Annotated in this window: 207 protein-coding genes, 4 tRNA genes, 3 rRNA genes and 1 riboswitch (2 of these 215 only partly in view); of the genes, 123 read left to right on the top strand and 91 right to left on the bottom strand. The window is 70.6% G+C overall.

Annotation, left to right across the window (positions count from 1 at the left end):
* Nucleotides 1-919, top strand: the 3' portion of a protein-coding gene (locus N6H00_RS21840) for a PP2C family protein-serine/threonine phosphatase (protein ID WP_268973497.1). The gene continues 308 nt to the left of window position 1, outside the view; the window shows 919 of its 1227 coding nt (coding positions 309-1227); the start codon falls outside the window, past its left edge; the stop codon is at nucleotides 917-919.
* Between the two features lie 157 nt (nucleotides 920-1076).
* Here N6H00_RS21840 and N6H00_RS21845 read toward each other — a convergent pair whose 3' ends face one another.
* The 4 genes from N6H00_RS21845 to N6H00_RS21860 all read right to left on the bottom strand — a co-directional run bounded on the left by N6H00_RS21845 (nucleotide 1077) and on the right by N6H00_RS21860 (nucleotide 3743).
* Nucleotides 1077-1421, bottom strand: coding sequence for a DUF2516 family protein (locus tag N6H00_RS21845; RefSeq protein ID WP_030837926.1), 345 nt, complete (start codon nucleotides 1419-1421; stop codon nucleotides 1077-1079).
* 110 nt (nucleotides 1422-1531) lie between these two features.
* Nucleotides 1532-2251 (bottom strand): hypothetical protein, encoded by a 720-nt coding sequence (locus tag N6H00_RS21850; RefSeq protein ID WP_268973498.1) that lies wholly within the window; start codon nucleotides 2249-2251, stop codon nucleotides 1532-1534.
* Between the two features lie 19 nt (nucleotides 2252-2270).
* Complete coding sequence (locus N6H00_RS21855) at nucleotides 2271-2675, bottom strand: helix-turn-helix domain-containing protein (RefSeq protein ID WP_268973499.1); 405 nt, start codon at nucleotides 2673-2675, stop codon at nucleotides 2271-2273.
* Between the two features lie 171 nt (nucleotides 2676-2846).
* On the bottom strand, nucleotides 2847-3743 hold the full coding sequence (locus N6H00_RS21860) for an AraC family transcriptional regulator (protein WP_268973500.1): 897 nt from the start codon (nucleotides 3741-3743) through the stop codon (nucleotides 2847-2849).
* Between the two features lie 152 nt (nucleotides 3744-3895).
* Here N6H00_RS21860 and N6H00_RS21865 point away from each other — a divergent pair, with 152 nt between their 5' ends.
* Together N6H00_RS21865 and N6H00_RS21870 are read left to right on the top strand one after the other, a co-directional pair.
* Nucleotides 3896-4690 (top strand): alpha/beta fold hydrolase, encoded by a 795-nt coding sequence (locus tag N6H00_RS21865; RefSeq protein WP_268973501.1) that lies wholly within the window; start codon nucleotides 3896-3898, stop codon nucleotides 4688-4690.
* Between the two features lie 103 nt (nucleotides 4691-4793).
* Nucleotides 4794-5666 carry an aldo/keto reductase gene (locus tag N6H00_RS21870; protein WP_268973502.1) on the top strand — a complete coding sequence of 291 codons (873 nt, stop codon included), beginning with the start codon at nucleotides 4794-4796 and terminating at the stop codon, nucleotides 5664-5666.
* Nucleotides 5667-5784: 118 nt separating this feature from the next.
* Here the strand turns inward: N6H00_RS21870 and N6H00_RS21875 are convergent, their stop codons facing one another.
* Nucleotides 5785-6411 carry an NADPH-dependent FMN reductase gene (locus tag N6H00_RS21875; RefSeq protein ID WP_268973503.1) on the bottom strand — a complete coding sequence of 209 codons (627 nt, stop codon included), beginning with the start codon at nucleotides 6409-6411 and terminating at the stop codon, nucleotides 5785-5787.
* A 52-nt stretch (nucleotides 6412-6463) separates the two neighbouring features.
* Between N6H00_RS21875 and soxR the strand changes: the two genes are divergently transcribed.
* On the top strand, nucleotides 6464-6925 hold the full coding sequence (gene soxR, locus N6H00_RS21880) for a redox-sensitive transcriptional activator SoxR (protein ID WP_268973504.1): 462 nt from the start codon (nucleotides 6464-6466) through the stop codon (nucleotides 6923-6925).
* Between the two features lie 19 nt (nucleotides 6926-6944).
* Here soxR and N6H00_RS21885 read toward each other — a convergent pair whose 3' ends face one another.
* Nucleotides 6945-8192: a GNAT family N-acetyltransferase gene (locus N6H00_RS21885; RefSeq protein ID WP_268973505.1), complete on the bottom strand. Its 1248-nt coding sequence runs from the start codon at nucleotides 8190-8192 to the stop codon at nucleotides 6945-6947.
* Between the two features lie 93 nt (nucleotides 8193-8285).
* Entirely contained in the window at nucleotides 8286-8924 is a 639-nt protein-coding gene (locus N6H00_RS21890) for an RsiG family protein (protein ID WP_268973507.1), read from the bottom strand.
* A 146-nt stretch (nucleotides 8925-9070) separates the two neighbouring features.
* Between N6H00_RS21890 and dtd the strand changes: the two genes are divergently transcribed.
* Nucleotides 9071-9496 (top strand): D-aminoacyl-tRNA deacylase, encoded by a 426-nt coding sequence (dtd, locus tag N6H00_RS21895; protein WP_268973508.1) that lies wholly within the window; start codon nucleotides 9071-9073, stop codon nucleotides 9494-9496.
* Between the two features lie 20 nt (nucleotides 9497-9516).
* Here dtd and ygfZ read toward each other — a convergent pair whose 3' ends face one another.
* Genes ygfZ through N6H00_RS21910 form a run of 3 tightly spaced genes read right to left on the bottom strand, consistent with a single transcriptional unit; the run spans nucleotide 9517 to nucleotide 11589 of the window.
* On the bottom strand, nucleotides 9517-10482 hold the full coding sequence (ygfZ, locus tag N6H00_RS21900; protein ID WP_268973509.1) for a CAF17-like 4Fe-4S cluster assembly/insertion protein YgfZ: 966 nt from the start codon (nucleotides 10480-10482) through the stop codon (nucleotides 9517-9519).
* Nucleotides 10483-10491: 9 nt separating this feature from the next.
* Complete coding sequence (locus tag N6H00_RS21905; RefSeq protein WP_268973511.1) at nucleotides 10492-10968, bottom strand: Fur family transcriptional regulator; 477 nt, start codon at nucleotides 10966-10968, stop codon at nucleotides 10492-10494.
* A 57-nt stretch (nucleotides 10969-11025) separates the two neighbouring features.
* Entirely contained in the window at nucleotides 11026-11589 is a 564-nt protein-coding gene (locus N6H00_RS21910) for an FABP family protein (RefSeq protein WP_268973512.1), read from the bottom strand.
* 260 nt (nucleotides 11590-11849) lie between these two features.
* On the opposite strand from N6H00_RS21910, the gene N6H00_RS21915 reads away from it, so the two are divergent.
* Nucleotides 11850-12215, top strand: a complete 366-nt coding sequence (locus N6H00_RS21915; protein WP_268973513.1) for a DsrE family protein — start codon at nucleotides 11850-11852, stop codon at nucleotides 12213-12215.
* 28 nt (nucleotides 12216-12243) lie between these two features.
* Here N6H00_RS21915 and N6H00_RS21920 read toward each other — a convergent pair whose 3' ends face one another.
* The 7 genes from N6H00_RS21920 to N6H00_RS21945 all read right to left on the bottom strand — a co-directional run bounded on the left by N6H00_RS21920 (nucleotide 12244) and on the right by N6H00_RS21945 (nucleotide 16605).
* Nucleotides 12244-12501 carry a DUF3099 domain-containing protein gene (locus tag N6H00_RS21920; protein WP_014053929.1) on the bottom strand — a complete coding sequence of 86 codons (258 nt, stop codon included), beginning with the start codon at nucleotides 12499-12501 and terminating at the stop codon, nucleotides 12244-12246.
* A 166-nt stretch (nucleotides 12502-12667) separates the two neighbouring features.
* The gene (locus N6H00_RS21925) at nucleotides 12668-12955 is read right to left on the bottom strand and encodes a DUF1416 domain-containing protein (protein WP_006603933.1); all 288 of its coding nucleotides are present in this window, start codon (nucleotides 12953-12955) and stop codon (nucleotides 12668-12670) included.
* A gap of 30 nt (nucleotides 12956-12985) precedes the next feature.
* The gene (locus N6H00_RS21930; protein ID WP_268973514.1) at nucleotides 12986-13825 is read right to left on the bottom strand and encodes a sulfurtransferase; all 840 of its coding nucleotides are present in this window, start codon (nucleotides 13823-13825) and stop codon (nucleotides 12986-12988) included.
* 147 nt (nucleotides 13826-13972) lie between these two features.
* Nucleotides 13973-14053: a putative leader peptide gene (locus N6H00_RS40570; RefSeq protein ID WP_350203226.1), complete on the bottom strand. Its 81-nt coding sequence runs from the start codon at nucleotides 14051-14053 to the stop codon at nucleotides 13973-13975.
* A 210-nt stretch (nucleotides 14054-14263) separates the two neighbouring features.
* On the bottom strand, nucleotides 14264-14950 hold the full coding sequence (locus N6H00_RS21935) for an LmeA family phospholipid-binding protein (protein WP_268973515.1): 687 nt from the start codon (nucleotides 14948-14950) through the stop codon (nucleotides 14264-14266).
* 84 nt (nucleotides 14951-15034) lie between these two features.
* Entirely contained in the window at nucleotides 15035-16318 is a 1284-nt protein-coding gene (locus N6H00_RS21940; protein WP_268973516.1) for a hypothetical protein, read from the bottom strand.
* A gap of 11 nt (nucleotides 16319-16329) precedes the next feature.
* Entirely contained in the window at nucleotides 16330-16605 is a 276-nt protein-coding gene (locus tag N6H00_RS21945) for a MoaD/ThiS family protein (RefSeq protein ID WP_268973517.1), read from the bottom strand.
* Between the two features lie 122 nt (nucleotides 16606-16727).
* Between N6H00_RS21945 and N6H00_RS21950 the strand changes: the two genes are divergently transcribed.
* The gene (locus N6H00_RS21950) at nucleotides 16728-18470 is read left to right on the top strand and encodes an ABC transporter ATP-binding protein (protein ID WP_268973518.1); all 1743 of its coding nucleotides are present in this window, start codon (nucleotides 16728-16730) and stop codon (nucleotides 18468-18470) included.
* Nucleotides 18467-20425 carry an ABC transporter ATP-binding protein gene (locus tag N6H00_RS21955; protein ID WP_329618546.1) on the top strand — a complete coding sequence of 653 codons (1959 nt, stop codon included), beginning with the start codon at nucleotides 18467-18469 and terminating at the stop codon, nucleotides 20423-20425. Before N6H00_RS21950 ends, N6H00_RS21955 begins: the two co-directional genes overlap by 4 nt.
* 172 nt (nucleotides 20426-20597) lie before the next feature.
* Here N6H00_RS21955 and N6H00_RS21960 read toward each other — a convergent pair whose 3' ends face one another.
* Entirely contained in the window at nucleotides 20598-21572 is a 975-nt protein-coding gene (locus N6H00_RS21960) for an alpha/beta hydrolase (RefSeq protein WP_268973520.1), read from the bottom strand.
* A gap of 254 nt (nucleotides 21573-21826) precedes the next feature.
* On the opposite strand from N6H00_RS21960, the gene N6H00_RS21965 reads away from it, so the two are divergent.
* The 6 genes from N6H00_RS21965 (at nucleotide 21827) to N6H00_RS21990 (ending at nucleotide 28424) form a co-directional block, all read left to right on the top strand.
* Nucleotides 21827-22639, top strand: coding sequence for a response regulator transcription factor (locus N6H00_RS21965; protein ID WP_268973521.1), 813 nt, complete (start codon nucleotides 21827-21829; stop codon nucleotides 22637-22639).
* Nucleotides 22640-22662: 23 nt separating this feature from the next.
* Nucleotides 22663-23685 carry a LacI family DNA-binding transcriptional regulator gene (locus tag N6H00_RS21970; protein ID WP_268973522.1) on the top strand — a complete coding sequence of 341 codons (1023 nt, stop codon included), beginning with the start codon at nucleotides 22663-22665 and terminating at the stop codon, nucleotides 23683-23685.
* 530 nt (nucleotides 23686-24215) lie between these two features.
* On the top strand, nucleotides 24216-25328 hold the full coding sequence (locus tag N6H00_RS21975) for a S1C family serine protease (RefSeq protein WP_268973523.1): 1113 nt from the start codon (nucleotides 24216-24218) through the stop codon (nucleotides 25326-25328).
* Between the two features lie 71 nt (nucleotides 25329-25399).
* Nucleotides 25400-26140, top strand: coding sequence for a response regulator transcription factor (locus tag N6H00_RS21980; RefSeq protein WP_268973524.1), 741 nt, complete (start codon nucleotides 25400-25402; stop codon nucleotides 26138-26140).
* Complete coding sequence (locus tag N6H00_RS21985) at nucleotides 26137-27558, top strand: sensor histidine kinase (RefSeq protein ID WP_268973525.1); 1422 nt, start codon at nucleotides 26137-26139, stop codon at nucleotides 27556-27558. Before N6H00_RS21980 ends, N6H00_RS21985 begins: the two co-directional genes overlap by 4 nt.
* A gap of 80 nt (nucleotides 27559-27638) precedes the next feature.
* Nucleotides 27639-28424 carry a response regulator transcription factor gene (locus tag N6H00_RS21990; protein ID WP_268973526.1) on the top strand — a complete coding sequence of 262 codons (786 nt, stop codon included), beginning with the start codon at nucleotides 27639-27641 and terminating at the stop codon, nucleotides 28422-28424.
* Nucleotides 28425-28439: 15 nt separating this feature from the next.
* Here the strand turns inward: N6H00_RS21990 and N6H00_RS21995 are convergent, their stop codons facing one another.
* The 4 genes from N6H00_RS21995 to N6H00_RS22010 all read right to left on the bottom strand — a co-directional run bounded on the left by N6H00_RS21995 (nucleotide 28440) and on the right by N6H00_RS22010 (nucleotide 34006).
* Nucleotides 28440-30401 carry an ABC transporter ATP-binding protein gene (locus tag N6H00_RS21995; protein ID WP_268977069.1) on the bottom strand — a complete coding sequence of 654 codons (1962 nt, stop codon included), beginning with the start codon at nucleotides 30399-30401 and terminating at the stop codon, nucleotides 28440-28442.
* Nucleotides 30402-31109: 708 nt separating this feature from the next.
* Nucleotides 31110-32390 carry an LmeA family phospholipid-binding protein gene (locus N6H00_RS22000; RefSeq protein ID WP_268973527.1) on the bottom strand — a complete coding sequence of 427 codons (1281 nt, stop codon included), beginning with the start codon at nucleotides 32388-32390 and terminating at the stop codon, nucleotides 31110-31112.
* A gap of 101 nt (nucleotides 32391-32491) precedes the next feature.
* Nucleotides 32492-32752: an RNA recognition motif domain-containing protein gene (locus tag N6H00_RS22005; protein ID WP_268973528.1), complete on the bottom strand. Its 261-nt coding sequence runs from the start codon at nucleotides 32750-32752 to the stop codon at nucleotides 32492-32494.
* A gap of 120 nt (nucleotides 32753-32872) precedes the next feature.
* Nucleotides 32873-34006: an NADH:flavin oxidoreductase gene (locus N6H00_RS22010; RefSeq protein ID WP_268973529.1), complete on the bottom strand. Its 1134-nt coding sequence runs from the start codon at nucleotides 34004-34006 to the stop codon at nucleotides 32873-32875.
* A 318-nt stretch (nucleotides 34007-34324) separates the two neighbouring features.
* Between N6H00_RS22010 and N6H00_RS22015 the strand changes: the two genes are divergently transcribed.
* The gene (locus N6H00_RS22015) at nucleotides 34325-35431 is read left to right on the top strand and encodes a methyltransferase domain-containing protein (RefSeq protein ID WP_268973530.1); all 1107 of its coding nucleotides are present in this window, start codon (nucleotides 34325-34327) and stop codon (nucleotides 35429-35431) included.
* Nucleotides 35432-35445: 14 nt separating this feature from the next.
* Here the strand turns inward: N6H00_RS22015 and N6H00_RS22020 are convergent, their stop codons facing one another.
* The 10 genes from N6H00_RS22020 to N6H00_RS22065 form a co-directional block, all read right to left on the bottom strand.
* On the bottom strand, nucleotides 35446-36924 hold the full coding sequence (locus tag N6H00_RS22020; RefSeq protein ID WP_268973531.1) for a glycoside hydrolase: 1479 nt from the start codon (nucleotides 36922-36924) through the stop codon (nucleotides 35446-35448).
* Between the two features lie 93 nt (nucleotides 36925-37017).
* The gene (locus N6H00_RS22025; protein ID WP_268973532.1) at nucleotides 37018-37464 is read right to left on the bottom strand and encodes a S26 family signal peptidase; all 447 of its coding nucleotides are present in this window, start codon (nucleotides 37462-37464) and stop codon (nucleotides 37018-37020) included.
* Complete coding sequence (locus tag N6H00_RS22030; protein WP_268973533.1) at nucleotides 37461-39365, bottom strand: ABC transporter ATP-binding protein; 1905 nt, start codon at nucleotides 39363-39365, stop codon at nucleotides 37461-37463. Before N6H00_RS22030 ends, N6H00_RS22025 begins: the two co-directional genes overlap by 4 nt.
* Nucleotides 39362-39844: a TlpA disulfide reductase family protein gene (locus N6H00_RS22035; RefSeq protein WP_268973534.1), complete on the bottom strand. Its 483-nt coding sequence runs from the start codon at nucleotides 39842-39844 to the stop codon at nucleotides 39362-39364. The genes N6H00_RS22030 and N6H00_RS22035 overlap by 4 nt, the downstream gene beginning before the upstream one ends.
* A complete protein-coding gene (locus tag N6H00_RS22040) occupies nucleotides 39789-40493 on the bottom strand; it encodes a MauE/DoxX family redox-associated membrane protein (protein WP_268973536.1) in 705 nt (234 codons plus the stop codon). Before N6H00_RS22040 ends, N6H00_RS22035 begins: the two co-directional genes overlap by 56 nt.
* 91 nt (nucleotides 40494-40584) lie before the next feature.
* A complete protein-coding gene (locus N6H00_RS22045) occupies nucleotides 40585-40794 on the bottom strand; it encodes a hypothetical protein (protein WP_268973537.1) in 210 nt (69 codons plus the stop codon).
* Between the two features lie 148 nt (nucleotides 40795-40942).
* Complete coding sequence (locus N6H00_RS22050; protein ID WP_268973538.1) at nucleotides 40943-41698, bottom strand: helix-turn-helix domain-containing protein; 756 nt, start codon at nucleotides 41696-41698, stop codon at nucleotides 40943-40945.
* 865 nt (nucleotides 41699-42563) lie between these two features.
* The gene (locus tag N6H00_RS22055; protein WP_268973539.1) at nucleotides 42564-42758 is read right to left on the bottom strand and encodes a DUF397 domain-containing protein; all 195 of its coding nucleotides are present in this window, start codon (nucleotides 42756-42758) and stop codon (nucleotides 42564-42566) included.
* A 10-nt stretch (nucleotides 42759-42768) separates the two neighbouring features.
* On the bottom strand, nucleotides 42769-42960 hold the full coding sequence (locus N6H00_RS22060) for a DUF397 domain-containing protein (protein WP_268973540.1): 192 nt from the start codon (nucleotides 42958-42960) through the stop codon (nucleotides 42769-42771).
* Between the two features lie 10 nt (nucleotides 42961-42970).
* Nucleotides 42971-43858: a helix-turn-helix domain-containing protein gene (locus N6H00_RS22065; RefSeq protein ID WP_268973541.1), complete on the bottom strand. Its 888-nt coding sequence runs from the start codon at nucleotides 43856-43858 to the stop codon at nucleotides 42971-42973.
* Between the two features lie 159 nt (nucleotides 43859-44017).
* Between N6H00_RS22065 and N6H00_RS22070 the strand changes: the two genes are divergently transcribed.
* Nucleotides 44018-44452 (top strand): ATP-binding protein, encoded by a 435-nt coding sequence (locus tag N6H00_RS22070; protein WP_268973543.1) that lies wholly within the window; start codon nucleotides 44018-44020, stop codon nucleotides 44450-44452.
* Complete coding sequence (locus N6H00_RS22075; protein ID WP_268973544.1) at nucleotides 44449-44685, top strand: hypothetical protein; 237 nt, start codon at nucleotides 44449-44451, stop codon at nucleotides 44683-44685. The genes N6H00_RS22070 and N6H00_RS22075 overlap by 4 nt, the downstream gene beginning before the upstream one ends.
* A 12-nt stretch (nucleotides 44686-44697) precedes the next feature.
* Here N6H00_RS22075 and N6H00_RS22080 read toward each other — a convergent pair whose 3' ends face one another.
* Nucleotides 44698-45417, bottom strand: coding sequence for a DUF4232 domain-containing protein (locus tag N6H00_RS22080; RefSeq protein ID WP_268973545.1), 720 nt, complete (start codon nucleotides 45415-45417; stop codon nucleotides 44698-44700).
* 200 nt (nucleotides 45418-45617) lie between these two features.
* Between N6H00_RS22080 and N6H00_RS22085 the strand changes: the two genes are divergently transcribed.
* Entirely contained in the window at nucleotides 45618-47165 is a 1548-nt protein-coding gene (locus N6H00_RS22085) for a transcriptional regulator (protein WP_268973546.1), read from the top strand.
* Here the strand turns inward: N6H00_RS22085 and N6H00_RS22090 are convergent.
* Nucleotides 47137-50166, bottom strand: coding sequence for an NACHT domain-containing protein (locus tag N6H00_RS22090; RefSeq protein WP_268973547.1), 3030 nt, complete (start codon nucleotides 50164-50166; stop codon nucleotides 47137-47139). The two genes, N6H00_RS22085 and N6H00_RS22090, sit on opposite strands and share 29 nt — an antisense overlap.
* 308 nt (nucleotides 50167-50474) lie before the next feature.
* Between N6H00_RS22090 and N6H00_RS22095 the strand changes: the two genes are divergently transcribed.
* The gene (locus N6H00_RS22095; RefSeq protein ID WP_268973548.1) at nucleotides 50475-51074 is read left to right on the top strand and encodes a M23 family metallopeptidase; all 600 of its coding nucleotides are present in this window, start codon (nucleotides 50475-50477) and stop codon (nucleotides 51072-51074) included.
* A gap of 21 nt (nucleotides 51075-51095) precedes the next feature.
* Here the strand turns inward: N6H00_RS22095 and N6H00_RS22100 are convergent, their stop codons facing one another.
* The gene (locus tag N6H00_RS22100; RefSeq protein ID WP_268973551.1) at nucleotides 51096-51674 is read right to left on the bottom strand and encodes a TetR/AcrR family transcriptional regulator; all 579 of its coding nucleotides are present in this window, start codon (nucleotides 51672-51674) and stop codon (nucleotides 51096-51098) included.
* A gap of 172 nt (nucleotides 51675-51846) precedes the next feature.
* Between N6H00_RS22100 and N6H00_RS22105 the strand changes: the two genes are divergently transcribed.
* Complete coding sequence (locus N6H00_RS22105) at nucleotides 51847-53472, top strand: MDR family MFS transporter (protein ID WP_268973552.1); 1626 nt, start codon at nucleotides 51847-51849, stop codon at nucleotides 53470-53472.
* Between the two features lie 124 nt (nucleotides 53473-53596).
* On the opposite strand, the gene cseC is transcribed toward N6H00_RS22105, so the two are convergent.
* The 5 genes from cseC to N6H00_RS22130 form a co-directional block, all read right to left on the bottom strand.
* Nucleotides 53597-54907, bottom strand: a complete 1311-nt coding sequence (cseC, locus tag N6H00_RS22110; RefSeq protein ID WP_268973553.1) for a two-component system sensor histidine kinase CseC — start codon at nucleotides 54905-54907, stop codon at nucleotides 53597-53599.
* A 6-nt stretch (nucleotides 54908-54913) separates the two neighbouring features.
* Nucleotides 54914-55621, bottom strand: coding sequence for a two-component system response regulator CseB (cseB, locus tag N6H00_RS22115; protein ID WP_268973554.1), 708 nt, complete (start codon nucleotides 55619-55621; stop codon nucleotides 54914-54916).
* 9 nt (nucleotides 55622-55630) lie between these two features.
* Nucleotides 55631-56356, bottom strand: a complete 726-nt coding sequence (locus N6H00_RS22120; RefSeq protein ID WP_268973555.1) for a hypothetical protein — start codon at nucleotides 56354-56356, stop codon at nucleotides 55631-55633.
* A complete protein-coding gene (locus tag N6H00_RS22125; RefSeq protein WP_268973556.1) occupies nucleotides 56344-56955 on the bottom strand; it encodes a SigE family RNA polymerase sigma factor in 612 nt (203 codons plus the stop codon). The genes N6H00_RS22120 and N6H00_RS22125 overlap by 13 nt, the downstream gene beginning before the upstream one ends.
* 290 nt (nucleotides 56956-57245) lie before the next feature.
* Nucleotides 57246-58172: an A/G-specific adenine glycosylase gene (locus tag N6H00_RS22130; RefSeq protein WP_268973558.1), complete on the bottom strand. Its 927-nt coding sequence runs from the start codon at nucleotides 58170-58172 to the stop codon at nucleotides 57246-57248.
* Nucleotides 58173-58422: 250 nt separating this feature from the next.
* On the opposite strand from N6H00_RS22130, the gene N6H00_RS22135 reads away from it, so the two are divergent.
* Entirely contained in the window at nucleotides 58423-59286 is an 864-nt protein-coding gene (locus N6H00_RS22135) for a hypothetical protein (RefSeq protein WP_268973559.1), read from the top strand.
* 215 nt (nucleotides 59287-59501) lie between these two features.
* On the opposite strand, the gene disA is transcribed toward N6H00_RS22135, so the two are convergent.
* Both disA and radA read right to left on the bottom strand, forming a co-directional pair.
* Entirely contained in the window at nucleotides 59502-60560 is a 1059-nt protein-coding gene (gene disA / locus N6H00_RS22140; RefSeq protein ID WP_268977070.1) for a DNA integrity scanning diadenylate cyclase DisA, read from the bottom strand.
* Between the two features lie 756 nt (nucleotides 60561-61316).
* On the bottom strand, nucleotides 61317-62741 hold the full coding sequence (gene radA / locus N6H00_RS22145; RefSeq protein WP_268973560.1) for a DNA repair protein RadA: 1425 nt from the start codon (nucleotides 62739-62741) through the stop codon (nucleotides 61317-61319).
* A gap of 210 nt (nucleotides 62742-62951) precedes the next feature.
* On the opposite strand from radA, the gene N6H00_RS22150 reads away from it, so the two are divergent.
* The gene (locus N6H00_RS22150) at nucleotides 62952-64646 is read left to right on the top strand and encodes a BACON domain-containing protein (protein ID WP_268973561.1); all 1695 of its coding nucleotides are present in this window, start codon (nucleotides 62952-62954) and stop codon (nucleotides 64644-64646) included.
* A gap of 63 nt (nucleotides 64647-64709) precedes the next feature.
* Here N6H00_RS22150 and N6H00_RS22155 read toward each other — a convergent pair whose 3' ends face one another.
* The gene (locus N6H00_RS22155) at nucleotides 64710-65552 is read right to left on the bottom strand and encodes a hypothetical protein (RefSeq protein WP_268977071.1); all 843 of its coding nucleotides are present in this window, start codon (nucleotides 65550-65552) and stop codon (nucleotides 64710-64712) included.
* 158 nt (nucleotides 65553-65710) lie between these two features.
* On the opposite strand from N6H00_RS22155, the gene N6H00_RS22160 reads away from it, so the two are divergent.
* From N6H00_RS22160 to ilvD, 4 genes are all read left to right on the top strand, one after another.
* The gene (locus tag N6H00_RS22160) at nucleotides 65711-66640 is read left to right on the top strand and encodes a Ppx/GppA phosphatase family protein (protein ID WP_268973562.1); all 930 of its coding nucleotides are present in this window, start codon (nucleotides 65711-65713) and stop codon (nucleotides 66638-66640) included.
* A 349-nt stretch (nucleotides 66641-66989) separates the two neighbouring features.
* Nucleotides 66990-67835 carry a sugar phosphate isomerase/epimerase family protein gene (locus tag N6H00_RS22165; RefSeq protein ID WP_268973563.1) on the top strand — a complete coding sequence of 282 codons (846 nt, stop codon included), beginning with the start codon at nucleotides 66990-66992 and terminating at the stop codon, nucleotides 67833-67835.
* Complete coding sequence (locus tag N6H00_RS22170) at nucleotides 67832-68461, top strand: TetR/AcrR family transcriptional regulator (protein WP_268973564.1); 630 nt, start codon at nucleotides 67832-67834, stop codon at nucleotides 68459-68461. Before N6H00_RS22165 ends, N6H00_RS22170 begins: the two co-directional genes overlap by 4 nt.
* 211 nt (nucleotides 68462-68672) lie before the next feature.
* Entirely contained in the window at nucleotides 68673-70523 is a 1851-nt protein-coding gene (gene ilvD / locus N6H00_RS22175) for a dihydroxy-acid dehydratase (protein ID WP_268973565.1), read from the top strand.
* Nucleotides 70524-71096: 573 nt separating this feature from the next.
* On the opposite strand, the gene N6H00_RS22180 is transcribed toward ilvD, so the two are convergent.
* Entirely contained in the window at nucleotides 71097-73400 is a 2304-nt protein-coding gene (locus tag N6H00_RS22180; protein ID WP_268973566.1) for a serine/threonine-protein kinase, read from the bottom strand.
* A gap of 144 nt (nucleotides 73401-73544) precedes the next feature.
* Here N6H00_RS22180 and N6H00_RS22185 point away from each other — a divergent pair, with 144 nt between their 5' ends.
* Nucleotides 73545-73874 (top strand): SH3 domain-containing protein, encoded by a 330-nt coding sequence (locus tag N6H00_RS22185; RefSeq protein ID WP_268973567.1) that lies wholly within the window; start codon nucleotides 73545-73547, stop codon nucleotides 73872-73874.
* A 148-nt stretch (nucleotides 73875-74022) separates the two neighbouring features.
* Here N6H00_RS22185 and N6H00_RS22190 read toward each other — a convergent pair whose 3' ends face one another.
* Both N6H00_RS22190 and N6H00_RS22195 read right to left on the bottom strand, forming a co-directional pair.
* Nucleotides 74023-75552, bottom strand: coding sequence for a SulP family inorganic anion transporter (locus N6H00_RS22190; RefSeq protein WP_268973568.1), 1530 nt, complete (start codon nucleotides 75550-75552; stop codon nucleotides 74023-74025).
* A 187-nt stretch (nucleotides 75553-75739) separates the two neighbouring features.
* The gene (locus tag N6H00_RS22195) at nucleotides 75740-76075 is read right to left on the bottom strand and encodes a hypothetical protein (protein WP_268973569.1); all 336 of its coding nucleotides are present in this window, start codon (nucleotides 76073-76075) and stop codon (nucleotides 75740-75742) included.
* A 396-nt stretch (nucleotides 76076-76471) separates the two neighbouring features.
* On the opposite strand from N6H00_RS22195, the gene proC reads away from it, so the two are divergent.
* On the top strand, nucleotides 76472-77281 hold the full coding sequence (gene proC / locus N6H00_RS22200; protein ID WP_268973570.1) for a pyrroline-5-carboxylate reductase: 810 nt from the start codon (nucleotides 76472-76474) through the stop codon (nucleotides 77279-77281).
* A gap of 62 nt (nucleotides 77282-77343) precedes the next feature.
* Here the strand turns inward: proC and trpS are convergent, their stop codons facing one another.
* Nucleotides 77344-78363: a tryptophan--tRNA ligase gene (gene trpS, locus N6H00_RS22205; protein WP_268973571.1), complete on the bottom strand. Its 1020-nt coding sequence runs from the start codon at nucleotides 78361-78363 to the stop codon at nucleotides 77344-77346.
* Between the two features lie 734 nt (nucleotides 78364-79097).
* Here trpS and N6H00_RS22210 point away from each other — a divergent pair.
* From N6H00_RS22210 to N6H00_RS22260, 11 genes are all read left to right on the top strand, one after another.
* Nucleotides 79098-80624, top strand: a 16S ribosomal RNA gene (locus N6H00_RS22210).
* 288 nt (nucleotides 80625-80912) lie between these two features.
* Nucleotides 80913-84033 (top strand): 23S ribosomal RNA (locus tag N6H00_RS22215).
* 72 nt (nucleotides 84034-84105) lie between these two features.
* Nucleotides 84106-84222, top strand: a 5S ribosomal RNA gene (gene rrf, locus N6H00_RS22220).
* Together the 16S, 23S and 5S rRNA genes form the textbook arrangement of a ribosomal RNA operon.
* Nucleotides 84223-84316: 94 nt before the next feature.
* A complete protein-coding gene (locus N6H00_RS22225) occupies nucleotides 84317-84973 on the top strand; it encodes an HAD family hydrolase (protein ID WP_268973572.1) in 657 nt (218 codons plus the stop codon).
* Between the two features lie 25 nt (nucleotides 84974-84998).
* Nucleotides 84999-86219: an MFS transporter gene (locus N6H00_RS22230; protein WP_268973573.1), complete on the top strand. Its 1221-nt coding sequence runs from the start codon at nucleotides 84999-85001 to the stop codon at nucleotides 86217-86219.
* Nucleotides 86188-87360: an acetoin utilization protein AcuC gene (locus tag N6H00_RS22235; RefSeq protein WP_268973574.1), complete on the top strand. Its 1173-nt coding sequence runs from the start codon at nucleotides 86188-86190 to the stop codon at nucleotides 87358-87360. The genes N6H00_RS22230 and N6H00_RS22235 overlap by 32 nt, the downstream gene beginning before the upstream one ends.
* A gap of 157 nt (nucleotides 87361-87517) precedes the next feature.
* Nucleotides 87518-88333 carry a phosphatase gene (locus tag N6H00_RS22240; RefSeq protein ID WP_268973576.1) on the top strand — a complete coding sequence of 272 codons (816 nt, stop codon included), beginning with the start codon at nucleotides 87518-87520 and terminating at the stop codon, nucleotides 88331-88333.
* Nucleotides 88334-88461: 128 nt separating this feature from the next.
* Entirely contained in the window at nucleotides 88462-88671 is a 210-nt protein-coding gene (locus N6H00_RS22245; protein ID WP_014053989.1) for a helix-turn-helix domain-containing protein, read from the top strand.
* Nucleotides 88672-88798: 127 nt separating this feature from the next.
* On the top strand, nucleotides 88799-88897 hold the full coding sequence (locus N6H00_RS22250) for a 30S ribosomal protein bS22 (protein WP_003948845.1): 99 nt from the start codon (nucleotides 88799-88801) through the stop codon (nucleotides 88895-88897).
* A 211-nt stretch (nucleotides 88898-89108) separates the two neighbouring features.
* A complete protein-coding gene (locus N6H00_RS22255; RefSeq protein WP_268973578.1) occupies nucleotides 89109-90152 on the top strand; it encodes an NAD-dependent epimerase/dehydratase family protein in 1044 nt (347 codons plus the stop codon).
* A gap of 14 nt (nucleotides 90153-90166) precedes the next feature.
* Nucleotides 90167-91210 (top strand): lysophospholipid acyltransferase family protein, encoded by a 1044-nt coding sequence (locus N6H00_RS22260; protein WP_268973579.1) that lies wholly within the window; start codon nucleotides 90167-90169, stop codon nucleotides 91208-91210.
* A gap of 84 nt (nucleotides 91211-91294) precedes the next feature.
* On the opposite strand, the gene N6H00_RS22265 is transcribed toward N6H00_RS22260, so the two are convergent.
* The 4 genes from N6H00_RS22265 to N6H00_RS22280 form a co-directional block, all read right to left on the bottom strand.
* Nucleotides 91295-92533, bottom strand: coding sequence for a DUF5667 domain-containing protein (locus N6H00_RS22265; protein ID WP_268973580.1), 1239 nt, complete (start codon nucleotides 92531-92533; stop codon nucleotides 91295-91297).
* A 205-nt stretch (nucleotides 92534-92738) separates the two neighbouring features.
* The gene (locus N6H00_RS22270) at nucleotides 92739-93545 is read right to left on the bottom strand and encodes an ECF subfamily RNA polymerase sigma factor, BldN family (protein WP_268973581.1); all 807 of its coding nucleotides are present in this window, start codon (nucleotides 93543-93545) and stop codon (nucleotides 92739-92741) included.
* Nucleotides 93546-94226: 681 nt separating this feature from the next.
* Nucleotides 94227-95150 (bottom strand): HAD family hydrolase, encoded by a 924-nt coding sequence (locus tag N6H00_RS22275; protein WP_268973583.1) that lies wholly within the window; start codon nucleotides 95148-95150, stop codon nucleotides 94227-94229.
* Between the two features lie 153 nt (nucleotides 95151-95303).
* Complete coding sequence (locus N6H00_RS22280) at nucleotides 95304-95582, bottom strand: glutaredoxin family protein (RefSeq protein ID WP_268973584.1); 279 nt, start codon at nucleotides 95580-95582, stop codon at nucleotides 95304-95306.
* 388 nt (nucleotides 95583-95970) lie between these two features.
* On the opposite strand from N6H00_RS22280, the gene N6H00_RS22285 reads away from it, so the two are divergent.
* The 5 genes from N6H00_RS22285 to hemB are packed head-to-tail and all read left to right on the top strand — an operon-like array spanning nucleotide 95971 to nucleotide 101885.
* Nucleotides 95971-96777: a redox-sensing transcriptional repressor Rex gene (locus N6H00_RS22285; protein WP_268973586.1), complete on the top strand. Its 807-nt coding sequence runs from the start codon at nucleotides 95971-95973 to the stop codon at nucleotides 96775-96777.
* Nucleotides 96774-98246, top strand: coding sequence for a glutamyl-tRNA reductase (locus N6H00_RS22290; protein ID WP_268973587.1), 1473 nt, complete (start codon nucleotides 96774-96776; stop codon nucleotides 98244-98246). The genes N6H00_RS22285 and N6H00_RS22290 overlap by 4 nt, the downstream gene beginning before the upstream one ends.
* Complete coding sequence (hemC, locus tag N6H00_RS22295; RefSeq protein WP_268973589.1) at nucleotides 98243-99223, top strand: hydroxymethylbilane synthase; 981 nt, start codon at nucleotides 98243-98245, stop codon at nucleotides 99221-99223. Before N6H00_RS22290 ends, hemC begins: the two co-directional genes overlap by 4 nt.
* The gene (locus tag N6H00_RS22300; RefSeq protein WP_268973590.1) at nucleotides 99220-100884 is read left to right on the top strand and encodes a uroporphyrinogen-III synthase; all 1665 of its coding nucleotides are present in this window, start codon (nucleotides 99220-99222) and stop codon (nucleotides 100882-100884) included. Before hemC ends, N6H00_RS22300 begins: the two co-directional genes overlap by 4 nt.
* Nucleotides 100881-101885: a porphobilinogen synthase gene (hemB, locus tag N6H00_RS22305; RefSeq protein WP_268973591.1), complete on the top strand. Its 1005-nt coding sequence runs from the start codon at nucleotides 100881-100883 to the stop codon at nucleotides 101883-101885. The genes N6H00_RS22300 and hemB overlap by 4 nt, the downstream gene beginning before the upstream one ends.
* A gap of 19 nt (nucleotides 101886-101904) precedes the next feature.
* Here hemB and N6H00_RS22310 read toward each other — a convergent pair whose 3' ends face one another.
* The 4 genes from N6H00_RS22310 to N6H00_RS22325 all read right to left on the bottom strand — a co-directional run bounded on the left by N6H00_RS22310 (nucleotide 101905) and on the right by N6H00_RS22325 (nucleotide 105372).
* A complete protein-coding gene (locus tag N6H00_RS22310; protein WP_268973592.1) occupies nucleotides 101905-102120 on the bottom strand; it encodes a hypothetical protein in 216 nt (71 codons plus the stop codon).
* Nucleotides 102121-102134: 14 nt separating this feature from the next.
* On the bottom strand, nucleotides 102135-103814 hold the full coding sequence (locus tag N6H00_RS22315; protein ID WP_268973593.1) for a sodium:solute symporter family protein: 1680 nt from the start codon (nucleotides 103812-103814) through the stop codon (nucleotides 102135-102137).
* On the bottom strand, nucleotides 103814-104434 hold the full coding sequence (locus N6H00_RS22320) for a nucleoside/nucleotide kinase family protein (protein ID WP_268973594.1): 621 nt from the start codon (nucleotides 104432-104434) through the stop codon (nucleotides 103814-103816). Before N6H00_RS22320 ends, N6H00_RS22315 begins: the two co-directional genes overlap by 1 nt.
* Nucleotides 104435-104505: 71 nt before the next feature.
* Complete coding sequence (locus N6H00_RS22325; protein ID WP_268973595.1) at nucleotides 104506-105372, bottom strand: sugar phosphate isomerase/epimerase family protein; 867 nt, start codon at nucleotides 105370-105372, stop codon at nucleotides 104506-104508.
* 146 nt (nucleotides 105373-105518) lie between these two features.
* On the opposite strand from N6H00_RS22325, the gene N6H00_RS22330 reads away from it, so the two are divergent.
* Together N6H00_RS22330 and N6H00_RS22335 are read left to right on the top strand one after the other, a co-directional pair.
* Nucleotides 105519-106751, top strand: coding sequence for an ROK family transcriptional regulator (locus N6H00_RS22330; RefSeq protein WP_268973596.1), 1233 nt, complete (start codon nucleotides 105519-105521; stop codon nucleotides 106749-106751).
* A 240-nt stretch (nucleotides 106752-106991) separates the two neighbouring features.
* Nucleotides 106992-107873 (top strand): D-alanyl-D-alanine carboxypeptidase family protein, encoded by an 882-nt coding sequence (locus N6H00_RS22335; protein ID WP_268973597.1) that lies wholly within the window; start codon nucleotides 106992-106994, stop codon nucleotides 107871-107873.
* A gap of 95 nt (nucleotides 107874-107968) precedes the next feature.
* Here the strand turns inward: N6H00_RS22335 and N6H00_RS22340 are convergent, their stop codons facing one another.
* Complete coding sequence (locus N6H00_RS22340; RefSeq protein WP_268977072.1) at nucleotides 107969-108574, bottom strand: AMIN-like domain-containing (lipo)protein; 606 nt, start codon at nucleotides 108572-108574, stop codon at nucleotides 107969-107971.
* Nucleotides 108575-108809: 235 nt separating this feature from the next.
* Between N6H00_RS22340 and N6H00_RS22345 the strand changes: the two genes are divergently transcribed.
* Nucleotides 108810-110309, top strand: coding sequence for an alpha/beta hydrolase (locus N6H00_RS22345; RefSeq protein ID WP_268973598.1), 1500 nt, complete (start codon nucleotides 108810-108812; stop codon nucleotides 110307-110309).
* Between the two features lie 71 nt (nucleotides 110310-110380).
* Here the strand turns inward: N6H00_RS22345 and argS are convergent, their stop codons facing one another.
* The gene (gene argS / locus N6H00_RS22350; RefSeq protein ID WP_268973600.1) at nucleotides 110381-112168 is read right to left on the bottom strand and encodes an arginine--tRNA ligase; all 1788 of its coding nucleotides are present in this window, start codon (nucleotides 112166-112168) and stop codon (nucleotides 110381-110383) included.
* A 145-nt stretch (nucleotides 112169-112313) separates the two neighbouring features.
* On the opposite strand from argS, the gene lysS reads away from it, so the two are divergent.
* Complete coding sequence (gene lysS, locus N6H00_RS22355; protein WP_268973601.1) at nucleotides 112314-114065, top strand: lysine--tRNA ligase; 1752 nt, start codon at nucleotides 112314-112316, stop codon at nucleotides 114063-114065.
* A gap of 76 nt (nucleotides 114066-114141) precedes the next feature.
* Here the strand turns inward: lysS and N6H00_RS22360 are convergent, their stop codons facing one another.
* From N6H00_RS22360 to N6H00_RS22370, 3 genes are all read right to left on the bottom strand, one after another.
* Nucleotides 114142-115644 carry a DUF2637 domain-containing protein gene (locus N6H00_RS22360; RefSeq protein ID WP_268973602.1) on the bottom strand — a complete coding sequence of 501 codons (1503 nt, stop codon included), beginning with the start codon at nucleotides 115642-115644 and terminating at the stop codon, nucleotides 114142-114144.
* 99 nt (nucleotides 115645-115743) lie between these two features.
* Nucleotides 115744-116448 (bottom strand): hypothetical protein, encoded by a 705-nt coding sequence (locus N6H00_RS22365; RefSeq protein WP_268973603.1) that lies wholly within the window; start codon nucleotides 116446-116448, stop codon nucleotides 115744-115746.
* A 145-nt stretch (nucleotides 116449-116593) separates the two neighbouring features.
* The gene (locus N6H00_RS22370) at nucleotides 116594-117511 is read right to left on the bottom strand and encodes a DUF3558 domain-containing protein (protein WP_268973604.1); all 918 of its coding nucleotides are present in this window, start codon (nucleotides 117509-117511) and stop codon (nucleotides 116594-116596) included.
* A 163-nt stretch (nucleotides 117512-117674) separates the two neighbouring features.
* Here N6H00_RS22370 and N6H00_RS22375 point away from each other — a divergent pair, with 163 nt between their 5' ends.
* Nucleotides 117675-118868 (top strand): RtcB family protein, encoded by a 1194-nt coding sequence (locus tag N6H00_RS22375; RefSeq protein WP_268973605.1) that lies wholly within the window; start codon nucleotides 117675-117677, stop codon nucleotides 118866-118868.
* Between the two features lie 74 nt (nucleotides 118869-118942).
* Here the strand turns inward: N6H00_RS22375 and N6H00_RS22380 are convergent, their stop codons facing one another.
* Nucleotides 118943-119698 (bottom strand): SDR family NAD(P)-dependent oxidoreductase, encoded by a 756-nt coding sequence (locus tag N6H00_RS22380; RefSeq protein ID WP_268973606.1) that lies wholly within the window; start codon nucleotides 119696-119698, stop codon nucleotides 118943-118945.
* 256 nt (nucleotides 119699-119954) lie between these two features.
* Between N6H00_RS22380 and N6H00_RS22385 the strand changes: the two genes are divergently transcribed.
* Nucleotides 119955-121328 (top strand): PepSY domain-containing protein, encoded by a 1374-nt coding sequence (locus N6H00_RS22385; RefSeq protein ID WP_268973607.1) that lies wholly within the window; start codon nucleotides 119955-119957, stop codon nucleotides 121326-121328.
* On the opposite strand, the gene N6H00_RS22390 is transcribed toward N6H00_RS22385, so the two are convergent.
* The gene (locus N6H00_RS22390; protein WP_268973608.1) at nucleotides 121318-121650 is read right to left on the bottom strand and encodes a YnfA family protein; all 333 of its coding nucleotides are present in this window, start codon (nucleotides 121648-121650) and stop codon (nucleotides 121318-121320) included. The genes N6H00_RS22385 and N6H00_RS22390 overlap by 11 nt on opposite strands.
* A 114-nt stretch (nucleotides 121651-121764) precedes the next feature.
* Complete coding sequence (locus N6H00_RS22395; RefSeq protein ID WP_268973609.1) at nucleotides 121765-122313, bottom strand: hypothetical protein; 549 nt, start codon at nucleotides 122311-122313, stop codon at nucleotides 121765-121767.
* A 117-nt stretch (nucleotides 122314-122430) separates the two neighbouring features.
* Between N6H00_RS22395 and hemL the strand changes: the two genes are divergently transcribed.
* From hemL to ccsB, 7 genes are all read left to right on the top strand, one after another.
* Nucleotides 122431-123747, top strand: a complete 1317-nt coding sequence (gene hemL / locus N6H00_RS22400) for a glutamate-1-semialdehyde 2,1-aminomutase (protein ID WP_268973610.1) — start codon at nucleotides 122431-122433, stop codon at nucleotides 123745-123747.
* 8 nt (nucleotides 123748-123755) lie between these two features.
* The gene (locus N6H00_RS22405; RefSeq protein ID WP_268973611.1) at nucleotides 123756-124442 is read left to right on the top strand and encodes a histidine phosphatase family protein; all 687 of its coding nucleotides are present in this window, start codon (nucleotides 123756-123758) and stop codon (nucleotides 124440-124442) included.
* A gap of 259 nt (nucleotides 124443-124701) precedes the next feature.
* Nucleotides 124702-125883, top strand: coding sequence for a hypothetical protein (locus tag N6H00_RS22410; RefSeq protein ID WP_268973612.1), 1182 nt, complete (start codon nucleotides 124702-124704; stop codon nucleotides 125881-125883).
* A gap of 141 nt (nucleotides 125884-126024) precedes the next feature.
* A complete protein-coding gene (locus N6H00_RS22415) occupies nucleotides 126025-126642 on the top strand; it encodes a TlpA family protein disulfide reductase (protein ID WP_268973613.1) in 618 nt (205 codons plus the stop codon).
* Between the two features lie 6 nt (nucleotides 126643-126648).
* Entirely contained in the window at nucleotides 126649-127413 is a 765-nt protein-coding gene (locus tag N6H00_RS22420; RefSeq protein WP_268973614.1) for a cytochrome c biogenesis CcdA family protein, read from the top strand.
* Nucleotides 127414-127416: 3 nt separating this feature from the next.
* Nucleotides 127417-129186, top strand: coding sequence for a cytochrome c biogenesis protein ResB (resB, locus tag N6H00_RS22425; RefSeq protein ID WP_268973615.1), 1770 nt, complete (start codon nucleotides 127417-127419; stop codon nucleotides 129184-129186).
* The gene (gene ccsB, locus N6H00_RS22430; protein ID WP_268973616.1) at nucleotides 129183-130277 is read left to right on the top strand and encodes a c-type cytochrome biogenesis protein CcsB; all 1095 of its coding nucleotides are present in this window, start codon (nucleotides 129183-129185) and stop codon (nucleotides 130275-130277) included. Before resB ends, ccsB begins: the two co-directional genes overlap by 4 nt.
* A 114-nt stretch (nucleotides 130278-130391) precedes the next feature.
* Here the strand turns inward: ccsB and N6H00_RS22435 are convergent, their stop codons facing one another.
* Nucleotides 130392-130769 (bottom strand): PLD nuclease N-terminal domain-containing protein, encoded by a 378-nt coding sequence (locus N6H00_RS22435; protein ID WP_268973617.1) that lies wholly within the window; start codon nucleotides 130767-130769, stop codon nucleotides 130392-130394.
* Nucleotides 130770-130857: 88 nt separating this feature from the next.
* Between N6H00_RS22435 and N6H00_RS22440 the strand changes: the two genes are divergently transcribed.
* The 3 genes from N6H00_RS22440 (at nucleotide 130858) to N6H00_RS22450 (ending at nucleotide 133985) form a co-directional block, all read left to right on the top strand.
* On the top strand, nucleotides 130858-132309 hold the full coding sequence (locus N6H00_RS22440) for a menaquinone biosynthesis decarboxylase (RefSeq protein ID WP_268973618.1): 1452 nt from the start codon (nucleotides 130858-130860) through the stop codon (nucleotides 132307-132309).
* Nucleotides 132306-133229, top strand: a complete 924-nt coding sequence (mqnP, locus tag N6H00_RS22445; RefSeq protein WP_268973619.1) for a menaquinone biosynthesis prenyltransferase MqnP — start codon at nucleotides 132306-132308, stop codon at nucleotides 133227-133229. The genes N6H00_RS22440 and mqnP overlap by 4 nt, the downstream gene beginning before the upstream one ends.
* 81 nt (nucleotides 133230-133310) lie before the next feature.
* A complete protein-coding gene (locus tag N6H00_RS22450; protein WP_268977073.1) occupies nucleotides 133311-133985 on the top strand; it encodes a UbiX family flavin prenyltransferase in 675 nt (224 codons plus the stop codon).
* An 11-nt stretch (nucleotides 133986-133996) separates the two neighbouring features.
* Here the strand turns inward: N6H00_RS22450 and N6H00_RS22455 are convergent, their stop codons facing one another.
* Nucleotides 133997-134173 carry a hypothetical protein gene (locus N6H00_RS22455; RefSeq protein WP_268973620.1) on the bottom strand — a complete coding sequence of 59 codons (177 nt, stop codon included), beginning with the start codon at nucleotides 134171-134173 and terminating at the stop codon, nucleotides 133997-133999.
* Between the two features lie 115 nt (nucleotides 134174-134288).
* Here N6H00_RS22455 and N6H00_RS22460 point away from each other — a divergent pair, with 115 nt between their 5' ends.
* The 6 genes from N6H00_RS22460 (at nucleotide 134289) to N6H00_RS22485 (ending at nucleotide 139351) form a co-directional block, all read left to right on the top strand.
* Nucleotides 134289-134750: an Lrp/AsnC family transcriptional regulator gene (locus N6H00_RS22460; RefSeq protein WP_268973621.1), complete on the top strand. Its 462-nt coding sequence runs from the start codon at nucleotides 134289-134291 to the stop codon at nucleotides 134748-134750.
* A 29-nt stretch (nucleotides 134751-134779) separates the two neighbouring features.
* Nucleotides 134780-135973, top strand: coding sequence for an aminofutalosine synthase MqnE (gene mqnE / locus N6H00_RS22465; protein WP_268973622.1), 1194 nt, complete (start codon nucleotides 134780-134782; stop codon nucleotides 135971-135973).
* 82 nt (nucleotides 135974-136055) lie between these two features.
* Nucleotides 136056-136715 carry a UdgX family uracil-DNA binding protein gene (locus N6H00_RS22470; protein ID WP_268973623.1) on the top strand — a complete coding sequence of 220 codons (660 nt, stop codon included), beginning with the start codon at nucleotides 136056-136058 and terminating at the stop codon, nucleotides 136713-136715.
* 67 nt (nucleotides 136716-136782) lie between these two features.
* A complete protein-coding gene (locus tag N6H00_RS22475; protein ID WP_268973624.1) occupies nucleotides 136783-137307 on the top strand; it encodes a GNAT family N-acetyltransferase in 525 nt (174 codons plus the stop codon).
* Between the two features lie 84 nt (nucleotides 137308-137391).
* On the top strand, nucleotides 137392-137679 hold the full coding sequence (locus N6H00_RS22480; RefSeq protein WP_268973625.1) for a DUF4229 domain-containing protein: 288 nt from the start codon (nucleotides 137392-137394) through the stop codon (nucleotides 137677-137679).
* Between the two features lie 346 nt (nucleotides 137680-138025).
* The gene (locus N6H00_RS22485; protein WP_268973626.1) at nucleotides 138026-139351 is read left to right on the top strand and encodes a dicarboxylate/amino acid:cation symporter; all 1326 of its coding nucleotides are present in this window, start codon (nucleotides 138026-138028) and stop codon (nucleotides 139349-139351) included.
* Between the two features lie 55 nt (nucleotides 139352-139406).
* On the opposite strand, the gene N6H00_RS22490 is transcribed toward N6H00_RS22485, so the two are convergent.
* Complete coding sequence (locus N6H00_RS22490; RefSeq protein WP_268973628.1) at nucleotides 139407-139727, bottom strand: DMT family transporter; 321 nt, start codon at nucleotides 139725-139727, stop codon at nucleotides 139407-139409.
* A gap of 31 nt (nucleotides 139728-139758) precedes the next feature.
* A riboswitch (guanidine-III (ykkC-III) riboswitch) is annotated at nucleotides 139759-139824 on the bottom strand.
* A gap of 8 nt (nucleotides 139825-139832) precedes the next feature.
* Entirely contained in the window at nucleotides 139833-140849 is a 1017-nt protein-coding gene (locus N6H00_RS22495) for an alpha/beta hydrolase (RefSeq protein WP_268973629.1), read from the bottom strand.
* A gap of 223 nt (nucleotides 140850-141072) precedes the next feature.
* On the opposite strand from N6H00_RS22495, the gene N6H00_RS22500 reads away from it, so the two are divergent.
* On the top strand, nucleotides 141073-141687 hold the full coding sequence (locus N6H00_RS22500; protein ID WP_268977074.1) for a TetR/AcrR family transcriptional regulator: 615 nt from the start codon (nucleotides 141073-141075) through the stop codon (nucleotides 141685-141687).
* A gap of 28 nt (nucleotides 141688-141715) precedes the next feature.
* Here N6H00_RS22500 and N6H00_RS22505 read toward each other — a convergent pair whose 3' ends face one another.
* Both N6H00_RS22505 and N6H00_RS22510 read right to left on the bottom strand, forming a co-directional pair.
* On the bottom strand, nucleotides 141716-142873 hold the full coding sequence (locus tag N6H00_RS22505; protein ID WP_268973630.1) for a lipase family protein: 1158 nt from the start codon (nucleotides 142871-142873) through the stop codon (nucleotides 141716-141718).
* A gap of 225 nt (nucleotides 142874-143098) precedes the next feature.
* Nucleotides 143099-143302, bottom strand: coding sequence for a cold-shock protein (locus tag N6H00_RS22510; protein ID WP_009715975.1), 204 nt, complete (start codon nucleotides 143300-143302; stop codon nucleotides 143099-143101).
* A gap of 356 nt (nucleotides 143303-143658) precedes the next feature.
* On the opposite strand from N6H00_RS22510, the gene N6H00_RS22515 reads away from it, so the two are divergent.
* The 6 genes from N6H00_RS22515 (at nucleotide 143659) to N6H00_RS22540 (ending at nucleotide 150336) form a co-directional block, all read left to right on the top strand.
* Nucleotides 143659-144516 (top strand): menaquinone biosynthetic enzyme MqnA/MqnD family protein, encoded by an 858-nt coding sequence (locus tag N6H00_RS22515; protein ID WP_432280754.1) that lies wholly within the window; start codon nucleotides 143659-143661, stop codon nucleotides 144514-144516.
* Nucleotides 144517-144635: 119 nt separating this feature from the next.
* Nucleotides 144636-146372 (top strand): serine/threonine-protein kinase, encoded by a 1737-nt coding sequence (locus N6H00_RS22520; RefSeq protein WP_268973632.1) that lies wholly within the window; start codon nucleotides 144636-144638, stop codon nucleotides 146370-146372.
* Between the two features lie 107 nt (nucleotides 146373-146479).
* Nucleotides 146480-147679 carry a cyclic dehypoxanthinyl futalosine synthase gene (mqnC, locus tag N6H00_RS22525; RefSeq protein ID WP_268973633.1) on the top strand — a complete coding sequence of 400 codons (1200 nt, stop codon included), beginning with the start codon at nucleotides 146480-146482 and terminating at the stop codon, nucleotides 147677-147679.
* On the top strand, nucleotides 147679-148128 hold the full coding sequence (locus N6H00_RS22530; RefSeq protein ID WP_268973634.1) for an imidazolonepropionase-like domain-containing protein: 450 nt from the start codon (nucleotides 147679-147681) through the stop codon (nucleotides 148126-148128). Before mqnC ends, N6H00_RS22530 begins: the two co-directional genes overlap by 1 nt.
* Nucleotides 148129-148182: 54 nt before the next feature.
* Nucleotides 148183-148875 (top strand): demethylmenaquinone methyltransferase, encoded by a 693-nt coding sequence (locus tag N6H00_RS22535; RefSeq protein WP_268973635.1) that lies wholly within the window; start codon nucleotides 148183-148185, stop codon nucleotides 148873-148875.
* Between the two features lie 135 nt (nucleotides 148876-149010).
* Nucleotides 149011-150336: a geranylgeranyl reductase family protein gene (locus N6H00_RS22540; protein ID WP_268973636.1), complete on the top strand. Its 1326-nt coding sequence runs from the start codon at nucleotides 149011-149013 to the stop codon at nucleotides 150334-150336.
* 82 nt (nucleotides 150337-150418) lie between these two features.
* Here N6H00_RS22540 and N6H00_RS22545 read toward each other — a convergent pair whose 3' ends face one another.
* Entirely contained in the window at nucleotides 150419-151201 is a 783-nt protein-coding gene (locus N6H00_RS22545; protein WP_268973637.1) for a VOC family protein, read from the bottom strand.
* A gap of 239 nt (nucleotides 151202-151440) precedes the next feature.
* On the opposite strand from N6H00_RS22545, the gene N6H00_RS22550 reads away from it, so the two are divergent.
* Nucleotides 151441-151860, top strand: coding sequence for a CBS domain-containing protein (locus tag N6H00_RS22550; protein WP_268973638.1), 420 nt, complete (start codon nucleotides 151441-151443; stop codon nucleotides 151858-151860).
* Nucleotides 151861-151963: 103 nt separating this feature from the next.
* Here the strand turns inward: N6H00_RS22550 and N6H00_RS22555 are convergent, their stop codons facing one another.
* Nucleotides 151964-152779 (bottom strand): C40 family peptidase, encoded by an 816-nt coding sequence (locus N6H00_RS22555; RefSeq protein WP_268973639.1) that lies wholly within the window; start codon nucleotides 152777-152779, stop codon nucleotides 151964-151966.
* Nucleotides 152780-153479: 700 nt separating this feature from the next.
* Here N6H00_RS22555 and N6H00_RS22560 point away from each other — a divergent pair.
* From N6H00_RS22560 to nuoN, 14 genes are all read left to right on the top strand, one after another.
* A complete protein-coding gene (locus tag N6H00_RS22560) occupies nucleotides 153480-153839 on the top strand; it encodes an NADH-quinone oxidoreductase subunit A (RefSeq protein WP_030834888.1) in 360 nt (119 codons plus the stop codon).
* 32 nt (nucleotides 153840-153871) lie between these two features.
* On the top strand, nucleotides 153872-154426 hold the full coding sequence (locus tag N6H00_RS22565; protein ID WP_268973640.1) for a NuoB/complex I 20 kDa subunit family protein: 555 nt from the start codon (nucleotides 153872-153874) through the stop codon (nucleotides 154424-154426).
* Nucleotides 154427-154514: 88 nt separating this feature from the next.
* Nucleotides 154515-155267 carry an NADH-quinone oxidoreductase subunit C gene (locus N6H00_RS22570; protein WP_268973641.1) on the top strand — a complete coding sequence of 251 codons (753 nt, stop codon included), beginning with the start codon at nucleotides 154515-154517 and terminating at the stop codon, nucleotides 155265-155267.
* Entirely contained in the window at nucleotides 155267-156601 is a 1335-nt protein-coding gene (locus N6H00_RS22575; RefSeq protein ID WP_268973642.1) for an NADH-quinone oxidoreductase subunit D, read from the top strand. The genes N6H00_RS22570 and N6H00_RS22575 overlap by 1 nt, the downstream gene beginning before the upstream one ends.
* A 20-nt stretch (nucleotides 156602-156621) precedes the next feature.
* A complete protein-coding gene (gene nuoE / locus N6H00_RS22580) occupies nucleotides 156622-157431 on the top strand; it encodes an NADH-quinone oxidoreductase subunit NuoE (RefSeq protein WP_268977075.1) in 810 nt (269 codons plus the stop codon).
* Nucleotides 157431-158813, top strand: a complete 1383-nt coding sequence (nuoF, locus tag N6H00_RS22585) for an NADH-quinone oxidoreductase subunit NuoF (RefSeq protein WP_268973643.1) — start codon at nucleotides 157431-157433, stop codon at nucleotides 158811-158813. The genes nuoE and nuoF overlap by 1 nt, the downstream gene beginning before the upstream one ends.
* Nucleotides 158810-161299, top strand: coding sequence for an NADH-quinone oxidoreductase subunit G (locus N6H00_RS22590; RefSeq protein ID WP_268973644.1), 2490 nt, complete (start codon nucleotides 158810-158812; stop codon nucleotides 161297-161299). The genes nuoF and N6H00_RS22590 overlap by 4 nt, the downstream gene beginning before the upstream one ends.
* A gap of 26 nt (nucleotides 161300-161325) precedes the next feature.
* Entirely contained in the window at nucleotides 161326-162654 is a 1329-nt protein-coding gene (gene nuoH, locus N6H00_RS22595) for an NADH-quinone oxidoreductase subunit NuoH (RefSeq protein ID WP_268977077.1), read from the top strand.
* Nucleotides 162647-163240: an NADH-quinone oxidoreductase subunit NuoI gene (nuoI, locus tag N6H00_RS22600; RefSeq protein ID WP_268973645.1), complete on the top strand. Its 594-nt coding sequence runs from the start codon at nucleotides 162647-162649 to the stop codon at nucleotides 163238-163240. Before nuoH ends, nuoI begins: the two co-directional genes overlap by 8 nt.
* Nucleotides 163237-164175 (top strand): NADH-quinone oxidoreductase subunit J, encoded by a 939-nt coding sequence (locus N6H00_RS22605; protein WP_268973646.1) that lies wholly within the window; start codon nucleotides 163237-163239, stop codon nucleotides 164173-164175. Before nuoI ends, N6H00_RS22605 begins: the two co-directional genes overlap by 4 nt.
* A complete protein-coding gene (nuoK, locus tag N6H00_RS22610) occupies nucleotides 164172-164471 on the top strand; it encodes an NADH-quinone oxidoreductase subunit NuoK (protein WP_009715954.1) in 300 nt (99 codons plus the stop codon). The genes N6H00_RS22605 and nuoK (N6H00_RS22610) overlap by 4 nt, the downstream gene beginning before the upstream one ends.
* A gap of 16 nt (nucleotides 164472-164487) precedes the next feature.
* Nucleotides 164488-166428: an NADH-quinone oxidoreductase subunit L gene (gene nuoL, locus N6H00_RS22615; RefSeq protein WP_268973647.1), complete on the top strand. Its 1941-nt coding sequence runs from the start codon at nucleotides 164488-164490 to the stop codon at nucleotides 166426-166428.
* A gap of 3 nt (nucleotides 166429-166431) precedes the next feature.
* Nucleotides 166432-168096 (top strand): NADH-quinone oxidoreductase subunit M, encoded by a 1665-nt coding sequence (locus tag N6H00_RS22620; RefSeq protein ID WP_268973648.1) that lies wholly within the window; start codon nucleotides 166432-166434, stop codon nucleotides 168094-168096.
* Nucleotides 168093-169745 (top strand): NADH-quinone oxidoreductase subunit NuoN, encoded by a 1653-nt coding sequence (nuoN, locus tag N6H00_RS22625; protein ID WP_268973649.1) that lies wholly within the window; start codon nucleotides 168093-168095, stop codon nucleotides 169743-169745. The genes N6H00_RS22620 and nuoN overlap by 4 nt, the downstream gene beginning before the upstream one ends.
* A gap of 106 nt (nucleotides 169746-169851) precedes the next feature.
* On the opposite strand, the gene N6H00_RS22630 is transcribed toward nuoN, so the two are convergent.
* Both N6H00_RS22630 and fahA read right to left on the bottom strand, forming a co-directional pair.
* Complete coding sequence (locus tag N6H00_RS22630) at nucleotides 169852-170367, bottom strand: hypothetical protein (protein ID WP_268973650.1); 516 nt, start codon at nucleotides 170365-170367, stop codon at nucleotides 169852-169854.
* A gap of 50 nt (nucleotides 170368-170417) precedes the next feature.
* Nucleotides 170418-171668: a fumarylacetoacetase gene (gene fahA, locus N6H00_RS22635; protein ID WP_268973651.1), complete on the bottom strand. Its 1251-nt coding sequence runs from the start codon at nucleotides 171666-171668 to the stop codon at nucleotides 170418-170420.
* 745 nt (nucleotides 171669-172413) lie between these two features.
* Here fahA and N6H00_RS22640 point away from each other — a divergent pair.
* From N6H00_RS22640 to N6H00_RS22655, 4 genes are all read left to right on the top strand, one after another.
* On the top strand, nucleotides 172414-173424 hold the full coding sequence (locus N6H00_RS22640) for a polyprenyl synthetase family protein (RefSeq protein WP_268973652.1): 1011 nt from the start codon (nucleotides 172414-172416) through the stop codon (nucleotides 173422-173424).
* A 257-nt stretch (nucleotides 173425-173681) separates the two neighbouring features.
* Nucleotides 173682-174920 (top strand): LolA family protein, encoded by a 1239-nt coding sequence (locus tag N6H00_RS22645; RefSeq protein WP_268973654.1) that lies wholly within the window; start codon nucleotides 173682-173684, stop codon nucleotides 174918-174920.
* 50 nt (nucleotides 174921-174970) lie between these two features.
* Nucleotides 174971-175951 carry an ABC transporter ATP-binding protein gene (locus N6H00_RS22650; RefSeq protein ID WP_268973655.1) on the top strand — a complete coding sequence of 327 codons (981 nt, stop codon included), beginning with the start codon at nucleotides 174971-174973 and terminating at the stop codon, nucleotides 175949-175951.
* Entirely contained in the window at nucleotides 175938-176897 is a 960-nt protein-coding gene (locus N6H00_RS22655) for an ABC transporter permease (RefSeq protein ID WP_268973656.1), read from the top strand. Before N6H00_RS22650 ends, N6H00_RS22655 begins: the two co-directional genes overlap by 14 nt.
* 79 nt (nucleotides 176898-176976) lie before the next feature.
* On the opposite strand, the gene N6H00_RS22660 is transcribed toward N6H00_RS22655, so the two are convergent.
* The 9 genes from N6H00_RS22660 to N6H00_RS22700 all read right to left on the bottom strand — a co-directional run bounded on the left by N6H00_RS22660 (nucleotide 176977) and on the right by N6H00_RS22700 (nucleotide 189454).
* Nucleotides 176977-177975, bottom strand: a complete 999-nt coding sequence (locus N6H00_RS22660) for a M28 family metallopeptidase (RefSeq protein WP_443073010.1) — start codon at nucleotides 177973-177975, stop codon at nucleotides 176977-176979.
* A gap of 217 nt (nucleotides 177976-178192) precedes the next feature.
* A complete protein-coding gene (gene rarD, locus N6H00_RS22665; protein WP_268973657.1) occupies nucleotides 178193-179290 on the bottom strand; it encodes an EamA family transporter RarD in 1098 nt (365 codons plus the stop codon).
* A 137-nt stretch (nucleotides 179291-179427) separates the two neighbouring features.
* Nucleotides 179428-180285: an SDR family oxidoreductase gene (locus N6H00_RS22670; protein WP_268973658.1), complete on the bottom strand. Its 858-nt coding sequence runs from the start codon at nucleotides 180283-180285 to the stop codon at nucleotides 179428-179430.
* Nucleotides 180286-180372: 87 nt separating this feature from the next.
* Nucleotides 180373-182352 (bottom strand): APC family permease, encoded by a 1980-nt coding sequence (locus N6H00_RS22675; RefSeq protein WP_268973659.1) that lies wholly within the window; start codon nucleotides 182350-182352, stop codon nucleotides 180373-180375.
* 65 nt (nucleotides 182353-182417) lie between these two features.
* Nucleotides 182418-183500, bottom strand: a complete 1083-nt coding sequence (locus N6H00_RS22680) for a 2-oxoacid:ferredoxin oxidoreductase subunit beta (RefSeq protein ID WP_268973660.1) — start codon at nucleotides 183498-183500, stop codon at nucleotides 182418-182420.
* Nucleotides 183493-185445 carry a 2-oxoacid:acceptor oxidoreductase subunit alpha gene (locus N6H00_RS22685; RefSeq protein ID WP_268973661.1) on the bottom strand — a complete coding sequence of 651 codons (1953 nt, stop codon included), beginning with the start codon at nucleotides 185443-185445 and terminating at the stop codon, nucleotides 183493-183495. Before N6H00_RS22685 ends, N6H00_RS22680 begins: the two co-directional genes overlap by 8 nt.
* A gap of 234 nt (nucleotides 185446-185679) precedes the next feature.
* A complete protein-coding gene (locus N6H00_RS22690; protein ID WP_329618547.1) occupies nucleotides 185680-186351 on the bottom strand; it encodes a response regulator transcription factor in 672 nt (223 codons plus the stop codon).
* Nucleotides 186352-186537: 186 nt separating this feature from the next.
* A complete protein-coding gene (locus N6H00_RS22695) occupies nucleotides 186538-187869 on the bottom strand; it encodes a sensor histidine kinase (RefSeq protein WP_268973662.1) in 1332 nt (443 codons plus the stop codon).
* A 271-nt stretch (nucleotides 187870-188140) separates the two neighbouring features.
* A complete protein-coding gene (locus tag N6H00_RS22700) occupies nucleotides 188141-189454 on the bottom strand; it encodes a sensor histidine kinase (protein ID WP_268973663.1) in 1314 nt (437 codons plus the stop codon).
* 180 nt (nucleotides 189455-189634) lie between these two features.
* Between N6H00_RS22700 and N6H00_RS22705 the strand changes: the two genes are divergently transcribed.
* The 12 genes from N6H00_RS22705 (at nucleotide 189635) to N6H00_RS22760 (ending at nucleotide 201234) form a co-directional block, all read left to right on the top strand.
* Nucleotides 189635-190066 (top strand): NADH-quinone oxidoreductase subunit A, encoded by a 432-nt coding sequence (locus N6H00_RS22705; RefSeq protein ID WP_268973664.1) that lies wholly within the window; start codon nucleotides 189635-189637, stop codon nucleotides 190064-190066.
* Entirely contained in the window at nucleotides 190057-190737 is a 681-nt protein-coding gene (locus tag N6H00_RS22710) for an NADH-quinone oxidoreductase subunit B (RefSeq protein WP_268973665.1), read from the top strand. Before N6H00_RS22705 ends, N6H00_RS22710 begins: the two co-directional genes overlap by 10 nt.
* The gene (locus N6H00_RS22715; RefSeq protein WP_268973666.1) at nucleotides 190734-192020 is read left to right on the top strand and encodes an NADH-quinone oxidoreductase subunit C; all 1287 of its coding nucleotides are present in this window, start codon (nucleotides 190734-190736) and stop codon (nucleotides 192018-192020) included. Before N6H00_RS22710 ends, N6H00_RS22715 begins: the two co-directional genes overlap by 4 nt.
* Nucleotides 192017-192982: a complex I subunit 1/NuoH family protein gene (locus tag N6H00_RS22720; RefSeq protein ID WP_268973668.1), complete on the top strand. Its 966-nt coding sequence runs from the start codon at nucleotides 192017-192019 to the stop codon at nucleotides 192980-192982. The genes N6H00_RS22715 and N6H00_RS22720 overlap by 4 nt, the downstream gene beginning before the upstream one ends.
* Nucleotides 192982-193647, top strand: a complete 666-nt coding sequence (locus tag N6H00_RS22725; RefSeq protein ID WP_268973669.1) for a NuoI/complex I 23 kDa subunit family protein — start codon at nucleotides 192982-192984, stop codon at nucleotides 193645-193647. The genes N6H00_RS22720 and N6H00_RS22725 overlap by 1 nt, the downstream gene beginning before the upstream one ends.
* Nucleotides 193644-194246 (top strand): NADH-quinone oxidoreductase subunit J family protein, encoded by a 603-nt coding sequence (locus N6H00_RS22730; RefSeq protein ID WP_268973670.1) that lies wholly within the window; start codon nucleotides 193644-193646, stop codon nucleotides 194244-194246. The genes N6H00_RS22725 and N6H00_RS22730 overlap by 4 nt, the downstream gene beginning before the upstream one ends.
* Nucleotides 194246-194647 (top strand): NADH-quinone oxidoreductase subunit NuoK, encoded by a 402-nt coding sequence (gene nuoK / locus N6H00_RS22735; RefSeq protein ID WP_268973671.1) that lies wholly within the window; start codon nucleotides 194246-194248, stop codon nucleotides 194645-194647. Before N6H00_RS22730 ends, nuoK (N6H00_RS22735) begins: the two co-directional genes overlap by 1 nt.
* Complete coding sequence (locus N6H00_RS22740; protein WP_268973672.1) at nucleotides 194644-196662, top strand: NADH-quinone oxidoreductase subunit 5 family protein; 2019 nt, start codon at nucleotides 194644-194646, stop codon at nucleotides 196660-196662. The genes nuoK (N6H00_RS22735) and N6H00_RS22740 overlap by 4 nt, the downstream gene beginning before the upstream one ends.
* Before the next feature lie 3 nt (nucleotides 196663-196665).
* Entirely contained in the window at nucleotides 196666-198255 is a 1590-nt protein-coding gene (locus N6H00_RS22745; protein ID WP_268973673.1) for a complex I subunit 4 family protein, read from the top strand.
* Entirely contained in the window at nucleotides 198252-199811 is a 1560-nt protein-coding gene (locus N6H00_RS22750; RefSeq protein ID WP_268973674.1) for an NADH-quinone oxidoreductase subunit N, read from the top strand. Before N6H00_RS22745 ends, N6H00_RS22750 begins: the two co-directional genes overlap by 4 nt.
* Nucleotides 199812-199978: 167 nt before the next feature.
* Nucleotides 199979-200845, top strand: a complete 867-nt coding sequence (gene htpX / locus N6H00_RS22755; RefSeq protein WP_268973675.1) for a zinc metalloprotease HtpX — start codon at nucleotides 199979-199981, stop codon at nucleotides 200843-200845.
* Nucleotides 200842-201234 (top strand): YccF domain-containing protein, encoded by a 393-nt coding sequence (locus N6H00_RS22760; RefSeq protein WP_268973676.1) that lies wholly within the window; start codon nucleotides 200842-200844, stop codon nucleotides 201232-201234. Before htpX ends, N6H00_RS22760 begins: the two co-directional genes overlap by 4 nt.
* A gap of 99 nt (nucleotides 201235-201333) precedes the next feature.
* On the opposite strand, the gene N6H00_RS22765 is transcribed toward N6H00_RS22760, so the two are convergent.
* On the bottom strand, nucleotides 201334-201822 hold the full coding sequence (locus N6H00_RS22765; RefSeq protein ID WP_064458488.1) for a YajQ family cyclic di-GMP-binding protein: 489 nt from the start codon (nucleotides 201820-201822) through the stop codon (nucleotides 201334-201336).
* A 189-nt stretch (nucleotides 201823-202011) separates the two neighbouring features.
* Between N6H00_RS22765 and N6H00_RS22770 the strand changes: the two genes are divergently transcribed.
* Nucleotides 202012-202093: transfer RNA gene (locus N6H00_RS22770), tRNA-Tyr, on the top strand.
* Between the two features lie 62 nt (nucleotides 202094-202155).
* Here the strand turns inward: N6H00_RS22770 and N6H00_RS22775 are convergent.
* Both N6H00_RS22775 and N6H00_RS22780 read right to left on the bottom strand, forming a co-directional pair.
* A complete protein-coding gene (locus N6H00_RS22775) occupies nucleotides 202156-202446 on the bottom strand; it encodes an ANTAR domain-containing protein (RefSeq protein WP_268973678.1) in 291 nt (96 codons plus the stop codon).
* Nucleotides 202447-202600: 154 nt separating this feature from the next.
* The gene (locus N6H00_RS22780; protein WP_268973679.1) at nucleotides 202601-203554 is read right to left on the bottom strand and encodes a helix-turn-helix transcriptional regulator; all 954 of its coding nucleotides are present in this window, start codon (nucleotides 203552-203554) and stop codon (nucleotides 202601-202603) included.
* A gap of 200 nt (nucleotides 203555-203754) precedes the next feature.
* On the opposite strand from N6H00_RS22780, the gene N6H00_RS22785 reads away from it, so the two are divergent.
* Nucleotides 203755-204183 (top strand): MscL family protein, encoded by a 429-nt coding sequence (locus N6H00_RS22785; RefSeq protein ID WP_268973680.1) that lies wholly within the window; start codon nucleotides 203755-203757, stop codon nucleotides 204181-204183.
* Here N6H00_RS22785 and N6H00_RS22790 read toward each other — a convergent pair.
* Nucleotides 204180-205445, bottom strand: coding sequence for an amidohydrolase family protein (locus N6H00_RS22790; protein ID WP_268973681.1), 1266 nt, complete (start codon nucleotides 205443-205445; stop codon nucleotides 204180-204182). The two genes, N6H00_RS22785 and N6H00_RS22790, sit on opposite strands and share 4 nt — an antisense overlap.
* Nucleotides 205446-205618: 173 nt before the next feature.
* Here N6H00_RS22790 and N6H00_RS22795 point away from each other — a divergent pair, with 173 nt between their 5' ends.
* On the top strand, nucleotides 205619-206467 hold the full coding sequence (locus N6H00_RS22795) for a DUF1206 domain-containing protein (RefSeq protein WP_268973682.1): 849 nt from the start codon (nucleotides 205619-205621) through the stop codon (nucleotides 206465-206467).
* A gap of 603 nt (nucleotides 206468-207070) precedes the next feature.
* Here N6H00_RS22795 and N6H00_RS22800 read toward each other — a convergent pair.
* A complete protein-coding gene (locus tag N6H00_RS22800; RefSeq protein WP_268973683.1) occupies nucleotides 207071-207736 on the bottom strand; it encodes an NAD(P)H-binding protein in 666 nt (221 codons plus the stop codon).
* 24 nt (nucleotides 207737-207760) lie between these two features.
* Complete coding sequence (locus N6H00_RS22805) at nucleotides 207761-209047, bottom strand: hydrolase (protein WP_268973684.1); 1287 nt, start codon at nucleotides 209045-209047, stop codon at nucleotides 207761-207763.
* A gap of 370 nt (nucleotides 209048-209417) precedes the next feature.
* Here N6H00_RS22805 and N6H00_RS22810 point away from each other — a divergent pair.
* The 6 genes from N6H00_RS22810 to N6H00_RS22835 all read left to right on the top strand — a co-directional run bounded on the left by N6H00_RS22810 (nucleotide 209418) and on the right by N6H00_RS22835 (nucleotide 212098).
* Nucleotides 209418-209490, top strand: a tRNA-Thr gene (locus N6H00_RS22810).
* A gap of 59 nt (nucleotides 209491-209549) precedes the next feature.
* A tRNA-Met gene (locus tag N6H00_RS22815) sits at nucleotides 209550-209622 on the top strand.
* 87 nt (nucleotides 209623-209709) lie between these two features.
* Entirely contained in the window at nucleotides 209710-209874 is a 165-nt protein-coding gene (gene rpmG, locus N6H00_RS22820) for a 50S ribosomal protein L33 (protein ID WP_009715907.1), read from the top strand.
* An 84-nt stretch (nucleotides 209875-209958) separates the two neighbouring features.
* Nucleotides 209959-210429: a MaoC family dehydratase N-terminal domain-containing protein gene (locus tag N6H00_RS22825; RefSeq protein WP_268973685.1), complete on the top strand. Its 471-nt coding sequence runs from the start codon at nucleotides 209959-209961 to the stop codon at nucleotides 210427-210429.
* Nucleotides 210426-210860 carry a MaoC family dehydratase gene (locus N6H00_RS22830; RefSeq protein WP_268973686.1) on the top strand — a complete coding sequence of 145 codons (435 nt, stop codon included), beginning with the start codon at nucleotides 210426-210428 and terminating at the stop codon, nucleotides 210858-210860. Before N6H00_RS22825 ends, N6H00_RS22830 begins: the two co-directional genes overlap by 4 nt.
* Nucleotides 210861-211042: 182 nt before the next feature.
* On the top strand, nucleotides 211043-212098 hold the full coding sequence (locus N6H00_RS22835; RefSeq protein ID WP_268973687.1) for a UDP-N-acetylmuramate dehydrogenase: 1056 nt from the start codon (nucleotides 211043-211045) through the stop codon (nucleotides 212096-212098).
* 17 nt (nucleotides 212099-212115) lie between these two features.
* Here the strand turns inward: N6H00_RS22835 and N6H00_RS22840 are convergent, their stop codons facing one another.
* Both N6H00_RS22840 and N6H00_RS22845 read right to left on the bottom strand, forming a co-directional pair.
* The gene (locus N6H00_RS22840) at nucleotides 212116-213147 is read right to left on the bottom strand and encodes an adenosine deaminase (RefSeq protein ID WP_268973688.1); all 1032 of its coding nucleotides are present in this window, start codon (nucleotides 213145-213147) and stop codon (nucleotides 212116-212118) included.
* A gap of 145 nt (nucleotides 213148-213292) precedes the next feature.
* On the bottom strand, nucleotides 213293-214531 hold the full coding sequence (locus N6H00_RS22845; protein WP_268973689.1) for a pyridoxal phosphate-dependent aminotransferase: 1239 nt from the start codon (nucleotides 214529-214531) through the stop codon (nucleotides 213293-213295).
* Between the two features lie 181 nt (nucleotides 214532-214712).
* On the opposite strand from N6H00_RS22845, the gene N6H00_RS22850 reads away from it, so the two are divergent.
* From N6H00_RS22850 to N6H00_RS22895, 10 genes are all read left to right on the top strand, one after another.
* Nucleotides 214713-214785: transfer RNA gene (locus tag N6H00_RS22850), tRNA-Trp, on the top strand.
* A gap of 107 nt (nucleotides 214786-214892) precedes the next feature.
* A complete protein-coding gene (gene secE / locus N6H00_RS22855) occupies nucleotides 214893-215183 on the top strand; it encodes a preprotein translocase subunit SecE (RefSeq protein WP_268973690.1) in 291 nt (96 codons plus the stop codon).
* A gap of 83 nt (nucleotides 215184-215266) precedes the next feature.
* Nucleotides 215267-216100, top strand: a complete 834-nt coding sequence (nusG, locus tag N6H00_RS22860) for a transcription termination/antitermination protein NusG (protein WP_268973691.1) — start codon at nucleotides 215267-215269, stop codon at nucleotides 216098-216100.
* Nucleotides 216101-216264: 164 nt separating this feature from the next.
* Nucleotides 216265-216699 carry a 50S ribosomal protein L11 gene (gene rplK, locus N6H00_RS22865; protein WP_044571693.1) on the top strand — a complete coding sequence of 145 codons (435 nt, stop codon included), beginning with the start codon at nucleotides 216265-216267 and terminating at the stop codon, nucleotides 216697-216699.
* Between the two features lie 95 nt (nucleotides 216700-216794).
* Nucleotides 216795-217514 carry a 50S ribosomal protein L1 gene (gene rplA, locus N6H00_RS22870; RefSeq protein WP_060951289.1) on the top strand — a complete coding sequence of 240 codons (720 nt, stop codon included), beginning with the start codon at nucleotides 216795-216797 and terminating at the stop codon, nucleotides 217512-217514.
* Nucleotides 217515-217719: 205 nt separating this feature from the next.
* Nucleotides 217720-218550 (top strand): hypothetical protein, encoded by an 831-nt coding sequence (locus N6H00_RS22875; RefSeq protein WP_268973694.1) that lies wholly within the window; start codon nucleotides 217720-217722, stop codon nucleotides 218548-218550.
* A 277-nt stretch (nucleotides 218551-218827) separates the two neighbouring features.
* Complete coding sequence (rplJ, locus tag N6H00_RS22880; protein ID WP_268973695.1) at nucleotides 218828-219391, top strand: 50S ribosomal protein L10; 564 nt, start codon at nucleotides 218828-218830, stop codon at nucleotides 219389-219391.
* A gap of 84 nt (nucleotides 219392-219475) precedes the next feature.
* Nucleotides 219476-219865 (top strand): 50S ribosomal protein L7/L12, encoded by a 390-nt coding sequence (gene rplL, locus N6H00_RS22885; RefSeq protein ID WP_030835056.1) that lies wholly within the window; start codon nucleotides 219476-219478, stop codon nucleotides 219863-219865.
* A gap of 586 nt (nucleotides 219866-220451) precedes the next feature.
* Entirely contained in the window at nucleotides 220452-223934 is a 3483-nt protein-coding gene (gene rpoB, locus N6H00_RS22890; protein ID WP_268973697.1) for a DNA-directed RNA polymerase subunit beta, read from the top strand.
* A gap of 100 nt (nucleotides 223935-224034) precedes the next feature.
* The gene (locus N6H00_RS22895; protein ID WP_268973698.1) at nucleotides 224035-227949 is read left to right on the top strand and encodes a DNA-directed RNA polymerase subunit beta'; all 3915 of its coding nucleotides are present in this window, start codon (nucleotides 224035-224037) and stop codon (nucleotides 227947-227949) included.
* Between the two features lie 93 nt (nucleotides 227950-228042).
* Here the strand turns inward: N6H00_RS22895 and N6H00_RS22900 are convergent, their stop codons facing one another.
* On the bottom strand, nucleotides 228043-228980 hold the 3' portion of the coding sequence (locus N6H00_RS22900) for an FAD-dependent oxidoreductase (RefSeq protein WP_268973699.1). 646 nt of this gene lie beyond the right edge of the window; the window shows 938 of its 1584 coding nt (coding positions 647-1584); its start codon lies beyond the right edge, outside the window — the gene reads right to left on this strand; the stop codon is at nucleotides 228043-228045.

Below are 228980 nucleotides of genomic sequence, written 5' to 3' on the forward strand. Positions count from 1 at the left end.
CGTCCTCGTCCTCACCGCGGAGGACGACGCCGAGCGCGCCGCCGAGGCGGTGCGGGTGGGCGCCCAGGACTTCCTCTTCCGTGACGAGCTGGACGGCCGGAGCCTCAGCCGCGCCATCCGCTACGCCGTCGAGCGCAAACGCTCCGACCTCGCCCAGCGCCAGCTCACCGAGTCACGACTGCGCGCCCAGGAGAACGCCCGGCTGGAGCGCGGACTGCTGCCCACCCCGCTGCTGGGCGGCTCGGGGCTGCGCTTCGCCGCCCGCTACCGGCCCGGCCGCAGCCGGGCCCTGCTCGGCGGCGACTTCTACGACACCGTCCGCACCCCGGACGGCACGGTCCACGCGATGATCGGCGACGTCTGCGGCCACGGCCCGGACGAGGCCGCCCTCGGCGTGGAGCTGCGGATCGCCTGGCGCGCCCTGACCTTCGCCGGGCTATGCGGAGATCAGCTGCTCGGCACCCTTCAGCAGGTGCTGGAGAACGAACGCGCCGACGACGAGATCTTCGCCACGCTGTGCACCGTCGACATCGCGCCGGACGGCCGCCGGGCCGGGGTGTGCCTGGCCGGGCACCCCTCACCGCTGGCGATCCGCCCGAGCATGGCGCCCCGGCTGCTGCCCACCGAGGAGAACGGCCCGGCGCTCGGCCTGCTGCCGAACGCCCGCTGGCCGCGCCATGAGGTCGAGCTCGGCGGGGCGTGGAGCCTGATGATGTACACCGACGGGCTGATCGAGGGCCGCGTCGGACCGGGGGTGCAGCGGCTCGGCCAGGAGGGGATGGTCGAGATCGTGGCGCGCCAGCTCGCGGAGGGGCGGCGCGGCGAGGAACTGCTGGACGCGACCGTCACCGAGGTGCGGTCGCTGAACGGCGGGGAGCTGACCGACGACCTGGCGGTGCTGCTGCTGGACCGCGGCTGAACCGGCCGCGGTCCGTTTCGGTGCCGTCCGTGACCACGGACCGTCCTCCGTTTAACGCCGTTCAGCGCATCGGAGCCCGTTCAGTGCCTCGGATCTCGTTCAGTGCCCGGTTGACCGTTCAGTGGCCGTTTGGCGGCTAGTGGCCGTCCGCGGCCGTTCAGCGGCCGTTGAAGGGTCCGTAGGGACCGTCGGAGCTGGAGCCGCGGCCGCGCGGCCAGCGGCGGCCGCCACCGGAGACCTGCCGCAGCGCGGGCCGGACGTCGACGACGTACACGATGGTCGCGATGAGGCCGATGATCGGCAGGAAGTCCAGGATGCCCATGAAGAAGTTCACCGCGGCGGCGAGGCCGAGGATGATCAGCCAGAACGCCTTGGTCTGCTTGTCCGCCGCCCGGTAGGCGTCCTCGCGGCGGATCGCCGAGTCGACGAAGGCGAACAGGCTGAAGAGAAGCAGGCCCCAGGAGACCCAGTACATCAACTTGCCGAAGCCTTCCACCAGCACGCCGTCCACCGCCTAGAAGATATGTATGGGAAGCGTCTTTGCGGCCACGGTACCCGCTGTCTGGGCCGGGCACGCAGGGCGTACCCGGCCCGGCCGTGGACGGGAACCCGTCAGCCGGCCGACTTCGGCTCCGGCTTCTTGGCGGCGGGGGCGGGCTTGCCGCCGCGGGCCGGGGCCTTCTTGGCCTGGGCCGCCGAAGCGGCGGGGGAGGCCGGGGCGGCCTGGGCCGGCTGGGCGCCGGCGGAGTTGGCGCCGCTCGACGCGGCCGGCTTGGCCGGGGCGGACTTCGGCGCCTCCTTGGACGGGTCCACGGAGACCGACTGTGCCGGGGCCTTCGCCTGGGCCGCCGCGTTGCCGTCCTTCCGCTCCTCGGGCTCCGCGGGCCGCTCATCGGGCTCGATCGCGCCGGCGATGTCGACGACCTCGTCGGCCGCCTCGCCGCGCCAGGTCCGCACGACCTGCTGGCCGTGCTCGGCCACCTCGTCGTACCGCTCCCGGGCCTTCACGGCGAGCTCGGCGGCCCGGCCCACTCCCTGTAGGGCGAGGTCCTGCGCCGTGTCGCGCAGCCGCTTGAGGTCGGTGTCGAGCGTGCCGAGCATCTCGGTGACCTTGTCCTGGGCCTCCTTGGCCTGCTGGGAGACCCGCTCCTGCACGGCCTTGGGGTCGGTGTTGCGTACCGCGTTCAAACGCTCCGGGGCCTCGGCGACGATCTTCTCGACGAGCGACGGCACCTCCTTGAGCTTCTGTGCGGCCAGATCGGCCGTACCCGCCATGAAGTAGAGCGGGGTCGGGTCGGTGAGGGTCTTGCGTACGTCGTCGGTGATGGCCATGGTGGATGGTCCTCCCGGATCAGTTCGAGGGTGTGGCGACGTCGACGCCGGCGTCGGGGGCGTCGTCCGAGGCGGTCTGGAGCCCGTTCTCCTTGCGGAAGGACTCGTAGATCTGGAGCAGTACCTGCTTCTGCCGCTCGTTGATCGAGGGGTCGGCGAGTATCACGCTGCGCACCTCGGTCTCCGCGCGGTCCCGCTCGTCGAGGATCCCCGCCTGTACGTACAGGGTCTCGGCGGATATCCGCAGCGCCTTGGCCAGCTGCTGGAGGATCTCGGCGCTGGGCTTGCGCAGCCCGCGCTCGATCTGGCTGAGGTACGGATTGGACACCCCGGCCGCGTCGGCCAGCTGCCGCAGCGAGAGCTGTGCGGTGCGCCGCTGCTCGCGCAGGAACTCGCCGAGGTTGCCGACGTTGAGTGATGCCATGCCTCGATGCTGCCGCACGAGCGCTAACTATTGCAAGCATTTGCTTGCAATAGTGGCGTGCGTCATCGCACGGCCCGGTCGGTGTCGGTCCGGTGGGGTGTCCTGGTGCTCTCTCGTCGCCGGATCTCGATCAACGACGTGGACCGGCGGCCAAGCCCATTGCCTGGAGCGTCACCTGCCGCCTGGGTCGGCTGTGCTGTACGCGGCACGCCAGGCAGCGGGGGGCATGGTGGCCTGGCGTCGGAAGAACGTGGTGAAGTTGCCGACGTCCCGGAAGCCGAGGCGCCGGGCGCAGCCGCTGACCGGCAGGTCGGTGTGGGCGAGCAGTCTCTTGGCTTCCAGCAGGATGCGCTGGTCGAGGAATGCCTTGGCGCCCGTGCCGGTGGCGGCACGCGTCGCCCGGGTGAGTGTGCGCACGTCATAGCCGAGTGCCTGCGCGTAGTCGGCCACGTGGTGCCAGTCGGTGAAGTGCTCTTCGACGGCGGCCCGATAGGCGCGGAACACATCGGTATGCCGGCTGCCGGATTCTGCCGGGCCGGTCGGGGCCGGTGTGTCGGGGAGGGCGCGCAGGATCAGTGCCGCCAGCAGGTGGGCGAGCAGTGCGGGAGATGCCAGGCGTGGGGTTCGCGCCGCCGCGCTGTGCTCGCGGCCGAGGTGTTCGGCCGCGAGCAGGGCGAGGGACAGGCGCTGCTGGTCCAGCTGCCAGCAGGCCGGTGTGGTGGCCTCTGCCGAGGTGAAGCCGGGAAGGAAGCCGGGCCGGAAGAGGATCAGCGGGCCGTCGCAGGCGTCGATGTCGCTCCAGCAGTGCACCATGCCCGGCCGGATCCACACCGCGCTGCCTTCCGATAGCCGGTAGCCGTGGAAGTCCGCTTCATGGGCGCCGGTTCCGGAGCCGACCAGGGCGAACACATGGAAGTCGGGACGCTGCGGCTGTACGCGACGGCGGTGGATGTCCATCGCACGCAGCGCGGCGAAGTCCAGGACCTCCACCCCGTACGCCGATCCGACGGCAGGCAGATAGCGCAGTTGCCGAACCGCGCTGTGTCCGTCGACGTGTCCGTTTTCCACAAGGAGTGTGTTCCTTTCCGCTACGGCGTGGACACTCCCTCGCCTACCGTCGGAACCGATCCTGATCAGCAGGTCAGGTTACCGGTTCTTACCGGTTCACAGCTGCGGCAGGACGGCGGGAGCCGCCTTCCGCAGCCGATGGGAAAGGCGCGATGATGACGGAAACGACAATGACGGTCCCGGTGGCGGGCGGGTCCCTCGACGTGCGCGTAGCAGGCCACACCGGACCGACGCTGGTGTTCGTCCATTACTGGGGCGGCTCCGCCGACACCTGGAACGGTGTGCTCGGCCACCTGCCGCCCGGCCGGGCGACGGTCCGCTTCGACCAGCGCGGCTGGGGCACCGCACAGGCACTGCCCGGCCCCTACCACCTCGACCAGCTCGCCGATGATCTCGTCCGTGTGGTCGAGACGTGCGTGTCGGGGCCGTTCGTCCTCGTCGGCCACTCCATGGGCGGTAAGGCGAGCCAGCTCGTCGCGGCCCGTCGGCCGGCCGGACTGGCCGGCCTGGTACTCGTCGCGCCCGCGCCACCGCAGCCGCCCGCCATGGTGACCGAGGAGTACCGGCAGGGCCTGTCACACGCCTACGACTCGCCCGAGACGGTGCGGCACGCCCTCGACCAGGTGCTGACCGCCACACCGCTGTCCGAGGCGGTGCGGGCCACCGCGGTGCGCGACAGCCTCGCCGCCGGCGCTGAGGCCCGGCGGGAGTGGCCCCTGCGCGGAATCGCGCAGGACATCACACGCGCCGCACGGGACATCGAGGTCCCGGTGATGGTGCTGGCCGCGGAGAAGGACGTGGTGGAGCCGCCGCACGTGCTGCGCGACCACCTCCTGCCCCACATCCCGCACGCGACCCTGACGACCGTCCCTGACGCCGGCCACCTGCTCCCTGTGGAAGCCCCCGGTGCGGTCGCGACGGCCCTCGGAGACTTCCTGAACGTGTAGTCGGCACGTGTGATCGGCATGTGATTGGCACGTGCAATCGGAACGTGCAGTCGGGGCCGCATCCGAACTTGTCGTCGGGGCGAAAAGGTGCGCATGCTGCCCCATGACCTCATCCTTCACTTCGCCCCCGTCCTTGATTCCGTCCTCGTCACCGGCCGACCGGCTGGGCTTCGGTGCGATGCAACTGCCGGGGCGCTGGGCCGGTCCCGTCGTCGAGCGGGCGACGGCCGTGGCGGTCGCCCGGCGGGCCGTGGAGCTGGGTGCCCGTCATATCGACACCGCCGCGTTCTACTTCTCCGCCACCGAGCGGGCCAACGACATCCTGCGCGAGGCCCTGCGTCCGTACCCCGCGGACGTCACCATCGCCACCAAGGTCGGGCCGCTGCGCACCGCGACGGGGGAGATGTACGCGGAGGCGCGGCCGGAGCAGATACGGGGGCTGGTGGAGGAGAACCTCCGACAGCTGGGCGTCGACGTGCTGGACCTGGTGTACCTGCGGGTCGGGCGGCTCAAGGCGGTGGGCGGGGTGCCGATCGGGGAGCGGTTCGCCGCCCTGGCCGCACTGCGGGAGGAGGGTCTGGTGCGGCGGCTCGGGGTCAGTAACGTGAGCGCCGAGCAGCTGGCCGAGGCCCGCGCGATCGCTCCGGTCGCGGCGGTGCAGAACCGGTTCGGGGTGCTCGACCAGGCGGACGGGGCGCTGGTGGACGAGTGCGCCGCGGCCGGGATCGCGTACCTGCCGTTCTTCGCGCTGGGCGGCGGCCACACCACCCTGGCGGACGAGAACCTGCGGAAGGTCGCGGAGCGGCACGGCGCGACGGCGCATCAGATCGCCCTCGCCTGGGGGCTCGCCCGCTCGCCCGCGATCATCCAGATCCCCGGCACCAGCTCCCTCGCGCATCTCGAGGAGAACATGGCGGCGGCGCGGATCGCCCTGGACGAGGACGACATGGCGTTGCTGGAGCCGGTGACGGGCTGACGGTGACGCCGTCGGTCAGGTGTCCCACGCGGCCTGGGCCGACTGGACCGGCTGGGCTGCCTGGCCGCGGCCCGGCCGCGCCGTGACGGGGCGGCGCCGCCGGTGCCGTCAGGTGTCGTCAGGCGCCGTACGGGTGCGTGGCGCGGGCGGTGCGCAGGGCCTGTGCCCACCAGGCGAGCTGGTCGAGCATCGCCTTGGCGGCGGTGTCCGGACCCTCGGGGTCCTTCAGCCGGCCGTCCGGGTCGAAGAGCCCACCCGCGTTGTGGAAACTGACCGTGTCCCGCACGGTCACGGCGTGGACCTCGGCGAAGACCGGCCGCAGATGCTCGACCGCGCGCAGCCCCCCGGAGATGCCGCCGTAGGAGACGAAGCCGACCGGTTTGGCCTGCCACTCGGTGAAGTGCCAGTCGATCGCGTTCTTCAGGGAGGCGGGGTAGCTGTGGTTGTACTCGGGGGTCACCACGGCGAACGCGTCGGCCCCGGCCAGCCGGGGGCTCACGGCCTCCAGGGCCGTGAGCTCGTCGGGGCCGGGCCGGTGGGTGAGGGACGTGGGCAGCGGGGTCTCGGCCAGGTCGACGATGTCGACGGTCATATCGGAGCGGAGCCTCGCGCGGTCGGCGAACCAGCCCGCGACCTTCGGCCCGAAGCGGCCGTCGCGGGTGCTGCCGACGATGACGGCGAGCCGGATGGGGGAGTCGGTGCCGGTAGGGGAATCGGCCGTGGATACGGCGGTTTCAGTAGCCATGGGAAGAGCCTCGGAGTTAAACAAAGGTTGAAGTCAAGCTACTGTCGGCGGTATGACGCAACTGACCTGGAAAACCCATGAGCTCACGGTCGGCGAGCTCTCGCAGCGCAGCGGGGTCCCCGCCTCCGCGCTGCGCTTCTATGAGCGCGAAGGGCTGATCCACAGCCGCCGTACCTCCGGCAATCAGCGCCGCTACACCCGCGATACGCTCCGCCGGGTCGCCTTCGTCCGCTCCTCGCAGCGGGTCGGCATCCCGCTGGCGAGAATCCGGGAGGTGCTCGCCCTCTTCCCCGAGGACCATGTCCTGACCAAGGAGGACTGGGCCCAGATCTCGGAGTGCTGGCGCTCGGACCTCACCGAGCGCATCGAACAGCTGGAGAACCTCCGCGACCGCCTCACCGACTGCATCGGTTGCGGCTGTCTGTCGATCGACACCTGCGCGCTGGCGAACCCGTACGACAAGCTCGGCGAGCAGGGCACGGGCGCGCGGCGGCTGCTCAAGTCCTCCTGCTGATCGCCGGGCGCCCTGGGCCTCAGAAGACATCGGGGCACCAGGGGCGGCGTGGTGTCCGCAGCAGCCGGTCCGCCAGCGCCGCGGCACCCGGGCGCTCCTCGGTGATCCGGCCCAGCGCGGCGAGCCGGACCGCCGACTCGTCGCCCAGCCACAGGGTGCCCAACTCGCCTATGTCCATGGTCAGATCGGCCGTGCGGCCCGTGGTGGCACAGGCGGCGCCGCTGGGGCCCGTCTCCAGGAAATAGCGGCCACCGGCCAGCCCGGTCTCGTCGCGCAGCTCGAGCACCAGCGAGCCCTCGACCGGGTAGGTACGGGTCTTCAGCAGCCGGGGCACATCCAGCGGGCGCAGCCACAGCCAGTCGGCGTGCGTGGTGACCTGGGCCGCGCGGGGATCGCCGAGCAGCAGCGGAAGCAGATCGTCCGGGGCGCGCCGGCCGGTGTTGACCCGGGTCACCCAGTCGACCGAGAGCAGGAAGTGCCACAGCGCCCGCTCGGCGGCCGGGGTGACTCCCGTCAGCCCGAGCACGGTGGCGGTGTTGTGCGGCCGCTTGTTGCCCTCCCAGTGGTCGTCGGCGGTGTAGGCGAGCAGTCCGTCCACCGAGTCGTCGGGGGAGCGGTAGAGGACGTAGAACGGCTCGGTCCAGGGCTGGTGGGGGAACTGCCGCTGACCGGTGTTGATCTGCCACCAGAGGTCCGGGCGGTCGATGACGCCGTGCTGCCGGGCGCGCAGCCGCTCATGCAGCGCGGGGCCGAGCTCCCGCACCTCGTCGGCGTCGGCGAAGTCGACCCGGCCGCCGTCCACCGGGGCGGAGTGGCGCGGGTCGAGACCGGCGCGGACCACGTCCACCTGCCATTCGGTGACCCAGGTGGCGGGGCCGAAGCCGTACCGCCCGTAGATCGGGTACTCGGCCGCGATCAGGGTGGCCACCGCGTCCCCCCGCTCCTTGGCGGCGCGCAGATCGTGCTCCATCATCCGGCCGAGCAGCCCCCGGCGGCGGTGCGTGGGCGACACCGTGACATTGCTGATCGCGTCGGCGGGGACACCGGCCCCGCCGACCGCCGTCAGCCGCTGGGCGAAGCTGCGGAACGTGGCGACGCAGCGATCCCCGTCGAAGACCCCCTGCGTACGGCTCAGGTCTATCTGGCCGCGCCGCAGCTCCACCTCCTCCTTCGACGCCTCGGGCGGACGCAGGAAGCCCGCGTTGAGCGCGCGGGTCCAGTTGGTCAGATCGGAGTCGGCGAGTGAGGTGCGGAGTTCGACGGCCATGCGCACACGCTAGGCGTCCGCCGCCATCGGCCGCACACGGATTTCCACAGCCTGTGGATGAAGTCGTTTCATCACACCGCACCCAGCGGATGGCTAGGCGAGCAGGTCGTCCACCTGCGCCTCTCCCTCGCGGTATCGGCGTGCGATCTCAGCGCTGCAGTCGTCCGCCGCCCGCTGGAGCTCCTGCCGCCGCCGCGACACCTGCCGCTCATGGCCGACGAGGCGGGCCATCGCGCCGTGCAGCTCCTCGTCCGTACGGGCCCGCAGGTCGGAGAGCCCGACCTCGGCCAGCATCTCCTCGGCCAGCCGCTCGTACTCCGCGCTGTGCGGTGTCCCGAGCGTGACGTGGCGGGCCGAGGAGCGGTGCCGCGAGGGGAGGTCCGCGAGGATCTCCGGCAGCCGGTCCACCAGCGCGGCCGGCGGCCGTTCCGCGGCCGCCGCGGGCGCCGGGTCACGGCGGTGGCCCAGCTCGGCGCGGAGGATGTCGATCCGGCCCTGGAGCAGTCTGCGCAGATAGCTCAGATCCGCCTCCTCGCGCTGTGCCACGCGGCGCAGCGCCCGCAGCTCCGGCAGGCGCAGGGCGTGCAGACCGCTCGTCGCCGCGGACGCGGGGGTCACGGCCGGCGCCGTGACGGCGGCGGAATCGGCCCGCCGCCCGCCGCGCTGGCTCGGCGGCCGTGCCGGCAGCAGACTCTCGGTGGCCAAGGGCTGCCCGGTGCCCGGTGTGATCATTGGTGTCCGTCCCCTCCTGCGATGCGTCGTTCCCGCAGTTCCTGCCCGCTTGCACCGCCTGCACGCATCGTGCCACCAGTGATGCTCCCCGTGCAGCGGCTCTCCACCCGATCGGCCCCGGATGGACGCACGGCATGATGGTCGGTATGCGTGCTGTGGTACAGAGAGTGGACGGGGCGAGCGTCGTCGTGGACGGCGAGACGGTCGGCGAGATCGTCGGCCAGGGGCTGTGCGTGCTGGTCGGGGTGACGCATGACGACACTCCGGAGAAGGCGGCCCAGCTCGCCCGCAAGCTGTGGTCGGTAAGGATCCTCCAGGGCGAGAAGTCCTGCTCGGACCTGGCCGCTCCGCTGCTGGTCATCAGCCAGTTCACGCTCTACGGCGATGCCCGTAAGGGGCGCCGGCCCACCTGGAACGCGGCGGCGCCCGGCGCGGTCGCCGAACCGCTCGTCGACGAGGTGGTGGCCGAGCTGCGGAAGCTGGGCGCGCAGGTGGAAACGGGCCGGTTCGGAGCGGAGATGAAGGTCTCGCTCACGAACGACGGCCCGTTCACGGTGCTCATCGAGGTCTAGACGCTCGTCGAGGTCGGTTCCTACGGCTCCACGACCGTCTCCTGTGCGGCGGCCGTGGAGTCCGCGATCAGCTCCGCGTCCACCGGCACATTGCGCTTGACCAGCGCGAGCGCGATCGGCCCCAGTTCGTGGTGGCGGGCCGAGGAGGTGACGAACCCCAGTTGGCGGCCCTCCTCGCCCTCCGAGGCCAGGCGTATGGGCGCGCCGTGGGACGGCAGCTTCACCTCGCTGCCGTCGAGGTGGAGGAAGACCAGCCGGCGCGGCGGCTTCCCCAGGTTCTGCACCCGGGCGACCGTCTCCTGGCCGCGGTAGCAGCCCTTCTGCAGATGGACCGCGGAGCCGATCCACCCCAGCTCGTGCGGGATGGTGCGGTGGTCGGTCTCCAGGCCGACCCGCGGCCGGTGGGCCTCGACGCGCAGCGCCTCGTACGCGAGCACGCCGATCGGCGGGCCGCTCGCCTCGGCGAAGGCGGTGAGCCGCGCACGCGGCAGGAAGAGGTCCCGGCCGTGCGGGGTTTCGCGGACGACGGCGTCCTCGGGGGCGTCGGCGATGCTGCCCGCCGGGAGGTGGACGATCGCGTAGTCGTCGGTGCGGTCCGCGATGTCGACCCGGTAGAAGAACTTCATGCTCTCCAGGTAGGCGATCAGATCGCCCTGGCTGCCGGGTTCCACATGGGCCCAGGTGGTCTCGCCGTCGTCGACGAGATAGAGCGCGTGTTCGATGTGGCCGTGGGCGGAGAGGATCAGCGCTTCGGTGGCCTGTCCCGGCGGCAGTTCGCTGACGTGCTGGGTGAGCAGCAGATGCAGCCAGCTGAGCCGGTCGGCACCGCTGACCGTGACCACTCCGCGGTGCGAGAGGTCCACGAAGCCGGTGCCGTCGGCGAGCGCGCGCTGCTCGCGGAACAGGTCGCCGTAGTGGGCGGCGACGCCTTCGTCGGGGCCCTCGCCGGGGACGGCGCCGGGCAGCGACAGCAAAGGGCTCTTCATGAACTCAGCCTACGACCTGCGGGCTCGTCCCTCGCCGGAACCGTTTTCGGCGCCGTCTCCACCGTGCTGCGCGGCGGAACACGAGGCGCACCGACCGAAGATCGCGAAGTGCTTCAGATCGGTGTCGAAGCCGAAGTCCGCCCGGAGCTGCCGGGTGAAGGAGTCGGCCACGGAGACATCGGCCTCGATCACATCGGTGCAGTCCCGGCACACCATATGGATGTGGTGGTGCCGGTCGGCCAGATGGTACGTGGGGGCGCCGTGTCCGAGATGGGCATGGCTGACCAGGCCCAGCTCCTCCAGCAGCTCCAGCGTGCGGTAAACCGTGGAGATGTTGACGCCGCTCGCGGTGCGGCGCACCTCGGTGAGGATGTCGTCCGGAGTGGCGTGCTCCAGATGATCGACGGCTTCGAGCACGAGCTGGCGCTGCGGGGTCAGGCGGTAGCCGCGCTCCCGCAGATCTGTCTTCCAGTCGGTGGTCGCCACGGTGCAAGTGTAGGCGGGCTCACGGCCGTCGGCCGGATGCGCGGTGGAGAACCGGACTCAGCGGAAGAAGGCGATCCCGTCGTCCGGCAGGTCCTTGAGGTCCTTGGCCCACTCCCGGGGGTCGACGACCTTCTTCAGGTGCGCGGACATGTACGGGCGCAGCTCGACCTCGGGGGTGGCCTTCTCGCCGACCCACATCAGGTCGCTGTTCACATAGCCGTACAGCCGCTTGCCGCCCGAGTACGGGCCCGCCTGCGCGGTGCGCGCCACCGCGTCCGTGGCCAGGTCGATCTGCGGCTTGCCCTCCGCGAGCTCGCCGTACCAGATCTCGACGACGCCCTGGTCGCGGCTCATCACGACCTCGACCTTGCGGTCCTTGTCGATCCGCCAGTAGCCGGACTCGCTCTCCAGGGGGCGGACCTTCTTGCCCTCGGAGTCCAGCACCCAGGTGTGCGAGACGTACTCGATGAAGTCCCGGCCGTCGTGCGTGAAGGTGGCCTCCTGGCCGAAGTTGCACTTCTCGGCCCCGGGGAAGTCCGATACGCCGGCACCTTCCCAGTTGCCCAGGAGGAAGGCGAGCGGCACGAGGTCCGGGTGGAGGTCGGAGGGGATCTGGATCATGGATTCAGTCGATCTGTCGAGAGTCGAGCCGGAATGGCGGGGCGGGAGCGGTTCAGCGCTGGCCCTGGTACAGCTTCTTCCAGGTCAACGCGCAGAAGCCGAGCGTGGCCACGGCGACCAGGATCATCAGGGTGGTGAAGACTGCCTCAAGCACGAGCGCGCTCCTCGGAACAGATGACGGACGCCCCCGAGTCTAGTCGGCGCCGGGACGGCCGGTGGAGCGAGGTGGCCGCGCGGCGTCCCCGCCTAAGGTTGACAGCATGGCGAAGAAGCTGGTGATCAAGGTGACGGCGGGTGCTGACGCTCCTGAGCGGTGCTCCCAGGCGTTCACGGTGGCGGCGGTGGCCGCGGCGAGCGGGGTGGCGGTCTCGCTCTGGCTGACCGGGGAGTCGGCGTGGTTCGCGCTGCCGGGTCGGGCGGCGGAGTTCGAGCTGCCGCACGCGGCGCCGCTGCCGGACCTGATCGACGGCATCCTTACGGGCGGCGGCACGATCACGGTGTGCAGCCAGTGCGCGGCGCGCCGGGAGATCGAGGAGAAGGATCTGATCGAGGGGGCGCGGATCGCGGGCGCTCAGGTCTTCGTGAGCGAGATCATGCCGGATGGCGTCCAGGCGCTCGTGTACTGAGACGGGCGCACATCTCGGCAGACCCGGGTCAGTGGCGGTGGTTGTGCTCGTCCAGCTCCCGCCACCACCGGTCGGACTCCTCGTCCCCCGACTCGTCCCACCACCGGTCGTCCGGACCCCGGCGATTGGCGACGATGGCCGCCAGGGGCGGGATCACCATGGCGACGATGCACATCGCGACGGCGGCCGGGACGGACCACAGGCGCACAAAGGCCCATGCCGAGATGAAGAGCGTCAGACACGCGCCCATCAGGAAGAAGTATGCGTGGCGGCGTCGCGCGTACATATATCCAGCGTACGTCCGGGACCGCCGCGCGGACAGACGAGCCGCCGGACGAACGGCCGCGCCCCGGGCATGAGGAAGGGCGCGCACGACGGAGGGCCGCACCCCGCCGAGGCGTCCAACCCCGGGGTGCGGCCCTCCGGCCGTGTGTCACGACGCGTCGTCGGCGTCAGACGGCGATGGCGACCTCCGCCAGCCCGCCCTTCTGGGCGACGACCGTGCGGTCCGCGGTGCCGCCCGGAACCAGGGCGCGCAGCGTCCAGGTGCCCTCGGCGGCGTAGAAGCGGAACTGTCCGGTCGCGGAGGTGGGGACCTCGGCGGTGAACTCACCGGTGCTGTCCAGGAGGCGGACGTACCCGGTGACGGGCTCGCCGTCGCGGGTCACCGAACCCTGGATGGTGGTCTCACCGGGCTTGATCGTCGAGGCGTCGGGGCCGCCGGCCTGGGCTCCACACATGGCTGTCTGTCCTTACGTTCGGGATGGGGGTCAGCTGTTGGCGCCGAGCTCGATCGGCACGCCGACCAGCGAGCCGTACTCGGTCCACGAACCGTCGTAGTTCTTGACGTTGGGCTGGCCGAGCAGCTCGTGCAGGACGAACCAGGTGTGAGCGGAGCGCTCACCGATACGGCAGTAGGCGATGGTGTCCTTCGACAGGTCGACGCCCTCGGCCTCGTAGAGCTCCTTGAGCTCGTCGTCGGACTTGAAGGTGCCGTCGTCGTTGGCCGACTTCGACCACGGGATGTTGCGGGCGGACGGGACGTGGCCCGGACGCTGCGACTGCTCCTGCGGGAGGTGGGCCGGGGCGAGCAGCTTGCCGGAGAACTCGTCGGGGGAGCGCACGTCGACCAGGTTCAGCGAGCCGATGGCGGCCACGACGTCGTCGCGGAAGGCGCGGATCGAGGTGTCCTGCTCCTTGGCCTTGTACTCGGTCTTCGCGCGGCTCGGGACCTCGGCGACCAGGTCGCGGGAGTCGAGCTCCCACTTCTTGCGGCCGCCGTCGAGCAGCTTGACGTCCTCGTGGCCGTAGAGCTTGAAGTACCAGTAGGCGTAGGCCGCGAACCAGTTGTTGTTGCCGCCGTACAGCACGACCGTGTCGTCGTTGGCGATGCCCTTCTCCGACAGGAGCTTCTCGAAGCCGGCCTGGTCGACGAAGTCACGGCGCACCGGGTCCTGGAGGTCCTGCTTCCAGTCGATCCGGATGGCGTTCTTGATGTGGTTCTTGTCGTAGGCCGAGGTGTCCTCGTCCACCTCGACGATGACCGTCTTGGGGTCGTCGATACGGGCCTGGACCCAGTCGGCGTCCACCAGGACGTCACTGCGGCTCATGTTCTCTCCTCCGGGGCAGTTGCGGCGGTACGGGCACGCTCGTGGCGTGGCGCCGCGCTGGGCGTGCGGCGGGCGTACGAGCGAAGTGCGGGAAGGCCCGGCGACGGGCCGAAGGGGGCTGGTCCGGGTACCCCGGACCGCGTCCGTTCAGACGGTGCGACAGAGCATGGCGGCGACGCGGCACAGGTCGACTGCCCGCCGCTTCGTGAGATCCGCCTGTCGCTTCATGGGTCCGATCGTAGGGACGGACAGGCGGGCATGTCACCGGCGTGTCGGATGGTGAGACGCTTTCGTCCGGGCTCTGAGATGAGAGGGGTGTGCGCGCCAGGGAGGCGGGGTCGCCTGGGCAGGCGAGGGCCGCGGGCGTGCGCAGGCGCGGACGAGATCGTCTCAGTGAATGGACCAGGGGGTGGGATGACGCCCCTGGTGCCGATCACGTCAGCCCGTCAGTTGGACGTTATTACCCGTGACCGAGACGTCTATGCCGTCCTTGGTGGTCGCCACCTTGTCGAGCCGCATACCCGTGGGCAGTCCGTCGATCTTCCGCTCCATATCGGCCTTCTCGCGCACCTTGTCCTCCCACTGGGGGATGCCGCCGCCCGGGATCGATTCGGCGTGCAGCCTGATGGTGTCGCCGTTCACGATGCTGACCTGGGAGTGGGCGGTGAGGCTGAGACCCAGCAGACTGCCGGTGATCTTGACCTTGTTGGTCCCCGACGAGTCGTAGGCGACCGTCACCCCGGGTCCCGCGGCCTGTGACAGGTCCGCGTAGCTGATGTGGGCCGAGCCGGTGGCGCGGTCGGCGCTGGCGGACGAGAAGCTGCCCGAGATGCGGACGTCGTGCAGCTGGGCGTCGAGCTCGGTGACCCGGACGCTGCGGCCGTCGACGGCGTCCGTCGTCAGCCCGTCCACCCCGACGTCGACCTCGTCCAGCTCCTTGCCCGCGACCTGGGTGAGGAACGGGAAGCCCTTGATCGAGACATTGGGGGTGCTGGCCAGGCCCTGGGAACTCTTGATCTTGTCGGCGGCCTTCGACTCGGCGATGTACACCGCGATGCGATCGGCGGCCACGAAGAGGCCGCCGAGTATCACGACGACGATCAGGGTGATGCGGAGTGCGCGCATGGGATGGGTCCCCCCAGGTTCTCGCTCAGGCGTTCGCCTGAGGTTGCCGAGCCTAACCGGAGCAGGGAAACGGGAGCCGGGGCGTCAGCCCAGGGCGCGGCCGACCACATAGACCACCGGAGCGGCGGCCGCGAGCGGCAGCGCCACGCCCGCTGTCATGTGGACGAAGCGCGACGGGTAGTCGTAGCCGGCCACCCGGTGGCCGATCAGCGCGCACGCCCCGGCCGCGAACCCCAGCAGGGCGGCGGTGGAGGTGCCCGTTCCGGTGAGCTGCCCGGCCCCGGCCCCGGCGCCCGTGGCGGCCGCCAGCGCGACCACGACGGCGGCGGCGGTCGGCAGCGGCAACGCCCGGACCAGCACGGCCGCGGCGACGGCGGCCGCCCCCAGCACCACGGCGTCCGAGGACTCGGCGACAGCGGTCAGATACCCGGCCGCCAGCACGGTGAGCGCGGTGGACGCCACGGTGGCCGTGAGCCCGTACAGCCGCTCGTCCGGGGAGGCGTGGCTGCGCAGCTGGAGGACCAGCACCAGCAGCAGCCAGACGCCGATGGTGCCGATCACGACCGTCGGCGCGTGGTCCCGCTCGGTGGTGAGCAGCCCGATGTCGGCGGCCAGACCGCCCGCGTAGGCGAGCGCGATGCCCTGCCGGGCGGGCCACATGCCGTTCAGCCGGAACCAGCCGGCCGCCGTGACCGCCTGCAACACCGCCACCACGACGGCGACCGCCGGGCGGCCCAGCGGCGCGGTGGCCGCGAGCAGAGCGGCGATCACGGAGGTCAGCGCGGCGGGGACGAACCCCGGCGGGAGGATCTGCGGACGGCCCTCGGCGCGGGCCTTCTCGGCGGCGGTGAGCGGCCGGTCCGGCTGCGGGGCGGTGGGCTCGGCGGGCGCGGTCGCGGTGGCGGTGGGCGCGGTCTGTGCGGCCTGCGTCGGGGCCTGTGGCTGCATCGGGGCCTGCGCCTGTGCCGGGGCGTGTGGCTGCGCCTGTGCCTGGTCGGCGGGCTGGTACCGCTGCTGCGGCTGGTGCTGCTGCGGCTGGTGGTCCCAGCCGTGGGCGTACTGCCCCTGGTGGCCCTGCTGGGCTTGGTGTCCCTGCTGGGCGGCGGCGTAAGGGTCCGCGTACGGCTGCTGCGGGTACTGCTGCTGCGGCTGGGCCTGTGCGTACCCCTGCTGCTGCGGATACCCCTCGTACCCCGGCCAGTCGGCCGGTTGCTGCTGGGCGCCCTGGCCGTGACCGCCGTAAGGGGGCGCGCTCTGGTCGTGTCCGCCGTAAGGAGCCTCGTACGACCCGTACGGGGGATACGGCTGGTCGTACGGCTGGTGCTGCTGCTGGTGAGGCTCGTGGGACTGGTGCGGCTGGTTGCTCATGAGATCGGGGGTCACCCTCCTGCGAACGGCGGGAGCACCTCGACCGTGCCGCCCTGGGCGAGTTGGATCGTCTTGTGGTCGCGGGTACCGACGGGGGTTCCGTCGACCAGGAACGAACAGCGCAGCAGGACCCGCGCGAACTCCGGCCGCGTGAGGTGCCGCTCCCGGGCCGCGTCGAGCGCCTCCGCCAGCGTCCACGCGGTGTACGGCTCCTCCGTGGTACCGGCCGCGGCGCGGGCGGCGGCCCAGTACCGGATGGTCCCGGCGGGCGTGTTCATCATCGCCATCGCGATCCCTTTCCCGTCATCTGCCGCCTCCATGATGACGGGTGCGGGCACGCCCCAGGACACCACGCGCGGTTCGTCGAAAATACGGACGGTTCGGCACGACCGTCGCTTAAGGTTTTCGTGTGCTGGTACGACTGATACGGGCGTATCTGAGGCCCTATACCCGAACGATCACGTTGATCGTTTTATTACAGCTGGTACAGACGCTCGCCACCCTCTACCTGCCCACGCTGAACGCGGACATCATCGACAGCGGAGTGGTCACGGGCGACACCGGCTACATCCTCCGTGTCGGCGGGCTCATGACCGCCGTCACACTCGTCCAGATCGTGTGCGCCGCGGGCGCCGTCTACTTCAGCGCCCGCACCTCCATGGCGCTCGGCCGTGATGTGCGCGCCGCCGTCTTCGACCGGGTGCAGTCCTTCTCCGCCCGCGAGGTGGGCCACTTCGGGGCGCCGTCCCTGATCACCCGCACCACCAACGATGTGCAGCAGGTGCAGCTGCTGTGCCTGCTGTCCTTCACGCTGATGGTCTCGGCGCCGATCATGTGCGTGGGCGGCGTCGTCATGGCGCTCAACCAGGACGTTCCCCTGTCCGGGCTGCTCCTGCTCATCGTGCCGACCCTGGGCCTCGTCGTCACGCTCATCGTCCGCCGGATGCGGCCGCTGTTCCGCGACGTCCAGGCGCGCATCGACACCGTCAACCGGGTGCTGCGCGAGCAGATCACCGGCATCCGGGTCATCCGCGCCTTCGTCCGCGACACCCATGAGCGCGACCGCTTCACCGCCGCCAACACCGGGCTGATGGATGTCTCGCTGCGCGCCGGGCGGCTGATGTCGCTGATGTTCCCGGTCGTGATGCTGGTGGTGAACCTGTCCAGCGTCGCGGTCGTCTGGTTCGGCGGACAGCGCATCGACAGCGGCGGTATGCAGGTCGGCGCGCTGACCGCGTACCTCAGCTATCTGATGCAGATCCTGACGTCCGTGATGATGGCCACCTTCATGTTCATGATGGTGCCGAGGGCCGAGGTGTGCGCCGAGCGCATCCAGGAGGTGCTGGACACCGAGACCAGCGTCATGCCGCCGCTTCAGCCCGTCGCGCCCGCGCCCGCGGCCGCCGGACGGGGGCTGCTGGAGCTGCGGGGGGTGGAGTTCCGCTACCCGGGGGCCGACGAGCCCGTGCTGCGCGACATCTCGCTGATCGCCCGGCCCGGCCGGACCACCGCCGTCATCGGCTCGACCGGCAGCGGCAAGTCGACCCTGCTGGGGCTGGTGCCGCGGCTGTTCGACGCGACCGACGGCAGCGTCCACATCGACGGGGTGGACGTGCGCGACCTCGACCCGGAGGTGATGGCCAGGACCATCGGGCTCGTCCCGCAGAAGCCGTATCTCTTCTCCGGCACGGTCGCCTCGAACCTGCGGTACGGCAATCCCGACGCCACCGACGAGGAGCTGTGGCAGGCCCTGGAGACCGCCCAGGCGCGGGAGTTCGTGGCGGCCATGGAGGGCGGTCTGGACGCCCCGATCGCCCAGGGCGGGACCAACGTGTCCGGCGGTCAGCGGCAGCGGCTGGCGATCGCCCGCGCCCTGGTCCGCAAGCCGTCCGTCTACCTCTTCGACGACTCCTTCTCCGCGCTGGACTACGCCACCGACGCCCGGCTGAGAGCGGCGCTCGCGAACGAGACGGAGGACACGACGGTCGTCATCGTCGCCCAGCGGGTGTCCACCATCCGGAGCGCCGATCTGATCGTGGTGCTCGACGCGGGGCGGATTGTCGGCGCCGGAACCCACGGCGAGCTGATGGCCGGCAATGAGACCTACCGCGAGATCGTGCTCTCCCAGCTCACCGAACAGGAGGCGGCATGAGCGGCACCACGGCCCCCCGGAGGGGGCCGGCGCCCGCCGCCGGGCCCACGCGCTTCATGGGCGGGCAGCCGACCGAGCGGTCCATGGACTTCCGCGGCTCCAGTCGCCGGCTGCTGGCCCGGCTGCGCCCCGAGCGCGGTATCGCGCTGCTGGTGCTCGCGCTGTGCACGGTCAGCATCGGCCTGTCGGTGGCGGGCCCGAAGATCCTCGGCGAGGCCACCGACCTGATCTTCGCGGGCATCGTCGGACGGCAGCTGCCCGACGGCGTCAGCAAGGAGCAGGCCGTCCAGCGGCTGCGCGACCGGGACCAGGGCACGGTCGCCGACATGGTCGCCTCGATGGACGTCACCCCCGGCCAGGGCATCGACTTCCACGCGGTCGGCACCGTGCTGCTGTGGGTCACGGCGCTGTACGCCGTCGCCTCGCTGCTGAACCTCGTCCAGGCGCGGGTCGCCACGGCCGTCGTCCAGCGCGCGGTCTTCCGGCTGCGCGAGGACGTGGAGCACAAGCTGGCGCGGCTGCCGCTGTCGTACTTCGACCGGCAGTCGCGCGGTGAGGTGCTCTCCCGCGCCACCAACGACATCGACAACATCCAGCAGACGCTCCAGCAGACCCTCAGCCAGATCATGGCCTCACTGCTGACGATCGTGGGCGTGCTGGCGGTGATGTTCTGGATCTCGCCGCTGCTGGCGCTGGTGGCGCTGGTCACCGTCCCGGTCTCGGTCTGGGTCACCACGCGCATCGGCAAACGCGCCCAGCCGCAGTTCGTCGCCCAGTGGAAGACCACGGGCACGCTCAACGCCCATGTCGAGGAGATGTACACCGGCCACTCGCTGGTGAAGGTCTTCGGGCGGGAGAAGGAGTCCGCGCGAGAGTTCCGGGAGCAGAACGACAAGCTCTACGAGGCGGGGTTCCGGGCCCAGTTCATCTCCGGGCTGATCCAGCCCGCGATGATGTTCATCGGCAACCTCAACTACGTACTGGTGGCCGTGGTCGGCGGGCTCCGGGTGGCCACGGGGGCGCTGTCGATCGGCGACGTCCAGGCGTTCGTCCAGTACTCCCGGCAGTTCAGCCAGCCGCTCACCCAGGTGGCCTCCATGGCCAACCTGGTGCAGTCGGGCGTGGCCTCCGCCGAACGGGTCTTCGAGCTGCTGGACGCGCCCGAGCAGAGCGCGGAGCCGGTGGACGCGCGGCGGCCGGAGGCGGTGCGGGGGCGGGTCGCGTTCGAGCAGGTCTCCTTCCGCTACCAGCCGGACAAGCCGCTCATCGACGGCCTGTCGCTGTCGGTGCGGCCGGGGCAGACCGTGGCCATCGTCGGCCCGACCGGCGCCGGGAAGACCACGCTGGTCAATCTGCTGATGCGGTTCTACGAGGTCAGCGGCGGCCGGATCACGCTGGACGGGGTGGACATCGCCCAGATGACACGGGAGGAGCTGCGCTCCCATATCGGGATGGTGCTCCAGGACACCTGGCTCTTCGGCGGCACGATCGCCGAGAACATCGCCTACGGCGCGCGGGAGGCGAGCTTCGAGGAGATCGTGGCGGCGGCGAAGGCCACCTATGTGGACCGCTTCGTACGGATGCTGCCGGACGGCTACGACACGGTGATCGACGAAGAGGGGTCCAACGTCAGCGCCGGGGAGAAGCAGCTGATCACGATCGCCCGCGCGTTCCTCTCGGAGCCGTCGATCCTGGTGCTGGACGAGGCCACCAGCTCGGTCGACACCCGGACCGAGGTCCTCATCCAGCGGGCGATGGCCTCGCTGCGGAGCGGCCGTACGAGCTTCGTGATCGCGCACCGGCTGTCGACCATCCGCGACGCGGACGTGATCCTGGTGATGGAGGCGGGGCGGATCGTGGAGCAGGGCTCCCACGAGACGCTCCTGGCGGCCGGTGGCGCGTATGCCCGGCTCTACGCCTCCCAGTTCGCCGAGCCGGTGGCCGAAGCGGAGTGAGCGCGCTCACGTGTGGGGCGCTTGGGGGTGGGCTGCTCGGGGGCGGGCTTGTTCGGGCTCGGGCTGCTCGGGCGTAGGTCGCTCAGGCGTGGGCGACTCCGGTGTGGGCTGCTCGGGGGTGGGCCGCTCGGGCGTGGGCGACTCCGGTGTGGGCTGCTCGGGCGTGGGCCGCTCAGGCATGGGTCGCGGCCCAGTCGGCGATGCGGGTCAGCAGGGCGGGGGAGGCGGCGGTCTCCGCGTGCCCGTAGCCCGGTTCGATCCACAGCTCCGTGCTGGCCGGGTCCGCTGCCGACGCCAGCATCCGCGGATGGTCCAGCGGGAAGTACGGGTCCCGGTCGCCGTGCACGATCAGCAGCGGCGTCGGTGCGATCAGCGGCGCGGCGGCCACCGGGGGCAGCGGATCGACGCCCCAGCCGCGGGGGTCGATCCGGGTGCGCAGCCCGTAGCGGGAGACCAGCCGGCCCGCCGGGCGGGTGACCGCCCAGTGCACCCGCCGCATGGGCGCGGTGCCCCGGTAGTACCAGCGGGCGGGGGCGCTCACCGCGACCACGGCATCGGGCGCGGCGTCGAGCGCCGCGTCGGACGCCACGCCGGACGCCGCCCCGGGAGCCGCCCCGCCGATACGCTCCGTGCGCCCTTGTGAGCGCCCCGTGCGCTCCTCATTGTGTACAGCGCGCTCCCCTTCGTGTACGCCGTGCATCGGCCGGATGTCTTCGTGTGGCCGGTACAGCGCCGCCTGCCGGATCACCACCGAGCCGCCCATCGAGAAGCCGACCGTGGCGACCCGCCGATGTCCCAGCCGGCGCGCCCAGCGCACCGCGGCGGCCAGGTCCAGCACCTCGCGATCGCCGACCGTGGACCGTCCGCCGGACCGGCCATGGCCCCGGAAGGAGAACGTGATCACGGCCGTACGCTGGCGAAACGCCGAGGCCACCCGCCGCAGCGCGGGCCGTTCCAGGGCGCCGGTGAAGCCGTGCCCGACCACCAGCGCGAGCGGGTCGGAGGGTTCGCCGCCGGGTGCCGGGGAAGGCTCGTACCGGGCCTCGATCGGGACCCCGTCCTCGGTCAGCAGAGTGGCCCGTCGCACCCCCGTGGCGGCCGTGGAAAGACAACGGGGAGCGGATTCGGTCTCTCCGGCACATGTCATGTGGGTTATTCTGCTGTGAAGAGGATCCGGGCAACGTAGCCCCCGGGTCCTTTTGTGCTTTCAGGGCGTGATGCGCGTTTGAGCGCGCAGCCGCTCCAAGGGCGCGGAGCGTAACCGTACGAAGTAGTAGCCGCAGACTCCCCCGGGCGCTGCCCGGGAGGTGCCCCTCTCGCAAGGGACCGAGGAGGAACCGACGTAATGGGCGAGCGAAGCGAGCACACACTCGAGATCACGGCAGGGGCGGGTGGTGGACGATGAGTTCCCTCCTGCTGCTGACCAACGCACTCCAGCCCTCGACGGAGGTGCTCCCCGCCCTCGGCCTGCTGCTGCACAGCGTGCGGGTGGCCCCCGCGGAGGGCCCGGCCCTGGTGGACACCCCCGGCGCCGATGTCATCCTGATCGACGGCCGCCGCGATCTGCCGCAGGTGCGCAGCCTGTGTCAGCTGCTGCGGTCCACCGGCCCCGGCTGTCCGCTGATCCTGGTGGTGACCGAGGGCGGGCTCGCCGCCGTCACCGCCGACTGGGGCATCGACGACGTGCTGCTGGACACCGCGGGCCCGGCGGAGGTCGAGGCCCGGCTGCGGCTGGCCATGGGCCGCCAGCAGATCACCACCGACGACAGCCCGATGGAGATCCGCAACGGCGATCTGTCGGTCGACGAGGCCACGTACAGCGCCAAGCTCAAGGGCCGTGTGCTCGATCTCACATTCAAGGAGTTCGAGCTGCTGAAGTACCTCGCCCAGCACCCCGGCCGGGTCTTCACCCGGGCGCAGCTGCTCCAGGAGGTCTGGGGCTACGACTACTTCGGCGGTACCCGCACCGTGGACGTCCACGTCCGGCGGCTGCGCGCCAAGCTCGGCCCGGAGCACGAGTCGTTGATCGGCACCGTGCGGAACGTGGGCTACCGCTTCGTCACGCCGGAGAAGGTCGAGCGCGCCGCCGAGGAGGCTCGGGCCAAGGCGACGGCGCGGGGCGACGGCGCGGGCGACGCGGCGCGGGGCGGGCATCCCGACGGGGCGGCCGACTCCGTGGCGAAGGCCGCGACCGCACGACCGGCCAACAGCTAGCTGGACCCGCGTAGACTTCGCGCGTGGCCAAGGTGACGCGGGATGATGTGGCAAGGCTTGCGGGTACGTCGACCGCGGTCGTCAGTTACGTCATCAATAACGGACCCCGGCCGGTCGCCCCGGCCACGCGCGAGCGAGTGCTTGCCGCGATCAAGGAGCTCGGCTATCGGCCGGACCGGGTCGCGCAGGCGATGGCGAGCCGCCGGACGGATCTCATAGGGCTGATCGTGCCGGACGCCCGGCAGCCGTTCTTCGCGGAGATGGCCCACGCCGTCGAGCAGGCGGCCGCCGAGCGCGGAAAGATGGTGCTGGTCGGCAACTCCGACTACCTCGACGAGCGCGAGGTGCACTATCTGCGCGCCTTCCTGGGGATGCGGGTGTCCGGGCTGATCCTCATCAGCCAGGGCCCGAGCGAGAACGCGGCGGCCGAGATCGAGGCGTGGGACGCCCGGGTGGTGCTGCTGCACGAGCGGCCCGAGGCGATCGACGACGTGGCGGTGGTGCTGGACGACATCGGCGGCGCGCAGCTGGCGGTGCGGCATCTGCTGGAGCACGGTCACGACTACGTGGCCTGCCTCGGCGGCACCGAGATAACCCCGACCGTCGGCGACCCCGTCACCGACCACGTCGCGGGCTGGCGCCGCGCGATGCAGGAGGCGGGGCGGCCCACGGAGGGGCGGCTCTTCCAGGCCCCGTACAACCGGTACGACGCGTACAAGGTCGCCCTGGAGCTGCTGGCCGGCCCGGACCGGCCCCCGGCGATCTTCTGCGCCACCGACGACCAGGCGTTCGGGGTACTGCGGGCGGCGCGTGAGCTGCGGATCGACGTACCGGGGGAGCTGGCGGTGGCCGGCTTCGACGATGTGAAGGAAGCCCACCTCACCGACCCGCCGCTGACCACGGTCGGCTCCGACCGCCCCGCGATGGCGCGCGCCGCGGTCGATCTGGTGCTGGAGGACGGCGTCCGCCTGGCCAACTCCCGCCGCGAACGGGTCAAGCAGTTCCCCTCGGCGCTGGTGGTCCGCCGCTCCTGCGGTTGCGCGTAGCGCTTCTGCGCGAGTCGGGGCCCGGAGGCCCCGACGGCCCCGGTCGCTGTTGCCGTCCGGCGGGTGTGGCCCTGCGAACCTGCGCCGTGTCCTCGGCGAGGCAGCCGCCTTACGGTGTCCGTGGTACCGCGTGGCTGCTTTCCCGGGGGTGCCCGCGTGCCATGGCTTACGGCCCGACGGCCCGGCTTGCCTCCGCTGTCCGGCTGCCGCGGCCCTCGGCGCGTGCCCGCCCTGTGGCCGTCTTACGGGGGCCTTCGCGCCCGGCGGGTCTCGTGATCCCGCGACGTTCCACGGCTGGGCCCCGGAGCTTCGCGCAGGCGGCGCCCCAGGGTGGCGTGACCGCCTTACGGCGGGCTTCAGCGCTGGGGGCCGCGTCCGTGCGCCGAAGAGGGTCCCGGGCCCGGGACGGCGGGGTCCGGGGGCGGCGCCGCGGACCGGTCGGGGGTCCTTATGTCGGGCATACCGACTTCTGGCGGGGTTCTTAGCGGGCACTCAGGAGACTCTCATAATCCGGCCGCACAGTCATATACATGACGGACAGCACACGCCGCAGCGGCGCAGACGAGCCCTATCCCTTCCCGTACGGCGGTGGCGCGGGGTATCCCGCTCCGCCCGCGTACCAGCCTCAGCAGCCGGTCACCACGCCGTCCGGGATCACCGTGTGGCCGGGTGCCGGCAGTGGTGGGGACGGGGCCGGGGAGGACGGTGGCGCGCTCGCGGCCGAGGGGGCGCACGGTGGCGGCAAGCGGCGCAAGGCGCGGATGTCGCGGCCGGTCGCGCTGATCGCGGCCGTGGCGGCGGTCTCGGCGCTCGTGGGCGGCGGGTCGGCCGCGCTGGTCACCCACGCCACCGAGAAGTCCGACACCGCGATCTCCACTCCCGTGGTCAACGCCAAGTCCGCCAGCAGCAGCGGGGTCTCGGCCGTCGCGACGGCCGTCAGCCCCAGCATCGTGGAGGTCGGCGCCAGCGGCACCAGTGGTGAGTCCACCGGCTCCGGCGTGATCATCACCAGCGACGGCGAGATCATCACCAACAACCACGTGATCTCCGGCGCCAACTCGATCCAGGTGACCTTCAGCGACGGCAGTAAGAAGACCGCGACGGTCATCGGCACCGACAGCGCGAAGGACCTCGCACTGATCAAGGTGCAGGACGCGAGCGGGCTGAAGGCCGCCACGCTCGGCGACTCCAGCAAGGTCACGGTGGGCGACCAGGTCGTGGCCATCGGCTCGCCCGAGGGCCTCACCGGCACCGTCACCAGCGGCATCGTCTCCGCGCTCGACCGTGATGTCACCGTCTCCACGGACGAGAGCCAGGGCCAGGGCGACCAGGGAGGGCCGGGCGGCGGCCGGCAGTGGCCCTTCGAGTTCGGCGGCGGCCAGTACAACGGCGACGTCGGCTCGTCGACCACCACCTACAAGGCCATCCAGACCGACGCCTCGCTCAACCCCGGCAACTCCGGCGGTGCGCTGATCAACATGAGCGGCCAGATCGTCGGCATCAACTCCGCGATGTACTCCTCGGCCTCGACCCAGAGCTCCAGCAGCGCGGGCAGCATCGGCCTCGGCTTCGCGATCCCGATCAACACCGTCAAGTCCGACCTCGCGACCCTGCGCGCGGGCGGCAGTGACAGCAACGTCTGACCGGCGTGCGAGGCTGGCAGCAGCACGTCCCGCCGCACCGCCGCCGCACCGCCACGTGAAGGAACCGACCCATGAGCCTCCCCGACCATGGCGATCAGCCCGCCCGCATCCTGATCGTCGACGACGAGCCGGCCGTCCGGGAGGCCCTGCACCGCAGCCTCGTCTTCGAGGGCTACGCGACCGAGACCGCCGTGGACGGCCTGGACGCGCTGGACAAGGTCGGCTCCTACGACCCCGAACTGATCGTGCTCGATGTGCTGATGCCCCGGATGGACGGGCTGACCGCGGCGCGGCGGCTGCGCGCCACCGGCGTGACGCTGCCCATCCTGATGCTCACCGCGCGGGACACGGTCGGCGACCGGGTCACCGGGCTCGACGCGGGCGCGGACGACTACCTCGTCAAACCCTTCGAACTGGATGAACTGCTGGCCCGCATCCGCGCCCTGCTGCGCCGCAGCTCCTACGTGGCGCGGCAGGACGCGGCGCTGCCCGACGCGGAGGTGATGGCCTTCGACGACCTGCGGATGGACCTGACGACCCGCGAGGTCACCCGGGGCACCCGCCGCGTCGAGCTGACCCGCACCGAGTTCACCCTGCTGGAGATGTTCCTGGCGCACCCCCGCCAGGTGCTCACCCGTGAGCAGATCCTCAAGGCGGTGTGGGGGTTCGACTTCGAGCCGTCGTCCAACTCGCTTGATGTGTACGTGATGTATCTGCGCCGCAAGACGGAGGCGGGCGGCGAACCGCGGCTGGTGCACACCGTGCGCGGGGTGGGGTACGTCCTGCGGTCCGCGAAGGGCGATCTTTCGTGAGGTTCCGCAAACTGCCGCTGCGTTCGCGGCTGGCCCTGCTCACCGCCGTGGCGGTGGCGGTGGCGGTGGCGGCCTCGGCGTTCGCGTGCTGGCTGATCGTGCGGGAACAGCTCAGCGGCCAACTCGACTCGTCCCTGCGCAACGTCAAGGTCGACGAGCGCAATGTGGTGAGCATCCTGGAGGCGTGCCAGAGCCCCGACGGCGCCGACAGCCGCACCCCGCGCGCCCTCGGCTCGTACTCCGTGCAGATCGTGCTGGCCGACGGGAGCCGCTGCCGCCAGCCCGGGGCGGCGCAACTGCCGGTGACCTCCTCCGACGTGGCCGTGGCCCTCGGGCAGCGGCCGAACGCGCTGCACGACGCGACGGCCACGGGCGGCCAGGGCATGCGGGTGTACACCTACCGGCCCACGGTCGGCCCCGGCAGCCCGCTGCCGCGCGGTATCGCCGTCTCCATGGCCCGCCCGCTGAGCGAGGTCGAGCATCCGCTCAACACGCTGGCGCTGGTGCTCTCCCTCGTCGCCGGGGTCGGCGTCGTCGGCGCGGGCGCCGCGGGCCTGTGGATCGCCAGGACCGGGCTGAAACCCGTGGACCGGCTGACCGAGGCGGTCGAGCATGTGGCCCGCACCGAGGACCTGGCCGTCCGCATCCCCGCCGAGGGCGATGACGAGATCGCCCGGCTGTCCCGGTCGTTCAACGCCATGACGGCCGCCCTCGCCTCCTCCCGCGACCGCCAGCAGCAGCTGATCGCGGACGCGGGCCATGAGCTGCGCACCCCGCTCACCTCGCTGCGCACCAATGTCGAGCTGCTCGCCCGCAGCGAGGAGACCGGCCGCGCGCTGCCGCCCGACGACCGTAAGGCGCTCATGAAGAGCGTCAAGGCGCAGATGACCGAACTGGCCGCGCTGATCGGCGATCTACAGGAGCTGTCCCGCCCCGACGCCCTGCCCGGCAGTGGCCCCCCGCAGGTGGTCGCCCTGCACGAGGTGGCGCACACGGCCCTGGAGCGGGCCCGGCTGCGCGGCGCGCATCTCACGATCAACGCCTCGATCGAATCCTGGTACGTGCGCGGCGAGCCGGCCGCTCTGGAGCGGGCGCTGGTCAATCTGCTCGACAACGCCGTGAAGTTCAGCCCTTCGGGTGGTGTGATCGACGTCGTCCTCAGAAGCGGAGAGCTGAGGGTGCGGGACCATGGCCCCGGTATCCCCGCCGAGGAACTGCCGCATGTCTTCGAGCGCTTCTGGCGCTCCCCGTCCGCCCGCAGCATGCCCGGTTCGGGCCTCGGCCTGTCGATCGTGGCCCGCACGGTGCAGCAGGCGGGCGGCCAGGTGGGGCTGGAGCCGGCGGAGGGCGGCGGTACGGTCGCCTGGCTCAGGCTCCCGGGCGCGCCCACCGCCCCGCCCGCGATCGATCTCGACTGAGCCGGCCGCGGGCCCGGCCTCTCAGCCGCCGGACACGTCCGGCTCAGCGGGCGCACAGCCTCCGGTACGAGGTTGGGGCCATGCACGAGACTGCCCGAATCCTGGTCGTGGACGACGAGCCATCGGTGCGCGAAGCGCTCGGCAGAGCCCTGCGGTACGAGGGCTACGACGTCGGGGCGGCCCAGGCCGGCCCCGAGGCGCTGGAGGCGATCGAGCGGGAGCGGCCCCATCTGGTGCTGCTCGCGGTGGCGACGCGGGCGACGCCCGGACCGGACGGGCCGTCGGTGGCCCGCCGGATACGGTCCCGCGGCTGCACAGTGCCGATCTTGATGGTCGGCGACCGGGACTCCCTCAGCGACCGGGTCGCCGGCCTCGACAGTGGCGCGGACGACTATCTGACCGGGCCCTTCGCCCAGGAGGAGCTGCTGGCCCGGGTGAGAGCCCTGCTGCGCCGCGGGCTCCGGTGGCGCCCCGTCCCGGCGGGGAAGCCGCCCCTGGAGCCCGCGGCGCTGGCCTTCGAGGACATGACGCTGGACCCGCTCACCCGCCGGGTCACCCGGTCCGGCCGGCGGCTGGATCTCACCAAGACCGAGTTCGCGCTGCTGAAGCTGTTCCTGTCCCGCCCCCGTCAGGTCCTCAGCCGGGCCGCGATCCTCCGGGACGTCTGGGGTTTCGAGTTCGAGCCGTCGTCCAACACGCTGGATGTGTATGTGATGTACCTGCGCCGCAAGACGGAGGCGGCCGGGGAACCGAGGCTCGTCCACACCGTGCGCGGCGTGGGTTATGTGCTGCGCGCGGTGGGAGCCGATGAGGCGGCAGGCACCCGGAAGCGGGGTGAGGGTCCGGCCCTCACCCCGCTTCCGTAGTGTGCCCGCCCCTCGTCAGAGCGGTCCGAGCCGGAGCGTCGGCTGGGGGCCGGTGTCGGTGAGGGAGCCGTTCTGGGAGCCGTGCAGCCGGGCGTACGCCCCGCCCAGCGCCAGCAGTTCGTGGTGGGTGCCCGTTTCCACGACCCGCCCGTGGTCCAGCACCAGCACGCGGTCGGCGTCCGGCGCCAGGTTCAGATCGTGGCTGATCATGATCGTGGTGCGGCCGGACATCAGCCGCCGCAGCGGCCGCACGACCCGTCGCGCGGCCAGTGCGTCCAGGCCGGTGGTGGGCTCGTCCAGGACGAGGACGGGCGCGTCGCGCAGCATCGCGCGGGCGATGGCGATGCGCTGGAGCTGCCCGCCGGACAGCCGTGCGGTGTGCGGGTCGATCCGGGTGTCGTAGCCCTCGGGCAGGGCCGCGATGAAGTCGTGGGCGGCGGCGTCCCGCGCCGCCCGGACGATCTCGTGCTCGGCGGCGCCGGGGCGGCCGCAGGCGATGTTCTCGCGGATGGTGTCGTGCAGGATCAGCGTCTTCTGCGGCAGCAGCGTCACGTTCTCCCGCAGGAAGCCCAGCGGCATGGCGTACAGCGGTACGCCGTCGAGCCGCACATATCCCTCCGCCGGGTCGTAGAAGCGGGTCAGCAGCTTGGAGACGGTGGACTTGCCCGCCCCGCTCGCCCCCGTGATCAGCACCAGCTCACCCGGCCGGGCGGTGAACGAGACCTCGGCCAGGGTGCGCCGGTCGCCGCCGGGGTAGCGGAAGCCGACCCGGTCGAACTCCACGGTGCCGTGCACCCGCCACGGCGCGACCGTGGCCCCCGGCGGCGGATCGCTCACGGCGGGCTCGGCGTCGAGGATCTCCAGCAGCCGCTCGGCGCCCGCGGTGGCGGCGGTAAGGGTGAGACCGAGCTGTCCGAGGTTGCGGATCGGCGGATAGAGGTAGCCGAGGAAGGCGGCGAAGGCCAGCAGCTGTCCGATGGTCATCCGGTCCTGGGAAATCTCCCAGGCGCCGAGCCCGATCACGGCCAGGACGCACAGCGTCTCGATGACCTCGACCAGCTGCTCGTACAGCTCGCTCATCCGGGCGCCGGCCACCGACGCCCGCATCCACGCACGGGCCTCCCGGCCCAGCCGCCGCTCCTCGGCGTCCTTACGGTTGTACGCCTGGGTCAGCACGATGTTGCCGAGCGACTCCTCCACGACGGAGGTGATCGCACCGTCGGCGACCCGCTCGTCCCTGGCCACCGAGGTGATCCGCCCGGAGAAGCGCCGCGCGGCCAGCCAGAACAGCGGGGCCAGTACGAAGGTGGCCAGCGCCAGGTCCCAGCGCAGCCGGAAGGCGGCGATGGAGAAGAAGACCGTGCTGAAGACGGCGGAGACGGTGCCCACCACCCCGGAGACCACCATCTGCTCGATGGCCTCCACGTCCCCGGTGAGGCGTTCGACCAGATCGCCCTGGCGGTGGCGCTGGAAGAAGTGCGGCGGCAGCTCCTGCACATGCGCGAAGACCCGCGCCCGCAGCCGCAGCACGAACCGCTCGGCGGTCCATACGGCGAGCGAGTTGCCGATGTAGCCGACGGCGGCGCCGAGCACCGCGACCGCGAGCCACTGCGCGGCGGGGGTCCAGAAGGCGCTGAGCGAGCCCTGCCGCAGCGCGTTGTCGGTCAGATCGGAGAAGAGCAGGATCGCGGCGGTCTCGGCGAGCGCCGCGACGATGACACAGGCGCAGATCAGCACCAGCCGGTGCCGGTCGCCCCGGGTGAGCGGCCAGAACCGGCGGAACGCCTGCCGCGCGGTGAGCCGTGGACCGGTCGGTTCGCCCTCCTCGGCGCCGGGTTCGCCGTCCGCCGCGGGGGCGTACGGGTACTCCTCGGGGAGCTGGGTGGCCTTCGGCTGATGACGGCCGTAAGGGCGCGGCCGCCCGGGGCGCCGGTGCCGGGCGACGGCGGGGTCGGACCCGATCGCGCGCAGCTGCATGGTGGGCTGGTCCTGGTACGAGGTCACGGTCGGTCTCTCCCGCTCGGCTCCGGAAATGGCCGAGGCGGGCCCGCGGCGCGATGCCGCGAACCCGCCTCCGGTGTGTGGTGGGTCAGCCACCGATGGGGCGACGCTTGGCCGGCTTCTTCGGGGCCGGCTTCTGGGCGTGCTTGTTCTTCTTGGGCTCGGACTTGCGGGCGGGCTTGACCGGGACGATCTTGTGCAGGCTCATGGTTGTTCCTTTCGGTGTCAGCTGCTTGTCTTCTTGTGCCGGAACCGGTCAGCCACCGATGGGGCGACGCTTGGCCGGCTTCTTCGGGGCCGGCTTCTGGGCGTGCTTGTTCTTCTTGGGCTCGGACTTGCGGGCGGGCTTGACCGGGACGATCTTGTGCAGGCTCATGGCTTTCCCTTTCGGTATGCGCTGTTCCTTTTCTTTCGCCGGAACCGTTCGGCCTTCGACCGGAGCCGTTCGGTTTCGACATGGAAGACATTAGGAGCGCTATCCGTGAGTGAGATCGGACTGAGCTGTGCGTTCGCTCAGAACGGTCTGAAAGAATTCTCATCCGGACTCTGGAACCACGCCGTGACCTGCTGCGTCTCGTGGGCGGCAGCCGCGCGCGGGACGTATCGACGGATATGCGCACCCCATTCGTGGGCATACGAAAGGGCCGGTGACCTAAGTCACCGGCCCCGGATGCGCGGAATTCCTCAGCGGGTCTTTCCGAAATTCAGCCCGGTACCCGTCAGATCGGCCCGAATCCCCTCCGGGGAGACGTCGATGTTCGCCAGCCGGATGCCCTTGGCCTTCTTGGGCAGCTGGAAGGAGAGCTCCAGCTTGTCCGTCAGCTCCGGCACCTTCAGCTTCGCCAGGGCGGCGGCCACCGTCGGGTCGATGCCGAGCTTCCTGGCCAGCTGGGGGTGGTCGTTGGCCGCCTGGACCAGGTTGACCCCGAGCAGCGCGGGGACGAAGCGCGGCGAACCCGTGATCCGGTCCAGCTCCCGCCCGTCACTCTGCGCCCGGTCCGCCTGGGGCGGCTGCACCCCGAGCTTCTCCGCCACCGCCGGGATCGACAGCAGCGCCTGCGCCTTGCCGGAGTCCTCGCTGATCTGCTCCGCCGCCTTCTTGTGCAGGAACAGCCCGGCGTCCGCCCCGGGACCGGGCCGGTAGGTGGCGATCTCGGGGATGTCCAGCCGCATATCGCTGACGCTGGTGGAGATCCCCCGGTCCCCCTGGCGCCGGATATGCGCCTTGGCGTGCAGCGACACCTCCTTGCCCGCGACCGGGAGCTTCCCGTCCGCCCGCACCGAGCTGGGGCCCAGCGCCCGGAACCGCACCTGGGAGGCGCCCAGTTCACGGTTGAGGTCCTCGAAGGACAGCAGCACATCGCCCTTCATGCGGCCCACCACGGCGCCCTTGAAGGAGCTGGGCAGATCGCCCACGATCCGGATGTCCTGCGCCTGGGCGCGCACCTCGGCGAGCGAGACCCGGTCGGCCGCGACATCGGGGACGGCGATGTCGACCTGCTCCAGCTTCTTGCCCAGCACCTGGGTGAGGAACGGGAAGCCGTGGATGGTCACGTTCGGCGCCGTGGCCAGGTCCAGCTTCTTCTGGAGCTGCTGCTCGGCCTTGCGCTCGGCGTACATCACCACCCAGCGGTCGCCCAGCACCAGCAGCAGCCCCAGCACGACCAGCCCGATCAGCGCTTTCGCGGTGCGCGGCACCGCCGTGAAGCGGCCGCGCCGGCGCCGGGACGAACGGCGGTGGTTGGGCGGCGACCACGGTTCGCCGTCGTCCCCGGAGCCGGAGTCGGTGCTGGAGCCGGAGTCGGCGCCGACGCCGGAGGGCTGATCCTTGCGCCCGCCGAGATCCGCGTCGTCGTCCTCCGGGGAGGGATCGGCCAGCTCGGCGAGCTCCTCATAGGGGTTGCGGTAAGCGGGCGCACCGTCGTGGGAGGGCTGGGGTGACGATATGCGGGTGGGGGATCGCATCACTCCATATGACCACGTCGCACCGCGCCATCCGCAAGTCCTGGCGCCGATACGTGGCGTATCGCACGTTCCGCTTTTGCCCTCCGTACACGTGCCGTTCCTCAGCGCGTGCTACGGGAGACCGCCCGCGCCTCGGTCACGGTGACCGCTCTGCCGTTCAGCTGCGACCCGTCGAGCTGGGCCATCGCCTTCTCCGCCGCCGCCTCGTCCATCTCCACGAAGCCGAACCCCCGCGAGCGGCCGCTCTCCCGGTCGGTGATCACGGTGGCGTCCAGCACCTCGCCGAACCGCTCGAACAGGGTCGCCAGGTCCTGCCTCGTCGTCTGGTAGCTCAAGTTGCCCACATGCAGTCGTTTGGACATGACCGGCTCTCCTTGTTCTCCGTGGTCCGCGGTGGAGCGAACCGCAACCAATCATCCCAACCTCAGACAAAGCGGGCCATCCCCATGAGCTGAACCGGTCACGCGATGGGGGCTCGGGGCTCACCGCAAGGTGCCGAGCAGCTCCTTGGAGTAGGGCAGCAGCTCCTGGGTGCGTCCGCTGAGCACCTTCGCGGCCCACTCGGGGTCGGCGAGCAGCGCGCGGCCGATGGCGACGAGATCGAACTCGTCGCGCTCCAGCCGGTCCAGCAGATTCCCGATGTCCGCCACCCCGGCCCGCTCACTGCCGCTCCCGGGCACGAACGTCGGCAGGAAGTCCTGGTTGAGGCCGACCGAGCCGACCGTGATGGTGGACTTCCCGGTGAGCTTCTTCGTCCAGCCCGCCAGATTCAGATCGGACCCCTCGAACTCCGGTGTCCAGTAACGCCGGGTGGACGAGTGGAACACATCCACTCCCGCCTCCACCAGCGGCGTCAGCATCGCCTCCAGCTCCTGCGGGGTCTCGGCCATCCGCACGTCGTAGTGGTCCTGCTTCCACTGGGAGGTACGGAAGATGATCGGGAAATCGGCCGAGACGGCCTTACGGCACGCGGCCACCAGCTCGGCCGCGAAGCGGACCCGGGAGGCCGGATCGCCGCCGTAGGAGTCGGTGCGGCGATTGGTCGCGGACCACAGGAACTGGTCGATCAGATAACCGTGGGCACCGTGCAGTTCGACCCCGTCGAAGCCGATCCGCTCCGCCGACGCGGCCGCCTCCGCGAACGCGGCGATCACCGCGTCCACGTCGTCCTGCGTCATCGCCCGCCCGGCCGGCCCACCGTCCAGTCCCACACCGGACGGGCTCAGCACCGGAGCCTCGGGAACCGGCGGCGCGCCCTCCGGCCGCGAAACCCCGACATGCCAGATCTGCGGCGCGATCCGCCCGCCGGCGAGATGCACCTGCTTGACGACGTCGGCCCACCCCGCCAGGGCGTCCTCCCCGTAGAAACGCGGCACCCGGTCGCTCAGCCCCGCCGAGGGGTGCTCCACATACGTCCCCTCGGTAATGATCAGCCCCACCCCAGCGGCCGCCCGCCGCCCGTAGTACGCCGCCACATCGGCGCCGGGCACGCCATCGGGCGAGAACATGCGGGTCATCGGCGCCATGGCGAGGCGATTGGGCACGGTGAGCCCGCCCACGGTGAACGGACGGGACAGAACCTGGGCCGCGCGCTCGGCGCTGCTGCTCGTGGACACGTTGGACACTCCTCGACCTCATGTCATGACGGCGCGGAAGCGCGCCGCCCGGCCAAGCTAAAACCTGACGTTGACGTGAGGGGCAAGTACCGGAGGTCGCCTCCGCAACGCGTACGCCCCCGATGAGGGCGTACGCGCTCCAACGGGAGCCGAGGAGCGGCCCCCACACTTGGCACTCAACGGACGACCTCAGGAGGCCGACATGGGAGCGCACGGAAAGCCGCCACCGCCGAACCCGCAGCCGAAGCAGCCGAGTCCACGGGACTCGGACGGACAGCACCCGGACGTCTCCAGGCCGGGCGGCGGGACCCACCGCAAGTGACCGACCTGGAGGAGTTGCACGCGCGGGCGGCCGAGACGCTCGACATCACCGAGCCGTGGATACGGCGCGCGTTCGAGGCCGTCCCGCGCCATGAGTTCGTCCCCGGCACCGTGTGGGTGGTGGACGGTGGCGTGTACCGGCCGTTCCGCCGAGACGACGACCCGGACCGGTGGGCCCGCATGGTGTACGACCCCGCACAGGCCATCACCACCCAGGTGGACGACGGGGCCCCCGCCCCTGCCGGGGGCGATGTGCCCACCAGCTCCATCTCGGCGCCGGCCGCCGTGGTGAGCATGCTGGCCGGGCTGGACCTGCGGCCGGGGCACCGGGTGCTGGAGATCGGCGCGGGCACCGGGTACAACGCGGCGCTGATGGCCGAGAGGGCAGGCGCCGGGCGGGTGATCACGCTGGACATCGACCCGGACGTGGCCGACGGCGCGCGGGCCGCGCTGCACCGGGCCGGGTACGGCGGGGTGACGGTGCTGGAGGCGGACGGCGAGCAGGGGTGGGCCAGGGGCGCCCCGTACGACCGGCTGGTGGCGACGGCCTCGGTGACGTCGATCCCATGGGCCTGGGTGGAGCAGGTACGGCCCGGCGGCCTGATCCTGGCCCCGTTCCGGACCGCGTTCTGCTCGCACGGACTCGCACGGCTGACCGTCTCCGACGGCTGCGCCGAGGGCCGGTTCGCGGGCGCGGTGACGTTCATGGCGGTGCGGGGCCAGCGGACGCGCCCGCGCATCGGCGGGGTCTTCTCGACGGAATCGTGGGAGGAGAGCCGCGAGAGCAAGGCCGACCTGGACGTCGCGCTGCTCGCCGACCCGCACGCCGAGTTCGCGGTGGGGCTGAGGCTGGCGGACGTCGCCCACTGGCCACAGGACGGCGGGCACTGGTGGTGCGGCCGGGACTCGTGGGCGTACGCGGCGGATGGCGTGGTGCACCAGTGGGGGCCGCGAAACCTGGCCGATGAGACGGCCGGGGCCCTCGCCTGGTGGGAGGGCGCCGGGCGGCCGCAGCTGTTCGACTTCGGGCTGACGGTCACGGCCGCCGGCCACCGGGTGTGGCTGGGCGAGCCGTCGGGGGCGTGGCCGCTGGCTGCGGTGTAGCCGGCCGGCGTGGATCAGACCTCCACCCCGTCGATGTGGAACGTCTGCACCGACTGCGCCTCCAGGGTGAGGCGCAGCCGCTTGCCGTCGAGAGTGGTGTCACGGTGTGCGGCGTAGCGCTCGCCGGCCGGGGTGGTCACGGTGGACCAGCGGGGGACGGTGCCGGACTGGCCGGTGACCGTGGTGAAGAGAGACAGGTCGAGGGTGAGGGGCTGGGCGGAGGCGGTGGCGTTGACGGCGACCACGACGAGGCGGTGTGCCGCGGCGTCCAGCGCGGCGACGACGGTGTCGGAGCCGGTGGCCAGCATCCGCATGCCGGGGCGGATGTGCCGGGTGAACTGGGCGAGTACGTAGTACTTGGGCTGGACGGAGCCGGTCCGGGCGGTGTCCGGGTCGTAGAAGATGGGGCCCCAGCCGGTGGCGGTGTCCAGGGGCTGCCAGTAGCAGTAGGCGGTGGGGTGCAGCCGGTTGAGATCCAGGCAGAGGTTGGTGGCGGTGGTCAGGCCGGTGCTGTCGCCGTCTCCCGTCTCGGAGTTCCACAGGCCCTTGTCCGCGCTGCGGGCCTGTTGGTAGAGCCCGTTCCGGTCGCCGGACGAGCCCTGGTAGCCGTGCACCGTGAGCCGGCCGACGGCGGCGCGGGCGGTGGCGTCCAGGCTCTGCCAGTTGGCGATCGCCTCGTCGTAGGAGAACACGTCGGACGCGGAGATGGGAGTGCCCCGCAATCCGCGCGTGTCGAGTTCGGTACGCAGGTGGCCGAGCACCGCCTCCTGCACGGCCGTGCTCATATGACAGCCCTCCTGGCCGCCGTTCGCCTTCCACCACGTCGAGGTCGGCTCGTTGAAAGCCTCGACGGAGGAGAACGGCACCCCCCAGTGCTCGGCGGCGTACGCGGCCACCGTGGCGATGTACACGGCGTGCTGTCGGTAATTCCAGGACTGGAGGTTGTCCCCGCCGTCCGGTGCGCCGGACGGGCAGTGGTTGACGCACATCCACCAGAGCGGGGAGACGGAGAACAGCTCGATCCGCGCGCCCCGGGCGTGCGCCTTGACCATCGCGGCCCGCTGCCTGGGGTCGGCAGACCAGTCCCAGGAGGCGGAGGCGGGGTCCTCACTGAACCAGTCGCGCCAGTAGCCCTCGATCTGCTTGTACTTCGGGAACTGCGCGGAGACCACCATGGCGGACCCCTGCACCGTGTCCCAGCGGCAGGCCCCGAGGTTGTAGCGGGCGATGTTCAGGCCCAGGCCGGGGAGGGTGAGGTCCTGGTACGGGGTGTCCGCGGTGGTGAACAGGACATCGGAGATCTCGTCCCGGTCGCCGAGTACGTTCGCCCACCAGGACAGCGAGGCGCCCCAGCCCTCCCAGGTGCCGTGCCGGCCGAAGTCCGGCCGTGGATCGACGGCCACCGTGGCGTCCGCGGCCCGTGCCACCCGCGGCCCCAGCGCTCCCGAGGCCAGGGCGCCCCCTGCCGCTGCCAGCAGTTTTCTGCGATGCATCGTCGCTCCCCCTTCTCGATGGCGTCGGTGAAACCTCCGGTGACGGCGCGGTCATCGCCATGGAGCCGGGCGGCTCCTTCGGGACCCGGCTGCTCACCGACTCGGCAGCCTGACCACACCCAGTATTCGTGTGAGCGGGAAGTAGCCGAACTCCCGTGAATCGAAGCTCGCCGAGTGGTTGTCACCCAGCAGCACGGCCATGCCGTCCGGCACGCGTTCGCCGGACACGTCGGCGAGCGCCGGAACGCCACGGCGCGGGATCGGATCCCCGGGGAGGGCCGCTATCCGCTTGATCATCCAGCGGCGCTGGGCCACGAGGGAGGGAGCGGCTTTCGCCGCGAGCGGTCGCTGGCGCCAGCCGCGCGCATCCGAGGGTGATTCGACGACCACCACGCGGCCGACCTCAGGCTTCGCGCCCCGGATCACCAGCACCTGATCGCGGTCCCGGAACGCCGGCTCCATGCTCACCCCGTCGACGGTGACAGCCACCAGCCGGTGGGTGAGCGCGGCGGCGACGATCGTGACACGGTCCGAGATCATCTGTCGGCCGCCGCTTCCACCGCGTGCGTCGGGACGGCCGGCTCCGCGTGACCCTGCCGGTACCCGTCGGCCTGCAAGGCGAACAGGCGTGCGTACTCGCCCCCGGCCCGCATCAACTCCATGTGGCTGCCTTCCTCTGTCACCCGCCCGTCGCCCAGTACGGCGATCCGGTCCGCGTCGCGCACGGCGCCGAGTCGGTGTGAGATCAACAGACTGGTACGGCCGGCCCGGTGGCGAGTGATCGAACGGTGGATCTCGTGTTCCGACGCCGCGTCGAGTCCCGCCGAGGGCTCGTCGAGAATGGTCAGGTCGCGCCCCTCACGGAGGAAGGCACGGGCCAGGGCCAGACGCTGGTGCTCCCCACCCGACAGCAGCGCCCCCGACCGGTGTTCGGAGGATCGGCTGTCGTGGTGGAAGGTGCGGGAGAGCATGGTGTCGTACCCCTGCGGAAGCCGGGCGAGCTTCTCGTGCAGGCCCGCCTTGCCCGCCGCGACCTCGATCTGGTGCCGTTCGTCCAGCAGCCGCAGGTCACCGAGCCCAATGTTCTCGGCCGCGGTCATGTCGTAGTGCTGGAAGTCCTGGAACAGGGTGCTGATGCGCTCACGCAGCTCTGCCGGATCGACGTCGCGCAGGTCGACGCCGTCCCACAGCACGGTGCCGTGCGTGGGATCGTAGAACCGGCACAGCAGTTTCACCAGCGTGGACTTCCCGGCACCGTTCAGACCCACCAGGGCCAGCGACTGTCCGCACGGGATGCGCAGGTTCAGTCCGCGCAGCACCCAGTCGTGGTCCGGGGAGTAACGGAACCAGACGTCCCGTAGTTCGATCGCGTGGCGCAGCGGTGCCAGGGGAACCGGTTCGGCGGCCACGGGAAGGTCGGGTTCGGCCTCGACGACCTCCAGGTAGTGGTCGAACATGAGCAGGGCACGCTGGGACGCCGCGAGCTGGATCAGGAGGGTGCCCAGCGAACTCTGCACACCGTCGACCGCCGCCACGAACATCGTCACCCCGCCGACCGTCAACGTACCGTCGTGCGCCGCGAACACCGCCCACACCAGCCCGGCTCCGGAGACGAGGGAGGCCAGCAGCTCCAGAAGGCTCTGCACTTTGGTCTGGTGCGCGTCCACGGACTGGGTGACGGCGTTGGCCGCCCGGCGCTCGGCCAGCACCCGCGCCCGCAGGAAGTCACCGATCCCGAACAGCCGGATCTCCTTCGCCGCGGTGGGCGTGGCGATCAGCCTGGCGTAGAAGTCCTCCCTGCGCTCGATCCTGCTGACCTCGAACACGGCACGGGCCTGCTGCCGTGACAGGGCGAGCTGGGCCACGAGTGACGGAACGCCCGCGGCCAGCACGACCACGGCCATCAACGGGCTGAGCGCCACCAGCGACACCAGGAACCCCGCCACCGTCACCAGGGACTTGCCCGCGGCCAGCGCGGCGTCCGCGAGCTGGCCGGCGACGGTCTTGCCCACCTCCTGGGCCACCCGCAGGCGGTCGAGGAACGCCGGCTGCTCCAGCCGTCCCAAGCCGGGGTGGCGGCCCACCGCGGTGAAGAGCCGATCCTGCGACAGCAACCCCACCTCCCGGTCCACGACCCCTCGGAGATACCGGGCGGCCAGCGGGCCGAGGCCCACCACGGTCGCCGCGAGGACGTAACCGAGCGCGGGCCCGAGCAACGTCCGGATCTCCGCGTGGTGCGTCAGACCGTCGATCAAGAGCTTCGTCATCCACGCGACCAGCACCGGCACCAGCCCGGACACCAGCGTGATCGCGGCATATCCGGCCGAGGCCCACGGCGCCGCCGTGGCACACAGGCCGATGGCCGTGGTGACGCGGCGGTACGCGGAGCGCGTGTGCGCCTGCTCGGAGCTGCCCGGCCGGCGCCGACCGCGTGTTCTCACCGTGCCGACACCGGTACGTCGAGATCGATCTGCTCAGCGGTGACGATGGGACGTCCGTGCTCAATGCTGGGGGAGACGACGAGTACCACGGGGAATGCCTTGAGATCGAAGGCCGAGCTCACCGCGCCCTCGTTGCTGGACTCGTGCACGACCCGGGCCACCGGGCGCAGCCGCTCCAGCATGTCGGCGGCCGCCTCGGGCTCACCCACGACGGTGGCCAGCACCTGCTCCCGGCCGCCGGGGAACGAGGCGGCGAAGTCCACGAACTTCGGCAGCTTCTCCTGGCACGGGCGGCAGGTCGGCGAGAAGAAGGCCACCAGCGTGTCGCCGTGCCGCAGGCTCTCGCTGTCCACCGGCTCGGCGTCCTGGGTGAGGGCGGTGAACTCCCCGATCTCATCGCCCATGCCGACCGCGACAGGCGGGTTAGTGCTGCCGTTGCGGTTGAGGATCTCGGCCTGCTCCCGCAGGCGTTTGATCATTCCGAGGCTCAGCACGAAGTTGAGGACGCACAACGCCCCGACGAAGACTAGGGCGGCGATCAGGGGGGTCATGACGTTTCTCCTGTCGGAAGGTGGTGGACGGGGCAGCGGGCCGAGCAGTGGTCCACGCACCCGGCCGGAACAGCTCCACGAGTTCGTCGAGCGTGGTGACCAGCGCCCCGCACATCAGCCCGATCACGATCGTCAGGATCTGTCCGGCAGTGGTGCCGCCGGAACCCGGGCCGAACAGCGCCGAGACGCCGGTCGGGACGGCCAGCGCCAGGTTGCGGACGGCCTGCCAGCCGCTGACCGGTGCGGTGGACACGCCGAAGCAGCGGCATGCCGTGTCCGTCCCCCGGCGCACGGCAAGCACGATGCCGAGGGCGAAGACGAGCAACAGGCCCGCCGCGAGCCCGGCGCCATACCGGAACGCCCCGGGTACGGGCAGAGCCAGCAGCCCCCACACCCCGAACTCCAGAGCCACCACGACAGGGGCCAGCAGCCGGCGCGCCCCGGGAACCGGGGCCAGCGCCTCAACCGCTGCGGCGAACTCGTTGAAGGACCGGCGTCCGGAGACCTTGCTCACCGAGGACACCAGGAAGATGAGACCGATCAGACATCTGATCCAGGTCGAGAGATACTGCTCCACGATTCCCCAGACTCGATAACTCGTGTGCGGGCGCGCACCGGCCTCGGCGCAGGGGGCCCGGCGCGAACGCCCCGGACCCCCACGACCACGGTCAGCAGTAGCAGGTGTAGACGCCGGAGCTGCCGCAGCACGGAGCGTTGTAGCTGCACCAGGTGTTCACGTTCCCGTACCCGTAGGCCTTGTTGCACTGCCAGCACTGGCTCCAGCACTGCTGCGGCGACGAGACCTGCGCCGAGGCGGAAATCTTGGGCACGAAGCGCTCGAGCAGCGCCTGCCCGAGGGATTCCATCTTACGAAGCATGTCACTCTCCTCTCGTGGTGAATTCGTCCCGACCTGACGTCGGCTCAGGCCACTTTCACACGCGGCCGGTCGGCCGGTATTGGAGAAAACCGACATTGTATTTTTTCGACCGGCCCCGCCGCGGCGGACTCCCGCTCGACAGCGGAATTCATCCTTCTTGCAGAATGCTGGTGATCCGCCCCGCCGCTCGGTCGGCAGAGCCTTCCCCGCTCTGGTGCTCGGCGATAAAGCGCAGAGGCGAGCGTGCCGTCAGCGCGGTGAACTCCCGTGTCAGGTGCGCTTGGTCGTAGAACCCGCAGATGGACGCCGCCTCGCCAGGTCGGTGTCCGGCCGAGAGCAGCGCGGCGGCGTGTTGAAGTCGTAGCACCCGGGCCAGTCGTTTGGGAGTCAACCCGACCTGCTGTCCGAATTTGCGCTCGATTTGGCGCTGGCTCCAGCACACGCTTTCGGCCAGGGCGGTGATCTCCACCCTGCCGCGGGACTGCTCCAGGCGCTGCCAGGCCGCGACCACCCGCTCGGACGCGAGCCGGCCCTCCCCGCGGCAGCGCAGGAGGAACTGGTCCAGGATGGCGAAACGCGCAGGCCACCCGGGTGCCTGTGCCAGTTGTTCCGACAGGTGGTGGACCCGGAGGCCGAGGAGGTCGGCGGGCTCTGCGCCAGGGGCGGGCAGGTCGTCCAGGGCCACACCGAACAGTTCGAAGGCCGCCCACGGTGCGAGCACGACCTCGACCGCGCGTATACCGCCGGTGTGCTCGACCAGCGCAGGGGACGTATTCGGCGGGCTGAGCAGGGATACCACCGTGCGGGCCCGGTGCGGTGCACCCACCGGCGAGATCCGCAGCGCCTCACCGAACCCGAGGACCAATGTCGCCAGTCCGCAGGGGATTCCCAAACGCCTGCGCACCGGTCCTGGCGCGCAGTGGAATCCTCGGTAGCTGAGTACTCCCGGCGCCAGCGACGGATGCGGATATCCCAAGGTCAGCGCCCACCGGCCCTCAGGACATCGCACCCGATTCCCGGGATTCCCTGGCAGGACGTGTCTCGTCAGCAGACTGTCGGACACGTGAGCACCAGGAGATGGGCGCGTAATAATGTAAGGAATCTATGCATGACAATTCCCTCCGATTGGCGGGTTGCAGTGCATTGATGGAGGCGCCATCCGGCGCGTGTGCAGGGTTTTTCTCCGCCGCATCGCGGCCACGGTGTTCCGGGGCTGGGTTCCGAATTCGTGGGGCTCAATCGCGCGGCGGCGGCAGCCCGTTCCGGGTGCCTGGCGCTCGGCCCGACGGCGGGGATGGCGGGGATGGCAGGGCGACCGGCGCGGGTTTCACGGCGCGGAACGCGGCGTGGTCATGGGATGCCTGGACGGCCGCGACCGCCGTCCCCCCGCTGTCAGCGGCGCCCGGACCCGCCCCATGTCAGAGAACTCTGAGCAACCCTGACCGTCCTGACGCGCATGTCATTTCCTCCCCCGAAGTGGTGAGGGCGGCGCGGGGTGGACCGCGCCGCCCGGCTTGCACCACGGAGATTGCTGGCCGGTTACGGTCGACGGCCAGGTGCTGCCGCTGAATGAGCGATTCGTGAGACGTCCCACCGGCTGACCTGCTGGTGCGGTGCCGCGGGAGACGCACCGCTGGGACGCGCCGGTCCGCGGAAGCGACTGCCGCGGTGCGCACCATGCGGATCGTGACACCGTCCGGCGTGACGGTCGGCAAGCCGGCGTCTGGGTGGCCCCGCCCTCCCGGCCCGCGCCGCGCGGACGCGCCCCGTCAGAGGGTGTGATCGAGGCGGCCGCCCTTCACAGCGCGTATGAAGACGCCAAGGGCGGCCGTGGTCGTACGGATCACGGTGTCGGGCTCGTCGCTCTCGCGTATGCGTATACCGTCTGCGACGGTGGCCAGTTCCACGCAGTTGGCGCCGACGTCCGTGCTGAAGGAGGACTTGCGCCAGGTGGTGTGCGGCATGCTGTCCGCCTCAGCGGATGTGGTCGAGGTCGGCGGCTTTCACGGCTCGTATGAACGACCGGAGAGTGGCCGGGTTCGTATGGATCACCGCTTCCGGCTCGTCGCTCTCACGTATGCGTATGCCGTCGGGGGTAATGGCCAGTTCCACGCAGTTGGCCTGGTTCTCGCTGAATGTGGACTTGCGCCAGTCGGGTTGGGACATGACCGCCTTCCTAGAGCGTGTAGAGGACGTGTTGGATCAGGCCGAGCGAATCACGCGAGTCGTGTGCGAAGGGAGCGACCGTCACATCGACGGGTGGCAGTGCAGCTGCGCTGAGACGGTGGAACTGCCGTTGATACTTCGTGAGCGAAGGCTCGTCGTGCAGGAACGATGACTGGCCGGGGCTTTCCAGCAGTACCGTCTCAAGCGCGCGGCCGTGTGAGGCGACCATGAAGAACGGCGTGCTCAAAGTCGAGATCTCCTCGGCGGCGAAGGGGAGGATCTGGATGCTCACATGCGGCAGGGCGGCGAGTTCGATGAGGCGCAGTAGTTGCTTGCGCATCACCTTGGCGCCACCGAACCGCATGTGCAGCGCTGCCTCATGGATCACCGCGTGGACCTCTGGTGCCTGCTCCTCGTGAAGGATCGCCTGCCGCCGCATGCGGAAACCAACCGCCGTGTGGACGTGGTCCGGAGTGTTGGCCTCGTCGTCCGCTCGGAAGATTGAGGCCGTGTAGTCCTCCGTCTGGAACAACCCCGGAATGAACAGCGATTCGTACGAACGGAACCCGTTCGCTTGCGACTCAAGCTCGGCCAAGTCCAGCGCTGACGGCACAAGGCGGCCCTTGTAGCCGCTCCACCAGCCCTTGCCGCTGCTAGCGGCCAAGCTCAACAGCGCGCCAACGTAAGGCTCATTCTTGCATCCGTAAGCGTCAATCAGCGCGCGGAGACGATCCGTTGGGATGGCCGTCCGCCCCGCCTCGATGTGGCTCAGGTGCGGCGCGCCCATGCCGATCAGCTTGCCGCCTTCGGCGATCGACAACCCCGCCTGGAGTCGCAACTTCTTGAGCTCCGCGCCGAGTCGGCGTTGCCGTTCGGTGATGAGCGTTCGCAGCGCCACGAGCGGTCCTCCAGGGGATTCGGTGACAGTGTGCCCCGCGCGGGTGGGGCGGTCCAATCATCTCGCCAAGGTGGTTGCAAAGTTGCTGAGGCGTGCCATACCTTGGGTGTTGCCTTAATCACACAGGGTATTGAGCCACAAGCGCCACGGAGGCGTCGCATGGGAGCACTCGCACACCCGGAACGTCCGCACCGCTACACCCTCACCGCCCCCGCCCTCCCCACCTCTCCCCGCCTGTGCCGCGACTTCGTGCGCGGCGTCTTCTCGGCCTCCGGCCTCGGCCAGCTCGCCGACAGCGCAGCCCTCTGCACCTCGGAGTTGGTGACCAACGTCCACCGGCACGGCAAGGGTGACGTACGGCTGGCCGCCGCCATCCGGCACGACCGCGTCCGGGTCACCGTCCACGACGACAGCCCCGAACTGCCCTCGCCCCGCCGCCCGGCGGGCGATGAGACCAACGGCCGGGGGCTGTTCCTGGTCACGGCCCTCTCCGACCTCTGCGGCATGAGCATCGACGAACCGGCCGACGGCACCGGCAAAACGGTGTGGTTCGAGTTCAACGTCCCGCCCGCGCAGACCAAGAGCACCGCATGAACGACCCCACCTCCGCCGAGCGCGTCGCCGAGATCCTGCGCGACGAGTTCGCCGCCCACGGCGTACGCCTCCCCGACGTACGGGCCGACCTCAGCGATCCCCACCAGCCACGCGTGGAACTCGGCACCGTCCCCCTCGGTACCGGCTTCGCCCTGCTGCGCGTGCTCACCGACTATCAACGGCTGCTCAAAGCCGAGAAGGCCGGCGGTCGCCCGCCGGCCTTCGGCCCATGACACTCGGTCGCGTTACCAGCTGATGGCGTCGTCCATCGACTGCTGCCAGTACGTGACCTTGAGCGAGTCGTCGACATAGACGCCCTTGGCGGGCAGTGACGGGTGGGCGGCAGAGGGGACGTCCTCGTCGGCGGTGCGGCCCTGGAAGTAGACGGTGAGGGACTTCACGGTGTGGCCGTTCGTACCGCTGCCGTCAGCGGCCGACAGGTTCACCGAGGCGTAGCCGGACTCGCCCGGGGCCAGCGTGACGACGGCCTGCGGCTTCGACTCCTCGATGACCGGCGGCACCGACTGCGCCTCGCCGAACCGGACGGCCGGGTAGTTGTAGAGGTAGCAGTTGCTGCTGCCGGTGTTGGTGACCGTGAGCAGCATGTGATTCACGGGGCGGTTCAGGGGAGCCGCGACCGTCTTGGTGTTGGAGCCCTGGCAGGTGACACCCTCGGCGTCCTCGCTGCCCTTGGCGTCCTTGGTGTCCTTGGTGGCACTCGCGCCGGAGTCGCTGCCGCCGGCCTGGCTTCCCTTCCCCGATTCCGACGACACGTCCGTGTCCGACTTCGAACCGGTGGCGTTGGTCTTCGCGTCATCCTGGGAGGACGACGCGGAGGAGGACGACGCGCCCTCGCTGCGGACGCCCGATCCGTCCTCGCCGCACGCGGTCAGGGAGAAGGCGGCGATCGCGACGGTCGCGGCGGCGGTCAGGAGGCGGGTGCGGGAGTTACGGATCCTGGACATGTGGGTGAGCCCTTTCGGCGGTGCGGTGGGTGTGGTGCTTGGATGACCAGAGCTTGTGGGGCCATCCGTCCCAGCCGCCACGAACGCCGGGCAGTTGGGGACGCTGGAACGCGGAAACAGGCTGTGACCAGGGGGAACGTAAGGGGTCTGGGACGCGGGAATGGGACGCGCCAGGCCATGGGAAGGGGAGGCGGGGAACGGTGTCAGGGGCGACAGGAGCCGTCGGCGACGCGGAGGCGCTCGCGGAACTGCTGCGGGGGCTCAAGGAACGCTCGGGGCTGAGCTACGGGGCGCTCGCCAAGCGGCTGCACATGAGCACGTCCACGCTGCACCGCTACTGCAACGGCAGCGTGGTGCCGACCGAGTACGCGCCGGTCGAGCGGCTCGCCCGGGTGTGCCGGGCGACCCCCGAGGAACTGGTCGAGCTGCACCGGCGGTGGATTCTGGCGGATGCGACGCGGGGGCGTAAGGAGCCGGAGCCGGGCGGGGTGGTGGTGCGCGGTACCGGGGCCGGTGCCGGGGCTGCGGCCGGGGAGCCCGAGAGCGCGCCGGCGCCCGACGCGTCGGCGCCCGGCGCCGGGGACCGCCCGACTCACCCGGCGGATGCGGACAGCGGACCGCCCGAGGCGGCGGGCCCGGCCGATCCGGGCGGTGGGCTGTCCGAGACCGCGGGCGGGACGGCCCCGGCACCCGTGGGCGGTGAATCCCGCGAACCCGGCGGCCCCGGTGGCCCCAGTGGTCCCGGCGAACCCGGTGGCCCCGGCGAACCCAGCAAACCCGGCGAACCCGGCAGAAGTGATGCCACGGTCATCAGCGGCACCACCCCCTCCGCTCCCGTGCGGCGGCCCCGTCGGCGCCGCACCGCCCTCATCGCCTCCGTCGCCACCGCCGCCGTTCTGGGCGCCGTCGTGCTCGCCGTGAACCTGCCGTCCTCCGGAGGCGACAGCGGTGACGAGAAGGCCGCCGGGGCCGCCAATCCGGCCACCGGCACCGCCACCGCCACCGGCCGAGCGGACGACAAGCAGCCGTCCGCCTCGGCCTCCCCCTCCCCCTCCCAAAGCGCGCGGACCGGCAAGCCCTCCGCCTCGGCGTCGGAGTCCGCCGGCCACGGCGGTGGGGGCGCCGACGAGCCCACCGGCGGCGTACCGGTCAACGTCGCCACCCGCCCCTACGTCTACGACAGCCCGTGCAGCCAGCACTTCCTCGTCGACAGCGAGCCGGGACAGGTCGGCCCGCCCGCCGACGAGCAGAACGCGCCCCGCTGGGCCGCCGCGTACGGCGCGGTGTCCTCGGGGGAGCAGCGCGTCGCCCTCACCCTCCAGGGCACCGGGAAGGAGACCGTCGTCCTGGAGGCGCTGCACGTACGCGTCGTCACCAAGCGCGCCCCGCTCGCCTGGAACGACTACTCGATGGGCGTCGGCTGCGGCGGCGGCGTCGAGACCAAGTCGTTCGACGTCGACCTCGACAACGGCAGCCCCACCGTCACCGTCAAGAACGGCCAGCGCGACTTCCCGTACAAGGTCAGCGAATCCGATCCGGAGGTCTTCTACGTCACCGCCCACACCACGGCGCATGACGTCCGCTGGGACCTCTCCCTGGACTGGTCCAGCGGCGACCGCCACGGCACCGTGCACATCGACAACAACGGCACCCCGTTCCGCACCAGCGCCGCCGTCGGCCGCCCCGGTTACGACTACCCGCTGGGCACCAGCGAGTGGATCAAGCGGGAGGAGCAGCCGCAATCGTGACCCCGGCCGGTGGGGTGCCCGTGACGGGCGCGTTGACGACGGTGACGCTCTCCAGGTCGGGGAGGACGGCGAGCGGGGACACGTCGACGGGCCGGCCGGGGTCGCCGAGGAACCTGACGTGCAGATGACGGAGGCGGGGGAACGCCATGGGCATCCAGGTGGTGTCCAGTTCCGTCCCCAGGACCTGGAGATCCAGCCAGGTGATACCGGGTGGGAAGCGGCGCGGCAGGACGTGGGCATGGCTGATCGCGATCTTCAGGCGGTCCAGCGCCACCAGTTTGTGCAGGCTTTTCGCGAAGGGCACCGTGCTGGGTGTGTTGCGGGGCGGCTCGAACACCAGCGTACGGAGGGGGAGGGCGGACAGGGGGCCGAGGTCGCGGGCCTGGGGGCAGCCGCTCAGATAGAGCGTTTCGAGGTTCGCGAGGTGGCTGAGCGCGCCGAGATCGGTGACCACGCCATTTCCGCTCAGCCGCAGCCGGGTCACGTCCTCCCCCCTGAGGCTGTCCCTGATCTCGTCCTCCGTGAAGTCTCCGCGCAGGATCAGCCAAGGACGCGGCCCCGTGTCCAGGAGCAGGCGCAGATGCTCCATGGACTCGGCCACGAAGTACAGGCCGTCCCGGTCCAGGCGGAGGATCACCTCATGGAAGTACCGCTCGGTGTCGAACCGCCCCCAGCTCGACGCCAGTTGGGCGCGCACCGCGATCGACGGGTGGCCGGCGAACCGGGCCAGATACGGGATGGCCGCGTCCACCGGTATGCGTGAGGCCGTGACCACGCAGTATTCCGCCTGCTCGTCGGTCAGTCCCTCCGGCAGGGGCAGGAGCTCCAGCACGAGTGGGCCCACCGTGGCCAGCTCCCGCGCCCGCGCGACGTCCGGGGGCGGGATGAACCCCATCGCAGCCCGTGTCACCTGGTCCCGTATGCCCGGATCCAGATCGGGCGCGTGCTCCAGGCAGGCCATGGCCAGCAGGTTCTGCCGGAGCGACGCCTTCGGGTCCCATCGCTCCGCTTCCACCAGCAACTTCTCCAACAGCTCCGCCCGCTCCCTCGGCCGCGCATGCGCGACCGCCATGCGGATGACGTCCTCCCACTGCGCGTCATGCGCGTTCCGGATCAGCAGGCCCACGTCCCACGCCTCCACCGCCGCCTTCGCGCCCAGGTAGTCCTGGAAGGTGCGGTGGACGAAGTCCACCGTGCCCACCGACGGCTCGCGCAGCAGCCCGCTGCGCAGCAGCAGATGGCGCAGGATGGCGGGGGCGTCGCCCAGGGCCTGGGCGGCGGGGACGGAGGGCAGGGCCTCCTCGATGAGACGCTCCGCGCGGTCGCGGTCCAGTTCGGCCTCGCCGTTGCGGATCAGGTAGTAGGCGAGCCGCTGGAGGAGCTGGATCTGCGGTTCCTCGTCCAGCTGCGTATCGCCGGGCGCGTAGACACGGCGCTCGGTGTCGCGGCGGGTCAGCAGCATCGACAGCGCCGCGTCGTACAGCGCCTTGCGGCCCGGTGGCAGATAGCCGCGCCGGGCGCGGTGCAGGGCGCAGATCAGGCCGCACATCAGGGGGTTGGTGGCGAGCCGGCTGAGGTCCTGTTTGGTGCGGACGGCGGTGTGCAGGGCCGACTGGTAGCCGTCCAGCGCCGCCCGTTCCTCCTCCGTACGGCAGGTCTGGCGGGCCGCGTCGTGCCAGCGGTCGATGAACGCCGCCATGTCCTCGCGGCGCATCGGGGACAGCGTGAACTCGGTGAAGTCCTGCGCGCCCAGCCAGTCCTCGGCGACGGCGGAGGGGCGGGAGGTGACCAGCCACAGGTTGTCCGGGTAGGCGATGAGCAGGTCGGCCAGCCAGGCCCGGGTGCGCTCGCGGTCGTGCTCGGGGATCTCGTCGATGCCGTCGATCAGCAGCAGCCCACGGCCGGCGCCCAGGACCCGGTCGGCCCAGCCGGGCGGCTGGGCGCCGTCCAGGGGGTTGTGGACCGAGGCCAGGAACCCGGCGGGGGAGGGCAGGGACTCCCGGCGGGCGATGGTGCGCAGCGGGAGGACGAAGGGGACGCGGCCGATCAGCTGCTCCATCCCGTGCGGCGGCCGCTGCCGCGCGGTGCTCACGGCGAGCCACTGGACGAGCGTGGTCTTGCCGGAGCCCGCGCCGCCGCGCAGCAGCACCCGCTGATGGCCGGCGAGCGCCCGGTCGGCGGGGAGGACGCCGGGGAGTGCGGCGGGGAGTGCGGCGGGCGAGGTGCCCGCCGCCGCGCCCTCGAACGCCCCCGCCGTCCCCTCCGGGCGGTCCTCGTGCGAGGAGACGGCCTCCAGGCTGAGATACGCGGCGTCCAGCGGCCAGGTGGCCTCGGAGTGGCTGAGGTCGATGCCGACGATGGTCAGCGTGGAGTGTTTGCCGATCATGTACTCCGCGTACCGGCGCTCGAACCCCGCGTCCTGCGCGGACTGGGACGGGATGCGCTCGATCAGGATGTCGATCTTGGTGATCAGCTCGTCGAGCCGGCCGCTCTGTTCGACGAGGGTGCGGGCGACGAAGGTCGAGCGCCGGCTGAAGAAGTGCAGGATGTGCAGGCAGGCGGTGTGGAGGAGGTGCTCGTAGAGGGCGAGTCCGTCCCGGCTCAGGCCGACGGGGGCGCCCAGGCCCGGCGCGGTCTCGATGAGGCGGGCGGCGAGGGCCCGGTGGCCGAGCCCCACGGCCTGGACGTCGTCCATGTCGAGGTCGCCGAGCGCGTGCAACGTCGTCGCCAGGCGCATGGCGACCAGGTCGTCCTCGTCGGCGGGGCACGGCCGCTCGCCCGGGGCCGCCTGCTGGACGGCGCGGGCGACGAGTTCGGTGGCCAGCTTGTGCAGATCGTGGAAGTCGAGCGTCCGCTTCTCGCCCCGGAAGGTGACGAGCGAGGAGATACGGACCGGCTTGTCGACCAGCCCGGCGCCCGGACCCTCCTGGACGAACAGTTTTCTGATGAGCGGTGCGACGACGGCCGAGGCGAGGCGAGCGCCGATGGCTGCGGGGTCCACGTCCCTTTCCCCCCGATGGTCGGGTGTCCCTGGCCGGACAGCGTACAGCGGGCAAGGACCTTGGTCCCGAACCGGACACCCGAAAGTCCCTCCGCGGGTGACATCGCGCACAGGCCATTCGGGGACTACTACGGGGAATAGGGGATGGCGCAGCTCAGAGGTGTTATGGATATCTCCGGGAATTCCCGGGAGGAACGCATCCGCATGCTCAATTTCCTACGTATCCGCTTAGTAGAAGAACGCCTTGGCCTATTCATCGGAACGGGATAACAAGAGGCGTCACAAAGATGCTTCTGGAGGTACTTCCCATGGCCCCGCGCGCCACCAACCGCCGCTCTTCGCATTCGTCCGTATCCAGGACCCGCGTCGCCGTGATCGCCATGGGCCTGGGCGCCTCGCTCGCGCTCGGCGCCGGCACTGCGTTCGCCGCCGAGGCGTCCTCGGGCGCCACCGCCCCGTCGGTGAGCGCGGCCGCCAAGAAGAAGGCGGACGCCTGGGAGACGCCGGTCGACAAGTACTCGATAGGCGCCGCCTTCGGGCTGGCGGGCAACCTGTGGTCGCACAACCACAGCGGTCAGGACTTCGTGGTGCCGTCGGGCACCCCGGTGCACGCGGCGCACAGCGGTGTGGTCGTCAAGGCGGGCCCGAACGGCGGCGGTGACGGCCCCGCGTACGGCAACGCGATCGTGATCAAGCACGACAACGCGACGTACTCGCAGTACGCGCACCTGTCCCGGATCGACGTGCGGATCGGGCAGACCGTGACCACCGGTCAGCAGATCGGCCTGTCCGGCAACACCGGCAACACCACCGGTCCCCACCTGCACTTCGAAATCCGCACGACGCCGAACTACGGCTCCGCCGTCGAGCCGCTCACGTTCCTCCGCGACCACGGCGTCAAGGTCTGACGCCAGACCCCACCTACCGCCTCATGCGTCGTCCGACGAAGCATGAGCCTGCGTCAGCAGATCGAGGGCGACCTCCAGGAGAGCCTCCCGCTTGTCCTTGGGGTCGCCCTCGAGCGTTTGCAGCGCGAACATCCGCGCGTGCAGGGTGAACAGCGCGGTGACGCTGCGGGTCTGCTCGAGCAGGGGTGCCTCCGGGTCCCGGATCAGGCCGGACAGCGTGAGCACCCGCTCCTTGAAGATCGGGCCGACGCGCAGCTCGCGCACCGTGGCCTGGTTCTCGTGCACGAAGCGCATCATCGGCTCGGCGGTGTCCAGGGCCGCGCTGTAGCGGCGCAGCAGCTCCAGCTTGGTCTCCAGCGTGCGCGGCTGCTCCTGGCCCCAGGCGATCAGCTCGTCCAGCGGCCGGGCCAGGTCCTGGAACAGGCTGAGGACGATGTCCTCCTTGGTCTTGAAGTGGTAGTAGAGCGCCGCCTTGGTGACCTCCAGATGCTCGGCGATCTCGCGCAGCGAGGTCTTCTCGTAGCCCTGTGCGGCGAAGAGCTCCAGGGCTACGTCCTGGATGCGCTGACGGGTGTCGCCCCGCCGCGGTGTGCTGCCCATGGTGCTCTCCCGTGCTGGTGTGGCTGCCGTTGGCAGGCCGAACGTAACTTACTTGACGCCCGGCTAGTTGGCGCCTTATCTTCTCCACTGTACTGAACTAGCCGGGCGGCAAGTAAGTAGGCGTCAGGGCTTTCATCACCAGGGGATCACCACCAGGGGGGAGACGGAGAACATGGCCGGCAGACAATCACAGGGCGAAGCGCCACCCGCTTCGCAACCGGCGCGGCCGGCCCAGGGAGCCGGGGGCAAGGCCGAGCCGAAGCAGCGGAGCACCAGTGTGGTGATCCTCGCGTTGATGATCGCGATGCTGCTCGCGATGCTCGACAACATGATCGTCGGCACCGCGATGCCGACCATCGTCGGCGAGCTGGGGGGCCTGGACCATCTCTCCTGGGTGGTGACCGCGTACGCCCTGGCCACCGCCGCCTCGACGCCCATCTGGGGCAAGCTCGGCGACATGTACGGCCGCAAGGGCGTCTTCCTCACCTCCATCGCGATCTTCCTCGGTGGCTCGGCCCTGTCCGGCATGGCACAGAGCATGGGTGAGCTGATCGGCTTCCGGGCCGTCCAGGGCCTGGGCGCGGGCGGACTGATGGTCGGCGTGATGGCGATCATCGGCGATCTGGTGCCGCCCCGGGAGCGCGGCCGCTACCAGGGCATCATGGCCGGTGTGATGGCCGTGGCCATGATCGGTGGCCCGCTGGTCGGCGGCACCCTCACCGACCACCTCGGCTGGCGCTGGATCTTCTACATCAACCTTCCGCTCGGCGCGGTCGCCCTCTTCGCGATCAGCGCGGTGCTGCACCTGCCCAAGAAGCGCTCCGAGGGACGGATCGACTACACCGGCGCCGCCCTGCTGACCGTGGGCATCACCGCGCTCGTGCTGATCACCACCTGGGGCGGCAACGAGTACGCCTGGGGCTCGGCCCAGATCCTCGGGCTCGGCGCGCTCGGCGTCCTCGCGCTCGTCGCGTTCGTCTACGTCGAGCAGCGGGTGGCCGAACCCGTCCTGCCGCTGCACATCTTCCGGAACCGCAACTTCACGCTGGTCACCGCGATCGGCTTCCTCACCGGTTTCGTGATGTTCGGCTCGACCACCTTCCTGCCGCTCTACCAGCAGACCGTCCAGGGCGCCTCGGCCACCAACTCCGGGCTGCTGCTGCTCCCGATGCTGCTGGGCATGCTGGTCGTCTCGCTGGTCGCGGGCCGGGTCACCACCCAGACCGGCAAGTACAAGATCTTCCCGATCGTCGGCGGCTTCCTGATCATGGCCGGCATGTTCCTGCTGTCGCTGATGGACACCGAGACCACCCGCTTCACCTCCGGCGTCTACATGGCGGTGCTCGGCATGGGCATGGGCTGCCTGATGCAGACGACCATGCTCGTGGCGCAGAACAGCGTCGAGATGAAGGACATGGGCGTCGGCAGCTCCTCCGCCACCCTCTTCCGCACCCTGGGCGGCTCCTTCGGTGTCGCGATCCTCGGCGCCCTGTTCACCAGCCAGGTGCAGGACACCATGGCCGAGCGGGCCGGCGATCAGGGCGCGGCCGTCACCTCCGGAAGCGCCCAGCTCGACCCGGCCAGCCTCCCGAAGCTGCCGGCGGCCATCCGGGACGCGTACACCCACGCCGTGGCCGACGGTTCCCACCAGGTGTTCCTGTGGGGCGCGCTGATCAGCATCGCCGCCTTCGTCGCGGCCTGGTTCGTCAAGGAGGTCCCGCTGCGCGGAGCCGCCAAGGCCGCCGACGGCGACGAGGCCCAGGCCGACCAGCCGGCCCCGGTGGCCGAGCCGGTCTGACGGTGACCTCGCCGATCCGGCGGTGACCTCGCGGGACGGGGCGCGGCCGGCGCACCAGCGCCGGCCGCGCCCCGTCCATATACCGCCGTATACCGCCATGTACCGCCGCACCGTGCGCGAAGGCTCAGTCCGGCACCTCGATGACCGGGAAGCTGCCGGTGTTGGTGGGCGCGGACTCCGGCAGCCACAGCACGGCGACCGCGCCCCGGCCGTCGTCGTCCGGCCCGTCCACCGACGGATCGGCGTTGCGGAACGTCAGCCGGGCGCCCAGGACGCGCGCCTGGCCCGCGGCTATGGTCAGCCCCAGGCCGTGGCCGGTGCCCGCGCGGTCCTTGCTGCCGGTGCGGAACCGGCTCGGCCCGTCCTTCAGCAGCTCCTCCGGGAAGCCGGGGCCGTGGTCGCGGACGCGCAGCACCCGCCCCTCGACGGTGACCTCGAACGGCGGTTTGCCGTGCCGGGCGGCGTTGGCGAGCAGATTGCCCATGATCCGCTCCAGCCGCCGGGGGTCGGTGGAGACATGGGCGTCCCGCACCACCGTGATCACCGCGTCGGGGGCCACCGACCGGACCCGGCGGGTGATGAACTCGGCCACAGCGATCTCCTGGAGCTCCGCGCGCTCCGCGAAGCCGTCCAGCCGCGCGACCTCCAGAACGTCCTCGACCAGGGTGCGCATCGCCTGCGCCCGGTCCCGGACCAGCTCGGTGGGGCGGCCCGGCGGCAGCAGTTCGGCGGCCGTCAGCAGCCCGGTGACCGGGGTGCGCAGCTCATGCGCGATATCGGCGGTGACCCGGCGCTCCGCCTCCAGCCGCTGCTGGAGCGCCTCCGCCATGCCGTCGACGGCACGCGCCAGATCGTCGGTCTCATCGCGCACCCGGCCGCCGATCGCCTCCCGCACCCGCACCTCGGAGTCGCCCTCGGCGAGCTTGCGGGCGGCGGTGGCCGCCTTGCGCAGGCGCCGGGAGAGCTGATCGCCGATCAGCACGCCCAGCGCGATACCGCCCAGCACCACCGCCACCGAGCCGATGATCAGCACCCGGTCGAGGTCCTTGAGGACGGCGAAGCGGTCCTGGAACTTGGCGTGGACGGACAGCACCTTGCCGTTGCGCAGCGGCACCGAGGCCCACACCTCGGGGGTGCCGGTGCCGGAGTCCTCCATATAGGTGGCGCGCTGTCCCCGCCACGCCTCCTTCTTCAGCTGCTCGGGCAGCTCGGGGTCGTCCAGCTTGGCGCCGAATCCCAGCACCCGGGACTGCTCGTACCAGCGCTGGGCGACCTTCACCCGCTCGTCCATCACGGTGCGGTTGTTGTCCAGCATCGACACCCGGGCCGCGTTGTGGACGACGAGGCTCAGCACGATCGCGACGAGCGCGCTCACGACGGCGATGGCCAGACTGACCTTCCACCGCAGCCCGGTGCGCAGTGCCAACCGCCGCACCGCCGCTCAGCCCCTGAGCTTGTAGCCGAAGCCGCGGACCGTCTCGATCCGGTCCTGGCCTATCTTGCCGCGCAGCCGCTGCACATGGACGTCCACGACCCGGGTGTCCCCGCCCCAGCCGTACTCCCAGACCCGCTCCAGCAGCCGGTCCCGGGAGAGCACGGTGCCGGGCGCGGCCGAGAACTCCAGCAGCAGCCGCATCTCGGTCGGGGTGAGCGCGACCCGCCGGCCGCCCTTGCGGACCTCCATGCCCTCGGGGTCGACCTCCAGATCGCCGAAGCGCAGCACCCCGCCGTCGGGCTCCTCGGGGACGGTCTCCCCGCCCCGGCCGCCGGGGCCGCTGGCATGGCCGAAGCGACGCAGCACGGCCCGGATGCGGGCCACCAGCACCGCGCCGTCGAAGGGCTTGGTCACATAGTCGTCGGCGCCGGCTTCGAGGCCGAGCACCACATCGATGGAGTCGGCGCGCGCCGAAAGCATGATCACGGGAACGGTGGACTCGTCGCGGATCCGGCGGCACAGGCTGACCCCGTCCAGGCCCGGAACCATCACATCGAGCAGCGCGATATCGGGGCGGTCGGCGCGGAAGCGCTCGAGGCCGGTCAGCCCGTCCGGCGCGGCCGTCACGAGGAAGCCATCGCGCTCCAGGGCGAGCTGCGTGGCTTCACGGATGACATCGTCGTCCTCGACGAAGAGCACATGGGTCTCGGCCACAGCCTCGGGTCAGCCTTCCGTTCCGTCGTCGGCGCCCGCGGGCGGCGCCGGGGTCGGGTCGTCCTTGGGCACATTCTTGCTGTAGTCGGTGTGCTTGCGGGACAGCACCGTGAACACCTTCCGCGCGGCGGTCCAGCGGTAGGTGAGCACATCCTCGCTGGACGGGCAGCAGACCGCGTCCTCGGAGGCGTAGGACAGCTTGGTCACCCGCAGCTCGTCCCCGGACACAGCGGCGTAGACCGGCGGCTGTTCGTCACGGAAGACGCTCTCGTACCGGCCGTCCACCTCGCGGTACACATACGAGCCGATACCGAAGCCGTCGGCGCACGACATGACGTTGATGACCAGGTCGGAGGTGGTGGCGCCGGTCAGCCGGCCGTACGTCACGTCCACCGGGTAGCCCTTGGCCCGCTGCTCGCCCTCGTCGTCCGCACCGCAGGGCTTCAGACTCGCCTTCAGATCGTCGCTGACGTTCGGATCCGCCTTGACCAGCCTGACCGCTTCGGCCTTCTGCCGGGCCGTCGACGGCAGGCCCGAAGCGGGACCGCCCGCGTACGCACCCGAGTTCGCGGCGGCCGAGGCCCACTCGGTGCGCGCCGGTCCCTCCTTGCGGACACCCTGGCCCGCCGTACCGCATCCGGCCAGCATCCAGCCGCCGACGGCCGCGAGACCCACGACCGCACCGCCGGCCAGCATGGCTGTCGCGCCGGGAGAGGCCCTGGTCAGGCCGCGCACCGTTCCTGCCCCCGCTCCTGGCGGCCGCGCCGGACCCGCGTGTGCTGCCGGACCGTGCCGGCCGGCCTGCCTTCCCTGTCCTGACGGCCGAGCGCACGGGCGTCCAGATCGCGGCTCTCCAGCTCCTGCCGCAGCCGGGCCAGCGCCCGGTGCAGCGTGCTCTTGACCGTTCCGGTCGACATTCCGAGCGCCTCCGCGGTCTCTTCGGTCGTCATCTGCTCCCAGTGTCGCAGCACCACGACACTGCGCTGCTTGGGAGCCAGCACCGAAAGGATGTCCATCAGCAGGGCGCGGTCGGCGTGCTGCTCGGTGCCGTCCTCGACACTCGCCTCCGGAAGCTGCTCGGTGGGCACCTCGTCCAGCTTGCGGGCGCGCCACCACTCGGTACGGGTGTTGATCATCACGCGGCGCAGATAGGCGTCCGCGAGCGACTTGTCGGCTATGCCGTCCCAGCGGCCGTAGGTGCGCACCAGGGCGGTCTGGAGCAGATCCTGTGCCTCGACCGGGTCGGGGATCAGCCGACGGGCGCTGCGCAGCAGCGCGTCCTGCCGATTGCGCACGTACTCCTCAAAGTCCAGAACCTTGCCACTGCCGCACATCTGCAGCCTCCTACGGCCTTCGGGGCGTGACCCGCCCTCTTCCCCACCTGATGTGGCCGGCCTGTCGGTCGGCACGGGAAGGACGCTACGGAGGCGCTGTTGCGGCGCGATGTGCATCCGCACCTCAGCGAACGCACAGCTGTCCATAGGTTGTGTAACAACGGAACCCGGTACGACGGAGTGTCAGCACCGGGTCCTGGCAGTGTCACGGCTCTGTCACAGACAGGGCCGTGACGAGGCGTTGACGATGTGCGGGTCGAACCAACGGCAGCGCGGTGACGAGAGCTGACTCAGGTCAATGGCAGCCGGTAGAGCCCGCCCGCGAGCGGCTCCACCAGGCCGTCGGAGACCAGCCCGTCAAGCGCGCGGGCCCGCTGCACCGGCTCGTCCCACACCTGGTCCAGCACCGCCTGCGGCACCGGCGCCACCGCCTCCCGCAACACCGCGAGCAGCTTGCCGCGCACCTGGCGGTCCGTGCCCGCGTAGGTCTGGCCGCGCCGCGGCGGCCCGTCGTGCTCCGGGGAACCGGCCTGCCGCCAGGCGCACAGCGCGACGATCGGGCAGCGCGCGCAGTCGGGGGTGCGGGCCGTGCAGACCAGCGCGCCCAGCTCCATCGTGGCGGCCGCCCAGCGCGCCGCGGTCCGCTCCTCGTCGGGGAGCAGGGCACGGGCCAGCTTGCGCTCGGCGGCGGTGGTGGCGTTCGGCGGGTACTGCGCACCGCTGACCGCGCGGGCGAACACCCGGCGGACATTGGTGTCCAGGACCGGATGGCGCTGGCCGTACGCGAACGAGGCCACCGCCGCAGCCGTGTACTCGCCCACCCCCGGCAGCGCCAGCAGCTGGGCGTGGTCGCTCGGCACATCGCCGCCGTGCCGCTCCCTTATGGCGGCCGCGGCGCCGTGCAGCCGCAGCGCCCGGCGCGGATAGCCCAGCCGGCCCCAGGCGCGGACCGCCTCACCGGGCGGCTCGGCGGCCAGGTCGGCCGGGCGCGGCCAGCGGGCGAGCCACTGCTCGTACACCGGCAGCACCCGGTTCACCGGGGTCTGCTGGAGCATGAACTCGCTCACCATCACACCCCAGGCGCCGGCCTCGGGGCGACGCCAGGGGAGGTCGCGCGCGTGCGCGTCGAACCAGTCGATGACGGGCCGGTGCAGTACGGCTCCGTCGGGGGCGGGGGATGCGGCGGCCGGGACGGCGGAAGCGGAAATGGCAGTCATCGCTCTCGATCCTGACACGACGGGACGGCTCGCGGGGGCCCAGGGCGCGGGCGTTCGGGTCGAGCCGCGTCACGTCGCCCCGAAAACGCGCAATCCGGGCACCGGCGCGGGAACGGATGGCCGCGTGCCGCGCCGGGGTACGGCCTCGGGGCGGCCTCATGTGCCCGATCCGGTCGGATCATGAGAAAAGTAGGGCCTGGAGCGGGGGTTATTGGCCGGTAAGGCGGCCGATCTCTCGTAGAGTTTCCGCGTGGGATCTCTGCGCAATCCGATCGGGCCGCTTCCCTCCTCCATTTACTGGCGGCGGAGGGCCGTTGCGCTGGCCCTGCTCATAGCCATCGTGATCCTGGTCATCTGGGCCTTCGGCTGGGGTGGTGCGGGCGGCGGCGGAAGCGACGAGGGCAAGGGATCGGGCGGCGGGGGACCCGCGAGCACCATCACCCCGGGGCCCTCCTCGTCCGGGCCGGTGAACAGCGAACGGCCGGGCGGACGCGACGAGTCGGACGGCGGCGGCTCCGGATCCGGCGGCTCCGGCGGCAGCGGCGGTTCGGACGACGGCGGTACCGACGAGAGCGGCGGTGGCGCGGGCGGCGGCAGCGGCTCCGGCGGCGCGGGCGGCTCCTCGGGCGGCTCGGCGGGCGGTGCCGACGGCATCGGCACCGGGACCGGGCAGGGCCTGCCCGCCGGATCGAGCCTGCCGGACTGCCGCCGTGGCGACGTGGAGTTGACGGTGCGCAGCGTCAAGGACTCGAAGGTCAAGAACACCTGGGCGCCGGACGAGAAGCCCACCTTCGAGATCGTCGTCAAGAACACCGGGTCGAGCTCCTGCAAGGTCGACTTCGGGCGCGCGGCAGCCTCGCTGACCATCACGGACGCCGACAACGCCCACGTCTGGGCCTCCGGCGACTGCCCGGAGGGCAGCGCCAGCGCGCTGGTCGAGGTGCCGGGCTCCGGCCAGACCAAGCGCACCGTGGAGTGGGACCGCAAGCGCAGCGCCGAGCACTGCGCCACCCCGTCGGGCAGCGCGTCGGCCAAGGCCGGCACGTATCTGGTCGAGGCGAAGGTGGACGGCCTCGGCACGGCCCAGGTGTCGTTCGTCCTCGCGAAGGACTGAGGGCTGAGCGGCTGAGGGTCACGGACTAAGGGCTGGGCCCAGGAGATCCCGGGGCGCCGTAACGCGTGCGGCGCCCCCGCCCACGTACCCGGCCGCGGGACGTACCCGGCCACGGGACGTACAGCGGCCGGACGTACCGGTGGTGTCGCTACCGGCCGGACGTACTGGTGGTGCCGTTGCCGGACGGCCGTACCGGCGCCGCTAGAGGCAGGCCGCTAGACGTACCGCTCCAGGATGGACGACTCGGCAAGCCGCGACAGGCCCTCGCGGACCGAGCGCGCCCGCGCCTCGCCCACGCCGTCCACCATCTGGAGATCGTCCACGCTCGCCGCCAGCAGCTTCTGCAGGCCACCGAAGTGCTCCACCAGCCGCTCGATGATGGCGCCCGGAAGCCGCGGCACCTTGGCCAGCAGCCGGAAGCCACGCGGCGAAACCGCCGAGTCGAGGGTCTCGGGCGAGCCGGTGTAGCCCAGCGCACGGGCCACGATGGGCAGTTCGAGCAGCTCGGCGTGGGTCAGCCGGTCCAGCTCGGCGAGCGCGTCGGCCACCGTGCGAGTGCGCTTGGCGGTCGGCTCGGGGACGTAGTCGCGCGCCACCAGCTCACGCTCCGGCTCGACGCCCGCGATCAGCTCGTCCAGCTGGAGGGAGAGCAGCCGGCCGTCCGTGCCCAGCTCGACCACGTACTCCGCGATCTCGGTGGCGATGCGCCGGACCATCTCCAGCCGCTGCGCGACCGCGCTCACGTCCCGGACGGTGACCAGGTCCTCGATCTCCAGGGCCGAGAGCGTGCCCGCGACCTCGTCGAGGCGGAGCTTGTAGCGCTCCAGGGTGGCCAGCGCCTGGTTGGCACGGGAGAGGATCGCCGCCGAATCCTCCAGGACCCGCCGCTGACCGTCGACGTACAGCGCGATCAGCCGCATCGACTGGCTGACGGAGACCACCGGGAACCCGGTCTGGATGGAGACGCGCTGCGCGGTGCGGTGCCGGGTGCCGGTCTCCTCGGTGGGGATCGCCGCGTCGGGGACCAGCTGCACCCCGGCCCGCACGATCTTGGTGATGTCCTTGTCGAGGACCAGCGCGCCGTCAAGCTTGCACAGCTCGCGCAGCCGGGTCGCGGTGAACTCGACGTCGATGACGAAGCCGCCGGTACACAGCGACTCGACGGTCTTGTCGGTGCCGAGCACGATCAGGCCGCCGGTGTTTCCCCGGAGGACGCGCTCAAGGCCGTCGCGCAGGGCCGTGCCGGGCGCGACCGCGCTCAGGGAGGCACGCATCAGACCGTCGGCCTTGCCGGGTGCCGTTGCCCGGTCGCCTGCTGCCACTGCACTCCTCCGTCGCAAGGTCTGTCGGTGCCGCGAGTCGCCCTGCCATGCCGGTGTGCGAGGCCACGTACGGGCGAGACCAGGGCAAAGTCTACCGGCGGCCACCGGCCTCCCGTGGGGTCTCCCGGCGTACGCCCGTGGCCGCGAAACGGAGCGCGACTCCCCACGCGCCCCGCGCCCCACGGCCCACCGGCCCCCACCGCGCACCCTCACCAGCCCACACGGCCGCCTGCCCGCTGGGCTACCGCGATGCCTCTCCGGCACCCGCGGTCACCTGCCCGCCAGGCCACCACAACGCCTCACCAGGGCGCGCGGTCGCCTGTCCGCCGGGGCGCGGCGGCCGCGCCGCGATGTCTGGGCAGGTGCTCCGGCTACTTGCCCGTTGGGTGGGGTCTCGCGTGCTCTCGCCGGTGCATTCCGTCTTCCGCCTGCTGGGGTGTCGGGATGCCTCGTAAGGGCGCGCGGTCGCCTGTCCGCTGGGGTACCGCCGTCGCGCCGCGATGCCTGGCCGGGGTGCCCCGGCCAGGCCCGCCGGGGGCCGTCGTGCCTGGCCAGGGCACACACGGCCACCCGCTCGCCGGGGCACCGCCGCGCTTATCGAGCGCCCAGCCGGTTGTGTCCCATCAGCGTCTCGCCCGTCACCGCAGCCACGGTCATCCGCACCGGACTCCGCACCCGACTCCGCACCCGACCGCGGCGTCAGCCACGTCAGCCGCGATCCTCCGCGGCCGACCGCGCCTTCTCACTCCGCTCCCGCCGCCGGGGCAGCACCCGCAGCGCGTCCCCGATGTCCGCGACCTCCAGCACCCGCATCCCGTCCGGTATCCGGCCCGGGTCGCCCGGTACCAGGGCGTGGGTGAAACCGAGCCGGGCCGCCTCCGCCAGCCGCCGCTGCACCCCGGTGACCCGCCGGACCTCGCCCGCGAGCCCCACCTCGCCGATGGCCACCAGGTTCTTGGGCAGCGGGGTGTCACTGGCGGCGCTGGCCAGCGCGAGCGTCACGGCGAGGTCCGCGGCGGGCTCGGACAGCTTCACCCCGCCGACCGTGGCGCTGTAGATGTCCCGCTTGCCCAGCGCGCTGATCCGGCCGCGCTGCTCCAGCACGGCCAGCATCATCGAGACCCGGGAGGTCTCCAGACCGGAGGTGGTGCGGCGCGGGGAGGGGATCTGGGAGTCGACGGTGAGCGCCTGCACCTCGGCCACCAGCGGCCGGCGGCCCTCCAGGGTGACCGTCAGACAGGTGCCCGGCACCGGCTCGTCGCGGCGGGTGAGGAACAGCCCGGAGGGGTCGGCGAGCCCGGTGATGCCCTCGTCGTGCAGCTCGAAACAGCCGACCTCGTCCGTCGCCCCGTAGCGGTTCTTCACGCCCCGGACCAGCCGCAGCCGGGCGTGCCGGTCGCCCTCGAAGTGCAGGACGACATCGACCAGATGCTCCAGCAGCCGGGGTCCCGCGATGGCGCCGTCCTTGGTGACGTGGCCCACCAGCAGCGTGGACATACCGCGCTCCTTGGAGGCGCGGATGAGCGCCCCGGCCACCTCGCGCACCTGCGCCATCCCGCCGGGCGCGCCGTCGATCTCGGGCGAGGCGACGGTCTGCACCGAGTCCAGGACGAGCAGCGAGGGCTTGACCGAGTCGAGATGGCCGAGGACCGCGGAGAGGTCGGTCTCGGCGGCGAGGTAGAGATGATCGCTCAGCGCGCCGATGCGGTCCGCGCGCAGCCGCACCTGGCTCGCCGACTCCTCACCGGTGATGTAGAGCGTGCGGTGCTCGTCGGAGGCGGCCTTGGCGGCGACGTCCAGCAGCAGCGTGGACTTGCCGACCCCGGGCTCCCCGGCGAGCAGCACGACCGCGCCCGGGACCAGCCCGCCGCCGAGCACCCGGTCGAGCTCGTCCACGCCGGTGCTGCGCGCGGTGGCCTGACGGCCGTCGACCTGGCCGATGGGCAGGGCGGCCGAGGTGACCCGGCCGGGTGTGGTGGTCCGCACCGCGGGCGCGCCGTACTCCTCGACCGTGCCCCACGCATGGCACTCCGGGCAGCGGCCGAGCCACTTGGCGGTGGTCCAGCCGCACTCCGTGCAGCGGTAGGAGGGCCGGTCCTTGGCGGATGAACGGGAGGAGCTACGGGCAGCCATGCCGTAACGCTAGCGTCGGCCACCGACAGAGCCGAACGGTGGCCGCGACGGCCGCGCTGTGCCATGTGGGGAGGGCACCGGTCGCATAGCAGGTCGCGGCCACCGAAGAGGGACACCTGTCCCCTTATGAGCGAGATGGTCACCCGTAAGGGTTAAAACCGCGCAAGTGGCGTGAGGAAGTCTGCATCATCCGCCTACCGTCGCCGGGTGATGAGCAGCAGGTCCGAGCACTCGACACAGGCCACCACCGGCGCACACCGGGCGCAGCGCCGTGCGCCCCGCTCCACCACCACCCGCCCCCAGCGGCCTCCCGAACGCTACGAGCCGTATCTCGACGGCCTGTTCACCTACTGCCTGTCCGCCCTGTGCGAGCACGACGCCGCGGCCGTCGCGGTGGGCGATGTGCTGGCGGTCTCCGAGCGCCGCCACGGCCGGGGCCGGGGTCGGGGCCGGGGCCGGGGGAACGGGGAGGTCGAGCTGTCCCGCCCCTGGCTCTACGCGGTCGCCCGCTGGGCCTGTCTGCGCAAGCTCGCCGAGCGTCGCGGCGGTACGGGGACGGACACCCCGGGCGACGGCGCCGAGACCGAGCTGCCCGAGCCCATCGCCGCCCATCGTCGCCGCGAACTGGCCGCGCTGGCCTGGCCGGAGGCCGCCGGAACCAGCGCCGAGCAGCGCGAGGCGCTCGAACTCGCGGTGCGCCACCGGCTCGGCCCGTCCGAGGTGGCCGCCGTGCTCGGCAAGGGCCAGGAGGAGACCCGCGCCCTGCTCTCCAGCGCCGCCTGCGAGGTGGAGCGGACCCGCGCCGCACTCGCCGTCGTCGAGCTCGGCCACTGCCCGGTGGTCGCCCGGCTCGCGGGCGACACCCAGGTGCTGCTCTCCGCCGCGCTCCGCCGTGAGCTGGTGCGCCATGTGGACGACTGCCGGGAGTGCCGCCGGATGGCCGAGCGGGCCACGGCCGACGGACCCTGGCCCGGCACGGCGGCCGCGCCCGCCGCGCTGCCGGTGGTGGAGGCGCCGCGCGCCGCCGTGCACGCCGCGATGCTGGGCGCGCTCAGCGGCCGCCCCGCCCGCGTGGGCGCCGGGCCCCGGTTCGACCGGCGCGGCTTTCCGCTGGAGCCCCAGGACCGGGCCGCCCGCCGCAGCCGGATGCGCAGCCGCGCGGTGACGACGACGGTGGTCGCGACGGTCGTGGCGGCCCCGGTGCTGGCCCTGTGGGCCGCCTACCGGGGCGCCCCGCTCGCCGGTGACGAGCACGACACGGACTCGGTGGCCGCCGCCGACGTGGACGGCACGGACCAGGCCCCGGCCGGTCAGGACCGGCCCGCCCGGCGCTCGTACGAGCAGACGGGCGGCGCGCAGGACCGTTCCGGCACGCGGTTCGGCCCCGGCCGGGACGCCGAGGCGGAGCGGCCGGGGCCGGATGTGTCGGTCGAGGTCATCGGAAAGGGCGCCGACACGGCCCGCCCGGACGGCTCCCCGGCCGGTGGCGGCCGCCCCGCCGACGGCTCCGGACCCTCCCGGCCCGCCCCCGGACCGGGACGGCTCACGGTCACGGCACAGCCCGAGGGCGAGGTGACGGTCATCACCCTCACCGCGTCCGGCGGCTCCCCGGTGCACTGGTCGGCCTCCGCCGGGGCCTCATGGCTCCAGCTGAACCACACGGCGGGGATGCTGCGGCCCGGCGACTCCACGACCATCACGGTCTCGGTGGACCACGACCGCGAGCCGGCCGGCCACTGGAGCGCACGCCTCACGGTGGCCCCGGCGGGCGCGGTAGTCCTGATCGAGGGCCGAGGCACAACCCCCGACCCCACCCCCACACCCCCCTCCGGGACCCCGACCCCAGCACCGGCCACCCCATCACCCGCCCCCTCCAGCACACCCGCCGCGAACCCCCAGCACTGAGGCACGGCGGCGGGGCCGCGCGTCAGGTGGGCGCGGTCGGTCGGCGGGCGGGCCCCAGGCGGGTCAGTCGGCCGGGCCCGTCGGGACGGCCGGGTCGGCCGGCTCCGTCGGGACGGCCGGGGCGACCGGGTCCGCCGGGTGTGGTGCCAGCATCGGCAGCGACGACGCCAAGCGCTGCTCGCACAGCTCGGCCAGCCGGTCGTACCCGGCCTTGCCCATCAGCTCCGTGAGTTCCGGCCGGTAGGACCGGAACACCGGCTCACCGCCCCCGTGCGCCGATGTGGCCGAGGTGCACCACCAGTGCAGGTCGTGGCCGCCCGGCCCCCAGCCGCGCCGGTCGTACTCGCCGATGGTGATCCGCAGCACCCGGGTGTCGTCCGGCCGGTCGATCCAGTCGTAGGACCGGCGTACCGGCAGCTGCCAGCAGACGTCCGGCTTGGTCTCCAGCGGCTCGCGCCCCTCCCTCAGCGCCAGGATGTGCAGCGCGCAGCCCGCGCCGCCCGCGAAGCCCGGCCGGTTCTGGAAGATGCACGAGCCCTTGTGGCGCCGGGTCTGCCGCTCGCCGTCCTCGTCCTCCTGCACCCATCCCGAGGCGTGGCCCTCGTCGTGGAACTGCCAGATCTCCGGGGTCAGCCGGGCCATATGGCGTCCGACCCGCTCCTCGTCCTCCTCGTCGGAGAAGTGCGCGCCGAGCGTGCAGCAGCCGTCGCTGGCCCGCCCGGCCTGGATGCCCTGGCAGCCCTGGCCGAAGACGCAGGTCCACCGGGAGGTCAGCCAGGTCAGATCGCACCGGAAGAGCTGTTCGTCGTCGGCCGGGTCGGGGAATTCGACCCATGCGCGGGCGAAGTCCAGACCGACCTCGTCCTCCGCACTGGACGGCGTCGGCTCCTCGGCCTGCCACTCCAGGACGGCCTGCTGGTCTGTGTCAACGGCCCGCCGGTCTTTGCCTTTGTCCCGCTTCGCCTTTTTCGTCTTTGCCACGGTGCAAGCGTAGGCCCCTCGGCGCAAACCCGGAGGTGGGACCTGTGCATGACATCGCGATCCCGCGCAGTAGCGTTCAGACCATGAGACTCGGTGTCCTCGACGTGGGTTCGAATACGGTCCATCTGCTGGTGATGGACGCCCACCCCGGCGCGCGCCCGCTGCCCGCGCATTCGCACAAGGCCGAGCTGCGGCTGGCCGAGCTCCTCGACGGGGAGGGCGCCATCGGCCCCGAGGGCATCGACCGCCTGATCGCCGTGGTCAAGGAGGCCCTGGTGGCCGCCGAGGACAAGGGCGTCGAGGACGTCCTGCCGTTCGCGACCTCCGCCGTCCGCGAGGCGTCCAACGCCGATCAGGTACTCACCCGGGTCGCCGAGGAGACCGGCGTCCGGCTCCAGGTGCTCAGCGGCGCGGACGAGGCGCGGCTCACCTTCCTGGCCGCCCGCCGCTGGTTCGGCTGGTCCGCCGGGAAGCTGCTGATCCTGGACATCGGCGGCGGTTCGCTGGAGATCGCGTACGGAATGGACGAGGAGCCCGACGCGGCCGTCTCGCTGCCGCTGGGCGCCGGCCGGCTGACCGGGGCCTGGCTGCCCGGCGACCCGCCCGACCCGACCGACGTACGGGCCCTGCGGCGCCATGTCCGGGCCGAGATCGGCAGGAGCGTCGGCGAATTCAGCCGCCATGGGGCGCCGGACCACGTGGTGGCCACCTCCAAGACCTTCAAGCAGCTGGCCAGGATCACCGGCGCGGCGCGCTCCGCCGAGGGCCCGTACGTCGAGCGCCGGCTCACCCGCCGGGCGCTGGAGGAGTGGGTGCCGAAGCTGGCCGCCATGTCCACCCGGGAACGGGCCGGACTGCCCGGGGTCTCCGAGGGCCGGGCCGGACAGCTCCCGGCCGGGGCGCTGGTGGCGGAGGCCGCGATGGATCTGTTCGGCGTGGACCAGCTGGAGATCTGCCCGTGGGCGCTGCGGGAGGGCGTCATCCTCCGCCGGCTGGACCATCTGCCGACGTGACGACGCGCCTGGACGTGCCTCGACGCGCCTGGACCCTCTCCCGGCCTCCCGAGGCGGGCCCCCGGCCTCCGGCTTCCCGGCACAGCCACGCGCACGCGCACACACCGTCTCCCGACACAAAGCCACGCCCCTGACCATCCCCGACCTGACCACACAGCGTCACCGAAGACCGCCCTCCCCAGCCCCGGCCGCCGCCTCACGCAGCCCTCACGCAACCCCGACCCGGCCGCGAAAACGGCGCCGGTTCAGCCGCCAAGGCCGCCGCATGGCCGCCGCAAGACCGCCCCGAGGCCACCGCGAAGGCAGCCGCAGTTCGGTTGCGGAGAGCAGCCGCCGTACGCTGTCCCTCGTGACAGAGCCAGTGGTGCGCATCCCGGATGCGAAGGTCGCGCTGTCCACCGCCTCGGTCTATCCGGAGTCGACGGCGACGGCCTTCGAGATCGCGGCACGCCTGGGCTACGACGGTGTCGAGGTCATGGTGTGGACCGATCCGGTCAGCCAGGACATCGAGGCGCTGCGCCGCCTCTCGGACTACCACCAGGTGCCGATCCTCGCCGTACACGCCCCCTGTCTGTTGATCACCCAGCGGGTCTGGTCGACCGACCCGTGGGTCAAGCTACAGCGGGCGAGAGCGGCCGCCGAGAAGCTCGGCGCGTCCACCGTCGTCGTCCACCCGCCGTTCCGATGGCAGCGGGCCTACGCCCGCGAGTTCGTCCGCGGCATCTGGCGGATGGCCGATGAGACGGATGTGCGGTTCGCGGTCGAGAACATGTACCCGTGGCGTTATCGCGACCGCGAGATGCTCGCGTACGCCCCGGGCTGGGACGTCACCAAGGACGACTACCGCCACTTCACGATCGACCTGTCGCACACCGCCACCGCCCGTACGGACGCGCTGGAGATGGTGGACCGGATGGGTGACCGGCTGGCCCATCTGCACCTCGCCGACGGCCAGGGCTCCAACAAGGACGAGCACCTGGTGCCGGGGCGCGGCAGCCAGCCCTGCGCCGAGCTGCTGGAACGGCTCGCGACGACCGGTTTCGACGGCAATGTGGTCGTTGAGGTCAACACCCGGCGTGCCATGTCCTCGACCGAGCGTGAGGCCGATCTGGCGGAGGCCCTCGCCTTCACCCGGCTGCACCTCGCCTCGCCGACCTCGGCCACCCCGCCGAGCCGGGCGGTGCCCGGTTCATGACCCCCGCCTCGACCGGACCCGCCACGGGCCCGCGCAAACGCGGCCGCCCGGCCCGTACCGGCGCCGCCGACGGCCCCGCCGCCCGCGACCGGATCCTGACCGCGGCGCGCAACGAGTTCGCCGAGCACGGCTACGACAAGACCTCGATCCGCGGCATCGCCAAGGCCGCGGGGGTGGACCCGGCGCTGGTCCACCACTACTTCGGCACCAAGGAGCAGGTCTTCGAGGCGGCCGTCGAGCTGATCCTCGCGCCCGCCATGGGCGCGCCGGACGCGGTGCACGGCAGCCGGGAGGGCGCGGGCGAGCGGATGGCCCGCTTCGTGTTCGGCGTCTGGGAGAACCCCGTCTACCGGCTGCCGCTGCTCGCCGTGCTGCGCTCCGCGCTGACCAACGAGGCCGCCGCCGCGGTGCTGCGCGGCATGATCGAGCGCCGGGTGCTGCTGCGGATGGCGGGTGAGCTGGACGTTCCGAACCCCGAGTTCCGGGCCCAGCTCGCGGCCGGGCATCTCATCGGGATCGCGATGCTGCGGTATGTGATCCGGATGGAGCCGATGGCCTCGGCGGGGATGGACGACATCGTGGCCATGGTGGGCCCCACCCTCCAGCGCTACCTGACCGAGAGCTGATCGCGGGCCGCCCCAAGAGACGTCCGCACGCCGCACGAACGCCACCCGCACGCTGACCGAGAGCTGATCGGCCCTTTCCGCACAGTGACCCCACCGTCTCTGGATCCGGACGGACCATCCGGATCCGTGGACACAGGCGTAGTCTCAGAAGACTCCGATCCGATGTCGATCCAGATGCGCAGGACGCACATACACGAGGGAGCCGAGCACCGTGCCCGAGCTGAGGTCTCGCACCGTCACCCACGGCCGCAACATGGCGGGCGCCCGCGCCCTTATGCAGGCTTCCGGCGTAGCGCGTGAGGACTTCGGCAAGCCGATCGTCGCCGTGGCCAACAGCTTCACCGAGTTCGTGCCCGGCCACACCCACCTCCAGCCGGTCGGCCGGATCGTCAGCGAGGCCATCCAGGCGGCGGGCGGCATCCCGCGCGAGTTCAACACCATCGCCGTGGACGACGGCATCGCCATGGGCCACGGCGGGATGCTCTACAGCCTCCCCTCCCGCGACCTGATCGCTGACTCCGTGGAGTACATGGTCGAGGCGCACTGCGCCGACGCGCTGATCTGCATCTCCAACTGCGACAAGATCACGCCCGGGATGCTGATGGCCGCGATGCGGCTCAACATCCCGACCGTCTTCGTCTCCGGCGGCCCCATGGAGGCGGGCCGGGCCACGCTCGTCGACGGCACCGTCCGCAAGCTGGACCTGATCAACGCGATCTCGGACGCGGTCAACGAGAACGTCTCGGACGAGGACATCCTCCGCATCGAGAACAACGCCTGTCCGACCTGCGGCTCCTGCTCCGGCATGTTCACCGCCAACTCGATGAACTGCCTGACCGAGGCGATCGGCCTCTCCCTGCCGGGCAACGGCTCGGTGCTGGCCACCCACACCGCCCGCAAGGCGCTCTACGAGACGGCCGGCCGTACGGTCGTGGAGATCACCAAGCGCTACTACGAGCAGGACGACGACACCGTTCTGCCGCGCTCCATCGGCAGCCGCGCCGCCTTCGAGAACGCCATGGCGCTCGACATCGCCATGGGCGGCTCGACCAATACGATCCTGCATCTGCTGGCCGCCGCCCAGGAGGCCGGGCTCGACTACGACCTGAAGGACATCGACGAGGTCTCCCGCCGGGTGCCCTGCCTGGCCAAGGTCGCCCCGAACGTCGCCCCCGGCGGCACGTACTACATGGAGGACGTGCACCGCGCGGGCGGCATCCCGGCGATCCTCGGCGAGCTGTTCCGCGGCGGGCTGCTGAACGAGAACGTCCACTCCGTGCACAGCGCCTCGCTCGCCGACTGGCTCAAGACCTGGGACGTGCGCGGCGGTTCGCCGTCGGCCGAGGCCGTCGAGCTGTGGCACGCGGCCCCCGGCTGCAAGCGCTCCGCCACCGCCTTCTCGCAGTCCGAGCGCTGGGACTCCCTGGACACGGACGCCGCCGGCGGCTGCATCCGCGACCTGGAGCACGCCTACTCCAAGGACGGCGGACTCGCCGTCCTCAAGGGCAACCTGGCCGTCGACGGCTGCGTTGTGAAGACCGCGGGCGTCGACGAGTCGATCTGGACCTTCGAGGGCCCCGCCGTGGTCTGCGAATCGCAGGAGGAGGCCGTCGAGCGGATCCTGGGCAAGCAGGTCAAGGAGGGCGACGTCGTCGTCATCCGCTACGAGGGCCCCAAGGGCGGCCCCGGTATGCAGGAGATGCTCTACCCCACCTCCTTCCTCAAGGGCCGGGGCCTGGGCAAGGCCTGCGCGCTGATCACCGACGGCCGCTTCTCCGGCGGCACCTCGGGGCTCTCCATCGGCCACGCCTCGCCGGAGGCGGCGTCCGGCGGCACCATCGCCCTGGTCCAGGACGGCGACCGGATCCGCATCGACATCCCCGCCCGCACCATCGAACTCCTGGTGAGCGACGAGGAACTGGCGGCCCGCCGCGAGGCGCTCGGCGGCGTCTACGCCCCGAAGGACCGTCAGCGCAAGGTCTCCACCGCGCTGCGCGCCTACGCGGCGATGGCCACCAGCGCCGACAAGGGCGCGGTCCGCGACGTCAGCCTCCTCGGCTGACCCCGGTTCCCGGCGGCCGCCAGGCCGTCGTATCCGCAGTGTGTGGTGAGGCGTCGCCGTCGCCCAGCATCGGCTGGGCGGCGAGGCCGTCACCCGCTTCGGCTGATGTCGGTGTTTCGGCTGACTGCCAGGTCGTCGTATCAGTAGCCGCCTGGTGAGGTGTCACCGTCGCCCCAGCGACGGCTGGGCGGCGGTGACGTCACCGTGTGGTTGGCGTGGCGCGGCGGCTGGTCGTGGAGCAGGCGGGGCTGCGGGAGCGGATCCGTATCGCCCAGCGTCCGCCGGGCCGCCACAGGCCGGGCCCGCCGGCCGCCGCTCACCGCTTGTCCGCGAGGTCGTCACCTGCCTGGGCTGACCCCGGTACCCGGCCGCCGCCAGGCTGTCGTATCCGCTAGTCCGTGGTGAGGTGTCGCCGTCACCCCAGTAACGGTTGGGCGGCGGTGACACCACCGTGTCGGAGCGCGCACGGCGGCTGCTTGCCGAGCAGCCGGGGCTGCGGGAGCGACCCGTATCGTCCAGCGTCCGCCGGGCCGCCGCAGGCCGGGCCCGCCGGCCGCCGTCGTCGGTCGCCGCTCACCAATCGGCCGGGTTCCGGCCGTCCACCGCGAAGAGCGTGCCGTCCGGGGCCGTCGCGAACACCTTGCCGTCGGCCGCCACCGGCGCGGGCATCAGTGCCAGGAAGCCGTGGAAGGCCCCGACCCCGCGCGAGCGGGTCTCGCCGAGCATCCGGCCCCGTTCGGCGTCCACGGCCAGCAGCCGGCCGTCCGCCGCCGAGAAGTACAGCCGGCCGTCCGCCGCCACCAGGGGTGAGGCGTTGGCCACCGAGGTCTCCAGGCGCCAGAGCTGTGCCTTGGCCCCCGCACGCCGGGTGTCGACGGCCACCAGCCCGCCGTCCGTGCTCAGTACATACACCCGGTCGCCGCTGGTGACCGCACTGGTCGCGTCCACCGCCGCGGTCAGCGCGACCCGCCGCTCCGCGTGCCGCCGCGGGTCGTAGCGGACGACGGCGGTGGTGCGGGTCTCGAGGTCCGTCGCGGTCAGCAGCAGCGCTCCGCCGGGGCCGCTGCCGGCCGGGACGAGGTTCCCGCTGAGCGAGGCGCGCCAGCGTGTCGTACCGCGCTCCGTGTCCACCGCCGTGATCAGCGTGTGCGAGCCGTCGCCCGCGGTGGTGACGGCGTACGCCGTGCGGCCGTCGCCGTACGAGAAGAAGGACGGCCGGGCGTGGCCGGGCAGCGGGTGGCTCCACCGCTCCTCGTTCGTCGCGCCGTTCACCGCCGTGACCGTGCCGTCCGGCGCGGTCAGCAGCACGGTGTCACCCGAGGAGTAGACCCTGCCGTCGTAACCGGACACATCGCGGCTCCAGCGGACGCGGTGGGTCGTGGGGTCGAGCGCCGTCAGCCGCTTGCCGTCCGGGGACACCGACTGCACCAGACCGCCGGAGAACACGGGCGCGGAGAACGCCTCCTCGGCACCGGGGCGTTCCGCCTCGGACGGCCGCGACCAGACCACCCGGCCGTCGTCCGGATCGACCCGGGCGGCCTCGACACCGCGTCGAGCGCAGTACAGCGCGCCCCCTCCGTACGAGCAGAACATCGGCCGAGCCCCCGAGCCCGCGGCCTTTCCGGCGGCCGGCCCGGTCGTCCAGGGTCGCCACGCCTCCGTGGTCGCCGCGCTGATCCGCGGCTGCCGCCCCCCATTGCCGGACGAGTCCGCGCCGTCGAACTGGCGCAGCGCGACGACCGAACCCGCGCCGAGCAGCATGACGGCCGCGAGCCCGGCCGGCGCCCACCGCCGCATCCCCCGCCGCCGCACGACCGGTTCGTCCGGCACGGGCGCGTCCGGCACGGGCTCGTCCGCCACGGACTCACGCGGCACGGACTCGTTCGGCACCGGCTTCACATGCGTATCCGTACCCGTACCCGTACCCGTATCCGTCCCCGTGGCGTCGCCGCCCTCGCACCCACCCGGCAGACCCGGCAAGGAGTGCGCGTCCGGCGTCCGCTGCTGCGGTACGAGCGGGACGGGCCCGCGCAGCACCGGCGGCTGGGGGCCGTGGAGGGCGCGCAGGACGGTCATCAGGGCGTCGGGCGTGGGACGGTCGTCGGGGTTCTTGGCCAGACACCGCTGGATCAGCGGCAGCAGTTCATCCGGCACCCCCGCCAGATCCGCCTCGTCGTGCACCACCTGGTACGCCACGATGTACGGGCTGTCGGACTCGAACGGCCCCCGCCCGGTGGCCGCGTGCACCAGCACCGAGCCCAGCGCGAACACATCCGCCGCCGGCCCCACCGCACGCGGCCGCTGGAACTGCTCCGGTGCCATGAACGGCGGAGTGCCGATCAACTTCCCGGTCTCGGTTCGCAGTTCGCTGTCGGCCGGCCGTGAGATGCCGAAGTCGATGACCTTCGGACCGTCCGCCGCGAGCAGCACATTGCTCGGCTTGAGATCGCGGTGCACCACGCCCACCCGGTGGATGTCGCGCAGCGCCTCCGCGAGCCCCGCGGCCAGCCGCACCATCTCGTCCGGCGCCAACGGGCCGCTCCGCTTGACGTGTTCGGCGAGGGTGGGGCCGGGGATGTAGAGGGTGGCCATCCAGGGCCGCGCCCCCTCCGGCTCGGCATCCACCACGGGTGCCGTGAACGCGCCGCTGACCTGCCGGGCGGCCGCCACCTCCTGCCGGAACCGCGCCCGGAACTCGGGGTCTTCGGCGAACTCGGCATGGACGACCTTCACCGCGAGCCGCCGTCCCGAGGCCGAGCGGGCCAGATGGACCACGCCCATGCCACCGGATCCGAGGCGCGCCTCGAGCCGGTACTGCCCGGCGTATTCCGGATCCTCCGCTTCCGGGCCCGTTCCGGCTCTGCGCACCGGCGGCATGCCCCACCCCCGTGAATTCGGCCGCAGTCGCGACTCGGCGAGCCTAGTCGATGACACGTGCGAGCCTTGTTAGCCTCCGCATGTCATGTCACTTCACACGACATGTGCACAACTTCGGATAGAAGTTCAACGGGGGAGGGCCGCATGGCCATCGAAGAGATCGCGGAAACCGCCGACACCAGAGATACGACGGGCATCGCAGAGACCGCGGAGACCGCCGCCGCGGCGGTCACCTACCCGATCGCGCCCGGCTATCAGGTGAACGTCCGCAGCGGGCCCGGCACCAGCTACAAGATCGTCAAGGTGCTGCCGTACAACAGCCGTGTTCCCATCCGCTGCCAGCGGCACGGCCAGAAGGTATCGGGGCCGTACGGCACCAGCGACATCTGGGACAGCATCGCGGCGGGTCAGTACGTCTCCGACGCGTATGTGAAGACCGGCAGCGACGGCTTCGTCACCACGCCCTGCGGCTGACCCACCGCCGAAGCGCACTCAGCGAACCCAGGGCCGAAGTGCATCTGGCCCCCGGCGCGCCACGAGAGCGCGCGCCGGGGGCCAGTCGGCGGAACGGTGCGGTCGGCGGAAGGGGGCGATCCGCCCTATCCGCCGGAGCGGGCGTCGGTTACGCCAGGACCCGCTCCTCCCCGGCGGCGACATCACGCTTGACCACCGCGTTGTGCCGCTCGGTCCACGTGGCCAGCGCCATCTCGCAGGCGTGGTCCACATGGCGCAGTCCGGTCAGGTCCAGCTCCACCTCCCGCTCACGAGGCAGGGACTCCAGCTCGTCCAGCAGCTTGGGCAGCCGCAGGAAGGTCGCGTTGCCGCGCACCCGGACGTGCAGCGGCTTCTCGCCGTCCGTGTCCTCGCGCCCGGTGACCTCGACATGCACATGTGAGGTCTCCCAGGCCGTCTTGGCCACGGCCATCAGCAGACCGATGATCACACCCTCGAACATATTGGTGACCACGATCGCGCCGGCGGTGACGATCAGGATGATCGCCTCGCCCCGGTGGGTCCGCCACAGCGGCACCAGGTCCTTGGTCGGGATCAGCTTCCAGCCCGAGTGCACCAGCACACCGGCGAGCGTCGCCACCGGGATGATGCCCAGCGCCGAGGGGAAGACCACCGCGAAGACCAGCAGCCACACCCCGTGCAGCACTCGCGACGCCTTCGTCTTCGCACCGGCCTGCACATTGGCCGAGCTCCGCACGATCACCGCGGTCATCGGCAGCGCCCCGAGGACACCGCACACCGCGTTGCCCGCGCCCTGTGCCATCAGCTCCTTGTCGTAGTCGGTACGCGGCCCGTCGTGCAGCCGGTCCACGGCCGCGGCGCTGAACAGGCTCTCGGCGGAGGCGATCAGCGTGAACGCGAGCACGGTCCCGATGACGCCCACCTCGGCGAGGGCCTGGAACTCACTGCCGCCGGGCGGCTGGACGGCGTCCAGCAGCCCCTTGACCTCGACCCGGGCGATCGGCAGGTCGAAGATCGCGGTCACGGCCGTGGCGAGCGCGACCGCCGCCAGCGGGCCGGGCAGCACCTTGGCGCCCTGGCGGAAACGCGGCCACAGCACCAGGACGACGATGGTCCCGGCGCCCACGGCGACCGCCTTGAGGGCGTCCGCGGAACCGGCCACGTCCCCGATGAGCTCCGGAATGTGGAAGATCTTGTCCAGCCCGCTGCTCGGCGCCTTGGCGTCGGCCAGCGCGTACAGCTGTCCGGCGATCAGCACCAGGCCGATGCCGGCGAGCATGCCCTGCACCACGGCGACGGAGATCGCCCGGAACCAGCGGCCGAGCCCGAGTGCGCCCATGCCCAGTTGCAGCAGTCCGGAGATCAGGACGAGAACGCCGAGCGCGGCGACGCCGTATTCCTCCACGGCCTCGTACACGAGCACGGTCAGACCGGCGGCCGGGCCGGAGACCTGAAGGCTGCTGCCTGGCAGGAACCCGGTGACCAGCCCGCCGACGATGCCGGTGATCAGGCCGAGTTCGGCCGGCACACCCGAGGCCACCGCCACCCCCACACACAGGGGGACGGCGACGAGGAAGACGACGAGAGAAGCGGTGAAGTCGGCGCGGAATGTTCCGGCGCCGGATGAGCCTGAGGTGCCTCCGGCACCACGGAAACGGTCGAGAAGAGAGTTTCGCATGAGGGTTGCCTCCAGTGCGCCCCGTCACCGGCTCATGGGCAGGCGGGGGCACGGCATAGCGCTACGTCAGTGGGATCGATGGAATCGGTCGCTGGCGGTTGAGATCGCTTGCTGCGAAAAGCGTGAAAAGCGTTGGGCAACGCGTGAAAGGTGTGACACGGACCGCCGGGCTACGACGGTGTAGCTCTCAGCAGCGGAAGATCTGGAGGATGACGGGCAGTTCGCCCGATCTCGACACCGGAACGGCCTGCCGTGCGGTGATCGGTGTGGTGATGCCGGTACGCGGCACCGGAACACCGGCTTCGCAACCGCACACGCATCCGTATTTGCCGGTCGGTGTGGGAGCGGTGAGCGGGGCCCGTCCACGGAGCCCCTTGCAGTCCTCCGCCCCGGTGTTGCCGTGCGCGGAGACCAAAGCTTCGTTGGCCGAGCGCGATTCGGCTGATGCGGTGACGCTGATCGTGTCGGAAGGAATGACCTGCGCGGACGCGCAGTCTGCTGCGATGAAGAGAGCGAGCAACACGGATACCGCCATGACCAAGGCTCGAGCGGTATGCCGAATCGTCCTCACCATCGCCCCCTTCCCGTACACATAGACACCGGTCCCTATTGTGTCCATGAGATCGTGACCATTTGCAAGTCGCTATGTAATCAACTTGTGAACGTGGGGTCATCGAACAGGACTGTTTGGTTCCGGGCGCCCCGGTCGGCGCTGGCGCGAAGCGGTTCTCCGGTCACGCCGGGGGGCGCGAAAAATTTAATTCATCGAACAATGAATAAGTTATCCATAAGGACGCACAAGGGCCGTGGGCAGGGACCCTGGGGGATGAGCCATCCGTGCGAGGATGGCGAGAAACAGGCATACGCCGCACAGCACACAGCACAGCACGAGCCGCTCAGGCATGAGGAGAGCCGCACTATGACGGAGAAGGTCGCCGTGCTCGGCACGGGAAAGATCGGCGAAGCCCTTCTCAGCGGAATGATCCGAGGCGGCTGGGCGCCGTCCGATCTGCTGGTCACCGCCCGCCGTCCCGAGCGAGCCGAGGAACTCCGCTCGCGCTACGGGGTCGAGGCCGTCTCCAACCCGGAGGCCGCCAAGTCCGCCGACACCCTCATCCTCACCGTCAAACCGCAGGACATGGGCACCCTGCTCGATGAGCTCGCCCCGCACGTCCCCGCCGACCGGCTGGTCATCTCCGGCGCCGCCGGCATCCCCACCTCCTTCTTCGAGGCGCGCCTGGCCGCCGGCACCCCGGTCGTCCGCGTGATGACCAACACCCCCGCACTGGTCGACGAGGCCATGTCCGTCATCTCGGCGGGCAGCCATGCCACCGAGGAGCACCTGGCCCACACCGAGGCCATCTTCGGCGGCGTCGGCAAGACACTGCGCGTCCCCGAGTCCCAGCAGGACGCCGCGACCGCCCTCTCCGGCTCCGGCCCGGCCTACTTCTACTTCCTCGTCGAGGCGATGACCGACGCGGGCATCCTGCTGGGCCTGCCCCGCGACAAGGCCCACGACCTGATCGTCCAGGCGGCCATCGGCGCGGCGGTGATGCTGCGCGACAGCGATCAGCACCCGGTCCGGCTGCGTGAGGCCGTGACCTCTCCGGCGGGCACCACCATCAACGCCATCCGCGAACTGGAGCGCCACGGGGTGCGCGCCGCGCTGATCGCCGCACTGGAGGCGGCCCGCGACCGCAGCCGCGAGCTCGCCTCCGGCAACAGCTGACGCCGACGGGGCGGCGTCCCGCCGGTCCGCCCCGTCACCCCGTCGACCGGTCGACCGGTCGATCAAGCGGGTGGCAGCAGTCCGATCGCCGCATACGCCTCGTCCACCCGGGGCCGGGCCAGTCCACGCGCCCGCTCGGCCCCGGCCCGCAGCACCCCGTCCACATACGACGGATCGGCGCACAGCTCCGCATGCCGGGCCCGGATCGGCCGCAGCAGTTCCAGCACCGCCTCCGCCGTGGCCTGCTTCAGCGCTCCGTACGAGGTGAACTCCCCGGCCAGCGTCTCCGGCTTACCGTCGGTGCACGAGGCGAGCACCTCCAGCAGATTGGTCACCCCCGGCTGCTCCGTCCGGTCGTACCGCACCTCGGTTCCGCTGTCCGTGACGGCCCGCATGATCTTCTTCCGCACCACGTCCGGCTCATCGAGCAGATAGACGATGCCCGCGGTCTCGGCGTGCGACTTCCCCATCTTGGAGGTCGGGTCCTGGAGATCCATCACCCGCGCCGAGACCTGCGGACGGGTCGCCCGCGGCACGGTGAAGACCGGTCCGTACCGCTGGTTGAACCGCTGCGCCAGGTCCCGGGCCAGCTCCACATGCTGCACCTGGTCGTCGCCGACCGGCACCTCATGCGTTCCGTACGCGAGGATGTCGGCCGCCATCAGCGCCGGATAGGTGAGCAGCGACAGCCGTACGCTCCCTCCCCGCGCCTGCTCCCGCGGGGCTTTCTCCTTGTACTGGATCATCCGCCGCATCTCGCCGTCGGTGGCGGTGCACTCCATCAGATAGGACAGCCGTGCGTGCTCGTCCACATGGCTCTGGACGAACAGCGTGCAGCGCTCGGGATCGAGCCCCGAGGCCAGCAGCAGCGTGGCGGCCTGCCGGGTGAGCCGCCGCACCCGCGCCGGATCGTGCTCCACCGTGAGCGCGTGCAGATCGACGACGCAGAACAGCGCATCGGCCCGGTGCTGGTCCTCCTGAACCCACCGGCGTACGGCTCCGAGGTAATTGCCGAGGGTCAGATGTCCGGTGGGCTTGACCCCGCTGAAGATCCGGCGCTGTGTCGTCTTCGTCTGTGTCATCTCTCCGTCGTCTCCCGCTGTCTCGGGACCGTCGGCCCCGGCCGGCCGGGCTTCGCGGTGAGGGAGAGACGCGAACGGCCGCCGGAGCGGCGGCCGTGGTTGCGCATGTGCTGAGGGAGGCGGCCGCCGTCAGGCGGCCCACCACTGTTGCTGTGCACATGCGCTCGTCATGCCATGGACCATACGCCTCCGACGGGGGGCACGACATGGGTTTGGTGGTCTCCGGGGCGTCGTGTAGTGTTCACCGGGTTGCCGCGGAGCCCTGCCGGGAAACGCGACAACCACTCGAGCCGCACCGGCGGCAAACCACTTCTGCACGGCCCCTCATCGGGATGGATTTCGGCATGCCGAAATTCGGATCGGGAAGCTCGATTATGAGCATCCGGGGGAATCCGCTAAAGTAGTGGACACGCCGGAAGGCGCGAAACACCCCGCTCCAACAGGGGGCCGGAAACGAAATTCGGATCGGAAACGGACCGGAAATCGGATCTGGTAAGGTTGGAAACACCGAAGGGAAGCGCCCGGAGAAACCGGTGAAAGGGTTTCGAAGGAAGCGTCCGTTCCTTGAGAACTCAACAGTGTGCCAAAAGTCAACGCCAGATATGTTGATAACCCCGTCCTTCTCGGACGAGGTTCCTTTGAAAAACACAGCGAGGACGCTGTGAACGGGACTGGATTATTCCTCTGGTTCTGTTCCGCTCTCGTGCAGTGTTTGCCGGGATATCCCGGAAGCATTCACGGAGAGTTTGATCCTGGCTCAGGACGAACGCTGGCGGCGTGCTTAACACATGCAAGTCGAACGATGAACCGGTTTCGGCCGGGGATTAGTGGCGAACGGGTGAGTAACACGTGGGCAATCTGCCCTGCACTCTGGGACAAGCCCTGGAAACGGGGTCTAATACCGGATATGACCGCTGACCGCATGGTCTGGTGGTGGAAAGCTCCGGCGGTGCAGGATGAGCCCGCGGCCTATCAGCTTGTTGGTGGGGTGATGGCCTACCAAGGCGACGACGGGTAGCCGGCCTGAGAGGGCGACCGGCCACACTGGGACTGAGACACGGCCCAGACTCCTACGGGAGGCAGCAGTGGGGAATATTGCACAATGGGCGCAAGCCTGATGCAGCGACGCCGCGTGAGGGATGACGGCCTTCGGGTTGTAAACCTCTTTCAGCAGGGAAGAAGCGCAAGTGACGGTACCTGCAGAAGAAGCGCCGGCTAACTACGTGCCAGCAGCCGCGGTAATACGTAGGGCGCAAGCGTTGTCCGGAATTATTGGGCGTAAAGAGCTCGTAGGCGGCTTGTCGCGTCGGATGTGAAAGCCCGGGGCTTAACTCCGGGTCTGCATTCGATACGGGCAGGCTAGAGTTCGGTAGGGGAGATCGGAATTCCTGGTGTAGCGGTGAAATGCGCAGATATCAGGAGGAACACCGGTGGCGAAGGCGGATCTCTGGGCCGATACTGACGCTGAGGAGCGAAAGCGTGGGGAGCGAACAGGATTAGATACCCTGGTAGTCCACGCCGTAAACGTTGGGAACTAGGTGTGGGCGACATTCCACGTTGTCCGTGCCGCAGCTAACGCATTAAGTTCCCCGCCTGGGGAGTACGGCCGCAAGGCTAAAACTCAAAGGAATTGACGGGGGCCCGCACAAGCGGCGGAGCATGTGGCTTAATTCGACGCAACGCGAAGAACCTTACCAAGGCTTGACATACATCGGAAACACTCAGAGATGGGTGCCCCCTTGTGGTCGGTGTACAGGTGGTGCATGGCTGTCGTCAGCTCGTGTCGTGAGATGTTGGGTTAAGTCCCGCAACGAGCGCAACCCTTGTTCTGTGTTGCCAGCATGCCTTTCGGGGTGATGGGGACTCACAGGAGACTGCCGGGGTCAACTCGGAGGAAGGTGGGGACGACGTCAAGTCATCATGCCCCTTATGTCTTGGGCTGCACACGTGCTACAATGGCCGGTACAATGAGCTGCGAAGCCGTGAGGTGGAGCGAATCTCAAAAAGCCGGTCTCAGTTCGGATTGGGGTCTGCAACTCGACCCCATGAAGTCGGAGTCGCTAGTAATCGCAGATCAGCATTGCTGCGGTGAATACGTTCCCGGGCCTTGTACACACCGCCCGTCACGTCACGAAAGTCGGTAACACCCGAAGCCGGTGGCCCAACCCTTGTGGGGGGAGCCGTCGAAGGTGGGACTGGCGATTGGGACGAAGTCGTAACAAGGTAGCCGTACCGGAAGGTGCGGCTGGATCACCTCCTTTCTAAGGAGCACATAGCCGACTGCGAGCGAGTGTCTCGCACGGTTGCTCATGGGTGGAACGTTGACTTTTCGGCACGGCCGTTGGCCTGGTGTCTTCAGTACTGCCTCTTCGGGGGTGTGGAACGGGATGATCGGGTGCGGTCGGGTCGGGCACGCTGTTGGGTGTCTGAGGGTACGGGCGAAGAGGGTTTCGCTTGTTCCTTCGGCCGGTCCTGGTGACTGCACGTGAGTGTGGGTGACGGGGTACGGGTCGTTGTTTGAGAACTGCACAGTGGACGCGAGCATCTGTGGCCAAGTTTTTAAGGGCGCACGGTGGATGCCTTGGCACCAGGAACCGATGAAGGACGTGGGAGGCCGCGATAGGCCCCGGGGAGCTGTCAACCGAGCTGTGATCCGGGGGTGTCCGAATGGGGAAACCCGGCAGTCGTCATGGGCTGTCACCCATACCTGAACACATAGGGTATGTGGAGGGAACGCGGGGAAGTGAAACATCTCAGTACCCGCAGGAAGAGAAAACAACCGTGATTCCGGGAGTAGTGGCGAGCGAAACTGGATGAGGCTAAACCGTATGTGTGTGATACCCGGCAGGGGTTGCGCATGCGGGGTTGTGGGAGCGAGCTTCGGTCGTCTGCCGGCGGCTGGGTGAGTCAGAAACCATTGCGATAGGCGAAGGGCATGCGAAAGGCCCGGCGTAGAGGGTAAGACCCCCGTAGCTGAAATCGTGGTGGCTTGCTTGCTTGTTTCCCAAGTAGCACGGGGCCCGAGAAATCCCGTGTGAATCTGGCGGGACCACCCGCTAAGCCTAAATATTCCCTGGTGACCGATAGCGGATAGTACCGTGAGGGAATGGTGAAAAGTACCGCGGGAGCGGAGTGAAATAGTACCTGAAACCGTGTGCCTACAAGCCGTGGGAGCGTCGCGCAGAGACTTGTCTCTGCGTCGTGACTGCGTGCCTTTTGAAGAATGAGCCTGCGAGTTTGCGGTGTGTTGCGAGGTTAACCCGTGTGGGGGAGCCGTAGCGAAAGCGAGTCCGAAGAGGGCGTTTGAGTAGCACGCTCAAGACCCGAAGCGGAGTGATCTAGCCATGGGCAGGTTGAAGCGGAGGTAAGACTTCGTGGAGGACCGAACCCACCAGGGTTGAAAACCTGGGGGATGACCTGTGGTTAGGGGTGAAAGGCCAATCAAACTCCGTGATAGCTGGTTCTCCCCGAAATGCATTTAGGTGCAGCGTCGTGTGTTTCTTGCCGGAGGTAGAGCACTGGATAGGCGATGGGCCCTACCGGGTTACTGACCTTAGCCAAACTCCGAATGCCGGTAAGTGAAAGCGCGGCAGTGAGACTGTGGGGGATAAGCTCCATGGTCGAGAGGGAAACAGCCCAGAGCATCGACTAAGGCCCCTAAGCGTACGCTAAGTGGGAAAGGATGTGGAGTCGCAGAGACAACCAGGAGGTTGGCTTAGAAGCAGCCATCCTTGAAAGAGTGCGTAATAGCTCACTGGTCAAGTGATTCCGCGCCGACAATGTAGCGGGGCTCAAGCGTACCGCCGAAGTCGTGTCATTGCAGTATGTACCCCTAACGGGGGCTGTGATGGGTAGGGGAGCGTCGTGTGCCGGGTGAAGCAGCCGTGTAAGCGAGTTGTGGATGGTTCACGAGTGAGAATGCAGGCATGAGTAGCGATTCACACGTGGGAAACGTGTGCGCCGATTGACTAAGGGTTCCTGGGTCAAGCTGATCTGCCCAGGGTAAGTCGGGACCTAAGGCGAGGCCGACAGGCGTAGTCGATGGACAACCGGTTGATATTCCGGTACCCGCTTTGAAGCGCCAACGCTGAACCAGGCGATGCTAAGTCCGTGAAGCCGCCCTGGATCCTTCGGGTGAAGGGGAGTGGTGGAGCCGACGGTCCAGACCTGTAGTAGGTGAGTGATGGGGTGACGCAGGAAGGTAGTCCAGCCCGGGCGGTGGTTGTCCCGGGGTAAGGGTGTAGCCCGAGGGGTAGGTAAATCCGTCTCTCATTGTGGGTGAGACCTGATGCCGAGCCGATTGTGGTGAAGTGGATGATCCTATGCTGTCGAGAAAAGCCTCTAGCGAGTTTCATGGCGGCCCGTACCCTAAACCGACTCAGGTGGTCAGGTAGAGAATACCGAGGCGTTCGGGTGAACTATGGTTAAGGAACTCGGCAAAATGCCCCCGTAACTTCGGGAGAAGGGGGGCCATTGCTGGTGATGGGTTTTGCACTCGGAGCTGGTGGTGGCCGCAGAGACCAGCGAGAAGCGACTGTTTACTAAAAACACAGGTCCGTGCGAAGCCGTAAGGCGATGTATACGGACTGACGCCTGCCCGGTGCTGGAACGTTAAGGGGACCGGTTAGTGGGGTTTCGACTCCGCGAAGCTGAGAACTTAAGCGCCAGTAAACGGCGGTGGTAACTATAACCATCCTAAGGTAGCGAAATTCCTTGTCGGGTAAGTTCCGACCTGCACGAATGGCGTAACGACTTCTCGACTGTCTCAACCATAGGCCCGGTGAAATTGCACTACGAGTAAAGATGCTCGTTTCGCGCAGCAGGACGGAAAGACCCCGGGACCTTTACTACAGCTTGATATTGGTGTTCGGTTCGGCTTGTGTAGGATAGGTGGGAGACTGTGAAGCCGCAACGCCAGTTGTGGTGGAGTCGTTGTTGAAATACCACTCTGGTCGTGCTGGATGTCTAACCTGGGTCCGTGATCCGGATCAGGGACAGTGTCTGGTGGGTAGTTTAACTGGGGCGGTTGCCTCCTAAAGGGTAACGGAGGCGCCCAAAGGTTCCCTCAGCCTGGTTGGCAATCAGGTGTTGAGTGTAAGTGCACAAGGGAGCTTGACTGTGAGACCGACGGGTCGAGCAGGGACGAAAGTCGGGACTAGTGATCCGGCGGTGGCTTGTGGAAGCGCCGTCGCTCAACGGATAAAAGGTACCCCGGGGATAACAGGCTGATCTTCCCCAAGAGTCCATATCGACGGGATGGTTTGGCACCTCGATGTCGGCTCGTCGCATCCTGGGGCTGGAGTCGGTCCCAAGGGTTGGGCTGTTCGCCCATTAAAGCGGTACGCGAGCTGGGTTTAGAACGTCGTGAGACAGTTCGGTCCCTATCCGCTGTGCGCGTAGGAGTCTTGAGAAGGGCTGTCCCTAGTACGAGAGGACCGGGACGGACGAACCTCTGGTGTGCCAGTTGTTCTGCCAAGGGCATGGCTGGTTGGCTACGTTCGGGAGGGATAACCGCTGAAAGCATCTAAGCGGGAAGCCTGCTTCGAGATGAGGGCTCCCACCTCCTTGAGGGGTTAAGGCTCCCAGTAGACGACTGGGTTGATAGGCCAGATATGGAAGCCGGGTGACCGGTGGAGTTGACTGGTACTAATAGGCCGAGGGCTTGTCCTCAGTTGCTCGCGTCCACTGTGTTGGTTCTGAAGTAATGAACCGTGTTGTTTCCGGTTGTTATCTTCATAGTGTTTCGGTGGTCATAGCGTTAGGGAAACGCCCGGTTACATTCCGAACCCGGAAGCTAAGCCTTTCAGCGCCGATGGTACTGCAGGGGGGACCCTGTGGGAGAGTAGGACGCCGCCGAACAAATTTTACGAAAAGCCCGGTTGGGAGCTTCGGCTCGCAACCGGGCTTTTCTCATGGCCGGTTCATGGGCTGAGCCGGTTTGTAGGCTGACCGCATGCGCTATGACCTGGTCATCTTCGACAACGACGGGGTGCTCGTCGACAGCGAGCCCATCTCCAACCGGCTTCTCGCCGCCTACCTCACGGAGTTGGGGCACCCCACCAGCTACGAGGACTCCATCCGCGACTACATGGGCTCGGCCCTGCATCGCGTCCATGACCTGGTGCTCGAGCGCTCGGGCCGGCGGCTGCCGCCGGACTTCGACACCACCTTCCACGGCCGGGTCTTCGACGCCTTCCGCCGCGAGCTGAAGCCGGTCGCCGGTGTCGCCGAAGTCCTGGAGAAGCTGCGGGCCGACGGGATTCCGTACTGCGTCGCCTCCTCGGGCAGCCATGACCGCATCCGCGTCGCCCTCCGCACGACCGGGCTGTACGACCTCTTCGGCGAGGACCGCATCTTCAGCTCCGAGGACGTGGGCCGGGGCAAGCCCGCGCCGGATCTGTTTCTGCACGCGGCCGAGCGCATGGGGGTGGCGCCCCGGCGCTGTGCCGTCGTCGAGGACAGTCCGCTCGGGGTCCAGGCCGCCCTGGCCGCCGGAATGGATGTGTACGGCTACACCGCCATGACCCCGGTCGCCAAACTCTCCACGGCCGTGGCCCACTTCGCCGATATGGCCGAACTGCGAGGGCTGCTCACCTCTACCCACACGTAGTGCGGGGGCCGTACGCTCCACGGCCATGACGGATTCGCGCCCGAGCCGCCGGCTCCGGCAGGGCCGGGCCTCGCTGGCCATCAGCTTCTTCGTCCAGGGCGCGGTCTTCGCTCTGCTGGTGACGCGCATACCGGCGTTGCAGGACCGGTACGGGATATCCGACGGGCTGCTGCCCCTCTTCCTGGCCGCCGTGCCGGTCCTCGCCGGTGTGGGCAGCGTCGGCACCGAGCATCTCGTCAAGCGGGCGCGTCCGGGGCTGGTCCTCCGTCTGGTGCAGCCCGTCGTCTCCCTCGCCCTGCTCGCCGCCGGATCGGGTACGGCGGTGTGGCAGCTCGCCCTGGCGCTCGCGGTGTTCGGACTGACGGTCGGGGCGCTGGACGCGTCGATGAACATGCTCGGGGTGAGTCTTCAGCGCGCGTACGGGCGCAGCATCATGCTCGGCTTCCACGCCGCGTACAGCCTGGGCGGGATCGCCGGCGCCACGCTCGCCTGGGCGGGTGCGCACTGGGATCTGCCGCTTCCCGCGCTCTACGCGCCGGTCGTCGCCACCCTGGTGCCCGCCGCGCTGATCGCCGGCCACTGGTACCTGGATCACCAGGGCACTGCGGAGGGGGCCGGGGGAGCCGAGGCGGTCGAGGACGGCACCGTGGTGAGCATGCGGCTGCTGCTGCCGCTCTGTCTCGTCATGGCCTTCGCCTATATCGGTGACTCCACCGTCTCCAACTGGAGCGCCAAGTATCTGGAGGACGTACTGCACAGCTCCGAGCAGCTGGCCACGGTCCCGTACAACGTCTACATGGTCACCACCCTCCTCGGCCGTTCCTTCGGCGACCTGGGGGTGCGGCGGTTCGGCGCGGTCGCCGTGGTCCGGGCCGGGGCGCTGCTCGCGGGTGGCGGTTTCGCGGTGGTCGCGGCGGCGCCCGGCGCCTGGGCGGGGATGGGCGGGTTCACGCTGCTGGGGTTCGGGTTGTGCGTCCTGGTGCCGCAGACCTTCGCGGCCGCCGGGCGGCTCTTCCCCGGCGCGTCCGATGCCGCCGTCGCACGCCTCAACATCTTCAACTACGTGGGCTTTCTGGTCGGCTCACCGCTCGTCGGCGCGCTGGGCGGGGTGTGGAGCTACCGGGCGGCGATGCTCGTGCCGATGGCGCTCGTGCTGGTGACGATCCGGTACGCGCGCTCGTTCAGCCCTGTGCCCGCCGGATACGGTGACGGGCATGAGCGGCCGCGCACAGTTGATGTGGGATGAGGCAGTAACCGGGTACGACTTCGGCGCCGGGCATCCGATGGACCCGGTGCGGCTCGCGCTGACCATGCGGTTGGTGGAGGCGTACGGACTGGACCGGGCGGTCCGGGTGGTGGCCGCCAAACCGGCGGGGGAGTCGACGCTGCGCCTGGTCCACGGGCCGGAGTACATCGAGGCGGTGCGGCGGGTCTCGGCCGCCCCGGAGTCGGCCGACGGCTCGTACGGCCTCGGGACGATCGACGATCCGGCCTTCGCGGGGATGCACGAGGCGTCCGCGCTGATCGCCGGGCAGTCGGTCGGCGCCGCCGAGGACGTGTGGCGCGGCGAGGCGCTGCACGCGGTGAACTTCACGGGCGGGCTGCACCATGCGATGCCCCGGGGCGCGTCCGGGTTCTGCGTCTACAACGACGCGGCGCTGGCGGTCGCGCGGCTGCTGGAGCTGGGGGCGGAGCGGGTCGCGTACGTGGATGTGGACGTCCACCACGGGGACGGGGTGCAGGCGGCCTTCTGGGACGATCCGCGGGTGCTGACGATCTCGCTGCACGAGCATCCCCGGACCCTGTTCCCGCAGACCGGCTGGCCGGAGGAGACGGGCGGGGAGGGCGCCGAGGGCTCGGCGGTCAATGTGGCGCTGCCCGCCGGGACCGGGGACGCGGGATGGCTGCGGGCCTTTCACGCGGTGGTGCCGGAGCTGTTGGCGGCGTTCGGTCCGCAGGTGCTGGTGACCCAGCACGGCGCGGACACCCATGTCGAGGACCCGCTGGCCCACTTGGCGGTGACCGTGGACGCACAGCGGGCGGTCGCGGAGAGCTGTCACCGGCTGGCACATGAGCACGCGGACGGGCGCTGGCTCGCGCTCGGCGGCGGTGGCTACGCGGTGGTGGACGTGGTGCCGCGGTCCTGGACGCATCTGGTCGCGATCGCGGCGGGGCGGCCGGTGGCGGCCGGGACGCCGGTCCCGGAGGAGTGGCGGCAGGAGGTCTACCGGCGGACCCGGATGGACGCGCCGCGGCGGATGACGGACGGGCGGGAGCCGAGCTGGCGGGAGTTCGCCGAGTCGGGGTACGACCCGGCGGACCGGCTGGACCAGGCGATCCTGGCGACGCGCCGGGCGGTCTTTCCCCAGCACGGGCTGCTTCCGTGAACCACCCCCGTACCGCCCGCGAGAACGCCGGGGCGGGGGCATGCCCGGACGAGGGGCTGATGCGGACCACGGGCTGACGCGGTGGGCGTTACGCCAACCGTGGGGTCTGCCGGTGTATCCCGGCGGCCGGCGGGGTGGGTCCGCCAGCATCGAAGACGTGTGGAGTACCGCCGCGCTGCGCGCGCATCTGCTGGCGGCGCGGCTCGCCGGACCCGTGGCGACGCGCCGGGAGGAGAGCCTGCGCCGCTATCGGCTCTTCGCCGCCCGGGACCCCCGGGTGCTGCTCGGGTTGGAGCCCGAATACGACTGGTCCTTTACGGAATTGCTATGCCTGATGAGCGACAAATGTGGGGTTTCGGTCAACCCGGCCGACGCTTCGGGTCAGGATGTGATCGATCCAGAGCTGACGATCGCCGCGCTGGATGCCTTCGCGGACCGGCTGCGCACCGCCGCCCTGGCCCGGCTGCCCGTGCTCCTCGGCACCGGCCATCCCCACCGCCTCCTCGGTTTCTACGCCGCCTTGGCGTCGGCGCTCTCGGCGGCCGGCTGCCGTGTGCTCACCCCCGCGCAGGGTAGATGTATCGACATAACGACGCGGTTCGGCGTACGCCCTCACCGGCTCGCCTACGTACGGGGAGTCGCGATGGTGCGGGAGCCCGGCGCTCATCCCACCGCGAATGAGCCGGGCGCCCACAGCCATTCGCCGCTCCCGGTTCGGGTCGCCCTCGGCTGTGCCGCGGAGTCCGGCGGCCCGCTGCCCGGACTGGTCGTCGGGGACCACGGATGGGTCTGCGGGGCAGGTCAGCTGGGCTTCGAGGCCATTGGGCTGGGGGACACGGACGACCCCGCGCTGTTCGTCGGGGAGGCCGAGGGACGGGTGTCCGTCGCCGTTCCGCTTGATGACGCTGTGCGGTCTGGTTACTACCGGCCAATTACTCGCTATGTACTCAATCGAGCGTGTCTGTCACAGTAGGCGTCCGATCGCTACTCCTCTTCCCCACTTGCATCACCCGCCCCTAACCTGGGGAGGAGCGCGCATGCGACAAGGAGTCACCGGAGGGGAAGCCGGTGCCCGACATGTGCGGAAGGTTCAGGTGTGTCATGGCTGCTGGCGAAAGGCCTCTGAACGAGGTTCAGTTTCTGACCGTGGCGGAAGTCGCCTCGGTGATGCGAGTGTCCAAGATGACCGTGTACCGCTTGGTGCACAGCGGTCATCTGCCGGCGATCCGGGTGGGCAGGTCCTTCCGGGTCCCGGAGCAAGCGGTTCATGAATACCTCCGCGAGTCCTATGTGGGGGTGGAGTCCGCTTAGGTCCTTTCCGGGCCCGGGGAGGCCCTCGGATTACGTGGTTCGCTCGGCGCCGGGTAGGCTGGCCCGATGTAGGTCGTGTGGGCTCGGACGCCCCGCACCGAGTGAGTCGAAGTGAGCGAGGGTAGTCGTGGGCTCTGTTATCAAGAAGCGGCGTAAGCGGATGGCTAAGAAGAAGCACCGCAAGCTGCTCAAGCGCACGCGCGTTCAGCGTCGCAACAAGAAGTAAGCAAGCGACGCTGTGTTCGTCCCGCAGCCCTTCCACCGCCGGTGGAAGGGCTGCGGTGCGTGCGCCGCACCGGTCTCCGCCACGGCCGCCCCTCCGGCCCCGGCTTAAAACGCCACACCGCGCGGCGAGTGGTCATCACAGTGCAACACCGAGCGGTTACGGTGTTCGGCACAGCCCAGCTCGGACGAGGGTGGGAAGGAAGGCGCTGATCTTGGGGAAGGTCGTGCTCGTCACCGGAGTCGCTCGTCGGCTGGGAGGCCGATTCGTCCGGCGCATACAGCGCGAACCCGATGTGGAGCGGGTGATCGGCGTGGACGCCGTGCCCCCCGAACACCACCTCGACGACGCCGACTTCGTCCGGGCCGACATCCGTCACCCCACGATCGGGAAACTGCTCGCCGAATACGGCGTCCACACCGTCGTCCACATGGACATCAACGGCACTCCGCTGGGGGCGCGCGGCAATCGCACCTCGGTCAAGGAGACCAATGTCATCGGCACCATGCAGCTGCTCGGCGCCTGCCAGAAGGCGCCCTCGGTCCAGCGGCTGGTGGTGAAGTCCAGCACCAATGTGTACGGCTCCGCGCCCCGCGACCCCGCCGTCTTCAGCGAGACCACGCCGCCCAAATCCCTGCCGAGCGGCGGCTTCGCCAAGGACACCGTCGAGGTCGAGGGATATGTCCGCGGCTTCGCCCGGCGCCGCCCCGATGTCGCGGTGTGCGTGCTGCGCTTCGCCAACATCCTGGGCCCGTGCGCGGACTCACCGCTCGCCGAGTACTTCGCGCTGCCCGTACTGCCCACCGTCATCGGCTATGACCCGCGGCTCCAGTTCGTCCATGAGAAGGACGCCATCGAGGTGCTGCGCATCGCGGCCTCCGAACCGCGCCGGTCCACGCTCAACAGCGGCACGTTCAACATCGCCGGAGACGGGGTTCTGCTGCTCTCCCAGGCCGCCCGGCGGCTCGGCCGCCCGACCCTGCCGCTGCTGCTGCCCACTCTGCGCTGGGCCCGTACCGCCCTGCGGTCACTCGGCATCACCGACTTCTCACCCGAGCAGATCCGGCTGCTCACCCACGGCCGGGTCGTGGCCACCAACCAGATGCGCGAGACCCTGGGGTTCGAACCCGAGCACACCACCGCCGGCGCCCTCGCGGACTATGCGCACAGCCGCGGCCCCGGACTCCTCCCGCCCGAGACCCTCGCCCGTACCATCGACCGGCTCGCCGCGCTGCTGCCCGCCGGCGTCCAGACGTGAGGAGCGCAACCACCATGGCGGATGCCAAGGTCATTCCGTTCGGTGAGGAACCCCGGTCCCGGCGGAAGGGCCCGCGCCCGGGACGCGGCGGCCGCGCCCAGGGCTCGCTCAAGCCCGTACCGCAGCAGCGCGACGAGGCGTCCGAGCAGCGTCCCCAGACGGCGGCCGCGGCCGTGCCGCCGCTGCCGCCGGACCCGCCCAAGCCGGCCCCGGGCGGCGGGGACTGGGAGCGCAAGCTGGCCCACGGGCTGAGCTTTCTGCGCCGCCGGATCACCGGGGACTACGAGGTCGACGACTTCGGCTACGACCACGACCTGACCGACCAGGTCCTGATGTCCCTGCTCCGCCCGGTGTACGAGAAGTACTTCCGGGTCGAGGTGAAGGGGATCGAGAACATCCCCGACAGCGGCGGTGCGCTCGTCGTCGCCAACCACTCCGGGGTGTTGCCGCTGGACGGGCTGATGCTCCAGGTGGCGGTGCACGACAACCACCCCGCCGAGCGCCATCTGCGGCTGCTCGCCGCCGATCTGGTCTTCATGCTCCCGGTCGTCAACGAGCTCGCCCGTAAGGCGGGCCACACCCTCGCCTGCGCCGAGGACGCCCAGCTGCTGCTGGAGCGCGGCGAGGTGGTCGGGGTGATGCCGGAGGGCTTCAAGGGGATCGGCAAACCGTTCGCGGAGCGGTACAAGCTACAGCGCTTCGGGCGGGGCGGCTTCGTCTCGACGGCGCTGCGCGCGGGGGCGCCGATCGTGCCGTGCTCGATCGTGGGCGCGGAGGAGATCTACCCGATGGTGGGGAACGCGAAGACCCTGGCCCGGCTGCTCGGCCTGCCGTACTTCCCGATCACGCCGACCTTCCCGCTGCTCGGGCCGCTGGGCGCGCTGCCGCTGCCGACGAAGTGGACCATCCAGTTCGGCGAGCCCATCCCCACCGACGGCCATCCGCCGGAGGCGGCGGACGACCCGATGCTGATGTTCAACCTGACCGACCAGGTACGCGAAACGATCCAGCACACGCTCTACAAGCTGCTGGTGCAGCGGCGGTCGGTGTTCTTCTGAGGGTTGTCGGAGCGCGGCACCGAGACCGGCGGTCCGGGGGTGGGTGGTGCGCGGCGGTGCGCACGACCCACCCCCAGGACATGGTCACCTCGTGTCGTCGCCGTCGAGGGTCAGGCCCGGCAGAAGGTCCGGCAGCAGCGGGGGGATGGTGATGTCCGGCTGGGACGGTTTGCCGGCCGGGTCGCCCTTGCCCGTGGACGGGCTGGGGCTCGCGCCGCCCAACGGCGGATCCACCAGATCGCCGGTGCCGCCCACCAGGCCGCCGGCCTGCTCCTGAGTGCCCGTCGAGGACGACGGGTGCGGGCCGGTGGCGGTCTCGCCGGTGCGGCTGCTGCTCGGGGTGGCCGAGGCGGACGCCGAGCGGTTGCCCAGCTCCACCGCGCCGGGGCGCTCGGGCGGGTGGCCGGTCTGCCGGCCGGACTGGCCCTGCTGGTCCTTCTTCGTGGGGAGCAGCGCCCGCAGCGGACCGACCTCTTGGTCTATGGCGTCGAAGACCGAGCTGACCTCGTCGCCGACGTCCATGAGCTGGACCGGCAACTGCTCACGCAGTCGGCTCCAACCGTCGCGGTGGGTCTGGGAGAAGGAGGACAGCTGCTGGATCGGGCCGAGTGAGCCGTCCCGCTGGTAGACCTGGTGCAGCAGCCGGTGGCCCTCGGAGGCGTCATGGCGCATACCGGCCAGGGTCCGGCGGATCTCTCCCAGTGAGTCATGGTCCAGATCGCGGCTGCGGGCCCGCTCCATCAGACGGCGCGCCTCGCTCAGCCGTGTCGAGGCCTGGTCCAGATAGATCCGGCCCCGGTCGGCGTCGCCGTCCGCCATCTCGAGCTTGAGATCCTCCATACCGCGCTTGAACCCGTAGAGGGTGTCGCCCGGCAGCGCGTTTGAGCTGGCCGCGGCGACGCCGCCGAAGGCGCCCGCCGCGACGCCGAACGTGAGCCCCCCGGCCGCAAGCCCCTTGGACCAGCGGGAACGGGGGCGCAGTCTCGCCACCGGGGGTTTGGCGCGATGGGCGCCGCTGGTGCGGCGGCGCTGCTCGGGTACGCGTGGCGCGCCCTCGGCGAAGGCCGCCTCCATGGCGGCGAGCAGCTGGGCCCGCTGCGCCGTGCGGACCTCCGGGTCCAATGTCGGTGCCGGCAGCTCGCCCAGCCCGTTCGCCAGGGCCAGCAGCCGTCTCCGCTCGGCGCTCTCCGCCGATGAGGAGCCTGGCTGTTGGTGCGGCGTCTCGTCCCGGGGGGCCTGGTGGTTGCTCTCCAGGGCCTCCAGGGCCTCCAGGGCCTTGGCGAAGGCGTTCGCCCGCCGGTGTGCCGATACGTTCGCGATCACAGGCGGCACCTCCTCTCGTCGTGACGGTCGACTCCCCAGGACACCCGAGGGGTTCCGTGCCAAGCGCGCGTCCACCCGATCGAGTGAGTGGACCACGGGCAGGGTACGACCGCGAGGCGCCTGCATCCCCCACAACGAGCGGCGCAGCACCCGGGTTACGCCCTCCCCACGGGCGGACGGGCCGTGGCCGGAGTGCTACGGGTGGTCAGCGGGCGTCGTCCGGAAGGAGCCGGGCCAGGGTGCGGACGGCCCGGTACTGAAGGGTTTTGATGGCGCCCTCGTTCTTCCCCATGACCCGGGCGGTCTCGGCTACCGAGAGGCCCTGGAGGAAGCGGAGCGTCACGCACTCCTGCTGCTGCGGGTTGAGTTTTCGTACCGCCTGTAGCAGTGCGGCGTTGGAGAGCGATTCGAGGACGGAGTCCTCGGGGCTGCGCTCGACCTCATTGGCGTCCAGCATCTCGCCGGTGGTGACCTCCAGCCGGAAGCGGCTGGATTTGAAGTGGTCGGCGACGAGGTTGCGGGCGATGGTCACCAGCCAGGCGCCGAAGTCGCGGCCCTGCCAGGTGAAGGTGCCGATGCGGCGCAGGGCGCGCAGGAACGTCTCGCTGGTGAGGTCCTCGGCCGTGGCCCGGCCGCCCACGCGGTAGTAGATGTAGCGGTAGACGGTGTCGGCGTACTGGTCGTAGAGCCTGCCGAACGCCTCGGCCTCCCCGGACTGGGCGCGCTCGACGAGATCCATCATGCGGCGGCTGTCGCTGTCGGCGCCGGGGCGCCGGGTGGTGGGGGTGGAGCCGCGGGAGCGTCTGCCGACCGCGGCGCCACCGTCCGCCAGGGCGTAGCACGGGCCGGCCTGGCCGGTGTGAGTGGCCGTGCCGACGGCTGGGCTGACGGGCAGGGGGGTGGCGAGGGCGGGGACGGCATACGCGGTGGGGACGAAGCCGCGCAGACAGTCGAGGACCGTTGCGCGCAGCGTAGCCAGGCCCGAGGCGTCAACCCCGACGTGTGGGTACACGGGACTCCCAGAGGCAGAGCTTCCATCACGTGCAGTACGGGACCGTCACCCGCCGTAGGGACGCGTGGGTACCGGTTTGCGTCTAAGGAGAATAACGCTTCGTACAGGCGGCACTACACCCAGTTGCTCAAATCATCGCTTCCGTTCGCTCCGTTATGGATTGATGACCCATCAAGTATCGAACGCGGGCAGCAGATTGATCGGAATTATTCGTGAGTTGTGCGATTGTGTGGCGTGTTGTGACAAAGCGGCGGTAAGGGGACTGGCGGGGGCGCTGTGGGGTAGGAAGTGCGGAATGACTGAAACAGAGCGGGCGCGTTCGGTTGGTGACGCTGTGTATCGGCGCGTGCGCCGTCACGGAGCGCGATCAATGGTCAGCCTTGACCGTCCTCGGTCACGGTCGTGCGCAGATGGTCAGCGCGGCCGCCCGCGGCGGGCCCGAGGGAAGGGCTCGGCGCGAGGCCGGGCGGGTGGGGCGGTCGCCGACGGCCAGCGATGCGCGGGCGTCGGTGGTCAGGGGTGCGCGGCCGTCGACGGCCAGGGCCGGGTGGCCGCCGGTGGCCAGTGGTGCGCGGGCGCCGGCGGCCAGTGGTGCGCGGGCGTCGGCGGCCAGGAGTGGGTGGCCGCCGGTGGTCAGGGGTGCGCGGGCGTCGGTGGCCAGTGGTGGGTGGCCGTTGGTGGTCAGCGGCGGCGGCGGTGCAGGGCCACGGCGGCCGCCGTGCCGCCCGCCACCGCGCCCACCCCGGCCGCCGCCGGGATGCCGATCTTGGCTGCCTTGCGGCCGGTGCGGTAGTCCCGCAGCCGCCAGCCGTGTTCCCGGGCGTGCTTGCGCAGCCGGGTGTCCGGGTTCACCGCGTACGGATGGCCCACGATCGAGAGCATCGGGATGTCGTTCGAGGAGTCGCTGTAGGCCGCGCAGCGGGAGAGGTCCAGGCCCTCGGCCGTCGCCAGCGCCCGTACGGCCTCGGCCTTGGCCGGGCCGTGCAGCGGCTCGCCGACCAGCCGGCCGGTGTAGACGCCGCCCACGGACTCGGCCACCGTCCCCAGGGCCCCGGTCAGGCCGAGCCGCCGGGCGATGATCGTCGCCGTCTCGACCGGGGCGGCGGTCACCAGCCAGACCCGCTGACCGGCGTCCAGATGGGCCTGGGCGAGAGCGCGGGTGCCGGGCCAGATGCGGTCGGCCATGTACTCGTCGTAGATCTCCTCGCCGATGGACATCAGCTCGGCGACCCGGTGGCCCTTGACGATGGACAGGGCGCTGCTGCGCACGTCCTCCATGTGCGCCGGGTCCTCGACGCCGGCCATCCGGAACCAGGCCTGCTGCCAGGCGAAGCGGGCGAGTTCGCGCTTGCGGAAGAAGTGCCGCTTGTAGAGGCCGCGGCCGAAGTGGAAGAGCGCGGCGCCCTGCATGACCGTGTTGTCCAGGTCGAAGAAGGCGGCGGCCCGCTCGTCCCCGACGACGGGGAACTCCGGTTCGGCGGGGGCCTGCGGTGAGGGGGTCTCGGCCGACGACTTGCGCGCGGCCTCGGCCGATGCCTCTCCGGCGAGGACGCTCCGCTCGGTGGCGGGTCGTCGACGTCGGGTGAACCATCCCAGTGCGGCCATGGAGGGAGCATAGCCAGCGCTCCGGCGCATCCCGTTACGCCCGGGTGTCGGGCCGATTCAGGTTACGCGAAAGGGAGGCGGCGAAGAGGGCGGCGAAGGAGGCCGCGAAGGGAGCGGCGCGGGGGGACGGCGAAGGGCCGGCGTCGGCCCGCGTCAGCCGCCGAGTGCGGTGCGCAGCCGCTTGGGGTCCACCCGCCAGAAGTCGTGCTGCTCGCCGTCGATGAGCACCACCGGGATCTGCTCCCAGTACGCGCGGTACAGCTCCGCGTCCTGGGTGATGTCCTTCTTCTCCCAGGGGGTGCCCAGCTCGCCGCAGACCTGCTCGATCACGGCCTCGGCGTTCTCGCAGAGGTGGCAGTCGGGCTTGCCGATCAGCGTGACCGTGCGTTCGGTGGGCTTCTTGCGCGGGGTGCGGCGCAGCAACGGACTCATGTCCTCAATTGTGCCCGCCGGTGTGGTCCGGCCGGCGCCCGTGGAGGTGGGGCCGGGGCGTCCGGGTGCGGGATCCGACAGGTTCGGAAGTGGGTCCCCGGTCGATTACGATCGTGGGCGTTTTGTTGCTGTCCGGGGGTAAAAAGGTGAGGAGTGAGGGCCTGTGCTCCCGTCGGCGGCCCAGCGGTACGAGCGTGCCTGCCGGGAACGGCGTGAGGCCGGTAGTGGTTCCGCGACCAGCCCGAAAAGAGGCGTGAGACCGGTCACTTTGCTCGGACAAAGCGGACACCATCTTTGTGCACGCGTTCACAAAGACATAGCCTGCTGTCGATGGGGCGGTCATGAAGCACCCGGCCGCCCGCAGCCTCGCTCTACCCGCAGGAGCACCGTGGCAACTGGCCGAACTCACCGACCGGCGACCCGAAGCCGAGGGATCCCCGAGGCCACCGTCGCCCGGCTACCGCTGTATCTGCGTGCCTTGACCGCGCTCTCGGAGCGCTCGGTGCCGACGGTGTCGTCCGAGGAATTGGCGACCGCGGCCGGCGTCAATTCGGCCAAGCTGCGCAAGGACTTCTCCTACCTCGGTTCGTACGGCACCCGTGGTGTCGGCTACGACGTGGAGTACCTCGTCTACCAGATCTCGCGGGAGCTCGGGCTCACCCAGGACTGGCCCGTCGTGATCGTCGGTATCGGTAATCTCGGCGCCGCGCTCGCCAACTACGGCGGCTTCGCCTCCCGTGGTTTCCGGGTCGCCGCGCTGATCGACGCCGACCCCACCATGGCCGGGAAGCCGGTCGCGGGCATCCCGGTGCAGCACACCGACGAGCTCGAGAAGATCATCACGGACAACGGCGTATCGATCGGCGTGATCGCCACCCCGGCGGGCGCGGCCCAGCAGGTCTGTGACCGGCTCGTCGCCGCCGGTATCACCTCGATCCTCAACTTCGCGCCCACCGTGCTGTCCGTTCCGGACGGGGTGGACGTGCGCAAGGTCGACCTCTCGATCGAGCTGCAGATCCTCGCCTTCCACGAGCAGCGCAAGGCGGGCGAGGACGTCGCCGTCCCGGAGGAGGGGGCCGCGGCGGCCGTTCCACCGCCTCCCGTGGCGCCCCATCGCGCGCCCCCCGGCGCCACCGGTGCCGACAGCGGCCGGCAAGGACCTGACGGGGATGTGCCCGCCGTGATGCCGGCATGAGTCTCCTCGTCGTCGGACTGAGCCACCGCAGCGCGCCCGTGAGCGTGCTGGAGCGCGCCGCCCTGGTGGGCGACGAGCAGGTGAAGCTGGTGCAGGACACCCTCGCCGCCGAGCCCGCCACCGAGGCCGCGGTGCTGGCCACCTGCAACCGCATCGAGCTCTACGCCGACGTGGACAAGTTCCACGCCGGGGTCGCCGAGCTGTCCACGCTGCTCGCCCAGCACACCGGCGTCGGACTGGACGAGCTCACCCCGTATCTCTACGTCCACTACGAGGACCGGGCCGTCCACCACCTCTTCTCGGTGGCCTGCGGGCTGGACTCGATGGTCGTCGGCGAGGGCCAGATCCTCGGCCAGATCAAGGACGCGCTGGCGCTGGGGCAGGAGCTGCACACCGCCGGGCGGCTGCTGAACGATCTCTTCCAGCAGGCGCTGCGGGTCGGCAAGCGGGCCCACAGCGAGACCGGTATCGACCGGGCGGGCCAGTCGCTGGTCACCTTCGGCCTGGAGCAGCTGGCCCAGGGCGCGCCGGTGGCGGAGTGGGCGCGGGGCAAGCGCGCCCTGGTGATCGGCGCCGGTTCGATGTCCTCGCTGGCCGCGGCGACGCTCGCGCGCGCCGGTGTGGCAGAACTGGTGATCGCCAACAGGACGTTGGAGCGGGCGCTGCGCCTGGCGGAGTCCCTGGCCCAGCAGCACGCGGCCACCCCGGCCGAGGCCACTGCCGCCGGTGCGGAAACGTTGCGCGCGGGTCTGGTGGCCCGCGCCGTACCGCGCGACCGGGTGGCCGCCGAGCTGCCGCACGCCGACATCGTGGTGTCCTGTACGGGCGCGACCGGCCTGGTCCTGACCGCCGAGCAGCTGCGCACCGCCCTCGCCCAGCGCGCCACCTGTCCGCCCGGGGCCCACTCCGGCCCGGGGACGGAGGTCTCGCTGCTGGACCTGGCGATGCCGCGGGACATCGACGCGGCGGCGCACCGGATCGAGGGGCTGCGCCTGGTGGACATCGAGTCCCTCGCCGAGGCCGCCGCCGATCCGTCCGGCGCGCCGGGCACCTCCGCCGGGGCGATGGCCGCCGACGTGGACAAGGTGCGGGCCATCGTCTCCGCCGAGGTGGCCGCCTTCGGGGCGGCCCAGCGCGCCGCGCACATCACGCCGACGGTGGTCGCGCTGCGTACCATGGCTGCGGACGTCGTCGCCAGCGAGATCGCCCGGCTCGAAGGGCGCCTTCCCGATCTGGACGACAAGCAGCGGTCCGAGATCACGCAGACCGTGCGCAGGGTCGTCGACAAGCTGCTGCACGCGCCCACCGTGCGGGTCAAGGAGCTCGCGAGCACACCGGGAGGCGCCGGTTACGCGGACGCCCTCCGTGAGCTCTTCGACCTGGACCCGCAGGCGGTCGCCGCCGTCAGCCGCGCCGACGGCTCGGCCCGCACCGCCGAACCGCACGACCCGAAGGGAGGCCGGGCATGACCGCCACCCCCTCACCCGCCGACCCCACGCCGCTGCGGCTGGGCACCCGCCGCAGCGCGCTGGCCATGGCCCAGTCCGGCCTGGTGGCGGACCAGGTGCGCGAGGTCACCGGGCGCCCCGTGGAACTGGTCGAGATCACCACGTACGGCGACACCTCGCGGGAGCACCTGGCGCAGATCGGCGGCACCGGCGTCTTCGTCTCGGCGCTGCGCGAGGCGCTGCTGAGCGGTGAGATAGACCTGGCCGTGCATTCGCTGAAGGACCTTCCCACCGAGGAGCCGGAGGGGCTGACGCTCGCCGCGATCCCGCGCCGTGCGGACCCGCGCGACGCGCTGATCGCCCGGGACGGGCTCACCTTCGCCGGGCTTCCGCCGGGGGCCCGGATAGGCACCGGGTCCCCGCGCCGCGCGGCCCAGCTCAGCGCATGGGCCCGGTCCTTCGGCCTCGACATCGAGACCGTGCCGATCCGCGGCAATGTCGACACCCGCATCGGCTACGTCCGGTCGGGACGGCTGGACGCCGTGGTGCTCGCCGCCGCCGGTCTGATCCGTCTGGGACGGATCGGCGAGGCGACCGAGCTGCTCGATGTCGACCATGTTTTGCCCGCCCCCGGCCAGGGGGCCCTGGCGGTGGAGTGTGCCGCGTCCAGCGGGGCGCTCATCGCCCGGCTCGCCGAGATCGACGACCCGCACACCCGGGCCGCCGTGACCGCCGAGCGTTCCCTGCTCGCCGCCCTGGAGGCCGGCTGTAGCGCACCCGTGGGTGCTCTGGCCGACCTGTTGGCCGACGGTCAGGTTGTCACCGAAATGCGCCTGCGCGGCGTCGTCGGCACCACCGACGGCACGACGTTGGTGCAGCTGTCCACCACCGGTCCCGTACCCGCATCGCCCAGTGAGGCCGCGGACCTCGGTCGCGAACTCGCTGCCGAGATGCTTGCCAAGGGTGCGGCCGGTCTTATGGGGGAGCGAGCACTTTGAACCCCAACGCCCCTAACCACCCCGGCTGCGGACACGTCACCTTCCTCGGTGCGGGCCCCGGAGACCCGGGCCTGCTGACCTTGCGCGCCGTGGAGGCACTGGCCGCCGCGGACGTACTGATCGCCGACCCGCACGTGCTCGACGTGGTGCGTAAGCACGTCAGGCCGGGCGTGGCCGCGGACGCTCAGGGCACACCGCAGCAGGCGGACGCTGATGTGTCGTCAGGCACCGCCGCCGTCCCGGTACTCCGGGACAGCGCCAATCTTGTCATGACGGCCGCGCGCGGCGGCAAGCGGGTCGTCCGCGCGGTCGCGGGCGACCCCGGCCTCGACGGTTACGCCGCCGACGAGATGCTCGCCTGCGCCGCCGAGGGCATCGTCTTCGAGGTGGTGCCCGGTGTGGCCGCCGCGGTGGGCGTGCCCGCCTACGCGGGGGTGCCGCTGCGCGACGCCCACAGCGCGGACGTGCGTTTCGTGGACGCCCTGACCGCCGATGAGCGCTGCTGGAGCGAGATCGGCTCGTCCGACGCGACCGCCGTGGTCTCCGCGACCCTGGAGACGGTGGCCGCCGCCGCCGGTGAGCTGGTGGCCGCGGGCCGCAAACCGGACACCCCGCTCACCGTCACCGTCGGCGGCACCACCACCCGCCAGCGGACCTGGACCGCGACGCTGGGGACCATCGCCCAGGTGCTGAAGTCGGCGAAGGTGTTGCCGTCGCCGCAGGGCGCCCAGCCGGTGATAGCCGTGGTCGGCGAGCAGAGCGAGGCCGGCCGGCGCGATCAGCTGTCCTGGTTCGAGTCCAAGCCGCTGTTCGGCTGGAAGGTCCTGGTGCCGCGCACCAAGGAGCAGGCCGCCTCGCTCTCCGACCAGTTGCGCAGCTACGGCGCGGTGCCCAGCGAGGTGCCGACCATCGCCGTGGAGCCGCCGCGCACCCCGCAGCAGATGGAGCGCGCGGTCAAGGGCCTGGTCACCGGGCGCTATGAGTGGATCGCCTTCACCTCGGTCAACGCGGTCAAGGCGGTACGGGAGAAGTTCGAGGAGTACGGGCTGGACGCCCGCGCGTTCGCCGGGATCAAGGTCGCGGCGGTGGGCGAGCAGACCGCCAAGTCGCTGATCGACTTCGGGGTGAAGCCGGATCTGGTGCCCAGCGGTGAGCAGTCCGCGGCCGGGCTGCTGGAGGACTGGCCGCCGTACGACCCGGTCTTCGACCCGATCGACCGCGTCTTCCTGCCGCGGGCCGACATCGCCACCGAGACCCTGGTCGCCGGGCTGATAGAGCTGGGCTGGGAGGTCGACGACGTGACCGCGTACCGCACGGTGCGCGCCTCGCCGCCGCCGGCCGAGACCCGTGAGGCCATCAAGGGCGGCGGGTTCGACGCGGTGCTGTTCACCTCGTCGTCCACGGTGCGGAACCTCGTCGGCATCGCGGGCAAGCCGCACAATGTCACTGTCATCGCCTGTATCGGCCCGGCCACCGCGAAGACCGCGGAGGAGCACGGACTGCGGGTGGATGTGCTGTCGCCCGAGCCCTCGGTGCTCAAGCTCGCCGAGGCGCTCGCGGACTTCGGGGCGGCGCGGCGGCAGGCCGCGATCGAGGCCGGGGAGCCGGTCACCCGCCCCAGCGAGCGACGGCCGGGATCACGTAGGAGGGCACGCTCTTGACCACCACGTACGGCAGCTTCCCCGGCGCACGGCCGCGCCGGCTGCGCACCACGCCCGCGATGCGGCGCATGGTCGCGGAGACCCGGCTGCATCCGGCGGACCTGATCCTGCCGGCCTTCCTGCGGGAGGACATCACCAAGCCGGTGCCGCTGGAGGCGATGCCGGGCGTCGTGCAGCACACCCGGCACAGCCTGCGGAAGGCGGCGGCCGAGGCGGTCGAGGCGGGCGTCGGCGGGATCATGCTCTACGGCGTCCCGGAGGAGTCCAAGAAGGACGCCACCGGCACGGCGGGCACCGACCCGGACGGCATTCTCCAGGTGGCCATCCGGGACGTGCGGTACGAGGTCGGCGACGATCTGGTGATCATGTCCGACCTGTGTCTGGACGAGTACACCGACCACGGCCACTGCGGGGTGCTGGACGCCGAGGGCCGGGTGGACAACGACGCCACGCTGGAGCGGTACGCCGAGATGGCCCGCGTCCAGGCCGACGCGGGCGTCCACACGGTGGGCCCCAGCGGGATGATGGACGGCCAGGTCCGGGTGATCCGCGAGGCGCTGGACGCCGCCGGGCACCAGGACGTGTCGATGCTCGCCTACACCGCGAAGTACGCCTCCGCCTTCTACGGCCCGTTCCGCGAGGCGGTGGGCTCGTCCCTCAAGGGCGACCGCAAGACGTACCAGCAGGACCCGGCCAACGTCCGGGAGTCCCTGCGCGAGCTGGCGCTGGACCTGGCCGAGGGCGCGGACATGGTCATGGTGAAGCCGGGCCTGCCGTACCTGGACATCCTGCGCCAGATCGCCGACGCCGTGGACGTGCCGGTGGCGGCGTACCAGGTCTCCGGCGAGTACGCGATGGTCGAGGCGGCCGCGGCCAACGGCTGGATCGACCGCGACCGCGCGATCATGGAGTCGCTGACCTCCCTGCGGCGCGCGGGCGCGGGGATGATCCTCACGTACTGGGCGACGGAGGTCGCGCAGCGGCTGAACCGGGGAGAGTAGGTACGTCCCCGGTCCCGTTTCACTCGCGTCCCTGCGGCGCCAGCCTGGCCCAGGCCGCGAAGGCGGCGGCGACGGCCAGCAGGCCCAGGCCGATCCACAGGTTGATGCGGATGCCGTCGGCCTTGGCCACCTCGGCGGGGCTGTCGGTGAGGCCGAGGACGGTCAGGACCGCGCCGTACAGGCCGAGCAGCCCGGCGATGAGCCATCGCACGTCGAAGGTCTTTCCCGGGGTCATGGGGTTCTCTCCCTTCATACCGCGATCACCAGCCAGACGCTCAAGCCCGCCGTCAGTACCAGGATGACGCAGCCCAGCACCACCGGGGACTTCCACCACGGCTGGCGCACGGTCGCCTCATGGGCGTCCGGCGAGTCGGGGTCGGGCAGGCCCCAGACCAGGCCGGCCAGTTCGGACACCGGCTTGGGCTTGGTGACGAAGGTGACCGCGACGGTGACGACCACGTCCACGACGAAGGCGAAGAGCGCGCCGTAGAAGTTGGCCATCTGGGCGTTGATGGTGTCGTGGGAGCCGACCTGGCCGCCGGGGTAGAACCAGCCGATGTGGTAGGCGGAGAGGTGGGCCGCGGCCGCCGCGGCGGTGCCGGACAGCATGCCCCAGAAGCCCGCCCACGGGGTGACCCGCTTCCAGAACATCGCCAGCAGGAAGGTCGCGAACAGCGGCGAGTTGAAGAACGAGAACAGCAGCTGGATGTAGTTCTGGATGTTGTTGTACTCGGAGGCGACGAACGCGGCGGCGACGCTCACCGCGATGCCCGCGACCGTGGCGTAGCGCCCGGCCTTGAGGTAGTAGCGGTCGTCGCGGCCGCGCACCACGTACGGCTTCCAGATGTCGTAGGTGAAGACCGTGTTGAAGCCGGAGATGTTGGCCGCCATGCCCGCCATGAAGGCGGCGAGCAGTCCGGTGAGCGCGATGCCGAGCACGCCGTTGGGCAGGAAGCGCTGCATCATCTCGGGGATGACGTCGTTGTACGTGGGCCCGCCGGGCTTGCCCAGCTTGGGGATGATGGCCACCGCGATCATGCCGGGGACCACGGTGAACAGCGGGAGCGCCATCTTGGGGAAGGCCGCGATCAGCGGGGTGCGGCGGGCCGCGTTGAGGTCCTTGGCGGCCAGGGACCGCTGCACCTCGGCGAAGTTGGTGGTCCAGTAGCCGAAGGCGAGGACGAAGCCCTCGCCCATCGCGAGGCCGATCCAGTCGCCCAGCGGATTGGTCCAGTGGCCCGGGGTGGTGCCCTGCCAGGTGTGCAGCAGGCTGGGGTCCTGCACGGCCTCCTTGAGGCCGCTGAAGCCGCCCACGTAGTGCAGTCCGATGACCACGATCGGGATCAGCCCGGCGAGGATCACGAAGAACTGGAGCACCTCGCCGTAGATGGCGCCCGCGAGCCCGCCCAGGGTGATGTAGCCGAGCACGAAGACCGCGGACAGCAGGATGGACAGCCACAGCGGCCAGCCGATCAGCAGTTTGACGATCAGGGCCAGCGCGAAGAGGTTGACGCCCGCGAGGAGCATCTGGGCGACGGCGAAGACGACGCTGTTGAGCAGGTGCGTCTGGTTGTTGAAGCGGCGGCGCAGATACTCCGAGACGCTGTGCACCCGCGTCGAGTAGTAGAACGGCATCATCACGACGCCGAGGAAGACCATCGCGGGGATGGCGCCCAGCCAGTAGAAGTGCACCGCGGCGGCCCCGTACTGGGCGCCGTTGGCCGCGCCGCCGATGATCTCCAGGGCGCCGAGGTTGGCGGATATGAAGGCCAGGCCGGTGATCCAGGCGGGCATCGAGCGCCCGGCGAGGAAGAAGTCACCGGTGGTGTGGATGGCCCGCTTGGTGTAGACGCCGATGGCGATGATCGCGCCGAAGTAGACGGCGAGCAGGAACCAGTCGACGGCTCCGAGGTTCAGGGTGCCGGTCATCAGGCGCCCCTGACCACGAAGTCGGCGGCCGCCCGCCCGGGGGCGACCAGCCGGGCGTTGGCCTCGTCGGAGGTGAGGACGAAGCGCTCGGCCTCGTCGCGGGCCTTGCCGAACCGCTCATGGCGGTCGATGAGCCGGCGCACCCGCTCCTCGGTGTCCAGGTCGACCCACCAGCTCTCGTCCAGCAGCTCGCGTACCGGGCGCCAGGGGGCCTCGTCGAGCAGCAGGTAGTTCCCCTCGGTGATCACCAGGGGGACCTGCGGCGGTACCGGGATGGTGCCCGCGACCGGCTGCTCGAGTGCGCGGTCGAACCCCGGCGCGTACACCGTCTCCTCGGGGCGCGGCGCCCGCAGCCGCCGCAGCAGCGCGGTGTAGCCGTACGGGTCGAAGGTCTCCGGTGCGCCCTTGCGGCCGATCAGGCCGAGCCGGCGCAGTTCGACGTCGGCGAGGTGGAAGCCGTCCATCGGCACCAGGACGGCCCGGTCGGCGCCGAGGGCATCGACCAGGTACTCGGCCAGGGTGGTCTTGCCGGCCCCGGGCGGTCCGGCGATGCCGAGCAGGCGGCGGCCGCCTGCGTCGGCCAGGCGCTGAGCGCGCTCAAGGAGTTGCTGGGGAGTCATAGCGGGCGCTTTCGGCGGTTTCGGGGAGTTTACGGGACGGGGTGTGCGGACCGTCGTGCGGGATGGGGCGCTCAGACCGTCGCGCGGGCGGCCTTGAGCTGGTCGGCGATGTACGAGCGGGCGTGGGCGGCGAGGTCGGCGCCGTCGGTCCACAGGTCGCGCCAGACGGCGAGGTCGTGGGAGAGGCCGGGGGCGACGACGGCGGAGGAGAAGGACTCGAAGGTGATCGGGCCCTGGTAGCCGATGTCCGCCAGGGCGTGGAAGAAGGCGGGGAAGTCCACGGTGCCGGAGCCGAGGTAGCCGCGGTGGGACTCGCCGATGTGGACGTAGCCGAGGCGGTCGCCGCAGGCCCGGACCGGGCGGGAGAAGTCCTGCTCCTCGATGTTCATGTGGTACGTGTCCAGGTGGACCAGCACATTGGCGGCGCCGATCTCGTCGATCAGCTCCAGGCACTGCTGGGCGGTGTTGACCAGGTTGGACTCGTAGCGGTTGACGACCTCCAGGCCGAGGGTCACCCCGAGCCCGTCGGCCTCGGCGGCCAGCCTGCGCACGGCCTGGACGGCGTGCTCGCGGCCCTTGGCGGTCGGCGGGTGGCCGTACTTGCCGAGCGCGCTGTAGAGCACCCCGCCGAAGTAGTGGCCGCCCAGGTCGTGGGTGAGGTGCAGGGCCTGGCGCAGCAGCGCCTCGCCGCGGGCGGCGGTCTCCGGGTCGTCGGAGGAGACGTCGGAGTCGAAGGCGAGGCCGCGGGAGCAGGCGACGCCGAGTCCGTGTGCGGCGAACGCCTCGCGGGTGGCCCGGACATCGACGATCTCGGGGTCGTGGAGGGAGATCTCGACCAGGTCGTACCCGGCCTCGCGGCTGCGGGCGGCCGCGGTCCGGGCGCCCTCGGGGGTCCAGTCGCCGGTCCACACGAGTGCGTGCACTCCGAGGTCGTTCATGGCGATCCCTTCTCCTGCCTGCCCTTCGGGCGTGTGCTGCGTCATTGCGTGCTCGATGTTACGCATCTTTTGCGTGAAGGCAATACATAAGTTTCTTGGGTCTCGGTCGAAAAGGGAGGTACCGTGTACGCGGTACCGAACAGAGCGTGAGCAGTGGAGGACAGGGCCCAGTGACGGAGGCGGTCTCGGCAGGTCAGCCACCCCAGGCGCATCCCACGGGCCCGGGGGCGGTGCTGGCGCTCATCCGCGGCGGCCGGGCCACCACCCGCGCCCAGCTGATGGCGGCCACCGGACTCTCCCGGTCCACCATGGCCACCCGGCTGGAGGCGCTCACCGAGGCGGGCTATCTGGAGATCTCCGGCGCGGCCGACTCCACCGGCGGCCGCCCCGCCGGCTCCTTCCGGCTGCGCCCCGACTCGGGGGTGCTGCTGGTCGCCGACATCGGCGGCAGCCATGTGCACACCGCGCTCGCCGACATGGCCTGTGACGTCCTCGCCGCGCACCGCCGTGACCTCGATGTGGCCGAGGGTCCGGAGGCGGTGCTCGGTCAGGTGGCCGCCGACTTCCAGCGGCTGCTGAAGGAGGCGGGCGAGTCCGCCGACCGGGTGCGCGGGATCGGCGTCGGGGTGCCGGGCCCGGTCGAGTCGGGCACCGGCCGGGTGGTCAGCCCGCCCATCATGACCGGCTGGGACGGCTATACGGTGCCGGACTTCTTCCGCGACACCTACGACTGCCTGGTGCTGGCCGACAAGGACACCAATCTGATGGCGCTGGGCGAGCACCGGGTCAACTGGCCCGACGTCGAGCACCTGCTCTTCGTCAAGGCGGGCACCGGTATCGGCTCCGGCCTGGTCCTCGGCGGACGGCTCCACCACGGCTCCCAGGGCGCGGCCGGTGACATCGGCCACATCCCCGCCCCCGGCCTCGACGAGACCTCCCCGGACGCGCCCCTGTGCCGCTGCGGCAACTCCGGCTGCCTGGAGGCGCTGACCGGCGGCTGGGCGCTGGTGCGCGACCTCACCGCCGCCGGGCACGAGGTGGCCACCACCGACGACGTGGTGCATCTGGTCCGCTCCGGCAACGGCGACGCCGTACGGCTGCTGCGCCACGCCGGGCGCCTGCTCGGCCAGGGCGTCGCCGACGCGGTCAGCCTGCTCAACCCCTCGATCCTGGTGGTCGGCGGGGGGCTCGCGCACGCCCAGGAGCATCTGATCGCCGGTATCCGGGAGGTCACGTACCGCCGTTCGCTGCCCCTGGCCACCCGGGATCTGCGGGTCGTCCTCTCCCCGCTGGCCACCCGCGCCGGTGTCACGGGCGCGGCCCATATGGTCGCCGACGCCCTCTTCGACCCGGCGGCGGTGGACTCCCAGCTGCGGTGAGCGAGACCCGGTGTCGTGGCGTGCCGAGGACTGGCGTCCGGGGCGTGTCGAAGCCCGGTGTCCGGGGCGTGCCGAGGTTCGGTGTCCGGGGGCGCGGCCATGCGCGCACCCGGGCGAATTTCCCGGAAATCTCGGCAGAAGGCACATCCATTGGGCGGCCTCGCGCGTCACATGAGGGAGCGGCCCTGTTATGTGGCCGCAGGCCAGGGGCATATGGAGATATTCACGTTGAAAACCGGCATGAAGGGTCTACGTCGCGTATCCGCGGTCGCGATCACCGCTGGAGCCGTGCTGACAGCGGGGGCGTTCACCGCCTCCGCGCAGGCCGCGACGACCGCTACTCCCACGATCACCGCCAAGGGCGGGTTCGTGATGAACAACGGCACCGGAAAGAGCCTGTTCACCAAGGCCGCGGACACCCGCCGTTCCACCGGCTCCACCACCAAGATCATGACCGCTCGGGTGGTGCTCGCGCAGCCGAACCTCAACCTGGACGCCAAGGTCACGATCCAGAAGGCGTACAGCGACTACATCGTCGACAACAACTGGGCCTCCTCGGCCAAGCTGATCGTCGGCGACAAGGTCACCGTCCGCCAGCTGCTCTACGGGCTGATGCTGCCGTCCGGCTGTGACGCGGCGTACGCCCTGGCGGACAAGTTCGGCACCGGCTCGACCCGGGCCGCGCGGGTGAAGTCGTTCATCGGCAAGATGAACACCACCGCCAAGTCGCTCGGGCTGACGAACACCCACTTCGACTCGTTCGACGGCATCGGGCACGGCGCGAACTACTCGACGCCGCGCGATCTGACCAAGCTCGCGAGCAACGCGATGAAGTACTCCACGTTCCGCACGGTCGTGAAGACCAAGTCGACGAAGCAGAAGGTGACCACGAAGAACGGCGGCTACCGCTACATGTCGTGGACCAACACCAACCCCCTGCTGAGCGGCTACTCGGGCACCATCGGCGTCAAGACCGGCTCGGGCCCGGAGGCCAAGTACTGCCTGGTCTTCGCCGCCACCCGGAACGGCAAGACGGTCATCGGCACGGTCCTCGCCTCCTCCTCGGTGGACAACCGCACGGCGGACGCGAAGAAGCTGCTGAACTACGGCTTCAGCAAGTAGGCCGGCCGGCTCGTCGCACGCCACGGGGCCTGTCCCCGCGACCGTCACCCAAGGTCGCGGGGACAGGCCCCGATCGTGTTTCCGGGCGGCTCAGCTCACCGCGTTCCACTCACCGCGGTCCAGGAGTGCGCCACGTCCACCACGACATGCCCGTCCGTCCGCAAGACCCGGAACGGCAGCCGTGCGCGCACCCCGAGGCCGATCTGGGTCTCGCCCTCGAAGCTGGCGCCGAAGCGGGTGTCCCGGAAGGTCTGGTAGCCGGTGACGTCCACCCCCGGCAGCGGCTCGCGGGCCCGCCCCGGATACGACTCCGCTCCGCTTCCCGGGTCATAGCTCGGCGCGGCCACGCGGATCTCCAGGATCGCCGCGCCGTCGACCGGGATCTCCTCGCCCGAGCCGTCCTGGTGGAGGGTGTCCACGTATCCCACGCGGTATCCGACGCGATCGGCGGCCGTGGCGCCCGGCACGTCGAACACGATGCGGTCGAAGCATGCGTGCCGGCCGGTCCTGATGTTCGCCAGCGGTGCGTGGCCGGCCGGCTCGGCCGTCTTCTCGCCGCTGCCCCAGCCGGTCGCACAGGCCGCCGCCGTGGCCGTGGCGGTGGTCGTGGCCGGTGTGACGGCCCCCGCCGTCCCCGCCGTCGCCGCCAGCGCGCCGCCCGCGAGCACCGTCGCCGCGAGTGCGGTCCCCCACCGTCGCATGGTCAAGCCCCCAATGTGTTGGTTGATGACGTTCGTTGATGACGTTCCTTGATGACAAGGGATGCACGGGGTTGGACGGACTGGGACGGTGAGCGGTTGTCCCGGTCCGGGAAATGTGTCGTGAATGCTACGTGCGCGGCGGTACGCCTGGCGCGTTCTCGGGGGGTTATCCCCCGGACGGGGCGGCCGGTTGCCCGGATGGGAACGGCAGACCGGTGCGACAAGGCTGGTGCCCATGAGACTGACGACCGGCAGAACCGCCGCTCTGGCCCTCGCCACCGCCGCCACCGCCTCCCTCCTCGGCACCGCCTCCGCCGCGGACGCGACCCCGGGATCGCCGACCGACCCGACCGCCACCGCGCTCAGCTGGGGGGCCTGTGCGGGCACCGGACTCGACCCCCGGCAGGAGTGCGCCACGCTGAAGGTGCCGCTGGACTACCGCGACCCCGGCGGCAAGCGGATCTCCCTCGCCGTCTCCCGCGTCCCCAGCGAGCGGCCGGGGGCCCGCCGGGGCACGCTGCTGCTGATCCCGGGCGGCCCGGGGTCGCCCGGCCTGGACCGGCCCACCACGTACGGCAAGCGGCTGCCGCGGTCGGTGCGGGACGCGTACGACATCGTCAGCTTCGACCCGCGCGGCCTGGGGCAGTCCACGCACGCCGGATGCGATCTGGACCCCGCCGATCTGTCGTTGCTCGCCTCCCGCCCCTGGCCCGCCCCCGGCGGGGACATCACCCAGAACGTCACCACCGGCCGCCGCATCGCCGACACCTGCGCCCGCAACGGCGGTGAGCTGCTGCGCAGCCTCAGCACTGTCAACGAGGCGCGGGACATCGACAGCATCCGCCGGGCGCTCGGCGAGCGGAAACTGTCCGCGTGGGGAGTCTCCTACGGGACGTACGTGGGCTCCGTCTACGCGCAGCTGTTCCCCGAGCACACCGACCGCTGGGTGCTGGACAGCAATGACGATCCGGACCCGGAGCGGGTGGAGCGCGGCTGGCTCGCCAACTACGCCGTCGGCGTCGAGGACACCTTCCCCGACTTCGCCGCCTGGGCCTCCGCCCCCGACAGCCCCGTCCGGCTCGCCGACACCCCCGACGGGGTGCGCCGCCGGGTCCTGGACCTCGCCGCCCGGCTGGACGCGAAGCCGCTGCCGTGGCCCGGCGCCAACCCGCCCGAGCTGAACGGCAATATGCTCCGCCAGAGCATGCTGAGCGCCCTGTACTCCCCGGACAACTTCGAGGGCCTGGCCGAGCTGATCGTCGACGCGGACGCCGGCGAGGCGCCCGCCGCGGCACCGGCCGACCCCACCCAGGACGTGGCGGCCGTGTCCCTGGCGACCATCTGCAACGACGTGGAATGGCCCACGTCCCTGTCCCGGTACGCGCGGGACGTCGCCGCCAGCCGTAAGAGCCACCCGCTGACCGTCGGCATGCCGGTGAACGTCACCCCGTGCGCGTTCTGGCACGACGCTCCGCGGGACAAGCCGGTGCGCATCACCGACCGGGGCCCGTCGAACGTTCTGCTGGTGCAGAACACCCGCGATGTGGCCACCCCGTACAGCGGGGCGCTCAATCTGCGGCGCGCCTTCGGCGACCGGGCCCGGATGGTCAGCGTGGACGCGATGGGGCACGGCGCGGCCTATGCGGTGAACAACGGCAGCGCCTGCGCGGACCGGCGGGTGACGGACTTCCTGCTGACCGGTGCGCGGCCCAAGCACGATGTGCTGTGCCGCTGACGCCGACGTACGCCAAGCGCCCCGCCCCCTCTCGCGGGGGCGGGGCGCTGGGGCGCTTCACATACGGAGGCTCAGAGGCGCTCGGGGGTGCGGATGCCCAGCAGGGCCATGCCCTGCCGCAGCGTCCGCGCCGTGATGTCGCACAGGAAGAGGCGGTTCTCCACCTGGGCCGGGCCGCCCTCCGCCTTCAGGACCGGGCACTGGTCGTAGAAGGTCGTGTAGAGCGAGGCCAGCTGGTACAGATACCCGGCCAGCTTGTGCGGCTCGAACCCCGCGGCCACTTCCCGCAGCGTCTCCCCGAACTGGTCGAGGTGCAGGCCCAGCGCCCGCTCGGCCGGGGCCAGCGGCAGCTCGGGGTGGGCCAGCGGCCGCTGGTCCTCCCCGGCGCGGCGCAGGATCGACTGGATCCGGGCGTACGCGTACTGGAGGTAGACCGAGGTGTCGCCGTTGAGCGAGACCATCTGGTCGAGGTCGAACTTGTAGTCACGCGACGCGGAGGTGGACAGGTCCGCGTACTTCACCGCGCCGATGCCGACCTGGGCGCCGCGCTCGAGGATCTCCTCCTCGGTGAGGCCGAGCTTCTCGCTCTTCTCCCGGACCACGGCCGCCGCCCGCTCGGTCGCCTCGTCCAGCAGGTCCTCCAGCCGCACCGTCTCGCCCGCGCGGGTCTTGAACGGCTTGCCGTCCTTGCCCAGGACCGTGCCGAAGGCGAGCTGCACGGCGTGCACCCGGTCATTGAGCCAGCCGATCCGGCGGGCGGTCTCGAAGACCATCTTGAAGTGCAGCGACTGCCGGGCGTCCACGACATACAGCAGGGTGTCGGCCTTCAGGTTTCCCACCCGGTCGCGGATCGCGGACAGGTCGGTGGCGGCATAGCCGAAGCCGCCGTCGGACTTTTGGACGATCAGCGGCACCGGGTTGCCCTCGGGACCCTTGATGTCGTCGAAGAAGACGCACAGGGCGCCCTCGGAGCGGACGGCGACGCCGGACTCCTCCAGCAGCCGGCAGGTCTCGGCCAGCATGTCGTTGTAACCCGACTCGCCGACCACGTCGGGGTCGTGGATCTCGATGTCGAGCTTGTCGAAGACCGAGTAGAAGTAGATCTTCGACTCGTCCACGAACCTCCGCCACAGGGCGATGGTCTCCTCGTCGCCCGCCTGGAGGTCCACCACGCGCCGCCGGGACCGCTCCTTGAACTCCGGGTCGGAGTCGAAGAGCGCCCGCGCCGCCTTGTAGAGCCGGTTCAGATTGGACATGGCCTCCTCACCGGAGGCGCCGTCCTTGTGGTCCAGCTCATGCGGGTGCTCGATCAGATACTGGATGAGCATGCCGAACTGGGTGCCCCAGTCGCCGATGTGGTGGCGGCGGATCACCTTCTCGCCCGCGAACTCCAGGATCCGCACCACCGCGTCGCCGATCACCGCCGAGCGCAGATGGCCGACGTGCATCTCCTTGGCCACGTTCGGCTGGGCGTAGTCGATCACCGTGGTGCCGGGCGCCTGCGCGTGCGGCACGCCGAGGCGGTCGTCGGCGGCGCGGGCGGCGAGGGTCGCGGTGATCGCGGAGTCGGCGATCGTGATGTTGAGGAAGCCGGGGCCGGAGACCTCGATGTCCGCGATCACCGGATCGGGGTCGGCCGAGGTGGCGGCGACCGGCAGGTGTGCCACCACCTTCGAGGCCAGCTCGCGGGGGTTTCCCTTGAGCTTCTTGGCCAGCGCCAGCATCCCGTTGGCCTGGAAGTCGGCCCGGTCGCTTCGTCGCAGCAGCGGGTCCGCGGAGCCGGCCTCCGGCAGGGCGGCCGAGAGGGCGTCCGCGAGGCGCTGGTGGACCGAAGCGGCGAGAGAGGGGACCGAAGCCATGGGTGAGGTGCCATTCCGATAGTGGTGGTATGGGCAAACCCAGTATTTCACGGCGGGTCCAACGCTTTTCCTGGCCTGTGGACAACCTGGGGGACCTGTGGGTAACTCCGGAGGAGCCCCTTCCGTCTGGGACAATGGGCGTGCCATGACCGCAAGGAAGGAAGTGCCGACCGTGGCTCAGAGCACCGAGACCGACTGGGTCTCCCGATTCGCCGACGAGGTCATTGCCGAGGCGGAGCGCCGCGCCCCCGGCAAACCGATCGTCTGCGCCTCGGGCCTCAGCCCGTCCGGCCCGATCCACCTCGGCAATCTGCGCGAGGTCATGACCCCGCACCTGGTCGCCGACGAGATCCGGCGCCGCGGCTATGAATGCGTCCACATCCTGTCCTGGGACGACTACGACCGGTATCGCAAGGTTCCGGCCGGTATCGACCCGTCCTGGTCCGAGCACATCGGCAAGCCGCTGACCTCGGTCCCCGCCCCGCCCGGATCCACGTACCCGAACTGGGCGGAGCACTTCAAGGCGCCGATGATCGAGGCGCTGCGCCAGCTGGGCATCGAGTTCCACGGCATCAGCCAGACGGAGAAGTACACCTCGGGCGCGTACCGCGAGCAGATCCTGCACGCGATGCGCCACCGCCGGGAGATCGACGCCGTCCTGGACCGGTACCGCACCAAGGACAAGCCGGGCGCGAAGAAGCCGGCCAAGCAGCAGCAGAAGCCGGTCGACGAGGCCGAGCTGGCCGCCGCCGAGGGCTCGGGCGCGGCCGCCGAGGACGACGGCAGCGCGGGCGCCGCGGGCTACTACCCGTACAAGCCGTACTGCTCGGTCTGCGAGCGCGATCTGACCACGGTGACCTCGTACGACGACGAGACCACCGAGCTGGCCTACACGTGCGTGTGCGGCCACGGCGAGACGGTCCTGCTCAGCGAGCACAACCGGGGCAAGCTGGTCTGGAAGGTCGACTGGCCGATGCGCTGGGCGTACGAGGGCGTGGTCTTCGAGCCCTCGGGCGTCGACCACTCCTCGCCGGGCTCGTCCTATGTGGTCGGCGGCCAGATCGTCCGCGAGGTCTTCGGCGGGCAGCAGCCCATCGGCCCGATGTACGCCTTCGTGGGCATCAGCGGCATGGCCAAGATGTCCTCCTCCAAGGGCGGTGTGCCCACCCCGGCCGACGCCCTGGAGATCATGGAGGCGCCACTGCTGCGCTGGCTGTACGCCCGCCGCCGGCCCAACCAGTCCTTCAAGATCGCCTTCGACCAGGAGATCCAGCGGACCTACGACGAGTGGGACGCGCTGGAGCGGAAGATCACCGAGTCCACGGCCCAGCCCGCGGACGCGGCCGCGTACAGCCGTGCCACCCGCACCGCCGCGGGCGAGCTGCCGAGCACCCCGCGCCCGCTGCCGTACCGCACGCTGGCCTCGGTGGTCGACATCACCACCGGCCATGACGAGCAGACGCTGCGCATCCTCAGCGAGCTCGACCCCGACAACCCGGTGAAGTCCCTGGAGGAGACCCGGCCCCGGCTCGACAAGGCCGAGCGCTGGATCACCACCCAGGTCCCGGCCGACCAGCGCACCCGGGTCCGGGACGAGCCGGACGCGGAGCGGCTGGCCGCGCTGGGCGAGACCGAGCGGGAGTCGCTGCGGCTGCTGCTCGACGGCCTGGACGACCACTGGTCGCTGGACGGGCTCACCACGCTGGTCTACGGGGTGCCCAAGATCCAGGCTGGGCTGTCGCCGGACGCCAAGCCGACGCCGGAGCTGAAGGTCGCCCAGCGGTCGTTCTTCGCGCTGCTCTACACCCTGCTGGTCGGGCGGGACACCGGCCCCCGGCTGCCCACGCTGCTGCTGGCGGTGGGGGCGGACCGGGTGCGCAAGCTGCTCGCGGCCTGACCCTGCCGCTCCCGGGCGCCGGGCGGGTGGCCTCACGGCCTCCGCCCGGCGTCCCGTTCCCGGTTCCTTACGTTCCTTACGGGATGGCTTCCGCTTCCCTCTCCAGGCGGACGCGCTCCTTGAAGTCATCGACGTACGCGGCCAGCTCGCTGTTGCTGAGGTCGCTCACGCCGTACGTCTCCCGCAGCCGCTGCCCGAACTGGTACGCCGAGGGGTACCGGCTGTGGTCGGCGAGGAACTGGCGGAAGGTGGCGTAGTAGACCTCCTCGCGCGGGACGTCGTCCGGCAGCTGGTTCAGCGGCTGCCCCGGCTGCTCCTCGTACGCGTACCGCTCGGGCTCGCGCTGTTCCGGTACGTACACGCCCTGCTGGCCTCCCACGCCCTCACCGCCGAGCGGTCGCACCCGGCCGCCGGGCCCGACCGGCACGGTCAGCTGATGCTGCTGGGCCTGCTCGGACAGCTGGGGCTCGGGCTGGAGCTCGGGCCGCGGCTCGGGCCGTTCCTGCTCCACGGCCTGCTGGTCCTGCCGCGGGTCCTGCGGGGCCTGCGGCTCCTGCGGGGCCTGCGGCGGAGTCGGCTGTTCGGGGTGGGCGGCGGCCGGCGCCGGGGTGAAGGGCACGGCGCTCCGGCCGTCATGGCCCTGCCCGGCGGGCTGCTGGTACACCGGCAGCGGCAGTGAGAGCGGCAGCTCCTGCGACTGGGGCTGCTGGGGCTGCTGCGGCGCGGCGGCGGGGCCGGTGCCGTTGACCCCGGCCGGGCCTCCGGGCGTGCCGTACGGGCCCGGCTGCGCCCCCGGATAGGCGCCCTGCGCCCCCGGCCCCGGATGGGCGCCCTGTGGCCCCGCCGCGTCCGCCGAGCCTTTCCGGCCCGAGGGAAGCGCGGCCGGTGACACCGCGGACGGCTCCAGCCCGGCCGCCGCCAGCCCGGCCGGGGCGGTGTCCGCCAGCGGCACCCCGTACCGCGCCAGCCGAAGCGGCATCAGGGACTCCACGGGCGCCTTACGGCGCCAGGACCGCCCGTAGCGGGCCCGCAGCCGGGCCTGGTAGACCAGCCGGTCCTGCTCCAGCCGGATGACCTCCTCGTAACTGCGCAGCTCCCACAGCTTCATCCGGCGCCACAGCCGGAAGGTGGGCACCGGCGCGAGCAGCCAGCGGGCGATGCGGACCGACTCCATGTGCCGGTCGGCGGTGATGTCGGCGATCCGGCCGACCGCGTGCCGGGCGGCCTCCACGGAGACGACGAAGAGGATCGGGATCACGGCGTGCATCCCGACACCGACCGGGTCCGGCCAGGCGGCCGCGCCGTTGAAGGCGATGGTGGCCGCGGTCAGCAGCCAGGCGGTCTGGCGCAGCAGCGGGAAGGGGATGCGGATCCAGGTGAGCAGCAGATCCAGCGCGAGCAGGACCACGATCCCCGCGTCGATGCCGATCGGGAAGACGTTGGCGAATGCGCCGAATCCCTTGTCGAGGGCGAGATCGCGCACTGCGGCGTAGGAACCGGCGAAGCCGATCCCGGCGATCACCACCGCCCCGGTGACGACCACCCCGGCCAGTATTCGGTGCATCCGTGTCAGTTGCATCGCGGCCACCCGCGACCCCTCCCCGTCCTCGGCAACAGCCGCCACAGCGTCGCATACACGTCAAGGCCCGTGGGCGGGAAGGGGGGGCGTATCGGACGGTCAGGCGCCGCTCCCGGCGCCCTTCGTGACGGAGCCGACAACCTCCTTGGCGGCGGACTTGGCGTCCTTGAGCAGGTCGGCGGCGTCCGGCGTCTTGGCGGTCTCATAGCCGGCGCCGTCGTATTCGAGGGTGATGACGACATTGGCGGTGCGGGCCACGACCGTCTGGTCGCGGAAGTCGTCGCCGTCCTTCTTCTCCTTGGTGCTGACCGTGGTCGCCTCGTCGCCGATGCCCGCGACCTTCTCGGTCTTGGGGTCGGTCACCTTGCCGGCCGTGGCGGCCTTGCTCGCCTGCTGGGCGGCGTACTCCCCGGCGCGCCGGTCGCCGGAGCCGAGCTGCGCGTCGGAGTGGAACAGCTTGAGGGAGACGGTCAGCGAGCGGTAGTCGAACCCGTCCAGGCCGCTCCACAGGCAGCTGGCGGACGTGTTGGTGTCGGCCGAGGGAAGGGCCTTGCCCTTCTTGGCCTTCGCCTTGGGAACGATCTTGTCGATCGTCTTCCCGGAGAGCGTGGAGCACACATCGGGCAGCTTGCTGAACTTCGCGGCCGCGATGGTGGGTGAAGCGCTGGGCGAGCTGGATCTCGCCGACCCCTCGGTGTTCTTCTTGTCCTCGCTGTCCGAGCCGGAGGAGCAGCCGGCGACGAGCACCACCGGTACGGTCGCGCAGGCGAGTATTCGGGCGAGTCGCGGGGCTGAACGGTGCATGGGTCCTTCGCTCATTCTCTGTCGTTGGGCGGACGTACCGCCCGCGTCATTAGTCGGCACGGTACGCGGCCCATGCGCGGGCGTCCCAATTTCCGAGGTCTTCGCGGGTTATGGACGGGGTGTTCGCGAGGGTGGCGAGGGCCCGCTATTCGTTGAGGCGACCGGTCAGTTCATCGGCCAAGTCCTGTGCGTTTTCCTGGAGTTCCTGGCTGCTGGGAATGTGCTTCTTGTCGGTCGCCCACTGGTCGTACTCAATGGTGGCAATCACATTCGAGGACCGGAACACCAGCGTGATGTCGCGGTGGATCCCCGAGTCCTTGGTGATCAGCTGGTCGTTGAGAAAGGCGTCGTCACCGAGGTCGTCCAGCCGACGCGGCGCGGTGTTCGCCGAGGCGGTGTCGCTTTGGTCACTTCCGCCGCTCGCATCGGACCCCGCCGACGGACTTCCGGAGCTCTTGTCGCCCTTGTCCCCGTTGTCTCCCTCGTCTTCCTTGCCGCCCTTGGGGCTTTTGCCGGGTTCGTCGGAGTTCGAACCGGGGGAGGAGGAGCCGTTGTCGCCTTCGCTCTGCGAGCTGGAGGAGGAGGACGAGGGGGTGTTCGTGGCGTCCGGGATGTGGGCGGCGGCGGCCTTCTTCTCGTAGGTCTCCGTGGCCTCGTCGTCATCGCTGACCGAGGGGTCGTACGAGACCACGCGCTGGAAGTCGATCGTCAGATAGCGCGTCCCGCTCGCCGTCTCCATCTTCCAGCGGCAGCCGTCCCGCCGGTCTATGTCATAGGTCACGGCGGCCTGGCCGTCATACGCCTTGTCGTCCTGGTCGGCGCCGGGCAGCAGGGTCTGGAGGGTTTTGCGGCTGACCGCGCCGCATGCCTCGGGCAGGGTGCGATAACGGCCGGGCTCGGCCGAGACGGCCGTCCCGGAGTCGCCGGAGGCGCCGTTGTCCGTGCCGGGAGATGCGTCGGAGCCGGTGCATCCGCCGATTCCCGCGGCGGCGAGCACGGTGATGAGCACGGCGACGGCCGGGGTGGCCCGCCGTCCGTACGCCCTTCGCTGCGCTGGCTGCACTGTCCGTGTCCCTTCGAGCGACGGAAAACTGCTTGCCGCCCGCAGGCGGTGGCTGGACACAATGTCTACCGCACGCACTGCCGTGCCTGCCGGTCGCCCGCCATCTATGAGGCTTTGGCCCGGCTTTTGCGTTTTCTGTCTTTTGCGGGGGAATGAGTACGTCATGTCGTATGTCGAGGTGCCTGGCGCCCAGGTGCCGATCCGGATGTGGACCGACCCTTCGACGGTCGAGGGCGTGGCCATGCAGCAGCTGCGGAATGTCGCCACACTGCCGTGGATCAAGGGCCTCGCCGTGATGCCGGACGTGCACTACGGGAAGGGCGCCACGGTCGGCTCGGTGATCGCGATGGAGGGCGCGGTGTGCCCGGCGGCGGTCGGTGTGGACATCGGCTGCGGGATGTCGGCCGTCAAGACGTCGCTGACCGCCGACGACCTTCCGGGGGATCTTTCGCGGCTGCGGTCCCGGATCGAGCGGGCGATCCCGGTGGGGCGTGGGATGCACAACGACCCGGTGGACCCGGCGCGGCTGCACGCGTTTCCGACGGCCGGGTGGGACGACTTCTGGAGCCGGTTCGGGGGAGTGGCCGAAGCGGTCAGGTTCCGTCAGGAGCGGGCCGTCAAGCAGATGGGTTCGCTCGGATCCGGTAACCACTTCATCGAGTTCTGTCTCGATGACGAGGGTTCGGTCTGGCTGATGCTGCACTCCGGCTCCCGCAACATCGGCAAGGAGCTGGCCGAATACCACATCGGCGAGGCCCGGAGGCTGCCGCACAACCAGGACCTGATCGACCGCGACCTGGCCGTCTTCATCGCGGACACCCCGCAGATGGCGGCGTACCGGCACGATCTCTACTGGGCGCAGGAGTACGCGAAGTACAACCGCGCGATCATGATGGCGCTCTTCCAGGACGTGGTGCGCAAGGAGTTCACCAAGGCCCGGCCGGTCTTCGAGCCTGTCATCAGCTGCCACCACAACTATGTCGCCGAGGAGCGCTACGAGGGCATGGACCTCCTCGTGACCCGTAAGGGCGCCATCCGCGCGGGGAGCGGGGACTACGGGATCATCCCCGGCTCGATGGGCACCGGCTCGTACATCGTGCGGGGTCTGGGGAACGAGGCGTCGTTCAACTCGGCTTCGCACGGCGCGGGCCGGAAGATGAGCCGTAACGCGGCGAAGAAGCGCTTCTCCACCCGGGATCTGGAGGAGCAGACGCGGGGTGTGGAGTGCCGTAAGGACTCCGGCGTCGTGGACGAGATCCCGGGGGCGTACAAGCCGATCGAGAAGGTCATCGACCAGCAGCGGGACCTCGTCGAGGTGGTGGCGAGGCTCAAGCAGGTCGTCTGCGTGAAGGGCTAGAAGTCATGAAGGGCTGACCGGTCGGCCCCGCTCGTGTGGCGGAGCCGGCCGGTCGGCCCTTGCCGTACCCGGACTCAGCGCTCGCGGTGGACCTTGTGCTGCGCGGCCTGGGCCCGCGGGCGGATGACCATCATGTCGATGTTCACATGCGAGGGGCGGGTGACCGCCCACTCGACCGTGTCGGCCACGTCGTCGGCCGTCAGCGGCTCGGCCACGCCCTCGTAGACGGCCGCGGCCTGGGACTCGTCGCCGCGGTAGCGGTTCACCGCGAACTCGTCGGTCTTGACCATGCCCGGGGCGATCTCGATCACCCGCACCGGTTCCCCGCACAGCTCCAGGCGCAGGGTGGCCGCGATGGCGTGGGCGCCGTGCTTGGCCGCCACGTAACCGCCGCCGCCCTCGTACGCCACATGGCCCGCCGTGGAGGACAGCACGACGATCGTGCCGTCACCGGAGGCGGTGAGGGCGGGCAGCAGCGCCTGGGTCACTTGCAGCACGCCCACCACGTTGACCTCGTACATCGCCCGCCAGTCGGCCGGGTCGGCGGTGGCGACGCTCTCGGTGCCGATCGCGCCGCCCGCGTTGTTCACCAGGACGTCGCAGCGGTCCAGACCGGCGGCGAAGCTCTCCACGGCGGCACGGTCGGTGACGTCCAGGACGTACGCCTCGGCTTCGTGCCCCGCCTCGGTCAGCTCCGCGGCAAGCGCTTCCACGCGATCCTTACGGCGGGCGGCGAGGACGACGCGGAATCCGGCGGCCGCCAGGCGGCGCGCGGTCGCGGCTCCGATCCCGCTGCTCGCGCCGGTGATGACTGCGGTACGGGTGGTCATCGACCCTCCTAAGACGACGTGGCGCAGACGGTCCCGTGTGCGCGTGATCCATACGCAGGATATGACGGCCTGATTTACGTCCAACCGGGGGACTGAAGATAGGAATCCGCTAAGCGGACTTGGGCTCGGGGAAGGGTGCACTGCGTCCGGCGCGGCGCCGGTAGTTGGAGCACCCATGCCCAAGGAGTGAATTCAGGTAATGACCCAGCAGAACAGATTCCTTCAGCGGTCTCGTCGTTCTTTCCGGCGTTGGGGCGTGGCCTCAGCGGGCGCCATCGCGGCGGCGGCTCTGGTCACCGGTGCTCCGGGAACCGCATGGGCCGCGAGCAGCACCCCCGGTCCGCACACGGCCCCGAGCAACCCGTGCCACCAGGACCGGGCGCACGGTGACAACAAGGCGCACCAGGAGAACGGCCGCCACGACGAGAACAACGGCAAGGACGCCCACGGCCGCCAGGACGAGAAGGGTGGCAAGGACGCCCACGGTCGCCACGAGGAGAATGGCGGCAAGGACACGCACGGCCGCCAGGACGAGAATGGCGGCAAGGACACCCACGGCCGCCACGAGGAAAACAGCGGCAAGGACACCCACGGCCGTTACGACGAGAACTCGCGCCAGGACGAGAACTCGCGCCAGGATGAGAACTCGCGCCAGGACGAGAACTCGCGCCAGGACGAGAACTCCCGCCAGGACGAGAACGGCAGCGACGACGAGAACAGCCGTCGTGACGACAACGGGAGCCAGGAGGACAACGCGCGCCAGGAGAACAACGACCGGCGCGATGACCACGGGCGCAAGGACAGCGCCAACAGCTACTCCAAGAACCAGCAGTACGGGCACGGCTACCAGCAGCGCGGTGTGGCGCTCGCCGAGCAGGCCGTCCAGCCGTACGTGGCGGCCGTTTCCGCCGCGATGTCCGAGGGCGGCCGTGCCGTCCGGCCCGTCAGCGCTCCCGTCCACCAGGACGACCAGGAGCGTCACGACCAGGAGCGTCACGACCAGGAGCGTCACGACCAGGAGCGTCACGACCAGGAGCGCCACGACCAGGAGCGTCACGACCAGGAGCGCCACGACCAGGAGCGTCACGACCAGGAGCACCAGGAGCACCAGGCGCGCCACGACCAGGAGCGCCAGGAGCACAAGGAGCACAAGGAGTCCCAGCAGTCCAAGGCTCACCAGGACCAGAAGCAGAGGGGCCTGGTGACGATCGCCGAGGCGATCGAGATCGCCGAGTGCGAGGTCAGCGGCCAGGTCATCAGCGCCGAGCTGGAGGACTGCCCCGAGGACGACTCACAGCACGAGGGCAAGGGCAAGCACCAGGACGAGCGCAAGCAGGACCGCAAGGACGACCACCGCAAGGACGACCACCGCAAGGACGACGACCGCAAGAACCGGCACCAGCAGGAGGTCAAGCAGGTCTGGGTCGTGGAGGTCGAGTGCGACGGCACCGTCACGACGGTCTACATCGACCCGGAGACCGGCTGCGTCCTTGGCACGGAGCAGGAGCAGGACGACGACCACGGCAAGGGCGATCACGGCAAGGGCGACCACGCCAAGCACGGCAAGCAGGGCGGCCACGGCGACCGTGACGGCAAGGGCGGCTACGGCCGGTCGGCGGTCACCGCCTAGGCATGTACATGATCACGGCGACGCCGGCCAGACAGATGAGCGCTCCGATGACATCGAAGCGGTCTGGCCGGTAGCCGTCGGCGACCATGCCCCAGGCGAGCGATCCGGCGACGAAAACGCCGCCGTAGGCCGCGAGGATGCGGCCGAACTCCGCGTCCGGCTGGAGCGTGGCCACGAAGCCGTAGGCGCCCAGGGCGATGAGCCCGGCGCCGATCCAGACCCATCCCCTGTGCTCACGCACGCCCTGCCAGACGAGCCAGGCACCTCCGATCTCCAGGAGCGCGGCCACGGCGAACAGAGCGACGGAACGTGCGGTGAGCATGGGGGAAGGGTACGGCCCGGCCGTGCGCGAACGAGGGGCCTGCTCCCGGCGTTCAGCGCGGTGCTACGGCTCCGGCCGGCCAGGGCGTCCGCACCCGCGTGAGACGTTCCGGTCTCACGGCCACACCAGGCAGTACGGCTGGTGTCCCGCCTCATGCAGCCGGTGGCTGAAGTCCTGCCATTCGTGCAGCAGTTGATACACCCTGAAGGCGTCCCGGGGGCCGCCGCGGTCGGGCACCGTGGACCAGATGAAGGCCGCGGCGCCCACGGCCTCCTCGCCCACGCCGCGCAGCGGATCGACGGCGGTCATCGGGAGTTTGACGACGGCGTAGTCCGGGTGGAGGACGACCAGTTCGAGCGGGGGCACCTTGTGGAGCGGGACGCCCTCGATGCCGGTGAGGACCATCGCCGCGACCGTCTCGGGCTTGATCTTGGTGAACATGCCGTGGCCGAGCTCATCGCCGCCGAGCTCCTCGGGGCGCATGGAGATGGGGACCCTGGCCGCGGTGGCGCCATCGGGCGCACCGAAGTACTTGTAGGTCACCCCCATGCGGCCCCCGCTCCTGCCTGCTCTGCCCGCCTCGTCCCGCCGATGGCGTCCGGGCCGGGCACGCTCGGGGCCTCGGTCGTCAGTCCCTTCACCCAGTTCGCCACCGCGATGCATATCTCCACCCGACCACTCGCGGCCATCACCGCGCAACCCGATCTCTGTGAGAGAGACCCTCCCCCGCGCTCGGGCTGTGAAACGCCCGGCCGCAGGACTCCGTCGGCCTCTGACAACATGGCTTGCGTGAGCTATCCGTACGCAGCCCCAGTTTCGCAGACGCTTTTCGATCGCGCGGCCGCCGTGACGCCCGGGGGCGTGAACTCTCCGGTGCGGGCGTTCCGCGCCGTGGGAGGTACGCCCCGGTTCATGGTGTCCGGTGACGGTCCGTACCTCACCGACGCCGACGGTCGCGAGTACGTGGACCTCGTGTGCTCATGGGGGCCGATGATCCTCGGCCACTCCCATCCCGAGGTCACCGCGGCCGTGCAGGCCGCCGTCGTTCGCGGTACCTCGTTCGGTACGCCGGGCGAGGGCGAGGTCGAGCTCGCCGAGGAGATCGTGGCGCGGGTCGCCCCCGTCGAGCAGGTGCGCCTGGTGTCGTCCGGTACCGAGGCGACGATGTCGGCGATCCGGCTGGCCCGCGGGTTCACCGGACGCTCGAAGGTGATCAAGTTCGCCGGTTGCTACCACGGGCATGTGGACGCCCTGCTGGCCGCGGCCGGGTCCGGGGTGGCGACCTTCGCGCTGCCGGACACTCCGGGGGTCACGGGGGCACAGGCGGGGGAGACCCTGGTGCTGCCGTACAACGACCTGGAGGCGGTCCGGGCGGCCTTCGCCGCACACCCCGGGGAGATCGCCTGTGTGATCACCGAGGCGTCACCGGGCAACATGGGCGTGGTGCCGCCGCTGCCCGGGTACAACGCGGGCCTCAAGCAGCTGTGCGCCGACCACGGCGCGCTCTACATCTCCGACGAGGTCATGACCGGCTTCCGGGTCTCCATGGCCGGGTGGTACGGGCTGGACGGTGTCGAGCCGGACCTGATGACCTTCGGCAAGGTCATGGGCGGCGGCTTCCCGGCCGCGGCCTTCGGCGGGCGCGCGGACGTCATGGAGCGCCTGGCTCCGGCCGGACCGGTCTACCAGGCGGGCACGCTCTCCGGGAACCCGGTCGCCACGGCCGCGGGCGTCGCGCAGCTGCGGCTGCTGGACGAGGCGGCGTACGCACAGGTCGACGCGGTCTCCGAGCGGCTGCGGGCGATGGTGACGGAGGCGCTGTCCAAGGAGGGCGTGGCGCACCGGGTGCAGAACGCGGGCAGCATGTTCTCGGTCTTCTTCACCGACGCCGAGGTCACCGACTACGAGCGGGCCAAGGCGCAGGAGGCGTTCCGGTTCACCGCCTTCTTCCACTCGATGCTGGCGCAGGGCGTCTACCTCCCGCCGTCCGCCTTCGAGACGTGGTTCGTCTCCACGGCGCATGACGAGCGGGCGCTGGAGCGGGTGGCGGCGGCTCTGCCGGGGGCGGCGCGGGCCGCCGCCGAGGCCACTGAATGATGGATGACATGACACAGAGCGAGAACGACATCACCGTCGTCCATGTGATGCGCCATGGCGAGGTGCACAACCCGGAGGGCGTGCTGTACGGCAGGCTGCCCGGCTATCACCTCTCCGACCTGGGGCGCCGGATGGCCGACCGGGTCGCCGAGCACCTCGCCGACCGTGACATCACCCATGTGGTCGCCTCCCCGCTGGAGCGGGCGCAGGAGACGGCGGCGCCGATCGCCAAGGCACACGGCCTGGACGTGGCCTCGGACGAGCGGCTGATCGAGGCGGGGAACGTCTTCCAGGGCAAGACCTTCGGCGTTGGCGACGGCGCACTGCGCAAACCGGCCAACTGGCGCCATCTCACCAACCCCTTTCGCCCGTCCTGGGGCGAGCCCTACGTCGACCAGGTGGTGCGGATGATGGCGGCGCTGGGCCGGGCGCGGGACGCCGCGCGCGGGCACGAGGCGGTGTGTGTCAGCCATCAGCTGCCCATCTGGATCGTGCGCAGCTTCGTGGAGCGCCGGCGGCTGTGGCACGACCCGCGCAAGCGGCAGTGCACGCTGGCCAGCCTCACCAGCTTCACCTACCGCGGGGACAGGATCGTGTCGGTGGGCTACAGCGAACCGGCCCTTGATCTGGTCCCGGCCCATCTGCGCGCGGGCGCCCGGCCGGTGAAGGGGGCCGCCAAGGGCTACGGGGCATGACCGGCCCACGGCCGTGGTGCGTCTGAACGGCGTGTGGCGCCTCTGAACGGGCGCGGTGCGTCTGAACGGGCGCGGTGCGTCTGAACGAGCGTGGTGCCTCTGAACGGCGCGCGACGGGGCGGCGAATGAGGGGGCGGAGGAAATGTCTCCACCGTGTAATTGACCTCGTTCCCGCGGAACCCCGCTATTCGCCTCGCCATCTCCAGGGTTGTCCGGACACCCCGGGCAATCGATACGGCGAGTGCGAATTGAGGACGTTATGCGTGAGGTCAGCCGGAGGGGGATCCTCGGTCTTGGTGCGGGAGCGGCGGCGTCACTGGCCGTGGCCGGCTGCTCCTCCGGCTCGGGCACGCCGAAGCCGGCGAAGACGACTCAGGCGAAGCCGATCGGTGACGGCTCCACTTCGCATGGCGTGCGGCGGCCGGAGGCCCCGAAGCCGGAGCGGCTGGAGCGGGGGCAGAAGCCGCCGCAGTTCGTGGTCTTTTCCTGGGACGGCGCGGGAGAGGTCGGCAACGGTCTCTTCCCGCGGTTCCGCAAGCTCGCCGCAGACCACGGCGCGGCCATGACCTTCTTCCTCTCCGGTATCTACTGCCTTCCGGAGTCGAAGAAGTCGCTGTACCGGCCGCCGAACAATCCGGTGGGCGCATCCGACATCGGTTATCTCACCGATGAGCACATCAAGGAGACGCTGCGCAACGTACGCGAGGCGTGGCTCGAGGGCCATGAGATCGGCACCCACTTCAACGGCCACTTCTGCTCCGGGAGCGGTTCGGTGGAGCACTGGACGCCCGCCCAGTGGAAGTCCGAGATCGAGCAGGCTGTGTCCTTTGTCACAGAGTGGCGGACGAATACCCGTTTCACCGATGTGCAACCGCTGCCGTTCGACTACCACAAGGAGCTCATCGGCGGCCGCACCCCATGTCTGAAGGGCCAGAGCAATCTGCTGCCGACCGCCCGGGAACTCGGCTGGCGCTATGACGCCAGTTCGCCGGGCGGGCGCCAGGTGTGGCCGTCGAAGCAGCAGGGGATATGGGACTTCCCGCTGCAACAGATTCCCTTCCCGGGCCACTCCTTCGAGGTGCTCTCGATGGACTACAACATCCTGGCGAACCAGTCGCGGAATTCCACGAACGCCCCGCCCGCGAACTACCCGAGCTGGCGCAAGCAGGCCACCGACTCCTATCTGGCCGGTTTCCGGCGGGCGTATGAGACCAATCGCGCCCCGTTCTTCATCGGTAACCACTTCGAGCAGTGGAACGGCGGAATCTATATGGACGCCGTCGAAGAAGCGCTCAAGCATATGGCCGACGAGAAGCGGAAGGACGTCCGGCTGGTCTCCTTCAAACAGCTCACCGACTGGCTGGACGCACAGGACCCCGCGGTCCTGGCCGACCTGCGCGGGCTCGACGTGGGCCAGGCGTGGAGCGCGAACGGCCGCTGAGAGGTGCCGGGGGCGGCGGGGCGGCGGGGGCCGTACGGCCCGCGGGCCCGGCGGGGTGCTCGGAGAGGGCGGTGAGGCCCCGCTGGGGTACCCGGAGGGGGGTGGCGAAGATCCGCAAAAGGGCCATGCGAAACTTTTCACATGAGTGCCTGCCGTGCCCCTCGGGGCCTCGCGACCCGTCGTCGCGCAACCGTGCTGGCCACCGGGGCCGCGGTTGCCGCGCTGTCCCTGACTGCCTGCAGCGGGGGCGGCACCTCGGGCGGCTCCGCCGACACCAAGTTCGTCCAGGGCAAGAGCGGTGTGGACACCGTCCCCGAGGGGGACCGCAAGGAGGCCCTCGAGCTCTCGGGGAAGACCCTGGAGGGCAAGCCGCTGGAGGTGGCGGACTACAAGGGCAAGGTCGTGGTCCTGAACGTCTGGGGTTCGTGGTGCGCCCCCTGCCGGGCCGAGGCGCCGAACCTGGCCAAGGTCGCCAAGGACACCAAGGCCAAGGGTGTGCAGTTCGTCGGGATCAACACCCGTGACTCCAACCGCGCCCCCGCGCTCAGCTTCGAGAAGGCATACGGCGTCGACTACCCGAGCCTGTACGACCCGATCGGGAAGCTCATGCTGCGCTTCCCCAAGGGCAGTCTCAACCCGCAGGCCATTCCGTCGACGATCGTCCTGGACCGGCAGGGCAGGATCGCGGCCCGCGCTCTGACGCCGCTCAGCGAGGAGCGCCTGCGCGAGATGCTGAACCCGCTGATCGCGGAGAAGTGACCTCTCGTGAGCACGCTGGCCGCCGCCACCGATCCCAACCAGACCGTCCTGACCGGGGCGCTGCTGCTGGCGCTTCCGGTCGCCCTGCTCGGCGGACTGGTCTCCTTCTTCTCCCCCTGTGTGCTGCCGCTGGTGCCCGGCTATATGTCGTATGTCACCGGCGTCACGGGGACGGATCTCGCTGAGGCCAAGCGCGGCCGGATGGTCGCGGGCGCCTCGCTCTTCGTGCTCGGCTTCACCGCGGTCTTCGTCTCCGGGGGCGCGCTCTTCGGCAACTTCGGCTGGACGCTCCAGGCGCACAAGGAGACCATCTCCAAGATCCTCGGGGTCATCACGATCGTGCTGGGCCTCGCCTTCATGGGGCTGCTCAAGGGGTTCGGACAGCGGGAGTTCCGCTTCCACGTCAAGCCCACGCTGGGGCTTGCGGGGGCGCCGGTGCTGGGCGCCCTGTTCGGCGTCGGCTGGACTCCGTGCCTGGGGCCGACGCTCACCGCCGTCAACGCCCTGGCGTTCAATGAGGGGAGTGCGGCGCGCGGGGCGCTGCTCACCGCCGCGTACTGCGTGGGGCTGGGGCTGCCGTTCGTGGTGGTCGCCGTGGCCTACCGCCGGGCGCTCGGTGCCTTCGGCTGGGTCAAGCGGCACTACCTGTGGGTGATGCGTGCCGGGGGCGGCATGCTCGTCGCCCTGGGGGTGCTGCTGCTCACAGGTGTCTGGGACACCATGATGGCCTCCATGCAGACCTGGGCTCAGGGCTTCAACGTTGGGATCTGATCGATGTCCACCACCGATACCGACACCGCGGCCGGCGAGGAGGCCGGTACGGCGCCCGAGGGCGGCACCGCGCCCGAGGGCGGCGTGCCCGCCGATGAGCGCGAGCTCGGCGCCGCGGGGTCGCAGCTGTCCACCGCCCCGGCCGAGGAGATCAACGTCCCCTCGCTGGGGCCGCTCGGCTGGGCCCGGTGGTTCTGGCGGCAGCTGACCTCGATGCGGGTCGCGCTGCTGCTGCTCCTGCTGCTCTCCCTCGCCACGATCCCCGGCTCCCTGATCCCGCAGACCAGCATCGACCAGCTCAAGGTGCAGGACTTCCAGGACCGGCACCCCACGCTCACGCCGATCTACGAGAAGCTCCAGCTGTTCCACGTCTACAGCTCGGTGTGGTTCTCGGCGATCTATCTGCTGCTGTTCATCTCCCTCATCGGCTGCATCGTGCCGCGCACCTGGCAGTTCATCGGCCAGCTGCGCGGCCGCCCGCCGGCCGCGCCGCGCCGGCTCACCCGGCTTCCCGCGTACACCACCTGGCGCAGCGAGGCCGAGCCGGAGCAGGTGCTCGATGCCGCCCGGAAGATCATGAAGGGGCGCCGCTTCCGCGTCCACGCCTCGGGCGACGCGGTGGCCGCGGAGAAGGGCTATCTGCGCGAGGTGGGCAATCTGCTCTTCCACATCGCGCTGATCGTGCTGCTGGTGTCCTTCGCCGCCGGCCAGCTGTGGAAGACCGAGGGCACCAGCCTGATCACCGAGGGCGGGGGCTTCTCCAACAGCCTCACCCAGTACGACGACATCAAGACCGGGCAGCTGTTCAACAGCGACGATCTCCCCCCCTTCGGCTTCCAGCTGGACCGCTTCACCGCGACCTATGAACGCAGCGGTCCGCAGATGCGCACCCCGCGCACCTTCCGTGCCGACATCACCTACTGGGACGGTGCGGACGGTGCCGCCCGCAAGACCTCCGTCAAGGTGAACGAGCCGCTGGAGATCTCGGGCTACAAGGTCTACCTCCTGAACCACGGCTACTCGCCGGTCGTCACCATCCGGGACGGCAAGGGCACCGTGGTGCACAAGGGCCCGGTGGTGGGGCTGCCGATCGACGGGGCCAACCTCACCGAGAGCATGGTCATCAAGGTCCCGGACTACCGGGACAAGAACGGCAAGAAGGATCAGATCGGCTTCCAGGGGCAGTTCCTGCCGACCTGGGTGCGCAGCCAGGGCATGTTCTCCGTCTTCCCGGCGCTGGACAACCCGACGCTGGTCCTGACCGCCTACCACGGCAGCCTCGGCGTCGACGGCGGTACGCCGCAGAGCGTGTACCAGCTGGACAAGTCGCGGATGAAGCAGTTCATGGAGGCCGACGGCAAGACCAAGTTCGCTCGGGCGCTCGCGGTCGGCGACACCATGAAGCTGCCGAACGGCGCCGGCACGCTGACGTTCGACGGCGTCAAGGAGTGGGCCAGCTTCCAGATCTCGCACAAGCCGGGTGACCAGGGGGCCCTCATCGGCGCCGTGGCCGCCCTGGTGGGTCTGGCCGGCTCCCTGTTCATCCAGCGCCGCCGGGTGTGGGTGCGCGCGGTGACGGGTGCCGACGGCACCACCGTCGTCGAGATGGCGGGGCTCGGCCGCAGCGAGTACGCCAAGCTCCCCGAAGAACTCGCCGACCTGGCCGTCCGTTTGCAGACGGACGCACCCCCGGCCCCGGAAGCGGATCCTGACCCGGAATCCGCATCCGCTACCGCAGATCCCGCAGATCCTGCCGAAGGAGCGCGCGCGTGAAACTCGCCGCCGAAGTCAACGAGAACCTGGCTCATTACAGCAACGTGCTGATCTACTCGGCGATGGCGGTCTACACCCTCGCCTTCCTCGCGCATATCGCCGAGTGGGTGTTCGGCAGCCGCAGCGCCGTCGGCCGCACCGCGGCCGCGATCACCGCCGACGCCGAGGCCACCCAGCGCGCCAAGGTGGCCGTGCGGGTCGGCGGGCAGGGCGGCGCCACCGCCGTACTGGAGCGCCCGAAGATCGTCACCCGCTCGGCGGCCGGCAGCCGTGACATCCCGGACGGGCCGGGTGCCGCGGGCGGCACCGAACAGGGCGATGTGTACGGCCGGATCGCGGTGGGCCTGACCGTACTGGCCTTCCTCTTTCATGCCGTGGGCGTCCTCTTCCGCGCGCTGTCGGTGCGGCGGGCCCCGTGGGGCAACATGTACGAGTTCTCCACGACCTTCGCCATGGTCGCGGTGGCCGCGTACCTCGTCCTGCTGGTGCTGAAGAAGAATGTGCGCTGGATCGGGCTGCCCCTCGTCACCACGGTCCTCCTCGACCTCGGTCTCGCCGTCTCTGTCTTGTACACCGCGAGCGACCAGTTGGTTCCGGCCCTGCACTCGTACTGGCTGTGGATCCACGTCAGCTGCGCGATCATCTCCGGTGCGGCGCTGTACATCGGGGCCGTCTCCACGCTGCTCTACCTCTTCCGCGACCGCTACGAGGCGCAGCTGGAGAACCCGGAGGGCAAGCAGTACGGCCGGTTCGCCAAGTCCGTGCTGGCGCGGGTGCCCTCGGCGGCGTCGCTGGACAAGTTCGCGTACCGCATCAACGCCACGATCTTCCCGCTGTGGACCTTCACGATCATCGCGGGCGCGATCTGGGCCGAGGCGGCCTGGGGGCGCTACTGGGGCTGGGACCCCAAGGAGGTCTGGTCCTTCATCACCTGGGTCGCCTACGCCTGCTACCTGCACGCCCGCGCCACCGCAGGCTGGAAGGGCCGCAAGGCCGCCTACCTGGCCCTGTTCGCCTTCGGCTGCTACCTGTTCAACTACTACGGCGTCAACATCTTCATCACCGGCAAGCACTCCTACGCCGGGGTGTGACGACGCCGCAGTCCCATACCGCACGCCGAGCGGCCGGTTCCTGTGACCATGGCACAGGAACCGGCCGCTCGGCGTACGGATGACGCGGACAGGTGCCGCTCGTCCGACCCGTCCTCAGGACGCGGCCGGCGGCGGGGTGTCCTCGGGGCCGGAGCCGGGCCCCGAACCGGAGCCCGAGCCGGGCTCCTCGTCGGCCGTCCCGCTCCCGTCGCCCTTACGGCCCTTGTCGTTCAGGGACTTCAGGAACTCCGGGTTGTCGTCCGGTGCGACCCAGCCGCCCCCGCCCCCGCGCAGGCCACCGCCTCCGGGGACGGCACGGTCACGGCCCACGATCAGCCAGGAGATGGAGCCCACGACGGGGAACAGCAGGACGAGGATCGCCCAGAGAGGCTTGGGGATATAGCGGATGTCCTGCTCGTCGGTGGTGATGCAGTCGATGAACGCGTAGATGCTCAGTGCCAGCGGCACCAGGATCATCAGCACCCGGAGCATGAGGCGATCCCCCTGCGTGTGGTGTTCGGGCCGGTGGCTCGGGCCCCAGTTACGGGACCAGGGTAGTGCGTACCGGATACTGGGGCGTATGGCTTATGACGATCTTCGTTCCTTTCTGCGGGCGCTCGACAGGGAAGGCGACCTCAAGCGGGTCAAGGCCGAAGTCGATCCCTATCTGGAGGTCGGGGAGATCGTCGACAGGGTCAACAAGGCGGGCGGCCCCGCGCTGCTCTTCGAGAACGTCAAGGGCTCGGCGATGCCGCTGGCCATGAACGTCTTCGGCACCGACCGACGCCTCCTCAAGGCCCTTGGGCTCAGCTCCTACGACGAGATCGCCGAGAAGATCGGCGGACTGGTCAAACCCGAGCTGCCGCAGGGGTTCGGTGGAATGCGCGAGGCGTTCGGGAAGCTCGGCTCGGTGGCTCACGTACCGCCGAAGAAGGTGAAGGAGGCGCCTGTCCAGGAGGTGGTCCGCACCGGCGAGGACGTCGATCTGGACGAGCTTCCGGCGCTGTTCACCTGGCCCGAGGACGGCGGGTCGTTCTTCAACCTCGGCCTCACCCACACCAAGCACCCCGAGACCGGGGTGCGCAACCTCGGCCTCTACCGCCTCCAGCGCCACGACCGCCGCACCATCGGCATGCACTGGCAGATCCACAAGGACAGCCGCAACCACTACCAAGTGGCCGCCCGACGCGGGGAGAAGCTGCCGGTGGCGATCGCCTTCGGCGCGCCGCCCGCCGTGACCTACGCCGCGACCGCGCCGCTGCCCGGCGACATCGACGAGTACCTCTTCGCGGGGTTCGTGCAGGGCCGGCGGGTGGAGATGGTCGACTGCAAGACGGTGCCGCTCCAGGTCCCGGCGGCCGCCGAGGTCGTCATCGAGGGCTGGCTGGAGCCGGGCGAGATGCTGCCGGAGGGGCCGTTCGGCGACCACACGGGCTTCTACACGCCCCAGGAGCCGTTCCCGGCGCTCACCATCGACTGTGTGACCATGCGGCGGCGGCCCCTGCTCCAGTCGATCGTGGTGGGCCGCCCGCCGACCGAGGACGGACCGCTGGCGAGGGCGACCGAGCGGTTCTTCCTCCCGCTGCTCAAGATCATCATCCCGGACATCGTGGACTACCACCTCCCCGAGTCCGGCGGATTCCACAACTGTGCGATCGTCTCGATCGACAAGAAGTACCCGAAGCACGCGCAGAAGGTGATGCACGCCATCTGGGGCGCCCACATGATGTCGCTCACCAAGCTGATCGTCGTGGTCGACGCCGACTGCGATGTGCACGATCTGCACGAGGTCTCCTGGCGCGCCCTCGGGAACACCGACTACGCCCGCGACCTGACCGTGGTCGAAGGCCCCGTCGACCACCTCGACCACGCCTCGTACCAGCAGTTCTGGGGCGGCAAGGCGGGTATCGACGCCACCGCGAAATGGCCCGAGGAGGGCTATACGCGCGACGGCGGATGGCCACGCATGGTGATGTCCGACCCGGATACCGCCGATCGGGTGACAAAGCGATGGAAGGAGTACGGGCTGTGAGCGCCGATTCCGCGACCTCCGATCTCTTCGGCCCCGAACCGGCGCCGCCCGGACGGGTCCGCGCCTTCCTGCGGCTGGTGATGATCGAGCACTCGGTCTTCGCGCTGCCCTTCGCCTACACCGCGGCGCTGACCGCGATGCAGCTGTGGGACGGCACCGTGCACTGGACGCGGCTGTTGCTGATCACGATCGCCATGGTGGGCCTGCGCACCTTCGCGATGGCCTGCAACCGGATCATCGACCGCGAGATCGACGCCCGCAATCCGCGCACCGCCGGCCGTGAGCTGGTCACCGGCGCGATGTCGGTGCGCACCGCGTGGACCGGCGCGCTCATCGCGCTCGCCGTCTTCCTGGGCGCGGCGGGGCTGCTGGGGCCGCTGTGTCTGGTGCTGGCGCCAGTCGCGGTGGTGCCGATGGTGGTCTATCCGTACGGCAAGCGGTTCACCGACTTTCCGCACGCCATCCTGGGCCTGGCCCAGGCCATCGGCCCGGTCGGCGCCTGGATCGGGGTCACCGGCGAGTGGTCGTGGGACGCGGTGATCCTCGGGCTCGCGATCGGCATCTGGATCGGCGGCTTCGACCTGATCTACGCCTGCCAGGACGTGGCGGCCGACCGGGCGCACGGGGTGCGGTCGGTGCCGGCCCGCTTCGGCATCGCGGGCGCGCTGTACGGGGCGCGGGTCTGCCATGTGGTCACCACGGCCCTGCTGGTCTGGTACGCGCTGGCCACCGACGCCGGGGCGTTCTTCTGGGTGGGGCTGGTGATCGTCGCGGCGGCGTTCGCGTACGAGCACACGATCGTGAGGCCCGGCGATCTGTCCCGGCTGAACCGCGCCTTCTTCACGGTCAACGGCTTCATCGGGATCGCCCTCTTCTGCTGTGCGCTGCTCGACCTCGTGGTGCGGGGCCTCGGCCTGTGAGACCCGCCGGATAGGCTCGGTGGTGTGGAGCCGCCGCACGAGCCTTACGGACCGCATGAGCGGTACGGGCCGCACGAAGAAGTGAGCCGGCGCCGTCCCTGGGTGGTCGGTGTGTCCGGTGCGTCTGGGACGCCGTACGCCGCCTCGGTGCTGCGCGCGCTGCTGGCGGCGGGGGAGGCCGTCGACCTGGTGGTGAGCCGGGCGTCACGGCTGACGCTGCTGGACGAGACGGGGATCGCGTTCCGGGACGCCCACTGGCGCGAGGATCTGCGCCGCTGGCTGGCGCGCGGTGCGGACGGCACGCCGGACGCCTTCGAGGTGCCCTCGGCGGTCGCCGATGTGCGCCACTGGGCGGCCGGGGACCTGGCGGCCGGGCCGTCCTCCGGTTCGTACCCGACCAAGGGGATGCTGATCGTCCCGGCGAGCACCGCGTGTGTGGCCGGGGTGGCGCTCGGGCTGTCGAAGGATCTGCTCCAGCGGGCCGCGAGCGTCACGCTCAAGGAGCGGCGCACGCTCGTGGTGGCGGTGCGTGAGACGCCGCTGAACGGACAGACGCTGAAGGCTCTGGTGACGCTGGACGAGGCGGGCGCGGTGGTGCTGCCCGCCTCGCCGGCGTTCTACGCGGGGGCGACGCACATCCAGGATCTGGTGGACTTCGTCGCGGGGCGGGCGCTGGACGCGGCAGGGGTGCCGCACAAGCTGTACCGCCGGTGGGAGGGGGAACTCGGTGGGGACCGGGGTCGGGGAACGGCCTAGGGCCTGTCGCCCTAGCGGGTCCAGCGCCGCCTGGTGCGTGCGGCGCGGGCCGCGACGACGGCCGCGCGGCGGGCCGCACGGGAGGCGGGCCGGCCGGTGGTACGGGCTGCACGCGAGCGGTTGGCCAGGTCCCGCAGCTCGAGCATGCGGGCCTCAAGACCCTCGATCGTGTACACGGTGAGTCTCATCTCCTGAGGGATACAGGTCGATCGCCTAAAAGATTTACAGGGCTTGTGGCCCTGATGCCTTAGATTCTACATGTAATATCGCTCAAACTCTGAATAATGGAAGGCGTACGTGCTTATGGACGCGGTGGACAGGCAGCTCATCCAGGCCCTGCGGGAGAACGGCCGGGCCTCGTACGCGGAACTCGGCAGGCTGGTCGGCCTCTCCGGGCCCAGCGTCACGGACCGGATCAACCGCCTGGAGGCCGCCGGGGTGATCACCGGCTATCGCGCGACCGTCGACGCCGCCTCGCTCGGGCTCGGGGTCACCGCCCTGATCGGCATTCAGCTCTCGGACGCCACCGACCACGAGGACGTGGCCCACCGGCTGCGTGCGCTCGCCGAGATCGAGGACTGCTGGTTCATCGCGGGCGACGACTCCTACATGCTCAAGGTGCGCGCCTCCGACGTGGACGGTCTGGAGCGGACCATCCGCCGGCTCTCCGGCACCAAGGGCGTCTCCCGCACCCGCAGCACGATCGTGCTCTCCACCAAGTGGGAGAACCGGGTCGGCGAACTTCCCGAGGACATCGAGGCGTAGTCTCGGCGAAGGCTGACATCAGCAGACGTATGGGAGGTGACCGCGTGACGGCGACCACACACGACGCGGGTTTCAAACGGGAGTTGGAAGAGAAGGTCCGCGCGGGTGAGCGGCTCTCCCGGGAGGACGGCATCGCCCTCTACGAGTCCGACGACCTGGCCTGGCTCGGCGGTCTCGCCCACGAGGTGCGCACCCGTAAGAACGGCGACGTCGTGCACTTCAACGTCAACCGTCACCTCAACATGACGAACGTGTGCACCGCGTCCTGCGCGTACTGCTCCTTCCAGCGCAAGCCCGGCGAGAAGGACGCGTACACGATGCGCATCGAGGAGGCCGTCCGTCTCGCCAAGGCGATGGAGAACGAGAACCTCACCGAGCTCCACATCGTCAACGGCCTGCACCCCACCCTCCCCTGGCGCTACTACCCGCGGTCGCTCAGGGCGCTCAAGGAGGCCCTTCCGCAGGTCTCGCTGAAGGCCTTCACCGCCACCGAGATCCACCACTTCGAGAAGATCTCCGGACTGTCCGCCTCCGAGATCCTCGACGAGCTGATCGACGCCGGGCTGGAGTCGCTCACCGGCGGCGGCGCCGAGATCTTCGACTGGGAGGTCCGGCAGCACATCGTCGACCACGAGACCCACTGGGAGGACTGGTCGCGCATCCACCGGCTCGCGCACGAGAAGGGCCTCAAGACCCCGTGCACGATGCTCTACGGACATATCGAGGAGCCCCGCCACCGGGTGGACCACGTGCTGCGGCTGCGTGAGCTCCAGGACGAGACCGGCGGCTTCCAGGTCTTCATCCCGCTGCGCTACCAGCACGACTTCGTGGACATGAAGGACGGCAAGATCCGCAACCGGCTCCAGGCCCGCACCACCATGGCCACCGGCGCGGAGGCGCTGAAGACCTTCGCGGTCTCGCGGCTGCTGTTCGACAACGTGCCGCATGTGAAGGTCTTCTGGGTGATGCACGGCGTGCGGACCGCACAGCTCGCGCTCAACCACGGCGCGGACGACATGGACGGCTCGGTCGTCGAGTACAAGATCACCCACGACGCCGACAACTACGGGACGCCCAACAAGCTCACCCGTGACGATCTGCTCGAGCTGATCCAGGACGCCGGCTTCCGGCCGGTGGAGCGGAACACCCGCTACGAGATCATCCGCGAGTACCAGGGTCCGGACCCGGCCCGGCGCGAGGCCCCGCAGCCGATGCGGGTCTGACCCGTCCCGCCCGCCGCGGGTCTGACCCGTCCCGCCCGGCGGCCCGATGTCTGACGGCCGCCGAGCGGGGCACCCGGGGCCCATGGCCGGTACGAAGAGCCCCGAGGACGCGTACACCGCCGCCCCCTTCGTCCCGGAGGGCGCCGACCTGGGCGCGCTCCGGGAGGCGGCGGCCGGATGCCACGGCTGCCCGCTGCACCGCGCCGCCACGCGCACGGTCTTCGGCGCCGGAGATCCGGCCGCCCGGGTCCTGCTCGTCGGCGAGCAGCCGGGCGACCAGGAGGACCGGCAGGGCAAGCCCTTCGTGGGCCCGGCGGGCAAGGTCCTCGACCGGGCCCTGGACGAGGCTGGGATCGACCCGGACGAGACATACATCACCAACGCCGTCAAACACTTCAAGTTCACCCACGTCCCCGAGCGCGGCAAGCGGCGCATCCACAAGCCGCCGAGCCTGCGCGAGATCTCCGCCTGCGGGCCGTGGCTCGAGGCCGAGGTGGAACTGATCGAGCCGGAGGTGATCGTGGCGCTCGGCGCCACGGCGGGGAAGGCGCTGCTGGGCCCGTCGTTCCGGGTGACCAAGCAGCGCGGGACGCGGCTGGAGAGCGACGCGTCGGGACCGGCGCGCGGCGGGCTGGTCGTCCCCACGATCCACCCGTCGGCGGTGCTGCGGGCCGATGACCGGGAGGCGGTCTACGGGGGCCTGGTGGCGGACCTGAGGGTCGCGGCGGAGGTGCTCGGCTAGCCGGCCACCGCCCCGTAAGGGGTTCGCGCGGCGAGGGCGCCGACCGCCCGTAGGTATCGTCGGCCGCATGTCCCTGCGCTTCGAACTCGACCCCGAGACCACCCCTGAGCTGCTCGACTCCATCTGCGCCCTGTGGGCCGACGTCTCGAACGCGGGGGGCGCCGTCGGCTTCCTGCCGCCCGTGGCCAAGGACGACGTACGGCCCGATCTGCTCAAGCACCTCGCCGCGATGGCGGAGGGCCGCAGCCGTCTGCTCATCGGCCGCGACCAGGGCGGCGCGGTGGCCGCCACCGCCTTCTTCACCTTCAACACCCACCGGCTGATGCGCCACTGGTGCTGGCTCTACACCGTGATGGTGCACCCCTCCCACCAGGGCAAGGGACAGGGCCGCGCCCTTATGGCCGCCGCCGAGGGCGCCGCCCGCGGTATGGACGGCATCCAGGGCATCCGGCTCACCTGCCGCGGCGGCACCGGGGTGGACCGCTTCTACGAGGCGTGCGGCTACAAGGAGGTCGGGCGGGTGCCCGAGGCGATCAGGGTCGCGGACGACGACTTCCGGGACGACGTCACCATGTGGCTGCCGCTGAATTGATCGGAAACCGGGCGTGGTTCACTGGGAGGACAGGTTTTCCCAGCGGAAACCCCAGCAGAAGCCCCAGCAGAGAGAGGACGACTCGTGTCCTTCACGCCGAGCGCCGCGTTCCGCTACACCCTCATGCGCCTGGGAATCTTCGTCGGCTCCTTCCTGGCCATCTGGGCCCTGGTCTACTTCCGGGTGCTGCCCTCCGGCCTCGGCGACTCCAACCTCTTCTGGGTGGCGCTGCTCGCGCTGGTCGTCTCCGCGCCGCTCAGCTGGGTCATGCTGCGCAAGCCACGGGAGGCCATGGCCGTCCAGGTCGCCGAGAAGGTGGACCGCGCCAAGGAGCGGCTGGCCGCGAACCAGAGCCAGGAGGACGGCGTCTGACCGGCGCGGGGCTGTAACGCTCCTCACACCCCCGGCACACCGCGCGGCGCCCCTTGTGTCAGCTTCCGCTGGCAGAAGGGGCGTTGATGTGTTTCCGCCCCTCAGAAGTCAAAGAAACCCTTTGGGTTCCCCAAAGCGGCAGTGTTAACGTACTTGTCATGAAGACAGCAGCCGCGCCCCTCATCTCCGCGAGCGTTCCGCTCGTGGCGCGCCTGCACATCGATCTTTGCCGCTGCCGGTCCGCGGCCTGTCGCCGCCGCTGACCCACCTCATGTCCAGCGGCCGGAGATCCCGTACGGACTCCTGGCTCTCTCCCCGCTCTCCTACCTCCCCCGGAGTGTGTCCGTTGTCGTCCGCCCTCAAGGCGGCCCCCCAGGGGCCGTCGTCCTTCCGCCTGCCCAAGGTGCCGTTCTGGGCCCAGATCCTGCTGGGGCTCGTCCTCGGTGTGGTGCTCGGCTGGATCGCCCGCAGCGGTGATGTCGGCTGGCTGGTCACCACGCTCGACAAGATCGGATCGATCTTCGTCCAGCTGCTGAAGCTCGCCGTCGCCCCGCTGGTGTTCTTCGCGATCCTGATCTCGATCACCAATCTGCGGAACGTCAACAACGCCGCTCGGCTGGCGACCCGCACCCTGCTGTGGTTCATGGCCACCTCGCTCATAGCCGTGGCCATCGGCCTCGCGATCGGCCTGGTCACCAACCCCGGCGCCGGCACCGACCTGACCCCCAAGGACGGCGCCAAGCCCGACCACGCGGGCTCCTGGCTGGACTTCCTCACCGGCATCGTGCCGACCGACGTCATCACGCCGTTCACCGAGCTGAACGTCCTCCAGATCGTCTTCATCGCCGCCGTCGCGGGCGTGGCCGCCCTCCAGCTCGGCGAGAAGGCCCAGCCGATCCTCACCCTGAGCCAGTCGGTGCTCGAACTGCTGCAGAAGGCCCTGTGGTGGGTCATCCGCCTCGCCCCGCTGGGCACCCTCGGCCTGATCGGCACCGCCATCGCCGACTACGGCTGGAACCTGATCGGCAAGTACGCGACCTTCACCGCCGACATCTACATCGGCTGCGCGCTGGTGATGTTCGGCGTCTACCCGCTGCTCCTCGCGACGGTCGCCAAGGTCAACCCCCTGAGCTTCTTCAAGGGCGCCTGGCCCGCCATCCAGCTCGCCTTCGTCTCCCGCTCCTCGGTCGGCACCATGCCGCTGACCCAGAAGGTCACCGAGCGCCTCGGCGTCCCCAAGGAGTACGCCTCCTTCGCGGTGCCCTTCGGCTCGACGACGAAGATGGACGGCTGCGCCTCGATCTACCCGGCGATCGCCGCGATCTTCATCGCCCAGATCTTCGACGTCCACCTCGGTGTCGGCGACTACCTCCTGATCGCCTTCGTCTCCGTGATCGGCTCCGCCGCCACCGCCGGCCTTACGGGTGCCACGGTCATGCTGACCCTGACCCTCTCCACCCTGGGCCTCCCCCTGGAGGGCGTCGGCCTGCTGATGGCCATCGACCCGGTCCTGGACATGATGCGGACCGCCACCAACGTGGCCGGGCAGTCGCTGATCCCGGTGATCGTCTCGGCCCGCGAGAAGATCCTCGACCGCGACGCCTACGCCCACGCCAGCGCGTCCCCGCTGGACGACAGCGACGAGCCGGAGCGCCGACTGGCCGCCGCGTAACGCGCCTGCCGGCCGACGGTGCCCCCGGACCCTCGAGGTCCGGGGGCACCGCCGTTCACTCGCCCGCCGTGGCCTCCAGGCCCACGACCGCCACCACCAGCAGGAGCAGGAAGAAGACCCGGGCCGGGGTGACCGGTTCGTGGAAGAGGACCATGCCCAGCAGCGCGGTGCCGACCGCGCCGATGCCGACCCAGACGCCGTAGGCCGTGCCGATGGGCAGGCTCCGCACGGCCACGCTCAGCAGCCCCATGCTCACGATCACACCGGCGACGGTGATCACACTGGGCCACAGCCGGGTGAAGCCGTCGCTCAGCTTCATGCCGATCGACCAGCAGATCTCGAACAGCCCGGCCGTGAGCAGCAGGACCCATGCCATGACGGCACCTCCGTGAAGTCTCTCGTTACGGGGTGCGTCGTCTTTGCGGGTCCCGGTACGGCGCGTCTCGTCGGGTGGTTCCCGACCGTAGCAAACCCCGGCGCGTCAGGTGAGCGGGGCGGTGAGGAGGGGGAGGGCGCGGATGAGTTCGCGTTCCCAGTAGGGCCAGGTGTGGGTGCCGGGGCCGTAGAGGTGGGCGGTGACGGCCAGGCCGTGGCCGCGGGCGCGGCGCAGATAAGCGCGGGCCATCTCGCCGAGGCCGCGCTCCAGGCTGTCCTCGGGACGGTCCGGCGGGTCGAGGGGGCCCGGGGCGCCGTTGCCGCAGGAGAGGTAGAGCGGGTAGCCGCGGGGGAGCCGGGGGATGAGGGCGTACGGGTTGTGAGCGTCCCAGAGCGCGGACTGGGCGGCGGGATCTCCCCACAGGTCCGCCGGGTCGGTGCCGTAGCCGGTAAGGATGTCCTGAACGCCGCTGGGGTCCGCGGTGGTGTGGATGACGCCGCTGAAGGAGGCCGCCGCGCGGAAGAGGCGGGGGTGGCGGGCGGCGTAGCAGAGGGCGCCGAAGCCGCCCATGGACAGACCGGCGATCGCGCGGCGGCCGTTGCACCGTAAGGCGCGCTCCAGGAGGGGGCGCAGCTCGGCCAGGTGGAAGGTCTCCCAGGCGGGCGGGCCATAGTGGCCGCCGTTCCACCAGTTCGAGTAGAAGCCGACCGGACCGCCCTCGGGGGAGACGATCAGGGCCGGGACGTCGGCGGTGATGCCCTCGACATCGGTGTTGAGGGTCCATGCCTCCCAGCCGGGGCCCGGGTCGCAGCAGCCGTGCAGGAGATAGAGGACGGGCCAGCGGCGGTGGGGGCCGCGGTCGTAGCCGGTGGGGAGGAGGACGCGGGCATGGCCCTCGCGGCCCAGGGCGGGGGAGTCGATGGTCAGGTCCAGGACGCGTTCGCTGACGCGGTCCGCGGCGAGCAGGCGCGCGCGGTCGGCCGTCCGGCGTCCGGCGAGGGCTTCCGGGGAACGCACCCTGGAGGAGCCGGGCTCCGGGGAACGGGCTTCCGCGGGGGCGGGGAGGAGCGGTACGGCGGCCAGCGCGGTCAGCGCGGTGACGGCTCGGCGGCGGTTCGGCATCGTTCGTTCTCCTTCGCGGCGCTGCGTTGCGGAGCTGAACGGGACACGGTGCGTGGTCAGTTGAAACTTTGATGTCGGCGGGCGGCGGTGGCAAGGGCGCTGACGGCGGACCCACGTAGGCTTACCCGCGATATGTGTGCGGGGGGCACGATCGAAGGGGGCGGCCTGCGTGGGCGGGGCGACGAGGAGCAAGCGCGTACCACGGGCGGTGCGGGAGCAGCAGATGCTGGACGCGGGGGTGCGGGCCTTCGCGCGCAGCGGCTACCAGAACGCCTCGATGGACGAGATCGCCGAGCTGGCCGGGGTCTCCAAACCGCTGGTCTACCTCTATCTCAACTCCAAGGAAGAGCTGTTCACGGCCTGCATACGGCGCGAGGCCGCGGCACTGGTGACCGCCGTGCGGGCCGCCGTGGAGCGGGACGCGTCCGCCGACCGGCAGTTGTGGAGCGGGCTGAGCGGCTTCTTCGCGCATACGGCCGAACACCCCGACGGATGGACGCTGTTGCACCTCCAGGCGCGTACCCAGGGGCAGCCCTACGCACGGGAAGTGGCCGCGATGCGGGCGGAGATCGTGGCGTTCGTGACGCAGCTGATCGGGGCAGCGGCGCGGGAGCACGCACGCGGGGCGGCGCACGCTGGGACACTCGCGGGCACCGAGGTGGCCGGGCTCGCACACGCCCTGGTGGGCGCGGCCGAGTCGCTCGCGGACTGGGCGGGGGACAGGAGAGCGGGCGGGCCCTCGGCCAAGGAGGCCGCGGCCACCTTGATGAACTTCGCGTGGGCCGGGCTGGGCAACCTCCTGCGCGGGCAGGAGTGGACGCCCGAGAGGATCGGCTGACGCGCGGTCCGGCGGGGTGGGCGCGGCGTCAGGCGCAGGTGCCCCGCGTCGGCTCGTCCGCCAGCCGGGCGGCCAGCCAGTCCAGGGCGATCGGTATCCCGGCCAGCGCCGTGTCGACATGGTCGAGCGGATAGTGCCGCCACTCCACCGGTGCGCCCAGGGCGCACCAGCGGTCCCGCAGCGCCGCGCCGACCTGGTACGGAATCAGTTCGTCCGCCGCGCCCTGGTAGAGGTGGACGGGGCGGTCGGGGGAGCGGGTGCCCAGAGAGGACTCGCGCAGCGCGAGTTGCCAGGCCGGGTCGGCCAGCGGGTCCCTTACGGTCACCTCGGACCTGTGCCGGAAGAGCCGGGCGACGGTGCTGAGGGGGACGCAGTTCCGCTTCATGAAGTCCACCTGGCCGCGGCCCCGGTCGTTGAGGTACGAGTCGAGCCGCAGCTCGGGGAAGGCCGCGTCCTGTCCGGCGAGCGCCATAAGGGCGAGCCCGGCGCCGGTCCCGCCGTCGTTGTGGGCGAGCGTGGTGGGCAGGTCGGCGGGCACGCCTCCGGCGACCGTGCCCTTCAGCCGCAGTTCTGGGGCGTACGAGGCGTGCAGCTCGGCGGCCCAGCCGGCCGCCTGGCCGCCCTGTGAGTAGCCCACGACGCCCACGGGCGCGTCGGGCGAGAGCCCGGCCCCGGGGAGGCGCTGGGCGGCGCGCGCCGCGTCCAGGACGGCATGGCCCGCGGACCGGCCGACCGTATACGTGTGGTCGCCCGGGGTGCCCAGGCCCTCGTAGTCGGTGACGGCGACGGCCCAGCCGCGGCGCAGTGCGAGGTGGATCAGCTGGGCCTCGCGCACGGTGCCCTGCGGGAACCGGCCGGACACCGCGCAGCCGTCGGCGAGGCCGACGGCGCCGATGCCCCAGGTGACGAGCGGCCGGGGGCCCTGTCGGCCGTCGTCGGGGACGATGACCGTGCCGGAGACGACGTCGGGGCGGCCGGTGGCGGTGGTCGAGCGGTAGGCGATGCGCCAGGCCTTGGTCGCGGTCGCCACACCGGGCTGGGTGCGGAAGGCGGTGGGGGCCGAGCTGACGACGTCGCCCGGTCTGCCACCGGCGTCGGCTCCGGTGGCCGGGGCGGGGGTCAGGGCCAGGACGGCGAGGCCGGCGAGGGCGGCGAGGGCGGCGAGCACGGTGGTGTGGATGCGCATACGGCTCTTCCCAGTGGTTCCGCTGGAAGGGGGAGCGGATTGACGGGCCGCCACCGCTCGTCCCTCGGATGACGGTAGCCCGATCGGGTGCATATGTCAGCGGTGCGTCGCCGAACGCGTACGGTGTGTGAGCGCCTTGTCGTCCTCCACGCCGCGGGCGCGAAAAGGCAGGAGCCCTGCTTCCCGGCGAGCGGGGAGCAGGGCTCCTTGGGTGGTGCTGCTGGATCAGACCGCGCTGACGTTCTCCGCCTGCGGGCCCTTCGGGCCCTGGGTGACGTCGAAGGTCACGGCCTGGTTCTCCTCAAGAGAACGGAAGCCGCTCGCGTTGATCGCGGAGTAGTGAACGAAGACATCGGGGCCGCCGCCGTCCTGGGCGATGAAGCCGAAGCCCTTCTCGGCGTTGAACCACTTGACGGTTCCGGTAGCCATAAGCCCTCCTTGGGCCAAAGGGTTGCCCTGCTCCAGAACCTGCAAGAAGTCTGAAAACTACAAAAGCCTGCGGTTACATGCTCCGCAGGCTCTGTACTGCAAGGAAACCAAACTGCAACTTGCGGCGAGCTTAGCACGCTGCGTGTGCGCTGGGAAAGAGCCGAAGATCACGAAAACGAGGGGTTTCCCTGGCTCTTGAGGTGGATAAGGCCGCAGGTCGTGCGGCTGGTGACCAGTGAAGACAAGGCTAACGGACCACCCCGCCGCCATTCCCCGGGGCCGGCGGGGCTAGCCTCCGAGACGTGGACAATTCACCGAGTTCCCCCTCACGGAGTACACAGGACGCCCCCGAAAGCATCAGCCCTCCTGTGGGTCATCGGCTCAGCCGACCGAAAGTGGGCCACATCCAGTACCTCAATTGCATGCCCTTGTACTGGGGCCTCGCCAGGACCGGATCGCTCCTGGATTTCGAGCTCACCAAGGCATCTCCCGACGAGCTCAGCGACCTGCTGGTCCGTGGTGATCTCGACATCGGCCCGATCAGCCTCGTGGAGTATCTGCGCAGTGCCGACGATCTCGTCGCGCTGCCCGACATCGCGGTGGGCTGCGACGGACCCGTGATGTCCTGTGTGATCGTCTCGCAGCAGCCGCTGGAGCGGCTGGACGGGGCGCGCGTCGCGCTCGGCTCCTCCTCGCGCACCTCCGTACGCCTGGCCGAGCTGCTGCTCGCCGAGCGGTACGGGATCACTCCCGACTACTACACCTGCCCGCCCGACCTCAGCCTGATGATGCAGGAGGCCGAGGCGGCGGTGCTGATCGGCGACGCCGCGCTGCGGGCCAATCTGCACGATGCGCCCGAGCTGGGCCTCCAGGTCCACGACCTGGGGCAGATGTGGAAGGAGTGGACGGGACTCCCCTTCGTCTTCGCGGTGTGGGCGGCCCGCCGCGACTATCTGGAGCGGGAGCCGGAAATCGTCCACGCGGTGCACCAGGCGTTCCTGTCCTCGCGGAACCTCTCCCTCGAAGAGGTCGGCAAGGTCGCCGAGCAGGCGGCGCGCTGGGAGCGGCTCGAGGCGTCGGTGCTGGAGCGCTACTTCACCACCCTCGACTTCAGCCTCGGCGAGGCGCAGCTGAAGGGCATCACCGAGTTCGCCCGCCTTACGGGGCCGACGACCGGCTACCCGGCGGACGTCCGGGTCGAGCTGCTGACCTGACCTCCCGGAGACCATGGGCCTGCACCCTCCCGGAGACCATGGACCTTCACATGGGCCTTCAGTGGACGGCGGGTACACCGCCTAAGCTGGACCGGCTCACGGAGGGGGAGGCAAACGCGATGGATCCGCTGGGAGCGGACGACCCGCAGGTCATCGGCGCGTACCGGCTGCTGGGACGGCTCGGTTCGGGCGGTATGGGCCGGGTCTTTGTGGGACGCAGCGCGGGCGGGCGCACGGTCGCGGTCAAGGTCGTGCACGCCCATTTCGCGCTGGACGAGGAGTTCCGCGCCCGCTTCCGGCGCGAGGTCGACGCCGCGCGCCGGGTCGGCGGCGCCTTCACCGCACCGGTGCTCGACGCTGACCCGGAGGCACGCGTTCCGTGGGTGGCCACCGGCTATGTGGCGGGCCCCCCGCTCAGCCAGGCCGTGGCCGACGAGGGCCCGCTGCCCGAGTCGTCGGTGCGGGCCCTGGGCGCGGGGCTCGCGGAGGCGCTGGCCGCGGTGCACGCCCTCGGCCTGGTCCACCGCGACGTCAAACCCTCCAATGTGCTGCTCGCGCTCGACGGTCCGCGTCTGATCGACTTCGGTATCGCGCGCGCCACCGAGGGCACCGTGTCGCTGACCTCGACCGGTGCCTCCATCGGCTCGCCCGGCTATATGGCGCCCGAGCAGATCCTGGGCGAGAACGTCGGCGGCCCGGCCGATGTCTTCTCCCTCGGCGCGGTGCTGGCGTACGCGGCGACCGGTGAGCCGCCGTTCCCGGGGGACAGCTCGGCCGCGCTGCTCTACAAGGTGGTGCACGACGAGCCCCGGTTCGGCCCTGAGCTGACCGGGGAGCTGCGCGATCTGGTGGCCGCGTGCCTCGCCAAGAGCCCGGCCGACCGCCCCACCCCCGAACAGATCGTGCGGCGCCTCTCCCCGGCGGACGGCGCCTCGGCGCTCGCCCGGCCGGGCTGGCTGCCGGGGGCGCTGGTCGAGCGGGTGGGCCGGCAGGTGGTGGAACTGCTCGACCTGGAGGCGGAGACCGTGGCCCCGGCGGACGACGCCGAGCCGTCCGCCGGGGACTCCCCGACCCCGCCGCCCACCCCCGCCCCGCCCCCGCTGGGCGCCTTCGGCCCGCCCGACCCGTCGTACGCGAACGGGCGCCCGCCCGAGCCGTCGTACGGGAACGGGCTGCCGTCCGAGCCGTCGTACGGGAACGGACTGCCCGCGAACGACCAGCCGGGCAGACCTCCGCTCCCCGCACCGCCGTCGTCGAAACCGGGCGGCCGCAGGGTCGCGCTCTCCGCCGCCGTCGGCGGTAAGAACCGGCCCAAGGCGCTGAGCTGCACCCTTGTGCTGTCCGTCGCGGGCGCGCTGGCCGTCGCGACGACCGCCGCCGTGCTCTTCAGCGTGCTGCCCGGAGACGGCGGCGGCCATGACGACCAGAGCGCCGGCCAGACCCGCCCGTCCGCCACGGGAAAGACGCCGGGAGACGGCGACACCGACACCGGCTCCGGGAGCGGCGCCGTGCCCAAGGCGTTCCTCGGCACCTGGCAGGGCGATCTGACCTCCGACTCGGGTATCCCCGTGGGCACCCTGACGATCACCTTCCGGCAGGGCCGCACGGGGCAGGAGGTCGCCAGCGGCCGGGTCAAGCTGTCGGTGCTGCGCTGCGTCAGCACCTGGAAGCTGGTCTCGGCGACACCGAAACAACTCCACCTGGACGCGCGCCTCAAGGGCTCCGAGCCCCAGCAGGGGTGCAGCGACGCCTCGACCGACGAGCAGTTCACCCTCACCTCCGACGACACGCTCAGCTACAAGGCGAAGGACAAGCAGGCGGGTGACCCCACGGGCACCCTTCGCAAGCTCAAATGAGCGCGGAGGCGGGGGCTCGGACGCGCGGGACACGTACTCGTACAGGCGTACAGGAGCTGGCGTACGCTGGGTCGGTCCACCCATAAACCTCCGAAAGGTACGCCCCGGTGTCCGCAAACGCAGAGGTGCAGGCAGTCCTCGACCGCGCCGCCGAGGGGGGCCGCATCACCCCGCAAGAGGCGCTCGACCTTTACCGCTCGGCTCCGCTGCACGCCCTGGGGGCCGCGGCCGACGCGGTCCGGCGCCGTCGCTACGCGGGCACCGAGCACATCGCGACGTACATCATCGAGCGGAACATCAACTACACCAACGTCTGCGTGACGGCCTGCAAGTTCTGCGCCTTCTACGCCGCGCCCAAGGACACCGGGAAGGGCTGGACCCGCGATCTCGACGACATCCTGCGGCGCTGCGCGGAGACCGTCGAGCTGGGCGGCACCCAGATCATGTTCCAGGGCGGCCACCACCCGGACTACGGCGTGGAGTACTACGAGAAGCACTTCTCGGCCATCAAGGCGGCGTTCCCGCAGCTGGTGATCCACTCGCTGGGGGCGTCCGAGGTCGAGCACATGTCGCGGATCTCGGGCGTCTCGGTCGAGGAGGCCATCCGCCGGATCCACGCGGCCGGGCTGGACTCCTTCGCGGGCGCCGGCGCCGAACTGCTGCCGGAGCGGCCGCGCAAGGCCATCGCACCGCTGAAGGAGTCCGGTGAGCGCTGGCTGGAGATCATGGAGACCGCCCACAACCTGGGCGTGGAGTCCACCACCACCATGCTGATGGGCACCGGCGAGACCAACGCCGAGCGGATCGAGCACCTCCGCATGATCCGGGACGTACAGGACCGCACCGGCGGCTTCCGCGCCTTCATCCCGTACACCTACCAGCCCGAGAACAACCATCTGAAGGGCCGCACGCAGGCGACCGTCTTCGAGTACCTGCGGATGATCGCCATCGCCCGGCTCTTCCTCGACAACGTCGCCCATATCCAGGGTTCCTGGCTGACCGTCGGCAAGGAGGCCGGCCAGCTGGCGCTGCACTACGGGGCGGACGACCTCGGCTCGGTGATGCTGGAGGAGAACGTGGTCTCCTCGGCGGGCGCCCGCCACCGCTCCAACCGGATGGAGCTGCTCCATCTCATCCGCGCGGCCGGCCGGGTCCCCGCCCAGCGCGCGACGACGTACGAACACCTGGTGGTGCACGACGACCCGGCGAACGACCCGGTCGACGACCATGTCGTCTCGCATCTGTCCTCGACCGCGATCGACGGTGGCACCGCCCACCCCGAGCTGACGGTGATCCAGGCGTCCTGATGCTCACGCTCCACTCGGCGCCCGTCGTCCGGACCACCACCGATGACGCGGCGCCGCTGCACGACGCGGCCGTCGCGGTCGACGGAGACCGCGTCGCGGCCATCGGCCCGCTGGACGAGCTGCGACGCGCCTATCCGCGGGCCCGGGTGCGGGAGTGGCCCGGGGAGCTCGGCCCGGCCCTGGTCCACGAGGGCCCGGTGCCGGATGCGCCCACCCCGCGGGAGCGGATCCACGCCCTGCTGCGGCAGGGGGCGACCGCCGTCCTCGCGCGGCACCTCGGGGACCCCGAGCTGCGCGCGGCCGCCCACCGGGGCGGCATCGCCGTCCTGGACCGGCCGCGGCCGCCCGTCCTCGCCCCGGCGGGCCGCGCGGATCTGGCCGTCTTCGACGCGGACGGCGCCTGCCTGGCCACGGTGGTGGCGGGGCGGCTGGTGCACCGGCGCCGCTGAACCCGGGCGGGCCCCGGGCGGGGGCGCGGGGCGCACGAGGTGAACAATGGGGGCGTGAGCCGAGCATCCCTGGACAAGCAGCCGCATGAAGTCGCCGCCATGTTCGACGGCGTGGCGGCCAAGTACGACCTCACCAATGATGTGCTGTCGCTCGGGCAGGCCCGGCTGTGGCGCAAGGCGGTCGCCCGCGCCGTGGACGCGCGCGCCGGTGAGCGGGTGCTCGACCTCGCCGCCGGTACGGGAACGTCCTCGCTGCCCTTCCGGACGGCGGGCGCCTACGTGGTGCCGTGCGACTTCTCGCTCGGGATGCTCCGGGAGGGCAAGAAGCGCCACCCTCGGCTGCCGCTGACGGCGGGCGACGCGACCCGGCTGCCCTTCGCGGACGGGGTCTTCGACGCCGTCACGATCTCCTTCGGGCTGCGCAACGTCCAGGACACCGAAGGGGCGCTGCGCGAGATGCTGCGGGTGACCCGGCCCGGCGGACGGCTCGTCATCTGCGAGTTCAGCCACCCGACATGGGAGCCGTTCCGCACGGTCTACACCGAGTACCTGATGCGCGCGCTGCCGCCGATCGCGAGGTCGGTCAGCAGCAACCCGGACGCGTACGTCTACCTCGCCGAGTCCATCCGCACCTGGCCCGACCAGCCCCGTCTCGCCGCCCGGCTGCGATCGGCCGGCTGGGAGCGGCCGGCCTGGCGCGACCTCACGAGCGGAGTGGTGGCCCTGCACCGGGCGTACAAGCCGTAAGGCGGCCGTGGCTGCCGTAAGGCGGTCATGCGCGCCGTAAGGCGGCGGGGGCGGCCCTTCGCGAGTGCCGGAACGCGCCCCCCATAGACTGCAACCGTCCAGTGCCCGGCGCGACCGGCACGCCGTTACCGAGGCATGGGGAGACCCCGCGTGAGCGAGACCGCACCCACCGAGAGCGCGTCCTCCGGGATCTCGGAGCGCAGCGCCGATGTCATCGTCGTCGGCGCCGGGCCGGCCGGCTCCACCACCGCGTACCACCTCGCCAAGGCGGGGCTGGACGTGCTGCTGCTGGAGAAGACGGCCTTCCCGCGCGAGAAGGTGTGCGGTGACGGTCTGACCCCGCGCGCCACCAAGCAGCTCGTGGCCATGGGCATCGACATCTCCGAGGAGGCGGGCTGGCTGCGCAACCGGGGCCTGCGGATCCTCGGCGGCGGGGTGCGGCTGCAGCTCGACTGGCCGGAGCTGGCCGCGTACCCGAACTACGGCCTGGTCCGTAAGCGCGACGACTTCGACGAGCAGCTGGCGCGGCAGGCACAGAAGGCCGGGGCGCGGCTGTACGAGCGCTGCAATGTGGGCGCCCCGATCGTCGACGAGCGGACCGGCCGGATCACCGGGGTCGAGGCGAAGCTGGGCGAGGAGAAGGCGCCCGCCACCTTCCACGCGCCGTTGGTCGTCGCCGCCGACGGCAACTCCACCCGGCTCTCGCTCGCCATGGGGCTGCACCGGCGCGAGGACCGGCCGATGGGCGTGGCCGTGCGGACGTACTTCACCTCGCCCCGCCATGACGACGACTATCTGGAGTCCTGGCTGGAGCTGTGGGACCGCCGGGGGCCCCAGGACCGGCTGCTGCCCGGCTACGGCTGGATCTTCGGCATGGGCGACGGCACGAGCAATGTGGGCCTCGGCGTCCTCAACACCTCGTCCTCCTTCAAGGAGCTCGACTGGCGCGAGATCCTCAAGGCGTGGTGCGCCTCGATGCCGGAGGACTGGGGCTACACCCCGGAGAACATGACCGGCCCGATCCGCGGCGCCGCGCTCCCGATGGCCTTCAACCGGCAGCCGCACTACACCCGCGGCCTGCTGCTCGTCGGTGACGCGGGCGGCATGGTCAACCCGTTCAACGGCGAGGGCATCGCCTATGCGATGGAATCCGGGCAGATCGCCGCGGACGTGATCGTCCAGGCCCATGCCCGCGCCACCGCCCCCCAGCGCGAACTGGCCCTCCAGCGCTACCCGAAGGTCCTCAAGGACACCTACGGCGGCTACTACACGCTGGGCCGGGCGTTCGTGAAGCTGATCGGCAACCCGAAGGTCATGAAGCTGGCGACGCAGCGCGGGCTGACGCATCCGATGCTGATGCGGTTCACCCTGAAACTGCTGGCGAACCTGACCGATCCGACCGGCGGCGACGCCATGGACCGCATCATCAACGCCCTCACCAAGGTGGCCCCGCGGGCCTGAGGGGCCTGGGGCCCCGGCTGGGCCGTGAGGGTCCGGCTGACGGTCCGCCCGCGCCCGACAGGCACGTCCAGCGGTCCGGGGGCTATGCGCCCGGCCCGCCGCTGGTGATGACGCCGAACGGCGCCCCGCCCACATCCGTCAGCCAGGCCATCCGGCCGACCCCCTCGGCCGACATGGCCGGCATCAGCACCGAACCGCCCAGGTCCTGCCCCTTGGCGACCACCGCGTCGCAGTCCGCCACCTCGAAGTACGGCAGCCATTGCGGCGGTGTCGAACGCCCCTCCTGGAGCTGGGCGGCGCCGCCGAAGGCGCCCTCCCGGCCGGCGCCGGACGTCATCAGCACCGTGTACGCCCCGCCGGGGAAGGACATCTCCTCGGTGTCCCAGCCGAAGACCTTGCGGTAGAAGGCCAGGTCCCTGGTGGGCTCGGGGGAGTGCAGCTCGGTCCAGCACAGGGTGCCCGGGTCGGTGACCGCGTCCAGCCCCACCGTCCTGCCGGGCTGCCAGACGGCGAAGCGGGCGCCGCCCGGGTCGGTGAACTGGGCCATCCGCCCCTCCTCGAAGACGTCGAACGGGGCCAGCCGCACCTTGCCGCCCGCCTGCTCGACGGTCTTCGCGGTCGCCTCGGCGTCAGGGGTGTGGAAGTACGGCGTCCAGGCGGGCCGTGATCCCTCCTCGGTGAGCGGCCCGACGGCCGCGACGGTCTTGCGGTCCAGGGTGAAGAAGCCGTACCCGCCCGCCTCGGGGCCGGCCGACTCGAAGTGCCAGGCCATCAGGGAGCCGTAGAAGGCCGCGGCCGCTTCGATGTCGGAGGCGCCCAGATCCAGCCAGTTGGGGGCGCCGGGCACGTAATCGGTGGTGAGCATGGGGCGCTCCTTCGACGGTCGGGCGCGAAGGCGCACAAACTTCTCGAAGTCCTCGGATTACCTCATTACTCAGTCTGGCACCGGCCACCGACGGCCGCCGCCGGGCTCGACATGACGGCGCCACGGGCCGGTGGTGACAATGAAGGCAGGGGCGCCGTGCGCGCCAGCCGCGGCGACGCCGGATCGATCGGGCCCACAGGGCCGGCTCCGCCACCGGTGGGCCTGTCAGGAGGTACACCATGACCAAGGCAGCGGACATCATGCACCCGGGCGCGCAGTGGATACCGGAGAACGAGACGGTGCTGCGGGCCGCCCAGCTGATGCGGGACCTGGAGGTGGGGGCCCTGCCGGTCAGCGACAGCAACGAGCGGCTGTGCGGCATCGTGACCGACCGCGACATCGTCATCGACTGCATCGCGGACAACTGCGACCCGTCCCAGACGCCGGTGAGCCGGCTCACCAAGGGCACCCCGCGCTGGATCCCCGCGGACGCCGATGTCAGGGACGTCCTGCGGGAGATGGAACAGCACAAGATCCGCAGGCTGCCGGTGATCGACAAGAACAAGCGGCTGGTCGGAATGATCTCCGAGGCGGATCTGGCCCATCACCTCAGCGACGACCTCCTCGGCGAGTTCGTGGAGAAGGTCTACGCGCAATAAGTCGTGAGGCCGCCGTCCGCGCTGGGGACGGCGGCCCCGTGACGGGCGAAAGCCGTGCGGAACACGCTCGGCGAACGCCTTGTGGAAACGCTCGGCGAGCGCCTTACAGGACGCGCACGGCCCCGGTGGGCATGTCGTAGTCCAGCGGGCGCTCGACGATGCCGGTGCTCGGGTTCTGGGCGCCGATGAACTTGCCGTCGCCGATGTAGACGCCGACGTGGTACGCGCTGCCCGCGCTGCCCCAGTAGAGCAGGTCGCCCGGCTGGAGGGAGTCCAGCGAGACCTGGGTGCCGGCGGTGGACTGGTCCTGGGAGACCCGCGGCAGGCTCACGCCGATCTGCTTGAAGGCGGCCTGGGTCAGCCCGGAGCAGTCGTAGGACGACGGACCGGTGGAGCCCATCACATACGCCTTGCCCAGCTGCGCCTTCAGGAAGCCGATCAGCGCGGCGACATTGCCCGAGGCGTTGCTGACACTGGCCGTGGACAGCGTGGTGCGCTCGGCGGATCGCGACGCCTTCGCCGCCTGGGCCTTCGCCTCGGCCGCGCGCTTGGCGGCCGCCTTACGGGCCGCCTCCCGGGCTTCCTTCGCCTTGCGGTCGGCCTCCGCCTTGGCCTTCTTGGCGGCGGTCTTGGCGTGCGCGGCCGCCTCGTCCTGCTGCGCCTGGAGCTCGTAGTCGGACGCGGCCTGCTGGGTGGCGTCGGCGGTCTGGGCGGCCGTGCTCGCCAGCGTGGCGCTGACGGTCGGCATCTCCACGGTCGAGTCGGCGGCAGCAGCGTTCGACTCCGTGGCGGAGGCGGGCACGGCGGCACCGGCCACCGCGAGGGTGAGGAAGCCACCGGTCACCCCTGCGCGGAGTGCGCGTGTGGACGCGGCACGGCGGGGCTTCCGGTGGCTGGGTATGTGTGCGACTGGGGACATAGGTCACTGGCTACCAGGGCCATTGGGCCCAGATCAACAAAAGTGGGGTCCGCCACATTTGGCGTGAACACGCTCAAAATCTGGGATAAATGATCTTCATCGCGCGCTCGGCCCGCATGCCCGAATTTCTCGATCATGTGTCTACGCACGGCATTTGACGGCCATGCGGTGCCTGCGGGCGGCCTACCACTGATGCGGCCCGCGTACAAAGGATTCCCGTGAATCCGAGATCCACAACCAGTTCGGGCGTGGGATACCTCACTCCCCCCGGACCACTCCCGGCTCGCTCGTGAACGCGTGCGCGAACCGGTGATCAATCGGTGCCGGGACCAAGGTCACTCATGAGGATGGCGGCCGAATATCAGCTGACGCTGTCCATCGCAAATTTGCATGTATGTACCATGTCTTGGTAAGGGCGCGACGCGCTCACCTGTGATGACATCTCCGAATGTCACGTCTCGTGGCCGTTCGGATGCTTCACGTACAAGATCGCCGCTCATCCGACTTCATGATCCTTCGTCAGGTGGTGGAGATCACAAAGACGTTGTCGTACCCCGTGTCGCAGATCACAGACCGACGGGCATAGGATGCAGGCGAAACGGGCTTGTGAACTGCCTCACATGTGCGCGATCTTCGTGGGGCGACGGCATGTCCGTGCGGTCCGCCAACCAGTCATCGTCGACTGAAGGGAGCGAGGACGGTGAACGCATACGCGCCCATCCTCGTACTGGGAGCCCTCGGGGCAGGATTTGCGATCTTCTCGGTGCTCATGGCCGCGATCATCGGCCCCAAGCGCTACAACCGGGCCAAGCTCGAAGCCTATGAGTGCGGCATCGAGCCGACTCCGCATCCGGCCGGCGGTGGGCGCTTCCCCATCAAGTACTACCTGACGGCGATGCTCTTCATCGTCTTCGACATCGAGATCGTCTTTCTCTACCCCTGGGCCGTCACCTTCGACGCCCTCGGCCTGTTCGGGCTCGTGGAGATGCTCCTCTTCGTGCTCACCGTCTTCGTCGCCTACGCCTACGTATGGCGACGCGGCGGCCTGGAGTGGGACTAAAGGGGCTCAAGAGGAGATAGGGGAAACATCGCATGGGTATCGAAGAGAAACTGCCGAGCGGGTTCCTGCTCACCACCGTGGAACAGGCCGCCGGTCTGGCTCGCAAGTCCTCCGTCTTCCCGGCCACCTTCGGCCTGGCCTGCTGCGCCATCGAAATGATGACCACCGGCGCCGGGCGCTATGACCTCGCGCGCTTCGGCATGGAGGTCTTCCGCGGCTCGCCCCGCCAGGCCGATCTGATGATCGTCGCCGGGCGCGTCAGCCAGAAGATGGCCCCGGTGCTGCGCCAGGTCTACGACCAGATGCCGAACCCCAAGTGGGTCATCTCCATGGGCGTCTGCGCCTCCTCCGGAGGCATGTTCAACAACTACGCGATCGTCCAGGGCGTCGACCACATCGTCCCGGTCGACATCTATCTGCCCGGCTGTCCGCCGCGTCCCGAGATGCTCATGGACTCGATCCTCAAGCTGCACCAGAAGATCCGCGAGGAGAAGCTCGGCGTCAACCGCGAGCGTGCGGCCCGTGAGGCGGAGGAAGCGGCGCTGAAGGCGCTGCCGACGATCGAGATGAAGGGGTTGCTTCGGTGAGCGACGCGCACGAGGCCGCCGGGCCGCAGACGACGACGATGGCCGCACCTCTGCGCCTCGTGGGCGGAGAAGCGAACGGAGGGACACGTTGACTGAGGCCAATGGGGTCAACGGACCCAACGGGGTCAACCCGGACCAGGACCTCAATGCCGAGAACCTCCCCGGTCGTCGCGGCGACCAGGGCGAGCCCATCCGCGTCCAGCGCGGCATGTTCGGCGCCAACAATGGCGGCGACACCACCGGCTACGGCGGGCTGGTGCGCCCCGTACGGCTGCCCGGCCAGGCCACCCGGCCGTACGGGGGCTGGTTCGACGAGGTCGCCGACGAACTCGAGGGCGCGCTCGAGGAGCAGTCGCTGCTCCCCGAGAACGCCATCGAGAAGACCGTCGTGGACCGCGGTGAGCTGACCTTCCACATCGCCCGCGAGCACCTGCCGCGGGTCGCCCGGACCCTGCGCGACGACCCGGCGCTCCGCTTCGAACTGTGCACCGGCGTCAGCGGAGTGCACTTCCCCGGTGACAAGGGCCGTGAGCTGCACGCCGTCTACCACCTGCGGTCGATCACCCATAACCGGGTGATCCGGCTGGAGGTGAGCGCCCCCGACAGCGATCCGCACATCCCGTCGATCGTCGATGTCTATCCGACCAACGACTGGCACGAGCGCGAGACCTACGACTTCTTCGGCCTGATCTTCGACGGTCATCCCGCGCTGACGCGGATCATGATGCCCGACGACTGGCAGGGCTTCCCGCAACGCAAGGACTACCCGCTCGGCGGCATCCCCGTCGAGTACAAGGGCGCCCAGATCCCGGCTCCGGACCAGCGGAGGTCGTACAGCTGATGACTGCCCCCCACGCAACCCCCTCGGCGTCCGCGCGCGAGACGACCGAAGGCACCGTCTACACCGTCACCGGCGGCGACTGGGACGAGGTCGTGGCCGCCACGGCGAAGGCCGACGACGAGCGGATCATCGTCAACATGGGTCCGCAGCATCCCTCCACCCACGGGGTGCTCCGGCTGATCCTGGAGATCGACGGCGAGACGGTCACCGAGACCCGCTGCGGAATCGGTTATCTGCACACCGGAATCGAGAAGAACCTCGAATTCCGGAACTGGACGCAGGGCACCACCTTCGTGACGCGCATGGACTATCTGACGCCCTTCTACAACGAGGCGGTGTACTGCCTGGGCGTCGAGAAGCTGCTCGGCATCGAGGACCAGGTCCCGGACCGGGCCTCGGTGATCCGGGTGCTGCTGATGGAGCTCAACCGGCTCTCCTCGCACCTGGTGGCCATCGCCACCGGCGGTATGGAACTCGGCGCGACCACGATCATGATCTACGGCTTCCGTGACCGCGAGATGATCCTGGACATCTACGAGCTGATCACCGGCCTGCGGATGAACCACGCGTACATCCGGCCCGGCGGTCTCGCGCAGGATCTGCCGCCGGGCACGGTCGACCAGATCCGGGCCTTCCTGAAGACGATGCGCAAGAACATGGCCGAGTACGACAAGCTGGCCACCGGGAACCCGATCTTCAAGGCACGGCTCCAGGACGTCGGCTATCTCGACCTCGCCGGCTGCATGGCGCTCGGCGTGACCGGTCCGATACTGCGGGCCACCGGACTCCCGCACGATCTGCGCAAGTCCGATCCGTACTGCGGCTATGAGACCTATGACTTCGAGGTGCCGACCGCCGACACCTGCGATGCCTACGGCCGCTTCCTGATCCGGCTGGAGGAGATGCGCCAGTCGCTGCGGATCGTCGAGCAGTGCCTGGACCGGCTGGAACCGGGGCCGGTGATGGTCGCGGACAAGAAGATCGCCTGGCCCGCACAGCTGGCGCTCGGTCCGGACGGCCTCGGCAACTCCCTGGACCACATCAAGAACATCATGGGCACCTCGATGGAGGCCCTGATCCACCACTTCAAGCTGGTGACCGAGGGATTCCGGGTCCCGCCCGGACAGGTGTACGCGACGGTCGAGTCGCCCAAGGGCGAACTGGGCGCACACATGGTCAGCGACGGCGGCACCCGCCCGTACCGCGTCCACTTCCGCGACCCGTCCTTCACCAATCTGCAGGCCGTGGCGGCGATGTGCGAGGGCGGCCAGGTCGCCGATGTGATCGTCGCCGTCGCGTCCATCGACCCCGTGATGGGAGGAGTGGACCGGTGAGTGCCGAAGTGCAGCTGGGGATGCCGGAGCTGCCGGCCCCCGACTACCCGGCCGAGGTGCGCGCCCGGCTCGAGGCGGACGCCCGGGAGGTGATCGCCCGCTACCCGGACAGCCGCAGCGCACTGCTGCCGCTGCTGCACCTGGTGCAGTCCGAGGAGGGCCATGTCACCCGGACCGGGATGCGGTTCTGCGCCGAGCTGCTGGACCTCACCACCGCCGAGGTCACCGCCGTGGCCACCTTCTACACGATGTACCGGCGCAAGCCCTCCGGCGACTACCAGGTGGGGGTGTGCACCAACACCCTGTGCGCGGTGATGGGCGGCGACGCGATCTTCGAGGAGCTGCAGAGCCACCTGGGGGTGGGCAACGGGGAGACCACCGAGGACGGCAAGGTCACCCTGGAGCACATCGAGTGCAACGCGGCCTGCGACTACGCACCCGTGGTGATGGTCAACTGGGAGTTCTTCGACAACCAGACCGTCGAATCCGCCAAGCGGCTCGTCGACGATCTGCGGGCCGGCCGGACCGTCGAGCCGACCCGGGGCGCACCGCTGTGCACCTACAAGGAGACCGCCCGCATCCTGGCCGGCTTCCCCGACGCGCGGCCGGGCGCCGTCGAGGCCGGCGGCTCCGCGGGGCCCGCCTCGCTGGTCGGGCTGCGGCTGGCCAAGGGCGAGGCGGCACCCGGCCGGGTCGTCTCGCCGAGGTCCGCGGACGCCCCGCAGGACGAGGCGCCGCCGACGCATCCCAGCTCGCACGACGCGCCGCAGCGGACCTCCGCCTCCGATCCGCATCACCCGGCCGGTCCGGTCGCCGAGGAGGGGGAGTGATGACCGTGACAACCGAGATCAATGGGCACAGCCCCGAGAAGCTGCTGGCACCCGTGCTCTCCGCGTTCTGGGACCAGCCGAACTCCTGGGCCCTGCGCACCTATCTGCGGCACGAGGGCTACGAGGGCATGCGCAAAGCCCTCGCCATGGACCCCGACGCGGTGATCGCGCTGGTGAAGGAGGCGGGTCTGCGCGGCCGCGGCGGCGCGGGCTTCCCCACCGGAATGAAGTGGCAGTTCATTCCGCAGGGCGATGGCAAGCCGCACTATCTCGTCGTCAACGCGGACGAGTCGGAACCGGGCACCTGCAAGGACATCCCCCTTCTCTACGCCAATCCGCACGCCCTCATCGAGGGCATGGTCATCGCCTGTCACGCCATCCGCTCCGAGCACGCCTTCATCTATCTGCGCGGCGAGGTCGTCCCCGTGCTGCGGCGACTGCACGAGGCCGTTCGCGAGGCGTACGAGGCGGGCTACCTCGGCACCGCGGAGCGGCGACGGCAGAAGCTCGGGGTGGACGGACTTCCCGGTCTCGACATCACGGTGCACGCCGGCGCCGGCGCGTACATCTGTGGTGAGGAGACCGCACTGCTGGACTCGCTGGAGGGACGCCGCGGCCAGCCCCGGCTGCGGCCTCCCTTCCCCGCGGTCGCCGGTCTGTACGCGTGCCCCACTGTCGTCAACAACGTCGAATCCATCGCCTCGGTTCCCTCGATCCTCAACAAGGGCAAGGAATGGTTCCGTTCGATGGGCAGCGAGAAGTCCCCGGGCTTCACGCTCTACTCCCTCTCCGGCCATGTGGCCAACCCCGGACAGTACGAGGGCCCGCTCGGGATCACCCTGCGCCAGCTGCTCGAGATGAGCGGCGGGATGCGCCCCGGCCACCGGCTGAAGTTCTGGACCCCGGGCGGCTCGTCCACCCCGCTGCTCACCGATGAGCACCTCGACGTCCCGCTGGACTACGAGGGCGTGGGCGCGGCCGGGTCGATGCTGGGCACCAAGGCGCTCCAGTGCTTCGACGAGACCACCTGCGTGGTGCGGGCCGTGACCCGCTGGACCGAGTTCTACGCGCATGAGTCCTGCGGCAAGTGCACACCCTGCCGCGAGGGCACGTACTGGCTGGTGCAGCTGTTGCGCGACATCGAGGCCGGCAAGGGGCGCATGGACGACCTCGACAAGCTGGCGGACATCGCCGACAACATCAACGGCAAGTCCTTCTGCGCCCTCGGCGACGGCGCGGCCAGCCCCATCTTCTCCTCGCTGAAGTACTTCCGCGCGGAGTACGAGCAGCACATCACCGGCGGAGGCTGTCCGTTCGACCCGGCCAAGTCCACCGCCTGGGCCGACCAGCCGCGCTCCACTCACCTGGGGGTGAACGCATGACCGTGACCACCAACGCACCCTCGTCGGGCGGGGAGGCGGCGGTGCCGCGAGAAGATCTGGTCTCCGTCACCATCGACGGGATCGAGATCTCCGTTCCCAAGGGGACGCTGGTCATCCGGGCCGCCGAACTGCTCGGCATCGAGATCCCGCGGTTCTGCGACCATCCGCTCCTCGACCCGGCCGGCGCCTGCCGCCAGTGCATCGTCGAGGTGGAGGGCCAGCGCAAGCCGATGGCCTCCTGCACCATCACCTGCACCGACGGGATGGTGGTCAAGACACAGCTCACCTCGCCGGTGGCCGAGAAGGCGCAGCGCGGGGTGATGGAGCTGCTGCTGATCAACCATCCGCTGGACTGCCCGGTCTGCGACAAGGGCGGTGAATGCCCGCTACAGAACCAGGCGATGAGCACGGGTTCGGCGGAGAGCCGCTTCGAGGGGCGGAAGCGCACCTTCCCCAAGCCGGTCCCGATCTCGGCCCAGGTGCTGCTGGACCGCGAGCGCTGTGTGCTGTGCGCGCGCTGCACCCGCTTCTCCAACCAGATCGCGGGCGACCCGATGATCGAGCTGCTGGAGCGGGGCGCGCTCCAGCAGGTGGGCACCGGCGAGGGCGATCCGTTCGAGTCGTACTTCTCGGGCAACACCATCCAGATCTGCCCGGTGGGCGCCCTGACCTCGGCGGCGTACCGCTTCCGCTCCCGCCCCTTCGACCTGGTCTCGTCTCCAAGCGTGTGCGAGCACTGCGCGGGCGGCTGCGCGACCCGCACCGACCACCGGCGGGGCAAGGTGATGCGGCGGCTGGCGGCGGACGACCCCGAGGTCAACGAGGAGTGGATCTGCGACAAGGGCCGCTTCGGCTTCCGCTACGCGCAGCTTCCGGACCGGCTCACCACCCCGCTGGTGCGCGACCGCGAGACGGGGAAGCTGGAGCCGGCGAGCTGGCCCGAGGCGCTGGACGCGGCGGCCGCGGGGCTCGCGATGGCGCGCGGCCGCACCGGCGTGCTCACCGGCGGCCGGCTGACCGTCGAGGACGCCTACGCCTACGCGAAGTTCGCCCGGCTCGCCCTGGACACCAACGACATCGACTTCCGCGCCCGTACCCACACCGACGAGGAAGCCGACTTCCTGGCCACCCATGTCGCGGGCCGGGGCCGTGATCTGGACGGCAGTGGACTCAGCTACACCACGCTGGAGCAGGCCCCGGCCGTCCTGCTGGTCGGTTTCGAGTCCGAGGAGGAGTCGCCCGGCGTCTTCCTGCGGCTGCGCAAGGCGTACCGCAAGCGCGGCCAGCGCACCTTCTCGCTGGCCACCCACGCCACCCGGGGCCTGGAGAAGGCGGGCGGCACCCTGCTGCCGGCCGCCCCCGGTACCGAGACCGAGTGGCTGGACGCCATCGCGGGCCGCACCGGGCTGGACGAGAGCGGGGAGCGGGCCGCCGAGGCGCTGCGCCAGGAGGGCGCGGTGATCATCGTGGGTGAGCGGCTGGCGTCCGTGGCCGGCGGGCTGACCGCCGCCGTACGGGCCGCCGCCGCCACCGGGGCCACGCTCGCCTGGATTCCGCGCCGGGCCGGGGAGCGGGGCGCGATCGAGGCGGGCGCGCTCCCCGGGCTGCTGCCCGGCGGCCGCCCGGCCCACGATCCGCGGGCCCGCGAGGAGGTCTGCTCGGTCTGGGGGACCACCGATCTTCCGCACCAGGTGGGCCGGGACACCGGCCAGATCATCGAGGCCGCGGCGGTCGGCGGGCTGGGCGCGCTGCTGGTCGCGGGCGTCGAGGTCGGCGATCTGCCCGATCCGGCGCGGGCGCTGGAGGCGCTGGACGCGGTGGACTTCGTGGTCAGCCTGGAGCAGCGGCCCTCGGAGGTCACCGAGCGGGCCGATGTGGTGCTGCCGGTCGCGGCGGTCGTCGAGAAGTCCGGCACCTTCCTCAACTGGGAGGGGCGGGCCCGGCCGTTCGAGGCGGCGCTCAAGCCCGACCAGATGACCCGCCGGCACACCCTCCCGGACGCCCGGGTGCTGCACATGCTGGCCGACGCGCTGGACACGCCCCTGAACCTGCCGGACGTCGAGGCGGTACGCGCCGAGATGACCCGGCTCGGCACCTGGCAGGGCCCGCGCGCCACCGGCTCGCGGGAGACGGGCGTGCCGCTGCCCCGGCCGGCCGAGGGCGAGGCGGTGCTCGCCGGCCACCGGCTGCTGCTCGACCAGGGCCGGCTCCAGGACGGCGATCCGGCGCTGGCCGGGACCCGCCACGCGGCGGTGGCCCGGCTCTCGGCGGCCACGGCGGTCGAGGCGGGCGTCGAGGACGGGCAGACCGTCCGGGTCACCGGCCCGGCCGGCTCCGTCCAGCTGCCGCTGAGCGTCACCCCGATGCCCGACCGGGTGGTCTGGCTGCCGCTGGCCTCCGTCGGCGGCGGCGTCCAGCGCGATCTCGGGGCCCGCCCCGGCGATGTTGTCACGATCACTGCCCCCGCGACGGAGGTGACCCAGTGAGCTATCTCGCCGCAGAGGACCTGTCGATGTTCGGCCGCGACCCGTGGTGGCTGATCCTGATCAAGGCCGTCTTCTGCTTCGCGTTCCTGATGCTGACGGTGCTCATCTCCATCGTCATGGAGCGCAAGGTGGTCGGCTGGATGCAGCTGCGCATCGGGCCCAACCGGCACGGCCCTTGGGGCATGCTCCAGTCCCTCGCGGACGGCGTGAAGCTGATGTTCAAGGAGGACGTGGTCGTCAAGGGCGCGGACAAGGTGGTCTACGTCCTGGCGCCGGTCGTCGCGGCCATCCCCGCCTTCATGGCGGTCGCGGTGATGCCGTTCGGCCCGTCCGGTGGCGAGATCTCGATCTTCGGCCACCGCACCGCGATGCAGCTGACCGACCTGCCGATCGCCGTCCTCTACATCCTGGCCACCGCCTCGGTGGGCATCTACGGCATCGTGCTGGCGGGCTGGTCCTCCGGATCGACGTATCCGCTCCTGGGCGGCCTGCGCTCCTGCGCCCAGATGATCAGCTACGAGATCGCGATGGGCCTCTCCTTCGCGGCCGTCTTCCTCTACTCCGGGTCGATGTCGACCTCGCAGATCGTCGAATCGCAGCACGACCGCTGGTACGCGGTGCTGTTGCCGGTCTCGTTCCTCATCTACATCGTCTCGATGATCGGTGAGACGAACCGGGCGCCCTTCGACATGCCGGAGTCCGAGGGCGACCTGGTGGGCGGCTTCAACACCGAGTACTCGTCGATCAAATTCGCGATGTTCATGCTCGCCGAGTACGTCAACATGGTCACCGTCTCGATGGTCGCCGTCACCCTCTTCCTCGGCGGCTGGCGGGCGCCCTGGCCGATCAGCACCTTCTGGGAGGGCGCCAACCACGGCTGGTGGCCGATGCTGTGGTTCCTCGGCAAGGTCGTCGTGTCGCTGTTCGTCTTCATCTGGGTGCGCGGCACGCTGCCGCGCGTCCGCTACGACCAGTTCATGAAGCTGGGCTGGAAGGTGCTCATCCCGATCTCGATGGTCTGGCTGATGCTGGTCGCCACCGTCCGGGCGCTGCGCAACGAGAACTACGACTACCAGGACATCGTGCTGTACGTGGGCGGCGCGGTGATCGCGCTGCTGCTGCTGTCCTTCGTGGTCGACTTCTTCCGCGACCGTTCGTCGGCGCAGGCCGAGGCCGGAGCGGAACCGGGACCGGAGCCCGCCTTCGATCCGATGGCGGGAGGTTTCCCGGTGCCGCCGCTGCCCGGCCAGACCTTGCCGCCCGTCCCCCGCCGACGTCCCCGCCGCGAGCGGGAGTTGATTGTCAGTGGTGGCACCGACACTGTCAGTGACGGAAAGGAGGCCGACGGTGTCTGACTTCCAGAACCCGGTGGCCGGCTTCGGCGTGACCTTCAAGGCCATGTTCAAGAAGCGGCTCACCGAGCAGTACCCAGAGCAGAAGAAGCCCACCGCGCCCCGCTTCCATGGACGCCACCAGCTCAACCGGCACCCGGACGGGCTGGAGAAGTGCGTCGGCTGTGAGCTGTGCGCCTGGGCCTGTCCGGCCGACGCGATCTATGTGGAGGGCGCGGACAACACCGACGAGGAGCGCTACTCCCCGGGCGAGCGCTACGGCCGCGTCTACCAGATCAACTATCTGCGCTGCATCCTGTGCGGCCTGTGCGTCGAGGCGTGCCCCACCCGGGCGCTGACCATGACCAATGAGTACGAGCTGGCCGACCGCAGCCGCGAATCGCTCATCTACACCAAGGAGGAGCTGCTCGCCGGGCTCGAGGACGGGATGGTCGACTCCCCGCACGCCATGTACCCCGGCACGGACGAGCAGGACTACTACCGGGGTCTGGTCACCGAGGCCGCGCCCGGTACCACCCGGCAGACCGCGGCCGGCAAGGGCGAGACCCTGTCCGACCAGGCCGCGGGGAACGAGGAGGTGCAGGGATGAGCGGCGCCCTGGCCGCGGCCTCCACCACCTCCACCGGTGAGGCCTTCCAGTTCTGGGTGCTCGGCACCGTCGCCGTGATCGGCGCGCTGTGCACGATCCTGATGCGCAAGGCCGTGCACAGCGCCCTGTGCCTGGCGGGCACGATGATCGTCCTGGCGGTCTTCTACCTCGCCAACGGCGCGTACTTCCTGGGCGTCGTGCAGATCGTCGTCTACACCGGCGCGATCATGATGCTCTTCCTCTTCGTGGTGATGCTGGTCGGTGTCACCGCCGCCGACTCCCTCAAGGAGACCCTGAAGGGGCAGCGCTGGCTCGCCGCCCTCTGCGGGCTCGGCTTCGGCATCCTGCTGTGCGCCGGGATCGGCAATGCCTCGCTGAAGACGTGGAACGGCCTGGGCCAGGCCAACTCCGGCGGCAATGTGGAGGGCCTGGCGGCCCTGGTCTTCACCAAATACGTCTTCGCCTTCGAGATCACCGGCGCGCTGCTGATCACCGCGGCGGTCGGCGCGATGGTGCTGACCCACCGCGAGCGCACCGAGCGGGCCCGCACCCAGCGCGAGCAGTCCGAGGCGCGGGTGCGCACCGGCCGGAACGTCCCGCCGCTGCCCGCCCCCGGTGTCTACGCCCGGCACAACGCGGTGGACATCCCCGGTCTGCTGCCCGACGGCACCCCGTCCGAGCTGACCGTCAACGCGACGCTGCGCGGCCGCGGCCAGATCCGGGACGTCTCCCAGGAGTCGCTGGCCGAGCTGGCGGCGCTGGAGCAGCGCTCCCAGCGCTGGCTGGGCCGGACGCCCACGGGCGGCGGCAAGAGGGACGAGGACCGGGCGCGGGGGCGAAACGGCGAGAACACCGGGAACGCCGGGACCGCCGGGGACGCAGAGAACACCGAGAACGCCGAGAGCGCCGGGCATTCGAGGGGAGCCGCCAAGTGAATCCGGTCAACTACCTCTACCTGGCCGCCTTGTTGTTCACCATTGGTGCGGCCGGTGTCGTGATCAGGCGGAACGCGATCGTCCTCTTCATGTGCGTCGAGCTGATGCTGAACGCGTGCAACCTGGCGTTCGTCACCTTCTCCCGGCTGCACGGCAACCTCGACGGCCAGATCATCGCCTTCTTCACGATGGTCGTCGCGGCGGCGGAAGTCGTGGTCGGCCTCGCGATCATCGTCACCGTCTTCCGCTCCCGCCACTCGGCCTCGGTCGACGACGCCAGCCTGATGAAGCTCTAGAAGGGGTCGCGTTCAAGTGGAGAACCTCATCGGATTGCTCGTCGCGGCGCCGCTGCTCGGCGCGGCCCTGCTGCTGTGCGGGGGGCGGCGGCTGGACGGCAAGGGCCATTACCTCGGCACGGTGCTCGCCGCGGCCTCCTTCGTGATCGGCGCGGTGCTCTTCGCCGAGATGCTCGGCCGCGGCGAGCACGACCGGGCCCTGCACAGCAAGGTCTTCAGCTGGATCCCGGTGGGCGGCTTCCGGGCGGACGTCGCCTTCCAGCTCGACCAGCTGTCGATGACCTTCGTGCTGCTGATCACCGGTGTGGGCACACTGATCCACATCTACTCGATCGGCTATATGGAGCACGACGAGCGCCGCCGCCGCTTCTTCGGCTATCTCAATCTCTTCCTCGCGGCGATGCTGCTGCTCGTCCTCGCCGACAACTACCTGTTGCTGTACGTCGGCTGGGAGGGCGTCGGCCTCGCCTCCTACCTGCTCATCGGTTTCTGGCAGCACAAGCCCAGTGCGGCGACGGCGGCCAAGAAGGCGTTCATCGTCAACCGCGTCGGCGATATGGGCCTGTCGATCGCGATCATGCTGATGTTCACGACGTTCGGGACCTTCACCTTCGCCCCGGTGCTGACGGACGCGGACCACGCGGGCGAGGGCAAGCTCACCGCGATCGGGCTGATGCTGCTGCTCGCCGCCTGCGGCAAGTCGGCCCAGGTGCCCCTGCAGTCCTGGCTCGGGGACGCGATGGAGGGCCCGACCCCGGTCTCGGCCCTGATCCACGCGGCGACCATGGTGACCGCCGGGGTGTATCTGATCACCCGCTCCGGCGCGATCTTCGAGGGCGCACCGGACGCCCAGGTCGCGGTGGTCACGGTCGGCGCGGTCACGCTCCTCTTCGGTGCGATCGTCGGTTGCGCCAAGGACGACATCAAGAAGGCCCTGGCCGGGTCCACCATGTCGCAGATCGGCTACATGGTCCTGGCCGCCGGGCTCGGCCCGATCGGCTATGTCTTCGCGATCATGCACCTGGTGACCCACGGCTTCTTCAAGGCGGGGCTCTTCCTCGGCGCCGGATCGGTCATGCACGCCATGAACGACGAGGTCGACATGCGCAAGTACGGCGGCCTGCGGAGGTACATGCCGGTCACCTTCGTCACCTTCGGGCTCGGCTACCTCGCGATCATCGGCTTCCCGGGTCTGTCCGGCTTCTGGTCCAAGGACAAGATCATCGAGGCGGCGTTCGCCAAGGGCGGCACCGAGGGCTGGATCCTCGGCGGCGCGGCCCTGCTCGGCGCGGCCATCACCGCGTACTACATGACGCGGGTGATGCTGCTGACCTTCTTCGGCGAGAAGCGCTGGGGCACCACCCCGTCGCCCGACGAGCCCAGCGCCGAGCCCGCCGCCGAGTCGGCCGGGACACATGCGGAACCGCATCCGCACGAGTCGCCGAAGTCCATGACCATCCCCATGATCGTGCTGGCCGTGGGATCGGTCTTCGCGGGCGGGCTGTTCAGCCTCAACGACTCGTTCCTGAAGTGGCTGGAGCCGGTCACCGGCCACAGCCACGGCGACTCCCCGCTCAGTGCCGCGGCGGTCACCACCGGGACGATGGTCGTGCTGGCGATCGGTGTCGCGCTCGCCTGGGCGCAGTACGGACGCCGGCCGGTGCCGCGGACCGCCCCGCGCGGATCCCTGCTCACCCGGGCCGCTCGGCGCGATCTGCTCCAGGACGACTTCAACCATGTCGCGCTCGTCAAACCCGGCCAGTATCTGACCCGCGGTCTGGTCTATGTCGATCACAAGCTGGTCGACGGGGTGGTCAACGGCACCGCGGCCTCGGTCGGCGGACTCTCCGGCCGGCTGCGGAGGTTCCAGAACGGCTACGCCCGTACGTACGCGGTCTCGATGTTCGGCGGTGCGGCGGTGCTCATCGCCGCGACCCTGCTGATGAGGGCGGTCTGAGTCATGTCATTTCCCCTGCTGACGGCCACGGCCGTGGTGCCCGCGCTCGGTGCGGTCGCCACCGCCGCCGTGCCCGCCGCCAAGCGCGCCGCCGCCAAATGGGTGGCGCTGGGCTTCTCGCTGGCCACGCTCGTCCTCGCGGCGATCGTGCTGGTCCGCTTCGATCCCGACGGCGGCCGCTTCCAGCTCACCGAGTCCCATGCCTGGATCAAGGACTTCGGGGTCCGCTACGACCTGGGCGTGGACGGGATCGCGGTCGCGCTGATCGCGCTCACCGCGGTGCTCATCCCCTTCATCATCCTGGCGGGCTGGCATGACGCCGATCCGCTCGAAGGCGCCCGCCCCAACCGCCGCTGGCGGCCCACTCAGGGCTTCTTCGCGCTGATCCTGCTGGTCGAGGCGATGGTGGTGATCTCCTTCGAGGCCACCGACGTCTTCCTCTTCTACATCTTCTTCGAAGCCATGCTGATCCCGATGTACTTCCTCATCGGGGGCTTCGGGGACCGGGCCGGAGGCCGCTCCGAAGAGGAGACGGCCACTCAGCGCTCCTACGCCGCGGTGAAGTTCCTGCTCTACAACCTCGCGGGCGGGCTGATCATGCTGGCCGCGGTGGTCGGGCTGTACGCGGTCACCGCCGATCACCTCGGCAGCGGCACCTTCTCGCTCCAGGAGATCGTCCAGGCACGGGCCGGCGGCCGGCTGGACATGTCGTCCAGTACCGAGCGGCTGCTGTTCCTCGGCTTCTTCTTCGCCTTCGCGGTGAAGGCGCCGCTGTGGCCGCTGCACACCTGGCTGCCCAACGCGATGGGGGAGTCCACCGCCCCGGTCGCCGTGCTGATCACCGCGGTCGTCGACAAGGTCGGCACCTTCGCGATGCTCCGCTTCTGCCTCCAGCTCTTCCCGGAGGCCAGCAAGTGGGCCACCCCGACGATCCTGGTCCTCGCGCTCATCAGCATCATCTACGGGGCGCTGCTGGCGATCGGCCAGCGGGACATCAAGCGGCTGATCGCCTACGCCTCGATCTCCCACTTCGGCTTCATCATCCTGGGCATCTTCGCGATGACCAGCCAGGGCCAGGGCGGCGCCACCCTCTACATGGTCAACCACGGCGTCTCCACGGCCGCTCTGATGCTGGTGGCCGGGTTCCTGATCACCCGGCGCGGCTCGCGGCTCATCGAGGACTACGGCGGGGTGCAGAAGGTCGCCCCGGTGCTCGCCGGCACCTTCCTGATCGGCGGGCTCGCCACCCTCTCGCTGCCCGGACTGGCGCCGTTCATCAGCGAATTCCTGGTCCTGGTCGGCACGTTCAGCCGCTATCCGGCGTTCGGTGTCATCGCGACCGTCGGCATCGTGCTGGCGGCGCTGTACGTCCTGATCCTCTACCAGCGCACCATGACCGGTCCGGTGAAGGCCGAGGTGCGGTCGATGCCCGATCTGCGGGCGCGTGAGCTGGTCGTGGTGGCCCCGCTCATCGCGCTGCTGATCTTCCTCGGGGTCTATCCGAAGCCGCTGGCCGACATCGTCAACCCGGCGGTCGACCACACGCTGTCCGTGGTGGACAAGAAGGATCCCAAGCCCGATCACCCGGTCACCGACGCGGGCTGGTTCCGCTACAGCCCGGCGTCCGAGGGTGCTTCCCACGACGGTGCTTCCGGAGGTGCCAAGTGACTCATGCGGCCACTGTCCACAGCCTGTGGACAACAGCGGCGGCGGCCCCCGACAAGATCCCGTCGCCGGATATCGAATACGGCCAGCTGTCGCCCACGCTGATCGTGCTCGGCGCCGCGATCGTCGGCGTCCTGATCGAGGCGTTCCTTCCGCGCCGGCAGCGTTATGTCGCGCAGCTGTTCGTCTCCGTGGTCGCCCTGGCCGCGGCGTTCGCCGCGGTGATCGGCCTCGCCGCCGGGGACTACGGCACCAGCAAGTCCCGGGTCGCGGCCATGGGCGCGATCGCCGTCGACGGGCCGGCGCTCTTCCTCCAGGGCACCATTCTCCTGGTCGCGCTGGTGGCGGTGTTCACCTTCGCCGAGCGGCGGCTGGACCCGGTGGCGCACGGCAACCGCGTCGACTCCTTCGCGGCGCAGGCCGCCGCCGTGCCCGGCGGCGACGCCGAAAAGGCCGCCGTCAAGGCCGGTTTCACCACCACCGAGGTCTTTCCACTGGTCCTCTTCGCGGTCGGCGGCATGCTGGTCTTCCCGTCCGCCAATGACCTGCTGACGCTCTTCGTGGCGCTGGAGGTCTTCTCCCTGCCGCTGTACGTCCTGTGCGCGCTCGCCCGGCGCCAGCGCATCCTGTCGCAGGAGGCCGCCGTCAAGTACTTCCTGCTGGGCGCCTTCTCCTCGGCGTTCCTGCTCTTCGGCATCGCCCTGCTGTACGGCTACGCGGGCACGGTCACCTACTCCGGGATCGCGGACGTCGTCGACGGCCAGGTCAGGAACGTCACCCCGGCGCTCGCCGGGACCATGGGCAATGACGCGCTGCTGCTGATCGGCGGGGCGATGCTGCTGATGGGGCTGCTGTTCAAGATCGGCGCGGTGCCGTTCCACATGTGGACCCCGGACGTCTACCAGGGCGCCCCCACCCCGGTGACCGGCTTCATGGCCGCCGCTACCAAGGTCGCGGCCTTTGGCGCGCTGCTGCGGTTGCTGTACGTGGTGCTCCCGGGGCTGCGCTGGGATTGGCGGCCGGTGATGTGGGGCGTCGCCATCGTCACCATGCTGGGCGGTGCGATCGTGGCCGTCACCCAGACCGATGTGAAGCGGCTGCTGGCGTACTCCTCGATCGCCCATGCCGGGTTCATCCTGGCCGGTGTCATCGCCACCACGCCCGAAGGCATCTCCTCCGTCCTCTTCTACCTGGCCGCGTACTCCTTCGTGACCCTCGGCGCCTTCTCCGTGGTCACCCTGGTGCGGGACGCGGGCGGTGAGGCCACCCATCTGTCCAAGTGGGCCGGGCTCGGCCGCCGTTCGCCCCTGGTGGCCGCCGTCTTCGCGGTCTTCCTGCTGGCCTTCGCCGGTATCCCGCTGACCAGCGGCTTCGCCGGGAAGTTCGCGGTCTTCAAGGCGGCGGCCGACGGTGGGGCGGGCGCGCTGGTCGTGATCGGTGTGATCTCCTCGGCGATCGCCGCGTTCTTCTACATCCGGGTGATCGTGCTGATGTTCTTCAGCGAACCGCGCACGGACGGCCCGTCCGTGGCGGTGCCGAGCCCGCTGACCTCGTCGGCCATCGCGATCGGTGTGGCGGTCACGGTGGTCCTGGGCGTCGCCCCGCAGTACTTCCTGGACCTCGCGAGCCAGGCGGGGGTCTTCGTCCGGTAGCGGATGGCCGACGGTGGATCCGGGACGCCCGGCGATACGGACGCCGCCGGCCGGCAGCCATGGGGGCTGCCGGCCGGCGGCGTCCGTGCGTCCGGGGTGCTTCGGATCAGCCGGTCGGGAGGTCGGTCGGCAGATCGGTCGGGAGGTCGGTCGGGAGGCCGGAGGGGAGCGACGTCGGCATACCCGAGGGAAGATCGCTGGGCGAGGCCGCCTTGGTGAAGGTGTCGTTCTTGGCCAGCGCGTCCCAGTCGACGGTGAGGGTCTTGCCGTCCGCGCTGGTGGTGACCTTGCCCGCGCTGCGCTCGGTGTTGCCGTCGGCGCACTTGAGCATCAGCATCTTCCCGCCCATGTCGGTGTAGTCACCGGTGCAGGTGTGCTCGCCGGCGATCAGGACGGCCTTCTCGCCGCTGATGGACAGGATGACGGCCTCGTCGTCGGACTTCGCCACATAGGTGCCCGCGACCTTCCCGTCCGCGCCCCCCTCCGCCGGGGCGCTCGACGCGGAGGCGGACGCGGTGTCCTTGGACGTGTCCTTCTCGTCGTCGCCACCGTCACTGCCACATGCGGTCAGCAGCAGGGCGGCCGCCGCCACCGCACCGGCCATGCTCACTGCCTTCTTCACGTTCTCCTCCTGGGTTGATAGGGCAGGAGCACGACAAATTAGCAGCCGGGTCAGGGCGTGGCCGGAACGACCTGACCGGTCACCTCGCCCAGGCCGATACGGGCCCCCTGCGGGCCCGGTGCCCAGGCCGTGATGGTCACTTCGTCGCCGTCCTCCAGGAAGGTCCGGGTGCCGTCGGGGAGGCGCAGGGGGTCGCGGCCTCCCCAGGTGAGTTCGAGGAGACAGCCGAGTTCGTCCGGGCGCGGACCGCTGACCGTGCCGGAGGCGAAGACGTCACCGGTGCGCAGCGAGGCGCCGTTCACCGTCAGGTGCGCGAGCTGCTGGGCCGCGGTCCAGTACATGGCGGAGAAGGGCGGGCGGGAGACGGTGTGGCCGTTGAGGGCGACCTCGATGCGCAGATCGAGTCCGCCGGGCTCGGCGGCGCTGTCGTCGAGATAGGGGAGCAGCGGGACGTCGCGAGCGGGAGGGCTGGTACGGGCCGCGGCGAGGGCTTCCAGCGGGGTGACCCACGCGGCCAGCGAGGTGGCGAAGGACTTGCCGAGGAAGGGGCCGAGCGGGCGGTACTCCCACGCCTGGATGTCGCGTGCGGACCAGTCGTTGAGCAGACAGACGCCGAAGACATGGTCGTGGAACCCCGAGAGCGGCACCGGTGTATGAACAGTGGAAGGGGCGCCGACGACGAAGGCCACCTCCGCTTCGAAGTCCAGGCGGAGGGAGGGCCCGAAGACCGGAGTGGGGGAGGAAGCGTGTGGTGCGGAGGTATCGGCCGGGGGCAGGTGCTGGCCCTGCGGGCGGACGATGGGCGTGCCCGAGACGAGGAGGGTGCCGGCCCGGCCGTGGTAGCCGATCGGCATGTGCTTCCAGTTGGGGGTGAGCACATCGCCGTCCGGGCGGAAGATCCTGCCCGCGTTGGTGGCGTGGTGCTCGCTCGCATAGAAGTCGGCGTAGTCGGCCACCTCGAAGGGAAGATGGAGCGCCACGGTGGCGAGGGGGTGCATCAGGGGCTCGACGGCCGGCCGGTGCGCCGGGTCGGTGAGCCACTCGAGCACCTCGGCGCGGACGGCCCGCCAGACCGGGCGGCCCGCGGCCATCAGCGGGTTGAGGGTGTCGGCGGCCAGCAGTTCGGCGTGCGGAGAGGCGGTGGCGGCCGCGGCGGCCCCGGCGTCCAGCACATGGTCTCCGTAGCGCACCCCGATCTTCCGCAGATGCGGGGCGCGTGGCGGGGTGAAGACCCCATAGGGGAGGTTGTGCGGCCCGAAGGGGTCACCTTCGGGCAGGTCCAGCGGGGATCGCTGCGGCATCGGGGCTGCCTCGCCTTCTCCTCGGCACGGTGGGGGCGCGGGGGCGCAGGGCACACCCTAAGGTCCGGTCCGGGGCGAGCGGGGCGAGTGGGCGCCGACTGCCCGCATCGGCCCGGGATTATCCGGTCCGCAGGGTGCTGGGACCCCAAGGGCGCCTGGAGGCTGAGGGACCGGTGCGCCGGGCGGGTGCGGGTCACCCAGGGGCGGTGGATCGGCCGGGTCACCGTGGGGGAGGACGGTCGGCCGGTGCTCACCCCGCGCGGGGGCCGCCGGGCGGGTGAGCCGGCCGCCGACCATGTGCCGGCCGCAGCGGGCTACCGGAGGAGCGTCGCAGTGCTGGACTTCCCCAGCTCCGGACTCCGCTCGGAGCCGGTCGTCGACGCCGGGGCCCTGGCTCGGCGCCGGGACGGCTCCTCGGTCCTCGGGCTCCGCGTCACCGGCCTGCCCGCGGCGGCGAGTTTCGGCCCGGTGGTGCGGTTCGTCCCCGGCACGGAGTACGCGTCGCCACGGCCGGCGAGGGCGATGGTGGTCGGGCGCGGGCGACCGGTCGGCGGCCGTGGCATGAATGAACTGCTGCGATCGCGGTACTGCGATGTGAAGCGGCCGGTTTCGGGAGAGAGCGGTGAGAGGCGCACAAGGCGGGAAGGCGCCCACAGTGATCGATACCCGACCGGATACGCTGCCTGTTGGTGGAGGCAGCGACACATCGACATTCGCGTCATTCGTAGGCAGACAGGAGTACCCCGTGAGCTTCGTCGGGCCCTTGGGGCTGAGCGTGCGGGACCGGACTCTGGAAGCCGACACCCAGGCCGGGCTGACGGCGGTCGAGGAGGGCCTGCTGGAGGCCACCAAGAGCGATGTCCCCTTCATCACCGAGGCCGCCCAGCATCTGGTGCGGGCCGGGGGGAAGCGTTTCCGGCCACTGCTGGTGCTGCTGGCCGCGCAGTTCGGTGACCCCCACGCACCCGGTGTGGTGCCCTCCGCCGTCGTCGTCGAACTCACCCATCTGGCCACCCTGTACCACGACGATGTGATGGACGAGGCCGAGGTGCGGCGCGGCGTCTCCAGCGCCAACGCCCGCTGGGGCAACTCGGTGGCGGTCCTCACCGGCGACTTCCTCTTCGCCCGTGCCTCGCACATCCTGGCCGATCTCGGCCCGGAGGCGGTGCGGATCCAGGCCGAGGCGTTCGAGCGGCTGGTGACCGGTCAGATCCTGGAGACGGCGGGTCCCCGCGACGGCCGGGACCCGGTCGAGCACTACCTGGATGTGCTGGCCGGCAAGACGGGCTCGCTGATCGCCGTCTCCGGCCGGTTCGGCGCGATGATGTCGGGCGCCGACGAGACCATCGTCAGCGTCCTCACCCAGTACGGTGAGCGGCTCGGCATGGCGTTCCAGCTCGCCGACGATGTGCTGGACATCGCCAGCGACAGCCATGAGTCCGGTAAGACCCCCGGCACCGATCTGCGCGAGGGCGTCGCCACCCTGCCCGTGCTCTATCTGCGGGCCCAGGCCGAGGCGACCGGCTCCGCCGAGGACCGCGAGCTGTGCGAGCTGCTCGCGGGCGACCTCACCGATGACGCGCGCCATGCCGAGGTGCTGCGGCGGCTGCGCGTCCATCCGGCGCTGGAGCAGGCCCGCCGGGTCACCGTCCGCTACGCGGCGGAGGCGCGGTCGATGCTGGCACCGCTGCCCGACGGCCCGGCGAAGGCGGCCCTGGAGGGGCTGTGCGACGCGGTGGTCCACCGGGCGGGCTGACGCCCGGGTGCCCACTCGGCGCTTCACGGCGCCCTCGCGGTGCCGATGCCTGGCGGTTGTGCGCCCGGTCCCGGACTTCCGGTGGGGTGGCGTCATACCCGAGCATTACGCGCGGGTGATCCTGCGGGCTGACGCGCCACGGCGGTCGATTTGATGGGATGAAAAGACCACCACATGGCGGGATCGGGTGACAATGGCCCGAGAGGTGGACGAGTGCAAGCTGACAAACCGCCGCCGACGACGGAGGTAGAGCACATATGGCACGGATCCGACCGACACAGGTCGCCGACGACGGCTTCTGGGACGATGAGCGGCCATCCCGGGGGAAGAAGGCCGCCCGGTACGCCGCCCCGGTCGCGGTCGCGGGCATCGCGGCGGCGACCATAGGACTGGTCCCGGCGCTCGCCAGCACCGGCGACCCCGACCTGCCGAAGATCTCGGCGCAAGAGCTCATCAGCAAGATGGCGGCATCGGACACCCAGCAGCTGTCCGGTTCGGTGAAGATCACCACCGACCTGGGCATCCCCTCGCTCCCGGGCGGCGGTTCCCTCGCCGACCTCGGCGGCGCGCGGGGCGGCGACGCGTCCGCCTCGCCCGACTCCCGGCTGCTGGAGCTGGTGTCCGGCCCGCACACCCTGCGGGTGGCCGCCGACGGCCCCGACAAGCAGCGGGTGTCGATCGTCGAGAACGCCGCCGAGTACAGCATGATCCACAACGGCGACGAGGTCTGGGCGTACGACAGCGGGAGCAACTCCGCCTACCACGCCACCGCCCCCAAGGACGCCGAGGCCAAGGGCGACCACCGGCAGGACGTGCCGAAGGACCTGCGGGACGCCACGCCCCAGGAGATCGCCAAGAAGGTGCTCGCCGCCGTGGACGACACCACCGATGTGAGGGTCGACGGCACCGCCCGGGTCGCCGGACGGGACGCGTACCAGCTGCTGATCGAGCCCGAGCAGAACAGCCACTCCACGATCGGGTCGGTCCGTATCGCGGTGGACGCGGACACCGGCGTCCCGCTGAAGTTCACGCTCTCCTCGAAGAGCGGCGGCAAGGCGGCCATCGACGTCGGCTTCACCAAGGTGGACTTCGGCAAGCCCAAGGCGGGCACCTTCGACTTCACCCCGCCCAAGGGCGCCAAGGTCACCGAGGCGCCCGACGCCGGCCGGAACGGCGCCAAGGACTTCGGGGCCAAGGACCTCAAGGGCGCCCAGGACGCCCTGTCCGGGCTGAACGTCGTCGGTGAGAGCTGGGATGCGGTCGCCCGGATCGACGTCCCCGGCGCCGCGGCGTTCACGGCCCCCGGCGTCGACAGCGGCGCGGGCGCGGCGTCCGGCCTCCTCGACGGCTTCGGCAAGAAGGTCAAGGGCGACTTCGGCTCCGGCACCGTGATCAGCACCCGGCTGGTGAACGCGCTGCTGACCGACGACGGCAAGGTGTTCGTCGGCGCGGTCGACAAGGACGCTCTGGTCAAGGCGGCCGACGCGGCCAAGTGAGGCGCTGGGCGCACAACGCGTAGATCACGACGCACGACGAAGGGGAGCCCGTGGAGCAGCGGTCCGCCGAGGACGACGCCGCGGTGGAGACCCGCGGGCTCACCAAGCGCTACCGGGGCGGACAGCTCGCGGTCGACGCACTCGACCTGTCCGTGCCGCGGGGCAGCGTCTTCGGCTTCCTCGGGCCCAACGGCTCGGGGAAGACGACGACCATCCGCATGCTCATGGGCCTGATCGAGCCCACCTCCGGCAGAGCCAGACTGCTCGGCGAGCCGATGCCGCGCGCCGCCCGGAGCGTGCTGCCGAGGGTGGGCGCCCTCATCGAGGGCCCCGCCCTCTACCCCTTTCTGACCGGCCGCGACAACCTGCTGCGCTTCGACGCCGCCGACCCCACCGCGGACCCCCGCACCCGGACCAGCCGTGTCGCGGCCGCCCTGGACCGGGTCGGGCTGGCCGCCGCGGCCGGGAAGAAGGCCCGTGCCTACTCACTCGGCATGAAACAGCGCCTGGGTCTGGCCGCCGCGCTGCTCCAGCCGCGTGAGCTGCTGGTCCTGGACGAGCCGACCAACGGCCTCGATCCGCAGGGCATGCGCGAGATCCGTACCCTGGTGCGCGAACTGGCCGAGGACGGCACCACCGTCTTCCTCTCCTCACACCTCCTCGATGAGATCGAACAGGTGTGCACGCACGCCGCCGTCATGGCCCAGGGCCGCCTGATCGCCCAGGGCACGGTGGCCGAACTGGCGGCGGGCAGCCGCGGCAGGCTGGCCGTCACCACCCCGGACCCGGCGGACGCGGTCCGGGTCCTCAAGGAGCACGGGGTGACCGATCTGGTGGTGCTGGACGAGCGCGTCTCCGGCGAGCTGCCGGTGCCCGGCCCCGGCGCCGACGAGGCACCGCTGGAGCTGGCCGACCTCAATGCCGCCCTGGTACGCGCCGGGGTGCGGGTCCGGGCCTTCGGGGCCGAACGCGCCTCGCTCGAGGACGCCTTCGTGGCGCTGACCGGGGAGGGCTTCGATGTCGCGGGCTGATGGACGGGCCGACAGGGCCGATGTCCGGGCCGACAGGGCGGAGGCCGCGGGCACCGGCGTACCGGACAGGGCCGGCACGCCGGACGCGCGCCGCCCGAGCCTCCTGTGGTCCCTGGAGCTCTTCCGTTCCGAGCTGATCACCACCCTCCGCCGCTGGCGGACACTGGCCCTGCTCGGGGTGCTCGCGCTGATCCCGATCCTCATCGGTATCGCGGTGAAGATCGAGACGAGCGACGGCGGGAGTCTCGGCGGCGGCCGTGGCGGAGACGGGCAGGGCCCGGCCTTCTTCTCCCAGATCACCAACAACGGCATCTTCCTGGTCTTCGCCTCGCTGGCGGCGACGCTGCCGGTCTTCCTGCCGATGGTGATCGGTGTGATCGCCGGTGACGCCGTCGCCGGTGAGGCGGGCTCCGGGACGCTGCGCTATCTGCTGGTCGCCCCCGCCGGGCGGACCCGGCTGCTGCTGGCCAAATTCGCCACCACCATGGCCTTCTGCCTGATCTCGACCCTGGTCGTGTCCCTCTCGGGCCTGGTGACGGGGGCGCTGCTCTTCCCGCTCGGCGACGTCACGCTGATCTCGGGCATCACCGTCCCGTTCGAGGACGCGCTGCTCCGGGCCCTCGCTGTGGCGGCCGTGGTGGCCCTGTCGCTGGTGGGGATCGCGACGGCGGGGCTGTTCATCTCGACCCTGACCAACAGCGGGATCGCGGCCATGGCCACGACCGTGGGGCTGGTGGTCACCGTGCAGATCCTCGACACCATCCCGCAGCTGCACGCGATCCACCCCTATCTCTTCCCGCACTACTGGCTCAGCTTCGCCGATCTCCTCCGCGAGCCGGTCTACTGGGACCAGCTGGTCAAGAACATGGGACTGCAAGGGCTGTACGTCGCCGTGTTCGGCTCGGCGGCCTGGGCCCGGTTCACCGCGAAGGACATCACGGCCTGAGCCCTGAGTCCTCCTGAGCCCTTAACCCTGAGCCGGTGTGCCGGCGGAGCCGAACACGGCGCGTCGTCCGGGACCGGGATCAGGCGCCGCCGAGCGTCCAGACCGCGTAGGCGATGGCGTCGCTGTTGCGGTCCAGGGCGGTGTCGTCGATGTTGCCCGAGGTGTCACAGGAGCGGTGGTAGCAGCGGTCGAACGCCTGACCGGAGGTGCCGCCCCACTTCTGGGCCTGGGCGGCGGTCTTGATGTAGTCGGCGCCGCTGAAGAGACCGCCCACCCGGATGCCCACGTTCTTGAACGGCGCGTGGTCGGAGCGGCCGTCGCCCTCGGTCTCGATCTCGGTGGGGACGCCCTTGGCGGAGAAGAACGCCTTGAACACCGACTCGATCCCGGGATCGTCGTCATAGACGAAGTAGCCGGGGTTGGGCGAGCCGATCATGTCGAAGTTGAGATAGGCGTCGATCTTCGCCCGTTCGGCGGACGGCAGGTTGTTGATGTAGGCGCGGGAGCCGACCATGCCCAGCTCCTCGGCGCCCCACCAGGCGAACCGCAGATGCTTGGTGGGTTTCGCCCCCTGGCGGGCCACGGCGAGCGCGGTCTCCAGGATTCCGGCGGAGCCCGAGCCGTTGTCGTTGATCCCGGGGCCCGCGGTGACGGAGTCGAGATGGGCGCCGGAGAACACCACATGGCCGGTGTCGCCGCCGGGCCAGTCGGCGATGAGGTTGTAGCCGGTGGCGCCGCCGGAGGTGAACTGCTGGACGGTGGTGCTGTACCCGGCGGCGTCCAGCTTGCCCTTGATGTAGTCGAGCGACGCCTTGTAGCCGGGGCGGCCGTGGGCGCGGTTGCCGCTGTTGGCGGTGGCGATGGCCTGGAGCTGGGCCAGATGGGCCTTCACATTGGCCACGGAGAGGTCCGGCGCGGCGAGGGCGGTACGGGCGTCCGCCGAGTGCCGGGCCGGTGCGGCGGCGGAGGTGGCGGGGGCGGCCGACACCAGGGCGGCGATCGCCGTACCGGCGGCGGCCATGGTGACCGCCCGGCGCAGCAGGGCTCTTCGGGGGCGGCGCGCAACGCATGACGACATGGGGGGCTCCGATTCCGAACGAGGACAGGACGGAATGACGTGACGCTGTGTGGTGCACGTGCCCATGGGGGCGGTGGAGCGGCGAACCGGCGGGGTGCGGTGAACCGATGAAGCGCGGTGAACCGGACCGGCGGCGCGGTGAAGCGGTGGTGTGACGCGACGCTGATGCTCGGGGGCGGCTGACTTCGCGTCAAGAGCGGAAACCGGACATCGGACATCACCCGCCGGATATCGACCCCGGCCGCGCATCGGGCACGGCGGCGTCCGCCACGGCCGTTCCGGGTACGGCATCGCTCTCCGGCGCCGCCACGGCCGCCGACTCCGGCGCTGCCACGGCCACCCCCTCCGGCGCTGCCACGGCCGCCGACAGCGCGGCCGCCCGCGCGGCGGCCTCGGCCAGCTCCCGCCGCGCCCGCCGGGCGGTGCGCAGCGCGTCCCAGGTGAGCAGCGCGAGGGCGAGCCAGACGAGCGCGAAGCCCGCCCACCGCTCGGGTGGCATCGACTCGTGGAAGACGACGAGTCCGAGGACGAACTGGAAGGTCGGCGCCACGTACTGGAGCATCCCGATCGTCGACAGCGGCAGCCGCACCGCCGAGGCGCCGAAGCAGATCAGCGGCAGCGCCGTGACGAACCCACAGCTCGCCAGCAGCGCCGCGTGCCCGGCGCCCTCGGTGGTGAACGTACTGTTGCCGCGCGCCCCGAGCCAGAGCAGGAAGCCGAGCGCGGGCAGGAACTGTACGGCGGTCTCGGCGGCCAGCGACTCCAGCCCGTCCAGTCCGACCCGCTTCTTGGCCAGGCCGTACGTCGCGAAGCTGAAGGCGAGGGTGAGCGCGATCCAGGGCAGTTTGCCGTAGCCCACTGACAGCACGCCCACGGCCACCACGCCGACGCCCACCGCCGCCCACTGCGCGGGCCGCAGCCGCTCACGCAGCAGCAGCACCCCGAAGGCGATGCTGACCAGCGGGTTGATGAAGTATCCGAGCGCGGTCTCCACCACATGACCGCTGTTGACGCCCCAGATGTAGAGGCCCCAGTTGACCGAGATCACGGTCGCGGCGAGCGCGATCATGCCCAGCCGCTTGGGCTCCCGCAGCAGCGGCCGTATCCAGCTCCAGCGGCGCAGCACCACCAGCAGCAGCCCGACGGCCGCCAGTGACCACACCATCCGGTGGGCGAGGATCTCCACCGCGCCGGCGGGTTCCAGCAGCGGCCAGAAGAGCGGTACCAGCCCCCAGATGCCGTACGCGGCGAAGCCGTAGAGGAGGCCGGTGCGATCGGTGCGATCGGTGCGGTCCTGCTGGTTCTGCTGCGTCACGGCACCCTCCCCGACGGCATGGCGGACCCTGGGCGGGCCCGTTCCGAAGGTCCGAAGGTAGCGCCGCCGAGGCCCGCCTGTCATTCCCGTCTCAGGAAACGGTGATGACAGGCGGGCCGTGGTGCGTACGGGGCGGATCAGCCCTTCAGCGCGGCCGCGACCGAGTCCGCGATGGGCGTGGTCGGGCGGCCGATGAGACGGGACAGCTCGCCCGGGGTGGCGGCCAGCCGGCCGCGCTCGATGGCCGCCTCGACGTCGGAGAGGATCGCGGCGAGCGGCTCGGGTACGCCCGCGCCGGTGAGGATGGACCGGTACTCCTCCGGGGAGACGGGGCGGTAGACGATCTCCTTACCGGTCTGGCCGGCGACCACCTCGGCGTACTCGGCGAAGCTCCAGGCGGTGTCGCCGGAGAGCTCGTACGCCTTGCCCTCATGGCCCTCGCCGGTCAGGACGGCGACGGCGGCCGCCGCGTAGTCGGCGCGCGAGGCGGAGGCGACCCGGCCCTCGCCCGCGGCGCCCACGACGGCGCCGTGCTCGAGGACGGGGGCGAGCTTCTCGGTGTAGTTCTCGTTGTACCAGCCGTTGCGCAGCAGGACGTGCGGCAGACCGGAGTCGGCGATCGCCTGTTCGGTGACCTTGTGCTCATCGGCCAGGGTGAAGTCGGCGGCGGGGCCGCCCAGCACGCTGGTGTAGGCGAGCAGGGCGACACCGGCGTCCTTGGCGGCGTCGATGACGGCCTGGTGCTGGGGAGCGCGCTGCCCGACCTCGCTGCCGGAGATCAGCAGCACCTTGTCGCCCGCGGCGAAGGCGCCGGTGAGCGTTTCGGGCCGGTTGTAGTCGGCCGCGTGCAGCCGCACGCCACGGTCGGCGAGACCGGCGGCCTTTGCGGTGTCGCGCACGACCGCGGTGATCTGGTCGGAGGGAACCTTCTCCAGCAGCCCTTCGACGACGAGGCGGCCGAGGTGACCGGTGGCGCCGGTGACGACGATGCTCATATCCGTGACTCTCCTGTTCGGGTCGGTACGCCCACCTTAGAGGAAGCGCTAACCATTGGAAAGCTACTACCGGTTAAGTAAGTGTGTTCATTCGAGGCGGGGCCGCTCCCGGGCCTCCCGCTCCCGCCCCGCCAGACCGACGTCGAACGGCAGGATCGTCACCGCGACCCCCGGCAGCTGCTCCAGCGTCTTCGCCAGCGACTCCGCCGTGCCCCGGTGCAGCAGCTTGCCCAGCGGGGAGGCGTAGGTGCGGCGCGGCACCAGCAGGGTCAGCGCGGTCTGCCCGTCGGCGGTCGTCCGGGCCGCCAGCTCCAGCACCGCATGGCGCAGCCGCCGGTCCGGGCACTCCACGACCTCCAGCGGCACCGTCACCCCCGCCGTGGCCTCCCATCGCGCCATCAGCCGGCGGGCGTGGGCCTCGTCCACCATGAAGTGCACCGCGCGCACCTCGTCGGGGCGCAGCTCATGCGCGTACCGCAGGGCCTTGACGGTCGCGAGGTCGATGCTGTCCGCCAGCACCTGGACGACATGGCGCCGCCAGCGCGGAAGGTCGTCCCCGGGGTGCGGGACGGCCTCCAGGGCCGCCGCCTCCGCGCGGTACTCGCGGTTGATCCGGATCAGCGCCCAGACGCCCACCGGGAAGACCACCACGACCAGCCAGGCGCCCTCGGTGAACTTGGTGATCGCGAAGATCAGCACCACGGCGGCGGAGACGGTCGCGGCGATGAGGTTGACCGCGATCTTCCAGGTCCGGCCCGGCTCCCGGCGCCGCAGGTGGTAGGCGGTCAGCCCGGCCCCGGCCATGGTGAAGGCGGTGAACACCCCGATCGCGTACAGCGCCACCAGCCGGTCCACGCTGGCGTCCGTGACCAGCAGCAGCGCCAGCGCGATCACGGCCAGCGAGACGATCCCGTTGGAGAACGCCAGCCGGTGGCCGCGCCGGGTCAGCTGCCGGGGCAGAAAGCGGTCCTCGGCCACGAAGCTGGCCAGGAAGGGGAAGCCGGTGAAGGGCGTGTTGGCGCCCGTGAAGAGGATGAGCGCGGTCGCCAGCTGGACGAACGCCAGCCCCAGGGCGCCCAGCGGCCCGCCGCCGAAGACCAGACGGGCCTCCTGCGCGAGCACGGTCGGGGTGCCGTCCCGGTACGGGATGGCATGGGTGAAGTGGGCGAGGGCGGAGACCCCGAGGACGAGGGTGCCCAGGACGCAGCTCATCGTGATCAGCGTGCGGCGGGCGTTGCGGCCCTGGGGCTCCCGGAAGACCGACACGCCGTTGGAGATCGCCTCCAGACCGGTCAGCGAGGAGCCGCCGTTGGCGAACGAGCGCAGCACGATGAAGAGCGAGGCGCCGTAGAGCCAGCCGCTGCCCGGGGTGCCGAGCGGCACGGCGCCCGCGGCGTGCACATCGGCGTGCGGAAGCCGCCCGGTGAGCCCGCGGACCACACCGACCACCAGCATCAGGCCGACGGCGAGGACGAACAGGTAGGCGGGCACCATGAAGATCCGCCCGGCCTCGCGCAGCCCGCGCAGATTGCCGTAGGCCAGGACCAGGATCGCCAGCGCGCTGAGGGGCAGCTGGAGGTGGTCGATACCGGTCCATCCGCCGCCGATGAGATGGGCGAACGAGATGATCGCGTTGGTGCCCGCCGAGGCCTGCACCGCGACGGTGACGATGTAGTCCACCAGCAGCGCCACGGACGCGATCTGGGCGATGTCGGGGCCGAAGTTCTCCCGGGCGACCACATATGAGCCGCCCGCCCGGGTGTAGATCGTCACCACATCGCTGTAGCAGAGCGTGATCAGCAGCAGCACCAGCAGAATCGCCCCGGTCACCGGGAGGATCAGGGTGAACGCCGCGACCCCGATGACCGGCACCAGCACCCGCAGGATCTCCTCGCTGCCGTACGCCGTCGAGGAGATGCAGTCGGAGGCCAGCACGCCCAGGGCGGCCCGGTTGCTCAGCTTCTCGCGCCGGATCCGCTCGGTGACCAGGGGCGGGCCGAGCAGCAGCCGCTTGAGACGGTAGCTGGGGCGGTCCGGTGGCTGGGACGGGGCGGCGGTGTCGGCCATGCGCCCATGACAGCGGGTGCCCGTACGTACGAATGGGCCCGCCGGTGGCCGGGACCGTTCGGGGATCAGCCCACGACGGTCCAGGTGTCGCCCCCGGCGAGCAGCGCGCCGAGGTCGCCCTTGCCCTTCAGCTCCACGGCGTTGTCGAGCTGGTGGGACATCAGAGTGTCGTAGACCGGGCGCTGGACATCGCGCAGCACCCCGATGGGGGTGTGGTGCAGCGTGTCGGCGTCGGCGAGCCGGGTCAGCGCGAACGCCGTGGTGGGCGAGGCGGAGTGGGCGTCGTGGACCAGCACCTGGTGCTCGTTGTCCGCGGTGACGGTGACGACTTCGAGATCGCCGGTGCTCTGGTTGCGGATGACGCCCTTGCTCTGGTCCACGCCGAAGCGGATCGGCTGCCCGTGCTCCAGCCGGATCACGGCCTCCTGGGCCTGCTGCTTGTCCTTCAGGGCCTCGAAGGCGCCGTCGTTGAAGATGTTGCAGTTCTGGTAGATCTCCACCAGCGCGGTGCCCGGGTGGGCCGCCGCCTGCCGCAGCACCTCGGTGAGGTGCTTGCGGTCGGAGTCGATGGTGCGGGCCACGAAGCCCGCCTCGGCGCCGAGCGCGAGCGACAGCGGGTTGAACGGGGCGTCCAGGGAGCCCATCGGGGTCGACTTGGTGATCTTGCCGACCTCAGAGGTGGGGCTGTACTGACCCTTGGTCAGGCCGTAGATGCGGTTGTTGAAGAGCAGGATCTTCAGGTTCACATTGCGGCGCAGCGCGTGGATCAGGTGGTTGCCGCCGATCGAGAGCGCGTCGCCGTCACCGGTGACGACCCACACCGACAGGTCGGGGCGCGAGGCGGCCAGACCGGTGGCGATGGCCGGGGCGCGGCCGTGGATGGAGTGCATCCCGTAGGTGTTCATGTAGTACGGGAAGCGCGAGGAGCACCCGATGCCGGAGACGAAGACGATGTTCTCCTTCGCCAGGCCCAGTTCGGGCATGAAGCCCTGAACGGCGGCGAGGATCGCGTAGTCACCGCAGCCGGGGCACCAGCGGACCTCCTGGTCCGACTTGAAGTCCTTCATCGTCTGCTTGGTGTCGCTCTTGGGCACCAGGGAGAGCGCGCTCGGAGCCGATGCCGCGCCCTCGGCGAGGGTCTCAGTCATCGATGGCCTCCTTAAGGGCGGTGGCGAGCTGTTCGGCCTTGAAGGGCAGTCCGCGGACCTGGGTGAAGGAGCGGGTGTCGACCAGGTAGCGGGCGCGCAGCAGGGTGGCCAGCTGACCCAGGTTCATCTCCGGCACCACCACCTTCTCGTAACCCTCCAGAACCTTGCCGAGGTTGGCGGGGAAGGGGTTGAGGTGGCGCAGATGGGCCTGGGCGATCCGGTCGCCCGCGGCGCGGACGCGGCGCACGGCGGCGGTGATCGGTCCGTACGTGGAACCCCACCCCAGGACCAGGGTGCGGGCGTCGCCGGTCGGGTCGTCCACCTCGACGTCCGGCACGGCGATGCCGTCCACCTTGGCCTGGCGGACGCGGACCATATGGTCGTGGTTGGCCGGGTCGTAGGAGATGTTCCCCGTGCCGTCCTGCTTCTCGATCCCGCCGATCCGGTGCTCCAGACCGGGCGTTCCGGGCACGGCCCAGGGGCGGGCCAGGGTCTCCGGGTCGCGCTTGTACGGCCAGAAGACCTCGGTGCCGTCGGCCAGCACATGGTTGGGGCCGGTCGCGAACTGAACCCGCAGATCGGGCAGTTCGTCCACCTCCGGCACCCGCCAGGGCTCCGAGCCGTTGGCCAGGTAGCCGTCCGACAGCAGGAACACCGGGGTGCGGTAGGTCAGGGCGATCCGGGCGGCGTCGAGCGCGGCGTCGAAGCAGTCGGCCGGGGTCTTCGGGGCCACGATCGGCACCGGGGCCTCGCCGTTGCGCCCGTACATGGCCTGGAGCAGATCGGCCTGCTCGGTCTTGGTGGGCAGTCCGGTGGAGGGGCCGCCGCGCTGGATGTCGATCACCAGCAGCGGCAGCTCCAGCGAGACCGCGAGCCCGATGGTCTCCGACTTCAGCGCCACCCCCGGGCCGGAGGTGGTGGTCACGGCGAGGGAGCCGCCGAAGGCCGCGCCGAGGGCGGCTCCGATACCGGCGATCTCGTCCTCGGCCTGGAAGCTGCGCACGCCGAAGTTCTTGTGCTTGGACAGCTCGTGCAGGATGTCCGAGGCGGGGGTGATCGGGTACGACCCCAGGAACAGCGGCAGATCCGCCTGGCGGGAGGCCGCGATCAGCCCGTACGACAGTGCCAGGTTGCCGGAGATGTTCCGGTAGGTGCCGGTGGGGAACGCGGTGGTGGCCGGCGCGACCTCGTAGGAGACGGCGAAGTCCTCGGTGGTCTCGCCGAAGTTCCAGCCCGCCCGGAAGGCGGCCACGTTCGCCTCGGCGATCTGCGGTTTCTTCGCGAACTTCTGCCGCAGGAACTTCTCGGTGCTCTCGGTCGGCCGGTGGTACATCCACGACAACAGACCGAGCGCGAACATGTTCTTGCTGCGTTCGGCCTCCTTGCGGGACAGGCCGAACTCCTTCAGCGCCTCGACGGTCAGCGTGGTCAGCGGCACCGGGTGGACCTGGTAGCCGTCCAGCGAACCGTCCTCCAGAGGGCTTTGGTCGTAGCCGACCTTGGCCATGGGGCGCTTGGTGAACTCGTCGGTGTTGACGATGATTTCCGCCCCGCGCGGCACATCGGGGAGGTTGGCCTTCAGCGCGGCCGGGTTCATCGCGACCAGGACGTTCGGCGCGTCACCGGGCGTGAGGATGTCGTGATCGGCGAAGTGGAGCTGGAAGCTCGACACTCCGGGCAGCGTGCCGGCGGGGGCGCGGATCTCCGCCGGGAAGTTGGGCAGGGTCGACAGGTCGTTTCCGAACGACGCCGTCTCCGAGGTGAATCGGTCGCCCGTGAGCTGCATACCGTCACCCGAGTCGCCCGCGAACCGGATGATCACCCGGTCCAGGCGGCGGACCTCCTTGCCGCCGTCCGCTGTTCGCGGCCCCCCGGCGGGCGTCTGCCCGCCCTGCTGATCGGCTGGTTCGGCCTGCTCGGCCGGGCTGCTGACCTGGCTGGTCACTGCTTCGGACCTCCCTTGAGGCGGCGCTCCTGGACAGTCGGTGCCGACCGGTTGTTGTCCCATGACCATCGTACGTCGGTAAGGCTGGCCTTCCTTGGTCTGATCACATGATGGACCCGTGAAGGAGAACCATATATGTCACGGTTTGGCACGTTCTGTCCTTTCCCCCCGTACTGGCATTTCCGCTGATCCCCCGTTCAGCCTTTGGTCCCGCTTTGGCCGCGGCGGTCCCTTTCAGGAGTTGAGATAGGTGAGGACGGCGAGCACCCGACGGTGATCCCCGTCACTCGGCGACAGGCCGAGCTTCAGGAAGATGTTGCTCACATGCTTCTCGACCGCGCCGGCGCTCACCACCAGCTGCCGGGCAATCGCCGAGTTGGTCCGGCCCTCGGCCATCAGCCCCAGCACCTCCCGCTCCCTCGGCGTGAGCCCGGCCAGCACATCCTGCTTGCGGCTGCGGCCCAGCAGCTGGGCGACGACCTCCGGGTCGAGCGCGGTACCGCCCTGGGCGACCCGCACCACCGCGTCCACGAACTCGCGCACCTCGGCCACCCGGTCCTTGAGCAGATAGCCCACGCCCCGGCTGTTCCCGGCCAGCAGCTCGGTGGCGTACTGCTCCTCCACATACTGCGACAGGACCAGCACGCCCAGTCCCGGATGGTCGCGGCGGAGCCGGACGGCCGCCCGCACCCCCTCGTCGGTGTGCGTGGGCGGCATCCGCACGTCGGCCACCACCACATCCGGCGGAGCCCCCTCGTCGGTCAGTTCCCGCACCGACTTGATCAGCGCTTCCGCGTCCCCGACGCCCGCGACCACCTCATGGCCCCGGTCGGTCAGCAGCCGGGTCAGGCCCTCCCGCAGCAGCACCGAATCCTCGGCGATGACCACCCGTACCCTGTCCGCCACGATGTTCGGCCCCCCGTTTCACTCGGTTCGTGGGGACCAGCATCCCAGGGTTCGGCCATTCGCGTCGGACATAACGGACAGGGGGTCGGGGTTCGTCGGGCCGGCCGCCGCGCGCCGGGGGCGGGCGCCGTCAGCGCCGGGGCGTGCCCTCGCCCGGAGCCGGGGCGGGCGCCGTCAGCGCCGCCCTCAGCGCCAGGGGAGCTCGGCGGTCACGGTGGTCGGGCCGCCCGCCGGGGAGTGGACGACGAGAACCCCGTCCACCGCGTCGATCCGCCCGGCCAGCCCGGCCAGACCCGAACCGGCCGAGGTGTCGGCCCCGCCCCGCCCGTCGTCCGTGATCTGGATCAGCACCCGGTCCTCGGCGCGCCACACATCGACCTTGGCGGTGTGGGCGTGGCTGTGCTTGCTGATGTTCTGGAGTAGTTCGGAGACGGTGAAGTAGGCGATGCCCTCGATGGCGGGTGCGGGGCGTTCGGGCAGTTCGACCGTCACGGTGACGGGGACGGTGCAGCGGGCGGCGAGGGCGGAGAGGGCGGGGCCGAGGCCGCGGTCGGTGAGGATGGCGGGGTGGATGCCGCGGGCGAGGTCGCGGAGTTCCTGGAGGGCGAGTTTCACTTCGCCGTGGGCTTCGTCGACCATCTTGGCGGCGGCTTCCGGGTCGTTCTCCAGTTTCTCCTTCGCCAGGCCCAGATCCATGGCGAGGGCGACCAGCCGGGCCTGTGCGCCGTCGTGCAGGTCGCGCTCGATCCGGCGCAGGTCCGCGGCGGCGGTGTCGACCACCGTGCCCCGGTCCGACTCCAGCTCCAGCACCCGGCTCGCCAGCCGGGACGGGCCGAGCAGCCCGGTGACCATGATCCGGTCGACCGAGGTCAGCGCCCGCATCACCCACGGGATCAGCAGGAGGACCAGCAGGCCCGCGACGCAGGTCACGGCGGTCTCGAACGGGGTGTCCAGATAGAAGTCGTGCCCGTGGTCGTCCCCGAAGACCTGGATACCCGGCTGATCCAGGTACCGGGGGAAGACCCAGCGCCACAGCGGATAGGTCGCGGAGGTCCAGCCGTACACGGTGAAGCTCAGCGCGAAGGCGAAGGCGAAGACCGCCCAGGGCAGATGGATCAGCGCGTAGATCACATGCCGCCAGGAGGTGCCGCTGCGGAGCAGCGCCCCCAGCCAGGCCACCGGTCCGCGCTTGTCCCTCCCGCGGAGAACGGGCTCGGGCTCGGCCACCTTCAGCCCCAGCAGCGCGCGGGCGCGGGCCCGCTCGACGACCCCGAGCCCCCGGCAGCCCGCGAGGGCGGCGCCGAGCACCGGGACGCCGAGGAAGGTGATCAGCAGCCCAGCGCCGAGCGCGATCATCGTGACCGCGTAGACGAAGGTGAGGATGGCCATCGGCAGGCTGATCATCAGATAGAGGAACTCGCACCAGACGCGGGCCCGGAACGGCGCACTCAGTGCCGCGGGCACCAGATGACCACGGGGCTCGGTCCCCGGTTCGTACGGTCCGTATGCGGTGGCCATCGTCTCGTCCGTCCTCCGGGAGCCTGGTCGGGGCGCGATCCGGGTCAGCGGGGCGGGTCGCGTCGTCTGCGTACCCCCAAGAGTTCCGGAGCGCGGCCGGCCGGACCATCGGGCGGATCGGCCTCTTCACCGGGGGGTTAGCCCTACCGTCCGCGCCGGGGAGGGGGTACGTCCTACCGTCCGCGCCGGGGAGGGGGTACGTCCTGCCGTCCGCGCCGGGGAGGGGGTACGTCCTGCCGTCCGCGCCCGGGGGTACGTCCTGCCGTCGCCGTCAGACCTTGCGCCGGCGGCGGGCCGCCGCGGCCCCCGCCGCCGCCCCGGTCCGGTGGTGCCAGGGCAGCTCGGCGGTCACCATGGTCGGCCCACCGGCCGGTGAGTCCACGACGAACAGCCCGTCCACCGAGCCCAGCCGCTCCGCCAGGCCCGCGAGCCCCGTGCCCCCATCGGTGGTCGCCCCGCCGCGCCCGTCGTCCCGTACCTGGATCAGCAGCCGGTGCTTCGCGCGCCACACATCGACCTTGGCGGTGTGGGCGTGGCTGTGCTTGCTGATGTTCTGGAGTAGTTCGGAGACGGTGAAGTAGGCGATGCCCTCGATGGCGGGTGCGGGGCGTTCGGGGAGCTCGGCCGTCACGGTGACGGGGACGGTGCAGCGGGCGGCGAGGGCGGAGAGGGCGGGGCCGAGGCCGCGGTCGGTGAGGATGGCGGGGTGGATGCCGCGGGCGAGGTCGCGGAGTTCCTGGAGGGCGAGTTTCACTTCGCCGTGGGCTTCGTCGACCATCTTGGCGGCGGCTTCCGGGTTCTCCTCCAGTTTCTCCTTCGCCAGACCGAGCCCCATGGCGAGGGCGACCAGCCGGGCCTGTGCGCCGTCGTGCAGGTCGCGCTCGATCCGGCGCAGGTCCGCGGCGGCGGTGTCGACCACCGTGCCCCGGTCCGACTCCAGCTCCGCGATCCGCCGCTCCAGCTCATCGGAGGGGAACAGCAGCCCGCGCACCATCGCCCGGTCCACGTGCGTCAGCCCCCGGGCGATCCACGGCAGCACCGGCCAGGCGACGAACAGGGAAGTCAGGACGGTGGCGAAGGTGACCACCGACCACGGCAGCCGGATCAGGGCGTACAGCGTGGAGCGCCAGCCGACCGGGTCCCGCAGCCTCGTCCACAACCGGCCGAGGAGGCCACTGCCCGGCTGGTGCGGCAGGGGGCTGGGCTCCTCGATCCGCATCGAGAGCAGCGCCCTGGCGCGTGCCCGCTCCAGCCGGCCGAGGAACCGGCTACAGCCCAGCCCCACGCCCAGCAGCGGCAGCCCGATCACCGTGACGGACAGCCCCAGGCCCACGGCCAGCCAGACCAGGGTGAAGACGAAGCAGGCGATGCCCACCGGCAGATTGGCCAGGAGATGGGCGATCTCCTTCCAGGTCTGCGCGGGGAAGGCGAACGCGGGCGGGCGCGGCAGCCGCTCGTCACCGCGGTCCCGGCCGCCGCCGTCAGGGCCGCCGTCAGGGCCGCTGTGGGGGCCACCGTGGAGGCCGCGGGAGGGACCGCCGGGGGAGCCGTCGTGGGCGCCGTCGACGGGGGAACTGGAGGTCATGGCAGCAAGACTGCCCGGCTCGGTGGGGCCCCGCCATGGGGCTAGCCCCACCGCATGGCGGACGGGCCGCCCGGCCGGGTTGCGCCAGGGCCTACACTTCCCGTCCGTACGGATCGTCGAACACATGAGATCGACGAGGAGCAGGCAAGGGCCACGAGGACCAGGGAGCGAGGGGCGGACGTGCCGGAGGCGACGACCGTGCGCACCGTGCCCACCACCGGCGGCACCGGTGTCCAGCTCGCGGCCGACTACTTCCACGGCTATGCGGTGGTCGGACTGGTTGCGGCGATCGGGGTGATCTTCGTCGCCGTGGCCTTCGGGGCCGGGCGGCTGCTGCGGCCTGTCGTGCCGACCCCCGAGAAGCTGCTGACCTACGAGTGCGGTGTGGACCCCGTGGGTGAGGGGTGGGCCCACACCCAGGTCCGCTACTACGTCTACGCTTTTCTTTATGTGATTTTCGCCGTGGACTCGATTTTCCTGTTCCCGTGGGCGACGGTCTTCGCCGCGCCCGGCTTCGGGGCCGCCACGCTGGTGGAGATGTTCATCTTCCTCGGGTTCCTCGCCGTAGGTCTGCTGTACGCATGGAAGAAGGGCGTCCTGGAGTGGACGTGACACCGAACCCGACGCCGACACCGACACCGACTCCGACGTCAGCCGCCGCGCCGGTCCCCGCCCCCGCTCCGGTGGACCTGCCGGAGCCGCGCCGTCTCGGCCCGCTGGCCCGGCTGGCACCCGAGCCGATGAAGGTGGTCCTGAACTGGGGCCGCCGCTACAGCCTGTGGGTCTTCAACTTCGGGCTCGCCTGCTGCGCGATCGAGTTCATCGCGGCGTCGATGGCCCGCCATGACTTCATCCGGCTCGGCGTGATCCCCTTCGCGCCGGGCCCCCGCCAGGCCGACCTGATGGTCGTCTCCGGCACGGTCACGGACAAGATGGCGCCCGCGGTGAAGCGGCTGTACGAACAGATGCCGGAGCCGAAGTACGTGATCTCCTTCGGAGCCTGCTCGAACTGCGGCGGTCCCTACTGGGACTCCTACGCCGTGACCAAGGGCGTCGACCAGATCATCCCCGTCGACGTCTACGTCCCCGGCTGCCCGCCCCGGCCCGAGGCGCTGCTCCAGGGCATCCTCAAGCTCCAGGAGAAGATCGCGCGCGAGTCGCTGGGCGAGCGCTACGGAAGCGCGGGCGCGGCGGGCTCGGCGGGCGCGGCCTCGGGCCGTCCGTCCGCGGCCGCGCTGCGCAGCGGGCTGGTCGCGCCCCCGGGGCGGGAAGAGTCGCCATGACCGAGCCGAATGAGCCGAACAAGCGGCACGAGCCGAACGAGCGGAACGAGCCGGTGGAGCCGAACGGGGCCGTGCGGCCCGGCGAGGCGGCGGAGACCGGCGAGGCGGCGGTGGCCGCGCCGCCCGTGGGCTGGCTGCCGCGTTCCGCCCCCGAGCTGTTCGGCGAGGGCGCCACGGCGGAGGAGGCGTACGGTCTGCTGACCGTCGATGTCCCCGCCGACTCCTGGACCGTGTCCCTGGAGACGGCCCGCGACACCCTCGGCTGCACCTACTTCGACTGGCTGAGCGCGGTCGACGAGCCCGGCACCGGCTTCCGGGTGGCCGCGTACGTCGTCGCCCTCGGCACCCCCGGCTCCGGGCCCGGGGTGCGCGGTCTGCTGGTGCGCACCACCGTGCCGCACGACGCGGCCACACTGCCGACCGCGACCGGCGTCTACGCCGGGGCGGCCTGGCATGAGCGCGAGACCCACGAAATGTTCGGCATCGACTTCACCGGTCACCCCGGTCTCGCGCCGCTGCTGCTCCCCGACGGCTTCGAGGGACATCCGCTGCGCAAGGACTTCGTCCTGGCGGCCCGGGTCGTCAAGGCGTGGCCGGGCGCGAAGGAGCCGGGGGAGTCGGGCGCCGGGCACGGCCCCAAGCGCCGCCAGATGCTGCCGCCGGGCGTCCCCGACCCCAACGAGTGGGGCCCCCTCAAGGGCCAGCTGCCCCCTGCCCCGGCCCGCCCGGCCCGCGGCGCCCGCGCCGCAGGTGCCGCAGGCGCCGCCGCGGGCGAGCGCCCCGCCCGCCGCACCCGCAGCGCGACCGCCGGCTCGGCGAGCCAGCGCGCGGCGGGGTCGGAGGCTTCGGCTTCGGCTCCGTCGGCTGAGCGTCCGGCGCGGCGTTCGCGCAGTGTGAGCGAGGGGTCGGCGAGCCAGCGTGCGGCGGGGTCGGAGGCTTCGGCTTCGGCTCCGTCGGCTGAGCGTCCGGCGCGGCGTTCGCGTAGCGCGAGTGAGGGGTCGGCGAGCCAGCGTGCGGCAGCCGACGAGCCGACGGCGCCCGAAGCCCCGGCACGCCCGTCGGCCGCCGGGGCGGCCGACGGCGCCGCCGGGTCCGCGCCGCCCCCCTCGTCGCGCCCGCAGCGCCCCGCACCGCGGACCCGCTCGTCCGACGCGCCCTGGCATCACGCACGCCCCGCGCGGGACGAGGACGCCGACTCCGAGCGCGAGCCGGACGCACGCGACGACTCCGAGAGCCCTGACCACTCCGACCACTCCGACGACCAGCCGGGAGGCACCGCGTGAACGACGTCCTCGACGTCGCGCTGCGACTGCTCGCCCTCCTGATCGCCTTTCTCGTGCTGCCCCTGGTCGTGGGGCAGACCGAGCACAAGGTCATGGCCCATATGCAGGGCCGCCTCGGGCCGATGTACGCGGGTGGTTTCCACGGATGGGCCCAGCTGGTCGCGGACGGGGTGAAGTTCGCGCAGAAGGAAGACGTCGTACCGGCCGGTGCCGACCGGCGGATCTTCCAGCTCGCGCCCGCCGTCGCGCTGCTGCCGTACCTCCTCGCTCTCGTCGCGATCCCGATCGGCCCCGCCGAGGGCGCCGTCGGCCAGGTCGTGGACGCGGGGATCTTCTTCGTGCTGGCCGTGATGGGCGTCGGGGTGCTGGGTTCCCTGATGGCGGGCTGGGCCTCGGCGAACAAGTTCTCCCTGCTCGGGGGTCTGCGGACGGCCGCTCAGCTCATGGCGTACGAACTGCCGATGCTGCTGACCGCCGCGTCCGTGGCGATGGCGGCGGGCACGGCCTCGCTGCCCGGCATCCTCGACGCGTTCGAGTGGTGGTGGGTGCCGTGGCAGATCGTCGGCGGGGTGGTGTTCTTCACCGCCGGGCTGGCCGAGCTTCAGCGCCCGCCGTTCGACGCGCCGATCGCCGACTCCGAGATCATCTTCGGTGCGTACACCGAGTACACCGGGCTGCGGTTCGCGCTCTTCCTGCTCGCCGAGTACGCGGGCATCGTCCTCCTGTGCGGGCTGACCACCGTCCTCTTCCTCGGCGGCTGGCACGGTCCGTTCGCCGACGGCCTCGGCTGGCTGTGGACCCTGCTGAAGACCGCCGTCCTCGCCTTCGTCGTGATCTGGCTGCGGGTCAGCTATCCGCGGCTGCGCGAGGACCAGCTCCAGCGGTTCGCCTGGACCTGCCTCATTCCGCTCTCTCTGGCCCAGATCGCCCTCACCGGCGTCGTCAAGGTGGTGATCTCCTGATGGGCATCCCCGGATCCGGTCTGGCCAAGGGCCTGGCCGTCACCCTTCGCACGATGACCCGGAAGTCGCACACCGCGCAGTATCCGGACGCGCAGCCCGAGCTGCCGCCCCGCACCCGCGGGGTGATCGGGCTGTTCGAGGAGAACTGCACGGTCTGCATGCTGTGCGCCCGGGAATGCCCGGACTGGTGCATCTACATCGACTCGCACAAGGAGACCGTTCCCCCGGCCGCCCCGGGCGGGCGCGAGCGCAGCCGCAATGTGCTGGACCGGTTCGCGATCGACTTCGCCCTGTGCATGTACTGCGGTATCTGCATCGAGGTGTGTCCTTTCGACGCGCTCTTCTGGTCGCCGGAGTTCGAGTACGCGGAGGAGGACATCCGCGACCTGACCCATGAGCGGGACAAGCTCCGCGAGTGGATGTGGACGGTGCCCGCGCCGCCCGCGCTCGACCCGCGTGCGGAGGAGCCGAAGGAGATCGCCGCGGCCCGTAAGGCCGCCGACAAGCTCGCCGCCGCCGAAGCGGCACAGGCCGAAGCGGCGCAAGCCGAGGCAGAGCGAGCCGAGACAGGGCAGGCCGAGACAAGGCGAGCCGAGACAGGGCAGGCCGAGGCGCCGCGGCCCGAGGCGGAGAGTGGCCCCGGCGGGAACGGAGCCGCCTCGTGAGCCCCGCGGTCCAGTTGGCCGCCACCGGCCACGGGTTCCTGTCGCCCACCGGTGTCGAGATCGCCTTCGTCCTCGTCGCCGTCGCGACCTTCGGCGCGGCCGTCGTCACCGTCACCACCAAGCAGCTGGTGCACGCCGCCCTGTGGCTGGTGGTGACGCTCGGCGGCCTCGCCGTGGAGTACCTCCTGCTCACCGCGGAGTTCATCGCCTGGGTGCAGGTGCTGATCTACGTCGGCTCCGTCGTCGTCCTCCTCCTCTTCGGGCTGATGCTCACCAAGGCGCCCATCGGCCGCTCCCCGGACGCCGATTCGGGCAACCGGCCGGCCGCGCTCGCGGTGGCCCTGGCCGCTGCGGGCGCCCTGGTGTGGGTGGTCGTGGACGCCTTCCGGACCACCTGGATCGAGCTCGACAAGGGCGTCCAGGGCTCCACCGCCGTCTCCGGTGAGAGCCTCTTCCGCCACTGGGTGCTGCCGTTCGAGGCGCTGTCCGTCCTCCTTCTCGCCGCGCTCGTCGGCGCGATCGTCCTGTCCCGCAAGAGCGACCACGACGGCGGCCGGAACCGCGCCCAAGGCGTCGGCCCAGGCAAGGAGAAGCGCTGATGCACCTCGCCTACCCCGCCGTGCTCGCCGTCCTCCTCTTCTGCACCGGTCTGTACGGCGTCCTCGCCCGCCGCAACGCGATCCTGGTGCTGATGTCGGTCGAGCTGATGCTCAACGCCGTCAACCTCAACCTCGTCGCCTTCGACGTCTGGCTCCGCGACACCCTGCGCGCGGGCCAGGCCCTGACCCTCTTCACCATCGCCATCGCCGCCGCCGAGATCGGCATCGGCCTCGCCATCGTCCTCCTCGTCCACCGCAACCGCGGCACCGCCGACGTCGACAAGCTCCGGGATCTCGCCGACCCCCCTCCGGCCGGCACCCCCACCCTGGACGACAGCATGGCAGCCCCCACTGACAACGACGCCGACCAGGCACGACGCGCCCGGAGGCAGACCGCGTGACGACCACGACCGCCGCCGTTCTCGTCCCCCTCCTGCCCTTCCTCGGCGCCGCCGCCGGACTCCTGCTCGGCCGCCGGGCCCCCGGCTTCGTCCGCCCCCTCGCGGTGCTGCCCACCCTCGCCGCGGCCGGGCTCGCCGTGCTCGTCGCCGTACGGCAGGGCGGGGGCGCGGGCGGCGGCACGGCCCCGCTCACCGCCGCGACCCGGCTCGCCGACACCGGCGCGGTCCCCATCGACCTCGCCCTGCACATCGACGGCTTCGCCGCCCTGGTCGCGGTCCTCGTCGCCGTCGTCGCCTGCTGTGTGCAGATCTACTCGACCGGCTATCTGCGGGACGACCCCCGCTACCCCTCCTACGCCGCGCTCGTCTCCCTCTTCACCGCCGCGATGCTCCTCGTCGTCTACTCCGACGACCTGATCGTGCTGCTCATCGGCTGGGAGGTCATGGGCATCTGCTCGTACTTCCTGGTGGGCCACTACTGGGAGACCGCGGCCGCGCGCTCCGCGTCCCTGAAGGCGTTCCTGGTCACCAAGCTCGGCGACGTCCCGTTCCTGATCGGCATCCTCGCGCTCGCGGACGACACCGGCACCTTCCGGATCAGCGAGATCCACAGCCGGCTGACCTCCGAGACCTCCGGGGTGCCGCTGGACCACCCCACCGTGATCGCGCTGCTGCTGCTGGCCGGGGTGGCGGGCAAGTCCGCGCAGTTCCCGCTGCACACCTGGCTGCCGGACGCGATGGCCGGCCCCACCCCGGTCTCCGCGCTGATCCACGCGGCCACCATGGTCGCCGCGGGCGTCTACTTCATCGCCCGGCTGCTGCCCGTCTTCGCCTCCTCCGCCGCCGCGCTCGCCGTGCTCGCGGCCATGGCGGCCGTCACGATGGTCGGCTCGGCGCTCGCCGCGCTCGCCCAGGACGACATCAAACGCGTCCTCGCCTACTCGACCGTCGGCCAGCTCGGCTATATGACGGGCGCGCTGGCCGTCGACGACCGCGGCGCCGCCGTCTTCCACCTGATCGCCCACGGCGCGTTCAAGGCGCTGCTCTTCCTCTGCGCGGGCGTGGTGATCCACGCCGCCGGCACCAACTCCCTCGCCGCCATGTCCCGGATGAGCGGCCTGGCCCAGCGCATCCCCGACGCCTTCTGGACGATGACGGTCGCGCTGCTCGCGCTCGCCGCCATCCCGCCCTTCGCCGGCTTCTTCTCCAAGGAGGCCGTCCTCGGCGCGGCCGAGCACGCCGCGACCGGCCACACCTCCGGCGTGCCGACGGGCGTCGGCTGGACCGTGTTCCTCGCCGGACTCCTCACCGCGCTCCTGACCGCCGCATACGCGGCCCGGCTGTGGCTGCTCGCCTTCCGCGGCCGGGGCGAGCCCGCCCCCGACCACGGCAGGCAGCCGGTGGTCATGAACGTCGTCCTGTGGGTGCTGTTCCTCCCCACGGCCGCCTTCGGCCTCGCCTACGGCGCGCTGCCCGACTGGTTCGACGGCGAGTCGCTCACCCCGACCCTCACCACCTCCGTCCTCGGCACCGGTCTGGCCCTCGTCGGCGTCCTCGTCATGTACGGCGCCTGGCGGCACACCGCGGCGCGGGCCGCCCGCGTCCCGCTCGGCGCGGTGGCCGCCCACCCCGACGCCGCCGACGCCGTCTCCGAGGCCGAGGCCATCGCCACCCACGAGGCGGCCTACGGCTCCATCGCGGGCGCCCGCGACCCCGCCGACCCCGGGCGGCTGCTCCTGGGCCCGCTGCACCGCCACGCGGCCGTCGGCTTCCACCTCGACGCCGTCTACAGCGCCCTGTTCGTCCGGCCCGTACGGGCCGCCGCCCGGCTCGTCCGCTTCCTCGACCGCGAGGTCGTCGAGACGTACGTACGCGGCGCGGGCGGCACGCCCCGGCTGCTCGGCGCGGCCGTCCGCCGCGCCCAGACCGGCAATGTGCAGACCTACCTCGGCGCGCTGCTCGCGGGCTCCCTCGTCCTGGCCGTGGCCGCCGTCCTCGTCGCAGCGGGAGCCTGACCCGTGAACCACACCGCCCTGCAAGCCCTCCTCGCCGCCGTGGTCGTGCTCCCCCTGCTCGGCAGCGTCACCGCCCTGCTGCCGGCCCCGCCCGGACTGCGCGGCCGCGGGCCCGACCAGGCCGTCCTGCGCCACGGCGTGACCGTCACCGGGGCGGTGCTCGCCGCCGCCATCGCCCTGGCCGCCGGTTTCGACCACGACCACCCGGCCCGGATGCAGGCCCAGACGGACATCGGCTGGATCCCGGCGCTGGACATCCGCATCCACCTCGGCGTGGACGGCGTCTCGCTGCCGCTGCTGGTGCTGACCGCGCTGCTGACCTTCCTCAGCGCGCTCTACGCCTACGTCAACCGGCCCTCCGGACCGTCCCCCAAGGCGTTCGTCGCGCTGCTGCTGCTCCTGGAAGCCGGCACCCTGGCCAGCTTCGCGGTGCTGGACCTGATGCTGTTCTTCCTGGCGTTCGAGATGGTCCTCATCCCGATGTACTTCCTCATCAACCGGTGGGGAGGCGCCGAGCGGGAGCGCGCCGCCTGGCGGTTCATCCTCTACACGCTGCTCGGCTCGGTCGTCATGCTGCTCGGCCTCCTCCTCGTCGGACTCAAGGGCGGCACCTTCGACATGGTGGCACTCGCCACCGACAAAGGCGCCGGGCTCAGCCACACCACCCAGCTGATCGCGGCCCTCGCCATCCTCGTCGGGCTCGCCGTCAAGGCCCCCATGTGGCCGCTGCACAGCTGGCTGCCCGACGCCCACACCGCCGCCCCCACCGTCGGCTCGGTGCTGCTGGCGGGCGTGCTGCTGAAGATGGGCACCTACGGGCTGGTCCGCATCGTGCTGCCGATGACCCCCGAGGCGGCGCACACCTACGCGCCCTACCTCGCCGCGTTCGCCGTGGTCGGCATCATCTACGGCTCCCTCGCCTGCCTCGCCCTGGCCCGTACGGGGGCGAAAGGCGACCTCAAGCGCCTGATCGCCTACTCCTCCGTCGGCCATATGGGCTTCGTGCTGCTGGGCATCGCGACCCTCACCCCCACCGGCGTGAACGGCGCGCTCTTCGCCAACATCGCCCACGGCCTGATCACCGGCCTGCTCTTCTTCCTCGTCGGCGCCCTCAAGGACCGCTCCGGCACCACCGACCTGGACCAGCTCTCGGGCACCAGCGGCGCCGCCCTGTACGGCAGGGCGCCACGCCTCGGCGGGCTGCTCGCCTTCGGCGCCGTGGCCTCCCTGGGGCTGCCCGGACTCGCCGGGTTCTGGGGCGAGATGCTCGCCATGTTCGGCGCCTTCGACCCCGCCGACGGGCTCAGCCGCCCCGCGTTCCTCACCTATACGGCGCTCGCCGGCTTCGGCACCCTGCTGACCGCCGCGTACATGCTCGTCGTCGTACGGCGCGTCTGCATGGGCGACCACCCCATCGAGCCCGGTACCGGGACCGAGGCCGAGCGGCCCGCCCTGGCCGACGTCCACGGCTACGAATTCGCCGCCTGGAGCCCCCTGGTGGCCCTCACCGTCCTCGCCGGACTGTGGCCCGCGGTCCTCCTCGGCCTCACGGACCCGGCCGTGCAGCAGCTCCTCGCGGGAGGCAACCGATGACTCCGCACGCCTCGGGCCTCGCCACGAGCCTCGTCCAGTCCGTCGACTGGCTCGCCGTCGCGCCGCCCACCATCGCGGCCCTGGCCGCCCTCGCCGTCCTCGTCGCCGACCTGTTCCTGCCCGAGCGCCGGAAGCCCCTGCTGGGCTGGGTGGCGATAGCGGGACTCGCGCTGGCCGCGCTCAGCCTGCTGCCGCTGCTGGACGGCGAACGCTCCACCTTCTGCCTGACCACCGGCGCCCACGCGTGCAGCTACACGGCCGACACCTTCGCCCTCGTCATCCAGTTCCTGGTGCTCGGCGGGGCCCTGCTCACCGCGCTGCTGTCCTTCAGCGCCTGCGACGATCTCAAACTTCCCGCCGGCGAATTCTGGTTCCTGCTGCTGTCCTCCGCCGCGGGAGCGGCCCTGCTGCCCGCCTCCCGCGATCTGGCCACCCTGGTCATCGCCCTCGAAGTGGCTTCGCTCCCGGCCTTCGCCCTCGTGGGCCTGCGCCGCGGCGACCGCCTCTCCTCCGAGGCCGCGCTGAAGTTCTTCCTCTCCTCGGTCACCGCGACCGCCGTGATGCTGCTCGGCGTCAGCTTCGTCTACGCCGCGACCGGCAGCCTCCACCTGTCCCGGATCGCCGCCGCCCTCACCCATGTCGACCCGCGCCTCGACACGCTCGCCCAGACCGGGGTCGTGCTCACCCTGGTGGGCTTCGCGTTCAAGACCGCCGCCGTGCCGTTCCACTTCTGGGTGCCCGACACCTACGTCGGCGCGCCCGTGCCCGTCGCCGCGTACCTTTCCGTCGTCGGTAAGGCGGTCGGCTTCTCCGGCCTCATCCTGGTGACCGTCCTGGCCTTCCCCTCGTACGCCGATGTGTGGGGCCCGGCCGTGGCGGTCCTGGCCGCCCTCACCATGACCGCCGGGAACGCCGCGGCGCTGCGCCAGCGCCCGGAGCGCGCCTTCAGCGCCGTACGCCTGCTCGCCTGGTCCTCCGTCGCGCAGGCGGGCTATCTGCTGGTCCCGATCGCCGCGGCCGGCTACGCCGACTCCGCCGGGGACGCCTCCCGCGCCATCGGCTCCACCGTGGCGTACGCCCTGATGTACGCGGCCGTGAACCTCGGCGCCTTCGCCGTGGCCGCCCTGGTGGCCCGCAGCAGCCCGGCCAACCGGCTCACCGACTACCGCGGGCTCTACGCGGCCCGCCCGGCCGCCGCCCTGGCACTGGGCTTCTTCCTGCTGTGCCTGGCCGGGCTGCCCCCGGGCGTCATCGGGCTCTTCGCCAAGGTGACCGTCTTCTCGGCGGCCGTGGACGCGGGGCTCGGCTGGCTCGCGGTGGTGATGGCCCTGAACGTGGTGGTGGCCCTGTACTACTACCTCCAGTGGACGGCGGTGCTCTTCCGCGCGCCCGCGCCCGCCGCCCAGGCGGAGCCCGCGCCCGCCGCCATGGCCCCCGCCCCCCGCCCGGCCGCCGTCCCCCTTACGGCCGCCATCGGCCTCACCGCGATCATCGGCGTCGCCCTCTCCGGCGCCCCGCAGCTCGTTCTGCGATTCGCCTCGGACACCCTGCTGTAGCCGCCGGGCGGCCGGGTGACCGAGGCCGCGCGCGTCCGCGCACGTCCGCGCCCGTGTGCACGAGGGAACTGGTGCCCTTCGCCTGGCGTTGACCTTTTCAGGAGGGTCCACTGGAAGGTGGAAACACCTGGCGAAGGGTTCCCTGCGGCACATCGGGAGGGCGCACAGTGCACCGCCGGCACAACGGGCTGAAAACCGCCGTACTCCTCGGGGGACTGTCCGCGCTCATCATCCTCATCGGCAGCCTCTTCGGCCGTACCGGACTGGTCATCGCGGTCGTCGTCGCACTGGGGACCAACGCGTACGCCTACTGGAACAGCGACAAGCTGGCCCTGCGCGCGATGCGCGCCCGCCCGGTCAGCGAGTTCGAGGCGCCACAGCTGTACCGCATGGTGCGCGAACTCTCCACGGCCGCCCGCCAGCCCATGCCCCGGCTCTACATCTCCCCGACCGACGCCCCCAACGCCTTCGCGACCGGCCGCAACCCCCGTAAGGCGGCCGTCTGCTGCACCGACGGCATTCTGCGGCTGCTCGACGAGCGGGAGCTGCGCGGGGTCATCGGCCATGAGCTCAGCCATGTCTACAACCGCGACATCCTGATCTCCTCGATCGCGGGCGCGCTCGCCAGCGTCGTCATGTTCCTGGTGAACTTCGCCTGGCTGATCCCGGTGGGCCGGTCCGACGACGACGAGGGCCCCGGCTTTCTCGGCATGCTGCTGATCATGATTCTCGGCCCGCTCGCGGCCTCCATCATCCAGCTCGCCGTGAGCCGCTCCCGCGAGTACGAGGCGGACGCCTCCGGCGCCCAGCTCACCGGCGACCCCCTGGCCCTCGCCAGCGCCCTGCGCAAGCTGGAGACCGGTACCCAGCAGCTTCCGCTGCCGCCCGAGCCCCGGCTGGAGACCGCGAGCCACATGATGATCGCCAACCCTTTCCGCGCCGGTGAGGGCATGGCCAAGCTCTTCTCCACCCACCCGCCCATGCGGGAGCGTATCGCCCGCCTCGAACAGATGGCAGGAGGCCGCCGACCGTGAAAACCCTGCTCAACCTGATCTGGCTGATCCTCTCCGGCTTCTGGCTGGCGATCCTCTACTTCCTCGCCGGGGTCCTCCTCTTCATCACGATCATCGGCATACCCTTCGGGATCGCCTCCTGGCGCATCGCCGGCTTCACCCTCTGGCCCTTCGGCCGCACGGCCGTCCCCCGCCGCGACGCCGGAGCAGCCTCGTGCGTCGGCAACGTCCTCTGGCTCGTCCTCGCGGGCTGGTGGCTGGCGCTGGGCCACCTGATCACCGGCGTCGCCCTCTGCCTCACGATCATCGGCATCCCCCTGGGCCTGGCCAACTTCAAGCTCATCCCGATCTCCCTGGCCCCCCTCGGCCATGAGATCGTCCCCACCGACCAGCCCTTCGGCCACCGCTGACCGGGCCGCGCTTCCCGCCTGGGCGAGTCCGGGCGACAGCCCCGTCCACACGCGACCGCCGGGGCCGGGGCCCCGGCGTGCCGTACTCGGCGGACCGGGCTACCGGTAGTTGACGAACTGCACCGCGAAGTCGAGGTCCTTGCCCTTGATCAGCGCGATCACGGACTGCAGGTCGTCCCGGCTCTTGGACGTCACCCGCAGCTCATCGCCCTGCACCTGCGCCTTGACGCCCTTGGGGCCCTCATCGCGGATGATCTTGGCGACCTTCTTCGCGTTCTCCTGCGAGATCCCCTCCTGGAGCGAGGCGAAGATCTTGTACTCCTTGCCCGAGGCCTGCGGCTCCCCCGCGTCCAGGGCCTTCAGCGAGATCCCGCGCTTGACCAGCTTGGACTGGAAGACATCGAGGATCGCCTTGACCCGCTCCTCGGAGTTGGCCCGCATCTCGATCCGCTCGCCCGACCAGGCGATCGAGGCGCCGACGTTCTTGAAGTCGTAGCGCTGGGAGATCTCGCGGCTCGCCTGGTTGAGAGCGTTGTCGACCTCCTGCCGCTCGACCTTCGAGACGATGTCGAAACTGGAGTCGGCCATCTTGAGTTGGCTCCTCGTACGTAGATCCGGCAGTGGCACGGCCCAACGGACCGCTTCCGCCAGCCTAGCGATCTCGGTCATGATCCAGAGGCGATCAACCGGGTGGCGAAGCACCCCGGGACATCAGGTATTGTTTACGTCGTTGCCAGGGAGCAGCGCCGCGAGAGCGGGGCACCTGGCCACATCCCAGGCGGTGTGCCCGAGTGGCCAATGGGAGCGGACTGTAAATCCGTCGGCTTAGCCTACCCAGGTTCGAATCCTGGCGCCGCCACATCAGGGAAACGGCCCCCGAGCTGCGAAAACGCGGCCGGGGGCCGTTTTTGTCCGGGTGGACTACCCGCGTGCGAGTGCCGCTTCCAGGGCCCGTCGGGTGGACTCGGGGAGCCAGCCGCAGTGCGGCCATTGGACGATCTGTTCGGCGATCTCGCGCAGCTTGGTGTTGGTGTGCTGGGACACCGTCTTGAGGATGTGCCAGCCCTGGTCCGGACGCAGGCTGCCGTGGGTGATGACCACACCGATCGCCTGATCGATGACGGCGTGGGAGACGACCGCTTGCCGCAGCTGGCCGACCTCCTCCTCCAGGCTGGCGATCTTCTTGAGGAGGTCGTCGTTCCCGATCGTCACGGAGAACCTTTCGATCGGAGATGGACCGCGGTAGCGGTGAACCATGCCGCGCCTGTCCACTCTCCAGAGGCGGACCGGCGCTTGGCGAGTCGGTAAACGCACGTTCGGGCGCCGGGTGGGACAGAAAACGAAGGCGGCCAGGGGAACCCCGGCGTCAGCCGTGCAGGGTGACGCGTGGGGCGGTGCCGTAGGTGTCGCGGTACAGGGCGGCGAAGCGGGCCGGGTGGAAGAACCCCCAGCGGGTGGCGATGTCGGTGACCGTGGCGGTCCGGGGATCGGCGGTCGACAGGTCGTGGTGGGCGTGTGCCAGGCGTACCCGGCGCACATATGCCATGGGGGTGGTGTCGAGGTGTCTGCGGAAGGCGTACTGCAGGGCCCGGATGCTGACGTGCGCGGCGGCGGCGATGCCGGCGACGGTGATGGGCCGGTCGGCGTGGTCGTCGATGTAGCTGAGGGCGCGCCGCAGCGTGCCGGGGTGGGCGTCGTTGCGGTCGGGTGCGGTGGGGTCGGTCAGCGCAGTGTTGGGGAAGGCCGTCAGCACGCTGCCGGCCAGGAGCTGGCTGACGGTGGCCTTGATCAGCGGCTGGTCGGCCACGGCGGGGTCGGCCAGGACGTGGTCGCGCACGTAGCCGATGGTCTCCCGCAGGTGCCCGGCCGCGGCGGCGGAGTGCGGGCGGTGCCCGGTCAGCCGGACCGGCTGGGGCACGCGCCGGTCGGCGGTCGCGGCGACCTGGCTCAGCAGAGCGGGGTCGAACATGGTGATGTTGTAGCGGGCGCTGCGGATCCGTCCCGAGTAGGGCAGGTCCGGTGGGGCGAAGGACACCACGTCGCCGGGGCCGAAGGAATCCTCGGCACCCGGGAAGACATGGTCCTCGATGGTGCCGGCGTGGACGAGACAGAGGCAGATCTTGCCGAGCGGGCTGACGGAGTAGCTCATCTCGAAGTCCAGGTCCAGCTCGTCCACGCTGATCGACGCGAGGGTGTCGCGCCGGATCTGTGCCCGGCTCGCGCTCGGGGTGGTGCTGCCGATGCGCATCCTGGCGTAGGCCCTGCTGAGGAAGTCCTCGGTCTGCTCCAGGTCATCGCTGTCGAAGACCAGCGTGCTCATGACGGCCTTGCCTCTCCGGCGCCCGTGCGATGGCGCTCCGGAGCACACGTTACGGGCCCGCGGGTGGTGCGGGCCCGCCCGCTCGTGCGCGCACCGGGCCTGCCGCCGTACGGGCGGCCGTCCGTCGTGGCGCACGGCGGGCACCGTAAGGCCGCTCCTAGGGTGGTGATTCCCCCGTATCAGGACAGAGAGGGCGGATCGTGCTCAGGGGCTTCAAGAACTTCCTCATGCGCGGTGATGTCATCGTTGTCGCCGTCGGCCTGGTCACCGCGCTGGCGTTCTCGACGCTGATCAAGGCGTTCACCGACTCCGTGATCAACCCGATCATCGCCCGGCTCCAGGGCGGCAAGTCGGTCGGGCTCGGCTGGCAGCTGGGACAACAGGGGAACACCACGACCTACATCAACATCGGGTCGTTCATCGGCGCCCTGATCTATTTCGTCATCTTCATGGCCGTCATCTACTTCCTGATCGTCGTGCCGTACAAGTACACCCAGGCCCGCCGGGGCGTCACGGCCTTCGGGGCGCCGGGCCCGGTGAAGACCTGCCCGGAATGCCTCGCCGAGGACGTCCCCGAGGCGGCGCGCAAGTGCCGTTACTGCGGTTCGGAGCAGCCGCGCACGGCCTAGCCCGGCATGGACTGGCCCGGCATGGACCGGCCGGGTATGGACTGGCCGGGCCGGTCTAGGTCCAGCTCCAGCATCCGGATCGCGTTGCCGCGCAGGATCTTGTACGTGGTCTCGGGGGAGAGCCCGGCCACGTGCTCGGCGGCGATGCGGCGGGTGTGCGGCCAGGTCGAGTCGACGTGGGGGTAGTCGGTTTCGAACGTGGCGTTGTCCACGCCGACCGTGTCCAGTGAGGCGACCCCGTGCTTGTCGCGGAAGAAGCAGCAGAAGATCTGGCGGTAGTAGTACGTGGACGGCGGCTCGGGGATGAGGTCGCGGACGCCGCCCCAGGCCCGGTGCTCCTCCCAGACGTCGTCGGCGCGCTCCAGGGCGTAGGGAATCCAGCCCATCTGGCCCTCGGCGTAGGCGAGCTTGAGGCGCGGGAAGGAGACCAGGACGCCGCTGAAGAGGAAGTCCATCATCGAGGCCATGGCGTTGTTGAAGCTCAAGGAGGCCTGGACGGCCGGCGGGGCGTCGGGGGAGGCGGCGGGCATCTGGGAGGAGGAGCCGATGTGCATGCACACGACCGTCCCCGTGGCCTCGCACTCGGCGAAGAAGGGGTCCCAGTAGCCGCTGTGGATGCTGGGCAGTCCGAGGTAGGTGGGGATCTCGCTGAAGGTCACCGCGCGGACGCCGCGGGCGGCGTTGCGGCGGATCTCCTGGACGGCGAGGTCGACGTCCCACAGGGGGATCAGGCACAGCGGGACGAGGCGGCCGCCGCTGTCGCCGCACCACTCCTCCACCATCCAGTCGTTGTACGCGCGGACGCACGCCAGGCCGACCTCCTTGTCCTTCGCCTCCGCGAAGGTCTGGCCGCAGAAGCGGGGGAAGGTCGGGAAGCACAGCGATGCCTCGACGTGGTTCAGGTCCATGTCGGCGAGCCGGGCCTTGGGGTCCCAGCAGCCGCGGCGCATCTGCTCGCGGGTGATGCCGTCGAGGGTCATCTCGTCGCGGGAGAAGCCGACGGCGGCGATGATCCGCTTGTACGGGAAGAGGTCGCCCTCGTACTGCCACCAGTCGGTCAGCTGGCCGTCCGGGTCGGTGGTGAACCTGTACTTGCCGCCGATGTAGGCCAGTTCGCCGATCCCGGCCGTGAGGGGCTTGGGGCCGCGGTCCCGGTACTTGGCCGGGAGCCAGGTCCGGAAGAGGTGCGCGGGCTCGATCACATGGTCATCGACGCTGATGACCAGGGGCAGCTCGGTCGCGCCGTTCGTCTCGCCGGTCATCTCGCCATCTCCCCGGTCCCTTCGCGTCGGTCAATTCACCTGACGGCCCGTCAGATTCAGGCGGCAGAGTAGGGCGGATCGCCGCAACCAACAAGGGAAAGTCCCGTTTCCGTACGCCCCGTTTCCGTATGTACGTCCAGGGCAAACGATGTGCGACAACCGGGGAGGAAACGGTGAACGCATCGTCGATCGCACGCGGACTGGGCACGGCAACGCGACGCACACGCACCTCGCGTCAAGCGGGCGGCCGGGCCATCGAGGCGGCGGCCCGCTGGGGGCTGGCCACCCGGGGAGTGCTCTACCTGCTCATCGGCCTCCTGGCGCTGCGCATCGCCTTCGGCGACCGCGGTGAACAGGCCGACCGGGGCGGGGCGCTCCAGATCCTCGCCCAGCAGCCGTTCGGCGCGGCGCTGGTCTGGGCGGTCGGTGTCGGGCTCGTCTGCATGGCGCTGTGGCGGCTGTCCGAGGCGGCCTTCGGGGCCACGGGGCCGGACGGGACCACGGCACGCAAGCGGCTGGCGGGAGCGGCCCGCGCGGTCTTCTACGGCGTCGTCGCCTACTCCGTGCTCTCCTTCGCCGCCGGCGAGGAGGGCAGCGGCTCCAGCGACCGGCAGTCGCAGGACGTGACGGCACGGGCGCTCGACCTGCCGTACGGGCGGTGGCTGGTCGCCGCCGGCGGGACGGTGGTGGCCGTGGCCGGGGTGTGGATCGCGGTACGGGCGATCCGGCGCGCCTTCCGCAAGCACCTCAAGACGGGCGCGATGTCCCCGCGGACGCGGCGGACCGTGGAGGCGCTGGGGGTCTGCGGCGGGGTGGCCCGCGGGGCCGTGTTCGCGGTGGCGGGTGGCTTCGCGCTCTCGGCCGCCCGGCGCTACGACCCGGACAAGGCCAAGGGCATCGACGACACCCTGCGCACCTTCGCCGCGATGGCGGCGGGCCCCTGGCTGCTGGTCGCGGTGGCGCTCGGACTCGCGCTCTTCGGGGTCTTCTCCTTCGCGATGGCCCGCTGGCGCAGGGTCTGACCCGCCCCGGCGGCCGCTCCGTGGCCGGTGTTCCGCTCGCGGTGGGGCCGGCCCTCGTGGCCGGTGCCCCGTGACGCCGGGCCTGGCTCCGGTTCCCGCGCCCGGTGACGCCGGGGGCGCCCGCGCACCCCGCGTCCGGTGGCGCGCCGGCCTGGCCGCCCACCGCGCCCGGGGCCGTGGCGCGGGCTCCCCGGATCGAACGGACCCGGACGGCACACGAGCGGCAGTACAACCAGGAGCCCCTTGCCCCGGGCCCACGCCCGGCCCGGGTGGACTTCTGCGCGGTGACGGACTGCTCAGCGGCCAGACCGCCGGAACCGATCCGCCAGCGCCGAACCGCCGGAACCGGCCGTCAGACGTGACGATCGTCGGGCCCGACTCGCTGCCGGAACTGGCTACCGGGCCCGACCCGCCGGAATGGCGGAGTGGGCTTCCAGTGGCTCCGGGGGGACGCCGGGACGGCGGCCGAACCAGGGACCGATGCGGAACCGGAGGCACGGGCGGCCGAACCCGGGACCGATGCGGACCGGGAGGCACCGACGGCCGGACCCGGGGCCGAGGCGGAACCGGAGGCATCGGCGGCCGGCGAGGGTGACGTGAGGGTCAGTTCTGCTCGGCGATCGTCCGCACCGCCTCCGTCACCGGCGTGTCGCCGTTGATCAGTTCCAGCGTGCGGCGCGCCGTGCGGGGCTCGTCCAGGAGGGCGACCAGGGTCGCTGCCACGTCGTCGCGGGTGACCTCGGCCCGGCCCGTGTGTTCGGCCAGCTTCACCCGGCCCGTGCCCGGGTCGTTCGTCAGCACGCCCGGACGCAGCACGGTCCAGTCGAGGCCGTCCCGGGCGCGGATGTCGTCGTCCGCCGCGGCCTTGGCGCGCAGGTAGGCGGCGAAGACCGGGTCGGTGCCGGGCGGCGGCTCCTGGGACGTGCCCATCGAGGAGACGATCAGGAACCGCCGGGCCCCGGCCCGCTCGGCCGCGTCCGCGAAGAGCACAGCGGACCGGTGGTCGACGGTCTCCTTACGGGCGGCACCGCTGCCGGGGCCCGCGCCGGCCGCGAAGACCGCCGCGTCCGCACCCTCCAGGTGCTTGACCACGTCCTCCACCGAGGCGGTCTCGAGGTCGCAGACCACTGGTTCGGTGCCCGACGCCAGCAGGTCGCCCGCCTGTTCCGGCTTGCGGATGATGCCCGCGACCTCGTCTCCGCGCGCGGTGAGCAGCCGCTCCAGCCGCAGCGCGATCTGTCCATGTCCACCAGCGATGACAATACGCATGATCCCGACCGTACGCCGTGCGGCCTACGGTTGCTCGCCGCCGCTCTGCGGCCGCGCCTGACGGGGCAGGTCCAGGGCCGCCGCGCCGGCCGAGTCGCAGTACTCGCGCACCGCGCTCGTACGGGCCACCACCCGGCCACGGTGCACCACGACCCTGCTGTACGCGAGCGAGAGCACCCCCGCGAGGCCGTCCCCGCGCACCGCGAGCAGCTCCGCCGGGAACCCGGCCTCCACCCGCACCTCGGCCAGCCCCATCGCGGCCCGTGCCTGCCCGCACACCGTCTCGTACGCCTCTTCCGGCCGCAGCCCGTTCCGGGACGCCAGCAGAAAGGCGGCCTCCAGGGGATCGCCCCGGCCCACCGGGTTGACCGCGTCCCGCAGCGCCCCGCTGCCCGCGGCCACCCGGACGCCCGCCGCGCGCAGCAGCCGTACCGGCGCGCAGGCACAGCCGCGCGCTCCCCGCACGCCCTGGTGCTCCAGTCCGGCGCAGTCGCCCTGCGGGAGGCAGACGACGGTCACCCCGGCCGCCGCCAGCCGCTCCGCGATCCGCCCGGCCACATCCACGGGCAGCCGGGACAGCCCGCCGCAGGGGCCGATGGTGACGCCCGGCCGCAAGCCCCCGGCCATCGCCGCGAGCCGGGCGAGGCGGGCCGGGTCGTCACCGTCCGTGTGCAGGTCGACGGCGCAGCCGTGCCGGGCGGCGAAGTCGAGGACGGCCTCGGCGTGGCCGGTCGGGTCCGGGTCGAGGTCCGGGCAGCCGCCGATGACCGGCGCGCCCATTCCCACCGCGTCGCGCAGCACCGCCAGACCGTCCGCCCCGGCGGTGCCGGTCAGCACCCGGGGCACCGCCACCGCGCTCAGCTCCGTGAGCCCGCGCAGGGTCCGGCCGGCCTCCAGGACCGCCTCCAGGGAGCGCAGCCCGTGCACCCCGCCGACGCGGACGTGGGTACGCAGCGCCGTCGCCCCGTGGCCGAGCTGGAGCAGCGCGGCCTCGACGGCGCGGCGCTGGATGTCCCCGGGGGCGTTCGGGACCGGGCCGGAGATGTCGGCCGTAAGGGCGGTGTCGCAGTGGGCGTGGGGCTCGGCGGGGGCGGGGAGCAGCAGATAGCCGCCGAGCTCCAGCCGGGTGCCGGGGACGAGGCTGCCCGCCGTGCCCACGGCCTCGATCCGCCCGCCGCTGAGCCGGACGTCCACGGTGCGCCCGTCGGCGAGCCGAGCGCCACCGAGCACCAGGGCGGTGGGTTCGGGGTCCGCGCCGTCGTTCCTGGGCGGCTGTTGCGGTTGCTGCGGCTGCTGCTGGCTCTCGGGCATCGCACTCCTGGGATTCGCAGGGCGTACGCGGGGCGCACGGGCGCGCGCGACGGGTGCGTGACGAGGGCGGTGGCGGTGACGCCAGAGCGCCACGGGTCACGCCGTGGAGCCCACGGGACACGCCAGGACGCCATGGGTCACGCCATGGCGCCACGGGACACGCCGGGTGCCCGAACGGGCAACGCGCCGGACACGCCCGGACACGTGCGCAGCCAAGATCACGCGGTGCGAACCGAAGCCTAGGGCGCGGTCTGGGCGGCTTCGCGGAGGAGCCGAATAGTCGTACCGGTGTGGTGCATGAGTCCAGGGTGACGGCGGCCCGATACGGATTTCACCTTCGGCGGCCGAGCGTGTAATGTCTTCATCGCTCGCCCCAATAGCTCAGTCGGCAGAGCGTCTCCATGGTAAGGAGAAGGTCTACGGTTCGATTCCGTATTGGGGCTCTGATGTGTGAGGTTTCCCGTTCGGCTACGCTGGTCGAGCGGGGAGTCACTCGCATCACAGCGGTGTAGCTCAGTCGGTAGAGCAAGCGGCTCATAATCGCTGTGTCACCGGTTCAAGTCCGGTCACCGCTACTGACAGTAGCCGATTGTGGGGTCGGTCCTTCGATCGGCTACTCTTTCTGCGTTAATCCCCTAGTCCGTTCGTCAAGGAGCACTCACGTGGCTGCCACCGACGTCCGCCCGAAGATCACGCTGGCCTGCGTGGAGTGCAAGGAGCGGAACTACATCACCAAGAAGAACCGGCGCAACGACCCGGATCGTCTTGAGATCAAGAAGCACTGCCCGCGTTGCAACGCGCACACCGCGCACCGTGAGACGCGATAGCAATAAGCTCTGATTCGAGGCCGCCCCCAATCGCGGGGGGCGGCCTCGTTTCGTTGGTCATCCAATCGCAGGAGGTGCGCGCCGATGGCGCTCGACCAGTCCTTCGTGGGACGGAGCTACCCGCCCACCGCCCCGTACGAGGTCGGCCGGGAGAAGATCCGGGAATTCGCCGAATCCCTCGGCGACACCAATCCCGTCCACACCGACCCCGAGGCGGCTCGGGCCCTGGGCTACCCCGACGTGATCGCCCCGCCGACCTTCGTTTTCACGATCACCTTCAAGGCGGCCGGGAAGCAGGTCATCGAGGACCCGCAGCTCGGGCTGGACTACAGCCGGGTGGTCCACGGCGATCAGCGGTTCGAGTACACCCGCCCGGTCCGCGCGGGGGACCGGCTGACGGTCACCTCGACCATCGACTCGATCAAGTCGCTGGCCGGCAATGACATCCTGTCCGTGCGCGGCGAGGTCCACGACGAGTCGGGCGACCATGTGGCGACGTCGTTCACGACGCTGGTGGCCCGCGCCGCCGACGCAGAGGTGGAGGAGAGCAGATGACGGCCAAGATCTCGTATGACTCCGTGGAGGTCGGCACCGAGGTGCCGGTGCGCGAGTTCCGGGTGAACCGCGCCGACCTCGTGCGGTACGCGGGCGCCTCGGGCGACTTCAACCCGATCCACTGGAACGAGCAGTTCGCCAAGGAGGTCGGCCTCCCCGACGTCATCGCGCACGGCGCCTACACCATGGCCGAGGCGGCCCGGGTGGTCAGCGACTGGGCCGGCGACCCCGGCGCCCTCGTCGAGTACGGCGTCCGTTTCACCAGGCCGGTCGTCGTCCCCAACGACGACAAGGGCGCGGTCGTCGAGATCGGCGCCAAGGTCGCCGCCAAGCTGGACGACGAGGCCCGTACGGTGCGCCTCGACATCACGGCCACCAGCGCCGGCCAGAAGGTGCTGGGCCGGGCCCGCGCCGTGGTACGGCTCGCCTGAGCCCTGGAAGGCGCCCCGGCGGCCCCAGGGCGGGCGAGAGCACGCCACCGCGGGTGAAGCCGTGTGAAGGCGTGTGAAGCCCGTCCGAGCCCCTTACGGCCCACGCACGCCCGTCGGCCCCGGCCCCACACCGGGGCGGCCACCCCCAGGACCCCAGGGGGCGCCCCCGTACTCTTGAGCGCGTGCAGGAACTCCACGACGCCCCCCTCGCGCCCCTCACCACCTTCCGCCTCGGCGGCCCGGCCAACCGGCTGATCACGGCCACCACCGACGACGAGGTCATCGCCGCGGTCCGGGAGGCCGACGCGGCCGGCACCCCGCTGCTGGTGATCGGCGGCGGCAGCAACCTGGTCATCGCCGACAAGGGCTTCGACGGCACCGCCCTGCACATCGCGACCAGCGGCTGCACCCTCGACGGCACCCGCCTGGAGCTCGCCGCGGGCGAGAACTGGTCGGACGCCGTGGCCCGTACGGTCCGGGCGGGGCTCGCGGGGATCGAATGCCTCGCCGGAATCCCCGGTTCAGCCGGGGCGACGCCGATACAGAACGTCGGTGCCTACGGCCAGGAGGTCGCCGCCACGATCACCGAGGTGATCGCCTACGACCGCCGCGCCGACCAGGTCGTCACGATCCCCAACGCCGACTGCGCCTTCTCCTACCGCCACAGCCGCTTCAAGGCCGACCCCGACCGCCATGTGGTGCTCCGGGTCCGCTTCGAACTGGAGGACGCCGGCGGACTCTCCGCACCCGTCCGGTACGCCGAGACCGCGCGGGTCCTCGGCGTCGAGGTGGGGGACCGGGTGCCGGCCGCCGTCGCCCGCGAGACCGTCCTGGGGCTGCGCGCGGGCAAGGGCATGGTGCTCGACCCCGAGGACCACGACACCTGGTCCGCGGGGTCGTTCTTCACCAACCCGGTGCTCACCGAGGACGCCTACGCCGCCTTCCTCGCCCGCGCCGCCGAACGCCTGGGCCCGGACATCGCGCCGCCCGCCTTCCCGGCGGGCGACGGTCTGATCAAGACCTCCGCGGCCTGGCTGATCGACAAGGCGGGCTTCACCAAGGGCTACGGCACCGGCCCGGCCCGCATCTCCACCAAGCACACGCTCGCCCTCACCAACCGGGGCGAGGCCACGACCGAGGACCTGCTGGCCCTGGCCCGCGAGGTGGTGGCCGGCGTCGAGGACGCCTTCGGGGTGACCCTCGTCAACGAGCCGGTGACGGTCGGCGTCAGCCTCTGAGACACAGGGGCGAACCATCACGTGACGGTTTGCCCTCCGTCCGCCAGCCAGTCATCGATCCCCGTCAGCAGCCGCTGCCTGACCTCCTCCGGCGCGGCCGAACCACGCACCGACTGCCGCGCCAGCTCGGCCAGCTCGGCGTCGGTGAAGCCGTGGTGCTTGCGCGCCAGCTCGTACTGCGCCGCCAGCCGTGAGCCGAACAGCAGCGGGTCGTCCGCCCCGAGCGCCATCGGCACCCCCGCGTCGTACAGCGTGCGCAGCGGGACGTCCTCCGGCTTCTCGTAGACCCCGAGCGCCACGTTCGACGCCGGGCAGACCTCGCAGGTCACCTGGCGCTCGGCGAGCCGGGCGAGCAGCCGCGGGTCCTCCGCCGCGCGCACCCCGTGGCCGACCCGGACCGCGCCGAGGTCGTCCAGGCAGTCCCGCACGCTGCTGGGGCCCGACAGCTCACCGCCGTGCGGCGCCGCCAGCAGCCCGCCGTCCCGGGCGATGGCGAAGGCCCGGTCGAAGTCGCGGGCGAAGCCGCGCCGCTCGTCGTTGGACAGGCCGAAGCCGACGACCCCGCGGTCCGCGTAGCGCACCGCGAGCCGGGCGAGGGTGCGCGCCTCCAGGGGGTGCTTCATGCGGTTCGCGGCGACCAGCACCCTGATCCCCAGACCGGTGTCCGCCGAGGCGCTCTCGACCGCGTCCAGGATGATCTCCATGGCCGGAATCAGCCCGCCCAGGCGCGGGGCGTACGAGGTGGGGTCGACCTGGATCTCCAGCCACTGGGCCCCGTCCCGCACGTCCTCCTGGGCGGCCTCGCGCACCAGCCGCCGGATGTCGTCGGCGTCTCGCAGACAGGACCGCGCGATGTCGTACAGCCGCTGGAAGCGGAACCAGCCGCGCTCATCGGTGGCGCGCAGCTTCGGCGGCTCGCCGCCGCTCAGTGCCTCGGGCAGGTGGACGCCGTACTTGTCGGCGAGTTCGAGGAGGGTGCCGGGGCGCATGGAGCCGGTGAAGTGAAGATGCAGATGCGCTTTGGGGAGCAGATGTACATCGCGTGCCATCTGCAGATACTGCCGTACGACCGGACCCGCCGGTACCGCTTTCCCCGAACGGGGGGTGTGCCCATGAGGAACGGGCCGGACCCGCCCCGCGGGTTCCGGCCCGTTCCTCCGTGCGCTCTCAACCGCACGCGGCGGGGTGCGCGGCTTACGCGCGCGCCTCGCCCAGCAGCTTCTGCAGCCGGGAGACGCCCTCGGTGAGGTCCTCGTCGCCCAGCGCGTAGGACAGCCGCAGATAGCCCGGGGTGCCGAACGCCTCACCCGGCACCACCGCGACCTCGGCCTCCTCCAGGATCAGCTCCGCCAGCTCGACGCTGGTCCGCGGCCGCTTGCCGCGGATCTCCTTGCCGAGCAGCCCCTTGACCGACGGGTAGGCGTAGAACGCGCCCTCCGGCTCCGGGCACTCGACGCCGTCGATCTCGTTCAGCATCCGCACGATGGTGCGGCGGCGGCGGTCGAACGCCTCACGCATCGCGGCCACGGCGTCCAGGTCGCCCGACACGGCGGCCAGCGCGGCGACCTGAGCGACATTGCTCACATTCGAGGTGGCGTGCGACTGGAGGTTGGTCGCGGCCTTGATGACGTCCTTGGGGCCGATCACCCAGCCCACCCGCCAGCCGGTCATCGCGTACGTCTTGGCGACGCCGTTGACCACGACGCACTTGTCGCGCAGCTCGGGCACCACGACCGGCAGCGAGTGGAACTGGGCGTCGCCGTAGACCAGGTGCTCGTAGATCTCGTCGGTGAGCACCCACAGCCCGTGCTCGGCGGCCCAGCGGCCGATCTCCTCGATCTGCGCACGGCTGTAGACCGCGCCGGTGGGGTTCGAGGGGGAGACGAAGAGCAGCACCTTGGTGTTCTTGGTGCGGGCCGCCTCCAGCTGCTCGACGGAGACGCGGTAGCCGGTCGTCTCGTCGGCGACGACCTCCACCGGGACACCGCCGGCCAGCCGGATCGACTCCGGGTAGGTGGTCCAGTAGGGCGCCGGGACGATGACCTCGTCGCCCGGGTCGAGGATCGCGGCGAACGCCTCGTAGATCGCCTGCTTGCCGCCGTTGGTCACCAGGACCTGGGCCGCCTCGACCTCGTACCCGCTGTCGCGCAGCGTCTTCGCGGCGATCGCCGCCTTGAGCTCGGGCAGCCCGCCGGCCGGGGTGTAGCGGTGGTACTTCGGGTCGCGGCAGGCCGCCACCGCGGCCTCGACGACGTAGTCGGGCGTGGGGAAGTCGGGCTCACCGGCGCCGAAGCCGATCACCGGACGGCCCGCGGCCTTGAGGGCCTTGGCCTTGGCGTCGACGGCGAGGGTCGCGGACTCGGAGATCGAGCCGATCCGGGCCGACACCCGCCGGTCGGTCGGGGACTGTACTGGGGGAGTAGCAGCGGTCATAAATGCATCGTCGCAGACGGGCGAAATGGGTGGCACACGGGTTTGCGGAGACTTCGCGCGCTTCTCGTTCGACGCCTGGCCGTCAAGCACGTACACTCATCCGTCGTTGGCCGATCAACAGCCGCATCCGACCGCACACTCCGTGCAGCCGGGTGTATGCGGTAGGTTGGGAGTGCCGCAAAGGGTCGTAGCTCAATTGGTAGAGCACTGGTCTCCAAAACCAGCGGTTGGGGGTTCAAGTCCCTCCGGCCCTGCTACACGCACGTTGATCAGGGTGCGTGCATGCGTACGCAAGGACAAGCACCGCAGTGCGGCCGGGCCGGACGCGGCACGGCCACGACCCGGATTCAGGTGAGGACGAGTGACGGAAGCCCTTGGCTCCACCGCGACGCCTGAGAGCGGTCGTCCCGAGGACGAAGTGGCGACCAAGCGGGGTCGTCGTGGTGGTAAGCGCGCCAAGAAGGGGCCTTTCGGCCGGCTCGCGCTTTTCTACCGCCAGATCATCGCTGAGCTGCGGAAGGTCGTCTGGCCCACGCGCGGTCAGCTGTCGACGTACACCAGTGTGGTGATCGTCTTCGTCGTGATCATGATCGGCATCGTGACCGTGATTGACTATGGGTTCAACAACGCCATCAAGTACGTCTTTGGCTGAGACCCCCGCGAAAGGCGGCCGCTGTCCCGGCGTCGCCTCTTTCGCACGTTCCACCCCTTTGAAGCCAGGAAGAAGCAGCCACAGTGTCTGACCCGAACCTGAACGACGCCGCCGAGCCCGTCGAGTCCCGTGAGGACGAGCTCGACATCGTCGAGGCGGCGGACTCCGACCAGGCTGAAGCAGCCGACGCCGAGGCGGGCGCGCCGGCCGAGGAGGCGGCGGTCCACGTCGAGGACGAGGACACCGCCGAGGCCGATGAGGCCCCCGCGGCGGAAGCGGACGACGCGGTCGAGGCCGAGGTCGACCCGGTCGAGGCGCTCCGCGAGGAGCTGCGCGGGCTGCCCGGCGAGTGGTACGTGATCCACACCTACGCGGGCTACGAGAAGCGCGTGAAGGCCAACCTGGAGCAGCGTGCCGTCTCGCTGAACGTCGAGGACTTCATCTACCAGGCCGAGGTCCCCGAAGAAGAGATCGTCCAGATCAAGAACGGCGAGCGCAAGAACGTCCGGCAGAACAAGCTGCCCGGCTATGTGCTCGTCCGCATGGACCTGACGAACGAGTCGTGGGGTGTGGTCCGGAACACCCCGGGCGTCACCGGCTTCGTGGGCAACGCGTACGACCCGTACCCGCTGACCCTGGACGAGATCGTCAAGATGCTCGCCCCCGAGGCCGAGGAGAAGGCGGCCAAGGCCGCCGCCGAGGAGAGCGGCGTGCCGGCGCCGAGCCGCAAGGTCGAGGTCCAGGTGCTGGACTTCGAGGTCGGCGACTCGGTCACGGTCACCGACGGCCCGTTCGCGACCCTTCAGGCGACGATCAACGAGATCAACGCCGACTCGAAGAAGGTCAAGGGCCTTGTGGAGATCTTCGGTCGCGAGACCCCGGTCGAGCTGAGCTTCGACCAGATCCAGAAGAACTGAGACCTTCCACGAGACTTCCGAACAGGTCAGACGGGCTTTCGCGGCCGGTCTGACCTGCTCGGTTTTAAGGCGCACAGCTATACCCGTTATCGTTGTGCGGTATGCCTCCATCCGGATGATCCGGTTCGGGGGCGAACAACCTCTCACTAGGACCCGGAGAGAGCATGCCTCCCAAGAAGAAGAAGGTCACGGGGCTGATCAAGCTCCAGATCCAGGCCGGCGCCGCGAACCCGGCCCCGCCGGTCGGCCCCGCGCTGGGTCAGCACGGCGTCAACATCATGGAGTTCTGCAAGGCCTACAACGCCGCGACCGAGTCGCAGCGTGGCATGGTCGTGCCGGTGGAGATCACGGTCTACGAGGACCGCTCCTTCACCTTCGTGACCAAGACCCCGCCGGCCGCCAAGCTGATCCTCAAGGCCGCGGGCGTGGAGAAGGGCTCCGGCGAGCCGCACAAGACCAAGGTCGCCAAGATCAGCCGCGACCAGGTGCGTGAGATCGCCACCACCAAGATGCCCGACCTGAACGCCAACGACCTGGACGCCGCCGAGAAGATCATCGCCGGCACCGCCCGTTCCATGGGCATCACGGTCGAGGGCTGACACCTCCACCGCGAGGGCCGTAAGCCCCCGCAGTCACGTGTGGCAGGGCCAAGCGCTGGCCCGGACCACGAACTCCACAGACATCAGGAGCCACAGTGAGCAAGCGCAGCAAGACCCTCCGCGCTGCGGACGCCAAGATCGACCGGGAGCGCGCCTACGCCCCGCTCGAGGCCGTCCGTCTCGCGAAGGACACCTCCACGAGCAAGTTCGACGCGACCGTCGAGGTCGCCATGCGCCTGGGCGTCGACCCGCGCAAGGCCGACCAGATGGTCCGCGGCACCGTGAACCTGCCGCACGGCACCGGTAAGACCGCCCGGGTCCTGGTCTTCGCGACCGGTGACCGTGCTGCGGCCGCGGAGGCCGCCGGCGCCGACATCGTCGGCTCCGACGAGCTCATCGACGAGGTGTCCAAGGGCCGTCTGGACTTCGACGCCGTCGTCGCCACCCCGGACCTCATGGGCAAGGTCGGCCGTCTGGGCCGGGTGCTCGGTCCGCGTGGTCTGATGCCGAACCCGAAGACCGGCACCGTCACCCCGGACGTGGCCAAGGCCGTCACGGACATCAAGGGCGGCAAGATCGAGTTCCGCGTCGACAAGCACGCCAACCTGCACTTCATCATCGGCAAGGTCTCGTTCGACGAGGCGCAGCTGGTGGAGAACTACGCCGCGGCGCTCGAGGAGATCAACCGTCTCAAGCCGTCCGCCGCGAAGGGCCGCTACATCAAGAAGGCGACCCTGACCACCACGATGGGCCCCGGCATCCCGCTGGACGCCAACCGCACCCGCAACCTGCTGGTCGAGGAAGAGGCCGTCTGAGGCCACCCCTGAACCAGCGCACCACGGTGTGCAACCGCCGGGCCCCCGGATCTCGTCGAAGATCCGGGGGCCCGGCGCGTTCCGTTGTCCGCCCCCTCCGCTAAAGTTCGATCTACACGTAAAAGAGAAATAAAAACTAGGGGGAACCGTGCGCGGTACTCATGTCGGTGTGCGCTGGGCCATAGCTGCCGGAAGTGTCGTTCTGATGGTCGGCCTCACCGCGTGCGGGAGCGAGAAGTCCGGTGACGACAAGGCGAGCGACAAGACGAGCGACAAGAGCGGCCAGTCCGGTATGAGCCCGCTGGCGGCGCTCAAGCTGGCCTCGCAGCAGACGGACAAGAAGAACTCGGCCAAGGTCGAGGGCACCACCAAGATGGGCGAGCAGAACTCGCAGATGTCCGGCTCGATGGACTGGGCCAACGGCATCCGGGCCAACATGTCCATCACCCAGAGCGGTGGCGCGGTCGCCTCCTCCCCGATCGAGGGCAAGCCGATGGACGCCCGCTACACGCCGGACGCGATGTACCTGAACATGGGCGACGAGTTCGCCGCGCAGGCGGGCGGCGGCAAGCACTGGGTGAAGTACGACTACGACGTGCTGGCCGAGAAGGCGGGCCCCTCGGGCGCCTTCCTGAAGGACCAGATGCAGAACAACAACCCGTCGCGCTCGGTGGAGCTGCTGCTGGCCACCGGCAAGGTCAAGAGCGTGGGCACCGAGGACGTGAAGGGCGTCAAGGCCACGCACTACACGGGCACGGTCAACGTCTCCGAGATCGCCAAGATGCAGTCCAAGGAGCTGAGCCAGTCGGACCTGGACGCCCTGCAGAAGCAGCTGGAGTCCTCCGGTATGGACACCGAGACCATCGACCTGTGGGTCGACGACCAGAACCTGCTGGTCAAGAAGCGTGAGCAGGCGGAGAGCAACAACGGCGCCTATGACTCCACGGTCTACTACACGGACTACGGCACCTCCGTGACGGTTGAGGAGCCGTCCTCCTCGGACACCGTGGACTTCCAGGACATGCTCCAGCAGTAGCGCCGATTTGCCTGGCCGCGGCCCGTTCGCGTACGCTCCTACAGAAGCCAAAGACCGCTGGTTGTCGCCGCATTCCCGAACGGGGATCCGGTGGCTGAAGGATCCGCTAGCTGCGGGCGACCTGCGTAGGTGACTGTGGTTGCACTCCCGAACGGGCCGTGGGTCCGTGCCGGTCGAGTTACGCCCCGAGCGCCTGCGCCGGGGCGTTTTCGCGTTGTCTCAGTCTCCTTCCTTCAGGCCGAAGCGGTCCTCATCACCCGGAAGGAGGCCGAGGCTCATGGCGAGTCCTGACAAGGTCGCAGCCGTCGACGAGATGCGGGAGAAGTTCCGCAGCTCCAACGCGGCTGTCGTGACCGCGTACACCGGTCTCACCGTGGCGCAGCTCAAGGAGCTGCGCCGTTCGCTCGGTGAGAACGCTCAGTACCGTGTGGTGAAGAACACGCTGACCAAGATCGCGGCCAACGAGGCCGGGATCAACCAGCTCGACGACCTGTTCTCGGGTTCGTCGGCCGTCGCCTTCGTGACCGGTGACCCGGTCGAGGCGGCGAAGGGTCTCCGTGACTTCGCCAAGGAGAACCCCGCTCTCGTCATCAAGGGCGGTGTCCTTGAGGGCAAGGCGCTGTCCGCCGACGAGATCAAGAAGCTCGCGGACCTCGAGTCCCGTGAGGTGCTGCTCGCCAAGCTGGCGGGTGCGATGAAGGCCAAGCAGTCCCAGGCTGCCGCGCTCTTCCAGGCCCCGCTGTCCAAGCTCGTCCGGACCGCCGAGGCGCTCCGGCAGAAGCAGGCCGAGCAGGGCGGTGCCGAATCCCCGGCTCCCGCCGAGGCCGAGGCCGTCGAGTAGTCAGGCCCCGGTCGCAGCGGGCCCGGAAGCCCGCCGACATGTACATCCGGCACCACCTGCCGAATTAGTGGAAGGACCGCCATCATGGCGAAGCTCAGCCAGGAAGACCTGCTCGCGCAGTTCGAGGAGATGACCCTCATCGAGCTCTCCGAGTTCGTGAAGGCGTTCGAGGAGAAGTTCGACGTCACCGCCGCCGCCCCGGCCGCCGTCGTCGCCGCCGCTCCGGGTGCCCCGGGCGCCGCTGCCCCGGCCGAGGAGGAGAAGGACGAGTTCGACGTCATCCTCACCGGCGCCGGCGACAAGAAGATCCAGGTCATCAAGGTCGTGCGTGAGCTGACCTCCCTGGGTCTGAAGGAGGCCAAGGACCTCGTCGACGGCACCCCGAAGCCGGTCCTCGAGAAGGTCAACAAGGAGCAGGCCGACAAGGCCGCCGAGTCCCTCAAGGGCGCCGGCGCCTCCGTCGAGGTCAAGTGATCTGTCGGCCCGCCGTCACACGCCGATAGCGCGCGGCGGCGCGGCCGGTTCACGCCAGGGGCGATCACCCGTTCGGGTGGTCGCCCTTCGGTGCTTCCGGGAGGGCTACATTGCCTTACGGGCTTGTGGAGGTATGGTGATCTTCGTTGCCCGTCGCCACGCCCTGTGACGATCTCGCCGGAGTGGGGGGCCTTGACGAACGGCACGCAGCGCGCAATTCTCAGGACGCGACGTCACATCGATCCGGAAGTCCGAGGCATGGATCGTCGGCGAAGTGGGCAGTATCGATATGCGCATCGAGCGCGTGGACTGCCGTCAGGGCGGGTGAAGACAACGAGGGGCGCGCCCCCTCACCGGAGGGAGAGATTGGCGCTGCCGGTCTCAGAAACTCGGCGCTGGACATCAGTGTGCCAAGTGGCTACACTGACCCTTTGCGCTGCCTGTTAGCTGCTCCCTGCCCGTCACCAGGGGCATGCCCACCTCCGAGCACTACCGATGGAAACACCCTGACCAGGGATTTCATCCATGAGCTCGCGGTGGGACCGGTACGCGCGTAGTGAGTCCGAGCCCTCGGAAGGACCCCCTCTTGGCCGCCTCGCGCAACGCCTCGACTGCCAATACGAACAATGGCGCCAGCACCGCCCCGCTGCGCATCTCCTTTGCGAAGATCAAGGAGCCTCTCGAGGTTCCGAACCTCCTCGCGCTGCAGACCGAGAGCTTCGATTGGCTGCTCGGCAATGCCGCGTGGAAGGCTCGCGTCGAGGCTGCGCTGGACAGCGGTCAGGACGTCCCCACCAAGTCCGGTCTGGAAGAGATCTTCGAGGAGATCTCCCCGATCGAGGACTTCTCCGGGTCGATGTCCCTGACTTTCCGTGATCACCGTTTCGAGCCGCCGAAGAACTCGATCGACGAGTGCAAGGAGCGCGACTTCACGTACGCGGCTCCGCTCTTCGTCACGGCCGAGTTCACCAACAACGAGACCGGCGAGATCAAGTCCCAGACGGTCTTCATGGGCGACTTCCCGCTCATGACCCCGAAGGGCACCTTCTGCATCAACGGCACCGAGCGTGTCGTCGTCTCGCAGCTGGTCCGGTCTCCCGGTGTCTACTTCGACTCCACCATCGACAAGACGTCCGACAAGGACATCTTCTCGGCCAAGATCATCCCGTCCCGGGGTGCCTGGCTGGAGATGGAGATCGACAAGCGCGACATGGTCGGTGTCCGCATCGACCGCAAGCGCAAGCAGTCCGTGACCGTCCTGCTCAAGGCGCTCGGCTGGACCACCGAGCAGATCCTCGAGGAGTTCGGCGAGTACGAGTCCATGCGCGCCACCCTGGAGAAGGACCACACCCAGGGCCAGGACGACGCGCTGCTCGACATCTACCGCAAGCTGCGTCCGGGCGAGCCGCCGACCCGTGAGGCCGCGCAGACGCTGCTGGAGAACCTCTACTTCAACCCCAAGCGCTACGACCTGGCCAAGGTCGGCCGCTACAAGGTCAACAAGAAGCTCGGTGCCGACCAGCCGCTGGACGCCGGCGTGCTGACCACCGAGGACGTCATCGCGACCATCAAGTACCTGGTCAAGCTGCACGCCGGCGAGACCGAGACGGTCAGCGAGAACGGCCAGACGATCGTGGTCGAGACCGATGACATCGACCACTTCGGCAACCGTCGTCTGCGCAACGTCGGCGAGCTCATCCAGAACCAGGTCCGTACCGGTCTGGCCCGTATGGAGCGCGTCGTCCGCGAGCGCATGACCACGCAGGACGTCGAGGCGATCACGCCGCAGACCCTGATCAACATCCGGCCGGTCGTCGCCTCCATCAAGGAGTTCTTCGGCACCAGCCAGCTGTCCCAGTTCATGGACCAGACCAACCCGCTGTCGGGTCTGACCCACAAGCGCCGTCTGTCGGCGCTGGGCCCGGGTGGTCTGAGCCGTGAGCGGGCGGGCTTCGAGGTCCGTGACGTGCACCCGTCCCACTACGGCCGGATGTGCCCGATCGAGACCCCGGAAGGTCCGAACATCGGTCTGATCGGTTCGCTCGCCTCCTACGGCCGGGTCAACGCGTTCGGCTTCGTGGAGACCCCGTACCGCAAGGTCGTCGACGGTGTGGTCACCGACCAGGTGGACTTCCTCACCGCCGACGAGGAGGACCGCTTCGTCATCGCCCAGGCGAACGCGCCGCTGGCCGAGGACAACACCTACGCCGAGAACCGCGTCCTGGTCCGCCGCCGTGGCGGTGAGGTCGACTACGTGCCCGGCTCCGAGGTCGACTACATGGACGTCTCGCCGCGCCAGATGGTGTCGGTCGCGACCGCCATGATCCCGTTCCTCGAGCACGACGACGCCAACCGCGCGCTCATGGGCTCGAACATGATGCGTCAGGCCGTGCCGCTGATCAAGGCGGAGTCGCCGCTGGTCGGTACCGGTATGGAGTACCGCTGCGCGGTCGACGCCGGCGATGTCATCAAGGCCGAGAAGGACGGTGTCGTCCAGGAGGTCTCCGCCGACTACGTGACGGTGGCCAACGACGACGGCACCTACACCACCTACCGGGTGGCCAAGTTCTCCCGCTCCAACCAGGGCACCTCCTTCAACCAGAAGGTCGTCGTGGACGAGGGCGCCCGGGTGATCGCCGGCCAGGTGCTGGCCGACGGCCCGTCCACCGAGGACGGCGAGATGGCGCTCGGCAAGAACCTGCTGGTGGCGTTCATGCCGTGGGAGGGCCACAACTACGAGGACGCGATCATCCTCAGCCAGCGTCTGGTGCAGGACGACGTCCTCTCCTCGATCCACATCGAGGAGCACGAGGTCGACGCCCGCGACACCAAGCTCGGCCCCGAGGAGATCACCCGGGACATCCCGAACGTCTCCGAGGAGGTCCTGGCCGACCTCGACGAGCGCGGCATCATCCGCATCGGCGCCGAGGTCCGTGACGGCGACATCCTCTGCGGCAAGGTCACCCCGAAGGGTGAGACCGAGCTGACGCCGGAGGAGCGCCTGCTGCGGGCGATCTTCGGTGAGAAGGCCCGTGAGGTCCGTGACACCTCGCTGAAGGTGCCGCACGGCGAGACCGGCAAGGTCATCGGCGTGCGCGTCTTCGACCGCGAGGAGGGCGACGAGCTGCCGCCGGGCGTGAACCAGCTGGTCCGCGTCTACGTGGCGCAGAAGCGCAAGATCACCGACGGTGACAAGCTCGCCGGCCGCCACGGCAACAAGGGCGTCATCTCCAAGATCCTGCCGGTCGAGGACATGCCGTTCCTGGAGGACGGCACCCCGGTCGACATCATCCTCAACCCCCTGGGCGTCCCGTCCCGAATGAACCCGGGACAGGTCCTGGAGATCCACCTCGGCTGGCTGGCCTCCCAGGGCTGGAAGGTCGAGGGCGACGAGGACTGGATGAAGCGGCTGAAGTCGATCGGCGCGGACGAGGTCCAGCCCGGCACCAACGTCGCCACCCCGGTCTTCGACGGCGCCCGTGAGGACGAGCTGGCCGGCCTGTTCGAGCACACCGTGCCGAACCGCGACGGTGAGCGCATGGTGCTGCCCTCGGGCAAGGCCCGGCTCTTCGACGGCCGCTCCGGCGAGCCGTTCCCGGACCCGATCTCCGTCGGCTACATGTACATCCTCAAGCTGCACCACCTGGTGGACGACAAGCTGCACGCCCGGTCCACCGGTCCGTACTCGATGATCACCCAGCAGCCGCTGGGTGGTAAGGCTCAGTTCGGTGGCCAGCGCTTCGGTGAGATGGAGGTGTGGGCGCTGGAGGCCTATGGCGCCGCGTACGCCCTCCAGGAGCTGCTGACCATCAAGTCCGACGATGTCACCGGCCGCGTGAAGGTCTACGAGGCCATCGTCAAGGGCGAGAACATCCCCGAGCCCGGCATCCCCGAGTCCTTCAAGGTGCTCATCAAGGAGATGCAGTCCCTGTGCCTCAACGTGGAGGTGCTGTCGTCCGACGGCATGTCCATCGAGATGCGCGACACCGACGAGGACGTCTTCCGCGCTGCGGAAGAGCTCGGTATCGACCTGTCCCGGCGCGAGCCGACCAGCGTCGAAGAGGTCTGACGGGTCTGGCCGGGGCGGTTCGTACCGCGACTGCCCCGGCCTCTCCCCGGACCCCCAGTCAGACCCGAAGACACGACCCTGAAAGAGGGATTGACGACAAGTGCTCGACGTCAACTTCTTCGACGAGCTGCGGATCGGCCTCGCCACTGCTGACGACATCCGTCAGTGGTCCCACGGTGAGGTCAAGAAGCCGGAGACCATCAACTACCGCACCCTGAAGCCCGAAAAGGACGGACTCTTCTGCGAGAAGATCTTCGGTCCGACCCGGGACTGGGAGTGCTACTGCGGGAAGTACAAGCGCGTCCGCTTCAAGGGCATCATCTGTGAGCGCTGCGGTGTCGAGGTCACCCGCGCCAAGGTGCGCCGTGAGCGGATGGGCCACATCGAGCTGGCCGCTCCCGTCACCCACATCTGGTACTTCAAGGGCGTGCCCAGCCGCCTGGGCTACCTGCTCGACCTCGCCCCGAAGGACCTCGAGAAGGTCATCTACTTCGCCGCCTACATGATCACGTGGGTGGACGAGGAGCGGCGCACCCGCGACCTGCCCTCGCTGGAGGCCCACGTCTCCGTCGAGCGCCAGCAGATCGAGCAGCGCCGCGACGCCGACCTGGAGGCCCGCGCCAAGAAGCTCGAGGCGGACCTCGCCGAGCTCGAGGCCGAGGGCGCCAAGGCCGATGTGCGCCGCAAGGTGCGCGAGGGCGCCGAGCGGGAGATGAAGCAGCTGCGCGACCGCGCCCAGCGCGAGATCGACCGTCTCGACGAGGTGTGGAACCGCTTCAAGAACCTCAAGGTCCAGGACCTGGAGGGCGACGAGCTGCTCTACCGCGAGCTGCGTGACCGCTTCGGCACGTACTTCATGGGCGGCATGGGCGCCGCTGCCCTGCAGAAGCGCCTGGAGTCCTTCGACCTCGACGAGGAGGCCGAGAAGCTCCGCGAGATCATCCGGACCGGCAAGGGCCAGAAGAAGACCCGTGCGCTCAAGCGCCTCAAGGTCGTCTCCGCCTTCCTCCAGACCCGCAACAGCCCCAACGGCATGGTGCTGGACTGCATCCCGGTGATCCCGCCGGACCTGCGTCCGATGGTGCAGCTGGACGGTGGCCGCTTCGCGACCTCCGACCTGAACGACCTGTACCGCCGTGTGATCAACCGGAACAACCGCCTCAAGCGTCTGCTCGACCTCGGTGCCCCCGAGATCATCGTGAACAACGAGAAGCGGATGCTCCAGGAGGCCGTCGACGCGCTGTTCGACAACGGCCGCCGCGGCCGCCCGGTCACCGGTCCCGGTAACCGTCCGCTGAAGTCCCTCAGCGACATGCTGAAGGGTAAGCAGGGCCGGTTCCGTCAGAACCTGCTCGGTAAGCGTGTCGACTACTCGGCCCGTTCGGTGATCGTCGTCGGCCCGCAGCTCAAGCTGCACCAGTGCGGTCTGCCCAAGGCCATGGCGCTGGAGCTGTTCAAGCCGTTCGTGATGAAGCGCCTGGTGGACCTGAACCACGCGCAGAACATCAAGTCGGCCAAGCGCATGGTCGAGCGCGGCCGCACGGTGGTGTACGACGTGCTCGAAGAGGTCATCGCCGAGCACCCGGTGCTGCTGAACCGTGCGCCGACCCTGCACCGCCTCGGCATCCAGGCCTTCGAGCCGCAGCTGGTCGAGGGCAAGGCCATTCAGATTCACCCGCTCGTGTGCACCGCGTTCAACGCGGACTTCGACGGTGACCAGATGGCCGTGCACCTGCCGCTGTCCGCGGAGGCGCAGGCCGAGGCCCGCATCCTGATGCTGTCCTCGAACAACATCCTCAAGCCGGCCGACGGCCGTCCGGTGACCATGCCGACCCAGGACATGGTGCTGGGCCTGTTCTTCCTCACCACCGACGAGGAGGAGCGCGAGGTCCGCGGTGAGGGCCGGTCCTTCGGCTCGGTCGCCGAGGCGATCATGGCGTTCGACGCCCGGGAGCTGTCGCTCCAGGCGAAGATCGACATCCGCTTCCCGATCGGCACGGTGCCGCCCCGCGGCTGGACCCCGCCGGTGTCCGAGGAAGGCGAGGACGGCGTCGGAGGAGGCGTCTGGCAGCCCGGTGACAGCTTCCGGCTGCGCACCACGCTGGGCCGGGCGCTCTTCAACGAGCTGCTGCCCGAGGACTACCCGTTCGTCGACTACTCGGTGGGCAAGAAGCAGCTCTCCGAGATCGTCAACGACCTCGCCGAGCGCTACCCCAAGGTCATCGTCGCGGCGACGCTGGACAACCTGAAGGCGGCCGGTTTCCACTGGGCCACCCGCTCCGGTGTCACCGTCGCCATCTCCGACGTGGTCGTGCCCGAGGCCAAGAAGGCCATCATCGAGGGCTACGAGGCGCAGGACGAGAAGGTCCAGAAGCAGTACGAGCGCGGTCTGATCACCAAGGACGAGCGCACCCAGGAGCTGATCGCGATCTGGACCAAGGCGACCAACGAGGTCGCCGAGGCGATGAACGCGAACTTCCCGAAGACCAACCCGATCTTCATGATGGTCGACTCGGGCGCGCGCGGAAACATGATGCAGATGCGTCAGATCGCCGGTATGCGTGGTCTGGTGTCCAACGCGAAGAACGAGACCATTCCGCGGCCCATCAAGGCGTCGTTCCGTGAGGGTCTGTCCGTGCTGGAGTACTTCATCTCCACCCACGGTGCCCGTAAGGGTCTCGCGGACACCGCGCTGCGGACCGCCGACTCGGGTTACCTGACCCGTCGTCTGGTGGACGTCTCCCAGGACGTGATCATCCGCGAGGAGGACTGCGGCACCGACCGCGGCCTGAAGCTGGCGATCGCGGCCAAGGGCGCGGACGGCGTGCTGCGCAAGGCGGACGACGTCGAGACCAGCGTGTACGCGCGCTGCCTCGCCGAGGACATCGTCGTCGACGGGAAGGTCCTGGCCCCGGCCGGCACCGACCTGGGCGATGTGCTCATCGACGAGCTGGTCCGCCACGGCGTGGAGACGGTCAAGACCCGTTCGGTGCTCACCTGCGAGTCCGCCGTCGGCACCTGCGCCATGTGCTACGGCCGTTCGCTGGCGACCGGCAAGCTGGTGGACATCGGCGAGGCGGTCGGCATCATCGCCGCCCAGTCCATCGGTGAGCCCGGCACCCAGCTGACGATGCGTACCTTCCACACCGGTGGTGTGGCCGGTGAGGACATCACCCAGGGTCTGCCGCGTGTCGTCGAGCTCTTCGAGGCCCGTACGCCCAAGGGTGTCGCGCCGATCTCGGAGGCGGCCGGCCGGGTCCGCATCGAGGAGACCGAGAAGACCAAGAAGATCGTCGTCACCCCGGACGACGGCTCCGACGAGACGTCGTACGGCGTCTCCAAGCGGGCCCGTCTGCTGGTGGGCGAGGGCGACCACGTCGAGGTCGGCCAGCCGCTGACCGTGGGTGCCGTCAACCCGCACGACGTGCTGCGGATCCTCGGCCAGCGCGCCGTCCAGGTGCACCTGGTGGGCGAGGTCCAGAAGGTCTACAACTCGCAGGGTGTGTCGATCCACGACAAGCACATCGAGATCATCATCCGGCAGATGCTGCGCCGCGTGACGATCATCGAGTCCGGCGACGCCGAGCTGCTGCCGGGCGAGCTCGTGGAGCGCTCGCGCTTCGAGGGTGAGAACCGTCGTGTGGTCCAGGAAGGCGGCCACCCGGCCTCCGGCCGTCCGCAGCTGATGGGTATCACCAAGGCCTCGCTGGCGACCGAGTCCTGGCTGTCGGCGGCGTCCTTCCAGGAGACGACCCGGGTGCTCACCGACGCGGCGATCAACGCCAAGTCGGACTCCCTGATCGGCCTCAAGGAGAACGTGATCATCGGTAAGCTCATCCCGGCCGGTACGGGCCTGTCCCGCTACCGCAACATCCGGGTCGAGCCGACCGAGGAGGCGAAGGCCGCGATGTACTCGGCCGTCGGCTACGACGACATCGACTACTCGCCCTTCGGCACGGGCTCCGGTCAGGCGGTTCCGCTGGAGGACTACGACTACGGTCCGTACAACCAGTAAGCCCGGTAAGCCGGTAGGGCCGGTAACGCTCACAGGGCGGTCATCCCTCGCGGGGTGGCCGCCCTGCGGCGTTCTCCGGTGGTCCGCCGCGCCTCAGTGGGAGACGGCGGCCTCCGGGGCCGCCTCGGGCCGCGGCGGGGTCGGACCCGGTGCGCCGAACCAGGTCTCCAGGGCGGCCCCCAGCCGCTCCGGCGCGGTGTCGTCGGAGGCGGTGGCCGCCCAGCACACATAGCCGTCGGGGCGTACCAGGACCGCGTCGGCCGGGACGTCCGGCAGCGCGTCGGCGGTCACCACGTCGACGCGGTCCGGATAGGCGGTGGCGAGCGTGCCCCACCGCCGGGTGGTGCCGGTGGTGAGCAGCAGGCCCCGGCCGTGCCGGAGCAGCGCGCTCACCGGCCGCTCCGCCCCGTCCACCATGAGGTCGGGGTCCGGCATGCGGGTACCGGTCAGCCCGTCGTCCGTACCGGCTCCGGGCATCGGGTAACGGATGTCCAGTCCGGAGACCATGCCGGCGAGGAAGTGGCTGACCGGCCCCATCCCCAGCAGCCGGACGAAGATCGAGCGCAGTCCGTCGTACTCCTCCGACGGGTTGGTCAGCACCGCCTGGGCGCGGGTGTTCTCCACGACGCTCGCCCCGATGGGGTGCCGTTCGCCGTGGTAGCTGTCCAGCAGGCCGGCCGGGGCCCAGCCGGCCACCTCGGCGGCGAGTTTCCAGCCCAGGTTCATGGCGTCCTGCACCCCGAGGTTGAGGCCCTGCCCGGCGGCGGGCAGATGCACATGGGCGGCGTCGCCGGCCAGCAGCACCCGGCCCCGCCGGTAGTGCTCGGCCTGGTACGCGGAGTCGGTGAACCGGGAGAGCCAGCGGATCTCGTCGACCTCCACCGCGTCGCCGTAGCGCAGCCGCACCGAGTCGTGGACCTCGGCCTCGGTCACCGGCTGGTCCGGATCGGTCTCACCGCGCCCGTAGATCCCCCACACCACCCGGTAGAGGCCGTTCTGAAGGGGGACCAGGGGCCAGGTCATCCGGTCCT

Source organism: Streptomyces sp. S465, assembly GCF_026898115.1.
Lineage (GTDB): Bacteria > Actinomycetota > Actinomycetes > Streptomycetales > Streptomycetaceae > Streptomyces > Streptomyces luomodiensis.

Bases quoted from the DNA above. Each gene is read 5' to 3' on its own strand.
- N6H00_RS21850 (WP_268973498.1), bottom strand. From the start codon at position 2,251: ATGGCCATCACCGACGACGTACGCAAGACCCTCACCGACCCGACCCCG.
- N6H00_RS21855 (WP_268973499.1), bottom strand. From the start codon at position 2,675: ATGGCATCACTCAACGTCGGCAACCTCGGCGAGTTCCTGCGCGAGCAG.
- N6H00_RS21865 (WP_268973501.1), top strand. From the start codon at position 3,896: ATGATGACGGAAACGACAATGACGGTCCCGGTGGCGGGCGGGTCCCTC.
- N6H00_RS21870 (WP_268973502.1), top strand. From the start codon at position 4,794: ATGACCTCATCCTTCACTTCGCCCCCGTCCTTGATTCCGTCCTCGTCA.
- N6H00_RS21875 (WP_268973503.1), bottom strand. From the start codon at position 6,411: ATGGCTACTGAAACCGCCGTATCCACGGCCGATTCCCCTACCGGCACC.
- soxR (WP_268973504.1), top strand. From the start codon at position 6,464: ATGACGCAACTGACCTGGAAAACCCATGAGCTCACGGTCGGCGAGCTC.
- N6H00_RS21885 (WP_268973505.1), bottom strand. From the start codon at position 8,192: ATGGCCGTCGAACTCCGCACCTCACTCGCCGACTCCGATCTGACCAAC.
- N6H00_RS21890 (WP_268973507.1), bottom strand. From the start codon at position 8,924: ATGATCACACCGGGCACCGGGCAGCCCTTGGCCACCGAGAGTCTGCTG.
- dtd (WP_268973508.1), top strand. From the start codon at position 9,071: ATGCGTGCTGTGGTACAGAGAGTGGACGGGGCGAGCGTCGTCGTGGAC.
- ygfZ (WP_268973509.1), bottom strand. From the start codon at position 10,482: ATGAAGAGCCCTTTGCTGTCGCTGCCCGGCGCCGTCCCCGGCGAGGGC.
- N6H00_RS21910 (WP_268973512.1), bottom strand. From the start codon at position 11,589: ATGATCCAGATCCCCTCCGACCTCCACCCGGACCTCGTGCCGCTCGCC.
- N6H00_RS21915 (WP_268973513.1), top strand. From the start codon at position 11,850: ATGGCGAAGAAGCTGGTGATCAAGGTGACGGCGGGTGCTGACGCTCCT.
- N6H00_RS21920 (WP_014053929.1), bottom strand. From the start codon at position 12,501: ATGTACGCGCGACGCCGCCACGCATACTTCTTCCTGATGGGCGCGTGT.
- N6H00_RS21925 (WP_006603933.1), bottom strand. From the start codon at position 12,955: ATGTGTGGAGCCCAGGCCGGCGGCCCCGACGCCTCGACGATCAAGCCC.
- N6H00_RS21930 (WP_268973514.1), bottom strand. From the start codon at position 13,825: ATGAGCCGCAGTGACGTCCTGGTGGACGCCGACTGGGTCCAGGCCCGT.
- N6H00_RS40570 (WP_350203226.1), bottom strand. From the start codon at position 14,053: ATGAAGCGACAGGCGGATCTCACGAAGCGGCGGGCAGTCGACCTGTGC.
- N6H00_RS21935 (WP_268973515.1), bottom strand. From the start codon at position 14,950: ATGCGCGCACTCCGCATCACCCTGATCGTCGTCGTGATACTCGGCGGC.
- N6H00_RS21940 (WP_268973516.1), bottom strand. From the start codon at position 16,318: ATGAGCAACCAGCCGCACCAGTCCCACGAGCCTCACCAGCAGCAGCAC.
- N6H00_RS21945 (WP_268973517.1), bottom strand. From the start codon at position 16,605: ATGGCGATGATGAACACGCCCGCCGGGACCATCCGGTACTGGGCCGCC.
- N6H00_RS21955 (WP_329618546.1), top strand. From the start codon at position 18,467: ATGAGCGGCACCACGGCCCCCCGGAGGGGGCCGGCGCCCGCCGCCGGG.
- N6H00_RS21960 (WP_268973520.1), bottom strand. From the start codon at position 21,572: ATGACATGTGCCGGAGAGACCGAATCCGCTCCCCGTTGTCTTTCCACG.
- N6H00_RS21965 (WP_268973521.1), top strand. From the start codon at position 21,827: ATGAGTTCCCTCCTGCTGCTGACCAACGCACTCCAGCCCTCGACGGAG.
- N6H00_RS21975 (WP_268973523.1), top strand. From the start codon at position 24,216: ATGACGGACAGCACACGCCGCAGCGGCGCAGACGAGCCCTATCCCTTC.
- N6H00_RS21980 (WP_268973524.1), top strand. From the start codon at position 25,400: ATGAGCCTCCCCGACCATGGCGATCAGCCCGCCCGCATCCTGATCGTC.
- N6H00_RS21990 (WP_268973526.1), top strand. From the start codon at position 27,639: ATGCACGAGACTGCCCGAATCCTGGTCGTGGACGACGAGCCATCGGTG.
- N6H00_RS21995 (WP_268977069.1), bottom strand. From the start codon at position 30,401: ATGCAGCTGCGCGCGATCGGGTCCGACCCCGCCGTCGCCCGGCACCGG.
- N6H00_RS22000 (WP_268973527.1), bottom strand. From the start codon at position 32,390: ATGCGATCCCCCACCCGCATATCGTCACCCCAGCCCTCCCACGACGGT.
- N6H00_RS22005 (WP_268973528.1), bottom strand. From the start codon at position 32,752: ATGTCCAAACGACTGCATGTGGGCAACTTGAGCTACCAGACGACGAGG.
- N6H00_RS22020 (WP_268973531.1), bottom strand. From the start codon at position 36,924: ATGCATCGCAGAAAACTGCTGGCAGCGGCAGGGGGCGCCCTGGCCTCG.
- N6H00_RS22025 (WP_268973532.1), bottom strand. From the start codon at position 37,464: ATGATCTCGGACCGTGTCACGATCGTCGCCGCCGCGCTCACCCACCGG.
- N6H00_RS22035 (WP_268973534.1), bottom strand. From the start codon at position 39,844: ATGATCAAACGCCTGCGGGAGCAGGCCGAGATCCTCAACCGCAACGGC.
- N6H00_RS22045 (WP_268973537.1), bottom strand. From the start codon at position 40,794: ATGCTTCGTAAGATGGAATCCCTCGGGCAGGCGCTGCTCGAGCGCTTC.
- N6H00_RS22055 (WP_268973539.1), bottom strand. From the start codon at position 42,758: ATGCCGCACACCACCTGGCGCAAGTCCTCCTTCAGCACGGACGTCGGC.
- N6H00_RS22060 (WP_268973540.1), bottom strand. From the start codon at position 42,960: ATGTCCCAACCCGACTGGCGCAAGTCCACATTCAGCGAGAACCAGGCC.
- N6H00_RS22070 (WP_268973543.1), top strand. From the start codon at position 44,018: ATGGGAGCACTCGCACACCCGGAACGTCCGCACCGCTACACCCTCACC.
- N6H00_RS22075 (WP_268973544.1), top strand. From the start codon at position 44,449: ATGAACGACCCCACCTCCGCCGAGCGCGTCGCCGAGATCCTGCGCGAC.
- N6H00_RS22080 (WP_268973545.1), bottom strand. From the start codon at position 45,417: ATGTCCAGGATCCGTAACTCCCGCACCCGCCTCCTGACCGCCGCCGCG.
- N6H00_RS22095 (WP_268973548.1), top strand. From the start codon at position 50,475: ATGGCCCCGCGCGCCACCAACCGCCGCTCTTCGCATTCGTCCGTATCC.
- N6H00_RS22100 (WP_268973551.1), bottom strand. From the start codon at position 51,674: ATGGGCAGCACACCGCGGCGGGGCGACACCCGTCAGCGCATCCAGGAC.
- N6H00_RS22105 (WP_268973552.1), top strand. From the start codon at position 51,847: ATGGCCGGCAGACAATCACAGGGCGAAGCGCCACCCGCTTCGCAACCG.
- N6H00_RS22125 (WP_268973556.1), bottom strand. From the start codon at position 56,955: ATGTGCGGCAGTGGCAAGGTTCTGGACTTTGAGGAGTACGTGCGCAAT.
- N6H00_RS22130 (WP_268973558.1), bottom strand. From the start codon at position 58,172: ATGACTGCCATTTCCGCTTCCGCCGTCCCGGCCGCCGCATCCCCCGCC.
- disA (WP_268977070.1), bottom strand. From the start codon at position 60,560: ATGCGTGCCTCCCTGAGCGCGGTCGCGCCCGGCACGGCCCTGCGCGAC.
- radA (WP_268973560.1), bottom strand. From the start codon at position 62,741: ATGGCTGCCCGTAGCTCCTCCCGTTCATCCGCCAAGGACCGGCCCTCC.
- N6H00_RS22150 (WP_268973561.1), top strand. From the start codon at position 62,952: ATGAGCAGCAGGTCCGAGCACTCGACACAGGCCACCACCGGCGCACAC.
- N6H00_RS22160 (WP_268973562.1), top strand. From the start codon at position 65,711: ATGAGACTCGGTGTCCTCGACGTGGGTTCGAATACGGTCCATCTGCTG.
- N6H00_RS22170 (WP_268973564.1), top strand. From the start codon at position 67,832: ATGACCCCCGCCTCGACCGGACCCGCCACGGGCCCGCGCAAACGCGGC.
- N6H00_RS22180 (WP_268973566.1), bottom strand. From the start codon at position 73,400: ATGCCGCCGGTGCGCAGAGCCGGAACGGGCCCGGAAGCGGAGGATCCG.
- N6H00_RS22185 (WP_268973567.1), top strand. From the start codon at position 73,545: ATGGCCATCGAAGAGATCGCGGAAACCGCCGACACCAGAGATACGACG.
- N6H00_RS22190 (WP_268973568.1), bottom strand. From the start codon at position 75,552: ATGCGAAACTCTCTTCTCGACCGTTTCCGTGGTGCCGGAGGCACCTCA.
- proC (WP_268973570.1), top strand. From the start codon at position 76,472: ATGACGGAGAAGGTCGCCGTGCTCGGCACGGGAAAGATCGGCGAAGCC.
- trpS (WP_268973571.1), bottom strand. From the start codon at position 78,363: ATGACACAGACGAAGACGACACAGCGCCGGATCTTCAGCGGGGTCAAG.
- N6H00_RS22225 (WP_268973572.1), top strand. From the start codon at position 84,317: ATGCGCTATGACCTGGTCATCTTCGACAACGACGGGGTGCTCGTCGAC.
- N6H00_RS22230 (WP_268973573.1), top strand. From the start codon at position 84,999: ATGACGGATTCGCGCCCGAGCCGCCGGCTCCGGCAGGGCCGGGCCTCG.
- N6H00_RS22235 (WP_268973574.1), top strand. From the start codon at position 86,188: ATGAGCGGCCGCGCACAGTTGATGTGGGATGAGGCAGTAACCGGGTAC.
- N6H00_RS22245 (WP_014053989.1), top strand. From the start codon at position 88,462: ATGGCTGCTGGCGAAAGGCCTCTGAACGAGGTTCAGTTTCTGACCGTG.
- N6H00_RS22260 (WP_268973579.1), top strand. From the start codon at position 90,167: ATGGCGGATGCCAAGGTCATTCCGTTCGGTGAGGAACCCCGGTCCCGG.
- N6H00_RS22275 (WP_268973583.1), bottom strand. From the start codon at position 95,150: ATGGCCGCACTGGGATGGTTCACCCGACGTCGACGACCCGCCACCGAG.
- N6H00_RS22280 (WP_268973584.1), bottom strand. From the start codon at position 95,582: ATGAGTCCGTTGCTGCGCCGCACCCCGCGCAAGAAGCCCACCGAACGC.
- N6H00_RS22290 (WP_268973587.1), top strand. From the start codon at position 96,774: ATGAGTCTCCTCGTCGTCGGACTGAGCCACCGCAGCGCGCCCGTGAGC.
- hemC (WP_268973589.1), top strand. From the start codon at position 98,243: ATGACCGCCACCCCCTCACCCGCCGACCCCACGCCGCTGCGGCTGGGC.
- N6H00_RS22310 (WP_268973592.1), bottom strand. From the start codon at position 102,120: ATGACCCCGGGAAAGACCTTCGACGTGCGATGGCTCATCGCCGGGCTG.
- N6H00_RS22315 (WP_268973593.1), bottom strand. From the start codon at position 103,814: ATGACCGGCACCCTGAACCTCGGAGCCGTCGACTGGTTCCTGCTCGCC.
- N6H00_RS22320 (WP_268973594.1), bottom strand. From the start codon at position 104,434: ATGACTCCCCAGCAACTCCTTGAGCGCGCTCAGCGCCTGGCCGACGCA.
- N6H00_RS22325 (WP_268973595.1), bottom strand. From the start codon at position 105,372: ATGAACGACCTCGGAGTGCACGCACTCGTGTGGACCGGCGACTGGACC.
- N6H00_RS22335 (WP_268973597.1), top strand. From the start codon at position 106,992: ATGAAGGGTCTACGTCGCGTATCCGCGGTCGCGATCACCGCTGGAGCC.
- N6H00_RS22340 (WP_268977072.1), bottom strand. From the start codon at position 108,574: ATGCGACGGTGGGGGACCGCACTCGCGGCGACGGTGCTCGCGGGCGGC.
- N6H00_RS22345 (WP_268973598.1), top strand. From the start codon at position 108,810: ATGAGACTGACGACCGGCAGAACCGCCGCTCTGGCCCTCGCCACCGCC.
- argS (WP_268973600.1), bottom strand. From the start codon at position 112,168: ATGGCTTCGGTCCCCTCTCTCGCCGCTTCGGTCCACCAGCGCCTCGCG.
- lysS (WP_268973601.1), top strand. From the start codon at position 112,314: ATGACCGCAAGGAAGGAAGTGCCGACCGTGGCTCAGAGCACCGAGACC.
- N6H00_RS22360 (WP_268973602.1), bottom strand. From the start codon at position 115,644: ATGCAACTGACACGGATGCACCGAATACTGGCCGGGGTGGTCGTCACC.
- N6H00_RS22365 (WP_268973603.1), bottom strand. From the start codon at position 116,448: ATGCACCGTTCAGCCCCGCGACTCGCCCGAATACTCGCCTGCGCGACC.
- N6H00_RS22375 (WP_268973605.1), top strand. From the start codon at position 117,675: ATGTCGTATGTCGAGGTGCCTGGCGCCCAGGTGCCGATCCGGATGTGG.
- N6H00_RS22380 (WP_268973606.1), bottom strand. From the start codon at position 119,698: ATGACCACCCGTACCGCAGTCATCACCGGCGCGAGCAGCGGGATCGGA.
- N6H00_RS22390 (WP_268973608.1), bottom strand. From the start codon at position 121,650: ATGCTCACCGCACGTTCCGTCGCTCTGTTCGCCGTGGCCGCGCTCCTG.
- N6H00_RS22395 (WP_268973609.1), bottom strand. From the start codon at position 122,313: ATGCATCGCGGTGGCGAACTGGGTGAAGGGACTGACGACCGAGGCCCC.
- hemL (WP_268973610.1), top strand. From the start codon at position 122,431: ATGGCTTGCGTGAGCTATCCGTACGCAGCCCCAGTTTCGCAGACGCTT.
- N6H00_RS22405 (WP_268973611.1), top strand. From the start codon at position 123,756: ATGACACAGAGCGAGAACGACATCACCGTCGTCCATGTGATGCGCCAT.
- N6H00_RS22410 (WP_268973612.1), top strand. From the start codon at position 124,702: ATGCGTGAGGTCAGCCGGAGGGGGATCCTCGGTCTTGGTGCGGGAGCG.
- N6H00_RS22415 (WP_268973613.1), top strand. From the start codon at position 126,025: ATGAGTGCCTGCCGTGCCCCTCGGGGCCTCGCGACCCGTCGTCGCGCA.
- resB (WP_268973615.1), top strand. From the start codon at position 127,417: ATGTCCACCACCGATACCGACACCGCGGCCGGCGAGGAGGCCGGTACG.
- N6H00_RS22435 (WP_268973617.1), bottom strand. From the start codon at position 130,769: ATGCTCCGGGTGCTGATGATCCTGGTGCCGCTGGCACTGAGCATCTAC.
- N6H00_RS22440 (WP_268973618.1), top strand. From the start codon at position 130,858: ATGGCTTATGACGATCTTCGTTCCTTTCTGCGGGCGCTCGACAGGGAA.
- N6H00_RS22455 (WP_268973620.1), bottom strand. From the start codon at position 134,173: ATGAGACTCACCGTGTACACGATCGAGGGTCTTGAGGCCCGCATGCTC.
- N6H00_RS22460 (WP_268973621.1), top strand. From the start codon at position 134,289: ATGGACGCGGTGGACAGGCAGCTCATCCAGGCCCTGCGGGAGAACGGC.
- mqnE (WP_268973622.1), top strand. From the start codon at position 134,780: ATGGGAGGTGACCGCGTGACGGCGACCACACACGACGCGGGTTTCAAA.
- N6H00_RS22470 (WP_268973623.1), top strand. From the start codon at position 136,056: ATGGCCGGTACGAAGAGCCCCGAGGACGCGTACACCGCCGCCCCCTTC.
- N6H00_RS22475 (WP_268973624.1), top strand. From the start codon at position 136,783: ATGTCCCTGCGCTTCGAACTCGACCCCGAGACCACCCCTGAGCTGCTC.
- N6H00_RS22490 (WP_268973628.1), bottom strand. From the start codon at position 139,727: ATGGCATGGGTCCTGCTGCTCACGGCCGGGCTGTTCGAGATCTGCTGG.
- N6H00_RS22495 (WP_268973629.1), bottom strand. From the start codon at position 140,849: ATGCCGAACCGCCGCCGAGCCGTCACCGCGCTGACCGCGCTGGCCGCC.
- N6H00_RS22500 (WP_268977074.1), top strand. From the start codon at position 141,073: ATGCTGGACGCGGGGGTGCGGGCCTTCGCGCGCAGCGGCTACCAGAAC.
- N6H00_RS22505 (WP_268973630.1), bottom strand. From the start codon at position 142,873: ATGCGCATCCACACCACCGTGCTCGCCGCCCTCGCCGCCCTCGCCGGC.
- N6H00_RS22510 (WP_009715975.1), bottom strand. From the start codon at position 143,302: ATGGCTACCGGAACCGTCAAGTGGTTCAACGCCGAGAAGGGCTTCGGC.
- N6H00_RS22520 (WP_268973632.1), top strand. From the start codon at position 144,636: ATGGATCCGCTGGGAGCGGACGACCCGCAGGTCATCGGCGCGTACCGG.
- N6H00_RS22530 (WP_268973634.1), top strand. From the start codon at position 147,679: ATGCTCACGCTCCACTCGGCGCCCGTCGTCCGGACCACCACCGATGAC.
- N6H00_RS22540 (WP_268973636.1), top strand. From the start codon at position 149,011: ATGGGGAGACCCCGCGTGAGCGAGACCGCACCCACCGAGAGCGCGTCC.
- N6H00_RS22545 (WP_268973637.1), bottom strand. From the start codon at position 151,201: ATGCTCACCACCGATTACGTGCCCGGCGCCCCCAACTGGCTGGATCTG.
- N6H00_RS22550 (WP_268973638.1), top strand. From the start codon at position 151,441: ATGACCAAGGCAGCGGACATCATGCACCCGGGCGCGCAGTGGATACCG.
- N6H00_RS22555 (WP_268973639.1), bottom strand. From the start codon at position 152,779: ATGTCCCCAGTCGCACACATACCCAGCCACCGGAAGCCCCGCCGTGCC.
- N6H00_RS22565 (WP_268973640.1), top strand. From the start codon at position 153,872: ATGGGTATCGAAGAGAAACTGCCGAGCGGGTTCCTGCTCACCACCGTG.
- N6H00_RS22575 (WP_268973642.1), top strand. From the start codon at position 155,267: ATGACTGCCCCCCACGCAACCCCCTCGGCGTCCGCGCGCGAGACGACC.
- nuoE (WP_268977075.1), top strand. From the start codon at position 156,622: ATGCCGGAGCTGCCGGCCCCCGACTACCCGGCCGAGGTGCGCGCCCGG.
- nuoF (WP_268973643.1), top strand. From the start codon at position 157,431: ATGACCGTGACAACCGAGATCAATGGGCACAGCCCCGAGAAGCTGCTG.
- N6H00_RS22590 (WP_268973644.1), top strand. From the start codon at position 158,810: ATGACCGTGACCACCAACGCACCCTCGTCGGGCGGGGAGGCGGCGGTG.
- nuoH (WP_268977077.1), top strand. From the start codon at position 161,326: ATGTTCGGCCGCGACCCGTGGTGGCTGATCCTGATCAAGGCCGTCTTC.
- N6H00_RS22605 (WP_268973646.1), top strand. From the start codon at position 163,237: ATGAGCGGCGCCCTGGCCGCGGCCTCCACCACCTCCACCGGTGAGGCC.
- N6H00_RS22620 (WP_268973648.1), top strand. From the start codon at position 166,432: ATGTCATTTCCCCTGCTGACGGCCACGGCCGTGGTGCCCGCGCTCGGT.
- fahA (WP_268973651.1), bottom strand. From the start codon at position 171,668: ATGCCGCAGCGATCCCCGCTGGACCTGCCCGAAGGTGACCCCTTCGGG.
- N6H00_RS22645 (WP_268973654.1), top strand. From the start codon at position 173,682: ATGGCACGGATCCGACCGACACAGGTCGCCGACGACGGCTTCTGGGAC.
- N6H00_RS22655 (WP_268973656.1), top strand. From the start codon at position 175,938: ATGTCGCGGGCTGATGGACGGGCCGACAGGGCCGATGTCCGGGCCGAC.
- N6H00_RS22660 (WP_443073010.1), bottom strand. From the start codon at position 177,975: ATGTCGTCATGCGTTGCGCGCCGCCCCCGAAGAGCCCTGCTGCGCCGG.
- N6H00_RS22670 (WP_268973658.1), bottom strand. From the start codon at position 180,285: ATGAGCATCGTCGTCACCGGCGCCACCGGTCACCTCGGCCGCCTCGTC.
- N6H00_RS22675 (WP_268973659.1), bottom strand. From the start codon at position 182,352: ATGGCCGACACCGCCGCCCCGTCCCAGCCACCGGACCGCCCCAGCTAC.
- N6H00_RS22680 (WP_268973660.1), bottom strand. From the start codon at position 183,500: ATGACTGAGACCCTCGCCGAGGGCGCGGCATCGGCTCCGAGCGCGCTC.
- N6H00_RS22695 (WP_268973662.1), bottom strand. From the start codon at position 187,869: ATGGCCACCGCATACGGACCGTACGAACCGGGGACCGAGCCCCGTGGT.
- N6H00_RS22700 (WP_268973663.1), bottom strand. From the start codon at position 189,454: ATGACCTCCAGTTCCCCCGTCGACGGCGCCCACGACGGCTCCCCCGGC.
- N6H00_RS22715 (WP_268973666.1), top strand. From the start codon at position 190,734: ATGACCGAGCCGAATGAGCCGAACAAGCGGCACGAGCCGAACGAGCGG.
- N6H00_RS22725 (WP_268973669.1), top strand. From the start codon at position 192,982: ATGGGCATCCCCGGATCCGGTCTGGCCAAGGGCCTGGCCGTCACCCTT.
- nuoK (WP_268973671.1), top strand. From the start codon at position 194,246: ATGCACCTCGCCTACCCCGCCGTGCTCGCCGTCCTCCTCTTCTGCACC.
- N6H00_RS22750 (WP_268973674.1), top strand. From the start codon at position 198,252: ATGACTCCGCACGCCTCGGGCCTCGCCACGAGCCTCGTCCAGTCCGTC.
- N6H00_RS22765 (WP_064458488.1), bottom strand. From the start codon at position 201,822: ATGGCCGACTCCAGTTTCGACATCGTCTCGAAGGTCGAGCGGCAGGAG.
- N6H00_RS22780 (WP_268973679.1), bottom strand. From the start codon at position 203,554: ATGAGCACGCTGGTCTTCGACAGCGATGACCTGGAGCAGACCGAGGAC.
- N6H00_RS22790 (WP_268973681.1), bottom strand. From the start codon at position 205,445: ATGACCGGCGAGACGAACGGCGCGACCGAGCTGCCCCTGGTCATCAGC.
- N6H00_RS22800 (WP_268973683.1), bottom strand. From the start codon at position 207,736: ATGCGTATTGTCATCGCTGGTGGACATGGACAGATCGCGCTGCGGCTG.
- N6H00_RS22805 (WP_268973684.1), bottom strand. From the start codon at position 209,047: ATGCCCGAGAGCCAGCAGCAGCCGCAGCAACCGCAACAGCCGCCCAGG.
- N6H00_RS22825 (WP_268973685.1), top strand. From the start codon at position 209,959: ATGGCGCTCGACCAGTCCTTCGTGGGACGGAGCTACCCGCCCACCGCC.
- N6H00_RS22830 (WP_268973686.1), top strand. From the start codon at position 210,426: ATGACGGCCAAGATCTCGTATGACTCCGTGGAGGTCGGCACCGAGGTG.
- N6H00_RS22840 (WP_268973688.1), bottom strand. From the start codon at position 213,147: ATGGCACGCGATGTACATCTGCTCCCCAAAGCGCATCTGCATCTTCAC.
- N6H00_RS22845 (WP_268973689.1), bottom strand. From the start codon at position 214,531: ATGACCGCTGCTACTCCCCCAGTACAGTCCCCGACCGACCGGCGGGTG.
- rplK (WP_044571693.1), top strand. From the start codon at position 216,265: ATGCCTCCCAAGAAGAAGAAGGTCACGGGGCTGATCAAGCTCCAGATC.
- N6H00_RS22875 (WP_268973694.1), top strand. From the start codon at position 217,720: ATGGTCGGCCTCACCGCGTGCGGGAGCGAGAAGTCCGGTGACGACAAG.
- rplJ (WP_268973695.1), top strand. From the start codon at position 218,828: ATGGCGAGTCCTGACAAGGTCGCAGCCGTCGACGAGATGCGGGAGAAG.
- rplL (WP_030835056.1), top strand. From the start codon at position 219,476: ATGGCGAAGCTCAGCCAGGAAGACCTGCTCGCGCAGTTCGAGGAGATG.